This window comes from Billgrantia sp. NRB1, from assembly GCF_056921725.1.
Genome location: NZ_CM167783.1, coordinates 2,257,609 through 2,486,972, shown reverse-complemented (window position 1 = coordinate 2,486,972; position 229,364 = coordinate 2,257,609). Strand labels below are relative to the sequence as shown.

At 63.1% G+C, this 229,364-nt stretch carries 202 protein-coding genes and 4 tRNA genes (2 of these 206 only partly in view); 127 read left to right on the top strand and 79 right to left on the bottom strand.

Going from position 1 to position 229,364, the window contains the following annotated elements; translation table 11 throughout:
- The 3 genes from ACZIYR_RS11315 to ACZIYR_RS11305 all read left to right on the top strand — a co-directional run.
- On the top strand, positions 1-558 hold the 3' portion of the coding sequence (locus ACZIYR_RS11315; RefSeq protein WP_483526768.1) for a hypothetical protein. 240 nt of this gene lie to the left of the window's left edge; only the last 558 of its 798 coding nucleotides appear in the window; its start codon lies off the left edge, out of view; it ends in the stop codon at positions 556-558.
- 488 nt (positions 559-1,046) lie between these two features.
- Complete coding sequence (locus ACZIYR_RS11310; RefSeq protein WP_483526767.1) at positions 1,047-1,730, top strand: class I SAM-dependent methyltransferase; 684 nt, start codon at positions 1,047-1,049, stop codon at positions 1,728-1,730.
- 598 nt (positions 1,731-2,328) lie between these two features.
- The gene (locus ACZIYR_RS11305; protein WP_483526766.1) at positions 2,329-3,042 is read left to right on the top strand and encodes a WbqC family protein; all 714 of its coding nucleotides are present in this window, start codon (positions 2,329-2,331) and stop codon (positions 3,040-3,042) included.
- 91 nt (positions 3,043-3,133) lie between these two features.
- Here ACZIYR_RS11305 and ACZIYR_RS11300 read toward each other — a convergent pair whose 3' ends face one another.
- The 4 genes from ACZIYR_RS11300 to ACZIYR_RS11285 form a co-directional block, all read right to left on the bottom strand.
- On the bottom strand, positions 3,134-3,871 hold the full coding sequence (locus ACZIYR_RS11300; RefSeq protein ID WP_483526765.1) for an IS3 family transposase: 738 nt from the start codon (positions 3,869-3,871) through the stop codon (positions 3,134-3,136).
- A 56-nt stretch (positions 3,872-3,927) separates the two neighbouring features.
- Positions 3,928-4,734, bottom strand: coding sequence for an IS21-like element helper ATPase IstB (istB, locus tag ACZIYR_RS11295; protein ID WP_483526764.1), 807 nt, complete (start codon positions 4,732-4,734; stop codon positions 3,928-3,930).
- Entirely contained in the window at positions 4,731-5,912 is a 1,182-nt protein-coding gene (gene istA, locus ACZIYR_RS11290; RefSeq protein WP_483526763.1) for an IS21 family transposase, read from the bottom strand. The genes istB and istA overlap by 4 nt, the downstream gene beginning before the upstream one ends.
- Positions 5,913-6,338: 426 nt before the next feature.
- The gene (locus tag ACZIYR_RS11285; protein ID WP_483526762.1) at positions 6,339-6,848 is read right to left on the bottom strand and encodes a transposase; all 510 of its coding nucleotides are present in this window, start codon (positions 6,846-6,848) and stop codon (positions 6,339-6,341) included.
- A gap of 252 nt (positions 6,849-7,100) precedes the next feature.
- On the opposite strand from ACZIYR_RS11285, the gene ACZIYR_RS11280 reads away from it, so the two are divergent.
- From ACZIYR_RS11280 to ACZIYR_RS11210, 15 genes are all read left to right on the top strand, one after another.
- Positions 7,101-8,552, top strand: a complete 1,452-nt coding sequence (locus tag ACZIYR_RS11280) for a lipopolysaccharide biosynthesis protein (RefSeq protein WP_483526761.1) — start codon at positions 7,101-7,103, stop codon at positions 8,550-8,552.
- Positions 8,553-8,574: 22 nt separating this feature from the next.
- Positions 8,575-9,546, top strand: a complete 972-nt coding sequence (locus ACZIYR_RS11275) for a glycosyltransferase family 2 protein (protein WP_483526760.1) — start codon at positions 8,575-8,577, stop codon at positions 9,544-9,546.
- Positions 9,547-9,579: 33 nt separating this feature from the next.
- Positions 9,580-10,785 carry a glycosyltransferase gene (locus tag ACZIYR_RS11270; protein ID WP_483526759.1) on the top strand — a complete coding sequence of 402 codons (1,206 nt, stop codon included), beginning with the start codon at positions 9,580-9,582 and terminating at the stop codon, positions 10,783-10,785.
- Positions 10,786-11,324: 539 nt separating this feature from the next.
- Positions 11,325-12,410 carry a glycosyltransferase gene (locus tag ACZIYR_RS11265; RefSeq protein WP_483526758.1) on the top strand — a complete coding sequence of 362 codons (1,086 nt, stop codon included), beginning with the start codon at positions 11,325-11,327 and terminating at the stop codon, positions 12,408-12,410.
- A complete protein-coding gene (locus ACZIYR_RS11260) occupies positions 12,403-13,638 on the top strand; it encodes a hypothetical protein (RefSeq protein ID WP_483526757.1) in 1,236 nt (411 codons plus the stop codon). The genes ACZIYR_RS11265 and ACZIYR_RS11260 overlap by 8 nt, the downstream gene beginning before the upstream one ends.
- 12 nt (positions 13,639-13,650) lie before the next feature.
- Positions 13,651-14,754, top strand: coding sequence for a glycosyltransferase family 4 protein (locus ACZIYR_RS11255; RefSeq protein WP_483529073.1), 1,104 nt, complete (start codon positions 13,651-13,653; stop codon positions 14,752-14,754).
- Positions 14,751-15,458 carry a sugar transferase gene (locus ACZIYR_RS11250; RefSeq protein ID WP_483526756.1) on the top strand — a complete coding sequence of 236 codons (708 nt, stop codon included), beginning with the start codon at positions 14,751-14,753 and terminating at the stop codon, positions 15,456-15,458. Before ACZIYR_RS11255 ends, ACZIYR_RS11250 begins: the two co-directional genes overlap by 4 nt.
- Positions 15,455-16,288 carry an aldolase/citrate lyase family protein gene (locus tag ACZIYR_RS11245; protein WP_483526755.1) on the top strand — a complete coding sequence of 278 codons (834 nt, stop codon included), beginning with the start codon at positions 15,455-15,457 and terminating at the stop codon, positions 16,286-16,288. The genes ACZIYR_RS11250 and ACZIYR_RS11245 overlap by 4 nt, the downstream gene beginning before the upstream one ends.
- On the top strand, positions 16,285-17,307 hold the full coding sequence (locus ACZIYR_RS11240) for a D-2-hydroxyacid dehydrogenase (RefSeq protein ID WP_483526754.1): 1,023 nt from the start codon (positions 16,285-16,287) through the stop codon (positions 17,305-17,307). Before ACZIYR_RS11245 ends, ACZIYR_RS11240 begins: the two co-directional genes overlap by 4 nt.
- 209 nt (positions 17,308-17,516) lie before the next feature.
- Positions 17,517-19,283, top strand: coding sequence for an SLC13 family permease (locus ACZIYR_RS11235; RefSeq protein WP_483526753.1), 1,767 nt, complete (start codon positions 17,517-17,519; stop codon positions 19,281-19,283).
- Between the two features lie 10 nt (positions 19,284-19,293).
- The gene (cysD, locus tag ACZIYR_RS11230) at positions 19,294-20,211 is read left to right on the top strand and encodes a sulfate adenylyltransferase subunit CysD (RefSeq protein ID WP_483526752.1); all 918 of its coding nucleotides are present in this window, start codon (positions 19,294-19,296) and stop codon (positions 20,209-20,211) included.
- 12 nt (positions 20,212-20,223) lie between these two features.
- On the top strand, positions 20,224-22,155 hold the full coding sequence (gene cysN / locus ACZIYR_RS11225) for a sulfate adenylyltransferase subunit CysN (RefSeq protein WP_483526751.1): 1,932 nt from the start codon (positions 20,224-20,226) through the stop codon (positions 22,153-22,155).
- A gap of 315 nt (positions 22,156-22,470) precedes the next feature.
- On the top strand, positions 22,471-23,148 hold the full coding sequence (locus tag ACZIYR_RS11220) for a formyltransferase family protein (RefSeq protein ID WP_483526750.1): 678 nt from the start codon (positions 22,471-22,473) through the stop codon (positions 23,146-23,148).
- 216 nt (positions 23,149-23,364) lie between these two features.
- Positions 23,365-24,567, top strand: coding sequence for a nucleotidyltransferase domain-containing protein (locus ACZIYR_RS11215; protein WP_483526749.1), 1,203 nt, complete (start codon positions 23,365-23,367; stop codon positions 24,565-24,567).
- Between the two features lie 252 nt (positions 24,568-24,819).
- Complete coding sequence (locus ACZIYR_RS11210; protein WP_483526748.1) at positions 24,820-25,839, top strand: ATP-binding protein; 1,020 nt, start codon at positions 24,820-24,822, stop codon at positions 25,837-25,839.
- A gap of 78 nt (positions 25,840-25,917) precedes the next feature.
- On the opposite strand, the gene ACZIYR_RS11205 is transcribed toward ACZIYR_RS11210, so the two are convergent.
- Positions 25,918-26,190 carry a PqqD family peptide modification chaperone gene (locus ACZIYR_RS11205; RefSeq protein ID WP_483526747.1) on the bottom strand — a complete coding sequence of 91 codons (273 nt, stop codon included), beginning with the start codon at positions 26,188-26,190 and terminating at the stop codon, positions 25,918-25,920.
- A 98-nt stretch (positions 26,191-26,288) separates the two neighbouring features.
- Positions 26,289-26,441, bottom strand: coding sequence for a hypothetical protein (locus ACZIYR_RS11200; RefSeq protein WP_483526746.1), 153 nt, complete (start codon positions 26,439-26,441; stop codon positions 26,289-26,291).
- 203 nt (positions 26,442-26,644) lie between these two features.
- On the opposite strand from ACZIYR_RS11200, the gene ACZIYR_RS11195 reads away from it, so the two are divergent.
- Positions 26,645-28,465, top strand: a complete 1,821-nt coding sequence (locus ACZIYR_RS11195; RefSeq protein WP_483526745.1) for an ABC transporter ATP-binding protein — start codon at positions 26,645-26,647, stop codon at positions 28,463-28,465.
- Between the two features lie 309 nt (positions 28,466-28,774).
- Here the strand turns inward: ACZIYR_RS11195 and ACZIYR_RS11190 are convergent, their stop codons facing one another.
- From ACZIYR_RS11190 to ACZIYR_RS11175, 4 genes are all read right to left on the bottom strand, one after another.
- Entirely contained in the window at positions 28,775-30,712 is a 1,938-nt protein-coding gene (locus ACZIYR_RS11190; protein WP_483526744.1) for an asparagine synthase-related protein, read from the bottom strand.
- 6 nt (positions 30,713-30,718) lie between these two features.
- The gene (locus ACZIYR_RS11185; RefSeq protein WP_483526743.1) at positions 30,719-31,198 is read right to left on the bottom strand and encodes a lasso peptide biosynthesis B2 protein; all 480 of its coding nucleotides are present in this window, start codon (positions 31,196-31,198) and stop codon (positions 30,719-30,721) included.
- Positions 31,179-32,465, bottom strand: a complete 1,287-nt coding sequence (gene tviB / locus ACZIYR_RS11180) for a Vi polysaccharide biosynthesis UDP-N-acetylglucosamine C-6 dehydrogenase TviB (protein ID WP_483526742.1) — start codon at positions 32,463-32,465, stop codon at positions 31,179-31,181. The genes ACZIYR_RS11185 and tviB overlap by 20 nt, the downstream gene beginning before the upstream one ends.
- Positions 32,466-32,550: 85 nt before the next feature.
- Positions 32,551-34,563 carry a polysaccharide biosynthesis protein gene (locus ACZIYR_RS11175; RefSeq protein WP_483526741.1) on the bottom strand — a complete coding sequence of 671 codons (2,013 nt, stop codon included), beginning with the start codon at positions 34,561-34,563 and terminating at the stop codon, positions 32,551-32,553.
- Between the two features lie 421 nt (positions 34,564-34,984).
- On the opposite strand from ACZIYR_RS11175, the gene ACZIYR_RS11170 reads away from it, so the two are divergent.
- Together ACZIYR_RS11170 and ACZIYR_RS11165 are read left to right on the top strand one after the other, a co-directional pair.
- Positions 34,985-35,422, top strand: coding sequence for a low molecular weight protein-tyrosine-phosphatase (locus ACZIYR_RS11170; protein ID WP_473033854.1), 438 nt, complete (start codon positions 34,985-34,987; stop codon positions 35,420-35,422).
- 143 nt (positions 35,423-35,565) lie between these two features.
- Positions 35,566-36,903 carry an O-antigen ligase family protein gene (locus ACZIYR_RS11165; protein ID WP_483526740.1) on the top strand — a complete coding sequence of 446 codons (1,338 nt, stop codon included), beginning with the start codon at positions 35,566-35,568 and terminating at the stop codon, positions 36,901-36,903.
- On the opposite strand, the gene ACZIYR_RS11160 is transcribed toward ACZIYR_RS11165, so the two are convergent.
- The 8 genes from ACZIYR_RS11160 to leuS all read right to left on the bottom strand — a co-directional run bounded on the left by ACZIYR_RS11160 (position 36,870) and on the right by leuS (position 45,153).
- Positions 36,870-37,310, bottom strand: coding sequence for a DUF488 domain-containing protein (locus ACZIYR_RS11160; RefSeq protein ID WP_473033852.1), 441 nt, complete (start codon positions 37,308-37,310; stop codon positions 36,870-36,872). The two genes, ACZIYR_RS11165 and ACZIYR_RS11160, sit on opposite strands and share 34 nt — an antisense overlap.
- Before the next feature lie 40 nt (positions 37,311-37,350).
- Positions 37,351-38,253: a PA2778 family cysteine peptidase gene (locus ACZIYR_RS11155; RefSeq protein WP_483526739.1), complete on the bottom strand. Its 903-nt coding sequence runs from the start codon at positions 38,251-38,253 to the stop codon at positions 37,351-37,353.
- 215 nt (positions 38,254-38,468) lie between these two features.
- A complete protein-coding gene (locus ACZIYR_RS11150) occupies positions 38,469-38,864 on the bottom strand; it encodes a PA2779 family protein (protein WP_473033850.1) in 396 nt (131 codons plus the stop codon).
- Positions 38,865-39,038: 174 nt separating this feature from the next.
- The gene (locus ACZIYR_RS11145) at positions 39,039-40,160 is read right to left on the bottom strand and encodes a GGDEF domain-containing protein (RefSeq protein ID WP_483526738.1); all 1,122 of its coding nucleotides are present in this window, start codon (positions 40,158-40,160) and stop codon (positions 39,039-39,041) included.
- The gene (locus ACZIYR_RS11140; protein WP_483526737.1) at positions 40,157-40,687 is read right to left on the bottom strand and encodes a hypothetical protein; all 531 of its coding nucleotides are present in this window, start codon (positions 40,685-40,687) and stop codon (positions 40,157-40,159) included. The genes ACZIYR_RS11145 and ACZIYR_RS11140 overlap by 4 nt, the downstream gene beginning before the upstream one ends.
- Before the next feature lie 92 nt (positions 40,688-40,779).
- The gene (gene holA, locus ACZIYR_RS11135) at positions 40,780-41,838 is read right to left on the bottom strand and encodes a DNA polymerase III subunit delta (protein WP_483526736.1); all 1,059 of its coding nucleotides are present in this window, start codon (positions 41,836-41,838) and stop codon (positions 40,780-40,782) included.
- Positions 41,839-42,052: 214 nt separating this feature from the next.
- Complete coding sequence (locus ACZIYR_RS11130; RefSeq protein WP_483526735.1) at positions 42,053-42,544, bottom strand: LPS-assembly lipoprotein LptE; 492 nt, start codon at positions 42,542-42,544, stop codon at positions 42,053-42,055.
- A 26-nt stretch (positions 42,545-42,570) separates the two neighbouring features.
- Positions 42,571-45,153, bottom strand: a complete 2,583-nt coding sequence (gene leuS / locus ACZIYR_RS11125) for a leucine--tRNA ligase (protein ID WP_473033846.1) — start codon at positions 45,151-45,153, stop codon at positions 42,571-42,573.
- A 210-nt stretch (positions 45,154-45,363) separates the two neighbouring features.
- Here leuS and ACZIYR_RS11120 point away from each other — a divergent pair, with 210 nt between their 5' ends.
- Positions 45,364-45,879: a zinc ribbon-containing protein gene (locus ACZIYR_RS11120; protein ID WP_483526734.1), complete on the top strand. Its 516-nt coding sequence runs from the start codon at positions 45,364-45,366 to the stop codon at positions 45,877-45,879.
- A 268-nt stretch (positions 45,880-46,147) separates the two neighbouring features.
- Here the strand turns inward: ACZIYR_RS11120 and ACZIYR_RS11115 are convergent, their stop codons facing one another.
- Complete coding sequence (locus ACZIYR_RS11115) at positions 46,148-47,503, bottom strand: hypothetical protein (RefSeq protein ID WP_483526733.1); 1,356 nt, start codon at positions 47,501-47,503, stop codon at positions 46,148-46,150.
- 33 nt (positions 47,504-47,536) lie between these two features.
- On the bottom strand, positions 47,537-48,445 hold the full coding sequence (locus ACZIYR_RS11110) for a LysR family transcriptional regulator (RefSeq protein ID WP_483526732.1): 909 nt from the start codon (positions 48,443-48,445) through the stop codon (positions 47,537-47,539).
- Between the two features lie 553 nt (positions 48,446-48,998).
- Between ACZIYR_RS11110 and leuC the strand changes: the two genes are divergently transcribed.
- From leuC to ACZIYR_RS11035, 15 genes are all read left to right on the top strand, one after another.
- Positions 48,999-50,450, top strand: a complete 1,452-nt coding sequence (gene leuC, locus ACZIYR_RS11105; protein WP_483526731.1) for a 3-isopropylmalate dehydratase large subunit — start codon at positions 48,999-49,001, stop codon at positions 50,448-50,450.
- Positions 50,451-50,453: 3 nt separating this feature from the next.
- Complete coding sequence (gene leuD, locus ACZIYR_RS11100) at positions 50,454-51,095, top strand: 3-isopropylmalate dehydratase small subunit (protein ID WP_483526730.1); 642 nt, start codon at positions 50,454-50,456, stop codon at positions 51,093-51,095.
- A gap of 184 nt (positions 51,096-51,279) precedes the next feature.
- Positions 51,280-52,359, top strand: a complete 1,080-nt coding sequence (gene leuB, locus ACZIYR_RS11095; protein WP_483526729.1) for a 3-isopropylmalate dehydrogenase — start codon at positions 51,280-51,282, stop codon at positions 52,357-52,359.
- Positions 52,360-52,498: 139 nt separating this feature from the next.
- Entirely contained in the window at positions 52,499-53,611 is a 1,113-nt protein-coding gene (gene asd / locus ACZIYR_RS11090; protein ID WP_483526728.1) for an aspartate-semialdehyde dehydrogenase, read from the top strand.
- Between the two features lie 260 nt (positions 53,612-53,871).
- Positions 53,872-56,538 (top strand): FimV/HubP family polar landmark protein, encoded by a 2,667-nt coding sequence (locus ACZIYR_RS11085; RefSeq protein ID WP_483526727.1) that lies wholly within the window; start codon positions 53,872-53,874, stop codon positions 56,536-56,538.
- A 52-nt stretch (positions 56,539-56,590) separates the two neighbouring features.
- A complete protein-coding gene (gene truA / locus ACZIYR_RS11080) occupies positions 56,591-57,517 on the top strand; it encodes a tRNA pseudouridine(38-40) synthase TruA (protein ID WP_483526726.1) in 927 nt (308 codons plus the stop codon).
- A 17-nt stretch (positions 57,518-57,534) separates the two neighbouring features.
- Positions 57,535-58,185: a phosphoribosylanthranilate isomerase gene (locus ACZIYR_RS11075; RefSeq protein ID WP_483526725.1), complete on the top strand. Its 651-nt coding sequence runs from the start codon at positions 57,535-57,537 to the stop codon at positions 58,183-58,185.
- Between the two features lie 81 nt (positions 58,186-58,266).
- The gene (gene trpB / locus ACZIYR_RS11070; protein ID WP_483526724.1) at positions 58,267-59,481 is read left to right on the top strand and encodes a tryptophan synthase subunit beta; all 1,215 of its coding nucleotides are present in this window, start codon (positions 58,267-58,269) and stop codon (positions 59,479-59,481) included.
- Positions 59,482-59,489: 8 nt separating this feature from the next.
- Positions 59,490-60,305, top strand: coding sequence for a tryptophan synthase subunit alpha (gene trpA, locus ACZIYR_RS11065; RefSeq protein ID WP_473033836.1), 816 nt, complete (start codon positions 59,490-59,492; stop codon positions 60,303-60,305).
- Between the two features lie 77 nt (positions 60,306-60,382).
- Positions 60,383-61,450: an acetyl-CoA carboxylase, carboxyltransferase subunit beta gene (gene accD / locus ACZIYR_RS11060; protein WP_483526723.1), complete on the top strand. Its 1,068-nt coding sequence runs from the start codon at positions 60,383-60,385 to the stop codon at positions 61,448-61,450.
- An 8-nt stretch (positions 61,451-61,458) separates the two neighbouring features.
- Complete coding sequence (folC, locus tag ACZIYR_RS11055; RefSeq protein ID WP_483526722.1) at positions 61,459-62,745, top strand: bifunctional tetrahydrofolate synthase/dihydrofolate synthase; 1,287 nt, start codon at positions 61,459-61,461, stop codon at positions 62,743-62,745.
- Positions 62,746-62,835: 90 nt separating this feature from the next.
- A complete protein-coding gene (locus ACZIYR_RS11050) occupies positions 62,836-63,540 on the top strand; it encodes an SPOR domain-containing protein (protein WP_473033834.1) in 705 nt (234 codons plus the stop codon).
- A gap of 4 nt (positions 63,541-63,544) precedes the next feature.
- Positions 63,545-64,111 (top strand): CvpA family protein, encoded by a 567-nt coding sequence (locus tag ACZIYR_RS11045; protein WP_473033833.1) that lies wholly within the window; start codon positions 63,545-63,547, stop codon positions 64,109-64,111.
- 62 nt (positions 64,112-64,173) lie between these two features.
- Complete coding sequence (gene purF, locus ACZIYR_RS11040; RefSeq protein ID WP_483526721.1) at positions 64,174-65,694, top strand: amidophosphoribosyltransferase; 1,521 nt, start codon at positions 64,174-64,176, stop codon at positions 65,692-65,694.
- 9 nt (positions 65,695-65,703) lie between these two features.
- Positions 65,704-66,900: an O-succinylhomoserine sulfhydrylase gene (locus tag ACZIYR_RS11035; protein WP_483526720.1), complete on the top strand. Its 1,197-nt coding sequence runs from the start codon at positions 65,704-65,706 to the stop codon at positions 66,898-66,900.
- A gap of 54 nt (positions 66,901-66,954) precedes the next feature.
- On the opposite strand, the gene vapC is transcribed toward ACZIYR_RS11035, so the two are convergent.
- Entirely contained in the window at positions 66,955-67,374 is a 420-nt protein-coding gene (gene vapC / locus ACZIYR_RS11030; RefSeq protein WP_483526719.1) for a type II toxin-antitoxin system tRNA(fMet)-specific endonuclease VapC, read from the bottom strand.
- Positions 67,374-67,604, bottom strand: a complete 231-nt coding sequence (vapB, locus tag ACZIYR_RS11025) for a type II toxin-antitoxin system VapB family antitoxin (protein ID WP_483526718.1) — start codon at positions 67,602-67,604, stop codon at positions 67,374-67,376. The genes vapC and vapB overlap by 1 nt, the downstream gene beginning before the upstream one ends.
- 162 nt (positions 67,605-67,766) lie before the next feature.
- On the opposite strand from vapB, the gene ACZIYR_RS11020 reads away from it, so the two are divergent.
- From ACZIYR_RS11020 to ACZIYR_RS11005, 4 genes are all read left to right on the top strand, one after another.
- Positions 67,767-68,450, top strand: a complete 684-nt coding sequence (locus ACZIYR_RS11020) for a type 1 glutamine amidotransferase domain-containing protein (RefSeq protein WP_483526717.1) — start codon at positions 67,767-67,769, stop codon at positions 68,448-68,450.
- Between the two features lie 101 nt (positions 68,451-68,551).
- Positions 68,552-69,157 (top strand): cytochrome b, encoded by a 606-nt coding sequence (locus ACZIYR_RS11015; RefSeq protein ID WP_483526716.1) that lies wholly within the window; start codon positions 68,552-68,554, stop codon positions 69,155-69,157.
- A 25-nt stretch (positions 69,158-69,182) separates the two neighbouring features.
- On the top strand, positions 69,183-69,767 hold the full coding sequence (locus ACZIYR_RS11010; protein WP_483526715.1) for a YceI family protein: 585 nt from the start codon (positions 69,183-69,185) through the stop codon (positions 69,765-69,767).
- Positions 69,768-69,942: 175 nt separating this feature from the next.
- Positions 69,943-71,220 (top strand): MATE family efflux transporter, encoded by a 1,278-nt coding sequence (locus ACZIYR_RS11005; RefSeq protein WP_483529072.1) that lies wholly within the window; start codon positions 69,943-69,945, stop codon positions 71,218-71,220.
- A 105-nt stretch (positions 71,221-71,325) separates the two neighbouring features.
- Here the strand turns inward: ACZIYR_RS11005 and ACZIYR_RS11000 are convergent, their stop codons facing one another.
- Both ACZIYR_RS11000 and ACZIYR_RS10995 read right to left on the bottom strand, forming a co-directional pair.
- Positions 71,326-72,861, bottom strand: coding sequence for an NCS2 family permease (locus ACZIYR_RS11000; protein WP_483526714.1), 1,536 nt, complete (start codon positions 72,859-72,861; stop codon positions 71,326-71,328).
- 379 nt (positions 72,862-73,240) lie between these two features.
- On the bottom strand, positions 73,241-74,428 hold the full coding sequence (locus ACZIYR_RS10995; RefSeq protein WP_473033825.1) for an amino acid aminotransferase: 1,188 nt from the start codon (positions 74,426-74,428) through the stop codon (positions 73,241-73,243).
- A gap of 131 nt (positions 74,429-74,559) precedes the next feature.
- On the opposite strand from ACZIYR_RS10995, the gene ACZIYR_RS10990 reads away from it, so the two are divergent.
- Positions 74,560-75,174 carry a hypothetical protein gene (locus ACZIYR_RS10990; RefSeq protein WP_473033824.1) on the top strand — a complete coding sequence of 205 codons (615 nt, stop codon included), beginning with the start codon at positions 74,560-74,562 and terminating at the stop codon, positions 75,172-75,174.
- Between the two features lie 17 nt (positions 75,175-75,191).
- Here ACZIYR_RS10990 and ACZIYR_RS10985 read toward each other — a convergent pair whose 3' ends face one another.
- On the bottom strand, positions 75,192-76,100 hold the full coding sequence (locus ACZIYR_RS10985) for a GGDEF domain-containing protein (RefSeq protein ID WP_483526713.1): 909 nt from the start codon (positions 76,098-76,100) through the stop codon (positions 75,192-75,194).
- 257 nt (positions 76,101-76,357) lie between these two features.
- Entirely contained in the window at positions 76,358-77,509 is a 1,152-nt protein-coding gene (gene cfa, locus ACZIYR_RS10980) for a cyclopropane fatty acyl phospholipid synthase (RefSeq protein ID WP_483526712.1), read from the bottom strand.
- A gap of 162 nt (positions 77,510-77,671) precedes the next feature.
- On the opposite strand from cfa, the gene pyrF reads away from it, so the two are divergent.
- A complete protein-coding gene (gene pyrF / locus ACZIYR_RS10975) occupies positions 77,672-78,367 on the top strand; it encodes an orotidine-5'-phosphate decarboxylase (protein ID WP_473033823.1) in 696 nt (231 codons plus the stop codon).
- Here the strand turns inward: pyrF and lapB are convergent, their stop codons facing one another.
- The 3 genes from lapB to ACZIYR_RS10960 are packed head-to-tail and all read right to left on the bottom strand — an operon-like array spanning position 78,368 to position 80,187.
- Positions 78,368-79,555 carry a lipopolysaccharide assembly protein LapB gene (gene lapB, locus ACZIYR_RS10970; RefSeq protein ID WP_483526711.1) on the bottom strand — a complete coding sequence of 396 codons (1,188 nt, stop codon included), beginning with the start codon at positions 79,553-79,555 and terminating at the stop codon, positions 78,368-78,370.
- Positions 79,556-79,861 (bottom strand): LapA family protein, encoded by a 306-nt coding sequence (locus ACZIYR_RS10965; protein ID WP_473033822.1) that lies wholly within the window; start codon positions 79,859-79,861, stop codon positions 79,556-79,558.
- A 29-nt stretch (positions 79,862-79,890) separates the two neighbouring features.
- Positions 79,891-80,187: an integration host factor subunit beta gene (locus tag ACZIYR_RS10960; protein ID WP_238974905.1), complete on the bottom strand. Its 297-nt coding sequence runs from the start codon at positions 80,185-80,187 to the stop codon at positions 79,891-79,893.
- Positions 80,188-80,389: 202 nt separating this feature from the next.
- Here ACZIYR_RS10960 and ACZIYR_RS10955 point away from each other — a divergent pair, with 202 nt between their 5' ends.
- Both ACZIYR_RS10955 and ACZIYR_RS10950 read left to right on the top strand, forming a co-directional pair.
- Positions 80,390-80,686: an FAD assembly factor SdhE gene (locus ACZIYR_RS10955; protein WP_483526710.1), complete on the top strand. Its 297-nt coding sequence runs from the start codon at positions 80,390-80,392 to the stop codon at positions 80,684-80,686.
- The gene (locus ACZIYR_RS10950) at positions 80,646-81,050 is read left to right on the top strand and encodes a hypothetical protein (protein ID WP_483526709.1); all 405 of its coding nucleotides are present in this window, start codon (positions 80,646-80,648) and stop codon (positions 81,048-81,050) included. The genes ACZIYR_RS10955 and ACZIYR_RS10950 overlap by 41 nt, the downstream gene beginning before the upstream one ends.
- Positions 81,051-81,097: 47 nt before the next feature.
- Here the strand turns inward: ACZIYR_RS10950 and nadB are convergent, their stop codons facing one another.
- From nadB to uvrY, 7 genes are all read right to left on the bottom strand, one after another.
- Positions 81,098-82,696: an L-aspartate oxidase gene (nadB, locus tag ACZIYR_RS10945; RefSeq protein ID WP_483526708.1), complete on the bottom strand. Its 1,599-nt coding sequence runs from the start codon at positions 82,694-82,696 to the stop codon at positions 81,098-81,100.
- An 84-nt stretch (positions 82,697-82,780) separates the two neighbouring features.
- Positions 82,781-82,867 (bottom strand) — tRNA-Leu (locus tag ACZIYR_RS10940).
- 35 nt (positions 82,868-82,902) lie between these two features.
- A tRNA-Cys gene (locus tag ACZIYR_RS10935) sits at positions 82,903-82,976 on the bottom strand.
- Positions 82,977-83,089: 113 nt separating this feature from the next.
- Positions 83,090-83,164 (bottom strand) — tRNA-Gly (locus ACZIYR_RS10930).
- A gap of 62 nt (positions 83,165-83,226) precedes the next feature.
- Positions 83,227-83,775, bottom strand: a complete 549-nt coding sequence (pgsA, locus tag ACZIYR_RS10925; RefSeq protein ID WP_473033818.1) for a CDP-diacylglycerol--glycerol-3-phosphate 3-phosphatidyltransferase — start codon at positions 83,773-83,775, stop codon at positions 83,227-83,229.
- A 240-nt stretch (positions 83,776-84,015) separates the two neighbouring features.
- Positions 84,016-85,830, bottom strand: a complete 1,815-nt coding sequence (gene uvrC / locus ACZIYR_RS10920) for an excinuclease ABC subunit UvrC (RefSeq protein ID WP_473033817.1) — start codon at positions 85,828-85,830, stop codon at positions 84,016-84,018.
- Positions 85,831-85,880: 50 nt separating this feature from the next.
- Positions 85,881-86,528, bottom strand: coding sequence for a UvrY/SirA/GacA family response regulator transcription factor (uvrY, locus tag ACZIYR_RS10915; RefSeq protein WP_483526707.1), 648 nt, complete (start codon positions 86,526-86,528; stop codon positions 85,881-85,883).
- A 252-nt stretch (positions 86,529-86,780) separates the two neighbouring features.
- On the opposite strand from uvrY, the gene ACZIYR_RS10910 reads away from it, so the two are divergent.
- Positions 86,781-86,856: transfer RNA gene (locus ACZIYR_RS10910), tRNA-Ala, on the top strand.
- Positions 86,857-86,945: 89 nt separating this feature from the next.
- On the opposite strand, the gene ACZIYR_RS10905 is transcribed toward ACZIYR_RS10910, so the two are convergent.
- Positions 86,946-88,706 (bottom strand): diguanylate cyclase domain-containing protein, encoded by a 1,761-nt coding sequence (locus ACZIYR_RS10905; RefSeq protein ID WP_483526706.1) that lies wholly within the window; start codon positions 88,704-88,706, stop codon positions 86,946-86,948.
- Positions 88,707-89,050: 344 nt separating this feature from the next.
- Here ACZIYR_RS10905 and ACZIYR_RS10900 point away from each other — a divergent pair, with 344 nt between their 5' ends.
- Complete coding sequence (locus ACZIYR_RS10900; protein WP_483526705.1) at positions 89,051-91,090, top strand: sensor domain-containing diguanylate cyclase; 2,040 nt, start codon at positions 89,051-89,053, stop codon at positions 91,088-91,090.
- A 26-nt stretch (positions 91,091-91,116) separates the two neighbouring features.
- On the opposite strand, the gene ACZIYR_RS10895 is transcribed toward ACZIYR_RS10900, so the two are convergent.
- The 3 genes from ACZIYR_RS10895 to flgA form a co-directional block, all read right to left on the bottom strand.
- Positions 91,117-91,566, bottom strand: coding sequence for a flagella synthesis protein FlgN (locus ACZIYR_RS10895; protein WP_473033810.1), 450 nt, complete (start codon positions 91,564-91,566; stop codon positions 91,117-91,119).
- Positions 91,563-91,850, bottom strand: a complete 288-nt coding sequence (gene flgM / locus ACZIYR_RS10890) for a flagellar biosynthesis anti-sigma factor FlgM (RefSeq protein WP_483526704.1) — start codon at positions 91,848-91,850, stop codon at positions 91,563-91,565. The genes ACZIYR_RS10895 and flgM overlap by 4 nt, the downstream gene beginning before the upstream one ends.
- A gap of 129 nt (positions 91,851-91,979) precedes the next feature.
- Positions 91,980-92,690, bottom strand: a complete 711-nt coding sequence (gene flgA, locus ACZIYR_RS10885) for a flagellar basal body P-ring formation chaperone FlgA (RefSeq protein ID WP_483526703.1) — start codon at positions 92,688-92,690, stop codon at positions 91,980-91,982.
- 196 nt (positions 92,691-92,886) lie between these two features.
- Here flgA and flgB point away from each other — a divergent pair, with 196 nt between their 5' ends.
- The 11 genes from flgB to flgL all read left to right on the top strand — a co-directional run bounded on the left by flgB (position 92,887) and on the right by flgL (position 103,623).
- A complete protein-coding gene (flgB, locus tag ACZIYR_RS10880; protein WP_483526702.1) occupies positions 92,887-93,300 on the top strand; it encodes a flagellar basal body rod protein FlgB in 414 nt (137 codons plus the stop codon).
- A 31-nt stretch (positions 93,301-93,331) separates the two neighbouring features.
- Positions 93,332-93,739 (top strand): flagellar basal body rod protein FlgC, encoded by a 408-nt coding sequence (gene flgC, locus ACZIYR_RS10875; RefSeq protein WP_483526701.1) that lies wholly within the window; start codon positions 93,332-93,334, stop codon positions 93,737-93,739.
- 2 nt (positions 93,740-93,741) lie between these two features.
- Positions 93,742-94,434, top strand: a complete 693-nt coding sequence (gene flgD, locus ACZIYR_RS10870; protein WP_483526700.1) for a flagellar hook assembly protein FlgD — start codon at positions 93,742-93,744, stop codon at positions 94,432-94,434.
- A gap of 39 nt (positions 94,435-94,473) precedes the next feature.
- A complete protein-coding gene (gene flgE / locus ACZIYR_RS10865; protein ID WP_483526699.1) occupies positions 94,474-95,709 on the top strand; it encodes a flagellar hook protein FlgE in 1,236 nt (411 codons plus the stop codon).
- 71 nt (positions 95,710-95,780) lie between these two features.
- Positions 95,781-96,536, top strand: coding sequence for a flagellar basal body rod protein FlgF (locus ACZIYR_RS10860; protein ID WP_483526698.1), 756 nt, complete (start codon positions 95,781-95,783; stop codon positions 96,534-96,536).
- Positions 96,537-96,577: 41 nt separating this feature from the next.
- Positions 96,578-97,360, top strand: coding sequence for a flagellar basal-body rod protein FlgG (flgG, locus tag ACZIYR_RS10855; protein WP_483526697.1), 783 nt, complete (start codon positions 96,578-96,580; stop codon positions 97,358-97,360).
- Between the two features lie 51 nt (positions 97,361-97,411).
- Positions 97,412-98,095 (top strand): flagellar basal body L-ring protein FlgH, encoded by a 684-nt coding sequence (locus tag ACZIYR_RS10850; RefSeq protein WP_483526696.1) that lies wholly within the window; start codon positions 97,412-97,414, stop codon positions 98,093-98,095.
- Between the two features lie 71 nt (positions 98,096-98,166).
- Positions 98,167-99,249, top strand: coding sequence for a flagellar basal body P-ring protein FlgI (locus ACZIYR_RS10845; RefSeq protein ID WP_483529071.1), 1,083 nt, complete (start codon positions 98,167-98,169; stop codon positions 99,247-99,249).
- Positions 99,249-100,337 carry a flagellar assembly peptidoglycan hydrolase FlgJ gene (flgJ, locus tag ACZIYR_RS10840; RefSeq protein WP_483526695.1) on the top strand — a complete coding sequence of 363 codons (1,089 nt, stop codon included), beginning with the start codon at positions 99,249-99,251 and terminating at the stop codon, positions 100,335-100,337. Before ACZIYR_RS10845 ends, flgJ begins: the two co-directional genes overlap by 1 nt.
- 77 nt (positions 100,338-100,414) lie before the next feature.
- Complete coding sequence (gene flgK, locus ACZIYR_RS10835; protein WP_483526694.1) at positions 100,415-102,310, top strand: flagellar hook-associated protein FlgK; 1,896 nt, start codon at positions 100,415-100,417, stop codon at positions 102,308-102,310.
- Between the two features lie 20 nt (positions 102,311-102,330).
- Entirely contained in the window at positions 102,331-103,623 is a 1,293-nt protein-coding gene (gene flgL, locus ACZIYR_RS10830) for a flagellar hook-associated protein FlgL (RefSeq protein WP_483526693.1), read from the top strand.
- 104 nt (positions 103,624-103,727) lie between these two features.
- On the opposite strand, the gene fliR is transcribed toward flgL, so the two are convergent.
- The 13 genes from fliR to fliF all read right to left on the bottom strand — a co-directional run bounded on the left by fliR (position 103,728) and on the right by fliF (position 115,077).
- Entirely contained in the window at positions 103,728-104,522 is a 795-nt protein-coding gene (fliR, locus tag ACZIYR_RS10825; protein ID WP_473033794.1) for a flagellar biosynthetic protein FliR, read from the bottom strand.
- A gap of 7 nt (positions 104,523-104,529) precedes the next feature.
- The gene (gene fliQ, locus ACZIYR_RS10820) at positions 104,530-104,799 is read right to left on the bottom strand and encodes a flagellar biosynthesis protein FliQ (RefSeq protein WP_238974858.1); all 270 of its coding nucleotides are present in this window, start codon (positions 104,797-104,799) and stop codon (positions 104,530-104,532) included.
- A 42-nt stretch (positions 104,800-104,841) separates the two neighbouring features.
- Entirely contained in the window at positions 104,842-105,597 is a 756-nt protein-coding gene (gene fliP, locus ACZIYR_RS10815) for a flagellar type III secretion system pore protein FliP (RefSeq protein ID WP_483526692.1), read from the bottom strand.
- On the bottom strand, positions 105,594-106,058 hold the full coding sequence (gene fliO, locus ACZIYR_RS10810) for a flagellar biosynthetic protein FliO (protein ID WP_483526691.1): 465 nt from the start codon (positions 106,056-106,058) through the stop codon (positions 105,594-105,596). The genes fliP and fliO overlap by 4 nt, the downstream gene beginning before the upstream one ends.
- On the bottom strand, positions 106,055-106,636 hold the full coding sequence (fliN, locus tag ACZIYR_RS10805) for a flagellar motor switch protein FliN (protein WP_473033791.1): 582 nt from the start codon (positions 106,634-106,636) through the stop codon (positions 106,055-106,057). Before fliN ends, fliO begins: the two co-directional genes overlap by 4 nt.
- The gene (fliM, locus tag ACZIYR_RS10800) at positions 106,629-107,675 is read right to left on the bottom strand and encodes a flagellar motor switch protein FliM (RefSeq protein ID WP_483526690.1); all 1,047 of its coding nucleotides are present in this window, start codon (positions 107,673-107,675) and stop codon (positions 106,629-106,631) included. Before fliM ends, fliN begins: the two co-directional genes overlap by 8 nt.
- 18 nt (positions 107,676-107,693) lie before the next feature.
- Positions 107,694-108,179 carry a flagellar basal body-associated protein FliL gene (gene fliL, locus ACZIYR_RS10795; protein ID WP_473033789.1) on the bottom strand — a complete coding sequence of 162 codons (486 nt, stop codon included), beginning with the start codon at positions 108,177-108,179 and terminating at the stop codon, positions 107,694-107,696.
- Positions 108,180-108,281: 102 nt separating this feature from the next.
- On the bottom strand, positions 108,282-109,694 hold the full coding sequence (locus tag ACZIYR_RS10790) for a flagellar hook-length control protein FliK (protein ID WP_483526689.1): 1,413 nt from the start codon (positions 109,692-109,694) through the stop codon (positions 108,282-108,284).
- 28 nt (positions 109,695-109,722) lie between these two features.
- On the bottom strand, positions 109,723-110,181 hold the full coding sequence (gene fliJ / locus ACZIYR_RS10785) for a flagellar export protein FliJ (RefSeq protein WP_483526688.1): 459 nt from the start codon (positions 110,179-110,181) through the stop codon (positions 109,723-109,725).
- Positions 110,178-111,578 carry a flagellar protein export ATPase FliI gene (fliI, locus tag ACZIYR_RS10780; protein ID WP_473033783.1) on the bottom strand — a complete coding sequence of 467 codons (1,401 nt, stop codon included), beginning with the start codon at positions 111,576-111,578 and terminating at the stop codon, positions 110,178-110,180. Before fliI ends, fliJ begins: the two co-directional genes overlap by 4 nt.
- Before the next feature lie 16 nt (positions 111,579-111,594).
- A complete protein-coding gene (locus ACZIYR_RS10775) occupies positions 111,595-112,332 on the bottom strand; it encodes a flagellar assembly protein FliH (RefSeq protein WP_483526687.1) in 738 nt (245 codons plus the stop codon).
- Entirely contained in the window at positions 112,325-113,329 is a 1,005-nt protein-coding gene (gene fliG, locus ACZIYR_RS10770) for a flagellar motor switch protein FliG (RefSeq protein WP_473033780.1), read from the bottom strand. The genes ACZIYR_RS10775 and fliG overlap by 8 nt, the downstream gene beginning before the upstream one ends.
- Positions 113,326-115,077, bottom strand: a complete 1,752-nt coding sequence (gene fliF / locus ACZIYR_RS10765) for a flagellar basal-body MS-ring/collar protein FliF (RefSeq protein WP_483526686.1) — start codon at positions 115,075-115,077, stop codon at positions 113,326-113,328. The genes fliG and fliF overlap by 4 nt, the downstream gene beginning before the upstream one ends.
- A gap of 283 nt (positions 115,078-115,360) precedes the next feature.
- Between fliF and fliE the strand changes: the two genes are divergently transcribed.
- Complete coding sequence (fliE, locus tag ACZIYR_RS10760; RefSeq protein ID WP_483526685.1) at positions 115,361-115,690, top strand: flagellar hook-basal body complex protein FliE; 330 nt, start codon at positions 115,361-115,363, stop codon at positions 115,688-115,690.
- Between the two features lie 63 nt (positions 115,691-115,753).
- Here the strand turns inward: fliE and ACZIYR_RS10755 are convergent, their stop codons facing one another.
- Positions 115,754-116,122 (bottom strand): flagellar protein FlaG, encoded by a 369-nt coding sequence (locus tag ACZIYR_RS10755; RefSeq protein ID WP_473033777.1) that lies wholly within the window; start codon positions 116,120-116,122, stop codon positions 115,754-115,756.
- Positions 116,123-116,277: 155 nt separating this feature from the next.
- A complete protein-coding gene (locus ACZIYR_RS10750) occupies positions 116,278-118,263 on the bottom strand; it encodes a methyl-accepting chemotaxis protein (protein WP_483526684.1) in 1,986 nt (661 codons plus the stop codon).
- A gap of 360 nt (positions 118,264-118,623) precedes the next feature.
- On the opposite strand from ACZIYR_RS10750, the gene ACZIYR_RS10745 reads away from it, so the two are divergent.
- The 7 genes from ACZIYR_RS10745 (at position 118,624) to fliD (ACZIYR_RS10715) (ending at position 131,705) form a co-directional block, all read left to right on the top strand.
- Positions 118,624-120,273, top strand: coding sequence for a methyl-accepting chemotaxis protein (locus tag ACZIYR_RS10745; RefSeq protein WP_483526683.1), 1,650 nt, complete (start codon positions 118,624-118,626; stop codon positions 120,271-120,273).
- A 168-nt stretch (positions 120,274-120,441) separates the two neighbouring features.
- Positions 120,442-122,970 (top strand): EAL domain-containing protein, encoded by a 2,529-nt coding sequence (locus ACZIYR_RS10740; protein ID WP_483526682.1) that lies wholly within the window; start codon positions 120,442-120,444, stop codon positions 122,968-122,970.
- A 105-nt stretch (positions 122,971-123,075) separates the two neighbouring features.
- Positions 123,076-124,113, top strand: coding sequence for an OmpA family protein (locus tag ACZIYR_RS10735; RefSeq protein WP_483526681.1), 1,038 nt, complete (start codon positions 123,076-123,078; stop codon positions 124,111-124,113).
- A 351-nt stretch (positions 124,114-124,464) separates the two neighbouring features.
- Complete coding sequence (locus ACZIYR_RS10730) at positions 124,465-126,708, top strand: putative bifunctional diguanylate cyclase/phosphodiesterase (protein ID WP_483526680.1); 2,244 nt, start codon at positions 124,465-124,467, stop codon at positions 126,706-126,708.
- A 173-nt stretch (positions 126,709-126,881) separates the two neighbouring features.
- Positions 126,882-128,738, top strand: a complete 1,857-nt coding sequence (locus ACZIYR_RS10725; RefSeq protein ID WP_483526679.1) for a methyl-accepting chemotaxis protein — start codon at positions 126,882-126,884, stop codon at positions 128,736-128,738.
- 183 nt (positions 128,739-128,921) lie between these two features.
- On the top strand, positions 128,922-130,136 hold the full coding sequence (locus tag ACZIYR_RS10720; protein WP_483526678.1) for an EAL and HDOD domain-containing protein: 1,215 nt from the start codon (positions 128,922-128,924) through the stop codon (positions 130,134-130,136).
- A 165-nt stretch (positions 130,137-130,301) separates the two neighbouring features.
- The gene (gene fliD, locus ACZIYR_RS10715) at positions 130,302-131,705 is read left to right on the top strand and encodes a flagellar filament capping protein FliD (protein WP_483526677.1); all 1,404 of its coding nucleotides are present in this window, start codon (positions 130,302-130,304) and stop codon (positions 131,703-131,705) included.
- Between the two features lie 17 nt (positions 131,706-131,722).
- On the opposite strand, the gene ACZIYR_RS10710 is transcribed toward fliD (ACZIYR_RS10715), so the two are convergent.
- Both ACZIYR_RS10710 and abiEi read right to left on the bottom strand, forming a co-directional pair.
- The gene (locus ACZIYR_RS10710) at positions 131,723-132,643 is read right to left on the bottom strand and encodes a nucleotidyl transferase AbiEii/AbiGii toxin family protein (protein WP_473033767.1); all 921 of its coding nucleotides are present in this window, start codon (positions 132,641-132,643) and stop codon (positions 131,723-131,725) included.
- On the bottom strand, positions 132,636-133,175 hold the full coding sequence (gene abiEi, locus ACZIYR_RS10705; protein WP_483526676.1) for a type IV toxin-antitoxin system AbiEi family antitoxin: 540 nt from the start codon (positions 133,173-133,175) through the stop codon (positions 132,636-132,638). Before abiEi ends, ACZIYR_RS10710 begins: the two co-directional genes overlap by 8 nt.
- A gap of 241 nt (positions 133,176-133,416) precedes the next feature.
- Here abiEi and fliD (ACZIYR_RS10700) point away from each other — a divergent pair, with 241 nt between their 5' ends.
- From fliD (ACZIYR_RS10700) to ACZIYR_RS10665, 8 genes are all read left to right on the top strand, one after another.
- The gene (fliD, locus tag ACZIYR_RS10700; RefSeq protein ID WP_483526675.1) at positions 133,417-134,829 is read left to right on the top strand and encodes a flagellar filament capping protein FliD; all 1,413 of its coding nucleotides are present in this window, start codon (positions 133,417-133,419) and stop codon (positions 134,827-134,829) included.
- Between the two features lie 305 nt (positions 134,830-135,134).
- Positions 135,135-136,199, top strand: coding sequence for a FliC/FljB family flagellin (locus ACZIYR_RS10695; RefSeq protein ID WP_483526674.1), 1,065 nt, complete (start codon positions 135,135-135,137; stop codon positions 136,197-136,199).
- 97 nt (positions 136,200-136,296) lie between these two features.
- Positions 136,297-137,361, top strand: coding sequence for a FliC/FljB family flagellin (locus ACZIYR_RS10690; RefSeq protein ID WP_483526673.1), 1,065 nt, complete (start codon positions 136,297-136,299; stop codon positions 137,359-137,361).
- Positions 137,362-137,444: 83 nt separating this feature from the next.
- A complete protein-coding gene (locus ACZIYR_RS10685) occupies positions 137,445-139,304 on the top strand; it encodes an acylphosphatase (protein WP_483526672.1) in 1,860 nt (619 codons plus the stop codon).
- 130 nt (positions 139,305-139,434) lie between these two features.
- Positions 139,435-140,460: a flagellin N-terminal helical domain-containing protein gene (locus tag ACZIYR_RS10680; RefSeq protein ID WP_483526671.1), complete on the top strand. Its 1,026-nt coding sequence runs from the start codon at positions 139,435-139,437 to the stop codon at positions 140,458-140,460.
- A gap of 86 nt (positions 140,461-140,546) precedes the next feature.
- Positions 140,547-141,194: a hypothetical protein gene (locus ACZIYR_RS10675; RefSeq protein WP_483526670.1), complete on the top strand. Its 648-nt coding sequence runs from the start codon at positions 140,547-140,549 to the stop codon at positions 141,192-141,194.
- Positions 141,195-141,335: 141 nt separating this feature from the next.
- The gene (locus tag ACZIYR_RS10670; RefSeq protein ID WP_483526669.1) at positions 141,336-141,467 is read left to right on the top strand and encodes a hypothetical protein; all 132 of its coding nucleotides are present in this window, start codon (positions 141,336-141,338) and stop codon (positions 141,465-141,467) included.
- Positions 141,468-141,530: 63 nt separating this feature from the next.
- A protein-coding gene (locus tag ACZIYR_RS10665) for an IS3 family transposase (RefSeq protein WP_483529070.1) occupies positions 141,531-143,047 on the top strand; the annotation gives its coding sequence in 2 pieces (ribosomal slippage) (positions 141,531-141,965 and positions 141,968-143,047; 1,515 coding nt in all).
- Positions 143,048-143,294: 247 nt separating this feature from the next.
- On the opposite strand, the gene ACZIYR_RS10660 is transcribed toward ACZIYR_RS10665, so the two are convergent.
- Positions 143,295-144,974 carry an IS1634 family transposase gene (locus ACZIYR_RS10660; RefSeq protein ID WP_483526668.1) on the bottom strand — a complete coding sequence of 560 codons (1,680 nt, stop codon included), beginning with the start codon at positions 144,972-144,974 and terminating at the stop codon, positions 143,295-143,297.
- A gap of 199 nt (positions 144,975-145,173) precedes the next feature.
- On the opposite strand from ACZIYR_RS10660, the gene ACZIYR_RS10655 reads away from it, so the two are divergent.
- From ACZIYR_RS10655 to ACZIYR_RS10640, 4 genes are all read left to right on the top strand, one after another.
- Positions 145,174-145,857 carry a transposase gene (locus ACZIYR_RS10655; protein ID WP_483526667.1) on the top strand — a complete coding sequence of 228 codons (684 nt, stop codon included), beginning with the start codon at positions 145,174-145,176 and terminating at the stop codon, positions 145,855-145,857.
- Positions 145,809-145,979 carry a hypothetical protein gene (locus tag ACZIYR_RS10650; RefSeq protein WP_483526666.1) on the top strand — a complete coding sequence of 57 codons (171 nt, stop codon included), beginning with the start codon at positions 145,809-145,811 and terminating at the stop codon, positions 145,977-145,979. Before ACZIYR_RS10655 ends, ACZIYR_RS10650 begins: the two co-directional genes overlap by 49 nt.
- Before the next feature lie 63 nt (positions 145,980-146,042).
- Positions 146,043-146,924 (top strand): Rpn family recombination-promoting nuclease/putative transposase, encoded by an 882-nt coding sequence (locus ACZIYR_RS10645; protein WP_483526665.1) that lies wholly within the window; start codon positions 146,043-146,045, stop codon positions 146,922-146,924.
- A complete protein-coding gene (locus tag ACZIYR_RS10640) occupies positions 146,905-147,273 on the top strand; it encodes a hypothetical protein (RefSeq protein WP_483526664.1) in 369 nt (122 codons plus the stop codon). Before ACZIYR_RS10645 ends, ACZIYR_RS10640 begins: the two co-directional genes overlap by 20 nt.
- 402 nt (positions 147,274-147,675) lie before the next feature.
- Here ACZIYR_RS10640 and ACZIYR_RS10635 read toward each other — a convergent pair whose 3' ends face one another.
- Together ACZIYR_RS10635 and ACZIYR_RS10630 are read right to left on the bottom strand one after the other, a co-directional pair.
- Positions 147,676-148,089: a type II toxin-antitoxin system HicB family antitoxin gene (locus tag ACZIYR_RS10635; RefSeq protein WP_473033749.1), complete on the bottom strand. Its 414-nt coding sequence runs from the start codon at positions 148,087-148,089 to the stop codon at positions 147,676-147,678.
- A gap of 35 nt (positions 148,090-148,124) precedes the next feature.
- A complete protein-coding gene (locus ACZIYR_RS10630) occupies positions 148,125-148,307 on the bottom strand; it encodes a type II toxin-antitoxin system HicA family toxin (RefSeq protein WP_473033748.1) in 183 nt (60 codons plus the stop codon).
- A gap of 216 nt (positions 148,308-148,523) precedes the next feature.
- Between ACZIYR_RS10630 and ACZIYR_RS10625 the strand changes: the two genes are divergently transcribed.
- The 9 genes from ACZIYR_RS10625 to ACZIYR_RS10585 all read left to right on the top strand — a co-directional run bounded on the left by ACZIYR_RS10625 (position 148,524) and on the right by ACZIYR_RS10585 (position 155,324).
- Positions 148,524-149,903 (top strand): IS1380 family transposase, encoded by a 1,380-nt coding sequence (locus ACZIYR_RS10625; protein ID WP_483526663.1) that lies wholly within the window; start codon positions 148,524-148,526, stop codon positions 149,901-149,903.
- Positions 149,904-150,264: 361 nt separating this feature from the next.
- A complete protein-coding gene (locus ACZIYR_RS10620; protein ID WP_483526662.1) occupies positions 150,265-150,621 on the top strand; it encodes a hypothetical protein in 357 nt (118 codons plus the stop codon).
- Between the two features lie 62 nt (positions 150,622-150,683).
- A complete protein-coding gene (locus ACZIYR_RS10615; RefSeq protein ID WP_483526661.1) occupies positions 150,684-151,607 on the top strand; it encodes an Rpn family recombination-promoting nuclease/putative transposase in 924 nt (307 codons plus the stop codon).
- 60 nt (positions 151,608-151,667) lie between these two features.
- Positions 151,668-152,111 (top strand): nuclease/transposase family protein, encoded by a 444-nt coding sequence (locus tag ACZIYR_RS10610; protein ID WP_483526660.1) that lies wholly within the window; start codon positions 151,668-151,670, stop codon positions 152,109-152,111.
- Positions 152,092-152,502 (top strand): hypothetical protein, encoded by a 411-nt coding sequence (locus tag ACZIYR_RS10605; RefSeq protein WP_483526659.1) that lies wholly within the window; start codon positions 152,092-152,094, stop codon positions 152,500-152,502. The genes ACZIYR_RS10610 and ACZIYR_RS10605 overlap by 20 nt, the downstream gene beginning before the upstream one ends.
- Before the next feature lie 47 nt (positions 152,503-152,549).
- Entirely contained in the window at positions 152,550-152,849 is a 300-nt protein-coding gene (locus ACZIYR_RS10600; protein ID WP_473033743.1) for a type II toxin-antitoxin system RelE/ParE family toxin, read from the top strand.
- The gene (locus tag ACZIYR_RS10595) at positions 152,846-153,145 is read left to right on the top strand and encodes an addiction module antidote protein (RefSeq protein WP_473033742.1); all 300 of its coding nucleotides are present in this window, start codon (positions 152,846-152,848) and stop codon (positions 153,143-153,145) included. Before ACZIYR_RS10600 ends, ACZIYR_RS10595 begins: the two co-directional genes overlap by 4 nt.
- A gap of 372 nt (positions 153,146-153,517) precedes the next feature.
- Positions 153,518-155,098: an ATP-binding protein gene (locus tag ACZIYR_RS10590; RefSeq protein ID WP_483526658.1), complete on the top strand. Its 1,581-nt coding sequence runs from the start codon at positions 153,518-153,520 to the stop codon at positions 155,096-155,098.
- A 22-nt stretch (positions 155,099-155,120) separates the two neighbouring features.
- A complete protein-coding gene (locus ACZIYR_RS10585) occupies positions 155,121-155,324 on the top strand; it encodes a hypothetical protein (RefSeq protein ID WP_483526657.1) in 204 nt (67 codons plus the stop codon).
- Positions 155,325-155,506: 182 nt separating this feature from the next.
- Here the strand turns inward: ACZIYR_RS10585 and ACZIYR_RS10580 are convergent, their stop codons facing one another.
- Complete coding sequence (locus tag ACZIYR_RS10580) at positions 155,507-156,184, bottom strand: putative metalloprotease CJM1_0395 family protein (protein WP_483526656.1); 678 nt, start codon at positions 156,182-156,184, stop codon at positions 155,507-155,509.
- A 96-nt stretch (positions 156,185-156,280) separates the two neighbouring features.
- On the opposite strand from ACZIYR_RS10580, the gene ACZIYR_RS10575 reads away from it, so the two are divergent.
- The 28 genes from ACZIYR_RS10575 to ACZIYR_RS10440 all read left to right on the top strand — a co-directional run bounded on the left by ACZIYR_RS10575 (position 156,281) and on the right by ACZIYR_RS10440 (position 190,774).
- Positions 156,281-156,502, top strand: coding sequence for a DUF2835 domain-containing protein (locus tag ACZIYR_RS10575; protein WP_473033738.1), 222 nt, complete (start codon positions 156,281-156,283; stop codon positions 156,500-156,502).
- Between the two features lie 184 nt (positions 156,503-156,686).
- Complete coding sequence (locus ACZIYR_RS10570) at positions 156,687-157,883, top strand: GGDEF domain-containing protein (protein ID WP_473033737.1); 1,197 nt, start codon at positions 156,687-156,689, stop codon at positions 157,881-157,883.
- A gap of 111 nt (positions 157,884-157,994) precedes the next feature.
- Positions 157,995-161,978: an EAL domain-containing protein gene (locus tag ACZIYR_RS10565; RefSeq protein ID WP_483526655.1), complete on the top strand. Its 3,984-nt coding sequence runs from the start codon at positions 157,995-157,997 to the stop codon at positions 161,976-161,978.
- 55 nt (positions 161,979-162,033) lie between these two features.
- Positions 162,034-163,722, top strand: a complete 1,689-nt coding sequence (locus ACZIYR_RS10560) for an HD domain-containing phosphohydrolase (RefSeq protein WP_483526654.1) — start codon at positions 162,034-162,036, stop codon at positions 163,720-163,722.
- A gap of 279 nt (positions 163,723-164,001) precedes the next feature.
- On the top strand, positions 164,002-164,424 hold the full coding sequence (gene fliS / locus ACZIYR_RS10555; protein ID WP_473033733.1) for a flagellar export chaperone FliS: 423 nt from the start codon (positions 164,002-164,004) through the stop codon (positions 164,422-164,424).
- Entirely contained in the window at positions 164,425-164,832 is a 408-nt protein-coding gene (locus tag ACZIYR_RS10550) for a flagellar protein FliT (RefSeq protein WP_483526653.1), read from the top strand. It abuts the gene before it with no gap.
- On the top strand, positions 164,829-166,289 hold the full coding sequence (fliK, locus tag ACZIYR_RS10545; protein WP_483526652.1) for a flagellar hook-length control protein FliK: 1,461 nt from the start codon (positions 164,829-164,831) through the stop codon (positions 166,287-166,289). Before ACZIYR_RS10550 ends, fliK begins: the two co-directional genes overlap by 4 nt.
- Positions 166,276-166,569, top strand: a complete 294-nt coding sequence (locus ACZIYR_RS10540; protein ID WP_483526651.1) for an EscU/YscU/HrcU family type III secretion system export apparatus switch protein — start codon at positions 166,276-166,278, stop codon at positions 166,567-166,569. The genes fliK and ACZIYR_RS10540 overlap by 14 nt, the downstream gene beginning before the upstream one ends.
- Before the next feature lie 312 nt (positions 166,570-166,881).
- Complete coding sequence (gene flhD, locus ACZIYR_RS10535) at positions 166,882-167,208, top strand: flagellar transcriptional regulator FlhD (RefSeq protein WP_473033728.1); 327 nt, start codon at positions 166,882-166,884, stop codon at positions 167,206-167,208.
- 3 nt (positions 167,209-167,211) lie between these two features.
- A complete protein-coding gene (gene flhC, locus ACZIYR_RS10530) occupies positions 167,212-167,811 on the top strand; it encodes a flagellar transcriptional regulator FlhC (protein ID WP_483526650.1) in 600 nt (199 codons plus the stop codon).
- 179 nt (positions 167,812-167,990) lie between these two features.
- Positions 167,991-168,863, top strand: coding sequence for a flagellar motor stator protein MotA (gene motA, locus ACZIYR_RS10525; RefSeq protein ID WP_483526649.1), 873 nt, complete (start codon positions 167,991-167,993; stop codon positions 168,861-168,863).
- A complete protein-coding gene (gene motB, locus ACZIYR_RS10520; protein WP_483526648.1) occupies positions 168,860-169,807 on the top strand; it encodes a flagellar motor protein MotB in 948 nt (315 codons plus the stop codon). Before motA ends, motB begins: the two co-directional genes overlap by 4 nt.
- 41 nt (positions 169,808-169,848) lie before the next feature.
- Positions 169,849-172,014: a chemotaxis protein CheA gene (gene cheA / locus ACZIYR_RS10515; RefSeq protein WP_483526647.1), complete on the top strand. Its 2,166-nt coding sequence runs from the start codon at positions 169,849-169,851 to the stop codon at positions 172,012-172,014.
- A complete protein-coding gene (locus tag ACZIYR_RS10510; protein WP_473033724.1) occupies positions 172,011-172,505 on the top strand; it encodes a chemotaxis protein CheW in 495 nt (164 codons plus the stop codon). The genes cheA and ACZIYR_RS10510 overlap by 4 nt, the downstream gene beginning before the upstream one ends.
- A 90-nt stretch (positions 172,506-172,595) precedes the next feature.
- Positions 172,596-174,245: a methyl-accepting chemotaxis protein gene (locus tag ACZIYR_RS10505; RefSeq protein WP_473033722.1), complete on the top strand. Its 1,650-nt coding sequence runs from the start codon at positions 172,596-172,598 to the stop codon at positions 174,243-174,245.
- Between the two features lie 87 nt (positions 174,246-174,332).
- Positions 174,333-175,712 (top strand): methyl-accepting chemotaxis protein, encoded by a 1,380-nt coding sequence (locus ACZIYR_RS10500; protein WP_483526646.1) that lies wholly within the window; start codon positions 174,333-174,335, stop codon positions 175,710-175,712.
- Between the two features lie 113 nt (positions 175,713-175,825).
- Positions 175,826-178,030, top strand: coding sequence for a methyl-accepting chemotaxis protein (locus ACZIYR_RS10495; protein ID WP_483526645.1), 2,205 nt, complete (start codon positions 175,826-175,828; stop codon positions 178,028-178,030).
- Positions 178,027-178,905 carry a protein-glutamate O-methyltransferase CheR gene (gene cheR / locus ACZIYR_RS10490; RefSeq protein WP_483526644.1) on the top strand — a complete coding sequence of 293 codons (879 nt, stop codon included), beginning with the start codon at positions 178,027-178,029 and terminating at the stop codon, positions 178,903-178,905. The genes ACZIYR_RS10495 and cheR overlap by 4 nt, the downstream gene beginning before the upstream one ends.
- A 158-nt stretch (positions 178,906-179,063) precedes the next feature.
- A complete protein-coding gene (locus tag ACZIYR_RS10485; protein ID WP_483526643.1) occupies positions 179,064-180,125 on the top strand; it encodes a protein-glutamate methylesterase/protein-glutamine glutaminase in 1,062 nt (353 codons plus the stop codon).
- A gap of 58 nt (positions 180,126-180,183) precedes the next feature.
- On the top strand, positions 180,184-181,920 hold the full coding sequence (locus tag ACZIYR_RS10480; protein WP_483526642.1) for a methyl-accepting chemotaxis protein: 1,737 nt from the start codon (positions 180,184-180,186) through the stop codon (positions 181,918-181,920).
- A gap of 59 nt (positions 181,921-181,979) precedes the next feature.
- Entirely contained in the window at positions 181,980-182,369 is a 390-nt protein-coding gene (gene cheY / locus ACZIYR_RS10475) for a chemotaxis response regulator CheY (protein ID WP_238974746.1), read from the top strand.
- Positions 182,370-182,409: 40 nt separating this feature from the next.
- Entirely contained in the window at positions 182,410-183,099 is a 690-nt protein-coding gene (gene cheZ, locus ACZIYR_RS10470; protein WP_473033716.1) for a protein phosphatase CheZ, read from the top strand.
- A gap of 146 nt (positions 183,100-183,245) precedes the next feature.
- On the top strand, positions 183,246-184,427 hold the full coding sequence (gene flhB, locus ACZIYR_RS10465; RefSeq protein WP_483526641.1) for a flagellar biosynthesis protein FlhB: 1,182 nt from the start codon (positions 183,246-183,248) through the stop codon (positions 184,425-184,427).
- Positions 184,424-186,505 (top strand): flagellar biosynthesis protein FlhA, encoded by a 2,082-nt coding sequence (gene flhA, locus ACZIYR_RS10460; RefSeq protein ID WP_473033714.1) that lies wholly within the window; start codon positions 184,424-184,426, stop codon positions 186,503-186,505. The genes flhB and flhA overlap by 4 nt, the downstream gene beginning before the upstream one ends.
- Positions 186,506-186,542: 37 nt before the next feature.
- The gene (gene flhF / locus ACZIYR_RS10455) at positions 186,543-188,801 is read left to right on the top strand and encodes a flagellar biosynthesis GTPase FlhF (protein WP_483526640.1); all 2,259 of its coding nucleotides are present in this window, start codon (positions 186,543-186,545) and stop codon (positions 188,799-188,801) included.
- A 357-nt stretch (positions 188,802-189,158) separates the two neighbouring features.
- Positions 189,159-189,401 carry a hypothetical protein gene (locus ACZIYR_RS10450; RefSeq protein WP_483526639.1) on the top strand — a complete coding sequence of 81 codons (243 nt, stop codon included), beginning with the start codon at positions 189,159-189,161 and terminating at the stop codon, positions 189,399-189,401.
- Positions 189,398-189,862 (top strand): flagellar protein FlhE, encoded by a 465-nt coding sequence (locus tag ACZIYR_RS10445; RefSeq protein ID WP_483526638.1) that lies wholly within the window; start codon positions 189,398-189,400, stop codon positions 189,860-189,862. The genes ACZIYR_RS10450 and ACZIYR_RS10445 overlap by 4 nt, the downstream gene beginning before the upstream one ends.
- A 207-nt stretch (positions 189,863-190,069) precedes the next feature.
- A complete protein-coding gene (locus ACZIYR_RS10440) occupies positions 190,070-190,774 on the top strand; it encodes an RNA polymerase sigma factor FliA (protein ID WP_473033710.1) in 705 nt (234 codons plus the stop codon).
- 14 nt (positions 190,775-190,788) lie between these two features.
- Here ACZIYR_RS10440 and ACZIYR_RS10435 read toward each other — a convergent pair whose 3' ends face one another.
- Entirely contained in the window at positions 190,789-191,991 is a 1,203-nt protein-coding gene (locus tag ACZIYR_RS10435) for an EAL and HDOD domain-containing protein (RefSeq protein ID WP_483526637.1), read from the bottom strand.
- A gap of 141 nt (positions 191,992-192,132) precedes the next feature.
- Positions 192,133-192,927, bottom strand: a complete 795-nt coding sequence (locus tag ACZIYR_RS10430) for an EAL domain-containing protein (RefSeq protein ID WP_483526636.1) — start codon at positions 192,925-192,927, stop codon at positions 192,133-192,135.
- Between the two features lie 156 nt (positions 192,928-193,083).
- Here ACZIYR_RS10430 and ACZIYR_RS10425 point away from each other — a divergent pair, with 156 nt between their 5' ends.
- The 3 genes from ACZIYR_RS10425 to ACZIYR_RS10415 are packed head-to-tail and all read left to right on the top strand — an operon-like array spanning position 193,084 to position 197,358.
- Positions 193,084-193,899 (top strand): motility protein A, encoded by an 816-nt coding sequence (locus tag ACZIYR_RS10425; protein ID WP_473033707.1) that lies wholly within the window; start codon positions 193,084-193,086, stop codon positions 193,897-193,899.
- The gene (locus ACZIYR_RS10420) at positions 193,892-194,584 is read left to right on the top strand and encodes an OmpA/MotB family protein (RefSeq protein ID WP_473033706.1); all 693 of its coding nucleotides are present in this window, start codon (positions 193,892-193,894) and stop codon (positions 194,582-194,584) included. The genes ACZIYR_RS10425 and ACZIYR_RS10420 overlap by 8 nt, the downstream gene beginning before the upstream one ends.
- A 47-nt stretch (positions 194,585-194,631) precedes the next feature.
- Positions 194,632-197,358, top strand: coding sequence for a bifunctional diguanylate cyclase/phosphodiesterase (locus tag ACZIYR_RS10415; protein WP_483526635.1), 2,727 nt, complete (start codon positions 194,632-194,634; stop codon positions 197,356-197,358).
- 21 nt (positions 197,359-197,379) lie between these two features.
- On the opposite strand, the gene argF is transcribed toward ACZIYR_RS10415, so the two are convergent.
- Positions 197,380-198,300 carry an ornithine carbamoyltransferase gene (argF, locus tag ACZIYR_RS10410; protein WP_473033703.1) on the bottom strand — a complete coding sequence of 307 codons (921 nt, stop codon included), beginning with the start codon at positions 198,298-198,300 and terminating at the stop codon, positions 197,380-197,382.
- Between the two features lie 163 nt (positions 198,301-198,463).
- Here argF and ACZIYR_RS10405 point away from each other — a divergent pair, with 163 nt between their 5' ends.
- The gene (locus ACZIYR_RS10405) at positions 198,464-198,799 is read left to right on the top strand and encodes a Grx4 family monothiol glutaredoxin (RefSeq protein ID WP_238974721.1); all 336 of its coding nucleotides are present in this window, start codon (positions 198,464-198,466) and stop codon (positions 198,797-198,799) included.
- Positions 198,800-199,084: 285 nt separating this feature from the next.
- Here the strand turns inward: ACZIYR_RS10405 and rnt are convergent, their stop codons facing one another.
- Positions 199,085-199,750, bottom strand: coding sequence for a ribonuclease T (rnt, locus tag ACZIYR_RS10400; protein WP_473033701.1), 666 nt, complete (start codon positions 199,748-199,750; stop codon positions 199,085-199,087).
- Positions 199,751-199,919: 169 nt separating this feature from the next.
- Between rnt and ACZIYR_RS10395 the strand changes: the two genes are divergently transcribed.
- From ACZIYR_RS10395 to ACZIYR_RS10385, 3 genes are all read left to right on the top strand, one after another.
- Complete coding sequence (locus ACZIYR_RS10395; protein WP_473033700.1) at positions 199,920-201,140, top strand: argininosuccinate synthase; 1,221 nt, start codon at positions 199,920-199,922, stop codon at positions 201,138-201,140.
- A gap of 196 nt (positions 201,141-201,336) precedes the next feature.
- The gene (locus ACZIYR_RS10390) at positions 201,337-201,645 is read left to right on the top strand and encodes an HlyU family transcriptional regulator (protein ID WP_483526634.1); all 309 of its coding nucleotides are present in this window, start codon (positions 201,337-201,339) and stop codon (positions 201,643-201,645) included.
- A 105-nt stretch (positions 201,646-201,750) separates the two neighbouring features.
- Complete coding sequence (locus ACZIYR_RS10385) at positions 201,751-202,890, top strand: DUF294 nucleotidyltransferase-like domain-containing protein (RefSeq protein WP_483526633.1); 1,140 nt, start codon at positions 201,751-201,753, stop codon at positions 202,888-202,890.
- A gap of 29 nt (positions 202,891-202,919) precedes the next feature.
- Here the strand turns inward: ACZIYR_RS10385 and ACZIYR_RS10380 are convergent, their stop codons facing one another.
- From ACZIYR_RS10380 to ACZIYR_RS10355, 6 genes are all read right to left on the bottom strand, one after another.
- Positions 202,920-204,905, bottom strand: coding sequence for a methyl-accepting chemotaxis protein (locus tag ACZIYR_RS10380; protein ID WP_473033695.1), 1,986 nt, complete (start codon positions 204,903-204,905; stop codon positions 202,920-202,922).
- Positions 204,906-205,188: 283 nt separating this feature from the next.
- Positions 205,189-207,942 (bottom strand): ATP-binding protein, encoded by a 2,754-nt coding sequence (locus ACZIYR_RS10375; protein WP_483526632.1) that lies wholly within the window; start codon positions 207,940-207,942, stop codon positions 205,189-205,191.
- A gap of 4 nt (positions 207,943-207,946) precedes the next feature.
- Complete coding sequence (locus ACZIYR_RS10370) at positions 207,947-208,147, bottom strand: hypothetical protein (protein ID WP_473033694.1); 201 nt, start codon at positions 208,145-208,147, stop codon at positions 207,947-207,949.
- Positions 208,144-210,210, bottom strand: a complete 2,067-nt coding sequence (locus tag ACZIYR_RS10365; protein ID WP_483526631.1) for a 3'-5' exonuclease — start codon at positions 210,208-210,210, stop codon at positions 208,144-208,146. The genes ACZIYR_RS10370 and ACZIYR_RS10365 overlap by 4 nt, the downstream gene beginning before the upstream one ends.
- Positions 210,210-210,581 carry a response regulator transcription factor gene (locus tag ACZIYR_RS10360; protein ID WP_483526630.1) on the bottom strand — a complete coding sequence of 124 codons (372 nt, stop codon included), beginning with the start codon at positions 210,579-210,581 and terminating at the stop codon, positions 210,210-210,212. Before ACZIYR_RS10360 ends, ACZIYR_RS10365 begins: the two co-directional genes overlap by 1 nt.
- Positions 210,582-210,829: 248 nt before the next feature.
- Positions 210,830-211,114 (bottom strand): hypothetical protein, encoded by a 285-nt coding sequence (locus tag ACZIYR_RS10355; RefSeq protein WP_238974695.1) that lies wholly within the window; start codon positions 211,112-211,114, stop codon positions 210,830-210,832.
- Between the two features lie 158 nt (positions 211,115-211,272).
- On the opposite strand from ACZIYR_RS10355, the gene ACZIYR_RS10350 reads away from it, so the two are divergent.
- The 3 genes from ACZIYR_RS10350 (at position 211,273) to ACZIYR_RS10340 (ending at position 214,389) form a co-directional block, all read left to right on the top strand.
- Positions 211,273-212,952 (top strand): carbon starvation CstA family protein, encoded by a 1,680-nt coding sequence (locus ACZIYR_RS10350; RefSeq protein ID WP_483526629.1) that lies wholly within the window; start codon positions 211,273-211,275, stop codon positions 212,950-212,952.
- Between the two features lie 27 nt (positions 212,953-212,979).
- Positions 212,980-213,282, top strand: a complete 303-nt coding sequence (locus tag ACZIYR_RS10345) for a cory-CC-star protein (RefSeq protein WP_473033690.1) — start codon at positions 212,980-212,982, stop codon at positions 213,280-213,282.
- Positions 213,283-213,381: 99 nt separating this feature from the next.
- On the top strand, positions 213,382-214,389 hold the full coding sequence (locus ACZIYR_RS10340; RefSeq protein WP_473033689.1) for an ArsA family ATPase: 1,008 nt from the start codon (positions 213,382-213,384) through the stop codon (positions 214,387-214,389).
- Here ACZIYR_RS10340 and ACZIYR_RS10335 read toward each other — a convergent pair.
- The 8 genes from ACZIYR_RS10335 to ACZIYR_RS10300 form a co-directional block, all read right to left on the bottom strand.
- Positions 214,386-215,135 carry a YdcF family protein gene (locus tag ACZIYR_RS10335; protein WP_473033688.1) on the bottom strand — a complete coding sequence of 250 codons (750 nt, stop codon included), beginning with the start codon at positions 215,133-215,135 and terminating at the stop codon, positions 214,386-214,388. The two genes, ACZIYR_RS10340 and ACZIYR_RS10335, sit on opposite strands and share 4 nt — an antisense overlap.
- A gap of 1 nt (position 215,136) precedes the next feature.
- Complete coding sequence (locus ACZIYR_RS10330; RefSeq protein WP_483526628.1) at positions 215,137-216,213, bottom strand: hypothetical protein; 1,077 nt, start codon at positions 216,211-216,213, stop codon at positions 215,137-215,139.
- A gap of 112 nt (positions 216,214-216,325) precedes the next feature.
- A complete protein-coding gene (nth, locus tag ACZIYR_RS10325) occupies positions 216,326-216,964 on the bottom strand; it encodes an endonuclease III (protein ID WP_483526627.1) in 639 nt (212 codons plus the stop codon).
- A 174-nt stretch (positions 216,965-217,138) separates the two neighbouring features.
- Positions 217,139-217,921 carry an electron transport complex subunit RsxB gene (gene rsxB, locus ACZIYR_RS10320; protein ID WP_483526626.1) on the bottom strand — a complete coding sequence of 261 codons (783 nt, stop codon included), beginning with the start codon at positions 217,919-217,921 and terminating at the stop codon, positions 217,139-217,141.
- 9 nt (positions 217,922-217,930) lie between these two features.
- Entirely contained in the window at positions 217,931-219,973 is a 2,043-nt protein-coding gene (metG, locus tag ACZIYR_RS10315) for a methionine--tRNA ligase (RefSeq protein ID WP_483526625.1), read from the bottom strand.
- Positions 219,974-220,127: 154 nt separating this feature from the next.
- Positions 220,128-223,277, bottom strand: a complete 3,150-nt coding sequence (locus ACZIYR_RS10310; protein WP_483526624.1) for a transglycosylase domain-containing protein — start codon at positions 223,275-223,277, stop codon at positions 220,128-220,130.
- A gap of 217 nt (positions 223,278-223,494) precedes the next feature.
- Complete coding sequence (gene thiI / locus ACZIYR_RS10305; RefSeq protein WP_483526623.1) at positions 223,495-224,979, bottom strand: tRNA uracil 4-sulfurtransferase ThiI; 1,485 nt, start codon at positions 224,977-224,979, stop codon at positions 223,495-223,497.
- Positions 224,980-225,123: 144 nt separating this feature from the next.
- Positions 225,124-225,405: a hypothetical protein gene (locus ACZIYR_RS10300; protein ID WP_473033675.1), complete on the bottom strand. Its 282-nt coding sequence runs from the start codon at positions 225,403-225,405 to the stop codon at positions 225,124-225,126.
- A 452-nt stretch (positions 225,406-225,857) separates the two neighbouring features.
- Between ACZIYR_RS10300 and ACZIYR_RS10295 the strand changes: the two genes are divergently transcribed.
- Positions 225,858-228,149: a TolC family outer membrane protein gene (locus ACZIYR_RS10295; RefSeq protein ID WP_483526622.1), complete on the top strand. Its 2,292-nt coding sequence runs from the start codon at positions 225,858-225,860 to the stop codon at positions 228,147-228,149.
- Between the two features lie 166 nt (positions 228,150-228,315).
- On the top strand, positions 228,316-229,364 hold the start of the coding sequence (locus tag ACZIYR_RS10290; protein WP_483529069.1) for a type I secretion system permease/ATPase. Its footprint extends 1,060 nt past the window's final position; the window shows 1,049 of its 2,109 coding nt (coding positions 1-1,049); it begins with the start codon at positions 228,316-228,318; its stop codon lies beyond the right edge, outside the window.

Here is a 229,364-nt window from a genome sequence, read left to right as displayed (position 1 = left end):
TTCGTCGCCGGGCGGATTTCCAGGCCGGAAGATGCGGGACTGAGAACCTTCCTTCTTCTTCTGGGGTTCGGACTGGCACTGATGCTGTTCGAGGATGCTGGTGACGCTAGGCACGTCATCAGCGCTATCGCCCGCGAAGCTTATGGGGACATAATTTTAGGTCTACCAGTGCGGACAGTGATAGATGTCCCGTATTTCATGATCATTGCTGCCCTTCCTGTCGCCGCTATTATAGGATTCGGACGCCATGCATGGCGCGCAGCACACGCTCGGCCCTATGTGCTGACCGCATATGGTTTGTACGGACTCGCAGGAGCAGCTTCCGGGGTACGTCATCTCGGCGATCTCTACATCACTATAGGCAGTACGGTTGATCGCCTGCTGCTCGCAGGACGCTTCCCCGTACCCGAAGGAATGACGCAAGATAGAGCGCATTTCCTCCTTGTAGACAGTCTCATTGAAGAGTCAATAGAGACAATCGCCGCAGTCTGTATGCTAGCAACAATGCTGGCCATCGGTCGCTGCATTCGTGAGCACAGCCTTATCCCCCGTGTCTGAGCATTGCATGCACGCTGCACCGGAGGTCGTGCCGGGTCAGTATCGCCAGGTAGGCGATGTCTTTCGTACAGCCCGCGTAATTTATCACGGCCTTGGTATAGCGGCTGATCGTACGCTTTCGGACGATCGAGCACTAGCACTTGCGGGCTTTCCTGCAGCAACGATGCCGATGCCCGCAAGGTGCTGGAGGTATTGCCCAAGCGCTTTGGCCTGACCCTGCACCCGACCAAGACCCGGCTGGTGCGGTTCCGACCGCGTCCTGGACAACGTGCCGAGACCTTCGACTTCTTGGGCTTCACTCACTACTGGGGGGAAGTCCGCGCAATCCCCCGGCCCCTACTCGATTGAGAATGGAGATGGTTGAGAGAGCCTGATTTTTTCACTTTGATTTTAACCATGGGTTATGATTTTTCAGAAAACAGATTTCCTAAAATTAATGTTCTATCCAGTAGAAAGGCTGCTCGTAAAGTTTCAAGTGAGGTGCTTGTATGGAATATGATCATAAAGAATATCCGAAGCTGGTTGGTGGTAAAGATTACTGGGCGCAAGTAAAGCGTACTGTAAATGGTCAACCTGTGAGTGAATTAGATATTGATATGATCACGACAGCTATTCGCAATGGCTTGCGATTGAAGCTTGGAAGCCAAGATCAGCTGTTGGATTTGGGCTGCGGCAATGGTGCCCTTACCCACCTTCTCTATGACAGTGTTTATGGCGTTCTAGGTGTAGATTTTTCCGAATATTTGATTCAGGTGGCACAGCGTGATTTTCAAATTCCGGGAAAGTTTGAATATCAACTGATGGATGTGTGTCAATATTTGCGTAGTGAGCCGCAGTCTGAACGGTTCAATAAGGTTTTGATGTATGGTTGCTTTTCCTACTTTCACAATGCACAGAATGTTCTTGCTCTTTTGCGGCAGCGTTTTACATCAGTTGAGCGGGTTTTTATTGGTAATATACCTGATTTAAACAAGGCAGAAGAGTTTTATTATAAGGGTCTTCCCAGTCTAGAGGAATTGCGCGATCCTGAAAGTAAACTCGGTGTGTGGTGCACCGAAGACGAATTTATTAGCTTGGCTAAACAGGCTGATTGGCAAGTTGAGTTTAGACGTATGCCAGCCAGTTTTTTTGCAAGTCATTATCGCTATGATGTGGTACTCACTCCAGCATGACGAATACGGTATGTTAATCATAAAAATCAGAGGGGCACTTATCTGGCTATTACCTGATTCCGTGAAGCCAGCGCCGACACTTCCCCTATCACCGCCAGCGGGCATTTTTTGACCTCCGATTCCGTCTCAACCGCCGAATGCATATCGGTGATGGCCGACCATGGCGGTGTCGACCGGGGACAGCAGCCCGTTTTGACATGCATTTCTACCCGCCGGGCATAGTGAGACTGGCTGCCGGTGACCGTCAGCCTTCTTCGTGGTGCCTTTGTCCGACAGACGAACAGCATGGCGTGCCTCGGGGATAGCGCAAGCGGCTTCGCAGGGTGTTCAATACCGTCATGCGTCCGATGTCCTGCCCGAAGTCGAGGATGACCTGCCGTGCCTTGTGGGTTAGGCTCGAGTTGGAGGTGAAAACTTCATTAGCTTTTCTAAAAAGTTGTATAAACACAGGTTGAGGAAGAAGAAGCGCCGGTAGCCCTGCTTAATTGACCAGGAGTTGGCCCAACTTCACTGCATGCCACACTGCTTAGCTGTATGCAAACTTTTCTGGTGTTTAGTATTGGCTATATTGGTATTGGCCCAATAAAGAGAAGGTTTTATGAAAGGAAAAAATAAAGTAGCGATAATGCAGCCTTATTTACTTCCATATATTGGTTATTGGCAACTAATGAACGCTGTTGATGTGTTTGTGATATATGATAATATTGAGTTCACAAAAAAAGGATGGATACATAGGAATCGCTATCTTTCAAATGGAAAACCTAGGTTTTTTTCACTCCCACTTAAAAAAGCGCCAGATCATCTTGATGTTATTGAACGTAAGATATCAGATAATTTTCCAGAAGAACGAGATAAGTTAATAAGAAGAATCGAGGGGGCCTACAAAAAGGCCCCATACTTTGAAGAAATTTATTTCTTATTCCGATCTTGCATGGCTTCAGAAGATGATAATTTATTTTATTTCATAAAGCACTCCATTAGTATGATAAAAGAATATTTGGGTATTGGCGCAAAAATTGTAGTGTCTTCGAAAATCATGCATGAAAACGACCTTAAAGGTCAAGATCGTGTCATACAGTTATGCAAACAATTGAACGCATCCCACTACATAAATTTAATTGGCGGAGCTGCTTTGTATAAAAAAGAAGATTTTAATAAAAATTATATAGATATTTGTTTTCATGAGTCAAATAACATTACGTACAAGCAGTTTAGCAATGAGTTTGTTCCTTTCCTTTCTATAGTTGATGTTTTGATGTTTAATGGATGTTGTAAAACAAAGGAAATGTTAAAGGAAATGACATTGAAGTGATTGTGTGAGCCACAGCCATAGACACTCGGCTGGGAGTCGCTACGCTGCGGAGCCTGTCAACATAGATGACACATGAAATGGTTCTGGCTCTTTAAAATCCTGCTGCCTGCGGCACCGGATCCCTCTCGGGATTCAGATGCACTACCTCTGGCAGGCTGAGGTTTCGAATGTCACCCGACCAACGCTCTGGGTGACGCTGCTTCGCTGCCTCGAAGACCTCCCGGCGCTGCGCCAGGATGGCTTTGGCCTCACCGTTATGACGCTGGCTCGGCGTGACGTAGCGAAGGGCGCTGTGCCGGTGTTCGTGGTTGTACCACTCGGTGAATTGCTGGACCCACTCCTGGGCTTCGGTCAGTGTCGCGAAGCCGTCGACGGGAAAGCCCGGCCGGTACTTCAGCGTCTTGAAGGCCGACTCGGCGAAGGCATTGTCGTTGCTGACCCTTGGCCGGCTATACGACGGGGTGATGCCCAGATCGTAGAGCTTCTCCAGGAAGGTCGCCGCTTTCATCGGGCTGCCGTTATCTGAGTGCAGAATCAAGGGCTTGTGACGATCAGTGAGGTGCTCTCGCCAGCAGGCCTTCTTGATCAGCTCCGCGGCCAGCTCTCCGGTTTCCGTCTCGTAGACCTCGTGCCCAACGATCTTGCGGCTGAAGACATCCATGATCAGGTACAGGTACCACCAGGTACCGCGTGCTGGGCCCGGCAACCAGCTGATATCCCAGCACCAAAGCCGGTTTGGGGCCGTGGCTTGGTGCGTAGTCGGAGAGCGCTTGCGCTGCGGGGCCTGCTGTCGGCCCCGGTGGTGTTGTTGGTCGTATTCATGAAGCACTTGTCAACGTCAGTGAAGGTAGACCGTATTTCGTCACTCAGATTGTCCGGTTTTTGTCAGTGCTCTTTCATCGGAACCGACTCAGGGTCGTGTGAGGGCGCGTCCTCCTTCGTGGTGGGTGTGGTCACCAGGCCAGCGCGTCGCTTGTCTTTCAGCCGGTAGCTTTCACCCTTGATGTTCAGCGTGGTCGAGTGGTGCAGCAACCGATCCAGGATCGCCGTGGCAATGACCTGGTCGCCAAAGATCTCACCCCAGTCCATGAACGACTTGTTCGAGGTGAGGATGGTACTGGCCCGCTCGTAGCGCCGATTGATTAAACGAAAGAACAGGCTGGCCTCTTCGCGGGTCATGGGCAGGTAGCCCATCTCGTCGAGCACTAGCACCTTAGGGTAGGTCAGCTGCTGGAGCTGGCGATCCAGGCGATTCTCCTGCCGTGAGCGCATCAGCGTGCTGACCAGCCGGTCCAGGGTCATGAACAGCACGCGGTGGCCGGCTTCGGCGGCTTTCACCGCCAACGCCACTGCGAGGTGCGTTTTCCCTACCCCGGGCGGGCCAAGCAGCACCACGTTTTCGCCGCGTTCGACGAAGCCCAGGCCGGCCAGATCGCGCACGATCTTGTGGTCGATGCTGGGCTGGAAGCTGAAGTCGAACTGCTCCAGGGTCTTGATCCAGGGGAGCCGAGCCTGCTTCAGGCGCGACTCCAGTCCTTTCTGATGACGGCCGCCCCATTCCTGGGCAAGGGCCTGCTCGAGGAACTCGCGGTAGTTTAGGTCCTGCTTGCTGGCGTGCTCGCAGAGGCTGTCGAGCGAGGCCTGCAGGTGCTCCATCTTCAGGCGGCTGAGCAGCTGTTCCAGGGCCATCACAGCACCTCCTCGTAGACGCTCAGGTCACGCTGCTGAACGGAGAGGGTCTGCTGCCACAGCGCGGCATGGTGCTCCGGTATGGTGCGCCATCCGGCCTGTGGCGTCTGGAGGCGATGCTGAGCGATCCGGTCACCGACTGGGGTGTAAACGCTCAGCTCATCATCCAGGCTCAGCCGGATCACCACGGCCTGCCCGCAGTAGCCGTCGGGCACGCTGTAGCGGTTGCCACGCACCTCGATGTAGCCGTCCCACCCGACCTGGCGCAGATCGTGGTAACGGGTATCGAAGTCCGTTGCCGGCGGCGCCTGGAGGGCCTCCAACTCGGCGGTAAAGCGCTCTGCCGGGGTTTGCCGGAACTGGCGTAGCGGCCGCTGATCGGCCACGCGCTCCAACCATTGCTGGAGCAGCTGGTTGAGATGGGCATAGTTCTCGAACTGCCGGTAGCGCTGGAAGAAGTGCTGCTTCACGTAGCCCACCATGCGCTCGGTCTTGCCCTTAGTCCGCGGACGATGCGGTCGGCACGCCTTGGGGGCGAAGCCGTAATGATTGGCCAGCTGCAGGAAGCCGGCGTTGAAGATCACCCGGTGGTCGCGGTTATGCTTGAGCACCGCAGCCTTCTGGTTATCGACCAGCACTGTGCGCGGCACGCCGCCGAAGTGGCGGAAGGCTTGGACCAACGCCTCGTAGGTATGCTCGGCATCCTGACTGGGTGCCGCCCAGGCATGAAAACGGCGCGAATAGCCCAGCGTGTTGACCGCAAAATTGACCTTGCAGCGCTCACCGGCCACCACCGTCTCGATCTCGCCCCAGTCATGTTGCAGCTGGAAGCCGGGCGGGGTCTCGAAGCGCACGGTCTGCTTGCTGGGCCGTAAGGCTCGCTTGGGCTGGATGTACATCCGCACCATGGTGCTGCCGCCCGGATACCCCTGCTCGCGGATCAACTGAAAGATCACCTCGGCGTTCCAGACGTTATCGGCCAGCAGCTGATCGATGATTGGCTTGTAGGGATCCAGCTTGCTCGCTCGTGGCCTGGCCGGTCGCCCAGTCGGTGCCTCCTCGCGGGCCAGGTGACGCCGCACGGTGCGTTCAGAACAGCCGATTTGGTGAGCAATATCCACGAGGTGAGCGCCTCGCTGGCGAAGTTGCTTTATCATGAGAAAGTCCTCTCGGCTCAGCATGGCCAGGTCTCTTGTAGGCTTCGTCACCAACAAGGGAAGGCCATGCGGGTCGGGGGGACAATCTGTTTTGACAATTTACGGTCTTATAGCTCTGACGCCGACACACTCGATACATCGTCGACTCAGAGGCCAGGTAGCAGCCTTTGTCCGCCTGATCGGCCACGATGAAGGCCGGAGGGCGACTCCGATACTCCGGGGCGTTGCACAGCGCCACGATCGCCTCTCGCTCCTCAGGCGACAGCTTGTTGGCTGGTTCCGGGCGATCGGCATCGGGACGGCGATCCGCCGTCACCTCGCCTTCCGCGACCCAGCGGTAGTAGGTCCGCACATTGATGCCCATCACCTGACAGGCCTTGACCAGCCGAGCACCGTCACGCTGGGCGTCTTGCACCAGGGTCACAATGCGCTGGCGATCCGGGAGGCTGGTCAGTCGTCCTCGTCGTTGGTCGTGCCCCAGATCGCCTCTGCCTTTTTTGACAGGGCCAGCAACGCCGCCGTCTCGGCGAGGGCCTTGTCCTTGCGATGCAGCTCGCGCTCCAACTTGCGGAGCCGCTTCTGCTCCGCCTTACGCGTCTGTCGAAGCTGCTTGGCCTGCGCTGCCGCATCGTCGTTGGCGTTCATGCAGGCATCCCGCCAAGCCTCCACCTGCTCGGGGTAGAGCCCACGCTCGCGGCAATAGGCGCTGAGTTCGGCCTCGTTCATCGGGGCCGTCTCCAGGACGATCTGGAACTTCTCCTGGCTGGTCCACTGATCGGGCTGGGTGGAACGTGATGGCAAAACCTGTCCTCGTGCTCTGGCCTGTTTCCGCCAATTGTAGAGGGTTGTCGCTGTGATGCCTTCCTGCTCGGCCAGTTCCGGGATGGTCATGCTCATGGGCGGCGCCATCTTCTTGAGGATGGCTTCCTTACGCTCTGCGGGGTAACGCACGTTGATCACCTCTCAATCCGTTTAGGTGACAACTACGTTGACGTATAGGGGCTGCAGGTAACCACCGACCAGGAGGGTCCCAGCATACTATCGAATGGAGATTGGGGACGGACGGATCAGACGCTATGCGGCGGAACGGATAGTCAATGTTCGTGGGGGGCTCAGGATTTAATCCAGATTATGATTATAGAGATGCTCCGCTTGTTAAAAATAAGTGGAAGACAAATTTTTGCAATGTTATGGGGAAAAGGTGACCTTTAGATGCTTCAGGATAAAACGCTTTATGGAGTATTCTGGAGTTTTTTTGAGCAGCTCCTTAGCCGTGGTATTAGCATTATTGTAACACTTCTGCTTGCGAGATTTCTGGTGCCAGAAGATTTCGGTCTGCTGGCCATGATGACGGTTTTTATCGCCATTGCCACGGCCTTGATGAATTCCGGTATCAAGCAAGCGATAATTCGTAAGCCCAATCCCGATGATGCTTACTTGAGTACTGCCTTTTACACTAACCTTGTGTTGGGGGTTATAGCCTATAGCCTTCTGTTCGCTGCGTCTCCGTCTATTGCAACCTTCTATGAAGAGCCTCGCCTCACGCTTCTTATCCGAGTGACTGGTGTCGTAGTCCTGATCAACGCCTTTCAGGTGATTCAGATCGCGATACTTAGCCGAGATCTGAATTTCAAGATGCAGATGAAGGCTAGCGTGCCGGCTGCCCTGATCTCAGGTGTTGTGGCCGTCATATTGGCCTATACGGGGTTTGGCGTTTGGGCACTGATAGCTCAGACGCTCCTTAGCGCACTGCTCATCGTGCTGATCTATTGGTGGGTTCAGCCTTGGCGGCCAAAAGCAGTATTTGATATGGCATCTTTAAAGGAGATGTATAACTTCGGGTATAAACTATTTATTGCTAGTTTTTTTAGTGCAATCTCAAACAATATCTATGTACTCGTGATTGCAAAGCTTTTTTCAACCTCCATTGCTGGGCTATATTTTTTCGCAGATAAGCTCAAGGAGCTTGTCGTCAAACAGATGGTTTCTTCGATTCAAAGAGTTACATATCCTGCCCTTTCAACCCTGCAAAACAATAATCAAAAGCTAAAAAGTGGCTATCGACAAGTATTGAAAGTCACAGCGTTTGTTCTTTCTCCTGCTTTATTTCTTCTCGCTGCTTTGGCCACGCCATTGTTCGACCTTCTTTTTCCAGAGAGCTGGCAGCCTGCTGCACTTTATTTTCAAATCATGTGCATAGTAAGTGTGTTATACCCAATGCATGCAGTCAATTTAAACATACTCAAAATTAAAGGCAGGACAGACTTATACCTTTTCTCAAATATCTTTAAAAAAATCACTCTGTTTTTAATTCTCTTTATTTCATATCGATATGGGATTGTTGGGATTTTGATTGGACAAGGAATTCAGTCTCTTGTTGCATACCTTCCAAACTCATGCTTCTCTAGCAAGCTGATTGGCTATAATCATAAAGAGCAAATTTCTGATATATTGCCAAGTCTTAGTGTTGCGGCAATGGTAAGCCTAGTTGTATTTTGGCTACAGCCACTGTTTTCTATGCACCCTTTGATCAGCCTTTTTGTATTCGGCAGCATGGGAGTGGCGCTGTATCTATTGCTGGCCAAACTACTGAAATTGTCTGCCTATCAGTTGGCTGAGAGAATGATCCGTAAACGCCTACCTAGCCGCGTCAAAGCCGCTTGACACCTGGTTTGGATTCTGAACTATGGAACTACCCATAAAATTACCTGAAACGCTTCGCAGTGAAGAAAAAATCATTGCGACCTGGAAAGGTGATATCATCAACCCTTTGGTGAGTGTTCTTTGTATCACCTATAATCACGCACTTTATATTGAAGATGCGATCAAGGGGATTTTGACTCAGGAAACTGACTTTCCGGTCGAGGTGTGGATTCATGATGATGCCTCAACAGATGGGACAAGGGAGATTGTAGAGAGTTATCAAGAGCGTTACCCGAGAGTCATCAAAACAATTTTGCAAGATGAAAATCAGTATTCTAAAGGTGTAAATATAGGCTCAATTTTAAGCAAGCACTGTTCTGGAAAATATATTGCACTCTGTGAAGGTGATGATTATTGGATTTCTAAAGATAAGCTAAGTAAGCAAGTGGCTTTCTTGGAAGAATACCCTCAGGCAGGTATGGCTTTCCATGCGGCATACAAAATAAGCGAAATTGATGGTTCGTGTAAGGTTGTAGGCAGGCACTCTGCAGATCAAGTAAAACTTTTTTCGGAAATCTTAAGCGCTGGTGGTGGTGGTGTGCACACAGCAAGTATTGTTTATAGAGCTGACTTGCAGGAAACAATTAACCACTTAAAAATATATTGCCCAGTTGGTGATTTGGTTATTCAGCATGTTAGCTCTCTGTTTAACTATGCTATTTATTCTAACAAATTCATGAGTGTGTATAGAACAGATGTATTAGGTTCATGGAGCAAAAGGAAAACCACTTCGGCTAGTAGAGTTGCTTTCCATAAAAAGCTTCTTAATTATTATGACAACCTTGAAAAGTTATGCTTGGAGTCAAATAAAGACACCTTTCATGTAAAAAGAAGAAAAGTAGTTGTAAACCTAAGCGCTATAAAGTACTCGATAAAAAAAATGGATATTGTACTTGGTAGCTGTTCATTTTTATTTTTGATAAACTCATGTTATAGGTGCATAATTAAAAAATAATGTCTGATTTTCTGTTAAGCTTTTGGATTGGCAATGATTAAGGATTCATTAATAATAATAACTCCTAAGACATATGATGGTGGTGCTGAAAATGTAGCAGCACGACTTTCTCGTCATTTTTCAAATTCTCATGAAGTAAGTGTGATATCTTTTGATTGCTCACGCAGAGACTATGAATACAGCGGTAAAGTGTTAGATCTTAAGTTAACCAAAGAGGTAGGTCTAGTTAAAAGATTGATTGTCATAATGAAGGCGGTTTTTAAAATTTCGCATCATAAAAAGTTAATAAAACCAACAGCTTCAATTAGTCTCATTGGGTATCCTAATCTGACTAATGTGCTTTCACGTAAAGGTGAGCTATGCATCGTATCGGTTCGCACCTATATACGGCGCTCTCCCTCGATTATCAAACATACTATCCAGAAATTTTTTTTTAATAAGGTGTATAATCGCGCTGACAAGGTGGTGGCGATTTGTGAAGGGGTAAGAAAAGACCTAATCGAGTACTATGGTGTTGATGCTACGAAAGTAAAAGTCATCTACCCTTATTTTGATGTAGCAAAGATACAGAAAAAAAGCCTTGAGCCAGTCGAAGCGGGGTGGCGAGAGATTTTTAAAAAGCCAGTAATTATTACTGCTGGACGCCTTACTTACGATAAGGGTCAGTGGCATCTTATCAAGGCATTTGCTTTGGTGAAAGCTGAAATACACAATGCCGTACTAGTTATTCTTGGGCGGGGTGAAATGGAGGACGACCTTAAAAAACTTGCAGAGCGGACTGGCTACGGTAGCGACATCCATTTCATGGGGTATCGAGATAATCCATTTAAATATATTCGAATGGCCAAAGTATTTGCATTCCCTTCACTAATTGAGGGGTTCGGAAATGCGCTCGGAGAATCTTTGGCATGTGGAACTCCAGCTGTAGCTGCTGACTGTGATGTCGGTCCACGAGAAATTTTGGCTCCAGAAAGTGATCCGCATCTCAAAGCTAATTCTATTGAAGCCTACCCCGCAGGCTTTCTTATACCTGCATTTGATGACCACTGTGATCTTCAGTCCATAAAACCAGTACTTAGCGAACGACACATGGCTAATGCACTACTCTATATCTTACAGGACAATGCTCTGAGAGGAAAGATGTCAAAGGCTGCAAAGATGCGTGCAATGTACTTCGATACTTCTAAAGTAACTGAGGAGTGGGATGCTCTCTTGTCATTTGATAAAATTAAAATTTAAATCACATAAGTCGGTGCCGAAGATTTTTAAGTAGTAGTCCGTATATTAAAAGGGCGCAGATGTTACGCTAATTTGCAAAAGTAACGCTGGGGAAAGTGGAATGGGATAAATTAAATAAGCTTTGGGAGATTTGGTTAGGCACTCAGTAAAGTTCCAAAGCGTTTCATGACACTATATGAGTGGATGAGGTTAAGGAACACTATTTTAGTGACCGATCTGTCGATATGACGTTAGTGTTGACTGAATATTTTAAGCCTATTGTGCCGCTGGTGAAGGGGAGGGTGAGAGTAATATCACACTTCGGATAAAGGAGCGATGATTCATGGGAAAGGTTTTGCGTAAATATTTTTCCATATAAATATTAGTGCTTATATGTGAAGGTTTGTCAGAAAAAGTCATATCATGTAAATGCTTCTCTGCTCCCTTTTTTAGTTATTAATTTTTTACTCCTTCTTCCTTGTTGGGTCTTTTCTTCTCTTGGGGGTGTTATTGTTATTTGTTTTTGTCAGGCCTTTTTGAAAAAAACTATGAGGTAAGCGATGAAAATCATGCATGTCATTTCCTCCCCGGCAGCTGGTGGCGCAGAAGTATATGTCAAGGACCTGTCTAAAGCGATGGCTGATAAGGGGCATGAGGTGTTTGTTGTTTTTCTTGATAGGGCTTCTGAAGCTGGTCGTGCTCCCGAATTTGAAGCGTCGTTTCTTGCTCAGCTTGATGAGTACGGTGTTAGCTACGGTTTTCTGGGTAGTGCCTGCCGCAAGAATCCATTGAAGGGCATTGCTGGCCTTTATCGCTTTTGCCGTCAGTTCGAGACCGATGTTATTCATTCACATCTTTATTATGGAGCCATTTTTGCTAGCTTCCAGTTTGGAGTTCCTCATGTCTATACGCACCACAATATCAAGCTGAATGCAAGCCCTTTTATATATAGGTTTCTCGATATCAGAGCTTCCGCGTATGTTGGCATTTGCCATGCCTGCGTAAAGCTCTTACAGGGCGTCACAAAAAAAGAGGTCGTCAATATCAACAATGGCGTTGATGTTTCAAGAATTTTGCCAAAGCAACAATATTCACCCGGCAAGCCACTCCGAGTCGTTTCCGTTGGCAGGCTTTCGTTTCAGAAAAATCATGAGCTTCTATTTCGCTCGGTTTCCATGCTTGATGACTATAATTTTAATGTCACCGTTGCTGGGGAAGGTTCACAAAAAAATAGGTTGAAGCAGCTGGCTGATGAGCTTGGGATCGGCCAGAAGATTGAATTTATTGGAAACAGCAATAATGTCAAAAAACTCCTTCATGACAGTGATCTCTTTGTCATGTCATCCGCATGGGAGGGCTTGCCAATCGTGCAGATCGAGGCAACGCTGACGGGGTTGCCTGTTCTTGTTACCGATGTTGGCGGGTGTTCAGAAATCGTGGACAAAGTGGGGAATGGCTTGGTCGCCAAGGTGGAGCTCGATGATTACACTGAAAAGCTCAAACGGCTTATCGGCGATAGTTTGCTTCGCCTGAGGTTTCACAAGAACGCCTTGAAGAATTCCTTCCACTACACGGTGGATAATGCTGTAGACTCTCATCTTCAGCTCTATGGCCGAGTAACAAACCAGTCGCTTTCTCATGCTTGAAGTTTCGTTCGTTTTCATTCTTTTTGCCTTGGCAGGCGTTACTTGCCTCTGGCTGGGCCTGCGCCATGACTGGCTGCTCTGGCCACTGGTTGTTGCTTTTTTTTTCCGACTCTTTCTTTTTGTTCTCGACTATACGCGTGTCTTCCAGCCACCCGGCGCCAACCGTGATGCATCACGTTTCACGCGTCACTCCCTTGAATACGCCGTTCTTGAATGGCCTGCACTGCTGGACCGTTTGCCACTTTTTAGTTCCAGCTTTTACCCGTGGCTGGGGGGTGTGATACAGAAAGTTGTGGGTGAATCTCATCTTTTTCTGCTTGCTACAAATTTTTTCTTTGGGCACTTGGTTGTCGCCTGTACCGGGATCATCTGCTACCAGCTGTGGGGAAAGCGCGCCGCTATTCTGGCTGCCATGATTATGGCGCTCTATCCCTTCGGTGCATTCAACTCGGTCCTCGCCCTGCGTGAAGAAGTTTCCATCATGTTCTTTCTTATGGGTCTTTACTTCTATATCCGTTGGGTGGGGGGTAAGTCTGCATTGGGTCTTTTGTGGGGTGGCTTGCTGTTCGGCGTGGCCACGCTCTTTCACCCGGGGTGGGTGGCAGCGTTTGTGGGTGTGGCGTCTTACCTTGCCTACTTTCTATATCGCAACCTTTTCATTGACAGACCGCGCCTTGTCAGCCGGCTCTATGCCTTCAAGATGCTGCTGTCTATTAGCATGCTGGCATTTTCGCTGGGCATGGTAACAGTCGGCGGGGGTATCAGCCTGGGCAAGGGGATCGAGGTTGGTACGGATAGCGAGGGTGGCGTGGCCGGCGCTATCCAGGAACGCTTTACCGGCGAGGCGTCGGGTGGCTCTGCCTACCCTGGCTTTGTTGCCCAAGGCAATCCTTACACCCAACCCTGGTTGATTCCGGCGAGGATGATCTATTTCCATTTTTCCCCCTTTCCCTGGGATATCCGCAGCCCAAGGCAACTGCTGGGCCTTGTCTCTTCGGTGCTGTACATGTTCTTGGCCTGGCGGGTTTATCGTGGCTGGGCGCATCTGAAGTCACGCGATGAATGTTTGGCGCTGCTGTTGATCTTTGGTGCCATAACATTCGTGTTTGCCATTGGCGTCACCAATATTGGCACGGCGATACGCCACAAGACGAAGCTATTGGGGCTGTTCGTGATTTTGGCGGCCTCATCCTTCAGCCGATTTCACATTCAGCTCAAGGGGAAGTGATTCTTGGATATAATGATACTTGCCGGCAACGCTCGCTCATTGATCGCCAATCGGGGTGAGTTGATTCGTGACATACAAGTGGCCGGCCTTGACGTGGCCGCCGTTGTGCCCAGCGCTGACTATCTTCCTGAAGTTAACGAGTTGGGTATCCCTATCTACCGGGTGAAGATGGGGCGTACTGGCATCAATCCGCTGCATGATCTCAAGTATCTTCTGGCTCTGCGTGAGTTGCTGTGCAAGGCTATGCCTCGGGCAGTGTTCGGCTACACTATCAAGCCAGTGGTGTATGGCAGCCTGGCGGCCCGTATGGCGGGGGTGCCGCGCATCTATTCGATGATCACCGGCCTAGGCCATGTGTTTACCACCGAGAGCCCCCGTAACCGAAAGCTTCGTAAGATTATCGGTGTGCTTTATCGCCTTGGCCTTATGGCCAACCGCAAGGTGTTTTTTCAGAACCCGGATGACCTTCAGGAGTTCCTGGATCGCAAGATGTTGAAAGATCGCAGCAAGGCGGTACGCACCTACGGATCCGGGGTTGATATGCAGCATTTCTACCGCCAGCCATTGCCGGATGGCCCTGTCACCTTTCTGTTTATCGGCCGGCTGTTGAGCGAAAAAGGTGTAGCAGAACTTTGCGATGCGGCTCGTGAAGTTAGAGGCTATCACCCCGAGACTAGATTTGTAGCAGTTGGTCCATATGACCCTAACTTGCCACACTCCTGCGCGACTGATGATCTGAACCGTTGGGAAGCCGAAGGCGTGGTGGAGTTCGTAGGTGGCGTCAAGGATGTGCGGCCCTGGATTGCCCAGAGTTCGGTCTTCGTGCTCCCTTCCTATCGGGAAGGTACGCCCCGTTCGGTGCTGGAGGCCATGAGCATGGGGCGGCCCATTATTACCTGTGATGCACCAGGTTGCCGCGAGACAGTGGAGGAGGGTGTCAATGGTTTTCTGGTGGCGCCGCGCACTAGCCGACCTCTGGCCGAGGCCATGCACCGGTTCCTGGAGACCCCTGACCTCATCCCTCAGATGGGGGAAGCCTCCTGGCAGCGGGTGGCGCGCCATTACGACGTGCGCAAGGTCAACAAGGTCATCCTCGAGGCGATGGAGTTGATATGAGAGATCGGGCCAAACGGTTTCTCGATCTGGTGATCAGCGTCTTGGCGTTGTTCATGCTGTCTCCGTTGTTGTGGGGGGTAGCGTTGTGGATCAAGATGGACAGTTCGGGGCCGGTGTTCTTTTTGCAGCAACGCGTCGGTCTTGCCGGTCAGCCATTCCGTATCATCAAGTTTCGCACTATGGTTCATCGTGCGCCTGAGGAAATCGATCAGCACCGTGAGCGAGTGGTCAGCCAGGGGAATGATCCGCGTATCACCCGGGCCGGGCGCGGTATTCGTGCCACCAGCCTGGATGAGCTGCCGCAACTGCTCAATGTCCTCAAGGGTGATATGAGCCTGGTGGGCCCGCGCCCCGTGCTAGCGGAACAAATGGAAGTGGTGCCGCCCGGCTATATGAAGCGCTTCTCGGTACGGCCGGGGCTGACGGGGTTGGCTCAGATTCGTGGCCGACGCTGCCTAGGCTGGCTGCAGCAGCTTGCCCATGACGCCGAGTATGTCGAGAAGCGCAGTTTCGTTCTCGATCTGGGCATCATGCTGCAAACGATCAAGGTGGTGGTGCTCGGCAGTGGTCTCTACGGTGGCAAAGCGCTCAACTGGCGCACCTACCGCAATAGCCTGGCAGGGCGACCGCCAGCCGATGTAGATGTCGAACAGGCTATGGCTGAGGCGGGTAACAGGGCTAATGATAGGGATGCCACATCATGAGCCAGCTGAACCTGATGATGATCACCGGTAGTCCCGAAGTGGCGGCATTCATCGAGCGCCACGGCGTGGCGCGCATCTTCATGGACCAGGAGGTGATCGGCAAAGCGGAGCGACAGGGCCATCTGGATACTCACAAAGCCGCTCACAGCCTGGAGGAGATTGCCGCAGTCGCCAGCGTGCTGAGCCGCGCCGAGCTGATGGTACGCCTCAACCCGTTGCATACCGGCACCAAGAAGGAGTGTGATGCAGCCCTGGAGCATGGCGCTCAACGCCTGATGCTGCCGATGTTCACGACCCGTGAAGAAGTGGCGGCCTTTCTCGACAAGGTCAAGGGCCGAGCCCCCATCACCTTCCTGGCCGAAACGCCCCAGGCGCTGGTGCGCCTTCCCGACTGGCTTCCCCTGCTCACACCGGGCTACGACGAAGTGCATATCGGCCTCAACGATCTTTGCCTAGGGCTGGGACTGAAGTTTCTGTTCGAGCCCATGGCGTCACGGCTGCTTGACCCCAGCGCCGAGTGGCTCAATCAGCAGGGTATGACTTGGGGGGTGGGTGGCATTGCCCGCATCGGCTTTGGTGAGCTGCCGACGGAAACCGTGCTGGGCGAGCATGTACGGCTTGGCTCTCGGTGGGCGATTCTGTGTCGCGCTTTCCATGGTTGCGCACGCACGGTAACAGAGCTGATGACGCGGCTCGATTTTCCAACCGAGATCGCCAAGCTGCGCGATGCCGAGACCCGGTGGCGCCATGCGGACAGCGCGGCGCTTCTGGCTAACCAGCGTGAGCTGGCCGGCTGTGCCTTTCGCCTGGGTCGAGGAGTCCTCGCATGAGACCGCCGAGCCTATCGGCAGACCAGGGTAGTGCAGCATACCGCGCCTTATTCCCTGTACGTCACATTCTTTACTTGCAGAAGCCTGAGGTAATCGAGCAGCAGCGTCAGCAGGTAACGCAGCTGCTGCATGCCGAGCTGCCCGAGGCCGAAATCACCTTTGCCAGTAGCGTGGAGTCGGTACCACCAGCGGCCGGATTCGACGTGGTGATCACACCGACACTGCCATGGCTGCCCGAGGCGCTTGCACGGTTGAGTCACTACCGCTGGATCCACTTTCTCTCCGCGGGGGTGGAAAAGATCTGGGGGATGGAATTCGACAAGACGCGGGTGCTAATGACCAAGAGCAGCGGTGTACACGTTGCGCCAATGAGCGAGTACGTCATCGGTGCCATGCTCTACTTCACGAAGCAGTTCGGGCGCTTTCACCAGCAGGCCCGGCGCAGGGAGTGGCAGCGCGCCTGGCTTGATGAGCTTACCGGCAAGCAGCTGACCGTGCTGGGGCTTGGCCATATTGGCCAGTGCCTTGCACGGCGCGCCAAGGCCTTCGATATGGTGGTGGCTGGTACCCTGAAGCACCTGCGCCCGGTGGAGCAGGTAGACCGCGTGGTGCCGCTGGAAAAGATCGATGGCGAACTGGCCAACACCGATTTTCTGGTCTGCTGTCTGCCACTAACTGACGAGACCCTTGGCCTGGTCAACGCTGAGCTGCTTTCCAAGCTCAAGCCCAGTGCGGTGCTGATCGATATCTCCCGCGGCGGCATCGTAATGGGCGATGCGGTGATCGACGCCCTGAACGCCGGCACCCTCAGGGGCGCCGCACTGGATGTATTCGAACATCAGCCGCTGCCCGCTGATTCGCCGCTGTGGCAGCGCGAGGATCTGTTGATCACCCCGCACGTTTCTGGCACCACTCCGCACTATCTGGAGCGGGCGCTGGGGGTATTCGTCCACTGCTTGAGCGTTCTCCACTCAGGTGAAACGACCAGAAGTATAGTTGATATTAGAGCTGAATATTAAATAAATAAGGTAATCCCCCGGCTTTGCCAGGGAATACTTTCTTTACTCCTGAGTTCATAGAATAACCGCAGCGCTTTTGACCACCTAGTAGAAGCAGGAGGGGCGAGCGCCGGTACACTGATATTAATTATAATCAGTGGTCACCCCTCGGTTGCAATGCGGTGACAACAGCTTGGACTGATACCCCTTTTTAATATCGGGAGTTGTTAATGGAATGGCAGGCCGTGCTGTCCCTAGTCGCCGTACTGGCGGTGCTGGGTACCCTGGTCTTCACTCGAATCGCTCCAGATATGGTGTTGATGGCAGCACTGGCCTTTCTGGTGATCTCGGGCATCCTGGCGCCGGCAGAGGCCTTGGTCGGCTTTTCCAACCCCGGGGTGATGACCATCGCTACTCTCTATGTGGTGGCGGCGGGGCTCAAGGAAACTGGTGCCATCCAGTGGATCGCCCATAGGCTGCTGGGCCAGCCGCATCGATTGCGTCATGCGCAGCTGCGAGTGTTGTTGCCATCCTCGGGGCTGAGCGCCTTCATGAACAACACCACCGTGGTGGCGATGTTTATTCCTACCATTCAGGAATGGGCGACGCGGCTCCGGTTGCCGCCTTCCAAGCTATTGCTGCCGCTCAGCTACACAGCGATTCTCGGCGGTACCTGTACGCTGATCGGCACTAGCACCAACCTGGTGGTAGATGGTCTGCTGCAGACGCAAAAGGGCGTGGCCCTGGGCATGTTCGAGTTAGCCTGGGTGGGCGTGCCGCTGTTACTGATTGGTGGCACCTTTCTCTATGCCTTTGCCGACCGCCTACTACCCAGCCGCCAGGGCGTGCTGGAACAGCTCGAGCAGGCTCGTGAATACGCCGTGGAGGTGGTGGTGGACCCCAAGGGGCCGCTGGTAGGCAAGAGTATCGCCGATGCCGGCCTGCGCCACCTCACCCATGGCTTTCTGACCGATATCGAGCGCCACGGTCGGCTGCTCACCGCTGTCCCGCCGGACACCGAACTTGCAGCCGGTGATGTGCTGGTGTTTATCGGCGCCCCGGCGTGCGCCCGCGAACTGCGCCGTATCCATGGCCTAAAGCCAGCTAACGGCAATGTTCACAAGCTGGATATTGCTCATCACCGGCGCTGCCTGGTGGAGGCGGTGATCGGCCCCGACTTCGCTGGGCTGCACCACACGGTGCGCGAGTCGCGCTTTCGCAGCCGCTACCAGGCCGTAATCCTGTCGATCTCGCGCCACGGTGGGCGCCTGCCCGGCAAGGTGGGAGATATCCGCCTGCAGGTAGGCGACACCCTGTTGCTGGAAACTGCCCAGGACTTCGTCGACCAGTACCGCTACCGGAAGGACTTCCTGCTGGTCAGTGCCCTGAACGACTCGACGCCGCCAGACTTTCACCGCGCCCCCGTGGCACTGGGCATCCTCGGCGCCATGGTGGCGGCCAGCGCCACGGGACTGCTCTCCATCCTGGAGGCGGCCTTGCTGGCCGGTGGGGGCATGCTGGCCACGCGCTGCGTGCCGGCCAGCAAGGCGCGCCGCTATGTGGATCTCTCGGTGCTAATCGTCATTGCCGCCTCCTTCTCGTTGGGCGCGGCCATGACCAAGACCGGCGCCGCGGGACAGATCGCCCAGTGGCTTCTGCTCATCGATGGCCTGGCGCCCTGGGCGGCTCTGGCTCTGGTCTACCTGATGACGGTGGTATTCACCGAACTGATCACCAACAACGCCGCCGCGGTGCTGATGTTTCCCATCGCCATGGCGGTGGCCGAGCAGCTGGGCGTGCACTTCCTGCCCTTTGCCGTGGCGATTATGTTCGCCGCCTCGGCGAGCTTTATGACCCCACTTGGCTACCAGACCAATCTGATGGTGCTTGGCCCCGGCGGCTACCGCTTCACCGACTATCTGCGCCTGGGGGCGCCATTGAGCCTGATCATTGGGATCACTGCCGTGGGGCTGATTCCGCTGGTATGGCAATTTTAAGGACCTTTCGATGTCTGAGATTTCTGCAGAAAGACAAACCCATCTGAAGCAGCTACAGGCCGAGTCGATCCATATCATCCGCGAGGTGGCGGCGGAGTTCCGCAACCCGGTGATGATGTACTCCATCGGCAAGGACTCTTCGGTGATGCTGCACTTGGCGCGAAAGGCCTTCTATCCCGGCCCGCCGCCGTTTCCGCTGCTGCACGTGGACACCACCTGGAAGTTCCACGAGATGATCGAATTCCGCGACCGCATAGCCAGGCAAGCGGGGATGGATTTGATCGTTTACACCAATGAGGAGGGGCGCGCCGCGGGTATCAACCCCTTCGATCACGGCAGTGCCAAATATACCGATATCATGAAGACAGAGGCTCTGAAACAGGCGCTTTCACAGCATCGCTTCGATGCCGCCTTCGGTGGGGCGCGCCGTGATGAAGAGGCCAGCCGCGCCAAGGAGCGGGTATTCTCGTTTCGCGATAAGCACCACCGCTGGGACCCCAAGAGCCAGCGCCCCGAGCTATGGAATACCTACAACGCCAAGGTCAATCAGGGCGAGTCGATCCGTGTCTTCCCGCTCTCCAACTGGACCGAGCTGGATATCTGGCAATACCTCTACCTGGAGCAGATCCCCATTGTGCCGCTCTACTACGCGGCGCCGCGTCCGGTGGTGGTGCGTGACGGCATGCTGATCATGGTCGACGACGAACGTATGCCCCTGGCCGAGGACGAAGTGCCCGAGCAGAAGTGGGTACGCTTCCGCACCCTGGGCTGCTATCCACTGACCGGGGCGGTGGAATCGAAAGCCGTGACACTGCCCGAAATCATCCAGGAAATGCTGCTGACCCGTACCAGCGAACGCAGTGGACGCGCGATTGATCATGATCAGGCCGGATCGATGGAAAAGAAAAAGCGTGAAGGGTATTTCTAAGGGAGCGGGACTATGACACATCAATCTGCATTGATCGCCGATGATATCGAGCAATATCTTAAGGAGCATGAGAATAAGGACCTGCTACGCTTCCTCACTTGCGGTAGTGTCGATGACGGCAAGTCGACGCTGATCGGCCGGCTGTTACACGACTCCAAGATGATCTACGAGGATCAGCTCGCCGCGATTACCCAGGCCTCGAAGACTAGCGGCACCACCGGCGACGAGGTCGATCTAGCGTTGTTGGTGGATGGGCTGCAGTCGGAGCGCGAACAGGGCATCACCATCGACGTGGCCTACCGCTTCTTCTCCACCGACAAGCGCAAGTTCATCATCGCCGATACCCCGGGGCACGAGCAGTACACCCGCAACATGGCCACCGGGGCCTCCACGGCGAGCCTCGCCATCATCCTGATCGATGCGCGCTATGGAGTGCAGACCCAGACCCGCCGGCACAGCTTTATCTGTCATCTGCTGGGTATCCAACACCTGATCGTCGCCATCAACAAGATGGACCTGGTCGACTATTCTCAGGCGCGCTATGAGGCGATCGTCGAGGAGTACCAGGCGCTAGCCGAGAAGTTCGTCGCCCGGGTCATTCGCTTCGTGCCTATGTCGGCGCTGAACGGCGATAACGTGGTCAACAAGAGCAACGCCATGGCCTGGTACTGTGTTGATGGAAAACCCGGCCCGGCGCTGCTCGAGCTGCTCGAGAGCGTGGAGATCACCCATGCCGATAATGTGCGTGATCTGCGCCTGCCGGTGCAGTACGTCAATCGACCCAACCTGAACTTCCGCGGATACTGTGGCACCCTGGCCGCCGGTATTCTCACGCCGGGCCAAGCCGTGCGTGCGCTGCCTTCGGGAAAGACCAGCACGGTCGAGCGCATCGTGACCTTCGATGGCGACCTGGAGGCGGCCTATCCGGGGCAGGCGATCACCGTAACGTTGGCCGACGAGATCGATCTTTCCCGCGGTGACTGGCTGGTGGCTGAAAGCGACGTGGTGCCGCTGGCCGGTGGCTTCCAGGCCGACATCGTGTGGATGCACGAGACACCGCTCGAGCCCGGCAAGCTCTACGGCCTCAAGTTGGCGACCTGCGACCTGGCCGGCAAGGTGACGGCCATCGACTACCAGGTCGACGTCAACACCCTCGAGCACCGCCACGCCGAGAATCTAGACCTCAACGCCATCGCCCGCTGCCACGTCGAGCTCACCGTCCCGGTGCCGGTGGACGACTACCGCTCCAGCCCCAGCACCGGAAGCTTCATCATTATCGACCGCCTGACCAACCTCACTGTGGGCGCGGGGATGATCCACCAGCCGCTGGATAGCGAGCTGCCCTACGAATTCCGTGAGCACGGCAGCAAGGCCAACGTGGTGTGGAACCGCACCAGCGTGACCCAGGCCATGCGCGAGCAGCTCAACGGCCACGCAGGCAAGTGCATCTGGCTCACTGGCCTTTCTGGCTCTGGCAAGTCGACTCTGGCCAACGCCCTGGAGGTGGAGCTCAACCGCCGCGGGTATCGCACCATGCTGCTCGACGGTGACAATGTGCGTCATGGCCTATGCAAAGACCTCGGCATGAGCGAGGCTGACCGTGCCGAGAACATCCGCCGGGTGGGCGAGGTGGCACGGCTGTTCGCCGAAGCCGGGATCATCGTGATCACCGCCTTCATTTCGCCATTCCGCGCCGACCGAGATACTGCCCGCGGGCTTTTCGACGAGGGCAACTTCCTCGAGGTGCATGTGGATGCTCCGCTGGATGTCTGTGAGGAGCGCGATCCCAAGGGGCTTTACCAGAAGGCCCGCGAAGGCAAGATCGGCGACTTCACCGGGATCAGCAGCCCTTATGAGGTGCCGGTGAAGCCGGAAGTGACCCTCAAGAGCGCCGAGTATAGCCAGCAGGAGTTGGTAGCACAGCTGGTCAAGCAGGTGTTTTGAAAGTTCTTTGATCTTACCCAGTAATATCAGTTGCCATGGCTTGAGCATTAAAACTCTAGCTGCTTAATAAGCAGTCAGTATTAAAGGCGATTTTTTAGTAGGGGTATGATTTGAAAGTAGTCGTTATCAAAATGGGATTATCAAAGATTTTATTTCCCCTTTTGAGTTCTCGGCATGAAGTGGTTGGGATTGTTGAGTGCCCGCCGAGAAATTTTAAAAAGAATATGCGTAGTTATTTTTTGCGTTCAATTGAAAATATGTTTTTTAAGGAAAGTTTAAATCTTTTTTCAAAAAAATAACATAGAATATTTTTCCATGGAGGGGTGTGGCTTAGAGATAGAGTCTTGGATGAAGAAGAAGAGACCAGATATTATTGTTGTGCAAGGCATGTCTCAGCTATTAAAAAAGAACATCATAGATATCCCAAGGTTTGGCGTTGTTAATATACATAGGTCTTTTCTTCCTGAATATCGAGGCCCAAATCCGGCTTTCTGGCAATACTATGATTTTGTGGACCATCTAGGCTTGACAATACATTTTATTGATGAGGGCGAGGATGCAGGTGATATAATTAGTCAAGTATCACTGCCTTTCCCAAGAGGTGCAAAGTCACCAGGGATCACTGATCTTTTACTGGGTGATTTGGCTCCAAAGATGCTTCTGGATTCGTTAGAAAAAATAGAAAAAAAGGATGTTGTAGTGACAGTGCAAAAAAATAAGGCTTCCCCTACAAGGCGAGCGAAGAATGTTGCTCATTTAGAGCATGATAAAGTTGTTGAATGGCATAGCTGGCCTATTGAAAGAGTGTGGCACATATTGCGTGGCACAGAGATGTGGTTGAATGCGGTGCAGCAGCCTGGAGGTTGGCTTTCAGGTCAAAGGTGGGTTATTGGTGAATACGAAAAGAAAAGCTTGCCTGAAAATTTGAGTGATGTTGGTAAAGTAAAAAAACAAGGAATGGAACGTGCTTTATGCAGTGTCGGGATGGGGTGATATTTGTTTCCACGAGATTTCAATTAAAAAGCCTCTTGTTTTTTGTATAAAAAGCTCAAAGGGTAGTTTTTGAGGAAAGTTTGATGCATGTCGTCGCGGCGTTCGTAACAGATCCGCAGCCGGTGAGGGCGGTTGAGCCAGGACAGCGTGTGTTCCACCATCCAGCGGAAGCGCCCCAGTCGGTCGCAGTAAATCAAAAACAGGGATTCGCTCTCTATGTCAAATGAGTCAGAAGCAACTGTTGAGCATGGAAGTTGTCTTCGGCTTCTGGTTGTGCTGTCTCGGCTTGAGCTCACGCGCCAGCAGGAGGGGTATGCTCGTGAGCTGTGTCATGAGATATATGACTGGGAAGGGCTGGCTGGGTTAGCCAACCAGCGCTTTTTGCTACCACTGTTATACCGCCACCTTAAGAGGATTTCTCCTGATAACCTGCCAGCTGAAACACTGAGCAGGATGAGAGAACGTTGTGTAAAAGATATAAAGAATCATTTGCTCATTGCCTTTACCTATAAAAAGCTGGTTCAAGATATCTTCCAGCCTTTTGACATTCCCCACTTATTTTTTAAAGGTTATAGCCTGTCGGCGTGTTACTATGACGAGCCAGCCCTACGGTTCTCACGCGATATCGATGTGCTGGTGCCTCGCCACCGAATGGTGGATCTTCTCGAAGCGGCTATTGAAAAGGGCTATCGCCCTGTTAAGAAGTTAGAGCCGTTAGCAACCGACCGAGCCAGTCTTGCGTACCTGGCACGTGTCCAGGGGGTCGTCACCCTGGAGTCGCCGATGGGTGTCATTGTCGAATTCCACCAGCGCCTGGATTATACCGGCACGATATACAATACGGATGAGCTTCTGGCCAAGGCGGATACCCTTACTATTGGTGAACTGGACATTCCGGTGATGCCCACGGCGGAGTTGTTCGTCTATATCTGTCTGCATCATACAAAGCACTGCTGGTCGCATCTCCACTGGCTAGTGGACCTTGATGCGCTTCAGCGCCATCCCTCGTTCGACTTGGATGAGGTGTATGCATGCGCAGCCAAGCGAAATCTAACGGCTACCGTCAACGCTTCACTGGAACTTTATCGCGCCTTGGCTAGCGCGGATCCGTGGGGGCAACCGATGTCAGAACCGGGAAAGCAAATGCTGGCGGCATGTTTCAGTGTGCTGCAGGGGGGCTGTGAAGTAGAAAGGGCGCTAAAAAAGTCAAAAACGTCACCCGATTTTTCTTTTCCTTGGCAAGCCAGTAAAAGCCACTGGGTACGATGGCGTATTTTTGGCTGGATCAGGCTGTTTCGCCCAAGCTATGCCGATTATCACAGTTGGCCTTTGCCACCGCGTTGGCAGTGGTTGTATCGGGTTACACGTCCCTTTAGGGAGCTTTACACCCGTGTGGGGACAGGCTTTTCTGCCAAATAACTCATCAGCCCTTTCAGCCCTTATTGTTTATGAGGAAGGCTTGAATAAGAAGATGTCGAGTAATTTATATTTTAAAATCAATCTCTTCAAGCCAGAACAGGATGCAAGAGGACTACTCGCCATGGATGAAATCGCAGTGCGTCAGACAAAGCTTGGTCGCTCGGGAAGTCATACAGGACGCGTGACTGAAAGGGCGAGATGAAACCGGTGGTTGTATAGTGTTGCACTTGGAACTTGAGGTCGCCAAGCCTAATGAATATACAAAATGGAAATGTTCCACTATCCAGCACTATTAAGTGTGAACAGCATGAACAAAGTGACATCTCTGTAACAAAGGCGCCACGGCGGTATGACTATCACGTCTACGGATTGCATCTTTCCTCTCAGCTGGCATTGCCCGAATTGTTGCCAGCTTCCGGCGATCAGCCTGCTGACGTCGAGATTCTGGCTTGCGGGTTATCGGAAGAGCTGGAAGAGGGGAGTGGCGATCGAAGTGCTGTGCAGTTTGACAATGATCGATGTCAATTCGTAATCAAGGGTGTTGCTCGTTATCGGATTGAACATGGCAGACGCATTCTGGTTGACTGCTGCAGGATGCCGGGCCCCGGAGAGCGAGTAGCAGCCGGGGATGTACGGTTGTTTCTGCTCGGCACAGCGTTGGGCATTCTGTTGCACCAGCGCCGCTGGTTGCCGTTGCACATCAGTGCCTTGAATACCCCTTGCGGAGTCTGGGCTTTCACCGGACCCTCGGGGGCGGGTAAGTCGACCCTGGCAGCATGGCTGCATGCTAGTCAGGGTTGGCCGCTGGTCAGCGATGATGTGGCCGTCATCAAGCCGGAAGATGCCGTGCCTTATCTCTACCCTGGTCCGCCTCGGCTTAAGCTATGGAAGGACGCCTTGGCTGCACTCGGCATCAGTGAGCATGGGCTGATTCGTGACCAGACTCGAGCCGATAAGTATCACCTGGCCCTGCATCGGAGCTTTCAACACCAACCACAACTACAACCCCTGCACGCTCTGGTGATACTGGAATGTGCCCAAGAGGGAGAAACACCATCGCTGTTACCGATCAAGGGGGTGGAGGCGTTCAAGGCCATCATGACGACTCTGTACCGGGCAGAAATCGGCAAGGCATTTAATGCCCCCGAGCAGTTGCTGCACAATGGCGCTCGGCTTGCAGACCAAATTAAAATTTATCGTTATCGTAGGCCTTGGTCGCTGGGCGAGATGGAAACAAGTCTCGCCCCGCTGCTGCAGGTTATTAAGTCTTGACACGGACTAAAACCACGCTCTGCCACATGCCTCAAGCCAGCTTGGGCGCATGACAGAGCGTGGTTTTGGTTGGGTTGATTAACGTAGATTGATGAGATTTTCTCGTTCTAGTTGCGTGAGAAACGTGATCACCTCCTCTTCGCAGGTATTGCGTTCTACCTCATACTCTTGTATCAGTTGATCGCAGATGGCGGAGATGCTGATTTCATCTTCGATAAGTGACCAGATACGGCTTCCAACGGCCTGAGTGCCGTAATACATGCCATGGTGGGGACAGAAAATGACCAGCTCCTCGTCCACTCGAGAGGCCAAGGGAGTTGGTTTTCGCCTCACTTTAGTCGCCAGGTTCATAGAATCACCCTTGCATGGACATGAACTAGAAAAGATCCCTTTGTTGATCTGTTGCCAACAAAGGCATCCATCAAGCGCTAGCGAAGACTCGCTCGCCTTCATGAACCATGGTCAATTGACTTCGAGTCGTTGAAAGCCCAGTTGGTCTCGGTACGGGTGTTGAAGAACCCTCCCAAGGTTTTCTCTACTTCGAGTTGAGTAAGCTCAGGCGTGATCCACTGAGCTTTGTCAGAAGGTGTGACATGATCCATCGTTGCTTCCTCCACTCCAGGCCCCTGCTGGCCGCTTGCATTGTTGTAAAAGGCATCTTACACTTTATAAATACAAGTTACCTATTGTTACAATATGAGCATGGTTCATCAACCGATCCTTGTCAAGGCGCTCCACGAGTGGGATGGCGTGGCACATGGTGCAACAAGGTTTCCGTCGTGAACGCCTCGCGGATCCCTAGCTTATGACGCCCCTCCACAAGCTGCTTGCACCGTTGAGTATGCTACGCCGAATCCTGCCGCTGCTCTGGCAGAGCAGCCGCAAGTGGACGCTGCTGAGCACCTTGCTGATGGCATTGGAGGTGGCGTTCGGGCTGGTCGTCCTTTACCTGATCAAGCAACTGGTTGATGTGGTTACCGAACTGCTAGGCGCCGAGGCAGCTGCCGACGGGATTCACGCGGTCCTGTGGTATGTGGCCCTTACCGGTGGCAGTACCCTGGCGTTCTTGGCGACCCGGGGCCTGGCGAGTCTGGCCCGGGAAGCTCAGGGGCTGCTGGTGGCCGACCATATCGACCGGGAAATCCATCTGCGTGCGGTACGGGCCGATCTGGCCTTCTACGAGAGTCCGCGCTACTTCGACACGCTGCAGCGTGCCCGACAGGCTGGAAACCAGCGACCGGTGCAGGTCGTTGCCAACCTGATGATGCTGATCAAGAACAGCCTTATGCTGGTGGCGGTCGTGGTGTTGATCGTGACCATTAACTGGCTGTTGTTGCCAGTGTTGCTGATCGCCATCGTACCGGCGCTGCTGGTTCGGCTGCACTTCACCCGCTACCTCTACGACTGGCAGCGTCGCCGAACCCAGCTTGAGCGTCGCGCCGGTTATCTCGATTGGTTGTTGACCTCCGATATCAATGCCAAGGAGCTTCGCCTCAATCAGCTCGGTGACCACCTGAGGGAGAAATATGCGGAGCTACGCGGGTTGATCCGTCGCGAACGCTTGTCGATCACCCGGCGCCGGACACAGGTCGAGCTGAGCGTAGCCAGTATGGCCACCCTGGCTTTCTTCGCTGCCCTGGGCTATCTGGCATGGCAGACCGCCGAAGGGCGCAACAGCGTCGGCGATCTGGTGCTCTTCCTGCTGATCTTTCAGCGGGCTCAGTCGATGGGACAGGAATTGGTGCAGCAGATCGGAAAGCTGTACGAAGACCATCTTTACGTCGGCTTGCTTTTCGAGTTTCTTGATATTCGTCCGGTTATCGCCGACCCTGAGCATCCGCTGCCAATACCGAATCCACTACGCGAAGGCATTCGCTTCGACAACGTCTCGTTTCGCTATCCAGGGACCGATAACCCTGTGCTCAGTGGCATCGAGTTGAGCATCCGGCCCGGTCAGATCGTCGCGCTGGTCGGTGCCAATGGCTCTGGCAAGACCTCACTGATTAAGCTTCTCTGCCGACTTTATGACCCTACGACCGGTCGAATCACCCTCGATGGGGTCGATATTCGAGAGTATGGCCTGGAAGCGTGCCGGCGGTTGTTCAGCGTAATCTTCCAGGATTACGGCTGCTATGCGACCACTGCACGTGAAAACATTCGCTTTGGTGATATCTTGCAGCCCCCCAAGTCTGCATCGATTAGGGAGGCTGCGGTTAAGGCCGGTGCCGATCCCTTCATCCAGGCGCTTTCGGCCGGCTACGATACCCCTTTGAGCCGAATGTTTGATGATGGTCAGGAGATCAGCATCGGTCAATGGCAGAAGATTGCTTTGGCTCGAGCCTTCATGCACCGCTCTAGCGTGATCATCCTCGATGAGCCGACCAGCGCCCTCGACCCTGGTGCGGAGTTTGAACTGTTCGAGAGCTTTAGGGAGCGCATCGATCACCGTGCAGCGCTGGTGATCAGTCATCGGCTGTCGACGGTGCGCATGGCCGACTATATCTATGTGCTCGATCGGGGCGTGATCCGAGAGGCGGGCACGCACGATGAACTAATGCAAAAGGAGGGAATATATTGCGACCTGTTTAGTCGTCAGGCGCACCACTATCGGGAAGTGGGGGCATAAGGAAAGACCTTCAGCGATGTCGCTGAAGGTTAAGAGGATTCATTCTTCAATAGGCCGCAGATGAATAAGATCCCTAGGAGCCACCTGGCACTTTTTCATTGGACCATTCAGGTGCTTGGTAATTGGCCTCCCCTTGCGCGTCAGGAGCGCCGGATAGCGTCTCGTCAACCGACATTCGACTGAGTTGCGGTGTAATCCACTGAGCCCTGCTCTGAGAGGATGTTAATGAGCTATTCATCAGCGAAACCTCCGTTCCACCTGCTTGCTGGATGGCGGCATACCAACTCAAGGAGCCTGCATGGTCGCTTTTTAAGAATGAGTGACTGATTGGCAGCTGTCAAGCCGTGAGCTCTGTTCATGAGAAAATTCATACCTTCGCCATAGACTCCAGGCCCTCAAGGCCGATTGTAAAGGAAAAAACTTCATGGAATCTTTGGAATTTAACTGCTGGGGAACGTCAATAATCCGGCTATGAATTGCGTGAGAATCCAGCCAAGGGCATTGTTGATGAAGCTGGCCATGTTGCACTTCTTCCGCCAGCAGTAGCTTCCAGCACTCCACGCGGCACTCAAGGCGTTTCCCTTCGTTGGTGTTATCGTGCTTGCTGAGCGGCTTGGGCAACAGGTCGCTGAGCGCCTCTCGGTAGAGAATGCGCGTCGCGCCCCGGTGCCATAGCAGTTCCGGGGGAAGGGCCAGGGTAAAGCGCAGCAGGCGGATGTCCGTCAGCGGATAGCGATAGATCAGCCCGTGCGGGGCCGACCAGTGTGCCCAAGTCGCCATGCGGCTCCCCAAGTGGCCGTTTTGTAGCAGCATGGCCTGTACTTGCCTGGGATCGGCAACATCGCGCCAGGCTAGCATGCGGTGTTCCTTGACTCCCGGAAAGCGGGTCATCAGGTCCGAATGAATGAAGTGCTCGATCCGAGAGGTGGTTAAATAGGGGGTGAAGCGGTCATAGAAGGCGTCAGGCATCAGCGGGAGCATGGCCTTGTGCCACAGGAAAGTTAGCATGCGCCCTGGATGGCGTAGCCCCCTCGCAGCATGGCGTGCCATGGCCATCAGTCGCAACAGTTGCCCTCGCTTGAGCAGGTAAGCGGCATAGCCGCGGGCATTGAAGGTGACCGATTCATCGCCGCCCCAGCCGGAAAGCATCACGCGAGTGTCGCGCTGCCCGGCATGCGACATCACCGGCAGTTCCTCGTACAGGTCAGTGGTGCCCTCCACGGCGATATCTCGAGTCAGGAAGTCGCGGTAGTCGCGTCCGGTTGCAGTGCCATAGTGGCAGATTAGCTGCTCTTGACGGCAGATATCTGCGATGACTTGTCGCTCGTCACGCGAATGGGCCGGTAGTGGATAGCGCTCTGAAATCGGTGGTGACCAGGTGTAGCATCGGTCTAGCTGATGCCCATCTTGGCGCAGCAAACGGCTGGCGAGAATCGTCAGGCCGGAGGAGTCAAGGCCGCCACTGAGGTGAGAGCCAATAGGGCCTTGAGTTCGAAGCCGACAAGCGACGGCCTCTTCCAGCAGATCACGCAAATGTTCAGCGTAGGCTTCTCGGCGCGGATAACGGATACTTGGCACATCCAGCGGCTGCCAATAGGCCGTCATCTCGAAGCGCCGAGGGGTGGCTATAAGGTAATGACCCGGCATCAACGGCTGGACATAATGAAAGAAACCGTGATCATCTGGATTCAACGGCCACACCAGAAAGCTGGCAACCCGCGATTCATCAATGGAAAAGCTGATATCAGGGAAGGCCAGAAAGCTGCGGATATCAGTGGCGAAAAGCAGGCGTTCGTGCTCTCGATAGACATAGAGAGGTCGGGCACCGATATGGTCTCGGGCACAGAAGAGTTCGCGTTCCCCAGCGTTCCAGATGGCGAAGGCGAAATCACCAGCCAGTCGAGTGACGCAGCGCTCACCCCAGCGGCGGTAAGCGTGCAAGATTAGCTGGCTATCGGGCATATCTCGGCGCTTACTGCGCTCGATGGCGAGTTGATTGCAGAGGTCATCGCGGTTGTCGAGGATGGCATCGGCGACGATTGCCAGTCCATCCTGAACCAAAGGTTGGGCCTCCTGGTACGACTCGGGGGTGATGGCGAGATGTTGATGACCCAGAGCGATGGGGCCTTCAATCCAGGAGCTCGAACCTTCTCGACCATAGGCATCCAGGGCGGATAGCGACGCGTCGAACCCGCGTGGATCGACGGTCTGGCCGGAAAAGTGGATACGTCCCAGGATCGCGCTCACGGTAAGTCAGTCCTCAAATGACCGGGTGTTGTTGACGAAGCTTGTCACCGCAGTGTATTGGCCTCCGTGCTCGCCCAGCACGGTTATTTCACCGACCCTCAGCCAGGCATGTGCCTTCATGATCGGCCATTTGTCTGGGCCTGGTTCCTGCCGAGTCCCGAGTACCAGGCTGCTGGCGATACGTCGACGATTGCACATCCACTGGGCGACCATGGCCTGCATCAGGCAGGTGAAATGACCATTCGCAACCCGGTTGAGCGTCAGGATGGCCCAGCGAATGTCCGTCACACCGTGATCACCGCCCGCTGCCGGCGCCACTTCACCCGGTAGCGGTGTCCCCAGCCAGCGCGACCAGAACCGAAAGGGAAGCGCTGTAACCAGGAACCAGGCCAAGGCCAAGAGGCAAGCGCATTCCAGCAGAACCATCTGCCGACGGCGGTGAAGCCGTCGAAACGCAGTGAGCTGTTTAAAGCCGTAGATCTGCATCGCCATTTTTCAACATGTACTTCAGATCATAGAGCACGTGCTGTGGTTTTCCCCAGCTGCGGATCCGCGCGGTGCCGAGATCGGCAAAATCCCGGTGGGCCACAGCGAGAATCATCGCGTCGTAGGCGCCCGGCTCGGGCTGATCGACTGGGTTGATGCCATAGGCGTGCAGGGCTTCGTCCTTGTCGGCGTGGGGATCGTACACATCGACCCTGACGTTGAAATCGTCCAGCTCGTGGATGATATCGGTGACCCTTGTATTGCGCAGGTCCGGACAGTTCTCTTTGAAGGTGAGACCCATCACCAGCACCCGGGCCGCCTGGACCTGAATGCGCTGCTTGATCATCTGCTTGACTAGTTGACCCGCCACATAGGCACCCATGCCATCGTTGATACGCCGCCCCGAGAGGATCACCTCGGGATGGTAGCCGACCTGCTGGGCCTTGTGGGTCAGATAGTAGGGGTCGACACCAATGCAGTGGCCGCCCACCAGGCCCGGGCGGAAGGGCAGGAAGTTCCACTTGGTGCCGGCCGCCTGTAACACTTCTTCGGTGTCGATCCCCAGGCGGTTGAAGATCATCGCCAGCTCGTTGATCAGGGCGATATTGACATCACGCTGGGTGTTTTCGATGACCTTGGCCGCCTCGGCTACGCGAATCGAACTGGCCTTGAAGGTGCCGGCGGTGATGATCGAGGCATACAAGTCGTCCACGAAATCGGCGACCCGCGGCGTCGAGCCTGATGTCACCTTGCGGATGGTGGTGACACGATGTTCCTTGTCGCCGGGGTTGATGCGCTCGGGGCTGTACCCGGCGAAGAAGTCGCTATTGTAGGTCAGCCCCGAGGCCCGCTCGATCACGGGAATGCACACCTCCTCCGTGGCACCCGGATAGACGGTCGATTCGAAGATGACCACATCGCCCCGGGATAGCACCTGTGCGATGGTCTCGCTGGCCTTGACCAGTGGCGCCAGATCGGGGCATCGCTGGTGGTCGATGGGCGTCGGCACGGTGACGATATACACATTGCAATTGTGCAGGGCGTTCACATCGCTGGTGAAGCTCAGCTGGCTGGCCTGGCGAAGCAGCTGGGGCTCGACTTCCAGGGTGGTATCGATGCCGTCATGCAGTTGGGCAATGCGCCTGGCATTGATATCGAAGCCGAGCGTCGGGTGTCGCCTGCCGAATTCCACCGCCAGCGGCAATCCGACGTAGCCTAGGCCAATGATGGCCACCTTGACACCTTCCAGGCTGAATTTTATCTTCATCACTGGCCATCCTTATCGAATCTTCCCCATCGAGGATGCCGCGCCATCAGCGCCTTATTCGCCACTCCTAGTGAGTTCACCATGCCTAGTGAGGGCCCTTGAACAGGGATACCGTGGCGGCTTTCAAGAGCTCTTCTGTATCGCTCAGGGGCTGGGCCTTCAAGTCGTGCTGCACCGAGACCTGAACGGGCTTGACGGGGCGTTGGTCATGTTCTTTCCAGATCAAGTCGACGATGGGACCCTGGGGCGAATAGGCCGCCGGGGCCTCGAGCATAATGTTCCGAATTCCGTCCAGATCGCCTTTTTCGGTCGCCGCACTGAGTCGCTCCAGTAGCGCCTCGAGGCGTGGCCATTGCCAGCAGCTTTCCCGGGCGCTCAGGATACGGGGATGGGGTGTGGCGGTGACGTTCTCCCCAACCAGCAGTTCCTCAAAGAGCTTCTCGCCGGGCCGCAGTCCGGTGTAGTGAATCTCGATATCCCCGCCCGGATTGTCGTCATCCTTCACTTCAAGCCCTGACAGTCTCACCATTTCCCTGGCGAGCTCAGCGATCTTGACCGGGCTGCCCATATCGAGGACGAAGACATCGCCTCCCTTGCCCATGGCTCCGGCCTGAAGGACAAGCGTGGCGGCTTCGGGAATGGTCATGAAGTAGCGAGTGATCGCCTCATGGGTTACGGTAATGGGCCCGCCCTGGGCGATCTGTTCTCGGAACAGGGGGATCACCGAGCCCGATGATCCCAGCACGTTGCCAAAACGCACCATGCAGAAGCGTGTGTGCTGTTGAGTCCGCGATAACGCCTGGCAGATGAGCTCTGCCAGGCGTTTCGTCGTGCCCATCACATTGGTGGGGCGGACCGCCTTGTCGGTCGAGATCAGTACGAAGGTCTCGACCCCTGACGACAGGGCGGCACGGGCGGTTTCCAGGGTGCCGAAGACATTGTTGCGCACGCCTTCGAGCACGTTGTACTCCACCATGGGGACGTGTTTATAGGCGGCGGCGTGGTAGAGCGTCTGTACGCGAAAGGCGCGCATGGCGCTCTCCAGGCGGCCGCGCAGCTGTACCGAGCCGAGCAGCGGCTCGGTCACGCTGGGCAGGCTCTCCAGGCTGGCGAGCTGCTTTAGTTCCGATTCGATGGCATAGAGGGAGTATTCGCAGCTGTCCACCAGCAGCAGTCGCCGCGGACGTTGCCGCAAGATCTGGCGGCACAGCTCTGAGCCTATTGAGCCGCCGGCACCGGTGACCATGACCACCTTGTCCCGGATATTGGCATCCAGCAGGTCCTGCCTGGGGGGGATCGGATCGCGCCCAAGCAGGTCTTCCACGGCGACATCACGGATATCCTGAATCTGGGCTCGGCCACTGACCACATCCTCGGTGCCAGGGACAGTGAGAATCGGAACATCCAGGGGGGCAAGCGCTTTGAGAATGTCCCGGCGCCGGCTGCGCGGTACGCTGGGCATGGCAAGCAGGACGCGCTCGGCTTCGTGGCTGTCGACCAACTCTGGCAGCTTGCTGGCCGGGTAGACCCACAGTCCTTCCACCTGTGTGCCGTGCATACCACGCCAGTCGTCCACGAAGGCCACGGGAACATACTCGCTTCCCTGGCGCAGTGAATTGGCTAGCTGGGATCCCGCGGCTCCGGCGCCATAGATGATGACGCGGGTCTTGTAACGCATTAGTTGGTGTCGATAGAGGCTGCGTAGAAAAAAGCGAACGCCGCCGACCAGGAGCATGGCGAGAATGCCATAGATGATCAATAGCGACGGCGGCAAGCTAAGACCCGTGAGTTGCCCGGCCAGGAGCAGTATCACAACCGAAAGGCTCACACCCATCACCAGGGTGTGTAGGGCGCGAAGGCTCATGTAGCGGATAACGGCACGATACAATCCTAGGCGAATAAAGATAAGAAGGGTGACAGGAAGGGCCAGCACCAGGGCGAGCCATACCTGTGGCTCCGTAAGGGCCGATAAGCTATCTGACTTGAGGATTACCGCCAAGATAAAACTGGTCGACAACAGAAAGATGTCGGCCAGAATTTGTATCATGCGTTTGACCCTGCGATGCAAGCGGAAGGCTTGCGCAAGCATTCGTCCCATCAATGCTCCCCGGTATGTCCATGCGTAGGAATATTTGGCCGTCCGGCCTGTTTTTTCGTTATTGAGAATCTTTTTGAAAGTGCTGTGTCATTTTTTGTAATCAGTGCTCTTAAGGCTAAGAGACATTGGGATATTGCCCAACATGATTTTCATGAATTTGCCATAACGGTATTGACTGACGTGGGGAGAGGAGGGATCTCATGAGAATGATGAGATGGTCTCATCCATATAGGCGTAATAGAGAACTATGAGGTCGTAAGGGTTTCTTTGGTAGGCAAATAGAAAAATGCGGCATCAACAAGTGCTGGTCACTCCTCAGTTGGTTTGGGGGACAACTACACTGACAGATAGAGGGTCCTTGGTGCTCAGGCTGGAGTAATAATATTATGGCTGTAACGATTTGCACGGAGAACGCGACACCATGTTTCAGCACATCCTGGTCGTCTGTACCGGGAATATTTGCCGCAGTCCGGTAGGTGAGGCGCTACTCAAGCAGCGACTGCCTGGCAAGCACATCGAGTCGGCGGGTCTCGGTGCCTTGGTCGGATGCGGCGTGGAGCCGACAGCCCGACAGTTGGCCGAAGCCGATGGCCTGGATGTCGCTGCTCATCAAGCGCGGCAAGTCACCGTTGACATGCTGCAAGCTGCCGATCTGATCCTGGTCATGAGCGATGGGCAGCGCCGTGCGGTCGGTCATCTCGCAGCGACGGTGCTCGGAAAGACCCTGCTGCTTGGCCACTGGCTCGATGAGGCGCAGTGCCGAGAAATTCCCGACCCCTACGGCAAGAATCGCGAGACTTTCATACAGGTTCATCAACGGCTCAGGGAAGCCGCTGATGCCTGGGGAGAAAAGCTCTGAGGGCCCTGGGTTGAGTTTAATGTGCAAGCCTATCGAAGTGTGCCTGGACCATTGATACTGACGCTGACGCCTCAATCGTGAAGAACATGAGGCATGGTCGTTTCGTGGAGAGCCGGCTTCGCCGGGGAGCAAGGAATGGGTCGTTGAGTCTCTGGAATCGTGCCAATGCGGTGCTGCTTTTTGCCTTTGTGGCGCTATTGATCGTTGCCCAGCTGGCCTATGCCGTGGTGCCGTTGCTGGCGCTTGCGGTCATGGGTGTGGGTAGCGTAGTCACCTGGCTGAGCGGTGACCGCCGCAGGGCGCAGCGAGTGCAGTCAGGCCTGCCGGGATTCATACGGGATGACGGCTGGCTTATGCTGGCCATGCTGATCTATGGAGGGCTTTGGCTGCTGGATGTCTGGCGGACCGGGCACTGGCCCGTGGGAGGGGGCAACCAGGGGCTGCTGCTGCCACTGTGGCCGCTGGTGGCGGCGGCGCTGCTGGTTTGGCTGCTGCGCTATCCGCCGAGCCCGCGGGTGCTGTGGTGGGCGGTGTGCAGTGGAGCCCTTGGCGCCGGTGCCATCGCCCTCTACGAGCGTTTGATCTTGGGCAGGTCGCGTGCAAGCAACAGTATGAATGCCATTCCCTTCGGCAATCTGTCGCTGCTGCTGGGCACGCTGGCGCTCTTGGCGGCGCTCTGGTGCCTGCGTCGCGGCTATCCGCGAAACCGGGCCCTGCTGATGCTGGCGCTGCTGGCCGCCATGGCCGGCATGCTCGGCTCGCTGCTGTCCGGGACCCGCGGCGGCTGGATTGCCTTGCCCTTGCTACTGCTGCTGGCCTACCGAGCGGCGAGGGATCTGGTGCCGCCGGGCTGGCGCTACGGGGTGGCGGGGCTGGTGGTGATAGGGTTGCTGGTGGCAGCGGCGGTACCCCAAAGCGGAGTGGGTCAGCGGGTGGGGTCGGCGGTGGGCAGTGCCCAGCAATACTGGCAGGGGGAGACGCAAGGCAACTCAGTGGGCACACGCCTGGAGATGTGGCGAGGCGGTATCTTGTTGGCCCGGGAAAGCCCCCTGCTGGGCTTTGGTGAGGGACGCCTGGAACTGGCGATTCAGGGCCTGGTAGCGGAAGGCAGGCTGCCCCCGGCGGTCGCGCGACACGATCAGCTCCACAGTGACATGATCGATACCCTGGCGCGGCGGGGCATAGTGGGGCTTGGTGGGCTGCTGCTGCTCTATGCTGTGCCGCTGTGGCTGTGCTGGCGACGGCTGCGCAGGCCTGGAGCAGACCCGGGCCTGCAGGTGTTGGCTGCGGCGGGCATGATGGTGCCGGTGGCGTTCTTCGATTTCGGTCTGACTCAGTCGATGCTGCGCGATGTGCGCGGCCTGAGCGGTTATCTGGGGCTGTGCATCGCCTGCTGGGTGGCCCTGCGCGCCTATGAGGCGTCGCAAGGCCAGCCATTCGGCCGGTGCTATGATCGTGGGCTATCGGGTGAGTCGAGCTGATGGGCGAAACACGGCGGTGAGGCCGGCTCCAGGTCGGCGGCGTCCTCCGCGTGCAGGCGATGAAGCAGCATATCGCGCAGGATCGGCAGGTGGGAGTCGTCCAGGTGGCGCGCCGCCGATAGCAAGGTCAGCCGCCCGCGGCGGGCGTGGCGCATCAGCGGGATAAGGCTCTCGGGATGGTCGCGCAGCTCGCCCCGATAGCGGGTGGCGAAAACCCCGGCGCTGATCTCGCCCTGATGGTACTGACGGCGCAGCAGCGGCGACGGCGAGGCGTCTCGGTACCAGTCGGTGAGTGCCAGGCTCTCGCGTGGCTTGCCGCGTGGCCACAGCCGATCGACCAGTATCCTTGCCCCGTCTTCCGGCTCGTCGGGGCTGTAGATACGCTTGAGAATGATCTCGTAAGACACGCGAAAACCTCCCTTGACCATGTCGCTAGCATGGCGCATGTCAGTGGCGTTTTGCTAGCCCTTCCAGTGCGTCCCTCGCTCGCTCTTGCCAGTCGCCGGGAAGCTCGGCGGCCTGCGATAGGGCGCGCTGGGCGGCGTCGTAGTCCCCTTGGGTGCGATGGATCAGGCCAAGATTGAGCCAGGCGACGGCGAGTTCGGGGCGGGTATCAACCGCGAGCTGGAACGCCTCGATGGCGCCCTCGGTATCCCCCTGCCCATGGCGGGCGTTGCCCAGGGCGAAGTGTCCCATGGCCGAGGTCGGGAAGCGGCTTACCAAGGTCTCCCAGGCGGGGAGAGCGGCCTGTCCCCCCTGCACCTGCTCGAAATCGGCGATCGCCTCGAGCGCGCGATCTTCTGTCACGCTTTCAGGTAGCTCACCCGGCGGTAGCGCGACGAAGGCCCAGCGGTTGCTGCGAGACCAAGTAGCATCGAAGCGGCGGAAGGACTCGATGCGCTCGGGCTCCTCGCCGCTATGCAGGGTCATCGTCTGGGCGTCACGGTCATAGCCGATGGCTACGGCGTAGTGCCACATGGGCCAGGCGGGCAGCGACAGGTTCTGCATGACCACCACCGGCTGCCCGGCGGCAAGCTCGGTCAGCAGGGCATCGAAGCGGTTGTCCAGCACGAAGGGGATGTGGCCGTGGCGGCGCACGGTGGCGAGCATCTCCGGCTGGACGCTTCCCTCCCGGCCCGGCATGAAGACCTGGGGGATCAGGGTGTCGACGGTGACGTCCACGCCCTGGGCGTTGAGCACCATGGCTAGCGAAGCAGGACCACACTGGTAGTCGCGCTGGGCATGGAAGGGGATGTCATTCAGCATCACCTGGTGAGGAAGACGCTCTTGGGTGCTCTCGGCCAGCTGCGGGGGGCTGGCACAGCCGACCAGGGTGAATAGCAGCAGCACTAGGCTCTGTCTGAAAACTGGCTGCGCTCGACCATACGGCGTTAAAAATAGGCTCAAAGTACTCATTTACACCCCGTAAACTCCGTCTTTTCGCCGATTTTTGCCTTGTCTGGCCTTCGCTCGCCGACTTTTCGGACAAAGCCTAACAGGAGAACGCCCGCAGAGCGGGCGTTCCACGAGCGCCAGATTCGGCGTGTTGTCATCACCTTCCCCGCTCAGCGGGTAAAGGGGAAGACATTGGTCAGACCGAGAATATCGGTGACCAGCAGGATGACGAAGACGGCAAACAGGGCGCCGACCACGCTGGCGCCGGCTGGCATCTCTTCGAGCTGGTCTGCCATCTGGCGGGCTTCCTGATCGGACAGGGCGGCCACACGCGCCTCGACTTCGGCCAGATCCACGCCCTGGGCCAGCAGCTGTGCCTGTACGTCGTCGCGAGCGAGAATCTCGTGAATCCGCTCACGGTCCGCATCGGCACGCTCAGTCGAGAGGGCCTCCTGGGTGGAGATCAGGTCGCTGCCCGGCGCGAGCGGGGCGGCGGACACCGATACGCTGCCCAGCACCAGGGCGAGGATCAGCAGCGGGCTGAGAATACGGCAGACTCGTTTCATGGTGGAATCCTTACTGTTGTCGAATGATCTTCCGGCTCCTGAATGATCCTCGCTCGGCATCCTGATCCGAGCTGAAGGAACTTGCGCTCACGATGCCCGTGCAGTATAGGCAGAAATGACGTGAAATTTCATGCCCTTGCATGCGATTTTCCGCGCGCTCTTGGCTTTTGGTTCTTATCCCACCTCCGTGCAGTTCCGGCCGTTGGCCTTGGCCAGGTAGAGGGCGCGGTCGGCGCGCGAGTAGAGGCTATCGAAGTTCGAGCCCTCGCCATCCCCCGTGGCGAGGCCAAGGCTAACTGTGATCGATGCCGAAACGCTGAGCTCCTGGAGGGATAGGGCTGCGACGCGTTGCCGGATCCGATCGGCAAGCTGCAGGGCGCCATCGGCGGGCGTATCGGGCATCAGTACGCAGAATTCTTCGCCGCCCATGCGCGCCACGATATCGGCCTGGCGCGTCTCTTCTTTCAGGGCCTTGGAGAAAGCGACCAGCACTCGGTCGCCGGCCGGGTGACCATAGGTGTCGTTGAGGCGTTTGAAGTGGTCCAGGTCCAGCAGCGCCATACTCAGCGGCTGGCCGTTGCGGCGGCTCTGCTGGTGCAGCACTTCAGCGGCTTCCAGCAGGTGGCGACGGTTGCCAAGTCCGGTGAGCTCGTCCATTTGGCTCAGGCGTGCCACGGTTTCGCGCTGTCGATTGAGACGAAGAAGGGCCAGCATCAAGGCGCCGACCACCAGCAGCGCCAATAGCACCAGCACAGCGATGGCGAGCGTCAGGCGTTCCATGATGAGACGCTGCTCGCCGGCCGCGGTGTGGATGAGCTCATTAAGTTCGCTGTAGGCTCGTGCCAGATCGTTTTCGATGGCGTAACCCAGACTTACCAGTGCTTCCGACCTTCCACCGGACTGCATCTCATCGACTCGCGCTTGCAGTTCTGGCAGCTGCTCTTCGACGACTTGCAGCCTGTCGAGCGATACCCGGTAGTCGTCCGGGTCAAGCTGACTTCTTTTCAACCCGTAGGTCACGCCCTCGATATGCTGGGGTATTCGCCACAGCAGGTTGTCGAGGCGTGCTTCATGCACGTTCTGGTGGGGCTCGTGCAGTTGATCCAATGCATGGCGAAGGAGAACGGGTTGCTGCTGGGCACGGACGACGTCGGCCACCAGCGCCGTGTAGTTGGCTCCCACGTGCTGGCGCGCATTGACCACATAGAGGCCAATCGCCAGGGCGCAGATTCCTGCCAGGAGGGTAAAGGCCAGTGCCAGTTGCCACCTCAAGGCCAGGTGTTGGCGCTGATTCATTGGGTCTGGATGTCTCGGATTGACCAGATCCAGTGGGTCATGCTGGCCGTGCCGGCCTCAACGGCCTCGGCATCGGCAGGGACGATCAGCATGCTGGGGCCGAACTCCGTGAGCGTTAACGGCTCGCCATCCAGCCGTGTGGCGAGCAGGTAGCGCTTATTCTCGCGGTCTTCGGAGCTCAGGAAGACGGTGTAGTCATCGTGCGCGATAAACCGAAGCGTCTCGACCTCGCTGATACCCTGGGCGTCGAGAAAGTCGTCGAGCCAGACGCCGGCGAAGCTCCCCTGGGGGCCTTCGAAATGCTGCAGCGTGATCTCATAGAGGGGCGACGCTTCGATTTCGGCGCGACTGACCGACCAGCGCTCGCCATCGCTGTGCAGCGTGAGAATGGGCGTCTCATCCTGAGACGGCTCGAGGGCACTGGGAGTAGCCGCGCTGGCATGCGTGGCCAGCATGGTGGATATCACTACCACCAGGCCGGCCAGCAGGGCGACCGGTGAGGGCGTTAGGCGAAGAAGGCGGCTCATGCAGATGGCTCCCAGGCAGCTGTCGTCAGTGGGATAATGGCAGGATTGTACGCCAGCGATGTGACGCAGAGTAAACGCTTTTGGTCAGGCAGTTAACCGCCCCGGTATGAGGAAGGTAGTTCGGCGAGCAGGCCGCGCCCACCGGCCAGGGTGAGGGCCAGGTCGTGAAGGCCGTCCCAAGTGGGGAGAGGGCTAGCACCTTTGATGGCCAGATCCAGGCGCTGGGCGAAGAGCAGCAGCTTGTGCAGCCGCTTCAGCGGCAGGCGGTTGATGGCCTGCTGGTAGGCGGGGCGGCGCTTGTCGAAGATGGCCGGTTTCTGAGCCTTGCAGGCGTGATCGAAGCTTTGGCCCTGGTCGAGGTGCTGGTGAAGGGAAAGCAGGATCCGCAGCTCCCGGGCCAGGGCCCAGAGCACGATGGGCGCTTCCACGCCTTCGCCGCGCAGTCCGGCCATGATCCGCGACACTCGGGCCCGCTCGCCCTTGAGGCAGGCGTCCACCAGGGTGAAAACATCATAGCGGGCGCTGCTTTCCACGCCGCCGGCGATCTGCTGGGGGCCGACCCGGGTGCTGGGGGGCAGCAGCAGCGCCAGCTTCTGCAGCTCCTGGTCGGCGGCCAGCAGGTTGCCTTCGGTGCGCTCGCCGAGCAGCCGCGCGGCATCGAGGTCGAGGGTGAGGCCGTGGCGCTCGGCACGATCACGCAGCCAGAATCCTAGTCGGGTGATATCCACGGGCCACACGGGGACGAACAGGCCCACCTGGTCCAGTGCCTTGAACCAGGCGCTCTTCTGCTGGCGGAAGTCGAGCTTGCCCATGCTGATCAGCAGCACGTCCTCGCTGCCCTGCAGCTGCTCGGCGTGTTCCTTGAGCGCCTTGGCGCCTTCCTGACCGAGGCTGCTGCTGCCCAGGCGCAGCTCGATCAGCTTGCTTGATGCGAACAGCGACAGGCTGGCGGCGGTTTCCCGCAGCCGGCTCCAGGCGAAGTTGGCTTCGACATGGAGCACCTCGCGCTCCTCGATGCCCTGGGCACGGGCGGCGCTGCGCACGGTGTCGCAGGCTTCGATATGCTGCAGCGGCTCGTCGCCGGCGACGATCACCACCGGCGGCAGCTTCTTGCTCAATGCCTCGGGGAGCTTGTCGGGGAAGACTTTCACGGCTGACCCTTATTTATGGTTCATCGCACTTTAGCGTGAACATGTTTGCCAGGTTCTATGGTGGGAGGCCGGCTCTGCCGGCGGTTCGACGCTTCGACGAAGGCGCCGCAGGCGCCCCATGGGTAGCGCTGCGCGCTACTTCGCGAGCTGAAGTCGAGGCGTCGAACCGTCCCTCCCACAGGGTAAGTTCACGCCAGTCTGCGAAGAGCCTTATTTATGAATCGGCGAGCGGGCGAAGGCGCTCGAGTAGCTGGCGAGCGGCGTCACGGCGCAGCCGCTCATGCGCCTCCTCGCGGAGCCTTTCCTGCGCCAGGAGGTTGTCGTCGCTGATGGTGAACTGCGTGCTGACCTCGAGTTGCTGCTGGTCGAGCAGGTAGGCACCATCCGAGCGTCGTTGGACCGAGAAGGGGGCCGTGAGAGTGCTTTCGAGTTCCCGAGAGCCACTGTTGAGCACGCTGCGCTGGCGCTCGCGGATCGCCTCGGCGCCGAGATTGAGCACCAGCGGGGCCGGGTCGTGGACCCGGGTGCCCGCGGCCTCGAGCCGTTCGGCGACCCGCTGCGCCAAGGGGCCGTCGGGACCGGCCAGGGCGAGTTCCGCGAGCCCCGTGTCCGGAGTGTCGAAGCCGCGCAGCCGGAAGCCACAGCCGGCGAGGGCGAGAGCGGCGGTGCCGCTCAGGCCCAGAGCAAGTAAGGTGCGTCGCTGCATGAGGCGCTCCCTGGGGCGTCGAGGGCTCAGCCCACCACGATATTGACCAGCTTGCCGGGCACTACGATGACCTTGCGTACCGTCTTGCCCTCGGTGTGGCGCTGGACGTTCTCGGCGGCGAGCGCCTGAGCCTCGATGTCGGCCTTGGGTGCCTCCGCGGGGACCTCGAGTCGGGCACGCAGCTTGCCGTTGACCTGGACCACCAGCTCGATGGTGTCGCGGGTCAGGGCATCCGCGTCGACCTTGGGCCAGGCGGCGTCGATGGCCGGCTCATTGTGGCCAAGCGCTCGCCACAGAGCATGACAGGCATGCGGGGTGATCGGCGCCAGCAGCAGCACGCAGGCCTCGACCCCTTCCCGGGCCACGGCCAGGCCCAGGGGCGAGGTATCGTCGAATTTGCCAAGGGCGTTGGAGAGCTCCATCACCGCGGCGATGGCGGTGTTGAAGGTGGTGCGCCGACCGATGTCGTCGCTGGCCTTCTTGATGGTCTCATGGGTCTTGCGGCGCAGCTCACGCTGGGGCTCGTCCAGGGCTGCGAGGTCGAGTTCGCCCGGCTCGCCGGCGGCCAGGTGTTCGCTGACCAGGCGCCACAGGCGCTTGAGGAAGCGGTGGGCGCCTTCGACGCCGGCGTCGGACCACTCCAGCGACTGCTCCGGCGGGGCGGCGAACATCATGAACAGGCGCACGGTGTCGGCACCGAAGCGGTCGATCATCGACTGGGGATCGACGCCGTTGTTCTTGGACTTGGACATCTTCTCGATGCCGCCCATCTCGACCGGCCGCTCGTCGGTGATCAGCACCGCGCTCAGCGGGCGTCCCTTGTCGTCGCGCTTGACCTCGACGTCGGCGGGGTTGAACCACTCCTTGCCGCCGTTCTCGGTCTCACGGTAGTAGGTCTCGGCGATCACCATGCCCTGGGTGAGCAGGCGCTGGAAGGGCTCATCGGAGTCCACCATGCCGAAGTCGCGCATCAGCTTGTGGAAGAAGCGGGCGTAGAGCAGGTGCAGGATGGCGTGTTCGATGCCGCCGATATAGAGATCCACCGGCAGCCAGTAGTCGGCGCGCTCGTCGAGCATGGCCTCGTGGTTGTCGGCGCAGCAGAAGCGCGCATAGTACCAGGAGGACTCCATGAAGGTGTCGAAGGTATCGGTCTCGCGGGTCCAGCCGTCGCCGAGGTCGGAGAACTCCGGCATCTTCTTGAGCGGCGAGCCGGTGGCGTCCACGGTCACCTCCATGGGCAGGGCCACCGGCAGCTCCTCGTCGGTGAGCGGCACGGTCTGGCCCTCCGGGCCGTACTTGACCGGAATCGGCGCGCCCCAGTAGCGCTGGCGCGCCACGCCCCAGTCGCGCAGGCGGAAGTTGGTCTTGACCTCGCCGTGGCCCTGCTCGCGAAGCCGCTCGGCGATGGCGTCGAAGGCCGCCTGAAAGTCCAGGCCATCGAACTCGCCGGAGTGGATCAGGGGGCCGTACTCGACGTAGGCGCCCTCGGAGAGATCCGGCGCCTGGCCGTTCTCGTCGGCGATCACCGCCTCGATGGGCAGGCCGTACTGGGTGGCGAACTCCCAGTCGCGCTGGTCATGGCCGGGCACCGCCATCACCGCGCCGGTGCCGTACTCCATGAGCACGAAGTTGGCCACATAGACCGGCACCCGGCGCCCGCTGATGGGATGGATGGCCTGATAGCCGGTGTCCATGCCCTTCTTTTCCATGGTCGCCAGCTCCGCCTCGGAGGTGCCGCCGTGGGCGCACTCCTCGCAGAAGGCGGCGAGCTCGGGATTGCCCTCGCTGGCGGCTCTGGCCAGCGGGTGGCCGGCGGCCACCGCCATGTAGGTGACGCCCATCAGGGTGTCGGGGCGGGTGGTGTAGATGCGCAGCGGTTCGAGCGCCTCGCCGTTGTGGTCGGCGATGTCGAAGTCCATCTCCACGCCCCGGGACTTGCCGATCCAGTTGCGCTGCATGGTCTTGACCTGCTCGGGCCACTCCACCTTGTCCAGGTCGGCGAGCAGCTCCTCGGCATAGTCGGTGATCTTGAGGAACCACAGCGGGATCTCCTTGCGCTCCACCAGCGCACCGGAGCGCCAGCCGCGCCCCTCGATCACCTGCTCGTTGGCCAGCACCGTCTGGTCGACCGGGTCCCAGTTGACGGTGGCCATCTTCTTGTAGACCAGGCCCTTCTCCACCAGCTTGGTGAAGAACCACTGCTCCCAGCGGTAGTAGTCGCTGTCGCAGGTGGCGAATTCGCGGCTCCAGTCATACGCGAAGCCCAGCGCCTTGAGCTGGTCGCGCATGTAGTCGATGTTGGCGTAGGTCCACTCGGCCGGCGGCACCCGGTTCTGGATGGCGGCGTTTTCGGCGGGCATGCCGAAGGCGTCCCAGCCCATGGGCTGCATGACGTTCTTGCCCTGCATGCGCTGGTAGCGGGAGACCACGTCACCGATGGTGTAGTTACGCACGTGCCCCATGTGCAGCTTGCCGCTGGGATAGGGGAACATCGACAGGCAGTAGAACTTCTCGCGGTTGGCGTCTTCCACCGCCTTGAAGCACTGATTCTTGTCCCAGTACTGCTGGGCGTCGCGTTCGATCTCAAAGGGCTTGTACTGTGCGTCCATCGGTTTTCGAGAGTACCTTGAGCGTCGGGCGCAGCACCTGAGCACTGCGCGAGTCGAATGAGGGCGCCTGGCATCAGACGTTGATCGCTTTCGAGCGATAAAACGTTGAACTGACGGCGACATGTCGTCTAAATGGTACCCAAGGATACCCCAGACCGGCGGGGCCGGCCATGCCCGACCCGCCCGCAAGCCTGTTGCAAGGAGATCGCCATGAGTGAACGTCCCGACCCGCATCGCGAACATCGTCTACGCGAAGGCTATGAACGCATGCTCGACAGGCTCCGCGATGGGGCCAAGGAACTGACCTGGGAGAACCTCCAGCAGGAGCTTGACGATGCCGTTGAGTTCGAGGCCGAGCTGGAGGAATTCACCAAGGACGAGCTGGCGCTGCTGCGTGCCTGGGTGGAGCGCGACCTGGTCGATATGCGCCGCTACCTGAACGCCGGTGGCCACAGCGTCGCCACCTGGCTGGGCATCGACCTCGATCAGCTCTCACGCAAGGTGGTGGAATCGCTGTTCTCCATTGCCGATCGCAGCAAGGTCGAGCGGCTACGCTTCGAGGAGGACCTGGAGGCCTCCCGCGCCGACTACTGCGAGGGCGAGATGGCGGTGCCGGGGCGCATGGCCTGCGTGCACTGCGACGCCGTGGTGGAACTCGAGCAGGTGGCACGCATCGAGCCCTGTCACAAGTGCGGGCACCGCTACTTCTATCGTGTTTCGGAATAGCGTCAAGGTACGAGGGGCAAGGCTCCCTTTCTTGCCCCTTAGTTCCTTCTTGGATGGTTCTTCGCACTTTAGCGTGAGCATGTTTGGCAGGTTTTATAGTGGGAGGCTGCGGTTCGACGTCTCGACTCTGCCGGCGGTTCGACGCTTCGACGAAGGCGCCGCAGGCGCCCCATGGGTAGCGCTTCGCGCTACTTCGCGAGCTGAAGTCGAAGCGTCGAACCGTCCCTCCCACAGGGCAAGTCCACGCCAGTCTCCGATGAACCTTACTTTATGACCAGGCCGCCAGCAGCACGATGGCTAGCACCACCAGGACGGTCATCACGGCCGCGTAGCCCAGGTTGTGGCGCATCATGCGGTAGCCGCTGATGCCGTAGCGCCCCTGCAGCGAGAGGTTGATCCCCGACAGCGGGCCCACCGAGGTGCCCACCGCCCAGGAGGCCAGCGCCGTGAAGGCGAACAGGGTCTGCTGGCCGGGGGTGAGATCGAGCATCGAGGCGAGCACCGAGACGCCGATGATGGGGTGCAGCCCCGCCACGGCGCTGGCGACGATGGCGAGGAAACTGACGATCGCCTCGCCGGCGCCGAAGCGGGCGAACAGCGTCCACTCGCTGCCGGTGGCCGCGGCGATCAGGTTCGACAGCCCCAGGGTCAAGAGCCCCGCGGAGAGGAACAGCGCCACCTCGCCGCGCATGGCGGGCAGCCGCGTCAGCGTGTGCTGGCGCACCCGGCGCAGGGTCCAGCGCGGCCCGGTCGGCAGGTTGCTGGCTAGCGCCACGGCCGGCAGCAGGAAGGTGATGATGCTGACGATGGAGAGGGTCGGCGTCAGCCAGTAGTGAAACAGCATGACCAGCGCGGCCATGATCACCGGCATCAGCAGGCTGCGCGGCGACAGGGAAAAGCCCGCGGTGTCGCTGAGATCGAAGCGGCGGGAGAGCTCCAGCGTGGTCAGGATCCCGGCGATCAGGGCCAGCGGCAGTCCCACGGCCAGCACCTGGGTGTACTGCATGCTCGGCGCCAGGGTCATCACCACCCCCATGGAGGCGAAGAAGGGCGACCACAGCGCCGCGCTGGACAGGCCGCGGTTCAGTGCCAGCAGCTGGGGCGTGGTCAGCGGGGCGCGCCGCGCCAGGCGATCGCCGATCATGAAGACCGTCGAGAGGTTGAGGATGGTGCCCAGCAGGTGCACCCCCAGCCAGGTACCGGCCGTGCCGCGTACCCCGGTCACCGCACGCCCCAGCGGCCGCGAGGAGCCGCTGCGGTTGCCGATCAGGCCGATGAAGCTCACTCCCAGCAGCATGGCCACCACATAGGTATTGCCGTCGAGGATCGCCGGCCAGGCGATGGCGGCGTCATAGCGCAGCCAGGCGATGACCAGCAGCCCCAGCCCGATACCGGCCAAGACGCCCGACTGCCAGCGGGTGCGGCGCGGGATATCCCGCCACAGCAGCGCCGTGGCCAGCCACAGCGCATAGCCGACCAGGTGGGGGTAGGGAGACAGCCCGGCGAAGCCCGTGATCTGCGTCACCAGCCCCAGCAGCAGCAGCGTGCCCGCCAGGGCGTGGCGCGTCCGTGGCGGCGGCGGTGTCGGAGTATCGGGTGACGTGGCATTGAGCTGGCGGGGCATGGCGTGGCCTGGAGGCGGTAAATGCTAAGCAGTCTAACCAATTTCGCGGCCGGGTGAATCCCTCGCCGCCGGCTCGCGCGCCTCATCCAGCAGGGTCAGCATGGCCCGGGCGGCGTTGGAGAGGGTGCGGCTCTTGTGCACCAGATAGCCCAATGGCCGATGGATGGGGGGATGCTCCACCTGCAGTTCGTGTAGCTCGCCGGCGACCAGGCGCTCGGGGAGCAGGCTCCAGCCCAGACCGATGGCGGTCATCATCTTCAGCGTCTCCAGATAGTTGGTGGAGAGTGCCACCGGCAGCGAGAGGCCGGTAGTGGCGAAGCGCGACTCGATGAGCGTGCGGGTAAAGGTCATGGGGCCGGGCAGCACGGCGTCGAAGGCGCACAGCTCATGCAGGGCGAGGCGACCGCGCCCGGCCAGGGGGTGGTCGCCGGCGCAGACGAAGCAGAGTCGGTCGACCCATACCGGCACCGCCTCGAGCTGCGGGTCCGGGTGGGGGGCGAGCGTCACCACGGCAAGCTCCAGCTCGCCGTCGAGCACGCCCTGATAGGCCTGCTCGGAGTCGAGGAAATGCAGGTCCAGTCGGACCTCCGGATGGTCCCGGGTGTAGGCCTTGAGCAGCGGCGGCAGGCGGTGCAGGCCGATATGGTGGCTGGTGGCGAGGGTCAGGCTGCCGCCGACATTGCCGGTGAGATTGCCCAGCGCCCGGCGGCTGTCGTCCACCATCACCAGGATCTGGCGGGCCCTCGGCAGCAGCACCCGTCCCGCCTCGGTGAGGCCGACGCGCCGGCCGATGCGGTCGAACAGCCGGGCGCCGATCTGCTCCTCGAGTACGGCGATACGCTTGCTCACCGCCGGCTGAGTCAGGTGCAGCTGCTCGGCGGCCCGGGAGAAGCTGCCGCTATCGGCCACGGCGAGGAAGGCCTGCAGGCTCTGGGTATCCACTCTGGGCTCCTTTGTATTCCTTTATGGAATCCAATGAATAAATAACATGAATTGATTTTATGGGCGAGTGGCGGGAGACTGGCCCCATAGCGCCGAGCGCCAGGCGCTGTAGGAGGGATGCTTTGCATCACGACTGGCACCGGCAGGTGCCCGCGGTGTCGGCCCACCTGGGTAGTGGCCGCCGGGAGGCCTGCGGCCTCCAGTCGCGCAATAAATTGGGTTCATCGCACTTTAGCGTGAACATGTTTGGCAGGTTTGATGGTGGGAGGCCGGCTCTGCCGGCGGTTCGACGCTTCGACGAAGGCGCCGCAGGCGCCCCATGGGTAGCGCTGCGCGCTACTTCGCGAGCTGAAGTCGAGGCGTCGAACCGTCCCTCCCACATAGCCTGTTCACGCCAGTCTGCGAAGAGCAATAAATTGTTCTCCTACAGCGCCTGGTGCGACGCCAGGAGTCCGCAAAAGGTCATTCCGGCAGCAGGCTCCTGGAAACGTGTCGCTTCCCGATTGGAGTTAGACCGGACATGCACAGGGCCCAAGAGCCCGGGAGAAACGAAATGGCAGGCCAGACTCTCTACGACAAGCTGTGGTCACAGCACTTGGTCAAGGAGCGCGACGATGGTACCGCGCTGATCTATATCGACCGCCAGCTGCTGCACGAGGTGACCTCGCCCCAGGCCTTCGAAGGGCTGCGCCTGGCCGGGCGTAAGCCGTGGCGCCTGGATGCCAACCTGGCCACCCCGGACCACAACGTGCCCACCACGCTCAAGGAGCGCGCCGAGGGCAATGCCGGCATCAAGGACCCGGTGTCGCTGATCCAGGTCCAGACCCTGGATGACAACTGCGAGTCCTTCGGCATCGAGGAATTCAAGATCAACGACGCCCGCCAGGGCATCGTCCACGTGGTCGGCCCCGAGCAGGGCGCCACCCTGCCGGGCATGACGGTGGTCTGCGGCGATTCCCACACCGCCACCCACGGCGCCTTTGCGGCACTCGCCCACGGCATCGGCACCTCCGAGGTGGAGCACGTGCTGGCCACCCAGTGCCTGCTCGCCCAGAAGATGAAGAACATGCAGGTGCGCGTCGAGGGCACGCTCGGCACCGGCGTCACCGCCAAGGACATCGTGCTGGCGATCATCGGCAGGATCGGCACCGCCGGCGGTACCGGCTACGCCATCGAGTTCGCCGGCAGCGCCATCCGCGACCTCTCCATGGAGGGCCGCATGACGGTCTGCAACATGGCCATCGAGGCAGGCGCTCGGGTCGGCCTGATCGCCGTGGACGACACCACCATCGACTACCTGCGCAAGCGCCCCTATGCCCCCACCGCCGAACAGTGGGACGCCGCCGTGGCCGACTGGCGCGGCCTGGTCTCCGATGCCGATGCCGAGTTCGACAAGGTGGTGACCCTGGACGCCGCCGAGATCGAGCCGCAGGTCTCCTGGGGCACCAGCCCGGAGATGGTCACCGGCATCTCCGGCGAGGTGCCCGACCCGGCCGAGGCGCCCGACGAGACGGTGCAGCGTGGCTACACCCGCGCCCTGGAGTACATGGGCCTCGCGCCGAAGCAGAAGATCACCGATATCCGCTTGGACAAGGTGTTCATCGGCTCCTGCACCAACTCGCGCATCGAGGATCTGCGCGAAGCGGCCAAGGTCGCCAAGGGCAAGAAGGTCGCCGACTCCATCGCATTGGCCATGGTGGTGCCGGGCTCGGGTCTGGTGAAGCGCCAGGCCGAGGCCGAAGGCCTCGACAAGATCTTTATCGAGGCGGGCTTCGAGTGGCGCGAGCCGGGCTGCTCCATGTGCCTGGCCATGAACGCCGACAAGCTCGGCGCCGGCGAGCACTGCGCCTCCACCTCCAACCGCAACTTCGAAGGGCGCCAGGGCTACGGCGGGCGCACCCACCTGGTGAGCCCGGCCATGGCCGCCGCGGCCGCCATCGCCGGTCACTTCGTGGACGTGAGGCAGCTTGCCGCCAATGACGATGCCCAGGTACAGGAGGCCTGAATCATGAAAAAGTTTGAACGCATCGAGGGTCTCGTCGCACCGCTGGACCGGGCCAACGTCGACACCGACCTGATCATTCCCAAGCAGTTTTTGAAGTCGATCAAGCGCACCGGCTTCGGCGTCAACCTGTTCGACGAGCTGCGCTATCTGGATGAGGGGCAGCCCGGCCAGGACTGCTCCCAGCGCCCGAAGAACCCCGACTTCGTGCTCAATCAGGCGCGCTATCAGGGCGCCAGGGTGCTGCTCGCGCGGCGCAACTTCGGCTGCGGCAGCTCCCGGGAGCACGCCCCCTGGGCGCTGGAGGACTTCGGCTTTCGTGTGGTGATCGCGCCGAGCTTCGCCGATATCTTCTACAACAACGCCTTCAAGAACGGCCTGCTGCTGATCACCCTGCCCGAGGAGACGGTCGATCGATTGTTCGCCGAGGTCGAGGCCAATGAAGGCTATTGCCTCGACGTGGACCTGGAGAACCAGCGCCTGATCACGCCCTCCGGCGAGATCCTCGAGTTCGAGGTGGACGCCTTCCGCAAGCACTGCCTGCTGAATGGCCTCGACGACATCGGCATCACCCTGCAGGACGAGGACGCCATTCGCGCCTTCGAGGCCAAGCACCGCGCCGCGCGGCCCTGGCTGTTCCGCGCCTAACCGGGCTTCGCCCGGAGCGGTAAGCTATAAGCTTTAAGCGGTAAGTAACCCCCTTGCTGCAACGTTGGGTGTCGCCATACTGGCTTACGGCTTACGGCTTACGGCTTACGGCTTACGGCTTACGGCTTACGGCTTACGGCTTACGGCTTACGGCTTACGGCTTACAACAAGGATTGATGAAAAGATGACTCAGAAGATTCTGGTACTGCCGGGTGACGGCATCGGCCCCGAGATCACCGCTCAGGCTAGCCGCATCCTGGCCGCCTGCCAGGCCCGCGGCCTCGATGTGGAAGTGGAAGAGGCCCTGGTGGGCGGCAGCGCCTACGACGTGCACGGCGAGCCGCTGCCCGCCGAGACCCTGGAGAAGGCCAAGGCCGCCCGGGCCATCCTGCTCGGCGCCGTGGGTGGGCCCAAGTGGGACGCGATCGAGGACCTCGCCAAGCGCCCCGAGAAGGGCCTGCTCGGCCTGCGCAAGAACCTCGGCCTGTTCGGCAACCTGCGCCCGGCCATCACCTACCCCCAGCTGGCCTCGGCGTCCAGCCTCAAGCCCGAGCTGGTGGCGGGTCTCGACATCATGATCGTGCGCGAGCTCACCGGCGGCATCTACTTCGGTCAGCCCCGCGGCATCGAGGAGCGCGACGGCGAGCGGGTCGGCTTCAACACCTACGTCTACTCTGAGAGCGAGATCGAGCGCATCGGCCGCGTCGCCTTCGAGATGGCGCAGAAGCGCGGTAAGAAGCTCTGCTCCGTGGACAAGGCCAACGTGCTCGAGGTCACCATCCTCTGGCGCGAAGTGATGGAGCGCCTGGCGTCGGAGTACCCGGACGTCGAGCTCTCCCACATGTACGTCGACAATGCCGCCATGCAGCTGGTGCGCGCGCCCAAGCAGTTCGACGTCATGGTCACCGGCAATATGTTCGGCGACATCCTCTCCGACGCCGCCGCCATGCTCACCGGCTCCATCGGCATGCTGCCCTCGGCCTCGCTCAACGAGAGCGGCCAGGGCATGTACGAGCCGTGTCACGGCAGCGCCCCGGACATCGCCGGGAAGGGCATCGCCAACCCGCTGGCCACCATTCTCTCGGTGGCCATGATGCTGCGCTACTCCCTGGACGAGCCGGCGCTCGCCCAGCGCATCGAAGACGCCGTGGGCAAGGTGCTGGACGACGGCCTGCGCACCGCGGATATCGCCTCCGACGGCACCCGCACCGTCTCCACCGCCGAGATGGGCGACGCCGTGCTGGCGGCTTTCGAGGCTCAGTAGGTACGAGGTACGAGGTACGAGGTTCGAGAAGCACCATGCTTCCTCGCCCCTCGCCCCTCGCCCCTCGCCCCTCGGCGCTCGGCGCTCGGCACCGCTTTCTGTATAATGTGTCTCACATTCGATTGCTGGAGGACTTCACATGTTGAAAGTCGGTTTCGTCGGTTGGCGCGGCATGGTCGGTTCCGTGCTCATGCAGCGCATGCTGGAAGATGGTGACTTCAAGGGCATCGAGCCGATCTTCTTCACCACCTCCCAGGCTGGCCAGCCCGGCCCCGATGTGGGCGTCGAAGTGCCTCCGCTCAAGGATGCCACCGACATCAATGAGCTCAAGGTGCTGGACGTGATCATCACCTGCCAGGGTGGCGACTACACCAAGCAGGTCTATGGCGATCTGCGCGCCAGCGGCTGGAAGGGCTACTGGATCGATGCCGCCAGCACCCTGCGCATGGAGGATGAGGCGACCATCGTCCTCGATCCGGTCAATCGCAAGGTGATCGACGATCAGCTGGCGCGCGGTGCCAAGACCTTCGTCGGCGGCAACTGCACCGTCAGCCTGATGCTGATGGGCCTGGGCGGTCTGTTCGAGGCGGACATGATCGAGTGGATGACCTCGATGACCTATCAGGCGGCCTCCGGCTCCGGTGCCAAGCACATGCGCGAGCTGCTCAATCAGATGGGCTCACTGCGTGACAGCACCGCCGCCGAGCTGGCCGACCCGTCCAGCGCCATCCTGGATATCGACCGCAAGGTCACCGCAGCGATGCGCTCGGGCGACTTCCCCACCGAAAACTTCACCGCGCCGCTGGCCGGCAGCCTCCTGCCCTGGATCGACACCAAGCTCGACAACGGTCAGAGCAAGGAAGAGTGGAAGGGCACCGTGGAGACCAACAAGATCCTCGGTCTGCAGGACAGCCCCATCCCCATCGACGGCCTCTGCGTGCGCATCGGTGCCATGCGCTCCCACAGCCAGGCGTTCACCATCAAGCTCAAGCGCGATGTGCCCCTTGATGAGATCGAGGATCGGATCGCCAAGCACAACGATTGGGTCAAGGTGATTCCCAATGACAAGGACGCCACCATTGCCGGGCTGACGCCGGCCGCGGTGACCGGCACCATGGAGGTTCCCGTGGGCCGTTTGCGCAAGCTGGCCATGGGTGGCGAGTACCTCTCCGCCTTCAGCGTCGGCGATCAGCTGCTGTGGGGCGCCGCCGAGCCGCTCAAGCGGATGCTGAAGATCCTGCGCGAGCAGTAACCCCTGCCAAGTGCGCCTTTCGAGGTGCACTGACCTGAAGCGGGGCATCTCCATCCAGGTGGAGGTGCCCCGCTTCGCTTTGGTGGGCTGTTGGGCGCTGAGCTCGGCGCTGCGTTGAACGAAATACCCTCGGTTTGACCCCGGTAGGACGCGTGCAGTAACCAGATGTGGTACATATTTCGTAACGACTTACGCCACCATAATATGAAAAGATCAATCGACGATCGGCGGCCACCGCGCCGGCAACGCAAGGGAACTCCATGAGACGCAAGCTGACACTCACCATGCTGCTTACGCTGTCTGCTGCCAGCTCGCAGGCAGTGGCGCTCGGGCTGGGGGAGGCCGAGGTCCGCTCGTCGCTCAATGCGCCGCTGCGGGCCACCATTCCATTGACCGATACTGCCGGGATGGAGCCGGATCGGCTCAATGTATCGGTGGCCGAGGCAGGCGAGTTCCGAGCGGCCGGTCTCGAGCGTACGCCGCTGGCGGCAAGCGTAGGGCTGGCGGTGCGTGAGCATCAGGGCCAGCTGATGCTCGATCTCACGAGCCAGCGGGCCATTCGTGAGCCCTGGCTGGATCTGATGCTGCGCTTCGACTGGCCGGGCGGTCAGTCCCTGCGGGAGGTGACGCTACTGCTCGATCCCCCCGACTATGATCAGCTGCCGGTGCTGGCCGGCGCGGCGGCGGCCCCCCACACTGTCTCTTCATCATCCTCGCCCACGCCGGAGCCAGCCGCGCGGCCAGTGGCGCGACAGGCGGCGACTGGCCAGCGCGGCGATGCGGCCTGGGTGGGGAGCGGCGACACCCTATGGTCGGTGGCCGGGCGCCTGCGGCCCGATAGCGATATCAGCATGCACCAGATGATGGTGGCGCTGATCGAGGCCAATCCGGATGTCTTTCCCTCCGGCAATATCAACGCCATGCGCGCCGGGCATTCGCTGGCGGTGCCATCCCGGGACGCCATCATGGCGCGCAGCGGCGAGGAGGCGTCTCGACTCGTCCAGGCCATGAACCAGGCCTGGGCCAACCGTGGCAGCGGCGCTCCTGCACGGGTGCCGCTGGGCGGCGAGGCCGAGGCGCCGGCTGCCGTGGCCAGGGCGCCGGAGTCGCCCACTGACGAAACCACGCCGGCCGACGCCTTGGTGGCCGACAGCGAAGCCGTGGAGGCCGCTGAAGCGGTGGGCGCGACAGACACCGTGGCCGATGCCGACGCGGATACCGGGCCGCACCTCACCCTGCTGACCGATGCCGAGGTGGCAGCCGAAGCCGCTGGACTGGATGCAGCCGCTGCCGAGACGGCCGAGGCGGTGGCGGCCGACGAGGCAGGTGCCGAAGGTGAGGCGTCGGCCGGTCAGGGGCTTGATCCGGCGGTGCTGGCCACGCTGGGCGCCGAGGGCCTGATCGAGCCAAATGAGGCGCAGCGGCTGGCGCGTCTCGAGCGGAGCTGGCTGGCGAGTCGCCAGGCGCTGGAGGCCGTCCAGCAGGAGCGCGATGCGCTGCAGGAGCAGGTGAGCGACCTGCGCGAAGAGATGGACGTCTTGCGCCAGCAGCTGGCCGAGCTGCTGGCCGGCGGCGCCGGCGTGGAGGGTGACGGTGCCGGCGGCGTGGTCCCCCCGGGCAGCGCGCCGGTCGACGGTGACTCGCCCTGGTGGGGCGCCGTCTACCAGGCCGAGATGGACCGCACCCTGGTGCTCGGCGCGGCCGGGGTGGCGGGCCTGCTAGGGCTGTGGCTCTTGGTCAGGCGACGTCGCCATCGTGACACTCACCGCGCCGCCGATTTTGCCACGATGCCGCACGGGCCCTATGGCGCCATGCCGTCGCCGGGTGCGGTGTCCGCCCCGGCGTCAGGCGGCATCGGCTCTACGAGTGCGACAGCGGCGAGTCCCGAGCCGCCGACGGTGCCCGGCATGACCACGGCGGCTCCTGGCACGGGCGCCATGCCGCACGCAGAAGTGATCAGCGAAGCGGACATCTTCATGGCCTACGGCCGCTATGATCAGGCCCGTGACGTGCTGCTGACCGGGCTGGAGAGGGAGCCAGGGCGAGAGGATCTGCGGCTCAAGCTGCTGATCGCCTACCTGGAGCAAGGCGACTGGCAGGCGGCACAGGGGCAGGCCGACCGGCTGCGCGAGAGCCAGGACCCGGCGATTCGCGGCGAGGTCGAGCGCCTGATGGCAGGCCCCGGCCGAGACGCTGCAGGCGAGACCGGCATAGGCGATGACAGGCTTTCCTTTGTCGGCGACCCGGCCACCAGCCCCACGGATGCCGCCTCGCAGGCTCCCCCAGCGCCTGAGCGCGATGTGGACAGCCCGTCTCCTGCCGGGGAGAGCGAGCGTCAGACCTTCGCTGCGCCTGACGCGCCGCATCAGGATCCGGACGCCGAGCTGGCGGAATCGTCCTTGACCGCTCAATCGGACGGTACCGAACAACACGACAATGATACCGCCAGCCGCGATGCGCAGTGGGAAGGCGAGGGTGCCGATGTCGAGGCGGAGCCGCCGCCCCTTTCCCGCCAGCAGTCGGCCCCGGAAGTGATCGACTATCAGCCGCCGCCCCTGGATCCCGAGCCGGCCGCGCGCGAGGAGACGCCCATGCAGCCCAGCGTCGAGTTCACCACGCAGAGAGGCGAGAGCGACGTCGCGGCATCGAGTGAACAGAGCGGCAGTGACGGCGCCGAGCTGGCGGCGAGGCGGGACGACGCGGCGCAGTGGGACGTGGAGGAGGTGGCGTTTCCTCCTCTGGATCAGGATAATGGCGGCTCCCAAGACAGTTCCGAGCAGCTTGATGACCTCGACGAGGCGCGTCGCCTGCTGGAGGTTGGTGATACCGAGCGGGCCAGAGGGCTGCTCGAACCGCTGCTGGACAGCGCCGACGACCCCCGGCTGAGAATGCAGGCCCAGGAGCTGATCGACCGCTATCGGCTGTGAGTTGGTCCCGGCCGATACGACCCACCCCGACACGAGCGACGTAGACGGCCGAATGACCCTGTTCCAACCCCTCGATGAACGCCGAGCGCTGAGTGGCCGCCTGGCTCTCGGCGTGGAGTATGACGGCAGCGCCTACTGTGGCTGGCAGCGACTCAAGCACGCGCCCTCGGTTCAGGGGGCCTTGGAGGCGGCGCTGGCCAAGGTGGCCAACCACTCGGTGACGGTGCACGCCAGCGGCCGCACCGACTCCGGCGTGCACGCTACCCGCCAGATCGTCCACTTCGACCCGCCGGCGCCGCGCTCTCAGAAGGCCTGGGTGTTCGGCGTCAATGCCAATCTGCCCCGGGATGTCGCCGTGCGCTGGGTGCGCGAGGTGCCCGACGACTTCCATGCCCGCTTCAAGGCGCTGGCGAGGCGCTATCGCTACGTGATTCTCAACCAGCCAAGCCGTCCGGTGCTGGAGCGCGCCAACGTGACCTGGTGCCGCGATCCGCTGGATGCCGACGCCATGCATCGCGCGGCCCAGGCGCTGGTCGGCGAACACGACTTCTCGAGCTTTCGCGCCGGCGGCTGCCAGTCCAAGACCCCCTGGCGGCATCTGCATTTCATCGAGGTCCACCGCCACGGGCCTCTGGTGGTGATCGACGTCCAGGGCAACGCCTTCCTGCACCATATGATCCGCAACATCGTCGGCGCCCTGGTCACCGTGGGTCGCGGCGAGCGTGGCGACGACTACCTGACCGAGCTGATGGCGCTCAAGGACCGCACCCTGGCCGACGTCACCGCGCCGGCCTGCGGCCTGCACTTCGTCGACTCTCTCTACGACGAGCGCTGGGGTCTGCCCCGGGAGCCGCTGGGCCCCAACCTGCTCGCCTTCCTGGGCGAATGGACCGGCGAGCGGGCGCTGCCTGACTGCCCCATGGTCGAGTTCCGGCGGGGTAGGCCGGTGGCCAGCTCAGCCGCCGTCGGAGATTACTAACCTTGAAGGAGCCATCCTTGCACTGCAGCCAGCGATACCAGTCCCGCACCCGCATCAAGATCTGCGGTCTCACCCGCGAGGTCGATATCGACGCCGCCGTTGCGGCGGGCGCCGATGCGCTGGGCTTCGTGCTCTGGCCGGGCAGCAAGCGTGCGCTGGAGGAGGCGCGCCTGGCCGAGCTCGCTGCTCGGGTGCCGGCCTTCGTGACCCGGGTGGGGCTGTTCGTCGACCAGGAGCCGGCGCTGGTCGAGCGCTGCGCGCCCCACCTTGATCTGCTGCAGTTTCACGGTGATGAATCGCCGGCCTTATGTGACGGCTTTGGCCGCCCCTGGATCAAGGCGCTTCGCATGCGCGAGGGGCTCGACCTGCATGCCGCCGCCGAGGCCTACCGCGGCGCCCGGGCGTTGCTGCTAGACGCCTACCGCCCCGGGGTGCCGGGGGGGACCGGCGAGACCTTCGACTGGTCGCGAGTTCCCGATAACCTGGCGAAAGCTGTTATCCTTGCCGGAGGCTTGAGCTCGGACAACGTGGCCGACGCCATCGCCTCCGTGCGCCCCTTTGCGGTGGACGTCTCGGGCGGCGTCGAGGCGGCCCCCGGGCGCAAGGATGCCGCGCGCCTCGCGGCCTTTTTCGCGGCGGTGAGCGATGCCGATGCCGGGCGCGGCTGAGCCGCCCGCATCGCCCGCTCCCGCCGGTGATCCTGACCCCACCCATCCCTGTCCCTTCTGACGACCCGACGAGGTGTCTTAGTGAGCAAGTTCAGTGACCTGACCCGACTGCCGGATGCCCGTGGCCATTTCGGCCCCTACGGCGGCCGGTTCGTTTCGGAGACCCTGAGCTTCGCCCTGGACGATCTGGAGAAGACCTACCTGAGTCTTCGCGACGATCCCGATTTCCAGGCGGAATTCGACTACGACCTGGCCCATTACGTGGGCCGGCCTTCACCGCTCTATCATGCCGAGCGATGGTCGAAGCAGCTGGGTGGGGCGCAGATCTGGCTCAAGCGCGAGGACCTCAATCACACCGGCGCGCACAAGGTGAACAACACCATCGGCCAGGCGCTGCTGGCCAAGAAGAGCGGCAAGCCGCGGGTGATCGCCGAGACCGGCGCCGGCCAGCACGGCGTGGCCACCGCCACCGTGGCGGCTCGCCTGGGCCTCTCCTGTGACGTCTATATGGGCGCCGCCGACGTCGAGCGCCAGAAGCTCAACGTCTACCGCATGCGCCTGCTCGGGGCCAACGTGATTCCGGTGGAGTCCGGCACCCGCACCCTCAAGGACGCCATGAACGAGGCGCTGCGCGACTGGGTCACCAACGTCGACGACACCTTCTACATCATCGGCACCGTGGCCGGCCCGCACCCCTATCCGATGCTGGTGCGCGACTTCAATGCCGTGGTGGGCCGCGAGGCGCGTCGCCAGTCGCTGGAGGAGTTCGGCAAGCTGCCCGATGCGCTGATCGCCTGCGTCGGCGGCGGCTCCAACGCCCTGGGGCTCTTCTATCCCTTCGTCGAGGATGACGAGGTCGCCATGTACGGCGTCGAAGCCGGCGGCGACGGCGTCGAGACCGGGCGTCACGCCGCGCCCCTGGCCTCCGGTGCGCCGCGCGGGGTGCTGCACGGCAACCGCACCTACCTGATGTCCGACGAGGGGGGCCAGGTTTCCGACACCCATTCGATCTCCGCCGGCCTGGACTATCCGGGGGTCGGGCCGGAGCACGCCCTGTGGAAGGACGTCGGCCGGGTCCAGTACGTGGCCGCCAACGACGACGCGGTGCTCGAGGCGTTTCGCGAGCTGACCCACGTCGAAGGCATCATGCCGGCGCTGGAGTCTGCCCACGCCCTGGCCCATGCCAAGGTGCTGGCGCCGACGATGCGCCCCGACCAGCAGATCGTGGTCAACCTCTCGGGGCGGGGCGACAAGGACATCATGACGGTCGCCAAGCTCGACGGAATAGAGTTCTGAGGATGCCGATGAATCGTATCGACCAACGTTTTGCCGCCCTCAAGGCCGATGGCCGCCGGGCGCTGATTCCCTTTATCACCGCCGGCGACCCGGCGCCCGAGCACACCGTGGGCTTCATGCATGCCCTGGTGGAGGCGGGTGCCGACATCATCGAGCTCGGCGTTCCTTTCTCCGACCCCATGGCTGACGGCCCGGTGATCCAGAAGGCGTGTGAGCGTGCGCTCAAGCACGGCACGCGTCTGGCCCACCTGTTCGAGATGGTGCGCGAGTTCCGCCGCCGCGATAGCGCCACCCCGGTGGTGCTGATGGGCTATCTCAACCCGGTGGAGCGTATCGGTCTCGAGGCCTTTGCCGATCAGGCCGCCGAGGCGGGGATCGACGGCGTGCTTACCGTGGACATGCCCCCGGAGGAGGCCGAAGAGTTCGGGCCGATTCTCAAGGCGCGCGGTTTGGCCTCGATCTTTCTGGTCGCCCCTACCACTTCCCATGAGCGGGCCGCTACAATATGCGCCCACGGCGAGGGCTACCTCTACTATGTGGCACTCAAGGGCGTGACCGGGGCGGCGACGCTCAACGCCGAGGACGTGGCCAGCCATCTGGCCCCGCTGCGCGAGCAGACCACGCTTCCGCTGTGCGTGGGCTTCGGCATCCGCGACGGCGCCTCGGCGGCCGAGGTGGGCAAGGTGGCCGACGGCGTGATCGTCGGCTCGGCCCTGGTCAGCCGCATCGCCGCCAACGTCGAGACGCCGGAGGTCATTCCCGGCGAGCTCAAGGCGGTGCTCGGCGAGATGCGCGCCGCCCTGGATGCCCTGGGTAAGCGCTGAGGCGACCCTCGCGACCCGACTCGATTCATGATGCCCGGCCGCTGCCGGGCACAACAGCATACGGAAGCCTTTCTGACATGAGCTGGCTTGACAAGATCGTACCCTCCATGGGCCGCATCCAGCGCAAGGACCGCCGGGCCAGCGTGCCCGACGGCCTGTGGCGCAAGTGCCCCAAGTGCGAGGCGGTGCTCTATCTCCCGGAACTCGAGAAGCACCATAACGTCTGCCCCAAGTGTGATCACCACCTGCGCCTGACGGCCCGCAAGCGACTCGACTGGTTCCTCGACAAGGAAGGGCGCGAGGAAATCGCCGCTGAGGTGGAGCCCATCGATCGCCTCAAGTTCCGCGACTCCAAGAAGTACAAGGATCGCCTGGCGGCGGCCCAGAAGGAGACCGGCGAGAAGGACGCCCTGGTGGCCATGCGCGGGAGCCTCGACGGCCTGCCGGTGGTGGTGGTGGCCTTCGAGTTCACCTACATGGGCGGCTCCATGGGCGCCGTGGTGGGCGAGAAGTTCGTCCGCGCGGCCACCCTGGCGCGGGAAGAGCGCCTGCCGCTGATCTGCTTCTCCGCTTCGGGGGGGGCGCGCATGCAGGAGGCGCTGTTCTCGCTGATGCAGATGGCCAAGACCTCGGCGGCGCTGGAGCGCCTGCGCGAGGCCGGGGTGCCCTACGTTTCGGTGCTCACCGACCCGGTCTTCGGCGGTGTCTCGGCGTCGCTGGCCATGCTCGGTGATATCAATGTCGCCGAGCCCAATGCCCTGATCGGCTTCGCCGGGCCCCGGGTCATCGAGCAGACGGTACGCGAGAAGCTGCCGGAAGGTTTCCAACGCAGCGAGTTTCTGCTCGAGCATGGCACCGTGGACATGATCGTGCCACGCGGCGAGATGCGCGATCGGCTGGGCCGGGTGCTGCGCAAGCTGACCCATCAGCCGCCCAGTGGCCTGGGCGACGAGATACTCGCCCAGCCGGACCTGGTCGATGCCGCCGAACAGGCCGAACCCGCCGAGGCGGAGCCGGCAACCAACGAGCACCAGGAGCCGGTGTGGGAGGAGAGCGGCGAGCCGCAGGAGACGCGCGGCGTCGAGTCCGAGGAGGCGCCCCGGCCGTTGGATGACGGCACCGAGCGCTCCGAGACGCCGCGCTGATACCGCCTGTGACGTCTCCCTCACTCCCCGCCAGCCTGGACGCCTGGCTGGCCCGACTGGAAGCGGCGCATCCGGTGGACATTGACCTCGGCCTCGAGCGGGTGGCCGAGGTCGCCCGCCGCATGGGCCTGCTCGATGGCCGTCCGGCACGTCGAGTGATCACCGTGGCCGGCACCAACGGTAAGGGGTCCACCGTGGCCATGCTCGAGGCGCTGGCCCTGGCCCACGGGCTCACGACCGCCACTTATACCTCGCCGCATCTGCTGCGCTACAACGAGCGGCTGCGTTTCGATGGCGAAGAGGCCGACGACGCGACCCTGATCGCCGGCTTCGAGGCGGTCGAGGCCGCGCGGCTCGACGGCGAGCCGGTCAGCCTCACCTATTTCGAAGTCGGCACCCTGGGAGCGCTGCAGGCGATCACCCGGCGCTGCCCCGACGTGGCCATCCTCGAGGTGGGGCTCGGCGGGCGCCTGGATGCGGTGAACGTCATCGATCCGGACGTGGCGGTGATCACCCCCGTCGCCCAGGATCATGCCGCCTTTCTGGGCAATGACCTCCTCCAGATCGGGCGCGAGAAGGCCGGCATCCTGCGCGCCGGGCGCCCGGCGGTGCTGGGCGCGCGCGAGCTGCCGACCAGCGTGCGCGAGGTGGCCGCCGAGCTAGGAGCCGAGGCGGTCGCCCTGGGCGACGCCTTCCAGCGCAGCGAGAGCGATAGCGCCGGTTGGGGCTGGCAAGGGCGTGGCCCGAAGGGCAAGCCCCTCACCCTGGATCGCTTGCCCGACCCAGGGCTGCCGCTGGACAATGCGGCAACGGCCCTGCAGGCGCTGGCACTGGCCGGTGTGGAACTCGTCCCCGCGGCCTGCCGCCGCGCCCTGGCCGAGGTCAGGCTGCCGGGTCGCATGCAGTGGCTGGGGCAGTGGTGCCTGGACGTGGGCCACAACCCCCACGCCGCAGGCTACCTGGCAGAGCGGTTGGGCGAGCGTCCCTGTGCCGGACGGACCTGGGTGCTGCTGGGCATGCTGGGCGACAAGGATGCCGAGGGGGTGATCGATGCCCTGGCGCCGATCGCCGATGCCTGGGTGACGGTGAGCCTGGACGGCGAGCGGGCGCGAAGCGCTGCCGAGCTGGCAGCGCCTATCGAGGCGAGGCAGGGCGAGATTCGCCATCGAGCCGCCACGCCCGAAGCGGGCGCCGAGTGGCTGGCCACGCGGCTGGCGCCCGAGGATCGTGTGCTGGTGTGTGGCTCTTTCTTCACCGTGGCGGCCATACTGGCATGGAAGCAGGCAGCGGGCTGACGGGATAGGCTCTCGGTACCGGGCGGTCTGAATGAGAGAGCAGATGACGCAGCCGTCTGGCGGCGCCCGGGGCCTGGGCAGGAGGGCAAGATGAAATACGGAATGCGCGAGCGAATCAGCGGGGCGGTGATTCTCATCGCCCTGGCGGTGATCTTCGTGCCGATGCTGTTCGACGAGCCGGCACCCCGGGACGAGCGCCCTCAGCCGGTGCTGACCATCGAGCAGCCGGTGCCGGTGGAGCGGCGCGAGGTGCCGGAACCGCAGCCGCCGGCCAGTCTGGGTGAGATTCAGGCGCCGGGCGAGGTGGCGCCCATGGCCCCGGCGCCCGATGCCGATGCAGATTCGCCCCAGCCGCTGGCGGATTCGCCTGACCTGGCCATCGAACCGGAGCGCGACGAGGCGCCCGAGGAGATGGCTGAGGCACCGGCATCCCCCGAGCCCGAGGCTCCGGCCGAGGACCCGATCGCCGAGCTGGCGCGGGCAGCCTCCGAACGGCTCGACCGCCAGGCGACCCCCGAACCTGAGCCCACCGAGTCCGCGCCAGCTCCCACCGCGGCCGCGCCCTCGGGCGAGTGGGCCGTGCAGGTCGGTAGTTTCGGCGAAGTCGCAAATGCCGAACGGCTCGAGGGGCAGCTCAACGAGCAGGGGTTCAGCGCCTACAGTCGCCTGCGCGACAACAACCTGACCACGGTCTATGTGGGGCCCTACGAGAGTTCGGATGCCGGCGAGCGGGCCATGGCAGAGCTCAAGGAGCAGGCCAACCTGCAGGGCCTGCTGGTGCGGGTCAGGGAGTGACGCCATGACGCTGACTTGGATCGATTGGATCTTCCTCGCCGTGCTGGCGGTCTCCACCCTGGCCGGGTTCATGCGCGGGCTGATCCGCGAGGGCCTGGGGCTGGCGGCCTGGATCGCTGCCCTGCTGGCGGCCCGGCTGCTGGCCGAGCCGGTGGCCGATATGCTGTCCGGGGTGATCGACAGCCCCGACGCTCGGCTGGTCCTGGCCTTCGTGCTGGTGATCCTCGGCGTGGTGCTGGTCTGCGGCATCGTGATCCGCATGGTGCACGCGGCGGTGGAGTGGGTCGGCATGGGCTTCTTCAACCGCGTTGCCGGGGCCTGCTTCGGCGTGGCGCGCGGCGCGGCCATTCTGGTGGTAGTGACCATCCTGATCAGCCTGACGCCGCTGGCCCAGCTGGAAGCCTGGCAGGAGGCCGAGCTCAGACCGACCTTCGAGCAGCTGCGCGACTGGGCGGTGAGCCAGCTCGAAGCGTGGGATGGCACCGTGCCCGAACTGCCCGAGTCGCTGCGTGGTATCTCGCTGCCCGGCGGCGAGCGCTCTGGCGACGGCGAGACGACGACAACCCCCTGACAAACGAATCCGGGACCCATCCATGCGGTGGTGTCTCTTCAAGGCAAGCGAGGTAAGGTGGAATGTGCGGTATCGTGGGCCTTTTGGCCAAGCAGGCCGTGAACCAGGCGATCTATGACGCCCTGACGGTCCTTCAGCATCGCGGTCAGGATGCCGCCGGCATGATGACCTGGAACGAGGGGCGCTTCTTGCTGCGCAAGAGCAACGGTCTGGTGCGTGATGTCTTCCACACTCGCCATATGGCTCGCCTCAAGGGCAACCTGGGGATCGGCCATGTGCGCTATCCCACGGCGGGCTCCTCCAGCGAGGCGGAGTCCCAACCCTTCTACGTCAATTCGCCCTACGGCATCTCGCTTGCCCATAACGGCAACCTGACCAACTCGGATCAGCTCAAGCAGGAGCTGTTCTCCTCCGACTTGCGCCATATCAACACCAGTTCCGACTCCGAAGTCCTGCTCAACGTCTTCGCCCACGAGCTGGGCAAGCAGGGGCCGTACCTCGAGCCGGGGGATATCTTCGACGCCGTGCGCCGCGTGCATCGGCGCTGCCGTGGCGGCTATGCCGCGGTGGCGATCATCAACGGCGTGGGGCTGGTGGCCTTCCGTGATCCCAGCGGCATTCGTCCGGTGGTGTTCGGCACCCGCGACGAAGGGCAGGGCCAGGACGTGATGATCGCCTCCGAATCGGTGGCGCTGGACGTAGGGGGCTTCGAGCTGCATCGCGACCTCGCTCCCGGCGAGGCGATCTTCGTCGACATGGCGGGCGAGATTCACACCCAGCAGTGCGCTGACCGGCCGATGCTGGCGCCGTGCATCTTCGAGCATGTCTACCTGGCGCGCCCCGACTCGATCCTCGATGGTGCCTATGTCTACGGCACCCGCATGCAGATGGGCCGCAAGCTCGGCGACCGCATCCGCAGCGAGTGGCCGGAGCACGACATCGACGTGGTGATTCCGATCCCCGACACCTCGCGCACCTCGGCCCTGGAGCTTGCCCAGCACCTGGGGGTGACCTACCGCGAGGGTTTCATGAAGAACCGCTACATCGGCCGCACCTTCATCATGCCGGGGCAGACCCAGCGCAAGAAGTCGGTCCGCCAGAAGCTCAATGCCATCGACATCGAGTTCAAGGGCAAGAACGTGCTGCTGGTGGACGACTCCATCGTGCGCGGCACCACCTGCAAGCAGATCATCCAGATGGCCCGCGAGGCCGGCGCCAACAAGGTCTATTTTGCCTCGGCGGCACCGCCGGTTCGCTACCCGAACGTCTACGGCATCGACATGCCGGCCGCCAATGAGCTGATCGCCCATGGCCGCAGCGAGGCGGAGGTGGGCGAGCTGATCGGCGCCGATCGCATCTTCTATCAGGACCTCGAGGACCTCAAGGCCGCCTGCCGTGAAGTCAACCCGGCGCTCGACGCCTTTGACTGCTCGGTGTTTGATGGCCAGTACATTACCGGCGATATCGACGACGGCTATCTGGCCAACCTGGAAGCGTCGCGCAGCGACCAGGCCAAGCAGCAGCAGAGTGCCGGCGACCATGCGCTGGTGGGCATGCACAACCAAGACGACATCGACGACTGAGGGCCGAGCATGCACGACGATCAGACACCGGGGGCGGCCTGGGCGCTGGACACCCTGGCGATTCGCGCCGGTCACCAGCGCACCCATGAGCAGGAGCATGGCGAGCCGATCTTCCCCACCTCGAGCTTCGTCTACGGCAGCGCGGCCGAAGCCGCCCGCAAGTTCGGCGGCGAGGAGCCGGGCAACGTCTACTCGCGCTTCACCAACCCCACGGTGCATACCTTCGAGCGTCGCCTGGCGGCCCTGGAAGGCGGGGAGCGCTGCGTGGCCACCAGTTCGGGGATGTCGGCCATTCTCGCGACCGCTCTGGCGCTGCTCTCTGCCGGCGACGAGATCGTCGCCTCGCGCTCGCTGTTTGGCTCTACCGTGAGCCTGTTCGACAAGTACCTGGGCAAGCTGGGGATTACCACCCGCTATGTCGAGCTCTCCGACCTTGCGGCCTGGGAGGCGGCGATCACCCCGGCCACCAAGCTGCTGTTCGCCGAGACCCCGTCGAACCCGCTCTCCGAAGTCGTGGACATCGCCGCGCTGGCCGAGATCGCCCATCGGCACGAGGCACTGCTGGCCATCGACAACTGCTTTCTGACCCCGGCGCTGCAGACGCCGATCGCGCTGGGGGCCGACCTGGTGATCCACTCGGCCACCAAGTATCTGGATGGCCAGGGCAGGGCGATTGGCGGCGCGGTGGTCGGCCGGGACAAGGAGCTCGAAGAGGTGTTCGGGGTGGTGCGCACCTGCGGGCCCTGCCTGAGCCCCTTCAATGCCTGGATCTTCACCAAGGGACTGGAGACGCTCAGCCTGCGCATGCGCGCCCACTGCGCCAATGCGCTGGCCTTGGCCCAGTGGCTTCAGGCGCACCCGGCGGTGGCGCGTGTGCATTACAGCGGCCTGGAAAGCCACCCCCAGCATGCCCTGGCGGCCCGTCAGCAGCGAGGCTTCGGGGCGGTGCTGGGCGTCGAGGTGACGGGCGGCCGCGAAGCGGCCTGGTCGGTCATTGACGCGACCCGCCTGCTGTCGATCACCGGCAACCTGGGGGACGTCAAGACCACGATCACCCACCCGGCCACCACCACCCACGGGCGTCTCTCCGATGATCAGAAGGCCGCGGCGGGCATCGAGGAGGGTCTGATCCGCGTGGCCGTCGGCCTGGAGGACCTGGAAGACATCCGCGCCGATCTGGCCCGGGGGCTGGATGCTTTGGTCTAACCCGGCGCCTGGATGCACTCGACGCCCGTCCCGCCCAAGGCGGGGCGGGGGTTGTCATCGGGGGGCAGGCTCGGGCGCTACCCAATCTTCCACGCGCAACCCCGGCACCCTACGAAATTCGCGAAGGTTGTTGGTCACCAGCACCAGTCCCCGTGAACGTGCATGGCCGGCAATCAGTTGATCGTAGGGACCGATCGGCTGGCCAATTCTGGCCAGTTCGGCCCTCAGCTGACCGCTATGGGCGGCGGCTTCGTTGTCGTAACCGAGCACCTCGAGCCGCGCGGTAAATCCCTCGACCACTTCCAGGTTTCTCTCCGGTGCAGCCGATTTTTCCGCACCATAGATCAGCTCCATCAAGGTGATGGTGCTGATGCAGAGCTGGGCATGATGGCGCTTGAAGGCGTTTCTCACCTGCTGGGGGCGGTTCTTGATGGTGAAGATGCAGATGTTGGTATCCAGCATGTACTTCAGCATCAGAATGATTCTCGCGTCTGATCAGCCGGCTGCTCTCGCTCGCTCATGAAATCAGCCGTGACCCCATCTCCCTCGAACCAGCTGTCCCAGGACTCTCCTGCGGGCGCAATGATCCGCGTCCTGCCAATAACGATGACATCGACCCGCTTGACGTCATCCGGTAGCGCCACGGACTTGGGGAGCCGTACCGCCTGGCTCTGGTTGCTCTTGAATACGGAGGCTTGTTTCATGGTGTGTCTCCTTGAGGTATATCCAATCTGTATATCCCTAGCATAGCAACTGCGGGATATCTGGAAAAGCAGAACCCTCCCTTATCGATATCCCCTTGAACTCTCGCCAGGAATCGCCATCACATCAGGGCACGTGTTCACTGTTCCCCGAGGAGAGCCACGATGAAGATCCTGATGGTACTGACGTCTCACGACCGCCTGGGAGATACCGGCCACCCCACCGGCTTCTGGCTCGAGGAGTTCGCCGCCCCCTACTACGTCTTCAAGGATGCCGGCGCCGACATCACCCTGGCCTCGCCGCGGGGCGGCCAGCCCCCGGTGGACCCCAACTCCCAGGCCGAGGAGGCGCTCACCGACGAGACGCGCCGCTTCGAAACGGATGATACGGCCAAGCGACAGCTGGCCGACACGCGGCCGCTGGCCGAGGTCGAGGTAAGCGATTTCGATGCGCTCTTCTTCCCGGGCGGCCACGGCCCGCTCTGGGACCTTAGCGAGAATGCCGATGTGAAGCGCCTGATCGAGGGCTTCCTGGCCGCCAACCGCCCGGTGGGCGCGGTCTGCCATGGCCCCACGGTGCTTCTTCAGGCCCGTACCCCGGCGGGCGAGCCGCTGGTCAAGGGGCGGCGCGTCACCGGCTTCGCCAACAGCGAGGAAGAGGCCGTGGGGCTGGTCGAGGCGGTGCCGCACCTGCTCGAGGATGCCCTGAAAGGGCAGGGCGGTGACTACCAGCGCAGTGACCAGGACTTCGCCCCTTTCCAGGTACGCGATGGCCTGCTGGTCACCGGCCAGAATCCCGCCTCCAGTGCCCCCGCCGCCAGGCTGCTGCTGGAGGCGCTAGCCAGCTAACAGTTTTTCCGAATGGTTGATTCGGCTTTTTTCAGCGGATACCGATGATGCACTGCGGTAAGCTATCGCCACTCTTTGATCAAGCGTGAGGATTCCACCCCATGTGGCGCAATACCCGTATCGGCTGGGGCATCGTCAGCATCGCGCTGCACTGGCTCAGCGCCGTGACCATCGTCGGGCTCTTCGTGCTGGGCTGGTGGATGACCGGGCTGGGGTATTTCGATCCCTGGTACAACCTGGCGCCCTGGTGGCATCGCTCCATTGGCATGCTGCTGCTGTTTGCCACCCTGCTGCGCCTGGTGTGGCGCTTCGTCAATCCCACGCCGGCGGCCCACGGCGGCCGGCTGGAGCGCCTCGCTGCCCACCTGGGACACGTGCTGCTCTACGTGCTGTTGCTGGTGGTGCTGGTCAGCGGCTATCTGATCTCCACTGCCCGTGGGCGCGGCATCAGCGTCTTCGACTGGTTCGAGGTGCCGGCGCTGATCAGCCGCCTGCCCAACCAGGAGAGCATCGCCGGGGAGATCCACTGGTATGCCGCCATCGCGCTGATGGTGCTTGCCGGCGGCCACCTGATCGCCGCCCTCAAGCACCATTTCCTGGATCGCCAGGACACCCTGACCCGCATGCTCAATCCTGCACGCTCCCGTCGCCTCTTGAGGGAGCCTGCTCCACCATCTCGCTCAGCGAGCCCCGACCGACACCCCTGAACGTCAAACTGTAAAGGAGAACCCCATGTTCAAGAAGACCGCCCTCGCCGCCGCTCTGGGTACCGCTGCCCTGGTGGGCGTGAGCCAGGCCCAGGCCGCCGACTACGTAGTGGACATTGACGGCCAGCACGCCTTCATCCAGTTCAAGATCAACCACCTGGGCTACTCCTACATCCTGGGTAACTTCGAGTCGTTCGACGGTCGCTTCCACTACGATGCCGACGACCTCGAGGCTTCCAGCGTGGAGATGGAAGTCGACGTGACCAGCCTCAATAGCAACCACGCCGAGCGTGACCGCCACTTCCTCAGCGATGATTTCCTGAGTGCCGGCGACTATCCCACCGCGACGTTCGTCTCCACCGGCTTCACCCCCAATGGCGACAGCGAGGGCGTACTGACTGGCGACCTGACCCTGAAGGGCGAAACCCGCGAGATCGAGATGCCGGTGACGCTGATGGGCGAAGGCGAGGACCCCTGGGGCAACTATCGTGCCGGCTTCGAGGGCGCCACCACCCTGACCCTGGCCGACTATGGCATCGACATGAGCGACTTCCCCGAGGTGATGCATGACCTCGAGCTCTACGTCACCTTCGAAGGCGTTCGCCAGTAAGACCGCCCCCTCGGTATCAGGCCTGAGGTATCCGACACCCCCGCATGCCGGGGGTGTCGGCGTTAGGGTGTCCGGCTAGAATGGCAACCCATTGCCCCGCCACGGAGTGACCGTGACTCGACGACTCGACGACAGCCCACCGCTGGGTGTGACCCTCTGGCGTCAGACCTGGCCCATGGCCATCGGCGTGCTGGCGCTGCTGGGGTTCCAGCTGGTGGACAGCGCCTTTATCGCCCGACTGGGCACCGCCCCCCTGGCGGCCCAGTCCTTCACCTTCCCGCTCTCCTTTCTGATCATCGGCATTCAGGTGGGGCTCGGCATCGCCATCGCTGCGCTAATTTCCCGCGCCCTGGGGGCCGGGGAAGAAGACCGCGCAAGGCGCCTTGGCAGCCTGGTACTGCTGGTCGGGGCCGCTGCCATTGCCCTGCTGGCGCTGCTGCTGTGGATGATCCAGGAGCCGGTGTTTACCGGCTTGGGAGCCGATGCCGCGACTCGCGAGCTGATTCACGCCTATTGGGCGCCGCAGCTGCTGGCGGCATGGCTGGGGGCGGCGCTCTACTTTGGCTATAGCCTGTTTCGCGCCCACGGGGATACCCGGCTGCCTGGCAAGCTGATGGTGGTTACCAGCCTGGTCAACCTGGTCCTCGATCCGCTGCTGATCTTCGGCGTCGGTCCTTGGGAGGGGCTGGGGTTGCCGGGCGCCGCCTGGGCCACGGTAGTGGCTTTTGCCGTGGGCCTGGTGGTGCTGGGCCGGCGACTCCGGCAAAGCGACTGGCTGGATCGGCAGGGACTGGGCGAGGAGCTGCGGCGCTCCGCCGGGCCCTTCGCCGGCATCGCGGCGCCGGCCATGGTCAGCCAGCTGATGCCCCCGCTGGCGGCCATGCTGGCGATCGCCGTGGTGGCCGGCCTGGGTGAGTCTCAGGTAGCGGCCTGGGGGCTGGCCAGTCGACTGGAAACCCTGTCGCTGATGGTAGTGCTGGCCATGACCATGTCGCTGCCCCCCTGGCTGGGGCGCTGCTACGGGGCCGGCGACTGGCAGCAGATTCGCCGGCTGCTGCATCTGGCGCTCAAGGTGGTGGTCGTGTGGCAGCTGGGGCTGGGCCTATTGATGGCGCTTGCGGCCCCCTGGGTGGCCCTGGCGCTGTCCGGCAATCCCGAGGTGCAGGGCGAGCTGGCCATTCTGATCCGCTTTCTGCTGCCCAGCTACGCCGCCCTGGGGATCTGCATGCTGGTGGTCTCGGCCGGCAATGCGCTGGGCTGGCCGCTGCGTGCCATGCTGATGTCCGGGGCGCGGCTGTTTCTCTTCTACCTGCCGTGCCTGTGGCTGGGGGCAACCCTGGGGGGGCTGGTCGGTCTGGCGGCTGGCGCCGCCTTCGGCAACCTCTGTGCGGGTTTGGCCGCCTGCCAGCTGCTTCGGCGAGAGCTGGGAACGGCGGCACAGCCCGCAGCGTGAATGGCAAAGCGCTCGCCCCGTCGATCTTTCTACACAGCCCCCTGGGTGGGATGGAGCCCCCCTGCGGGGCGCTGCGGGGGGCCGTTTAGTTGCTCATCAATCGCCTCAATCGGTGGATGACGGCGGCGTGCCAGCGACCGGTCGCGGCGCGGCCAGCCGCTCCTGCTGCCAGGCGAAGTAGAGAAACAGCGCCCCCATGACCAGATAGCCCAGCATATAGTCCCCGGCGGCGTAGAAGGCCAGCTCGGGGGCGTGCATCAGGCCGATGAAGGAGAAGCCCGCGGCTACGCCGGCGAAGACCGCAGCACGGCGGAACTGGTGGTCGATCACCGAGACCGTCATGGCCCCGATCAGGATGGCAGTGAACATCGCACCCTGACCCAGCGAGACGATGGCCGGGGAGATGTCCGAGACCACCTCGCCGGCGCCGCGATTGAAGCGGGTCATCACATAGTTGGCGAAGTAGGGCAGCATGGCCAACGCCACGGCGGGATAGTAGCGGGTGTCGTTGCTCTGAAAGGCGGTGGCGATCATCGACATGCCGACGAACACCAGGATGGGGGCGACCACCGAGACCGGGATGATGGCGGCGAGGGCCGCGATCAGCCCGAACATGGTGGCCACCGCATAGACGGCGCCGTTGAGAATGCTGTAGCCGCGGCCGGCGCCCATCCATTTGGCCCCCACGGTGGCGATGTATACCGTAGTGGGGAAGACCCCGCCGAACAGCGCGCCGATCATGGTGCCGGCACCGTCCACCGCCTGGCACTCGCGGACATCGTATTTGTCGCCGGCGGCCTCCATGGCTTCCACGTTGTTCATGGTCTCGATGGCGTTGTACAGGGTGATCGGCAGTACCACCGTGAGGACCGCCAGCATACCGGTGAACAGCAGGCCAAGCCCCTCGAACCAGGCCAGGGTCGGCAGCAGCGGGTAGAAGCCCAGATGGGTGAAGGCGTCGCTGAACTGGCCCTCCTCGGTGGCGCCGATCAGGTAGGCGAGGGCCGTGCCGATGACGATGGCAAACAGCGAGGTGGGAATGCGAAACGGCATCGTCACCCTGCCGATCAGGCCGACGATGATGATCGCCAGCACCAGCAGCCCGATAACCGGAATCTCCAGGGTCTTGAACAGCATCTCGCCGGCAATAAAGGTCAAGGCAACGCCAGCGACCGCCCCCAGCATCGCCGCCCGCGGCAGATGATGCTGGACCCAGCGGCCGATCAGGCTGATGGACGCCTCGATGGCCCCACTGATGAAGCAGGCGGCGACCGCCACCTTCCAGGCCAGCTCGGCGTCACCGGTGAGCTGCATGGCCGGCAGCAGCACGCCGAACAGGAAGACGAACATCACCGGCGTCGAGATACCGTAGGAGAGGGCGGTGACGTCGGTGCGCTGTTCCCGACGGGCCAGCCGCGCCGCGCTCCAGGCGTAGTAGAAGTTGCCCACCATGACCGCCACGGCGGCGCCGGGCAGCACCTGGCCAAAGACGATGGAGGCGGGAAAGCCCATCCCCAGCATGGTGATGGCGATGATGACGAAGTTGGCGATATTGTTCTGGAAGAGGGCGAAGAAGGCATCGGTATCCTCCTTCTTGTACCACGGATAGTGGACGGAAGGGGTATCGGGAGTTGCCGCCATGGGGAGCCTCTTGGTTGTGTGGTTGTATACAAGGCAACTTGCAGTCTGGACTCGATCTGACTGATCGGTCAAGTCTGTCGTTGCCGGGAGCGCACAGAGGCGCACCGCACCCCCGGCGGTTGATGCATCGAAAAATCGAGCTCTTCGCACTTTAGCGTGAACAAGTTTGGCAAGTTTTATGGTGGGAGGCCGGCTCTGCCGGGCGAAGGCGCCGGAGGCGCCCCATGGGTAACGCTGCGCGCTACTTCGCGAGCTGAAGCTCCCTCCCACAGAGCCAGTTCACGCCAGTCTGCGATGAACCAAAAATCGAGCGGTATTCTACGCGAAACGAAAACGCCCGGGCAGGGCCCGGGCGTCGAGGCTGGCAGGGAGCGGCCGATCAGTTGACCGCGGCGATCGCCTTGGCCAGGTAGGGCAGGTTCTCGTGGGAGAAGCCCGCCACGTTGGCGCGGCCCGAGCGGACCATGTAGATGCCGAATTCGTCACGCAGGCGGTCGACCTGCTCCGGCGTCAGGCCGGTGTAGGAGAACATGCCGCGCTGCTCGGCGACACAGGCGTACTTCTGATCGAGGCCGTAGGGCTTGAGCGCCTCGACGAAGTCCCGACGCAGGGTGTTGATGCGGTCGCGCATTTCGGTGAGCTCTTCGCGCCACACCGCGGCAAGCTCGGCGGAGTGCAGGATCTCGCTGACGATGGCGCCGCCGTGGGCCGGCGGGTTGGAGTAGTTCTCGCGGGCGACGATGGCGATCTGGGAGCGCACGTTCTCCATCTGCTCGCTGTCCTTGGCCACCATGATCAGGCAGCCGGTACGCTCGCAGTAGATGCCGAAGTTCTTGGAGCAGGAGCTGGTGATGATCACCTCGTCGAGGCTCTCGGCCATCAGCCGAACCCCGTAGGCGTCTTCGTCGAGCCCTTCGCCGAAGCCCTGGTAGGCGAAGTCGATCAGCGGCAGCAGGCGGCGCTCACGTACCACCTCGAGCACCTGTTGCCACTGCTCCCGGGAGAGATCGAAGCCGGTGGGGTTGTGGCAGCAGGCGTGGAGCAGCACCACGTCGCCTTCGGGGATCTGCTTCAGGGCCGCGAGCATGCCGTCGAAGTCCAGCCGGTTATCGGCGTCGACGTAGGGGTACTTGTGCAGCGTCAGGCCGGCGGCCGGGAAGATACCCAGGTGGTTCGGCCAGGTCGGGTCGCTGACCCAGATGTCCTTGCCGGGAAGCTGGTGGGCGATGAAATCCGCTGCCAGGCGCAGCGCGCCTGTGCCGCCGGGTGACTGGGTGGCGCTGGCGCGCTTGGCGGCCAGTACCGGCGAGCCCTCGCCCAGCACCATGGGCAGTACCACTTCGCCATAGGCCGGAGCGCCGTGGGAGCCGATATAGGTCTTGGTGGTCTCGTTCTTGAGCAGCAGGGCCTCGGCTTCCTTGACGGCGCGCATCACCGGTGTGTTGCCCTGGGCGTCCTTGTAGACGCCGACGCCGAGATCGACCTTCTGGGGGTTGGTGTCCTTCTTGAAGGCCTCGATCAGACCGAGGATGGCGTCCCCGGGAACCCGCTCAATGTGTTCGAACATGTATTTCGTAACCTCGTCGGTTCTGGCGGCAAGAATGAAACTCAAGCATCCCCCATGATGCCATTGCGCTCGATGAACTGCCACTCGCCGGTCTTGCTACAGTGACAGGCGAAGCGCAATGGGAGGTCTGCATGAAGGAATCGAATGCATCGCTGCCGCTATGGCTTAAGTGGCTGTTCACGCTCTGGATCGTCCTGTGGGCGCCGGCTTTCGCCGTCATGCTGGGGGCCCAGAACTACTTCTGGCTGTGTAACCTGGCCAGCTTTCTGATTCTTGCGGGCCTGTGGTGGGAACATCGGCTGCTGCTATCGATGCAGCTGCTGGCCGTGCTGCTGGTGGGTACCCTCTGGGGGCTGGACGTGCTGGGGGCCTGGTTGACCGGGGTGCACCCCATCGGCGGCACCGAGTACATGTTCGACCCCGACCACCCGACGCTGGCCAAGGCCCTGTCCTTCTACCACCTGGTGCTGCCGCTGGTGGCCGGCTTTGCGGTACTACGGCTTGGCTATGTGCGCCGGGCGCTGCTGTGGCAGACGGTGCTGACCTGGCTGGTGGTGCCGCTGACGTTTCTGTTCACCGAGGCCGAGCGCAATATCAACTGGGTGCATGGTCCCTTCGGCTCACCCCAGGACATCCTCCACCCGCTTGTCTATCTGGTGGGTCTGATGCTGGCCTGGCCGCTGGTGGTCTATCTGCCGGTGCACGGCCTGATGCGGCTACTGCAGCGCCGCGGCCTGCTGCACTGAGCCCGCATGCCTTCGACTCATGCCATCACCCGGTTGCGACCCTGGTGTTTGGCGGCGTAGAGGCTGCGGTCGGCGCGCTCGATGAGCGCATCGCGTGGCTCACCGAGGCGGTACTCGGCCAGGCCGATGCTGACGGTGATCCGTCCCGGCTCGATGCCAAAATCATGCCCTTCAATCCGCTGGCGAAGCCGTTCGGCCAGTGGGCGGCTGCGTACCATGGGGGTGAGCGGCAGCACCACGGCAAATTCCTCCCCGCCCAGGCGACCCACGGTATCCTCTTCGCGCAGCAGCTCCCGGCACAGGGCGGCGACTTCGATCAGCACCTGGTCACCCTGCAAGTGTCCCCAGGTGTCGTTGATCCGCTTGAAATGGTCGAGATCGAGCAGCATGAGCGAGAGCGGGGTGCCGTGGCGGTTGCACAGCGACATTTCTTCATTGAGCCGGTTGATCAGCTTGCGGCGGTTGGCAAGCCCGGTCAGGTCATCGGTGTCGGAGAGTCGCCGCAGGCGCGCCTCCTCGGCCATCTGTTCGGTGATGTCGATCATCAGCCCATGCCACAGCACGCCGCCTTCGGCATCTTCCGGCTGGGCGCGCACGGCCACCCAGCGGCAGCGCCCGCTGGGCAGCCGGAAGCGAAACTTGGTGGCGATGGGCAGGCGAAAGCGCGCAGAGCGCTCGATGGCCGCCATCAGGCGCGGGTAGTCGTCGTCGTTGAGGCGATCGAGCAGAGGGCGGGCACTGTGGGCCAGCTGCTGGCGGTCAATGCCCGGCAGCGCGGCCCCGCTACCGGCCAGGTAGGGGAAGTGCATGTGGCCCTTTGGGTCACGATGAAATTGGAAGATGATACCGGGCACGCGCTCGGTAAAGCGGTGAGCGCGATCCGATTCATCCAGCCCCCCACCCGGCATGATGATGTTCTCAGGCATGCGGGCGTTCCCGTAATGGCTCTGAACCCAGGCAGTTCGTGCCCGAGGTTCGGAACAGATTATTGTGAAGACTTACGCTGAGTGGCCGGATTCGGCGCCCACATCAGGCAGTGACGGTCGGCATGCCGTGAGGAAGTCGAGCGGCCAATAAGTGGACAATCTACTAATATACAATGTATTGAAGTGTAAGGCAGTCCCCCACGTCTGTAAGACATTGCCGACAGTGGGTGTAAGCCTGGGCGTAGGTGGGCGGGAGCTCATCGCGGGGCGTCATAGCGGCCGGGACGGTCTCGTGAGAACACGACCTGCCAGAGCTGCAGGTCGCGGGCTCGAAAGGCGCCGGCACACACCGACAGATAGTAGCGAAACATGCGCCGAGTCCGCTCGGCGTAGCGGTCGGCGATTTCCTGCCAGCGGCTATCGACGTTGTGCAGCCAGGCCATCAGGGTGGTGTCATAGTCGGCGCCGAAGTTCTGCCAGTCCTCCATCAGCAGCAGGCTTTCGCTGGCCTCGGCGATCTGCTTGGCCGAGGGCAGCATGCCATTGGGGAAGATATAGCGATGGATCCAGGGGTCGATACTGACCTCACTGCGATTGGAACCGATGGTGTGCAGCACGAAGAGACCGTCTTTCTCCAGCAGCTGTCTCACGGTCTCGAAGTAGGTCCGATAGTTGCGATGCCCGACGTGCTCGAACATGCCGATGGAGACGATGCGGTCGAACCGCCCGCCCAGATCCCGGTAGTCCATCAGCTCGATGGTCACCGGCAGCCCGGCACAGCGCTTGCGGGCCAGGTCGGCCTGCTCGCGTGAGATGGTGATGCCGGTCACGTTGACGCCGTGTTGACGGGCGGCGTGTTCGGCGAAGCTTCCCCAGCCGCAGCCGATGTCCAGCACGCGCATCCCCGGGCGAAGTTCGAGTTTTCGACAGGCCAGTTCGAGCTTGGCTCGCTGGGCTTCGTATAGGGTGTTGGCTGTCTTCCAGTACCCGCAGGAATAGCAGAGGCTAGGGTCCAGCATGCGTTCGAAGAGGTCGTTGCCGAGGTCGTAATGGGTCTCGCCGACGATATAGGCGCGAGCCTTGCTCTGCAGGTTGATCAGCCCAGCCTGCAGGCGGTACATCAGCCGCTCGGAGGGGGTGTGCGCGTGTTCGCCCAGCCCATGCAGCAGCAGGCGGCAGGTCATCTCATCGAGACGCTCGCATTCCCACCAGCCATCCATGTAGGCCTCGCCGAGCCCGAGGCTGCCCTGACGCAGGACGCGAGCGCAGAAGTCGGGATGGTAGATCTGCGGGTCCCAGGGGGCGGGGCCGTTGAGGGACACGCCGGAGCCTTCGAGTAGGGCGTCAAGTACCCGTTTGGCACGGGTGTCCGGCAGGGCGAGGGGGCCGATGCGGTGATCACTGGTCATGGAAACCTCCCGATCCATCAGGTGCACGCATGGCGGGGCGAAGCCGCTGCATAGTGTGAGCCTATGTCAACTGAGCATAGACCAGGTGATCGCCGACGGATAATGGAGGTGGCTGATATACTGTGGCGCCAACCTTTCGTAACCACGACCGGAGCCCGCACAGTGTCTAGTGAATCGCCGCTGATCATCGCCCTCGACCATCCCTCCCTGGACGCGGCCCTCTGCCTGGCCGACGGCCTGGACCCCGCTCGCTGTCGGCTCAAGGTGGGCAAGGAGCTGTTCACCCGCAGCGGCCCGGATGTCGTCGAGGCCCTCCATGGGCGCGGCTTCGAAGTGTTTCTCGATCTCAAGTTCCATGATATCCCCAATACCGTGGCGGGGGCGGTCCAGGCGGCCGCCGAGCAGGGGGTGTGGATGGTCAATGTGCATGCCGGCGGCGGGCGGCGGATGATGGAAGCGGCCCGGGAACGGCTGGATCGCCATGGGCTCTCGACGCGGCTGATCGCGGTGACCGTGCTGACCAGCATGGAGGCCGCGGATCTGGTGGAGGTGGGCGTGACGGCCGATCCGGTCACTCAGGTCGAACGGCTGGCGCAGCTGGCCCAGGCGAGCGGCATGGATGGCGTGGTGTGCTCGGCCCAGGAGTCGGCGCGGCTGCGTGAGCTGTGCGGTGCCGACTTTCTCAAGGTGACGCCGGGGATTCGTCCCAGCTTTGCCGCCGCCGGAGATCAGCGGCGTATCATGACGCCGCGAGAGGCGGTCGATGCCGGCAGCACTCACCTGGTGGTGGGTCGACCGGTGACTCAGGCCAAGGACCCCATGGCGGCGCTGGCGGCCATCGAGCAGGAGCTGGCATGATCACTCTCCCTCGATACCGGTGATGGGCCGGGTCGTTCCCCAGCTGCGACAGCGCGGGCACTGCCAGTGCAGGGGCTCGCCGGAAAAGCCGCAGCGGCCACAGCGATGTCGGGGCCTGGCCGCGAGCAGCGTATGGGTGTGCTGCTTGAGCAGCCGGATCCGGGAGTCCGGCTCGCCCTGCTCGAGTTGCTGATGCTGATAGAGGTCCAGAAGATAGTCCAGCGCTCCCAGGTTCGGCTCGCGATCGAGCTGTTCGGTGACCAGGTCGATGGCCGCCGCAAGCCCCTCGCGCTTGCGGCGCACTTCGGCCAGCAGGATGATCAGGCTGGTGAAGGGCTCGCGGTCGAGTAGCTGCTGCAGGCAGTCGGCCAGGCCAGCTTCGTCATCTAGCATCTCGTAGGCGTGCTGCAGGGGGGGGAGCAGAGTCGGCACGAAGGCCCTGTCCTGCTCGGGAATGCGCATCAGCAGACGAATTGCCTCCCGGTAGTGGCCGGTGTCCTGCTCCAGCTCGGCAAGCTGCAGGTTGGCGCGTACGCACTGCTTGTCGATGGATAGCGCCTTGCGCAAGTGCTTGCGGGCAAGCCCTGGGCTTACCGAGTGGCGCTCCTGGTGGGCCAGTTCACACAGCCAGTGGGCCGCGGCGCGTCGAATGTCGTCATGCTCGCGAACCAGCACCGGGTGGGCCACCTCGAACGCTGACTGCCACTCGCCCTCGCGATCGAAGAGGTCGGCCAGCAGGCGCTTGGCGGCCAGGCGGCTCGGTTCGTGATGGGACTCGCGGATGACCTGCTGCAGCAGGCGCTCGGCGCGGTCGAGGAGGCCCAGATGCAGGAAGTCTCGCGACAGTTCCAGCTGGACCTGATCGCTTTGCGCGGAGGTCAGGGTGGGGCGGGCCAGCAGGTTCTGATGAATCTTGACGGCGCGGTCGGCCTCGCCGCGAGTGCGAAACAGATTGCCCAGAGTGATGTGGGTGTCGATGGTCTCGCTGTTGACCTCCAGGGCCGAGACGAAGGCTTCGATGGCGCGATCCGGCTGCTCGTTGAGCAGATAGTTCAGGCCGACGAAATAATCCCGCGACAGCGATGAGGGCCGCGCGGGATCTGGGGCGTCCTGTCGATCTCGGCGGCCAAGCCACCAGCCGATGGCAACGGCTGCCGCCAACAGGGTCAGCAGCAGTGCATCGGGCATTTACGGCAGTTCCTTGAGCTCCTGAACGCGGAGTCGGTCGAGCTCCTTGCGCTGCTGACGATTCAATCGCTGGGCGCGGGACAGCGTGGTGCGCAGCCGCAGCCATACGCCGGTCATGGCCAGCATGCCCAGTATCACCCCGCTGGCCAGCGATGCCAGCAGCCAGACAGAGAGCGAAATCGGCGGCAGCTCGACCCAGATCAGATTGAGGGGGACCGTTTGCTGATTGTTGACGGCGAACAGGATGCCGACCAGCAGCACCCCCAGCAGTATGATGGCCAGGATCAGGCCTTTGAGCCAACGCATGTGTCTATCCCTTGTGAATGATGGAGTCGTTAGTAGCCGAGCGCTCGGCTGGCATTGACCTGCTCGCGCAGCTCCTTGCCGGGTTTGAAGTGTGGCACGAACTTGCCCTCCAGCGCGACAGGCTCGCCGGTCTTGGGGTTGCGACCGACGCGAGGCTCCCGGTAATGGAGCGAGAAGCTACCGAAGCCGCGTATCTCCACTCGGCCGCCTTCGGCAAGGGTATCGGTAATGTCGTCAAGAATGAGGCGAACCGAGGATTCGACCTCCTTGATCGAAAGCTCGGGCTGTCGCATTGCGATCTGCTCGATCAACTCGGATTTGGTCATCGGCTATCTCCAGGCGGTCCCCCGAGTCCGGGTGGATGTGGGCGGCATTCTTGTTGTGTCTTCAGCATACTGCTCAAATCGTGATAAAACAACGCACTACGACCATGGTCAAGCAGTGAGCTCGATGTGGCGGATGAGGCTGCCGCGTCGCAGTGGCTCCGGTATACTGGCGGTCCATTCACCCGGACACTCGAGGCCCACGTTGAGCGAAGCGACTAACCCGGATGCCGCAGCCCTGCGCAAGCGTCTCTATTGGCACTCCCGCCGCGGCATGTGGGAGCTGGACCTGCTGCTGGTTCCCTTTCTAGAGCACTGCTACGACGATTTGGACGATACCGACCAGGCTGCCTATCGCGAGCTGATCAAGGAAGAGGATCAGGATCTGTTTGCGTGGCTGATGCGTCGGGAGCGCCCCACCAACGCGGCATTCTGTCGCATCGTGGCGCTGATCCAGGCCCATGCCGAAAACGCCGATAACGATCCTCGTCGCCCCGTCTAGGCTCGCCGGCTGGAGCCATGGCCTGCTGGGCGTGGCCGTGGTGGCGGTGCTGGCGTATTACAGTGGGGCACCGCTGGCGATGGCGGGGCTGGCCTGGCTGGCGCTTTCCATGGGCTATCTCGCCTTTCGTCCCCAGTGCGGGGATCTGCGCCAGGTACCGGAGCAGGGCGGTCGTGATCGCTGGTACTGGCGAGCCTCGGCCGGGGAGGCCTATCGGGAGGTGACGCTGCGCTGTCGCTACCTGGGGCCTTGGCTGATCGCCCTGCAGCTGGGAGGCGTGGAGCGTACCCTCTGGCTATGGCCGGACAGCAGCGGTCGCGAGTCGCTTCGCCGACTTCGGCACTGGCTGGTGCAGCACGGCTAACGGGGCGCCTGCGCCGCCCCCGTCGACCGGTCAGGCGGCGCTGGGTGTCACTTCGGACGGGTCGGCGCGGGCAGGTCGGTCAGGCGAATCCGCGAAGGGCTGGGGCGGAGGGCGTCGTCCACCTGTCGCGGGCAGTCCGGGTTGTAGTGCAGTCCACGCGATTCGCGACGCGACCGAGCGCTGGCCACCGTGAGCCTGGCCAGGCGAAGCGCATGCCACAGGCTGGCCAGGCCGGCGTCGGGGCGGGACTGATTCACGTCTCTTGCCACTTCTGCCGCCAGCTGCTCGAGTTCGTCTGCCGCCCGCTGGAGACCGCTGTCGCGGCGCACGATGGCCACGCGAGCGCTCATGATATCGCGCATCGCCAGCCGCCATTGACGGAGTCGCTCCCGGTCTGGGGGCGCATCGCCGGCCTGCCAGGGCGGTAGCGGGGCGGGGGGCGCCTCGCGGCGCTGGGAAAGGCGCTTGGCGCAGCTGCGGGCGAAGACCAGGCATTCCAGCAGCGAGTTGCTGGCCATGCGGTTGGCGCCGTGAAGCCCGGTGCAGGCCACCTCGCCGATGGCGTAGAGGCGGGGCACGCTCGAGGCGCCGTCGAGGTCGGTGGCGACGCCGCCGCAGCTGTAATGGGCCGCAGGCACGACGGGAATCGGGCGCTGGGCGATGTCCAGCCCACGGCTGGCGCAGTGGGCGTAGATGGTGGGGAAGTGGTGATGGATGGCCGCTTCCCCTAGGTGACGGATATCCAGGTAGACGTGGTCATGGCCGGTGCGCTGCATCTCGGCATCGATGGCGCGGGCGACGATATCGCGCGGGGCGAGCTCGGCGCGGGGGTCCAGCGCGGGCATGAAGCGCTCGCCTGCAGCGTTGAGCAGCTTGCCGCCTTCGCCTCGCACCGCCTCGCTGATGAGAAAGGGTGGGCCTTGTGGATCATAGAGGCAAGTGGGGTGGAACTGCTGAAACTCCAGGTTCATCAGCTCGGCACCCAGCTCGGCGGCCATCAGCATGCCTTCGCCGCTGGCGGGCTGGGGGCTGGTGGTATGGCGATAGAGCCCGCTGGCGCCACCCGTCGCCAGCACCGTATCCGTCGCCATCAGCTCGATGAGGTTGGCGCTTCGGTCCAGGCAGCGGGCGCCGCGACACTGGCCGAGGGTGTCGCCGATCAGGCCGATGGCGGTGAGATCGTCGCGTACCGTAATGGCGGGATGTGCCTGGGCGTGCTCCATCAGGGTCTCGAGCACGGCGCGTCCGGTGGCGTCCTCGGCGTGAATGATGCGCCTGGCGCCGTGGCCGCCTTCCCGGGTGAGGTGGTAGGGATAGCCGGCGTCGGGGCTGGGGTCGCGCGTAAAGGGAACGCCCAGCGACAGCAGCCATTCGATGGCGGCCGGCCCCTGCTCCACGGTAAACCGAACGGCGCCTTCGTCGCATAGCCCATCGCCGGCCACCAGAGTGTCCGCCACGTGGGCGTCGAAATCATCCTGGGGAGAGAGCACTGCCGCGATACCGCCCTGTGCCCAGCGGCTGGCGCCCTGATCATCGCTGGCGGGGCGCACCAAGGTGACGCGACGCCGATCCGCGGCATGCAGGGCCAGAGTCAGGCCGGCGACGCCGCCGCCGATCACCAGAACATCGTGTTCGCTACGGAGCATGCGTGTTCTCGCTGGAGCGCGTTGCATCAGCCCTGTCGAGCGGGAGGCCTATTGAGCCGTCGGGGGAAAATCGGGTGAGGCGCCTGGTGCCCGGAGCCGGGCTCGAACCGGCACGGTGTTGCCACCGAGAGATTTTAAGTCTCTTGCGTCTACCAATTTCGCCATCCGGGCGGCACGGTGTCGAGCAGGATGCTGAAGGGAAATAGTGGAGGCTGGAGTCGGAATCGAACCGGCGTACACGGAGTTGCAGTCCGCTGCATAACCACTCTGCCATCCAGCCTCTAAGAGTCGTAGGTCAGACTCGATGCAAGTCTGGAGCGGGAAAGGAGATTCGATCGGACCGGCGCACCGGCTCGCGACCCTCGCTACCACGCATCTGACTCGATGCAAGTCTGGAGCGGGAAAGGAGATTCGAACTCCCGACCCTCGCCTTGGCAAGGCGATGCTCTACCACTGAGCTATTCCCGCTCGACTCGAGAGCGAATTATACGGATAAGTGCGTAGCTGTCAAATGGTTGTTGATCACCGGGTTACATCGAGCGGCTCAGGTGCGGCCAGGCGGCGCGCAGGTAGAGCGCCATGGACCACAGGGTGAGGATGGCGGCCACATAGAGGGTCGCAATCCCCACGTAGGCCAGGGCGGAGCCGGGCGTGAAGGCCAGCAGCAGCAGCAGGGCGGTCATCTGAAAGGTGGTCTTGACCTTGCCGAGCCAGGAGACGGCGACGCTGCCGCGTTTGCCCATTTCGGCCATCCACTCGCGCAGGGCGGAGATCACGATCTCGCGGCCGATGATGACCAGGGCCGGGAGCGTCAGCCATACGCTGTCGAAGCGCTCGATCAATAGCGCCAGGGCAACGGCGACCATGAGCTTGTCGGCGACCGGGTCGAGGAAGGCCCCGAAGGGGGTGGCTTGGTCCCAGCGCCTGGCCAGGTAGCCATCCAGCCAGTCGGTCACCGCCGCCAGGGCGAACAGCCCCGCCGCCACCGGCATGCTCCAGGCGTAGGGGAGATAGACGAACACCACCAGCAGCGGGATGAAGGCGATTCTGGCCAGCGTCAGGATGTTGGGGATGTTCATTATGGGCGGGGTCCTTGCCGAAAGTCTGGAATACCGAAATGGGGCACTTTCTTGGTTCATCGCAAACTGGCGTGAACTTGCCCTGTGGGAGGGAGCTTCAGCTCGCGAAGTAGTGCGCAGCGCTACCCATGGGGCGCCTGCGGCACCTTCGCCCGGCAGAGCCGGCCTCCCACCATGAAACCTGCCAGACATGTTCACGCTAAAGTGCGAAGAACCCTATTCTATCTTCAGGCGGCGGCTTCATCCATGCAGGGCGCGATGAATCGTCTCGGCCAGGGTGGCGCTGATCCCCGGTACTCGCGCCAGCTCCTCTCGGCTGGCCTCCTTCACGCCCTGCAGGCCGCCGAAAAAGCGCAGCAGCTCCCGGCGCCGCTTGGGGCCGACGCCGGCAATGCCTTCCAGGGTCGAGCTGCGTCGCGTCTTGTCGCGCCGTGTGCGATGGCCGGTGATGGCAAATCGGTGCGCCTCGTCGCGCAGGTGCTGAATCAGATGCAGTGCCGGTGAGGTGGCGTCCAGGTCGAGCTGGCGGTCGACGGTTTCCAGGAACAGGGTCTCCAGGCCGGCCTTGCGGGTCGTCCCCTTGGCGACACCGAGCAGCAATACATCGGGGAGCTCTAGCTGGGCCAAGATGTCCCGGGCCAGGTTCAGCTGTCCCTTGCCCCCGTCCACGAGCAGAATGTCGGGCACCTGGCCTTCTCCATCCGCCAGGCGTCGAAAGCGTCGTTCCAGGGCCTGGCGCATGGCGGCATAGTCGTCACCGGCGGGCACGCCTTCGATATTGAAGCGGCGGTAGTCGGATTTGCGCGGACCGTCGCGGTCGAAGACCACGCAGGAAGCGACGGTGGCCTCGCCATGACTGTGGCTGATGTCGAAGCACTCGAGCCGCTGGGGCGGTTGGGGTAGGTTCAGGGCCGTGCGCAGGGCTTCGAAGCGTCGTGCCAGCTGGGTCTGGCTGGCCAGCTGGCCGGCGAGCTGCTGTTCGGCATTAGTTCGCGCCAGTTCGAGCCACTGGCTGCGATGCCCGCGGACGCGGTGGGTCAGGCGGATGCGGCTATCGGCGCGGGTACAGAGGGCGCGCTCCAGGATGTCGTGATCGGCCAGCGGCAGGCTGGTGATGACTTCCCGGGGGATCACCCGTCCCTGGCCCAGGTAGTACTGGCTGATGAAGTCGCCGAGCAGGGCCTCCGGGTCAAGGTCGAGGCCATTGTCGGGTGCGTGATGACGCGCGCCCAGCAAGCGCCCCTGGCGCACCGACAGCACGGAAATGCACAGGGCGCCTGGTCGGCTGGCCAGGGCGAAGATGTCGGCATCGCCGCCCTGGGTGTCGACGAACTGTCGCTGCTGCAGCTGGCGGAGGTGCTGAATCTGGTCGCGCAGCCGTGCCGCGTCCTCGAAGGCAAGCTCGCGGCTGGCGGTTTCCATGGCCTCGGTCAGCTCTTGGGTGACCTGCTCGCTGCGTCCTTCTAGGCACATGACGGCATGCTCTAGGTCCCGGCGATAGTCAGCCTCGCTAATATAGCCGACGCAGGGGGCGCTGCAGCGCTGGATCTGGTATTGCAGGCAGGGGCGCGTGCGATGGGCGAAGACGCTGTCCTCGCAGTTGCGAATGCGAAAAATCTTCTGCATTAGCGACAGGCTTTCGCGCACGGCACCGCTGCTGGGGTAGGGTCCCAGGTAGCGGCCGTCATCGTGCCGCTTTCTGGCGCGCTTGTATTCGAGCGCCGGGTAGGGGTGCCGATCGGTAACGAAAACGAAGGGGTACGACTTGTCGTCACGCAGCAGGATGTTATAGGCCGGGCGTAGCTCCTTGATCAGGGTCTGCTCGAGCAGCAGTGCCTCGATCTCGCTACGGGTTACCGTGACTTGGATATCGGCGATTCGCGACACCATCGCCTGGGTCTTGGCATTCAGGGTGCCGCGAAAGTAGCTGGCCAGGCGCGCTTTCAGCCGCTTGGCCTTGCCGACATAGAGCGTATCGCCGCGGGCATCGAGCATGCGGTAGATGCCCGGTGCCTGGGTAAGGTTGGCAAGAAATTGCCGGGAATCGAAGCTCATCGCGTGCCGGGTACTGGTTGATGGACCATTAGGGTACCAGATCGACCGGCTCAGTTGGCGGTGCTGAAGCCCTCTACCAGGCCGTGGCGCAGGCCAAGATGGGTGAGCTCCACGTCGGTCTCAACGCCCAGCTTCTCGAAGATCCGGTACCGATAGGTGTTCACGGTCTTGGGGCTGAGAAACAGCCGATCGGAAATTTCTGCGACGCGCTGACAGTTGACGATCATCATTGCCACCTGCAGTTCGCGCTGCGACAGCTGGTCGAAGGGGTTCTCCTCCGGGTTGAAGCGGGACAGCACCAGGCGCTGGGCGATGTCCGAACTGATGTAGCGCTGGCCGGCAAAGACGCTGCGAATGGCGTCGATCATGTCGGGTGGCTGGGTATCCTTGCTGATGAAGCCGCTGGCGCCGGCCTCGAGCAGACGCTGGGCGAAGTTGTCTTCCATGAAGCCGGTCAAGGCGAGGACGCGAACGTCAGGGCAGGTGAGGGTAATCTTGCGGGTGGCTTCCAGGCCGCCTATGCCGGGCATGCGCAGATCCATCAGCACCACGTCCGGCGTCAGGGCGCGGCTAAGGTTGATGGCTTGTTCACCGCTGGCGGCCTCTCCGGTCACCTCGATATCCTGCTCACTGTCGAGCAGGCGGGCGAGGCTGGTGCGCACCAGATGATGGTCGTCGACAATGAGAACCTTGATCAAGGCTGACGCTCCTCGGCGTTGCTGAACGGATCCCACGGGGGCGCCGTGGTACAGGGTTCTGTAATCGGGGGCAGCCGGGACGAGCCGGTGGCGCCCAGCGCTTAGAGCTTGCCACACTCAGTCAATAAGGCAAATTGACTTGAGTTCAAGTCGCGTCATTTTGGTCTATATGGGACAAACGCCGCATGGGCTCTTGACGTCTTGGTGCCGGCTGAGTAATATGTGCCTCGTTCTCGCAGGGCGAGGACATGTGGGGCCTTAGCTCAGCTGGGAGAGCGCAACACTGGCAGTGTTGAGGTCAGCGGTTCGATCCCGCTAGGCTCCACCAACAAGACATTATGAATCAGCCGCTTAGCGTACACCGCCAGGCGGCTTTTTCTTGTGCCAGATAAATTCCACGCCGTTTCCGCCGCGCTCTTAGGGGTGGCGGCTCGGGTCAGCGGTAATATGGGCGTCCAGCCACTCGTCGATGGCCTTGGGTGGCAGCGCCGGGCCAAAATAGTCTCCCAGCATGCTAGCTGCGGGTAGGGTGGCCGCCAGGGCAGCGCTGTCGGCATCGTTGACGTCGGTAATGACCGTTTCGATATCGAGTGTATCGAGCAGCTGGCATAGCGCCTTGGTCAGCTTCAGCTGGCTGTCATGCGAGGTAAGGGTCGCGCTCAGCCTGGCCTGGCAGAAAGGCAGGCGGGTTAGCCAGGCGAGGTCGAGTGGCTGCGAGCCCAGGCCGCTCACGGCCAGCCGCGCCCCCAGTTTGTCGATGCGCTTGAGCATGTGGGTGGCCTCTTCGAGACGCCCCGTCAGGGCGTGAGCCGGAACTTCCAGCAATAGCCACTCAAGCGGCGCCCGGCCCTGGCTGCGCAGGAAATGATCCAGCGGTCGGCGGTCGAAGGTGTCGTGGGCCAGATGGGATTCGCTCAGCGTGATCGAAACGGGGAGTGCGCCGCTTGGCAGGCCTCGCTCGATTCGGCGCTGTCGGTCGGCGATGGTGCGCTCGATGGCCCAGCGATCAAGGCGCACGCCGAGTCGCAGACGGTTGATGGTATCCATGAAGTCCGCTGGGATGCGTGGCCCTCGGCGCGTCTGGCGCCAGCGCAGCACGGCCTTCAGCCCGGTGCAGTGGCCAGTCGTGGGGGCCAGCTCGGGCTGGTAGTGAATTTCGAAGTACTGTTCGGGCAGGTGGGCGGCCTCGCTGAGCTGGCTTTCCAGCCGATGTTTCTCCTTGAGCTGAGTCGTCAGCCGCTGATTGACGAAGGCCAGGCGCCCGGGTCCCCGGCGGCGCGCCGTGTACATAGCGCTGCGTGCTCCGGTGATCAGTGATTCCTCATCTCGGGCGTCACCGGGGAAAAGCGAAATGCCGATTGAGGCGGTCAGCAGCAGCCGCTTGCCGTTGGCGATAAAGGGAGGCTCCAGTGCTTCCTGTAAGCGTTCTGCCACCGCCTGAGCGGCTTCGGCCGTGCCATCCTTCTCCAGCAAGATCACGAATTGATCGCCGCCCAGCCGGGCCAGCGTGTCCTTGCTGCGCAGCGAGCCGTTCAGGCGACGGGCCAGCTCGCCCATCACTCGGTCGCCTTCCAGGTGGCCGGCGACGTCGTTAACCGCTTTGAAACGGTCGATATCGATGAACAGCAGCGCCATGCTCTGATCGGCGCGTTCGGCCTGTGCCAGTGCGTGGTTGAGCCGGTCACAGAGTAGTAGCCAGTTAGGTAGCCCCGTCATGGAGTCGACGTGTACCCAGTGCCGGCCGCCGAAGCGATTGCTGTCCTGGGACGCGAGGCTGATGAAGGTGCGAAGGAAGTGCCCCGGGCGTCCCTTGTCGTCGAGAAGGGTGTCAACCGTCATCAAGGTTGGCAGTGACTCGCCGTCCTGCCGGCGGCACAAGACCTCCTGCTGCCAGGAATTGGTGGCCCTTGGCGGGTGGGAGTGGTTCGTTGCATCGGGCAGGTTGGTCGGCTCGTGCAGTGAGGCAAAAAAATGTTCGATGGGGCGGCCGATGGCAGAGGACGCTTCGCTCCCGGTCAGGCGATAGAAGGCCGGGTTGGCCAGCACGATCAGTCCGCGGGGGTCGGTGATCGCCATGCCTGTCTGTCCCTGTTCAAAGCCCTTCTGGATGAGCCTGACAGGGTGCGTTGCCAGCGAGCTGACACGCTTGGACGGAGGGGGGCTGGGCTGTTTGCTCATCGCTCTTCGCATCGGGGCTAGTGAATCGTTTCCATCTTCGACATCCTGTCCGGTGGAATCACTCCTGTGTATCGTCCATACCCGTCCAGGACTTTAGGGTACTTTGCTTTTTATTTTTTCTTGTATGGATTTAAGGGGAGTGGCGTGGCTTGTTCTGCCTTTGTGCTGGAGATGGAGTGAGCGCCCCTGCTGTGATCTAAAGGTGGGGGGAGTCCTGCCGATATGTAGGAATAGGTCCAGGCATTAGGTGAGCGATAGTCGGGCCTCAGGTATCTCCTCGGCTTTGCGCTTCTTTCCGTTGCGCCGCTACCATCATTTCTACCCTTGACTGAAGAGAGAGTGCGTTGCGCCTATTGACCTCCAGATTACCTCCTCTCATCGGCTCGACCCTGCGGCGGCTCTACTCGCTGCAGGGGCGGCTGCTGGTGGGGCTGGTCACCACCTGGCTGGCTATCGTCGGACTGCTGCTGGTGCTTGCCTGGTTGTTCGGCAAGGATCTGGTGGAGGATGCCAACGTCGCGCATCTGCGCTACGAGTCGCAGCTGATCGCCGATGGCCTCACCGAAAATGTGAATCGTCGGCTCGCCGCCCTCGAGCGCCTGGCTTCGCGGATGGAGACGCATGAGTCAGGCGAACTGAAGTCGCTGCTGGAAGACAATCAGGCGTTGATGGAGTGGTTTGAAGGCATCATGGTCACCGGCCCGGAAGGCCGAGTGCTCGCAGATTGGCCGGTGGTGGAGGGTCGCGTAGGCCTGGAGACAGCGTCAACCGAGTACTTCCGCATGGTGCGTCATTCTCCTTGGCCCTATGTCAGTCAGCCCTTCGTGGGCCGGGCCAGCGGAGACCCGCTGGTGTTGATGCTAGTGCCACGCTTAGGAGAGCGCGGCGAGTTTCTCGGCGTGGTAGGGGGGATGGTGAACCTCGCCCAGGGCGGCCTTTTTCGGCGCCTGGAGGCTGTCAGGCTGGGGAAGGGGGGCTATGTCTCGGTGTTCACGGCATCCGGCGAAATGCTGTTTCATCCGCGTCGGGACTTAGCGGTGGGTGGTCGGCCCGGCGGCGAGCAGGATCACGGGATGCTCGAGCTAGCGTTGGACGGCTGGCAGGGTGAGGCGGCGTCTCGCGGTGTCTACGGCGAGTCGGCGCTGGTCGCCTATCGGCAGATATGGCCGGCCGGGTGGGTCGTTGGTGTCGTGCTGCCTAAGACCCAGGTGTATGAGCCACTCGGTAGCTTCCTGGCCAGGCTTTGGTGGGCCTGGCTGGGCATGGCATTGATGCTGCTGGTCAGCATGTACTGGCTGGTCAGGAAGCTCCTGACGCCGCTGCATCTGCTCGAGCGTCAAATTGGCGAGGTGGGCGCTGGCGAGCGACGCTACCTAGCGCTCTCCACCCACATGGATGAGCTCAGGCAGGTGGCCAATACGTTCAATCGGCTCGAGGGTGAGCGTCTTGCAGCGCTGGAGCATCTCAAGGATCGTCAGGCCTTCCTCGATGCCGTGCTGGGCTCCACGCCTCTGGGAATGTTCGTAGCGGATCTCGATGGCAGGTTGACCTACATGAATCCGGCGCTGCTCGAACTGCTGGGGCTGGGTGGGGTTAAGGACAATCATGATTGGTGGGAGCGCATCCATCGCGATGATCGTCAGGGCACCGAGGACATGTGGCGTCATACCCTGGCAACCGGCAGCGACTTCGTCCGCCAGCTGCGCTTCTTTGATGGTCATGGCGAGACGCTGTGGCTGGAGGTGCATGCCAGCCAGGTGCGGGGTAGCGACCAGCCGCTGGGCTTTGTCGGTATGGTCAAGGATATCACCGAGCGTCGCCAGCAAGAGGCGCTACAGCGCTGGGAGGCCGAGCATGATCCCTTGACGGGGCTGCTCAATCGGCGCGGCTTCGAGCGCCGCCTCGAAGAGGCGCTCGCGGAATACGCCAAGACCGGTACGCCTTCCGTGCTGATCCTTTTCGATCTCGACCACTTCAAGCCGATCAATGATCAGGGTGGGCACGCGCTGGGCGATGAGATGCTTCGCCGAATCGCCCAGGTGGTGGCCTGGGAAGTACGACGTAGCGACCATGTGGCAAGGCAGGGTGGCGATGAGTTTGCCATTCTGCTGCCTAGCTGCACGCTGCGCCAGGCAACAAAGATTGCCGACTCGTTGCTGCAGGCGGTAGCCGATATTGGGGTGGTGCATGAAGGCAAGGAGTTCAGGGTGACCCTGAGTATCGGGCTCGCTGCATTTCAGGAGGCGGATGCGGCGATTGACGATGTGCTGTCGCGCGCCGATGTCGCCTGCTATCAGGCCAAGGCCAAGGGGCGAAATGCCGTGGTGGTCAGTGAGTCGCTGGATGGCGTGTGCCGGTCGGATGAAATCGATGAGCTGTTTTAGCTCGACATGCTGGCCTAGGGTGGGGCTCAGACCGAAGTGTTGAGGCGCCCGGGCTGGGCGGCAACTCGGCCGCTGGCGCGATAGACGGTCTTTTCTGCCGCGTCATGGATGAAGTCCAGCAAACGCTTGTTCTGGCTCATGCGAAGGCTGACCAGCTGTCCATTGAGCGTGTTGAGGCGATGCGCCTTGCGAGTATGTTCCAGGGTTTGCTCCCAGGCGTCCTGGCAGTTGGCGTCTCGGGCGGCCTGGTTGGCACCTTCCAGACCCTCTGTGTAGCCGAGGCGACGCTGCACGGATTGTCGCAGGGACTCCGTTGCTTCCAGCTGTTCGAGGCACTGCCCCTTTTCTTCGGCGATGGTAGCCAGGCGTCGGCCGTCGATGTCGGCGGCAGCCAGTAGTTCGCGTTCCTGCTCAAGGAGCGCGATCAGTGAATCAAGGCGTTGCCGCTGTTCGGCGAGCAGTTGGCTGAGGCTCATGGGTTGTCGCTGCCAGAAGTTTGCTGCAGGGATTTGATCAGGCCATCGGCGATGCGCTCGGGCCGAATCTCAAGGCGCCCCTCGCGAATGGCCTCGCGAATCTCCTCGACCTTGGCGGTATCGATATCGCGTGACGCGTCGGTGCCGGCCTGGCTAAGGTGGGTCTTGGCCGCCGTGGTGCTTTCAGGCTGATTCGGACGATCGCCTTCGCGCGTCTTGGAAGCCTCCTCGCGCGGCGTTGTCGGCGCGGGGCGAGATAGGGGGTTGTGGCTGTTGATCTTCACGATGGGGCCTCATGACCGGTGCTTTCTCACGCTATCGGCTGGCTGCGGCAGAACTTTAGGGAAAAGAGTCGTTAGGCACGGCTAGCGAGGGCGCGCACGGCGCACCCTTAAAGCGTGCCGCAGTTGGTCCTAAAAGTCCACGATCAGGGTGGCGTCACCGATGACTTCCGCGGTAATGACCTCCCGTGAGCTCAGTCTGACTCGAACTTTGTCACCGATTCCGCCGGGCTCCAGGGCCTGGCCCTCTCGGGCGATGCGAAAGCCTGAGCCGTGCGCCTCGATCGAGACCCGCTGGTTGCGCTCTACCAGTGGCAGGGCGCGGAACTGGTGCTCCTGCAGCGGTTCTCCAGCCCTCACGGAGCGGGTCGCCTGCTGGCCGATGAGCGCTTCGGCATCCATCACCGTGCGACTGGGCAGGTCGGCCAGATTGCCCTCGCGCTCTTCCAGGTCACCCGTTTGGACGTTTTCGCCAGCGGAAAGCGAGCGGTTGAGCACCGGGTAGCGACCGATCACGCCGATATCGGCTTGGAGATAGCGCACCTGTCTACCGTCGCTGCCGCAGCGAACGCCCACCGAGACGCGCCCCAGCGGCAGCGCTCCCTCGCGGGGCAAGAAGGGGTCCGGCGACTCGCAAGCAGGCAGCCTGGCCGAGGGAGGGTGAAGCTCGACGATGATTTCGTCACCCAGAGCCCGGGCCTGCTCGTGAAGGAAGCCGTGTACTGCCTGTAGCAGGGCGGCGTCATCATCTGACATGGCCATCGCGGGCAGTGCCATGGCGATGATCAGTAGCCAGCCGCTGAGATGTTTGGCAAGGCGCTTGGGAGCGTGAGTGTCGGTCATGAGGTTTCGCTGGCTGCCGCATGGGCAAGAAATGGCACTTGCAGCGATTCTATCCCGACGCTGATGCACGAATGGTGCGAAATGGCCGCGTAAAACCAGCCTGTTCGTGCCTTTGGGGTGACGCCTGCTTGGTTACTCTTCAGCCTCAGCAAGTTCCGCATACGCTTTCTAGGCTCTGCACACGGGGAATGCCGGGATGATCGATCAGCTCGAGTCCGCCTTCAACTACCACCAGCAGGCGCTGGGGCTTCGCCAGGAGCGCCACCAGGTGCTGGCGAGCAATATCGCCAATGCCGATACGCCGAATTTCAAAGCGCGCGACATGGACTTTGCCAGCGAGCTGAAGAAAGCGGTGGAGCATGGTCGAGGTGCCGGCAGCGGGCTTTCCCTGGCGCGGACCAGCGAGCGTCACCTGGCCGGTGAGGGGCTCGCCCCCTTGAATCGAGATCTGCTCTACCGCGTCCCGGATCAGCCGAGCCTGGACGGCAATACGGTGGACATGGATCGCGAGCGTACCCAGTTCGCCGATAACGCGGTGCGCTACCAGGCGGCACTGACCATCCTCAACAGCCGTATCCAGGGTCTCAAGAGCGCCATGCAGCCCGAGTGATCGTGGGCGAGTCATCAAAGAGAGAATCTACATGTCGATGTTTTCTGTTTTCGATATCTCCGGCTCGGCCATGAGTGCCCAGTCGCAGCGCATGAACGTCACCGCCAGCAACCTGGCCAACGCCGACAGTGTGGCCGGCCCGGACGGTGAGGCCTACCGCGCCAAGCAGGTCATGTTCGAATCGCGGCTCCACGGGAATAGCGGCGTCGGCGGCGTTGGCGTGCGCGAGGTCGTCGAGGACCCTTCGCCGATGCGCATGGAGTATCGCCCCGGGCACCCGCTCGCCAACGAAGAGGGCTATGTGACCATGCCCAACGTCGAGCCGGTGCATGAAATGGTCAACATGATTTCTGCCTCCCGCTCCTACCAGGCCAACGTGGAGGTCATGAACACCAGCAAGCAGATGATGCTCAAGACGCTGACGTTAGGGGAGGGCTGACCATGATGGGAGGCATTGATACCTCAGCGCTGGCCAATATCAACGGCGGCGGAGCCAAGCTGAGTCAGAGTCAGTCCGACGAGCTGCGCGAGAGCTTCATGACGCTTCTGATCACCCAGCTGGAAAATCAGGACCCCCTGAATCCGCTGGAGAACAACGAACTCACTAGCCAGTTGGCTCAGATCAATACGCTTAGCGGTATCGAGCAGCTCAACGACACCCTGTCAGGCATTACTGAGCAGCTGGACGCCAACCAGGCCATGCAGGCAAGCGCGCTGATCGGCCAAGGCGTGATGGTGCCGGGCGACCGAGTCGTGTTGGAACAGTCCGAAGAGGGGCATGCCCACACCACGCCCTTCGGTATCGAGCTCAATGACCCCGCCGATAACGTGCGGGTGACCATCACCAACGCTAGCGGCCAAGTGGTCAGCCGCTACGACATCGGTTCGGTGCAGGCAGGCGTCGAGTCGTTCCAGTGGGATGGCAAGACGTCCGAGGGTGATGTTGCCGCCCCCGGCGCGTATCGCGTCAGGCTGGAGGCCACCGATGCCGACGGTGATGCCGTCAGCGCCCAGGCGCTGAACTACGCCATGGTCGGCGGCGTGACGCCGAAGGATGGTAACGGCAACGTGCGCCTGGATCTTGGCGCCATCTATGGTCAGGTCGGCCTTAACGACATCAAGCAGATTCTGTAACGCAGCGCACACGCAGCAGGGAACAACGGGGATAACGTTATGAGTTTCTCACAGGCGCTTTCAGGCCTTAATGCACAACAGCAGAAGCTGGGTGCCATTGGTAACAATATTGCCAACTCGCAAACCGTGGGCTTCAAGAGTTCCGGCGTACAGTTTGCCGACGTATTCGCCAACTCAAGTATCGGTTTGGGCACCCGCGTCTCGAGCGTGACCCAGAACTTCAGTTCGGGCAATGTGGAATCTACCAACCGTAACTTGGATCTCGCCATCGGTGGCGATGGCTTCTTTCGCTATCAGCAGCCCACCGGAGAGGTGGCCTATTCGCGCAACGGCCAGTTGACCATGACCGCCGAGGGCGATCTGATCAACGCCCAGGGCGCCAGGATCATGGGCTACCAGGCCGATGCTAACGGCAACGTTCAGGCCGGCGGTGCGCCGGTGCCGCTGAATGTCCCCACCGGCGAACTGCCGGCTCAGCAGACGACCGGCCTCGACCTGGAGATGAACCTGAATGCTGGAGAAGAAGCGATTGATGCAGGCACGGCTTTTGATCCGGATGACTCGGACACCTATCACTACGTGACCAATGCTACGGTATTCGACTCACTGGGCAATCCTCAAAGTATGTCACTCTACTTCACGAAAAGGGTGGATGGTGGCTCTGGTGGCAATGATCAATGGGAAGTGAATGCACGCATCGGTGATGGAGATATTGAGCAAGTAACAGATGATTTAGAGTTCGATAACTCCGGCCGGTTGATTGCTGGTAGTGGTGGCCCATATGGGGTTGATTTTGATGGCCTCCCGGGTGTCGATGAAAATGGAGACAATGCTGAACTCGAGTTCAATATCGACCTGACCGCCGCCACACAGTTTGGTAACGACTCCGCTGTAACGTCCGCAACTCAGGACGGCTACACCTCCGGTGCGCTGGTGGGCATCACCATCGAGGATGACGGCACCATCATGCGCAACTACGCCAACGAGCAGTCGCTGGCGGCCGGTCAGGTGGCCCTGGCCAACTTCCGCAACCCGGAAGGCCTGAATGCCGTTGGCGACAACCTCTGGTCGGCGACCCAGGCCTCCGGTCAGGAAGTGGTCGGCGCCCCGGGCACCGGGCAGCTCGGTCAGATCGTGTCCAGCGCCGTGGAGACGTCCAACGTGGACATGGCCCGTGAGCTGGTGGACATGATCGTGGCTCAGCGAGCCTTCCAGGCCAACTCCCAGACCATCAGCACCCAGGACGAGCTGCTGCAGACGGTCATCCAGCTCTAATCGACTCGCATACCGCCGCTGCTGCCGGGAGACCTCTCGGTGGCAGCGGGAGCTGACAGGAAAGGGACACGATGGATCGCATTCTCTACACCGCCATGAGCGGTGCCAAGCAGAGCATGGATCAGCAGGCGGTGGTCAGCCACAACCTGTCCAACCTCGACACTGCCGGGTTTCGCGCCCAGCTGCAGGCCATGCGTGCCGTGCCGGTGCAGGGCGACGGCGCGCTGCCCACTCGGGTCTCCGTGGCAGCCACTACGCCGGGTAGCGACTTTGCACCGGGCCCCATGAATGCCACCGGCCGAGAGCTGGACGTGGCTATGCAGGGCAACGCCTGGCTGGCGGTGCAGACCGACGATGGCGGCGAGGCCTATACGCGACGCGGTGACCTACAGGTGGCTGGCGACGGCGTACTGACAGTGGCCGGCCGCCCGGTGATGGGTGACGGCGGCCCCATTCAGATCCCCCCCGGCTCACAGCTCTACCTGGGGGCTGATGGCACCCTGAGCGCCATCGGCGAGGGCGAAGGGCCGGAGGCACTGGCCGATATCGGCCAGCTCAAGCTGGTCACCCCGCAGGCGGACCTGCTGCGCGGGGACGACGGCCTCTTCCGTCAGGTGCCGGATGAAGAAGGCAATGTGCTGGCGCTGGCCGCCGATGAAGACGCCCGCTTGGCGACCGGCGTGCTCGAAGGCAGTAACGTCGGCGCCATCGAGGCCATGGTATCGATGATCGACGTGGCTCGCCGCTACGAGATGCAGATGAAGGTGATTAGCACCGCCGATGAGAACGCCCAGCGCGCCAACAACCTGCTGTCGATCCAGGGCTGATGGCCGGAGAGCAGACCAGCTGATAGACAAGGAATCATGACATGATCAAATCCCTTTGGACGGCCAAGACCGGCCTAGAGTCCCAGCAGGTCAAGCTGGACGTGATCTCCAACAACCTGGCCAACGTCAGTACCAACGGCTTCAAGCGCAGCCGCGCCGTGTTCGAAGACCTGCTCTATCAGAACATGCGACAGCCAGGCGCTCAGAACGATGCTCTGAACCGTCTGCCCTCGGGCATGCAGGTGGGCACCGGCGTGCGCCCTGTGGCCACCGAGCGTCTGCACACCCAAGGCAACCTCGAGGGTACCCAGAACTCCCGCGACCTGGCGATCAACGGCAACGGCTTCTTCGAGATCCAGATGCCAGATGGCACCTCCGCCTATACCCGTGACGGTAACTTCCAGATCGACGAAAACGGTCAGATGGTGACCGCCAACGGCTACCCCCTGGAGCCAGCCATCTTCATCCCGGAAACGGCGCTTTCGGTGACCGTTGGGGAAGATGGCACGGTCTCGATTACCCAGCCTGGCGATACGCAAGCGCAGGACATCGGGCAGATCAACCTGACCACCTTCATCAACCCGACGGGCCTGGAGTCCATCGGCGGCAATCTCTTCAAGGAAACCACTTCCTCAGGGGTGGCCAATCAGGTGGTTCCCGGCATGGACGGCGCGGGTCGGCTCATGCAGGGCTATGTTGAGACCTCCAACGTCAACGTGGTGGAGGAGATGGTCAGCATGATTCAGACCCAGCGGGCCTACGAGATCAACAGTCGAGCCGTGCAGACCAGCGACGAGATGCTGGCCAGGCTGAGCCAGCTCTGATCGGCGCGTTGAAACATCGCTCCCGGCGATAGGGTGAGCAAGTGAGAGAGCATGAACGTGGCAGGTAGCGTGATAGTAAGGTGGGGCGCGGTCATTCTGGCGCTGCTGGTCGTGAGTGGCTGTGCGCAGATCCCGCGCGCCTCCGTGGTAGGGGAGCAGGAGCAGATTCGCATTGCCGAGCCGCCCCCTCGCCAGGCCAACGGGTCGATCTATCAGGCCCATCGTGGCTCACAGCCGCTGTTCGAGGATCGCCGTCCGCGGATGGTAGGCGATATCCTCACTATCGTGCTGGATGAAGAAGTCAGCGCCAGCAAGAACTCGCAGAGTAGCGCAAACCGCAGCGGCTCGGGCAGTCTCGATATCGCGCAAATCCCTGAGGCAATTGACTTCCTGGAGGACCTCGGGTTCGACATCTCCGGTGAGAATGTCTTCTCCGGCGGGGGGAGCTCCCAGGCGAACAACACCCTGACGGGTACCATCACCGTGTCGGTGCTCGAGGTGATGCACAACGGCAACCTGCGGGTGCGGGGTGAGAAGCAGATCGCCATCAATCAGGGGGTCGAGTTCATACGCTTCTCCGGTGTGGTCAACCCGCGCACTATTACCGGGCAGAACACCGTTCCCTCTACGGCAGTGGCCGATGCGCGCATCGAGTACGTGGGAGACGGCTATATCAACGAGGCGCAGCACATGGGCTGGCTGCAGCGTTTCTTCCTTAATGTATCGCCCTATTGATGTTCGATGGTTACCGAGGCGTCCGCATGAAGTTCCCCAAGTGTTTCACCGTCAGGCAGTTCAGCATCGCCATGGTGCTGATGGTGGGCTGTTTGCTGACGCTGCCCGCGCAGGCCGAGCGTATCCGCGAGATTGCCAACTTTGCCGGCGTGCGCGACAACGTGCTGGTGGGCTATGGCCTGGTGGTGGGGTTGGACGGCACCGGCGACCAGACCATGCAGGCGCCGTTTACCGGCCAGAGCCTCACCAACATGCTGTCGCAGCTCGGCATCACCGTGCCGCCGGGCACCAACATGCAGCTTCGTAACGTCGCGGCCGTCATGGTCACCGCCGACCTGCCGCCGTTCTCGCGCCCCGGCCAACGTCTCGATATCAATGTCTCCTCCATCGGTAATGCGCGCAGCCTGCGCGGCGGCACCCTGCTGATGACGCCGCTCAAGGGGGCCGACGGTGATACCTATGCCATCGCCCAGGGCAATCTGCTGGTGGCCGGCGCTGGTGCTGAGGCGGGTGGTGCCGCGGTGCAGATCAATCAGCAGGCGGGCGGTCGAATCGCCGGTGGGGCCATGGTGGAGCGCGAGGTCCCGCTGGACCTGGGCGCCAACGGCGGCTTTCTCGAGCTCGAGCTCAAGGAGTCTGACTTCGGCACGGCTCAGCGCGTGGTGACTGCTATCAACCAGGAGTTCGGCAGGCCCGTGGCAGCCGCACGCAATGCCCGGGTGATCACCCTGGAAGGGCCGGCTACCGACAACGCTCGGGTCAACTTCATGGCCCAGGTGGAAAACATTCGGGTGACCCCCACCGAGGCGCCCGCCAAGGTGGTGTTCAATGCCCGTACCGGTTCGGTGGTCATGAACAGCGCCGTGACCCTGCGCCGGGCGGCGGTAGCCCATGGCAACCTCTCCATCGTCATCGATACCCGGTTTCTGGTTAGCCAGCCACCACCCTTCGGCGATGGCGAAACCGTGGTGGTGCCGGATACCGAGATCGAGATTCAGGAGCAGGATGCCTTCCTGCGAATGGTGGAAGGGGCCGACCTAGTTGACGTGGTGAATGCGCTCAACGCCCTGGGCGCCACGCCCAGCGACCTGATGGCGATTCTTGAAGCGCTCAAGGCCGCCGGCTCGCTTCGCGCCGAGTTGGAGATCATCTGATGAGCGTTCAGGACTTCGGCAGTCAGTTCGCCCTCGACATGCAGGGTCTGCAGCGACTCAAGCACACGGCGCGGCAGGACCCTTCGGCTGGCGTGCAGGAAGCTGCGCAGCAGTTCGAGGCGCTGTTCGTGCAGAAGATGCTCAAGAGCATGCGTGACGCCATCCCGACCACCGGCCTGCTCGACAGCCAGCAGACGGAGTTCTATCAGTCGCTGCTCGATCAGCAGTGGGCGCAGACCATGGCCGGTCGCGGCGTTGGTCTTGCCGATCACCTGGTGGCACAGCTTGAACGCCAGGGGGCGGTGCCGTCTCGTCAAACGATGAGTGCCGACAGCGAACTCAACGAGCTGATTGCCGGTATTCCCCGCGGTACTCCCAGGGTGCTGAAGGATGCGCTGCAGCCGGAGGAGGTGACACAACAGGATTCTGACTCGACCGGTGTCGAGATGCCTGCAAGCTTCCTCGATGGGCTGGTATCGGGAAGGGGAGGCAGCGATTTCATGGCCGAACTGCCGGCCGGTTCAGCGCCACCGAATGGCGATGTTAGAGCGGCGGTGAAGGCAAAGGCCTCGAGCCCGTCGGAGGGAGCACGTCATGACCATATTGAGCGCTTCTTGGATCGTTTGGCAGAACCGGCTCAGACCGCCAGTCGGCGCACCGGCGTGCCGGCCGAGCTGATCCTGGCCCAGGCCGCCCTGGAAACTGGCTGGGGCCGCCACGAGATCGCCACCCAGGACGGTGGCAACAGCCATAACCTGTTTGGCATCAAGGCCGGCAGCAGCTGGCAGGGCAAGACCACCGACGTGGTGACCCATGAATACCTCAATGGTCAGCGGACGCGGCTCGTCGACACCTTTCGTGTCTACGACTCCTTTGAGGAGGCCTTCACCGACTATGCGCGGCTGATCGGTGACAACCCCCGCTATGCGGCGGTGACCACCGCCGGCAGCGCCGAGCAGGCCGCCCATGAGCTGCAGGCCGGCGGCTATGCCACCGACCCGGCCTATGCCAACAAGCTCATCGCAGTGATGAATAGTATGGGGCCGGTGGACTCAGGCAGTGATTCATTAGTGTTCCTGCGCTACTGAGGGAAATCTGTTCAGAGTCTCTAAAGTTCTTGGCATCTGGGCCGATGAACTAACCATTGGCGAAAGGGAACGACACCATGAGCATGTTTTCCATCGGCCTGAGCGGCCTCAATGCCGCCCAGAATGCCCTGAACACCACCAGTAACAACATCAGCAACGTCTACACGCCGGGCTACAACCGCGAACTCACGATCCTGGGTGAGGGGCGAGGCGATGGCGGCGTTCGCGTCAACGACATCGAGCGTCAGTTCAATCAGTACGTGGCCACACAGCTGAACGCCGCCACCAGCAGCTCCAAGGCGCTGGCGGCGTATGAGGGCCAGATCAACCAGATTGACAACCTGCTCGCCGACCGCGACGCCGGCCTGGCGCCGCTAATGCAGAACTTCTTCTCGTCGCTCGAAGATCTGGCCGGCGCTCCCTCGGACCCCGCTGCTCGGCAAGGCGTGCTGGGAACCGCCGACACCTTGTCCGCTCAGTTCCGGGCCTTCGATAGCTACCTGCAGGATATGCAGGAAGGGCTCAACGGCCAGATTCGTGATGAAGTGGTGCAGATCAACAACACCACCGAACAGCTGGCCAATTTGAACCGAGAAATTGCCCTGGCCAGGGCGCGTCACGGCGAGGCGCCCAACGGCCTGCTCAACCAGCGCGACCGGCTGGTTCATGAGCTGAGCGAGCGGATGGATGTGCGCGTCAACGTTCAGGACGGCAAGACGTACCAGGTCAGCCTCCCCAACGGCCAGCCGCTGGTATCCGGCACGCAAGCCTACAAGCTCGAAGTCATGGATGCCCCCAGCGACCCTCAGCGCACCGTGCTGGGATATCGGGATTCCGGTGGCAATCTGCAGGCGTTGCCGGAAGACACCGTGACAGGTGGTACCCTGGGCGGGCTGATGTCCTTCCGGGCGGAGTCGCTCGACAAGGCGCAAAACCAGCTGGGACAGTTGGCCGTTTCGCTTGCCGCGGGCTTCAATGAGCAGCATCGCCTGGGGGTGGATCTCAACGGCGAGCAGGGCGGAGACCTGTTCGCCTTTGGTGACCCCGTGGTCTATGCCAACGATCGCAACACGGGGGATGCCAGCGTCTCGGCCAGCTTCGATCCCAACGGCCTCGGTGAGCTGCGTGCTGCGGATTACACGGTGCGTATTTTGCAAGATGACCCCGACGAAGACGCCCACTTCGAGGTGATCCGCAAGGATACCGGTGAAGTCGTCGAGGCGACCTTCGACTCGGACTCAGAGACGCTGACCTTCGGTGGCGTTCAGCTTGAATTCTCGGGAGACGCAGAGGAAGGCGACCGCTTCGAGGTGCAGCCGGTCAGGCGGGTCGGGGCCAATCTGGAAAGCATGATCGGCGATCTGGACAAGATTGCGGCAGGCAGCCTGGTTGACACTACAGGCGATCTACCGGTGGCGGGGTTGCGCGCTGACAGTGGCGCGCTGGCGTCGGAGGACCTGCCGTGGAATGTTGAGGTGACTCAAGACAATGGGGATGGCACCTTTAACATTACAGTCACCGACAGTGATGGGAACGAAACTGACTATGACGGTGTCGAGCCTGGCGATGATATTGCCTTCGACGGCATTACGCTGTTCCTGGGGGAAGAGCTGAGCCCGGGACAGGAAATGACGATAGATCGTGCGGCATCGGGCACGGGTGATAACCGCAATGCCCTGGCCCTGCAGGGGCTGCAGGATAGCGAACTGGTGGGTGGCGGCGCCTCGCTCAACCAGGCCTATGCCAGTATGGTCAGCGACGTAGGCAACCGGACCAATGTGGTGCAGGTGAACCTGGAGGCGCGGCAGGGACTGACCGAGCAGTTGAAGGCGGTGCAGCAGTCGGAATCTGGCGTCAATCTCGATGAGGAAGCCGCCAACCTGATTCGCTACCAGCAGTTCTATATGGCTAATGCCCGGGTGATCGACACCGCATCGAACATCTTCGATACCATCCTTGGGCTGCGTAACTGACCAGAAGGGAGTCTCGAGCGATGCGTATCAGCACCGTGACCATGTTCGAACAGAGCATGACATCCATGAATCGCCAGCAGGGCGACTTCCTCAAGATCAATCAGCAGATTGCCACCGGCAGCCGGGTGGTCAATCCCTCGGATGATCCCCAGGCGGCGTCCCGTGCGGTGGGGGTGTCCCAGGCCAAGGCGGTGACCCAGCAGTACGCCGATGCGCGGGTGAGCGCGCGCAACACGCTGGCGCAGTCGGAGAGCGTGCTCAACAGTACCGCCGACGCTATCACCAGTGCCAAGACGCTGATGATCAAGGTGTCCAGCGATACGCTCAGCGACGTCGATCGGCAGTCGGAGGCCGCCGAGCTGCGCGGTATCTACGAAACGCTGATCGGGCAGGCCAACGCCACCGACGGCAACGGCCGCTACCTGTTCGGCGGTTACCAGGATGACTCTCCTCCCTTTGCCCGTACCACTGGCGATGGCGTCTCCGGCGTGAACTACGTGGGCGATGACAAGGCAAGAGAACAGCGTATCGATGCCTCGCGTCAGATGCCGGTGGCCGACAACGGCCAAACCATCTTCCAGGGCGTGCCGTCTGGGGCTGGCTATGTGGCCCGGGCCGAGCGCGAGGACGATCCCGGCAGTGGTAATACGCTGGGGGTGCAGGCAAACAAGGGCTTTTTTGCCAACGCGGGTTCGGTCACTTTTAGTGGCCCCAGCCGCGTTGATCCGAATGACCCGGCATTCGGTGAGAATCTAACCCTCCGATTCGAAGAAGAGGGTGGAGACATGCGGGTCCGTGTCGCTGATCCGAGTAACCCCACCGATGATTTATTTGACGAGGTCTATACGCCTGGAGAAACCATAAGCTTCGGTGGCGTCAGCATCACCCTCCGGGGCGAGCCTGAAGAGGGAGATCAAATCCAGCTGCGTCCGGCCAACGCCGAGGCTGCCAATCAGGACCTCTTCAAGTCGCTGAAAGATGCCATCGACGTGCTCGAGATGGATCAGGCTGGTACCGAGGAGAACAAAGCGCACTTTCGCAACACCATCAACAGCGTGATGCGTGAGCTCGACAACAGCCTCGATAATGTGCTGACCGTGCGGGCCTCCATGGGGGCGCGGCTCAATGAGCTGGACGTGGTCGACGCGGTCGGCAGCAACCGCATGCTGAGCTATGAGAAGACGCTTTCCGACCTGGTCGACCTCGACTACAACGAAGCCATCTCTGAATATAGTCTTCGTCAGTTGGGACTCCAGGCCGCCCAGAAGGCCTTCGTCGATGTCAAAGGCATGTCGCTGTTCAACTTTATGTGATGGGCTGTCGCTAAACTTCTGATATTTCTGTTCCCTGCCGGCCCTGGTATGACCAGGGCCCTTGTCCCGCCCCGGCTTGCCAGGGCGGTTTTTTTTGACGGCGATCAGCTAGCGAGCGGGGCCAGCATCTCGATCAGCTGGTGCATGAAGTTCAGCCCGTTACTGAATAAGCGCTGCAGGAAGCGGCCCATATCGGTCATCAGGACTCCCAGCAGAAAGATGCCGACGGTCAGCGAGGTAGGAAAGCCGATATTGAAGACAGTGAGCTGCGGCGCCGACCGGTTGAGGATGCCCAAGGCGAGGTTGATGATCAGCAGCGAGCCGACCAGGGGCAGCGCTAGCGACATGCCAGACACGAAGATGGTGCCACCGTAACGAACCAGCATCTCGAAGGCGGCCGGGTTGAAGCTGCCTACGCCAATGGGAAGGCTATAGAAGCTCATCACCAGCGCTTCCAGCACCATCAGGTGGCCGCCCAGCGCAAGAAACATCAGTAGCGTGATCATGAAGAAAATCCGCGACAGAATGGCGGTGTTGGTGCCGCTGCCGGAATCGAAGAAGGTGGCGAATGCGAGGCCCATTTGCAGCCCGATGAACTCGCCGGCAGCCTGCACCACGGCAAAGACGACATGCATCACCAGCCCGATCGCGACACCGATCAACATCTGCTCTACGACCAGCCCGAAGCCGGCCCAGGAGACGATTGGCACGTCGGGCATGGGAGGCAGCACCGGGGCGACAACCATCGTAATCAGCAAGGCCAGACCGATCTTGGCCTGATTGGGCACGCTGGAATGCCCCCATAGCGGCGAGGCAACCAGGAAGGAGGTGATGCGCATGAAGGGCCACAGTAGCGCGACTAGCCAGCCGTGCAGCTGGGCAAAGGTCACCTCGACCATGGTTGGCTCACATCAACATGTTGGGAATGTTGGAGAAGAGATTACGGGTGAAGTCGGTGATGAGCTTCAGCAGCCAGGGGCCGGCAAACACCAGTACGGTAAACACGCCCAGGATCTTGGGAATGAAGGAGAGCGTCATCTCGTTGATCTGCGTGGCGGCCTGAAACAGGCTGACGGTCAGCCCGGTCAGCAGAGCGGTGATCAGCAGGGGGCCAGCCAGGAAGAGGGTGACGCGCATGCCCTGGTAAGCGATGCCCATGACCATTTCCGGTGTCATCTGTCACTCCTTGCCGAGGCGTGTCGCCTCGGCATCCAATCGCTAGATAAAGAAACTTTCCGCCAGCGAGCCGATGATCAGCTGCCAGCCATCCACCAGCACGAACAGCATCAGCTTGAACGGCAGTGAAATCGTCGCCGGCGGCACCATCATCATGCCGAGCGACATCAGCGTGCTCGCGACCACCAGATCGATGATCAGAAAGGGGATGAAGATGGTGAAGCCGATCTGGAAGGCGGTCTTCAGCTCGCTGGTGACGAAGGCCGGCACCAGTACCCTCAGCGGCACGTCTTCCGGCCCTTGCATGGGGCCTACCTCGGCCAGCCGGGCGAAAAGCGCCAGGTCGGGCTCGCGGGTCTGGGCTAGCATGAACTCGCGAAAGGGCTCCTGGGCCACCAGCAGGAATTCCTCGAAGTGAATTTCATCGGCCGTCAGCGGCAGCCAGGCGGTCTCGTAGACGATCGAAAAGACCGGTGACATGATAAAAAAGGTGAGAAACAGTGCCAGGCCCAGCATGACCTGATTGGGCGGCGTGGACTGGGTGCCCATGGCCGTGCGCAGCAGGCTGAGCACAATGATGATCCGGGTGAAAGCGGTCATCATCAGCAGTGCCGCCGGCAGGAAGGCCATGGCGCTGAGCAGCAGAAGCGTCTGAAGCTGAATCGACCACTGCTGGCCACCGTCTTCCAGCGGCTGGCTGACGATACCCGGTAACTGCTGGGCCAGCGAGGTGAGCGGCACGACCGCCAACACCAGCGCCAGAGTGGCAGCGAGTACTTTGGGGCTGATCGACTTCATGGCGTGTCCCGCCCGTGGCCTCCCAGGCCGGCGTTCTGCTTGAGGGCACGGGCGAAACGACGCGCAAAGCGATCGTCCGACGTCGCGGGGTGGGCGTTCGTACTCCCTTGCGGCTCGCGCGGTGCTTCCAGTTCGTGAAGCTTGGTGATCTGATTCCCTCCGACGCCCAGCACTAGCCAAGTGCCCTTGACGTCGACGATCACGACACGCTCGCGGCTACCCACTGCCGTGCTGCCAATCACCTGCAGGTGATGGCCGGCAGCGCGGCCTTGAGGGCTCCAGCGTTTTAGCAGCGCCGTACAGATCAGGATGATGGCGATGACCAGCGCCAGCGCGGCGGCCGTCTTGCCTAGCGTGGCCATGCCCACCAGGGCGTCGCCACCGGCAGAAAGCGCATCGCCGCCGGCCGAAATCGCTTCGGCTGGCGGTTGCTGAACCTCGGAGGAGAGGGGGTCGCTCATCGGTTGAGTTTCTGGACGCGTTCAGAGGGAGTGATGATCTCGGTAATGCGGATACCGTACTTGTCGTCGACGACCACGACTTCGCCCTGAGCGATCAAGTAGCCGTTGATCAGGATGTCCATGGGCTCGCCGGCGAGCCCATCGAGCTCGATGACCGAACCCTGGGTCAGCTCCAGCAGCTGCTTGATGGTCAGCTTGGTGCGTCCCAGCTCCACCGTGAGCTTGACCGGAATGTCCATGATCATGTCGAGATCGCGGGCACCGCCGCCGCCACTGTCCTTGTCCAGCGGGCGAAAGACGCGCTCGCTGGCCGCCTGAGCCGGGGGAGGGGAAGCCGTGTCGGCAGGCAAGTCGTCTCCGGCATCCTCGGTTTCCTGCTGCTCAGCCAGTGCCTCTGCCCAAGGGTCGGAGTCGCCCTGATCGGCATTGGACTGGCTTTCGGCAGCCTCCTGCTCGGCCATGGCCTCCGCCCAGGGGTCGTCCTCGGCGGCGGGCTGTTCCTCGCTCTCCTGCTCGGACATGGCGGCTGCCCAGTCGTCTTCGGAAACGTTCTGATCGGGTTTCTTGGGATCAGTCATGCTTGGATTCCTTGGCTTGAGGCGCAGCGCCCTTCTTGAATGCGTCGGGAGACGCGGGGTTGTCGGCACCATGATCGATGATGCGCCTGACACGCAGTGCGCGCTGTTCGCGCTGACTACCGTAGTCGCACTCCATTACCGGCACGCCGTCTACGCTGGCGGTGACGGTTTCGGGGAGTTCCAGTGGCAGCACATCGCCCACCTTGAGCGCCAGCACGTGGGCAATCCGGCTCGGGATATCGGCAAAATTGGCGACCAGCTCGATCTCGGAGTGACGAATCTCACCGGCCATTCGCTGTGTCCAGGTTCCGTCCTGGTTCTGACTGCCGTCGCTGAGCGGGTTGGCCAGCAGGTCGCGTATCGGCTCGACCATGGAGTAGGGGACGCAGATTTGGAAGCTGCTGGAGAGGTTGCCCACCTCGATATTGAAGCCGGTATTCACCACGATCTCGTTGGGCGAGTTGGTGATATTGGCGAACTTTGACTGCATCTCGGAGCGCAGGTAGCTGATCTCCAGCGGATAGACCGACTTCCACGACTCTTCGTAAGCGTCGATGGCCAGCGACAGCAGTCGCTGGATGATGCGCTGCTCGGTATTGGTGAACTCGCGCCCCTCCGACTTGGTCAAGAAGCGCCCGTCGCCGCCGAACAGGTTGTCCACCACCATGAATACCAGGTTGGGGGGAAACACGATCAACGCCGAGCCACGCAGCGGCTTCATGGCGATGATGTTGATGTTGGTGGGCACCGGGACGTTGCGCGAGAAGTCGCTGTAGCTCTGATAGCGAACCGAATCCACGGTAATGTCGGCACTGCGGCGCAGCAGGTTGAACAGCCCCATGCGGAAATGTCGAGCAAAGCGCTCGTTGATGATATCCAGGGCCTGGAGACGCTCGCGAACGACCCGGTGCTGAGACGCGGGGTCATAGGGGCGTACGCGCGAGTCGCCATCGCTGCGCGCGGCAGGTTCTTCATCGCCGCTGACGCCCGTGAGCAGCGCGTCGATCTCTTCCTGTGATAGCAGGTCGTCTTGGGACATGGTGGCCAGGGCACCCGTTTATTGCACGATGAACTCGGTGAATAGTACGTCCTGGATGTCCAGGGATGGCTGCTGCTGTGACATGGGCTCATTGAGAGTGGCCATGACATCATCGGCCAGGCGGCGTCTGCCATCGGGCGTTACCAGCTCTTGAGCCTCCTTGCCGGAGAAGAGCATCAAGAGGCGACTGCGGACCTGCGGCATATGCTCCTTCAGGATATCCCGCGTTTCCTCGTTGCCGATCTTCAGCGAAATCCCGACATAGAGAAGCCGAGAGCCAAAATCATCGTCGGCCAGGTTGACCGTGAAGGGGTCGATCTTGAGGAAAATCGGTGCCTGCCGCTCGATCTGCTGGCTCTGCATCTGGCCCTGGCCTGGGCTATCGTCGCTCATGACCATATAGATCGCCGCGCTAGCTGCCGCGAGTGAAACGAACACCAGCATTACCATCAGCCACATCAGCTTGGATGAGCCGCCTTTCGATTTCGCCATTGCCTTGCCCATTGTGAAATGTGGATCGAGCCGCGAAGCACCAGTATGCGGAAAACGCGCCTGTCGCGATGAAGGGAACAGGCTGCGTGAACGGCGCTATCTTGGCCGTTTGTTTCAGGCGTAGAGATTCACTCGCCCATCCAGGCTGATGCCAGTGTTGGCCGCTTGACCTTCAAGCCCATCGACATCGGCCAGGGTGCCATCGGGATCTTCGCCGTTTCTGCCCGCCTGGCTACCTTGGCCGTTACCCTCGGCAAAGGCCTGGGTATCCTGCTGACGCTGCTCGCCCACCGAGGTGTCGCTGAGCTCGATGCCCTGTTCGGCAAGGGCATCACGCAGCTGCGGGATCGCCTGCTCGAGGACCTGGCGGACCTGAGCATGCGCCGAAAGGAACTGTGCCTGGGCACCCTGTTCGGTCATCTTGAGGGTGACCGACAGCGGGCCCAGCTCGGCCGGGTGGAGCTGCATTTCGATGCGCTGTTCACCGCCCAGACGAGCGAATTGCACCAGCTGCTGGCCCAGCTGATTGGGCCAGGCCTGGCTCTGTACCGGGGAGCTCAGAGTGGCCTGCGCCACGGCCGGCTGAGGCGCGGCGGTGCTGCCGCTACCCGGTGCGGAGGGACCCAGGCTTGCGCTATCAGGGCTGCCCGTCGCCAGGCGTGTCGCCTCCTGGGAGAGGTGGCTGGGTGTCGGGCTTGAAGAAGCCGTTGCTGCGGCGGCCGTTGCTGCGCCACCCGGTGCTGCGGAAACCGTTGAGCCCGAGGCGAGCTCCGGGCTGCGTGTCATGGCGTCGCTGCGTGCATCAAGCTGAGTGACAAAGCTCTGACGACCGCTGGGATCCGTCGGCATCGCCTGAGGCGCTTGCCTATGGCTGCTGGCATCGAAGGCGGGCACTTTTGCCTGCCGGTCGGGCAGCTCCATGCCGCTCGTCAGCGTGCCCAGCTGCGCCTGAGACAAAGCGGCATCGCCTGGCTGTTGGGCAGGCGCGACCGGGGCCACTCGTCCCCCGTTCTGAAGATTAGCGGCCGATCCGCTGTCCTCCAGGCTGCCCGCGGGCGGGGTGATGGGGGCGGTCACGAAGGCGTCGGCGCGTAGCGCACCATGCCAGGGGTTCTCCTCGGGGTTGCCCTGGTTGTCGCCATGCAGCTCGGTGGCAGGAACTGCAGGGGCATTCCCCTCACCCTGAGTCCCCTGGATCAGCGCGAGGCGTTCGAGTATCTCAGCGAGTGCCACCTCGTTGCCAGCCTCGCCCTGGAGCTCTGGGTCGGCAACGACGTCTTCCATCATGTCCTTGTGTCCTACGCTCCAGGCCAGGCGCTGAAGCAGAGCATCCTGGGTGGAGTGGCCGACGGCAAGGGGAGTCGGAGTCGCCTGGCCCGGCTCGGCAGACACCATCAAATTGGCCGATTTTCCAGCCGTGCTGGCCAGGCTCAGCGTGAACTGGTTGGTGATGTTGCGCCCACCGCTCGTTGCCTGGCTGGTTGTGGTGTGGCCTGTCAGGGTGGCCAGCATCATGTTGACATCCATTGTGATCTCCGGATTCGGCCCGTCGGGCCTATGAATCGCTATCGGTGGCACGGTGGCGAAGCAGTCGGCCGGCGGCTAGTTCGTCACTCTGGCGTTGTTCACGTCGATCCTGTTGTCGCTGCATTTCGGCCTGACGACGTGATCCAAGCGTGTCAAAAGCCGACAGCCGCTTCTGCTCCTGCTGCCACTTGTGCTGGCTCTGCTGAACGCGCTGCTGTTGATCCTGCAGTGCATGACGCGCCCGCTCCAGCGCTGCGTCAAGCGAGGCGAGGAACTGCTGGTAGTTATGCATGCTGGCCGGGTCGATGCCGTCGCGCATGGCGTTCTGCAGCCGCTGAGCATACTCCAGGCGGTAGCGCGACAGCGACTCCAGCTGTGCTGCCACCTGCTGCTCGTTCTGGCGCTCTCCGGCCAGCAGCTGGCCGGCCTGGTCGCGAGCGTCTCTGGCCAGGTCGCTGAGCATTCCGAGTTGCGAAGTTGCACTCATTGCCGGACTCCTAGGGTATCACCGAGGGCCTGCCGTGAGGCCTGGATGGAGGCATTCTCATTGATGCGCTGCTGCAGGAAGGCCTCAAGCTTCGGGTAGCGCTGTACCGCCTCGTCGAGCTTGGGGTCATGGCCCGGGGTATAGGCGCCCACGCTGATCAGGTCGCGGTTGCGCTGATAGCGGGAGAACAGCTGCTTGAAGGCCTGGGTCAGCTGAAGCTGGGACTCGTCGATGATGTGCGTCATGGCGCGGCTGATGGAGGCCTCGATATCGATGGCCGGGTAGTGGCCGGCCTCGGCCAGGGTGCGCGAGAGCACGATATGGCCATCGAGTATCGCCCGGGCCGAATCGGCGATGGGATCCTGTTGATCGTCGCCTTCGGTGAGGACCGTATAGAAGGCGGTGATCGAGCCCTTGCCGCGCTCGGCATTGCCGGCGCGCTCCACCAGGCTGGGAATCTTGGCGAAAACCGACGGTGGATAGCCCTTGGTGGCCGGCGGCTCGCCGATGGCCAGGGCGATTTCGCGCTGGGCCATGGCGTAGCGGGTCAGCGAATCCATGATCAGCAGCACGTTCTGCCCCTGATCGCGAAAGTCTTCCGCCAGCCGCGTGGCATAGGCGGCGCCCTGCAGGCGCTGCAGCGGCGAGGTGTCGGCCGGCGCGGCCACCACCACGGCGCGCTGGCGTCCGTCCGGGCCCAGGATGTTGTCAATGAAGTCCTGGACTTCGCGGCCCCGCTCGCCGATCAGCCCGACCACGATCACGTCGGCGCCGGTATAGCGGGCCATCATGCCCAGCAGCACCGACTTGCCCACGCCGGAGCCGGCGAACAGCCCCATGCGCTGCCCGCGGCCGACGCTGAGCAGGGCGTTGATGGCGCGAATGCCAACGTCGATCTGCTCCTCGATGGGAGCGCGGGCCAGCGGGTTCAGCGGCGGGGTGGCCAGTGGAGCGCGGGGTGCCGATTCCAGCGGTCCTCGGCCGTCCAGCGGCTGACCGTTACCATCCACCACCCGGCCCAGCAGCGAGGTGCCGAGCGGGAAACGCCGGGCGGCGTGGTCGGGGCCGTCGCCCAGCGGGAAGACCCGGGCCCCGGGCATCAGGCCGCTGACTTCCGACAGTGGCATCAAGAATAGCCGCTCTCCAGCAAAGCCGACCACCTCGGCCTCGGCGTAGCGGGGCGCCTCATGCCCGCCTGCGGAGAGCAGCTCGATGCGGCAGGCGTTGCCCAGGGCGACGCGCAGCCCTACCGCTTCGATCACCATCCCGGTGGCCCGCAACACCCGCCCGCTGGTGCGGTAGCCGGGCACGCTCTCCACCCGCTCACGCACATGCTGCAGCGTTTGCTGCCAGCGTGCCTGATGGGGGTTGTTGGCCTGTGCCAGGGTGTCGAGCATGTGCGAAAGCGCCTCGTCAGTCGTTTTCCGGTGGGGGAGTGGCGGGGCGGCGGCGACGCACCTGGGCCTTGACGCTCTTCCAGCGGCTCTCCCAGGTGGCATCGAGTTCACCACTGGCGCTGGTCACGCGGCAGCCGCCGCGGCTGAGCTGGTCATCGGGCTGCAGCGTCCAGCCCGCCGCCGCCAACTCCTCGCCAAGATGTTGCTCCACCAGCTTGTGATCCAGGGGATGCAGCCAGAGCCGCTGCTGGCCGGTCAGCGGCGGCTCGGTGTGCAGCAGTGCACGCACCAATTCCAGGACCTGACGAGGGCGCGATTTTAGCGCCTCCCCGGCCAGCTGGCGGCCGGTGGCGAGTGCCAGCTCCACCAGTTCGTCGGCGATCGACTCGTCCAGCGCCGCCAGGGCCTCGGAAAACTGCTCGGCCAGCGGCGTCAGCGGTGCCAGGGACTCGCGGGTGCGTTTTTCCAGCTCCTCTTCGGCTTGGCTGCGCCCCTCCTGCAAGCCCTGTGCCTGACCCTCGTGACGCCCCTGCTCGAAGCCGGCCTGGTATCCTTCCTCGCGGGCCTCCTGAATGATCTTCTCGCGCAGGGCGTCCAACTCGGCCTGACGGCGGGCTTGCTGACGCTTCGCAGCCTGAGCGGCGCTGGCCTGTCGCTCGCCCTCCGGCCGGGCGCGAGCGGTCTCCAGCTCGCCCATCTGCCAGCGCCGCCAGGGCGCGTAGCGCTCGGCGTGATCCGGCTTGCCGTCAGACATAGGTATCGTCTCCGCCGCTCAGCACGATCTCGCCGGCGTCGGCCAGGCGCCGTACCACCTGCAGGATCGCTTTCTGTTCGGCTTCCACCTGAGAGACGCGGATCGGGCCGCGCGCTTCCATGTCCTCTCGCAGCAGGTCGGCGGCACGCCGCGACATGTTGCGCAGGAACTTTTCCATGAGCGTTTCGGGGGCTCCCTTCAGGGCCACCACCAGCGAGTTGGTATCGATCTCCTTGAGCACCAGTTGGATGCTGCGATCGTCCAGGTCGAGCAGGTTCTCGAACAGGAACATCTCGTCGATGATCTTCTGTGCCAGGTCTTCGCTGTGGGCGCGCACCGTCTCGATGGCGGTCTCTTCCTGGTTGGAGTTCATCAGGTTGAGAATCTCGGCGGCAGTTCTTACGCCGCCCATCTTGCTGCGCTTGAGGTTCTGACCGTCGAGCATGCCCGACAGCACCTCGGTGAGCTCCTGCAGCGCGGCGGGCTGAACGCCGCTGAAGGTGGCGATCCGCAGTACCACGTCGTTGCGCAGCTTGTCGTCGAACAGCTCCAGCACGTCGGCGGCCTGGTGGCGCTCCAGATGAACCAGGATAGTGGCGATGATCTGCGGGTGCTCGTCGCGGATCAGCTCCGCCACCATGGGCGCTTCCATCAGGTTCAGCGAGTCGATGCCGCTGCTGCTGCCCTGGGTTTCCAGGATGTCTTCGATCAGGCTGGTAGCACGCTCGCTGCCTAGCGCCTTGGTCAGCACCGAGCGAATGTGATCGCTGGAGTTGAGGTTCAAGGCGATGAATTCTTCGGTTTCCCGGTGGAATTCCTTGAGCACCTGCTGCATGTCCTCATGAGAGACCTGGCCGAGTTCAGCCATTTCCAGACTCAGCTGCTGAATCTCTCTGGGGTCGAGGTACTTGAACACCTCGGCCGCGCTGTCCTCGTCCAGGGCCAGCATCAGGATGGCGCTGCGGCGCTTGCCGCTCATGGTCTTGTCGGTGCTCATTTGTTCATCCAACTGCGAACGATCATGGCGATCATGCGTGGGTCGTCCTGGGCCAGCTCGCGAAGCTCCTGGAGGTGGTCTTCATAGGCCGACGACTTCCGCTTGCGCTTGGGCTTGGTATAAGGCTGCACGTCGCTTTCGGCCTGCGAAGCGTCCGCCTCGGCGGACTCGGTCTCGTCGTCGCCGACTCGCACCTGCAGAGCAGACCCCGGACCGGTGGCAGCGGGCAGCGCCGGCTGCTGTGTGTAGCGCTTGATCAGCGGGCGCAGGATCAGCAGGTAGCCAAGCAGAATCCCCAGTGCTACCAGCAGGTAGCGGCCGAAGGTGAGGGCCAGCGAGTGAATCTCCGGAGATTGCCACCACTCCAGCAGTTCGCCTTCCTCGGGCTCGCGGGTGAAGGGGCTGTTGACCACTTCGATTTCATCGCCGCGGGCCTGAGAGAAGCCCATGGCCTGGCGGATCAGGCGTTCGAGCTGGGCAATCTCGACATCGCTGAGCGGTACCCGCTGCCAGACGCCGTCCTCGTCTTGCTCCTCACGATAGTCGACCACTACCGCCGCCGACAGGCGTTCGACCCGTCCGCGGCGATGCTGGACATGCTCGATGCTGCGATCCACTTCATAGTTGATCACGTCGTCCTGGCGTAGGTTGTTGATCGCCTGGACGGCGGTCTCCTCGGCCTGGGCCGCATCGTCTTCGGCGTTGCCATCCTCGCCTTCGGCCAGGGTGAGGTTGATCGGGGAGGGCGCGGCGCCGGGGGGTGTGTTGCTCAGGGCGCCGGGGATCCCGGCGGCCAGGTCGTCCCCGGCGTTGAAGTTCAAGCTCGACTGTCGGCTGCGTACCGCCGCCTCGTTGGGCGGCTGGTTGGGGCCGTATCGCTCAGACGTCTCTTCGCGCTGTGAGAAGTCGATCTGGGCGGCGACCTGGGCGCGCACGCTCTGCGCGCCGAGGATGGGGATCAGGATGTTTTCGATGCGCTGCTGGTAGGAGCGCTCCACCTCGGCCACGTAGTCGAGCTGAGTACCGTCCAGGTCGCGTCCGTTGGCGCTGGGCATCGACAGCAGCCGCCCGTTCTGATCGACCACCGTGACGTCCTCGGTGGCCAGGTCCGGTACGCTGCTCGAGACCATGTGCACGATGGCGCTGACCTGGCCGTCGCCGATCACGCGACCGGGCTGCAGCGTCACCACCACCGAGGCCTTGGCGGGCTCGCGGTCGCGCACGAATACCGAAGAACGGGCCATGGCCAGGTGCACCCGGGCGCGGGACACCGGGCCCAGCGACTCGATGGAGCGCGACAGCTCCCCCTCGAGGCCGCGCTGGAAGTTGACTTGCTCGGCGAACTGGCTGATGCCGAAGGCCTGGTTGTCCATCAGCTCGAAACCGACGTTGCCGCCCCGGGGCAGCCCCTGCTCGGCCAGCTGCAGGCGCAGATTGTGGACCTGGTCGCCGGGCACCAGCAGCGCCTGGCCACCGTCGCTGAAGCGGTAGGGGATGCCGCGGCTGTCCAGCTCGTTGATGATGCTGCCGCCGTCAGCTTCGCTGAGATTGCTGTAGAGAACTCGGTACTCCGGCGCGCGCGCCCACATCAGCAGCGCTACGACGATGGCGATGAAGGCGGCGCCGCCGATCATCACGGCCACCAGCGGATTGTTGCGCAGTGGCTCGAGCACGCGCTCCATCACGTTGCCGACTGATGGCTGAGAGGGGGTGTCCTGCTTACCCGGCGTCGCGGCGCCATTGCTCATGCGTGCCCCCAGTAGCGTACATGAGTCTCGTGAACCCTGCTTGTGGTGGAAGAATGCATTGCGTGCTATCCGTTCATCGCGTTCGGTTCGCCCTCACCGGGCGTAACTCTGATGCACGCCATTATGCGAACTGTTGTCTATGCCAAAGGCAGGAAAAGCCCAGTTTTTTCCTGCCTTTTGGTGATATGGCCAGAGGGGAGTGGCTGGTAGCCTGTGACAGACGTCCAGATATGGCTTTTTTCTGCAGCCAAGCGGCTGACATCTACCCAAAGGGGCGAATATCATGAGCTCACCTGCCATCCAGTCGACCTTAGCCCAGATGCAGGCCATGGCCACACAGGCCGGCGGGCAGGCTGCTAAAGGCCAGCAGGTCTCCACCCTGGTGGGGCAGGGGGGGTTCGCCGGGGAGCTGCAAGCGTCGATCCAGCGCATCAATCGCCTGCAGCAAACCGCCAGCAGCAAGGCCATGGCCTTTCAGGCCGGTGACCCCAACGTGGAACTCAACGATGTCATGGTCGACATGCAGAAGGCCAGCGTGGCTTTTCAGATGGGCATGCAGGTACGAAACCGCCTGGTCAGCGCCTATCGTGATGTCATGAACATGCAGGTCTGACGGCTCGGCGGGCTGACGTCCAGGGGCATCGTCCCTTGTCTGGCCAAGGGACGCTCTCGGGGGTCAGGCCTCCAGATCGATCAGCCGTCCCTGCAGCTCGTTGAGCCGCTCGGCAATCTCCAGCACCTCCTCGGCGGGAATCTGGCGCAGCACCTCGCCGGACTCCCGGTCGATGATGCGGGTCACCACCCGCGACGGGATCTCGTTGATCTCGAACTCTACCCCGTATTGACGCAGTACCTCGTTGATGCGTTGTATGGGCTCCACCAGGTCCGCCGGCCCGGGTCCCTGGGCATGGCTCTCCGCCTGGGCGAGCTGGGTGCCGGCGGTAGGTAGCGAGGCGATCACCGACTCCTTGCGCTCCCGCGGCGTCATGTCGTGAAGCGCTGATGTGCTGAGTGTGCTGGTGGCGTCTGTCAATGGCGATGACATGGTGTGCTTCCTTTTTTGTTTGCCCTTGAAGATCGGCGTGTTGCCGATCACTCCCTGCTATCCTTATCGGCCGGTCGCACGCAATACTTTAGCAGGCGCTTGTCACACGCTCTTGCCACCGCGATTCGTTGCGCATGCTGGTGACGTGGCAACGGCTACTGCTCATAGGCCGGCACCCGTTCCGCCAGGTGTTCCAGCGTCTGCATCGGCGCCGGCTCCCCGCCGGGCGACTCGCCCACCTTGAACCGAGCGATCAGCCGGGTCATGTCCTCGGCCTGGCCGTCCAGCGAGCGGCTGGCCGCCGCCACCTGCTCGACCAGGGTGGCGTTGTGCTGGGTGACCTCCTCGAGCTGGCTGATTGCCTGATTGATCTGCTCGATGCCCGACGACTGCTCGCCGGCCGCACTCGACATCTCGGCGATGATGTCGGCCACCTGCTGAACCCGAGTCGAGATCGACTCCAGGGTGTCGCTGGTGGCGTTGACCAGTTTTTCGCCGGCGTCGATGCGCGCCACGTTGTTGTCGATCAGTCGGCGGATCTGCTCCGCTTCCTCAGCGCTGCGACTGGCCAGCTTGCGCACTTCGCTTGCCACCACCGCGAAGCCGCGGCCGTGCTCGCCGGCCCGGGCCGCCTCCACCGAGGCGTTGAGCGCCAGCAGGTTGGTCTGGAAGGCGATATTGTCGATGGCCTCGACGATACGCGTCACCTCGCGGTTGGCAGCATGAATCTCGGCCATGGCGGTGCGCGCCTCTGAGGCCACGCTGCTGCCCTCGGTTGCCTCGTTGGCAGCTTGGTCGGAAAGCCCCTGCGCCTGGCGCGCGTTGTCGGCGGTCTGGCGCACGCTGGCGGTCATCTGCTCCATGCTGGAGGCGGTCTCCACCAGCGACGAGGACTGCTCCTCGGTGCGCTGGGCGAGGTTCTGGTTGCCCTGGTGAATCTGGCTGCTGGCCACGGCCACCGACATGGCGCCCTGCTTGATGTTGGCGACCAGCAGCTCCGAGTTGGCCGTTGACTCGTTGAAGGCGCGGTAGAGCTGGGCGAGCTCGTCGCTGCCCGGCGCCGCCAGGCGCAGGGTGAGATCGCCGCTGCTGCGGCGGATCGCCGTGAGAGTGTCGCGCAGCGGCAGCACGATGCTGCGCACGATGATCGCGGCCAGCAGCACCGCCAGCCCCCCGGCCAGGCCCGCCACCACCAGGTGACGAATCAGGTCGCCGAAGGCACTGCTGCGCAGGCTGATCGCCGTGGCCAGCACATCCTCGGCCACCGCGTCTTCCACCTCCTTGAGCAGATCGATCTTGTCGGTCTGCCAGTTGAACCACTGCTGAGCATCTACCCCATAGCCGCCCTCGGTGCCCCGCGCAATAGCGGTTTCCCGCAAAGGCGTGACGCGTTCAACTTCGGGGCTTGCAGCGATCTCGCGTAGCCGCTCACGCATCGCGGGCGTGGCCAGGGTGTCGAAGCTCTCGAGATAGGCCGCCTCCTGGCCGACCAGCGTCAGCAGGCGCTGGTAGGTGGCCGCTTCCATGGCGTCGGCGCTGAAGGCGCCGGAGAGCACTGCCCGCTCGATGCCGGCTAGTTCCTTGGCCTGCAGCAGACTGTAGTAGGCGGTTAGCCGGTTGGAGACGGCGGCCTCCTCGGTGGCCAGGGTCATGCGGCCGATCACCGTGATCAGGGCGTTGTTGATGTTGGTGTAGTGGGCGATGGCCTCGCCGGTGGGTATCGCCAGGGCGTCGATGCGCTGTCGCAGCGCCTCGGTGGCGGCCAGCTGGTCCAGGCTGCCGTCGATGCGCGCCGCCAGGCGGGCATCCAGGGCCACCAGGTCGAGGTTGTTCAGGTACTGCTGGAACGTCTCGAGCTGGGCATCGGTGGCGCGGCGCTGATCCGGCAGGCCGTCGCGGAAGTTCTCGCCGCCGCTGCTCAGAAACCCCGCCGTCATCCCGCGTTCCCGCTGCAGTTCGTGGATCAGGTTGCCGGCCCGCTGGGAGATGCGGGTCATCTCCTCGAGGTCGGCCATGTTGGTCGCCAGCTGCTGGCGTTCCAGTACGCCGGCAGCGGCGAACCAGGTCATGGCCAGCAACGGCAGTGACAGGGCCAGCAGGAACTTCCAGCCCATGTTGATGCGGTGGAGCAGTCGGGTCATCGGGAGCGTCTCCCCAGAGCGGTGCAAGGGTGCCACGAGGCGCGTGGCAGCTGAACTAGATGTCGACCGCTGAATGAGCGGCTTTAGGAGGTTGGGGAGGTGTTGGCGGGTAAATTGATGCACATCAAATTTCTGAGTCTGATGCTCGGGCTTTGCCTATGAAGACTTCGGTTCTCTTCTCCAGCAAGCGTGAACCTTCTCGGCTGGTGAGCAAATCGCTTGCTGCCTTGGTTGAAGAATCGTGGATGTGGGGAGACATTGACCAGCGTCATGTTTGATGCCGGTTTCCTTCATTAGCGTGTCATGTCGGTCGGTAAAGATCGACCGCTCATCATCACATAAGAAATAAGCAGGGAAACGATGCGACACAACCAGCCGGTCACCGACCAAGAGTATGAGATACGCGACGACCAGAACCTGATCTCACGCACCGACATGCAGGGGCGCATCACCTATGCGTCTCCGACCTTCGTCGAGGTTAGCGGCTTTTCCCGGGAGGAGCTGATCGGCTCCCCTCACAACGTGATACGCCACCCCGACATGCCGGAGGCCGCCTTCGCCAATCTGTGGCAGACCCTGGAGGCCGGGGAGATCTGGTCGGGGCTGGTCAAGAACCGGCGCAAGAATGGCGACTTCTACTGGGTGCACGCCCATGTGGTGCCGATCCTGGAGGAGGGGGAGATCCAGGGCTTCACCTCCGTACGGGTCAAGCCCGCGCCTGGCGCCAAGGAGCGGGCGGAGGCCGTCTATCGCCGCCTACGGGAAGGTCGGGGCCGCGGAATTCGCCTGGTACGTGGGGAGATTCGGCAAGGCGGCGTGCTGGGCAGGCTAGCCGGGCTCCGGCTGGGGGGCGTCCAGGTCATCATCGCGCTCATGGCGTCGACGGCGCTGCTGGCGATCCTTGGCGCCGGAGCCATCGGCTGGCCGGGTCAGCTGCTCGGTGGCCTGGCGGTGGTAGCGATGGCCGCCTACAGCACGACTCGACTGGACGGCGCCCTCAAGCGGGCCCGTCGCTTCGCCATGCAGGTGGCCGCCGGCAACCTGGCCGCGAAGCCACCGAAGGTCAACGGCGACGGCATGGGCGAGGTTGTCACGGCTCTGGCCATCATGCAGCGCAGCCTGGCCAATATTTCCCTGGACATCCACCACACCCTGGGAATCGTCGAGCGCGAGACCGGCGAGCTCGAGCGTGACAACCGCGAGCTTGCCGCCCGGACCCATCGCCAGTCCGCCTCGTTGCAGCAGACCGCCGCCAGCATGGAGGAGCTGACCGCCACCGTGCACCAGAACGCTGGCAACACCGAGCAGGCCGAGCGCGAGGCAGAGCGGGCGCATCGGGCGGTGGGCGAAAGCGACCAGGATGTGGGCCGGCTGGTGGCGAGCATGCAGCAGATCGCCAGCAGTGCCGGCAAGATGACCCAGGCCATCGACGCCATCGAGTCGCTGGCTTTCCAGACCAACCTGCTGGCCCTCAACGCCTCGGTGGAAGCCGCGAGAGCCGGAGTCCACGGTCGCGGTTTCGCCGTGGTGGCCCAGGAGGTGAGGCGGCTGGCGGAGAGTTCGGCGGAGTCGGCCGACCACGTTCGCCGATTGATCGACGGCACCCTGGCCGATGTTCGCGACGGCGAGCAGCGCATCGAGCAGCTCGAGGCCAACAATCGCGGCGTGGTGGAAGCGGTGGCCAGCATCGGCGGCCTGATCCGCGAGATCGCCACCGCCTCGCGGGAGCAGGCGGTGGGACTCGAGCAGATCAACGAGGCGGTGGTGCAGATGGACACCGTGACCCGCGAGACCGCCGAGCAGGTTTCGCATTCGGCGTCGCTGGGCACGTTGCTGGCCGCCCAGGTCGAGACCCTGACCGTGGCGATCTCCGCGCTGCGCCAGGGCGGCAACGGCAAGGAGTGGGTCGACCGCCAGCAGCGCTTTGCGGCGCGCCGGGCACTGGCGGCGGACCAGCCGGCAGCGCAGCCTCCGGCGCTGGCTGACCCGGCGACCGAATCCACCTGCTGAAGCGCCGAACAGTGCCCTCCTCAGCGTAGGCAGCATGGGGGTAGTAGGCATGCGTAGGTGGCATGCGTGGGGCAGTAGCGGAAATCTTGTGCCGTATCGGCTAGGATCATGGCGTCTTGATCTGTATCAGCCTTCCATTCCTGTGAGTTCTGCCGTCAGCGAGGCCCCATGAGTCACGAGCTTCCCATCGAGCGCATCATGCAAACCGGGCTCCTCACCTGCGAGCCGGAGACTCCGCTGTTTGCGGCGGCGGAGCGCATGGCCGAGCGACAGTGCAGTTCGATCCTGGTGGTCAAGGCCGGCCAGCCGCTGGGGATATGGACCGAGCACGATGCCCTGGCGGTGAACTTCGCCGACCCCCATGCCGTGCGCCGCCCGATCCGCGAGGCGATGAGCCGGCCGGTGGCGACCCTGCCGGCCGACACGCCGGTGGGCGAGGCGGCGCTGCGGTTCAGCGCCGAGCAGCGCCGCCACTACCTGGTGGTCGACGCCGAAGAGGTCCCGGTGGGCATCGTCACCCAGACCGACGTGGCCCTGAATCAGGGCCTGGAACCCTACCTGCGCCTGCGCGAGGTGCACGGCGCCATGCGCCGCTGCCCGCTGCTGCTGGAGGGGGCCCTGCTGCTCTCCCAGGCCGCCCGGCGCATGCGCCAGTCCGGCTGCGATGCCGCCGTGGTGCAGTGCGAGCGCGAGGGGCTCGGCATTCTCACCGAGCGCGACCTGGTCAGCTGCGTGGCGCGCTATCCCGGTGATACCCCGGTCACCGAGCTGGCCAGTCGGCCGCTGCTCACCGTGCACCAGCACGACGCTTTAATCTCGGCCCGCGACCGGCTGCTGGGCAAGCGGGTGCGCCACCTGGCGGTGCTCGACGACGACGGGAGCGTGGTAGGGCTGCTGGGCTTTCGCGACATGCTGGCCGGCGCCGAGCACCTCTACATGCAGGACCTGCGCGCCGCCCTGGAGCAGCGCGACCACGCCCTGGCCCAGTCGCGCCAGAACCTGCAGCTGGCCGAGCGGGTCATCGACTCTTCGCTGGAGGGCATCATCATCACCGATGCCAAGAGCCGCATCGAGTTCGTCAACCCGGCCTTCACCCACATGACCGGCTTCACCCTGGAGGAGGCGCTGGGCAAGACCCCGGCGATCCTCTCTTCGGGGCGTCATGATGGCGCCTTCTATCGTCAGATGCAGGAGACCCTCGACCGCTGCGGCTACTGGCGGGGGGAGATCTGGAACCGGCGCAAGAGCGGCGAGCTCTACCTGGAGCTGCTGACCATCACCGCCATCACCGACGATGAAGGGCAGGTGACCCACTATGCGGCGCTGTTCAACGATATCACCCATATCCGCGAGAATGAGGAGCGCATCCGCAAGCTGGCCTACTACGACCCCTTGACGCAGCTGCCCAATCGGCGCCTGCTGGAGGATCGCCTGGAGCTGGCGATCCGCCACGCCCACCGTAATGCCACCCGGCTGGCGGTGCTGTTTCTCGACCTCGACCATTTCAAGCAGGTCAACGACAGCCTGGGCCACGGGGTGGGCGATGAGTTGCTGGTGCTGGTGGCCGAACGGCTGCGCCACCGGCTGCGCGAGGACGACACCCTGGCGCGGCTCGGCGGCGACGAATTCCTGATCCTGCTGCCCGACCTGGAGGAGGTGGAGGAGGTCACCCGCATCGCCCGCCGGCTCATCGAGGCGGTCAGCGAGCCCTGCACCCTGGGTGATCAGGCATTTCGCGTCGGCTGCAGCCTGGGCATCAGCCTCTACCCCGACGATGCCGACGAACCCGAGGCGCTGATCCACTGTGCCGACATGGCCATGTACCGCGCCAAGCAGGAGGGGCGCAACGCCTATCGCCTCTACCGTGCGGAGATGAACGACCAGGACAGCCACCAGCTGATCCTCGAGACAGCGCTGCGCAACACCGTGGAGACCGGCGAAGGTCTGGAGGTGCACTATCAGCCCTTGTTCGCGCCCGGCAGCGATACCCCCTGCGGCGCCGAGGCGCTGCTGCGCTGGCACCACCCGGTGCTCGGCGCGATCCCGCCCGGCGACTGCATCCCCCTGGCCGAGCGCGCCGGGCTGATGGCGCCGCTGGGCGATCGCATCCTGCAGCAGGTGTGTGGCCAGCTTGCCCAGTGGCGTCGGGCCGGGCTGGCGCCGGTGCCGGTGGCCGTCAACCTCTCCGCCCGCCAGTTCTGGCAGGCGGAGCTGCCCGCCCGGGTGGCCGAGCTGCTCGCCGAGCATGCGCTGCCGCCCGGCCTGGTGGGCTTCGAGCTGACCGAAAGCACCCTGCTGGACAAACCACAGCAGGCGGTGGCAATTCTTCAGGGGCTGCGCGATCTGGGCTGTGATATCGCCATCGACGACTTCGGTACCGGCTACTCGTCGCTGAGCTACCTGCAGGAGCTGCCGGTGACCACCCTCAAGATCGACCGTCGCTTCGTCCAGCGCCTGGAGGAGGTCCGCCGCGGCAGCGCGGCCATCGTCGCCGCGGTGACCGGCATGGCCCGCGAGCTGGGGCTTGCCGTGGTGGCCGAGGGCGTCGAGAGCGAGTCCCAGCGCCTGGCCCTGGCCCGCTACCATGTCGATCGGCTGCAGGGCTTCTTGCTGGGCAGGCCGGTCGCCGCCGGCGAGTTCTCGCGACGCTACCTGGCGAGCGGCTGCGACAGCGTGCGGGAGCCGCTCTCAGAGTGACCTGCCAGCGACAAGCAGCGCTCGCAAGGGCGCGCTTTTCGCGGTTTCATGACAGCGCCGCTGCGGGTAGGCTAGGCGGCGGCTTTTCCCACTCGACGGCCCTCCATGCTCCGACCTACCACCAGCGGTACCCGCGACCATCGTGGCCCCATGCGCCACGAATCGCTCACGCCCCCGCATCATGACCATGATCAGGACAGCGCCTGGATGATTGGCTATCTGGACGTGATGACCCTGCTGGTGGCGCTGCTGGTGCTGATCTTCACCCTGTCGTTCGCCGCGGGTGGCGACAGCGACGAGGCCGAGCCGCCCCGCGAGCCGCTCGCCGCCACCCCCGGCGTGGTGCCGCTGCCGCCGGAGCTGCAGCGTGCCCTGGCCACCATGAACCGTGAACCGCTGCGCCCCGTGGCCGGAACGCTGAGCCCGTCCGCGGTATCCGCTGCCCTGGGCGTGGCCGGGCTGCCGCCGCGCCCACCAGCTCCCCGCGTGCCGCCGCTGCTGGCGCGACCGCTGCCCACCGTGGCCCTGGCCCCGGCCCCGCAACGGCCGGCCCTGGAAGAGCGCATACCGCTGCAGATCGCCATGCCCCAGGCGGTGCTGCAGGCCGACCAGGCACTGCCATCCCCGCTGGCCGACTACATGCTGGTGCTCACCGACCGCCCGCCTTCGCATGCCCGCGAACTGGCGCCCGAAGCGGTAGCCGGTGCAGAGGCGCTTGCCGAGCGCGTAGCCCAGTCGCCGTATCTGCCCGACCTGGAGGGCGTCGCCGTCTCCCGGGTGGCGGAGGGCATCAAGCTCCAGGTGGAAGACCAGTGGCTCTTTCCCACCGCCGAGGCCGAGCTCACCGAAGAGGGCGAAGCATTGGTCGGGAGCCTGGTGGAGATCATCCAGCGCCACGACGGCGAGGTGGCCGTGGAAGGCCACACCGACAGCCGCCCCATCCAGACCCCGGAATTTCCCTCCAACTGGGTGCTCTCCAGCGCCCGCGCCATCGCCATCGTCCACGCCCTGGAGCGGGCGGGGGTGGCCACCAGCCGCCTGCGCGCCGTGGGACTGGCCGATACCCGCCCGCTGGCCGACAATGACAGTGTGGAAGGCCGGGCGCAGAACCGTCGGGTCGAGGTAATCATTCACGCCCAGTGAGTGACGTTGCTGGCCACTTTGTATCGCTCTTGCATAGCCCTTTCCCCGTTTCATTTGCGGAGCGGTAAAAGTCCCACTATAGTGAGGAAAATCCTGTACAGCGTATGTACAAGAAAATCGCGCGATTGTTGACATCCATCAAGTTGCGCGATGCTTTATCACGATATAGAAAATGATGCCTGGCCAAGGCCCGGTGATCGCATTATCAATCGGGATCAGGCCTGGGCACCACCGGGGCGGCAACCAGTCGGGACAAGGAATCGGGTGATGGGTAAGGAGCAGGCGGAGTATCACGGCGCATCGATGGCGGTTCGAAGCGATCAAGGAAATGCGGAAAGCGACGTCGAGTCGATGAGTGCGAAGGATCAGCTGCGTTTGATGGCCACGGCCTTCGAGACCGGCCAGGCCACCATCATCACCGATGAACGAATGCGCATTCGGCGCGTCAATCGGGCGTTCACCCAGATTACCGGCTTCAGGGCCGATGAGGTGCTGGGCAACACCCCGCGGATGTTCAAGTCCGGCCGCCATGGGCCAGATTTCTACGCCCGTCTATGGGATGCGCTGCGCCATCAGGGCCACTGGCAGGGCGAGATCTGGAATCGTAACCGACACGGCGAGATCTACCCGGTGTGGCAGTCGATCACCGCCGTGAAGGGGGAGGACGATCGCGTGCATCACTACGTGTCGGTGTTTCACGATATCGCCGAGCGCAAGCGGCTCGAGCTTACCCTCGCCCAGGAGGCGAGCCGCGATCACCTGACCGGTGCCGCCAACCGTCGCACCTTCGATCGCGCCCTGGTCAAGTCGGTGAAGGTCGCGCGGGAGAGCGGGGCCGAGCTGTCGCTGATGTTCTTCGATATCGATCACTTCAAGCGCGTCAACGACAACCATGGCCACGACGTCGGCGATGCCATCCTGCATGCCCTGACCGATCTCGTGCAGCAGCGGCTACGCAAGAGCGACCTGCTGGCGCGCTGGGGGGGCGAGGAGTTCACCCTGCTGCTGCCGGACACGCCCCTGCATGGCGCCCGACAGCTGGCCGAGCGGCTGCGCGCCGACGTGGCTGCCGCCGCCATGCCCGGCCCGGGCGTGACCATCAGCCTGGGCCTGACCGCTTTCACTGCCGGCGACAGCGCCCGCGACCTGATCCAGCGGGCCGATGCGGCCCTGTATCGGGCCAAGGGGCGCGGCCGCAACCGGGTAGAGGTCGACCCGGAAGACGCCGAGGCGGTCGAGCCTTCCGCGCCGGCCGAGGTGCTGTTGCCGGCCGCACCCCGCTTCATCGACGAATATCGCGGGGCGTCCCGTCGCGCCCAGCTGGCCCGCCGGCTCGAGGAGGCGCTGGTGCAGGCCAGCCGCCGCAGCGGCACGCTTACCGTCTGCGCCCTGGATGTCGACCACTTCAAGCGCGTCAACGAGCGCATGGGCAGCGCGCTGGCCGACCGGCTGATGCTGGCGCTGACCCACCGCATCAACCGCCATCTGGGCCGCGAGGATTTGATCGTGCGCACCGGTGGTGACGAGTTCGTGCTGCTGATGCACGACGTCGCCGATGAGGCGGCCTTCGAAGCGCTGCTCGAGGCGATCCGTCAGCCTTTCCGGCTGGGGGGGCGCTCGGTGAGCGTGACGGCGAGCCTGGGGCTGGCGGCCTTCCCGATGGACGAGGTGGAAGCCGATGTGCTGCTGCGCCACGCCCAGCAGGCGATGTATCGCGCCAAACAGAACGGCCGCAACACCTTGACGCGCTTCGACCCGGGCCAGGACCGGCGCCTTCAGCGCTGCCAGATCGAGCGCCGACGCTTCGAACAGGCCATCCAGCGTAACGAGCTCTGCCTGCACTACCAGCCCCAGATCGACATGGCCACGGCCGCCGTGGTGGGCTTCGAGGCGCTGGTGCGCTGGCAGCATCCCGACAAGGGGCTGCTCGCGCCGGGCGAGTTCCTGCCGCTGATCGAAGGCTCATGGCTGGAGGCGGTGCTCGGCGAATGGGTGCTCAAGGCGACCCTGGAGCAGCTGGCGTGCTGGAAGGGGGAGGGCGGCGATCTCCCGGTCAGCGTCAATATCAGTCCCGCCCACTTACTCGCCCCCGACTTCGTCACCCAGCTCTCCGGCCTGCTGGCCACCATGCCCGCGGTGGCACCCTCGCGGCTCAAGCTCGAGGTGGTGGAAACCGCCGCCATGCATGACATCGCCGCGGCCCTGAAGGTGATCTCCCGCTGCCAGGCGATGGGCGTGGAGGTGGCCATCGACGACTTCGGCACCGGGTTCTCCTCGCTCACCTACCTGCGCCAGCTGCCGGTGGACCTGATCAAGGTCGACAAGAGCTTCGTGCGCGACATGCTCAGCGACGAAAGCGACCGCGCCATCGTCGAGAGCGTCATCTACATGGCCAAGCGCTTCGACCGGGCCCTGCTGGCCGAGGGGGTCGAGAGCCTAGACCACGCCACCGAGTTGCTGGGCCTCGGCTGCCGACTGGCCCAGGGCTTCGGCATCGCCCGCCCCATGCCCGCCGGAGCGCTGCCCGACTGGCTGGCCGAATGGCCGCGGCGCCAAGAATGGCAGGGGCTGGCGGCCAGTGTCGCGCCGACTTGATCGGTATCAAGTCGCTCGTGCATCTGGAAGGCTTTTGATCTGGCGATTTGCCAATCGCGTAGGCTGTTTTTCTTCAAGTTTTCGCGTCATCGGACGATAGCCCTGGAAGGCTCCGCGCGCAGCACCCGCGTGCGGCCCCTGGCATCCGACACAATGACCGCGAGCGACTCCCTATGTTGTCTTCCCTGCGACTCCGTATCCTCTTCACCACTCTGGTGGTTATCGTGCTGGCGTTGCTGGCCAATGCCCTGGCCAACTACCTGACGGTGCGCTCCCACAACGATGATCAGATCGGTCGTAACCTGGCCGCCGTGTCCCAGGGTAACGCCAATGCCATCAGCGAGTGGTTCGCCCCGCGAATCGCCATGATGGAGGCGCTGCGCGTGGGCAACGACATTGACGACTCCCTCGACGATCTGCTGCTCGTCGAGCAGGCGGGCGGGTTTCTCGCCGTCTATCTCGGCGACCCGCGCGATGGCGACACCGTCTTCTCCGATGGCTGGCAGCCCGGCGATGACTTCGACCCGCGCCAGCGCCCTTGGTATCGCGCCGCCGTCGAGGCGGAAGGGACCATCATCACCGCCCCCTACGTCGACGCCAATACCGGCAACCTGGTGGTCACTATCGCCACGCCTTTCTATCGTAACGGCCGGCTGAACGCCGTTGCCGGTGGCGATATCGTCATTTCCGACGTCATCGATATCGTCACCGAGATTGCGCCCACGCCGTCGAGTCTGGCGTTTCTTACCACCGCAGACGGCACCCTGGTGGCCCACCCCGACCCCGAGATGAGCCTGGCCGCCACCACCGAGCTTGCCCCCTCGCTCGATGCCGCCCGCCTGGCCGAGCTGGAAGCCACCCGCGAGCCCATGCCCGTCAACCTGTCCGGCGAGGCCAAGCGCCTGCGCAGCGCCGGCATTGCCGGCACCGACTGGCAGCTGGTGGTGGCGCTCAACGACGCGGAGGCCACGGCCGGGCTGCGCGCTGTGCTGGGCACCTCGGCGGTGACGCTGCTGGCGGTAGCCGGCGCCGCGGCGCTGGTGCTGGGTGCCCTGCTGCGGGTGATGTTCCGCCGGCTCAAGACGGCCCGCGATGCCATGGTCGATATCGCCAGCGGCGAGGGGGACCTGACGCGTCGTCTGCCGGAAGGTGGCAGCGACGAGGTGGCGCAGATCGCCACCGCCTTCAACCAGTTCGTCTCGCGCATGGAAGGCGTGATGCGCACCATTCGCGACAGCAGCGAGCAGGTGCGGCTGGCGTCGGGTGAGATTACCCTGGGCAACCAGGATCTCTCGCGGCGCACCGAGAGTGCCGCTTCAAGCCTGCAGGAAACCTCCGCCTCCGTGGAACAGATCAGCAGCACCGTGGGCCACACCGCCGACTCTGCCCGTGAGGCCAACGGCCTCTCCCAGTCCGCCGCCGAGGTGGCCTCCCAGAGCGGTGACGAGATGCAGCAGGTGGTCAGCACCATGGAGGAGATTCGTAACGCCTCCGGGCAGATCGCCGCCATCGTCAAGGTCATGGATGGCATTGCCTTCCAGACCAATCTGCTGGCCCTCAACGCCTCGGTGGAGGCCGCCCGGGCCGGTGAGCAGGGCAGGGGGTTCGCGGTGGTGGCCAACGAGGTGCGCCAGCTGGCGACCCGTTCCGCCGATGCCTCCCGGGAGATCCGCGAGCTGATCGACCGCTCTGAAACCAAAGTGGAAGCGGGTACCACCCTGGTTCATCAGACTGGCGAGACCCTGCAGAGCTTGGTGGAGCGCGTCAAGCGCGTGGCCGACGTCCTCGGCGAGATCAGCGCCGCCACCGGCGAACAGAGCGATGGCATCGGTCAGGTCAACCTGGCGGTGGCCGAGCTGGACCGCGTCACCCAGCAGAACGCCGCCCTGGTAGAAGAGAGCACCGCCGCCGCCGAACAGCTCAAGGAGCAGGCCGAGCGGCTGGCCGAAGCTGTCGGGGGCTTTACGGTAGGAGAGCACCCCGATGCCAGCGACCAGAAGCGTCTGACGCATCAAGGTCAGCCGGCTTGAGTGATACTGCAGTCATCTCGGTGATACTGGCCATGTGAGTCTCAGTGACAGCAGGTTTCTGGCCTCCTTTTGCTTGGTGGCCGGAGCTTCAACAACACAAAAAGCGTCCTGTAGGATGAGTCCTCCTCAATGAGGGCTTGTCATCCATAGGCTCCTGCAGGGCGTATGCCGTATAGGGATATCATGGACGATACGCTTTCCACGCTAATGGCATCGCAGCCGATCTTCGATCGCAGCGGTAACCTGGCCGCTGCCGAGCTGCTCTACCGCAATGATCGCCAGCAGGGGGCCCTGGAAATCGGCGAGGAGCTGGCAACTTCCGAGCTGCTTTACAACCTGTGCACGGGCATCGGCGAGCAGGCCGCGCAGAATGGTGTGCCGGTCTTCATCAATGTCTCTGCCGAGTTTCTGCTGTCCCGGGGCTTTTTGCCGGTTCCCCCCCGGCACGTGGTGATCGAGCTGGTCGAACGCATCGAGCCCACACTGGAGATCATCGAATGTGTGGCTTATTGGCACCGTCAGGGCTTTCGGTTCGCTCTGGATGATTTCGAGTTCTCGGACAGATGGGCGCCACTGCTCGACTATGCCGCTTTCATCAAGGTTGATGTGCTGGGGCGCGATCCTGATGAGTTGCTGCGTCGCAAGGCATCGCTTGACCACCTTGATGTTCGCTGGCTGGCTGAGAGGGTCGAGACCCGGGAGGAATTCGAGCGCTATCGGGAAGCGGGCTTCGATCTGTTTCAAGGCTACTTCTTCGCCCGCCCCCGTGATGTTCGCGGCAGGGCTTTGCCGCCTTCCGCCGTTCAGCTGGCCAAGCTGATGGAAGTGCTTCACCGCCAGGAGACCAGCTTCAGGGAGGTGGCCGATACCGTTGCCAGTGATCCCAGTTTGACGTTCAAGCTCATTCGTATCGCCAACAGCCCCTTCTATCGCGGCGGGCGGCCTATCGAATCCGTGCATGATGTGGTCACGCGACTCGGGCTCGATAGTCTGCGTCGCTGGGTCGTGATCTTCGAGCTGCTGCAGGGGGCATCCCGAGAGCATGCCGTGCTGGTGCTGGCCCGTGCCAGGCTGTGTGAGCTGATTGCCAGGGAGTCTCGGCGCTCGGAGCTGGCGGGAGGAGATGCCTACCTGGTGGGCTTGATGAGTGGGGTCGACCTGCTCATGGGGCTTGAGCCGGCACTCTTCATGAAGCACCTTAATGTGGAAGTCGGTATCCGGGACGCCGTCGTGGATGAGCGGGGGGCGCTGGGCCAGCTTCTAAAGCAGGTCAGGCAGACCGAGCATGCGCTGCTGATGAAGCGTGATCTCGAGAGCATGGAGCCTGGGCTGCTGGCAAGCTACCTCGAGGCGCACCAAGAAGCCTCCGCCATTCTGGGCAGCATCACGAAGCCCTGAGGTCGCATGATGCAAGCCGATCCACCTGATCGGCGTGGAGTTCTCCCGGGAGCGGCGCCAGATCGTCGCCCTCGAGGTGGAAGCCCTCGAGCCCTAAAGTCCCACCGGCGCCTGCCGATGTCATAAATAGCGAGCAGCAAAACTCACCGGCCAAAGGCAGTTCTCATGGCTAGCATTACTTCCCTCGGCGTTGGCTCCGGCCTGGATCTCAACGGTCTTCTGGGCCAGCTCAACGAGGCCGAGCGCGGCAAGCTCGAGCCCATCGAACAGCAGATCGAATCACAGCAGGTCAAGATCTCCGCCTATGGCGAGCTGCAGGGGGCGCTTTCCGGCTTCCAGAGCAGCGCCAATGCGCTCAACGACGCCTCCCTCTACGAAAGCCTCTCCGCCAGCGTTGGCGGCGATGCCGTGCAGGCCGCCGCCAGCCCCGAGGCCTCGCCGGGGCAGTACGCCATCGAGGTCGATCAGCTGGCCAGCGCCGGTACTCTCGCCTCCCAGCGGATTGAAGCCGACCTCGACCAGGCCCTCACCGACAGTGAGCGGACCCTGACGCTGGCCTTCGACAATGCCCCGGACGGCGAGCCGCAGAGCATCGATGTCACCGTGGCCGCCGGCAGCACCCTCGAGGATGTCCGCGACGCCATCAACGCCCATGAAGGCGCTAATATCTCGGCCAGCGTGGTCAACGACGGCGACGGCTACCGCCTGGCCCTGATGTCCAACGAGACCGGCGAGGCCGCCTCCATCACCGGCATGACCTTCGAGGCGGGATTCTTTGCCGACGGCGTTGTCGTCAGCGACCCCGAGGATGACGTCGAAGGCGTAGTGGTTCAGGAAGGGCGCGATGCCGCTCTCAGCGTCAACGGCATCGACATCACCAGCGCTACCAACCAGGTCGAAGGCGCCATCCAGGGTGTGACCCTGAACCTGCAGCAGGAAGGCAGCAGCAGCGTGGCGGTGGAGCAGGACACCCGTGCCGTGCGCGAGGCGGTTCAAGACTTTGTCGAGAGCTACAACGCCCTCAAGAGCACCATTGGTGGCCATACCTCGTTCGATGCCGACTCTGGCCAGGTCGGTGAATTGCTCGGCGACAGCGCCGTTCGCACCGTGGAGTCGCGGCTGCGCAACGACCTCAGCGCCATGGTCGGCACCCCCGGTGAGGACAGCGTGGCGCTGCTCAGCGACGTGGGCATCTCGCTCGAGCTCGACGGCACTTTGAGCCTGGACGAAAGCCAGCTCGACAGCGCCGTTGCCAACAACATGGACGGCGTGGGCGCCTTTTTCGCCGGGGACGGTGACACACCGGGCATGGCAGGGCGCCTCGCCGACACGTCGGACCAGCTGCTCAGCAGCAACGGCGCGCTCGGTAGCTCTATCTCCGGCGCCGAGGACCGTATCGAAAGCCTTGGCGAACGCTACGTGCGCATGGAGCAGAGCATCGAACAGACCATGGAGCGCTATCGCGCCCAGTTCGGCCAGCTCGACGGCATGATCGCCCAGATGAATCAGACCAGCGAATTCCTGACCGGCCAGTTCGCCGCCATGGATGCCCAACTGGGCCGCGACTGATCGGGAATTTCTGCAAGCTAAAGTCTGAACGATGGCGGTGTGGTGGTGCCCTTTTCAAGTGCCACCACTACGCCGAGTAGCGTCTCGCTCAGCTCTCGACAGAGAAACGCCGTAAACTTGACCTTGTGCAGGGTACGCTCAAGGGTGTCTGCCGGAAGGAAGCGGGTCATTTCGTTCATGAAGGCATCGCTGTCGATGATGTCAGGCAACCTATCGACCATTGCTCTTGCCTTTTCCTCGTATCCTTCGACGCGATAGTCCCGCAGCTTCTGTTCAATCAAGTCGGTGTTCGGCTTGGCTCCCTGCTGCTTGAGCCACTGCAGGTCCCAGATATCGCGGTATCTTACGTACTTGTGTGTATTGACCAGAGATACCAGCTTGTCGGCTAGTATCTCGTCGAGACTCTCGCAGATGACAAGCAGGTCACCGTAGCCATCCGGCAGGAAGGGGTAGTGCACCTGCAGGCTTCTGGCCTGCCGGGTATAAGCAGGAATGTTGGCAATTTCCAGCTTGATGCGCTGTTTGGCAAGGTCAGGGCGGCTGGGTGAGGTCACCACGGCCACCTGCCACTTATCGACCTTGATCTCTTCGTAGGCCGGCTCGTGGCGAAGCGCTGCGGGCGGCTTGACGGTCACCTCGAGGCGATATCGCTGGCTGACATAGGTTTCGATGCAAGCCTTGATCGCGGCCACGTCCGCGCTTTGGAAGTCACTGCCACCGGCGAAGTCAAGATCCTCGCTGAAACGGGAGGCCCCGTAGCAAAGCCTCAGCGATGTGCCTCCTTGGAAGGTCAGGTCGTCGAGCAACCCCTCGCGATCCAGGGCAAAGAGAATATCGAAGTGGAGCAGCTCCTTCTCGATCACCGGGCGCATGGCCTGCCTGCCCGGCTCTGCCATGGCGCGGGCCACCAGCGCTTCGAAATCGGCGGGATCAATCATCGGTGAGTGCCTCTGTGTCGACGAGATGGGTATTGCGCCCGACACGCTTCAGGTCTGCCCAGGCGGCCGCAGGGGTTGCCAGGCGCAAAGGGCGGCCTACGTCTTGGCTCCTGGCCAGCACGCTGGAAGCGGGGCGGCTGGTATGGGTGAACTCGATGATGCCATAAGGGGTGCGATAGGTGCCCTTCCGCCCGGTGGTCATGAGAGTAAGGCGGTCCACGGGAATTTGCGAGATAACGCCATACTCCGACAGGGCCGATTCCAGGCTCACATAGCTGTACTCCCCGCGGCGCATCGCGCGGGCGACTCGTTCGAGCCGGTAGGGGTCTTCCGTTCTGGCCAGCGCATAGACGTAGATCCCCCTGGCAACGCCTTCCAGCAGCCCCTGCCGGCGTAGCCGGTTGATGCCTTCCTGCAGCGTCTTGGGGCTATCTTCGAGAAAGAGCTTTGCCAGGTCGCGTCGGGTAAACAGGCTGCGCCCCTCACGGCGATCCCACTCATCGAAGCGTTGTCGAGCCGTTTGATAGTTCATAAGTGGACACAAAAACTATTTTTGAATAGTCTATCTGTCTACTTGTTCCGTGGCAACAAGGCTCAGCTGCTCGCTACCATGGATGCCCAGCTGGGCGGTGGCTGATCGCCACGTCGGCTTCCTTCACACAGACTCCACCCGGCTTCGGCCGGGTTTTTTCTCTCGGTGCTAAAGTTGTCGCTCGCGGTGCCGATACTCCTTGTCAAGCCCGTTATGGGTTTCGACAAAGGACGTGCACCCTATGGCAACCATCACCTCCCTCGGTGTGGGCTCAGGCCTCGACCTCACCGGCCTGCTCGACCAGCTGCGCGATGCCGAGCGCGGCAAGCTCGAGCCCATCCAGCGGCAGAAGGCGCAGCAGCAGGCCAGAATCTCCGCCTACGGCCAGCTGCAGAGCTCGCTCACGTCATTTCAAGACAGCGTGGCCAAGCTCAACGACGCCTCGCTCTACCAGAGCCTCTCCACCAATGTGCGCGGCGACGCCTTTACCGCCAGCGCCGGCAAGGAGGCCCAGCCCGGCACCTACAGCGTGGAGGTGAGCCAGCTGGCGCGGGCCGGCACCCTGGCGACCCAGCGCGTGACGGCACCGGACCAGGCCATCATCGGCCAGCCCGCTCCGGGTGATACACACGTCAAGCTGGTGCTGGACTTCGCTGGGGACGACGTGGCCCCGGTCGAGGTGGAGCTTGCCGAGGGTGACACCCTTGAAGATATCCGTGACGCCATCAACGCCAAGGAGGACGCCGGCGTCAGCGCCTCCATCGTCAACGACGGCAGCGGCTACCGCCTGGCGCTGAACAGCAAGGAGACCGGCGCCGACGCCTCCATCGCCAGCACCAACTTCCACGACATCCTCAGCGCCGATGCCAAGGACGATGTGGCCAGTTTCGCCGACAACCAGGTGATTACCCAGGCCGGCCAGGATGCCGAGCTCAAGGTCAACGGCATCGATATCACCAGCGCCACCAACCGGGTGGAGGGGGCCATTCAGGGGGTGACGCTCAACCTGGAAGAAACCACCGCGGCAGGCGAGACCCAGACCCTGCGGGTGGAGCAGGACACCCTCAAGGCCCGCGAGGCGGTGCAGGGCTTCGTCAAGGCCTTCAATGACCTCAAGGGCACCATCGGCACGCTGAGCTCCTTCAATGCCGAGACCGGCCAGGCCGGCGAGCTCAACGGCGATGCCACCGTGCGTACCATCGAATCGCGCCTGCGCAGCGTGCTCGCCGGCGGCGTGGCCGAAGGCGAACTGCGCATGCTCAGCGATATCGGCATCACCCTGCAGCGCGACGGCACCCTCGAGCTGGATGACGACGTGCTCAACGATGTGGTCAGCGGGGACATGGCGGCGCTGGGCGAGTTCTTTGCCGGCGCCGATGGTAAGGGCGGCATGGCCGGGCAGATGAACACCACCCTGGACGGAATGCTCAATGACAACGGCCTGATCAGCCTCTCCGTGGAGGGCGCCGAGAGCCGCATGGAGCGGCTGGACGAGCGCTACGAGCGCATGGAGAAAAGCATCGATCGCACCATCGAGCGCTACCGGGTGCAGTTCGGCCAGCTCGACGCCATGATCGCCCAGATGAACCAGACCAGCTCCTACCTGACCCAGCAGTTCGACATGCTGGCGCAGCTGGGCAACCAGAAGCGCTAGCGGCGGTGCCGACCACTGCCCAACCACAGCGCCCGGCCCCGCCGGGCGCTGTGGTATGCGGCTTTGCGAATGGGGAGAAGCCCGGCTCCTCCAGGCGAATGGAAGTCATGGCTCACCGGGCGGAGCGCCTCTTGGCGCCAATCAAAGCCAAGATTTTGCATTTCACCCCTAAAGTCCCGGCCCAAACCGCCGTTATAACAAGGTAACGGCCAACGGCGCCGTTGCGGTAGGCCCATCTGCTGGGCCGTTAATTCGCTCGGTGGGCCCACCAAGGGAGCCCCTAACCGCTAGCAAGGAATCGTCTTATGTCCGTGATCAATACCAACATCACCTCCATGATTGGCCAGTCCAACCTGGGCAAGAGCCAGAACGCCCTGCAGACCAGCATGGAGCGTCTCTCCTCCGGCCTGCGCATCAACAGCGCCAAGGACGACGCCGCCGGTCAGGCCATCGCCAACCGCATGACCGCCCAGATCACCGGTCTCTCCCAGGCGCAGCGCAACGCCAACGACGGCATCTCCGTGGCCCAGACCGCCGAAGGCGCCCTGAACCAGATCAACGATAACGTCCAGCGTATCCGCGAGCTGACCGTTCAGGCCCAGAACGGCACCAACTCCGCCGATGACCTGCAGTCCATCCAGGACGAAATCGATCAGCGCACCGCCGAGATCGACCGCATCTCCAAGGAGACCAACTTCAACGGCGTCAATGTGCTGGCCGATAACCAGAGCATCGCCATCCAGGTGGGCGCCAACGACGGCGAGGCCATCAACGTTGGCCTGCGTGAGATCACCACCGAAACCCTCGGCCTGGAAGATCTGGATGTCAACGATCTGCCTCAGGTGCAGTCGGCTACCGATTTTGCGCAAGGTGAGGACGCTGGACTCACCTTTGGCGATGAGGAAGTAGCCGCTGGCACAGTAGTGAGTCTCGACGACACGAACTATCTCCGCACGACAAATGATGACGGTGATACGGTGTTCGTTGAGCTGGGCACTGTAGAGGTCAATGAAGACGGTGTAGTGACATTCGAAGACTTCGATGCTGCCCACATTAATGATGAAAACGAAGTCGTTGAGGACCCTTCTGCTGTAGGCCTGACGCCCCTTGCCGATATCGACGAAGCCCTGAAGGATATCGATAGCCTGCGCTCCGATCTGGGTGCCGTGCAGAACCGCTTCGAGGATGCCATCACCAACCTCGATACCAACGAGACCAACCTGGCCGCGGCCCGCTCGCGCATCGAGGATGCCGACTACGCCATGGAAGTGGCCGACATGACCCGCGCGCAGATCCTCCAGCAGGCCGGTACCTCCGTGCTGGCCCAGGCCAACCAGATCCCGCAGAACGTGCTCTCGCTGCTGGGCTAATTGACACGCTTGGCACCCTAAAGATTTGGCCGTGGCGGCCGATAGCATAGGTAACAGCATCGGTTGCCACCTGACTTTCTGAGACAAGGAGATCACCATGTCCGTGATCAATACCAACATCACCTCCATGATTGGCCAGTCCAACCTGGGCAAGAGCCAGAACGCCCTGCAGACCAGCATGGAGCGCCTCTCCTCAGGCCTGCGCATCAACAGCGCCAAGGACGACGCCGCCGGTCAGGCCATCGCCAACCGCATGACCGCCCAGATCACCGGCCTCTCCCAGGCGCAGCGCAACGCCAACGACGGCATCTCCGTGGCCCAGACCGCCGAAGGCGCCCTGAACCAGATCAACGATAACGTCCAGCGTATCCGCGAGCTGACCGTTCAGGCCCAGAACGGCACCAACTCCGCCGATGACCTGCAGTCCATTCAGGACGAGATCGATCAGCGCACCTCCGAGATCGACCGCATCTCCAAGGAGACCAACTTCAACGGCGTCAATGTGCTGGCCGACAACCAGAGCATCGCCATCCAGGTGGGGGCGAACGACGGCGAGGCCATCAACGTTGGCCTGCGTGAAATCACCAGCGAAACCCTGGAGATCGAAGACCTGGATGTCACCAACCTGCCGCAGATTCAGGTGGCCGGTGACTTCGAGGACGATGCCAATGGTGTCGGGACTTCCTTCGGTGGCTTGGACAACGACGGCCAGGTCGTCGCCATCAATGATGAGAATGGCGACGCCATGTACTATGAGCGCTATATTGATAGTGATGGCGATGTAGCCTTTGACGAGTTGGGTGACGCCGCTTCAGTTGCAGAAGATGGACAAGTCACTTTCACTGGCGATGGCGATATCACTGCAGTTGAAGATCTTGAGAAAACTCAGCTTGAGCCGCTGGCCAATATCGATGAGGCGCTGAAGGATATCGATAGCCTGCGCTCCGACCTGGGTGCCGTGCAGAACCGCTTCGAGGATGCTATCACCAACCTCGACACCAACGAGACCAACCTGGCCGCGGCCCGCTCGCGCATCGAGGATGCCGACTACGCCATGGAAGTGGCCGACATGACCCGTGCGCAGATCCTCCAGCAGGCGGGTACCTCGGTGCTGGCCCAGGCCAACCAGATCCCGCAGAACGTGCTCTCGCTGCTGGGTTAAATCTGGCGCTGATGCCAATGAGCTAACGCCGAACCGGCCCCTGACGGGGCCGGTTTTTTTCCACGCCAAGAAGGGGAAGCGCAATGGGGCGTCGTCAACAGAGAGTCAATGGCAGGTTGCCGGCAGCCAAGCGGCCAAATGCGGATGAGGTTAATCAGCTAGCCGCCAATGCTCGGCAGCTGATCTCGATGGAGCGTCATGAGCTGGCGGTCCAGGTAGTGCTTCAGTTGCAGCAGCTTGATCCCGGGCATGCAGAAGGGCTGCTGCTGCAGGGGGAGCTGGAGCTGGAAGCCGGGGAGATGACCAAGGCGCTACACTCCCTGATGGCGGCCAGCTACCAGTTGCCGGACTACCCCCGGGTCTACTGGCTATTGGCCAAGCTTCATGCCATGGGGCGGCAGGATCTTGGCGCTCTCAGCGCGCTGCTGCGCTATGTGTCGCTCAAGCCTTTCGACTCAAGGGCCATGCTCATTCTGTCGGCCCTCTATACGGAAGCCGGCCATATGGAGCAGGCCGGCTACTGGGTGCGCCGCGCACTTCGGGTCGAGCCGTTTCGATCCACAAGAAAGTTGCCTGATGGCCAACGCAAGATGCGTGTACTAGTGTTGATGACTGCTGAATCATCAGAGTGGCGTCTCAACCGAAAGACGTTTCAGGCGCATATGACCGAGGGTCATAATAATCTCAAGTCGCTCCTCGACAGTGAGAATATCGAGATCTGGACCGTGTTCGTGGACGCCGTGAACAGTACGCCCGAGGTGGCGAGAAAACTGCCAGAAGTTGAATTGATCTATAACGGAATCACGGATGCCGAGCGCTGTGCTGAAGCGCTGGCTCAGGCACATCGTCTCTGTGAGCGCCTTCAAGTTCCAGTCGTGAACGCTCCGCTGGAAGTCTTGGCGGCCTCGCGAGAGGGAAACCATGCCAGGTTTGTGGGAGCCAAGGGCATTGTGGTGCCCAAGAGCGTTAAGCTGGAAAATGTTAAAGACAGCTGCAGAGACGTGGTGGAAGAGGCCGCTCGTCGCGAAGCATTGTCTTTTCCACTGATCGTCCGGTTGGCTGGCTATCAGGGGGGCAAGTATATGCATCTGGTGCAGGAGCCGGCATCCCATGACTATTCAGAGCTGGATGCGCTCTTGGCACAAGGGCCCCAGACGCTATATCTGATTGAGTATCACGACGTCAGCTATCAGGATATGCGTTGCCCGGACGCTAGGCTATATCCCAAATATCGGGCCTTTATGGTCGGGCGAGATCTTTACCCATGCCACCTCTTCACTGGCGACAGCTTCAATGTTCACAAGAAAACCGCCGAGAAGATCATGCAGGATAACCCTTGGCTGGTTGATCTTGAGCGTGAGTATTGCCGTGACCCTATCAGTCACTTGGGGCAGGCGCACTGGCAGGCCTTGGCGGAGGCAATGCAAAGGCTTGGCCTGGATTATTGTGGCGTGGACTTTGCCCCATCGGTCGATGACCCTGATCGGCTTGTTATTTTCGAGATGAACCCCGCTATGCGCAACTGGGTAAATCACCTCCCTGAAGGTGATCATGTTCAGCAGGCATGGAAGAAAATCACCGAGAAGGTGCATGAGCATTTCTGTGAGCTGGGGGGGGTAACCCCTTGGAGCTTCAACCTCCCGAAAGGAACGGCGCCGTCGCTTTCTGATGACGATATACTGACGCTTCGCTTGCTGATCAGCGGCCAGGTGCAGGGGGTTGGCTACCGGCGTTGGTTTGCCGATCAGCTCAGTGACAGAGGCATATCGGGCTGGGTACGTAACCGCGATGATGGCAGCGTCGAGGCCGTGGTGCATGGCAGGCTGGCCGACCTGCAGCCCCTGTGCGATGAGGTGCCCAAGGGCCCTGAAGGAGCAGATGTGACCGGCTTCGATGCCAAGCCCTGGGATGGCGAGGTGCCCCGGGAAGTGGAAATTTGCTAGGCGCCATGCCGATTATGCGGGCCAGGCAAGAAAAGTGGGCCGGCAGGGCTAAAGCTCTGCCGGCCCAGGCCGATAACCTGAATGAGCGCTGTGAGGCTCATGACCCGTTATCACATGAGAGACCATCGACATGTCCGTGATCAACACCAACATCACCTCCATGATTGGCCAGTCCAACCTGGGCAAGAGCCAGAACGCCCTGCAGACCAGCATGGAGCGCCTCTCCTCCGGCCTGCGCATCAACAGCGCCAAGGACGACGCCGCCGGTCAGGCCATCGCCAACCGCATGACCGCCCAGATTACCGGCCTCAATCAGGCTCAGCGCAACGCCAACGACGGCATCTCCGTGGCACAGACCGCTGAAGGCGCCCTCAACCAGATCAACGACAACGTCCAGCGCATCCGCGAGCTGACCGTTCAGGCCCAGAACGGCACCAATTCCGCCGATGACCTGCAGTCCATTCAGGACGAGATCGATCAGCGCACCGCCGAGATCGACCGCATCTCCAAGGAGACCAACTTCAACGGCGTCAATGTGCTGGCTGACAATCAGAGCATCGCCATCCAGGTGGGCGCCAACGACGGCGAGGCCATCAACGTTGGCCTGCGCGAGATCACCTCCGAGACGCTGGGTCTCGCTGATCTGGATGTCAAAGAACTACCGCGCATTGTCACGGCTTCTGATGTTCATGATGATGGCGTTTCATTTGCCGATGGCACCAACACCATCGTGCAGCTGGGGGAGGATCACTACTCCCTCGACGAGGAAACTGGCGTTTACACTGCAGTGACCGCGTTTACTGAAAACGACGGTGAAGTTACCCCTACTCTCGGTGCTGTGCTTGATCCAGATACCCCTGCCGATGCCGATGTCCTGGCCAAGCTGCAGCCGCTGGACACCCTCGATGAAGCCCTGAAGGATATCGATAGCCTGCGCTCTGACCTCGGTGCCGTGCAGAACCGCTTCGAGGATGCCATCACCAACCTCGACACCAACAGCACCAACCTGTCTGCCGCCCGTTCGCGCATCGAAGATGCCGACTACGCCATGGAAGTGGCCAACATGACCCGCGCGCAGATCCTGCAGCAGGCCGGTACTTCTGTCCTCGCTCAGGCCAACCAGATCCCGCAGAACGTTCTGTCTCTGCTGGGCTAAGGTAAGGCTTGGCCGAAAAGCTGAAGTGGTAAGTAATGACGGGGCCGAAAGGCCCCGTTTTTTTATATTTCATGAGGTGTTTCTGTATGTCTCCAGAAAAAGAAAAAAGAATGTTAGAGCTTATGGGTCGATATGAAAGAAATATGCGTGAAATAAAAGAACGTATGAGCATTATTCAAGCCATGGAGGTGAGTCATAGCAAACAAAAGCTTTTTACAGGGCTTATAGAAATAGATATTGATTTGCTTTATCTCCAGCTAAGAAAAATAAACGAAGTTATAATGTTTGGCTGTGTTATTGCTAGCGAAGCCGCAGAAGAAAAGCTGAATTCTGATTTGAGAAGAGGGTGGAAGCTATGCAAAATCAAGAAAAGCCTAGAAAAAATAAATCAAAACTATTTTCCCTACCCTGTCAGGATAATAAGTACAGGTGTGGGAGGGTTTGAGGTTGAGAAATACGATAAAAATAACCGTGTATACTTAACAGAAGATGAGCTTTTTGAGATATATAATGATGCGGGTGATTATGTTCATGCTAAGAGGGGTTATCAGTACGGGTCACAAAAAGAGCGCCTTAGAGTATTGCGTAAAGGGTTTGAGCATGCCTCTAAAATCACTCGGCTTCTTAGTCATCATTGGCTCCCCGTCAATGATTCAATGGAGTTTGCAGTGATAATGGAGTATGGAGATAGAAAAGATATTCAAGTAATATTGATGGAAAGAGAAGATAAATAAAGGACACCGACTTATTTGGGCTCTTCGGCGCTGGGTGTGGAATTCACCTAGAAAACAGAACAGCGAAAACAGGACACCCACTTATTTGACAGGCCGCCTCGGCAGGCTACCTTGAGATCAAGCCCTGCCACGGACACCACCATGACTGAGCCCCGTGCCGCCCTCGTCTCGCTGGATGCCACGCCCTGGTATCACCTCGTCAATCGCTGCGTGCGCCGGGCCTTCTTGTGTGGCAGCGATGCTGCCCTATACGTCAACGTAGTTGTCACCTAAACGGATTGAGAGGTGATCAACGTGCGTTACCCCGCAGAGCGTAAGGAAGCCATCCTCAAGAAGATGGCGCCGCCCATGAGCATGACCATCCCGGAACTGGCCGAGCAGGAAGGCATCACAGCGACAACCCTCTACAATTGGCGGAAACAGGCCAGAGCACGAGGACAGGTTTTGCCATCACGTTCCACCCAGCCCGATCAGTGGACCAGCCAGGAGAAGTTCCAGATCGTCCTGGAGACGGCCCCGATGAACGAGGCCGAACTCAGCGCCTATTGCCGCGAGCGTGGGCTCTACCCCGAGCAGGTGGAGGCTTGGCGGGATGCCTGCATGAACGCCAACGACGATGCGGCAGCGCAGGCCAAGCAGCTTCGACAGACGCGTAAGGCGGAGCAGAAGCGGCTCCGCAAGTTGGAGCGCGAGCTGCATCGCAAGGACAAGGCCCTCGCCGAGACGGCGGCGTTGCTGGCCCTGTCAAAAAAGGCAGAGGCGATCTGGGGCACGACCAACGACGAGGACGACTGACCAGCCTCCCGGATCGCCAGCGCATTGTGACCCTGGTGCAAGACGCCCAGCGTGACGGTGCTCGGCTGGCCAAGGCCTGTCAGGTGATGGGCATCAATGTGCGGACCTACTACCGCTGGGTCGCGGAAGGCGAGGTGACGGCGGATCGCCGTCCCGATGCCGATCGCCCGGAACCAGCCAACAAGCTGTCGCCTGAGGAGCGAGAGGCGATCGTGGCGCTGTGCAACGCCCCGGAGTATCGGAGTCGCCCTCCGGCCTTCATTGTGGCCGATCAGGCGGACAAAGGCTGCTACCTGGCCTCTGAGTCGACGATGTATCGAGTGCTTCATGAATACGACCAACAACACCACCGGGGCCGACAGCAGGCCCCGCAGCGCAAGCGCTCTCCGACTACGCACCAAGCCACGGCCCCAAACCGGCTTTGGTGCTGGGATATCAGCTGGTTGCCGGGCCCAGCACGCGGTACCTGGTGGTACCTGTACCTGATCATGGATGTCTTCAGCCGCAAGATCGTTGTGCACGAGGTCTACGAGACGGAAACCGGAGAGCTGGCCGCGGAGCTGATCAAGAAGGCCTGCTGGCGAGAGCACCTCACTGATCGTCACAAGCCCTTGATTCTGCACTCAGATAACGGCAGCCCGATGAAAGCGGCGACCTTCCTGGAGAAGCTCTACGATCTGGGCATCACCCCGTCGTATAGCCGGCCAAGGGTCAGCAACGACAATGCCTTCGCCGAGTCGGCCTTCAAGACGCTGAAGTACCGGCCGGGCTTTCCCGTCGACGGCTTCGCGACACTGACCGAAGCCCAGGAGTGGGTCCAGCAATTCACCGAGTGGTACAACCACGAACACCGGCACAGCGCCCTTCGCTACGTCACGCCGAGCCAGCGTCATAACGGTGAGGCCAAAGCCATCCTGGCGCAGCGCCGGGAGGTCTTCGAGGCAGCGAAGCAGCGTCACCCAGAGCGTTGGTCGGGTGACATTCGAAACCTCAGCCTGCCAGAGGTAGTGCATCTGAATCCCGAGAGGGATCCGGTGCCGCAGGCAGCAGGATTTTAAAGAGCCAGAACCATTTCATGTGTCATCTATGTTGACAGGCTCCGGCTGCAAGCGGCCAGTGCTTTGAGCATCGCCGCGGCTGGATCGCTGACCAGCTCCACCAGCTGGCTGGGGTGTTCGCCATCGACGTGGCGGCTTACGCGGTGATGAGCAACCACTACCACTTGTTGGTGCGGGTGGATCCCGAGTTCGACAGTTAGAAGCGTAAACTACTGATTAGCCTGGAAACACGCTTTCAAAATTGGCACTACAAGCGGGATGCGGCAGGTGCCGGCAGGCCAATCGCTTCGAAGAGGTCGCGTTGCTCAGGCTTCAGCTTGGTCAGGCCGCTCGCCGTCTCACGACGGTGAAGCAGGACCTGGTGGAACTGGATCTTGCGGGCCATTTCCAGTGCCCGCGTCGGCGACAGCGGATGATTGCTGGCCTTCAGCCGCAGCCTCAGCACCCGGTAAAGCACCAGGGCAAGGAAACAGATCAAGGCATGGACGCGGATGCGATCCGGCAACCGGTGGTAGACCGGCGCGATCTCGATGTCGCTCTTCAGCACCCGGAAACCGCGCTCGATATCGGCCAGTGCCCGGTAGCGCTCCACGATCTGCTCGGGCTCATGGTCGGCCATGTTGGTGACCAGCAGCAGCTTGCCATCCAGCATCCGGGCGCGATCGAGGGCTCGCTGATCGAGCACATAGTTGAACGTCTCGGCGGTCAGATCGACTTTGAGAATATGGCCGAGATGGGCGTCAGTGACGGCCTTGTAGAATCTTGCCGTCACCCCGGCATCGGAGAGCTTTCTACCACGATAGCGGCGACCGGCATCCTGGTTGTCCAGCTTCTCGAACCACTGGCGAGCGTCGGCCTGGAGCGCCTCGATCTTCTGATCGCGCGCAGCCGTCTGCACCTTGGCCACTTCGGGCCGGTGCGCCACGATCAACCGATGATCCTGCCATGCTATCTCGCCGTAGGCTTCGCTATCGGCATCCTGGCAGTGCGTTTGATGGAACGCCTTCAACAGGTCATCGAATTCGCCGTAACGGCGACCCGGCACCGCCAGGATGAATTCGAGGGGGCGCCCCTCAATCCTCACGGCGGACAGGGCTTCCAGGTTGTCGAGGGAGAGCAGCCCCCGGTCCGCCACCAGCACGACGCGCCGCACGTTGAAGCGCTTGGTTACGGTCTCGATGGTTGGCAGCAGCGTCTTGGTTTCCGCCGTATTGCCATCGAAGACTTCATGGTGGATGGGCAGGCCTTCCGCCGTCTGCACGACGCCCAGCATGAACTGTCGGGCGATCCCGCCCTCCTTCGAAGGGCCGTAATGACGGACGTCACTGTCGAGCGAGGTCTTGCCCTCTGCCCGGATCGTGGTGAGGTCATAGAAGACGATCGACAGCTCTTGATCGATTAGCGGCTTGAGCTGTTGTGCCAGCACGTCATTGAGGGCTTCGCTGCAATCCGAGAGGGTGTCCATGGTGCGCAGCAGGTGCTGATGACGGATCGAGGCCGTGTCGACATCAGGCACCAAGACATCCTCCAACCAGCGGAGTACGCCGAGCTTGGATTCCGGGTCACAGAGGCGGTTGAACACCATGATCCGCAGCAGCCGCTCGGCATCGAACTGGCGCTTGCTGCGCAAGACACGCCGGAAGGCGTCATCCAGGCCAAGCTCTTTCCAGAGTGACGTCAGCAGCCAGGTATCGCCAACCGAACGCGCCGGCGCGAAGTCAGTCTCGCCGGTGCCTTCTTCGAGCGTCGGCTGGCCGGAGACGCGCAGCAGGCCATTGATCAGCGCGCTGGATTCCCCGGCGGTGACGGCCTCCAGGCGTCCCAGCGTGGCGATCACGCGTTGGCGCGGCTTGCCGGCCTCGTCACGGTAGGACTCGACAAGCTTCACGTAGCGGCGCGGGCCGGATTTGGTGACTTTGACGAACATGTCATCACGATAGACCGGACAAACCACGGATGGCAAGCCACCATGAGAAAAACGTGTCACTACAAGGAATTCGAATGGATTTTGCTAAGCCACTGATTTTTCAGAGCGCGGACACCGATTTCAGGCCAAAACCGGGCTGAAAGTGTCGAAGTCGGGGTGGATGTACCGCGGGCGGCGGAGTGGCCGGAGCGACGACGAAGTGCTGCGGCGCTGGACGTCGCTGTTCACCGGGCCGCTGCTGGTGCGGCAGTACCTGGAGCGCGGTGGGGAAGGGCTCGCACCCGGCGTGAGTCAGGCCGTGGCGCAGTGGGCGGCGACCTATCGAGAGCGGCTGGCGGATGTCTCCTGGTTCATGCGGGTGCTAAACGAGTCCATCGCCCGCCAGGCCAACGCCGAGGATGGTGTGAAAGGGCGCTTCTGGGAGGGGCGCTTCAAGAGCCAGGCGCTGCTCGACGAGGCGGCGATCCTCAGCGCCATGGCCTATGTCGACTTGAACCCGATTCGCGCCGGTATCGCCGAAACGCCGGAGACCAGCGAACACACCTCGGTAGCCGAGCGTGTCGCCGCGCTGGCGCCAGAGGCAGAGCATGTGGCGCCGGCGGGAGGGGATGAGGCGGCACCGCCCGCGCCAGCCAACGTGCCGGCCTGGTGCGCGTCACTGCCGCTTCAGCCCTTGATGCTCTTCGATGCCACGGCGCGGCTGCCCAATGCGATTCCGTTCAGCTTCGATCGATCTCGAAGGGCAGTCTCGAGCTGGTCGAGACCACCGGCCGCTGCCAGCGCTCGGACAAGCGCGGCGCCATCGCCGAGCGGGCACCCAGGCTGCTGGAGCGCTTGGGCATCGAACCGGAGGCCTTTATCGCTGCCTCCACCACGCTGCTGAAGCGCTTCGGCAGCGCCGTGGGTACGCCGGCCAGCCTCACCGCCCGCTGCGCCGCCCGCCAGGCGCGGCATCTGAGAGGCATGCGCGCGGCGCGTGAGGTGTTCGAGCGTCGGGTGGCGTGATCGGGGCGTGCGAGGGTGCGAAGCCGGCCATGGTACACTGCCGGCAACGGACGGGAGTGGCGCATGAACGAATTACTCGACCCCACCAACGATTATGTCTTCAAACGTCTGTTTGCTAAGGCGCCCGATCTGTTGGTGGATCTGATCAACGACCTGCGACCGGATCTGCCTGACATTGCGTCCGTCGAGGTGCTCAACCCGAATATCGAGCCAAGTGAGCTTACTGGCAAATACATCATCCTGGATGTACTGGCTCGTGATGGGGAAGGGCACTGCTACAATGTCGAGATTCAGGTACGTCGCTACGGGGCCTGGCACAAGCGCGGGCTCTTTTATTTGGCGCGCACGCTGGGTTTGCAGCTTGGCACCGGCGAGGACTACCAGGAACTGCGCGCCTCGGTGGGGCTTCACTTGCTGGACTTCGATTTGTTCACGGCGACCGATGCCGAGCGTCAGCAAGCTATCTGGCGATTCGAGATGCGTGATGAATGCCAGCCTGAGGTGTCGCTGGGGAACATCCTGCAGATGAACCTGATCGAATTGAACAAGGCGGATCGCCTGGGATTGCCAGAAGGCCCGTTACGCGCCTGGATCACTTTCTTCACGCACTGGCAGGAGGAATTCACCATGGCCAAGGTTGCCCACGAACCGGTAAAACGAGCCATGAGCCGCATCCGTGAACTCAGTGCGGATGAGGAAGCTCGCAGACTGGCCTTTGTGCGGGAGCGCGCGCTGCGGGATGAGGTGTCGCTGCTCAACGAAGCCAAGCGGGAAGGCCTGGAAGAGGGTGAGAAGCTTGGCCGCGAGAAAGGCGAGCATAGGCGGGCTGAACAAATCGCTTGCAACTTGATCGCCCGAACTGAAATGGACGACAGCATGATCGCCGAAATTGCCGGGCTTTCGGCTGAGGAAGTGGCCCGGCTGCGTGCCGAGGCTCAGCACTGACGCTCTTGGCTGGATCGCTGACCAGCTCCACCAGCTGGCCGGGGTGTTCGCCATCGACGTGGCGGCCTACGCGGTGATGAGCAACCACTACCACTTGGTGGTGCGGGTGGATGCACCTCGGGCAGCGGAGTGGAGCAACGACGAAGTGCTGCAGCGCTGGACGTCGCTGTTCACCGGGCCGCTGCTGGTGCGGCAGTACCTGGAGCGCGGTGGGGAAGGGCTCGCACCCGGCGCGGGAGGTGTTCGAGCGGCGGGTGGCGTGATCGGGGCGTGGGGATCCCTCAGGGACAGGCCCTCATTTTTTCAAGTGGTAAGCGGAGAGGGCATGACGCCGGATGAACACCAGTAAGTTGCCGATCGGCTTCAAGATGTCATTGACGACACCCAACTGACTATCGAGCGCTTCGAGGCTACCGGCATGGCGACCGAGATGCCGGAAGATTCTGATAAGCTGCTGGCGATTCTGGATGACGCCGTTAAGCAGCAGCGGGAGCATACAATGGGGATGTTGGGCTGAAACCCGATCTGCTGGCGTGCGCAAGGCCCTGCGAGCCAGCTGTCTATGCCGGAAAGTGCCCTAGGCTTTGTCCGAAAAGTCGGCGAGCGAAGGCCAGACAAGGCAAAAATCGGCGAAAAGACGGAGTTTACGGGGTGTAAATGAGTACTTTGAGCCGATTTTTAACGCCGTATGGTCGAGCGCAGCCAGTTTTCAGACAGAGCCTAGGAAAACGAGCGAATTGCCGCGTTAGCGTTATTGTGCGTGGCGTTCAAGTTCGTGCAGGGCGGCGCGGGCGAGAAAGCCGGAGCGGCTCTTGAACTCACTATGGCGCTCGACCGCGCTATCGATACGTTTGATGAGCAGGTCGGGCAGTGTGACGTTGACCTTGTGGCTCTTTCCCAGATAGGGGGTCATGTCGATCTCGACGGCTGCCCATACCCAGCCGGCATAGTCGGGATTCGCCAAGTGCTGCTCGATGGCGCTGGCCGAGGGGATGGGGTCGCCGTGCTCAGCCAGGCTCTCGAGATGCCCCTCGATGGCCTCGCGGGCGTTGGCTATCGCCTCGTCGAAGGTGTCACCGGCCGAGAAGCAACCCGGCAGGTCGGGCACAGCCACGCCATAAGCATGCTGGTCATCACCTACCTCGATGGCAATGGGATAGTACATGGCATTTCTCCTGTGGGGAGCCGGTGTGATCGGTTTCATTTGAGGCCGGCTTGCTTCCTGATGCCCTGTATCAAGCCCTTCTTTAGATCCTTTTTCGGGTGAGGCACTGTGATGGTGCCGGGCTTGGCGGGGTGCCTGAAGTGATGGTGGCTGCCCTTGATACGATCCAGCGCCCAGCCATCCGCTTCGAGCTCCTTGATCAGTTCGCTGCTCTTCACCCCCGACTCCATGTCGTCTCATGTGAGGGTTATAGTAACCCCGTAAAAATAGATCCGTCAAAGCTAACAAAAGAGAAAAGAGAGGAAAGAGAGGACACCCACTTATTTGACCCCGGCTTATTCATGAGGGCAGCCTGAAAACGAAAATAGCGGATGGTATTCTCTTGAGAAATCAGAACGTTCCGGCAAGAACCTGATTCCAGAGGACCATCCGCTATGGGTGAAAGCCTATCCACCTGGACGCCCTCGTGCAACGGCTCTGTCCGAGTCGAGCTGAGCAGCCACCGTACCACCAGCGACAGCGGCGCACTGCTGCTGCGCGAAGCCCTCGACAGCAGCGGCGTGATCGAGGCGCTCGAAGACAACCTGGTCGATCCGCGCCATCCGCTGCGCATTCGCCACTCGCTGGCCAGCCAGATACGCACCTTGGTGCTACAGCGGGCGATGGGCTGGATCGATCTCAGCGATACCGACACGCTGCGCCGTGATCCGCTCTGGCAGTTGGCCTGCAGTGATGCGCGCGGGCTGACGCCGTTGGCACAGGACCAGCCCTCTCAAGCGACGCTGTCCAGGCTGCTCACCTGCCTGGGTCACGATGACAACATCGATGCCGTGCACGAGGGTCTGCTGCGGCTGGTGGTCTGGCGCCTGACAGCGCTAAAGAACGGCGAACGTCCCAAGCAGCTGACGCTGGACATCGACGGCCTGCCGATCGAGGTTCACGGCCATCAGGGCGGTTCGGCCTATCATGGCCTGTATGGCGCACGGATCTATTCGCCGCTGGTCGCCTCGCTGGCCGAAACCGGCGACATGGTGGGTGGCCTGCTGCGCGAGGGCAACGCCGGCCCGGCAGAGAATGCTGACACCTGGATCCCCCATCTGGTGAAGCGGCTCAACGAGAGCACCGGTGCCCAGGTTCGAGTGCGCATCGATGCCGGATTCACCGACAACGACACGCTGGAGGCGCTGGAAGCGCGCGACATCGAGTATCTGGGCCGGTTACGCAGTCACAAGGGCCTTCAAAAACTGGCGGCGCCCTACCTGAAGCGGCCCCGCGGCCGACCGCCTGAACAGCCTCGAGAATGGTGCCATGACCTTGAGTACCAAGCCGGTTCCTGGCCAGCACCACGGCGCGTGGTGCTGGTCGTGCAGGAGCGCCCCGATGACCTGCTGCTGCATGCCTTCTTCCTGATCACCAACCTCGGCAAGTTCGACTGGCCACCGGAGAAGGTCTTGGCGCTCTATCGCAAGCGCGGGAGCGCCGAGGCCCATATGGGCGAGGTGAAGTCAGCGCTGAATGTGCACCTGTCGTCGACGGATCGCGGCGCCTCCACGGTCCAGGACGTCATGGCCCGCAACGAGGTGAGCCTGCTGCTGAGCCTCTACGCGTATCAGGTCCTGCATGGCCTGCGCTGCTTGCTGGTGCGCCAGACCCGGCAGGGCTGGAGTCTGAGCCGGATGCGCGAGCAGGTACTCAAGGTCGCTGGCACGCTGAAGCTGCACGCCCGGCGCATCACTGTTCACCTCGGCGATGCGGCTGACAAATGGTGGCCTGCCTTGCTGAAGGGGCTGCCGAAGCTGACCGCGCTGAGCTGACTTGTCGGCAATACCACCACCGATCCCTGCGCCAGGCAGCCCCACTTCGGCTGACGGTGACGGCTGCACGGATGACGGCAGCCCATTCCTGAAAGCTATAAATATAACAACAGGGTGCGCTGTTTTTGCATATGGAAGCGGGTTCTCACGCTGCCAACGCGGTGTCAGTGGGTCGGTGATGGCAACAAGGGCCGACAACCCACTCAGCCAGCGCCCTCATGAATAAGCCGGGTTGACAGGAGACCGGCGAACACACCTCGGTAGCCGAGCGCATCGCCGCGCTGGGGCCGGAGGCCGAGCACACCGGACCGGCGGAAGAGGGCGAGGCGGCACCGCCCGCGGCTGCTAGCGTGCCGGCCTGGTGCGATGTCCTTCCATTCCAGCCGCTGATGCCCTTCGATGCCACGGCGCGGCTGCCCAATGCGATTCCGTTCAGCTTCGATCGATCTCGAAGGGCAGTCTCGAGCTGGTCGAGACCACCGGCCGCTGCCAGCGCCCGGACAAGCGCGGTGCCATCGCCGAGCGGGCACCCAAGCTGCTGGAGCGCTTGGGCATCGAGCCAGAAGCCTTTATCGCTGCCTCCACCACGCTGCTCAAGCGCTTCGGCAGCGCCGTGGGCACGCCGGCCAGCCTCACCGCCCGCTGCGCCGCCCGTCAGGCGCGGCACCTGAGAGGCATGCGAGCGGCGCGGGAGGTGTTCGAGAGGCGGGTGGCGTGATCGGGGCGTGCGAGGGTGCGAAGCCGGCCATGGTACACTGCCGGCAACGGACAGGAGGTCACATGTGCGAAACGGACGCTGCCCGAGCTACCGACCACGACAGCCCGTGGAAGATGGCGTTGGACGCCTACTTTAAGGAGTTCCTTGATCTGCTGTTCCCGGAGATCCATGAGCAGGTGGATTGGAGCCAAGGTTACAGCTTCCTCGATAAGGAACTGCAGCAGGTCACACCGGATGCCAACAGCGGCCGGCGCTACGCTGACAAGCTGATCAAGGTCTACGCCCGCGACGGTAGCGAGACCTGGGTGCTGATCCACGTCGAAGTGCAGGGCGAGCCAGAAGAGACCTTTGCCGAGCGCATGTACACCTACCAGTACCGGCTGCGGGACCGCTACGGGGTGGACGTGGTGAGCCTGGCGGTGCTGGCCGATACCCGCGACAGCTTCCGGCCCACGAGCTTTCGCTATCAGCGCTGGGGATGCGCGCTGACCTTTGCTTTCCCCGCGGCTAAACTGATTGACTGGGAAGCCCGCTGGGCTGAGCTGGAGGTCAGCAGCAACGTCTTCGCGCTGGTGGTGATGGCTCAGATCCACGCCAAGCGGATCAAGGACGACGCCACGCGCAAGGATGTCAAGATTGCACTGATTCGGCTGCTCTATGAACGAGGCTACAGCCGCGAGCAGGTCGTGCTGCTGTTCAACATCATCGATTGGATGCTCCAACTGCCCCGTGCTCTGGAACCCGAGTTTGCCCAGGCGGTCCATGCCATACAGGAGGAAAAGCACATGCCTTACGTGAATACGATTGAGCGCCTGGCATTAGAGAAAGGGCGTCAGGAAGGGCGTCAGGAGGGCGAGCAACTGCGTGCCGAACAGACTGCCCGTAATCTGATCAAGTTGGGTGTGCTCAGCGATGAGCAGATCGCCGAGGCCACCGGCCTGGCGGTGACTGATGTCCGTGTGCTGCGCGTTGAGGATAAGCACTGATCCTTCCCTTTATTCACGGCGATCGAAGCCGAGCGTCAGCAAGCTATCTGGCGATTCGAGATGCGTGATGAACGCCAGCCTGAGGTGTCGCTGGGGAACATCCTGCAGATGAACCTGATCGAATTGAACAAGGCGGATCGCCTGGGATTGCCAGAAGGCCCGTTACGCGCCTGGATCACTTTCTTCACGCACTGGCAGGAGGAATTTACCATGGCCAAGGTTGCCCACGAACCGGTAAAACGAGCCATGAGCCGTATCCGCGAGCTCAGTGCGGATGAGGAAGCTCGCAGGCTGGCCTTTGTGCGGGAGCGCGCACTGCGGGATGAGGTGTCGTTGCTCAACGAAGCCAAGCGGGAGGGTGAACAGCGCGGCATTGAAAAAAACAAGCGTGAGACCGCCCGTAACCTGATCTCCCGTACCGAAATGGACGACGGCATGATCGCTGAGATTGCCGGGCTTTCGGCTGAGGAAGTGGCCCGGCTGCGTGCCGAGGCTCAGCACTGACGCTCTTGGCTGGATCGCCGACCGGCTCCACCAGTTGGCCGGGGTGTTCGCCATCGACGTGGCGGCTTACGCGGTGATGAGCAACCACTACCACTTGGTGGTGCGGGTAGATGCACTGCGGGCGGCGGAGTGGAGTGACGACGAGGTGCTGTGGCGCTGGACGTCGCTGTTTACCGGGCCGTTGCTGGTGCGGCAGTACCTGGAGCGCGGTGGAGAAGGGCTCGCACCCGGCGCAAGTCAGGCCGTGGCGCAGTGCGCGGCGACCTATCGAGAGCGGCTGGCGGATGTCTCGTGGTTCATGCGCGTGCTCAACGAGTCCATCGCCCGCCAGGCGCGGCATCTGAGAGGCAGGCGAGCGGCGCGTGAGGTGTTCGAGTGGCGGGTGGCGTGATAGTGATTTTCCTTGCGCCTGTGTAGTCCAAAAACTACACTGTGGCCATGCTTGATATCAAACAAACGGATACCTACCGAAAGTGGGAGCGCAAGCTTCGTGATCAGCGTGCCAAGGCCCTGATTGCGGCCCGTGTTTTCCGGTTGGCTAACGGATTGCCAGGTGATGTGAAGCCCGTAGGGCAAGGCATTAGCGAGCTACGCATTCACCATGGTCCAGGTTATCGCATTTACTTCAAGCAGCGCGGTGGCGAGATCCTCATTCTCCTGTGTGGTGGTGATAAAAGCACCCAGCACAGCGATATCGAAACCGCACAGCGCCTGGCAGCAGAGTGGGAGGCATCATGAGTGATAAGATATACGACTACGATCCGGCAGCGGCGTTGGAGAGCGAGCAAGCCATTGCCGTGTTCCTTGCCGATGCGTTGGAAACCGGAGATTCCGCCTACATTGCGAGGGCAATGGGTGTGGTGGCTCGTGCCAAAGGCATGACAGAGTTAGCCCGCGAAACCGGATTATCCCGTGAGCAGCTTTATCGTTCATTCAGCGAGCAAGGCAATCCGACGCTAAAAACCATGCTTGCGGTGATGCGTGCGTTGGGCGTGGACTTGACGGCGCGTCCACATGAGGAGCCGGCTGCATGACGGCAAGAGGAATTCACCATGGCCAGGATTGCCCACCGAACCGGTAAATCGAGCCATGAGCCGTATCCGCGAGCTCAGTGCGGATGAGGAAACTCGCAGACTGGCCTTCGTGGGGAGCGCGCAATGCGGAATGAAGTGTCGCATGTTCTGGTCAACGGCAGCGCCGATTCGTTGAAAGCTCTTGCCTGGCTATCGGCCGGATGTGATCTTCGTTGATGGTGTAGAGGGGGAGGTCTCCTTGACTGATCGCCTTTTGGGTCCGGGGTTTTCCTGGTACTTCTAGCGAGAACATCCCAGAAGGCCCTGCAGACCTCCATGGAGCCTCTGGTGCTACACTGGCGCTTCTGCTGCACCGTCGTACCTGGAGGCGCCATGTCCACCCCCGCTCGCAAGAAGCTGCCCATCGGTATTCAGACCTTCGCCGATATCATCGAGGGGGGCTACTACTACGTCGACAAGACGCCGCTGATTCATCGGCTGGTGGAGGAGGGCAAGTACTATTTCTTCTCGCGCCCGCGGCGCTTCGGCAAGAGCCTGACCCTGGATACCCTGGCCTGCCTCTTCGAGGGACGCGAGGCGCTGTTCCGTGGCCTTTATATCCACGACAAATGGGAGTGGCAGCGCCGCCATCCGGTGATCCGGCTGAGCTTTGGCGATGGCGTGCTGCAGAGTCGCGAGGCGCTGGATGTCCGCATCCGCGACCAGCTGTTTCGCGAGCGAGAGCGCCTGGGGGTATCGCTTACGCGTGAGACCGACATTGCCGGGGAGTTTTCGGCGCTGATTCGCGACGCCCACGCCCGGCATGGCGAGCGCGTGGTGGTACTGATCGACGAGTATGACAAGCCGATTCTCGACAACCTCATGGAGTCGGAGCGCGCCCGGGCCCTGCGCGAGGGGCTGAAGAATCTCTATAGCGTGCTCAAGGATGCGGACCCGCACCTGGCTTTTGTGCTGCTCACCGGGGTCTCCAAGTTCAGTAAGGTGAGCCTCTTCTCGGGACTGAACAACCTCAACGACATCACCCTGGATGCACCCTACGCCACGCTCTGCGGCTATACCGATCCCGATCTCGAGGCGGTATTCGCGGCCGAGCTGCCGGGTCTGGATCGTGAGCAGATCCGCCACTGGTACAACGGCTACCGCTGGGGCGGGGAGGCAGTGACGTCGGTCTACAATCCCTTCGATGTGTTGCTGCTGTTTCAGAAGCGTCAGTTTGGCCCCTACTGGTTCGAGAGCGCCACGCCCAGTTTCCTGGTGGAGCTGCTTCGGCAGCGCGGCGTGTTCACGCCTGCCCTCACTGCCTGGCATAGTCGTCCGGCGCTGCTGGGGCGTTTCGATGTGGACGATATCGCGACTGAGGCACTGCTCTTTCAGACTGGGTACCTGACGCTGCACGAGGTGCGCGAGGAGATTCCCCACCGGCCTTTCTATCGCCTGGGCTTCCCCAACCAGGAGGTGGAGATGAGCCTCAACGAGGCGCTGCTGCCGGTACTGGGGCTAAATGATGATGCCCAGGACGAGCTGATACTGCGGCTGCCGGGCCTGCTCAGGGCGGCAGACTTTGCGGGGCTGGAAACCTACTTCAAGGCGCTTTACGCCAGCCTTCCCCATGACTGGTATCGCAACAACCCCATCGCCAGGTACGAAGGCCACTATGCCAGCGTCTTCTACAGCCACTTCGCCGCCCTGGGGGTGCGGGTGGCGGTGGAGGATGCCAGCCACCACGGCCGAGTGGACATGACCGTGGAGGCCTTCGGGCACCTCTATCTGTTCGAGTTCAAGGTGGTGGAGCAGCTCCCCGAGGGGCGGGCCCTGGAGCAGCTCAAGGCACGCGGTTATGCAGACAAGTACCGGGACCGGGGCATGCCGATCCATCTCGTGGGCGTGGAGTTCTCGAGGGAGCAGCGCCAGATCGTGGCCATCGAGGTGGAGGAGTCATATGAGCCTGCGTAAGGATAGGGTGGGGTAGCGGCGCATGATGCAGCATGACTACCAGCGCGTGATCCATGAACTGCAGCTGGTCATTGAGGAGACCCGGCAAACCATCGACCGCTTCGAGGCCGCCGGCATGGACGAGCGCATGCCGGAGGATTACCGGCAGCTGCTCGCGATTCTGGATCGGGCCGTGAAGGACCAGCGAGCGCATACGCTGGCGATGCTGGGCAAGCCGGAGGCCTAGGAGCCTGTCGGACTTAACGCTAATCTGCTGCGAACCCCGGGCTTTCGGCCAATTTCATCGATCTGATTCGTTAAATAGCGCGCTATTCGCCTCATCAGATCGATAAACTTGTCTTGAAATCCGTGTTCCTCGCGACGATCGGTCAAACCCGACAGGCTCCTAGCGCGAGCTGGCTGAGCTCATCAGCTGCGTAGCGAATCGCTGCCGCTGGCCTGGGCGGCTCGGGTCACGATGTCATAGCGGCTGAGTGACGGTGTGTCATTGACTGTTACGCTGCCGCTGTTCCCCTGGCCGGCCTCACGGGCACGGTGCATGTCGTTGGCCTGCTGCGCCAGTTCCAGCTGGGCGGTCAGCAGGTACTGGCGTGCCTGGGCGGCGACCTGGTGATCCTTGGGCGAGGGGTCGGCGGGGGCCAGGGCGGCGCTGATGACCTGCTGCATCTTGTCGATGGTGGCGCGCGCATCGCCCGGTACCGGGCCGTAGTCGATGGGCACCTCGCCGGCTACGGCGTAGCGTTGGCCGTCCGGGCCGCGTTCGTACTGGTAGCTTGCCGCGCCGGTATATTGGCCGCCGGCAATCTGGTGGGCCAGTTCGTGCTGGCGCACCTCCCGGTCGGTGGTTTTCAGCTCTTCGAGCAGGCGCAGCTCCTCCTCGCTCAAGGTCTCGCCGTTGGGCTTCTGTGCCGTATCACTCTTGGCCACCTTGCCCTGGGCGGCTTCCTCGCTGGCCGTGGCGGAACTGTCCGGCTTGCCAGGCTCGCCGATCTGACGCACGCCGTCGGCCTGATGCCCGGGCTGGCTGCTTGGCTGGGCAGGCGCAGGCGTGAAAGAGACGGGGCCGATAACGGTGGATGCAAACATGGCGGATTGTCCGGTGGTTCGAGCTGATGAGAGCCGGTGGCAAGGGCCTAATGGGGTAAAGTATTAGCCAACCTGCTGCCAACGACAAGTGTGCCCATGCCAACCATCGACGTGGTGATCGAGCTCTCTGCCGAGGCCTGCCTCGCGCACTACGAAGGGCGGGTCGGTCAGGTGCATACCCATAGCCTGGACGGCCGCCGGGTGATCTTTCCTGCCGAGGCGCTGCGCCGGGTGGTCACCCGCGAGGGCGTCCACGGTGTCTTTCGCCTGCGCTTTTCGCCGGAAGGGCGCTTCGAGTCGATTCAGCGGATCGGGTGATCCTTTTCGATGGGGATTTGGTTTAGATCAAGCCGGGAGGAGCAAGTCGCAGGCGGCTTTCTGGTAGGATGGGCGCCATAGGGACAGGGGTTGTGTTCATTCTTGGTGCCGACACTGATGCGGTGCCCGCCACGCGATAGGCCAAATTATGCCTGCAGGGGTGAAGCAAGGAAGCGCTGCGAGGGTGCAGCAGAGTCGTCAGCTGGATTCGCTGGCGGAGCCGCCGGAGGCGAGTCATGAGCTGTTCGTTGGGTTGAGTTCGCTGCGGGATACGCTGACCAGCCGCTACCACTCCCGCGATTTTGCCTTTGCCCATGCCTACTACTTGCGCAGCCGTGTGCTGGCGCTGGGTATCATCTTTGCTCTGCTGTCGCCGCTGTGGATCGTGGTGGACTCGCTGGTGCTGCCCGCCGAGCTGCTACGGTATACCCTGGTGGGGCGGGTGATATTGATGTTGGGGCTGGTGGCGGTGCTGCTGCTGGCCATGTTCAGCCGGGACAGAATTCGTCGTATCCGCCTCTGCGCTGGCATGTTGCTGGCGCTACCCGCCGCGTTTTACGTGTTGGTGCTGTTGATGCTGCCGGCCGGCGAAATTCGCAATCTGGTGGGTTACGGCTTCATTCCTTTTCTGCTGGTCGCTGCGCTGAGCGTCTTTCCCTTTACCCTGCTCGAGTCGCTGCTGGCTGGCCTGGCCATGCTGGGGCTCCTGGCCTTCGCGCAGCTCCTCGAGGGCAGCTGGATGACCGGCAGGGGCGTGGAGGCCTTCTGGCTGCTCTCCAGCCTGCTGCTGGTCTCGCTGGCGGCCAATCATTTCCAGCTCAGCCTGCTGCTGCGCCTCTACCGCCAGGCGACCCATGATCCGCTCACCGGGCTGTTCAACCGCGGGGCCCTGGAGGTCCATCTGGGCAAGATACAAGCCTGGCAGCGGGAGATGGAGGGCGAGCAGCACTTAGGCGGAGCTCCCTGTTCGGTGCTGATGCTCGATCTCGATCACTTCAAGCAGATTAATGATCGCCACGGCCACTCCATCGGTGACTCGGTGCTGCGGCAGTTGGCGGCCATTCTCACCACCCAGACGCGCAAACAGGACTGTGCCGCTCGCTATGGGGGTGAGGAGTTCGTGGTCATCCTGCTGGGCAGCGATGCCGTTCGGGCGCAAGAGGTCGCCGAGCGGATCCGCTGCGCCGTGGCGCGCCATGAGTTCGTCGATCATGAGCAGCGCCGGGTACCGGTGACAACCAGCATCGGGGTCACCCAGCTGCTTCAGCACGAACCGCCCCAGGAGGCCCTCAAGCGAGCGGACCAGGCGCTGTATCAAGCCAAGCACCAGGGTCGCAATCGGGTTGTCAGTGCCGACAGACACCTAGCGACGCCGGCCTGACCGAGGTCATTTTGGGCCGCTTGCCAGAGCGTGGCGATCTCGCCGGAGGCGCTCAAGTATCGCGACGTCACGCCGATACCGATACCACCAACAATTCTTAAAGGTGGCGGCATGCCAAACAGTACGCGTCAGATGGCGTTGCAGACCTGGCTGATCCTGGTGCCGGTGATGCTGATCGTCATGGGCGTGATCAACGGAGCGGCGGTGTGGCTCATGCCGGCGGACCTGCATCCTCCTGTGGTCAGCCTGCCGCTGATGGTGCTGGCGGGCGTCGGGCTGTTGGCCATGCTGATGGGGTGGCAGGGGCTTGCCTGGCTAAGCGCTGCTGCGCTGCTGCTGATGGGGCTGCATGGTCCGCTGCTGGCGCTCTTCCCCGACTCTCCACTGCAGTACTGGCCGCTACCCATGACCTCCGCCACCAGCGTGGTGGTGCTATTGCTCTCGCTTTGCCTGCTGCTTGGCGTAGGCTCGCCGCGGGCCAGGTTGATATGGCTGGTGGCGGGCCTGATCGTGACCCTGGTGGGCGGGCTCAGCGTGCTGGGCGAGCTGTGGCCCGGTGCCATTGGCACCAGCCCTTGGGGCAGTGCCTTCTCCTCCGCCTTTACCGCCTTGCCGGGCCTGCTGTGTGGTACTGCCATGCTGCTGCTGGCGCGCGGTCGCCCCTCGAACGCCGCCGCCGTGCAGCGGGCCATGGTGCTTTCGATGGCCGGCGGGGTGCTGGCCAGCGGCCTGGCCTGGTCGGCGTTGACCTGGCAGCAGCATGATGCCCAGCGCCGCCAGGCGGATCAGCTGCTGAGCAATTTCAAGGTGGCGGCCGAGCAGGCGATGGATGCTCGTCAGCTGCAGCTCGTGCGCATGGCCGAGCGCTGGGAACAGCTGGGCGGCTTGCCCGACCCAGCGTTTCGCGAGCTTGAGCTCGAGGCCATTTTTCGTGATACCCCCAGCCTGGTGGCCCTTCATTGGCAGGATGAGCAGGAGCGTTTTCGCTGGGGGCGCCAGCGTGGCGACTCGCCGAACCTGGCTGAGTGGCTCGACCGTGACGGCGGCTGGCTGCTGGATTGGCTGGCCGTTGGCGGCTCATATCCGCGCTGGGTGCTGCCGGACCCCGCACGCCCCAGTTTGGCGCTGGTAGCGGTGCCTCTGCCCGAACCGGCGGCGAGCCAGCTGGTGGCGGTGATCGATCTGGAAATGCTGCTCAGCGAGGATGTCCGCTCCATCGTGACGCCCCTGATATTGACCGTTCGCCACGGGGCAGGCCGGCTACTTACGAATAGCGAGGATCACGGCGAGCCTGGGGCGGAGCTCGGCCGCGGGCTGCTGGTGCTGCCGGGCGGGATGACCCTGGAGACTCGTGGGCACGCGGTGGCCGCCGCGGCACCCAGCCTGGGCGGCCTGCTGCCGCTGGGCGTCGGGATCGGTGGGTTGACCTTGAGCTATCTGCTGGCGTTCAGTCTGGGGTTGGCGGGGGTCAGTACGCAGCGCTCCTTGACGCTTGCCATGACCCAGCGCCACCTCAGGGCGCAGCAGCGGGTACAGACCATGGTGGCCCAGGACAAGCCGCTGCCGGAGATCCTTCAGGCGATCTGTCGCCTGGTCGAAGCGCAGTCGCCGGGTGCGCTGTCATCGATCATGCTGGCCAGTCGCGATGGACAGCGTCTGGATCGGATCTTCAGCATCAGCCTGCCGAAGGCCTACCTGGAGGCGGTGAGTGGCGTGGATGTGCATCCCGAAGCGGGTGCCTGCGGGCGGGCGGCTCATACCCGTGACTTCGTGATCTGCCGTGACCTGGCGAGCGACCCGCTGTGGCGAGGATTCCATGACCTTACCGCGGCCCATGGGCTGCGGGCCTGCTGGTCCTACCCGGTGATCGCCAGCGACGGCCGACTGCTTGGCACCTTCGCCACTTACTTTCGCGAGCCGGGCGAACCCGACGCCAATGATCGGCGGCGCATTGTCGAGGCGGCCGAGCTGGTGGCGCTGGCGGTGGAACGGGAGCAGAACCGCCGCGCACTGCGCGAGAGCGAGCAGCGCTACCGTTCACTGTTTGCCTACCACCCGGATGCGGTGTTCTCCCTCGACCTGGAGGGGCACTTCCTCACCGCCAACTCGGCCTGCAGCGAGCTCACCGGCTATCCCCTCAAACGCCTGATCGGCATGCACTTCGGTTCCCTGATCGACACGGCAGACCGACAGCGCATCGAGCAGCGCTTCCTGGCCGCTGGCCGGGGCGAGGCGTTTCGCTATTCGCTGGAGGTGAGGCGCCGTGACGGGCACAGCGTCTTCGTTGATCTCACCAACCTGCCCATCATTGTCGACGATCGCGTGATCGGCCTGTACGGCATCGCCAAGGACATGACCGAGCGCCATGAGCGGGAGACCGAGCTGCGCATCCTGCAGCGCAGCGTGGAGGCGAGCATCAACGGGGTGGTGATCGCCGATGCCCGCGAGCCGGGTATGCCGCTGATCTATGTCAACGAGTCCTTCGAGCGCATTACCGGCTATCGCCGCGACGAGGTGCTGGGTCGCAGCTGTCGCCTGCTGCAGGGCAGCGAAACCGATCCCGCCGCCGTGCAGCAGCTTCGCGAGGCGCTCGCCCAGCGTCGCGAGATCAACGTCACCCTGCTGAACTATCGCAAGGATGGCTCGCCGTTCTGGAACAACCTCTTTCTGGCGCCGGTGCGTGATGGCGTGGGCGTGGTGACGCACTTCGTGGGAGTGCAGCACGATATCTCCGAGCGCAAGGCCTACGAGGCCAAGCTGGCGTTTCATGCCAGCCACGACGCCCTGACCGGGCTTGCCAACCGCTCGCTGTTCGAGGATCACCTGATCCACGACGTGCAGCTGGCGCAGCGTCATGACGGCTGCCTGGCGGTACTGTTCGTCGACCTGGATGATTTCAAGCCGATCAACGACAGCCTGGGCCACGAGATCGGCGACCAGGTGCTGATCCAGGTGGCGCGGCGGCTGGGCGATGAGCTGAGCCCCGGCGATACTCTGGCGCGCTTCGGGGGGGATGAGTTCCTGGTTCTGCTGCCGGAGCTTCGCCAGGAGGACGACGCGCTGTCGTTGGCCGAGCGGTTGCTGACCTGTATCTCCCGTCCCTATCGCGTGCAGGAACACGAGCTCTACCTGAGTGCCAGCGTGGGCGTGGCCTTCCTGCGCGAGGAGTTGGCCAACCCGGTAGCGTTGATCCAGCAGGCGGACATGGCCATGTATCGGGCCAAGCAGAAGGGGCGCAACGCCTGGGAGTGCTTCACCGGCGAGATCAACGATGAGGTGAGCTCGCGCATGGCGCTGCGCAACGACCTTCAGGAGGCCATCGAAGCGGGCAGCTTCGAGCTGCACTATCAGCCGCTGCTGAATGCCGATGACGGCAGCGTGGCGGGCTTCGAGGCGCTGGTGCGCTGGAAGCATCCGCAGCACGGCTATCTCTCGCCGGGGCTTTTCATCCCGCTGGCCGAGGATACCGGGCAGATCGTGCCGATCAGTGAGTGGGTGCTGCGCCAGGCCTGTCGTGACATGCGCCGGCTCGAGGCCGAGGGCCTGGGGCGCTATCGGGTTTCGGTGAATCTCTCGCCGCTGCAGTTCCATCGCCCCCATTTTCTTGCCAATCTGCAGCAGGCGCTGCAGGAGACCGGGCTTGATCCCGAGTGCCTGGAGCTGGAGCTCACCGAAGGTATCCTGATGAACGATACCGATGCCGCCATCGAGACGCTCAGGGCGCTGCGTGAGATGGGCGTCGAGGTCTCCATCGACGACTTCGGGACCGGGTATTCCAGTCTCAGCTACCTCAAGCAGCTACCGATCGGCAAGATCAAGATCGATCGCAGCTTCATTCGCGACGTGACTACCAGCCCCCATGACAGCGCCATCGTCCAAGGGATCATCTCCATGGCGCACCACCTTGGGCTCGAGGTCGTGGCGGAGGGGATCGAAGAGGTGCAGCAGCGCGACTATCTGGCGGCCCACGGCTGCGATGTGTTCCAGGGGTTCTATTTTGCCCGACCGATGCCGCTGGAGCAGCTGTCGCGCTTTCTGGTCGAGCGGCGTCCGGCGAGGGGCATTAAAGTGAGTCAGGCGACGGCCGATAGATAGGCTGCGAATTGAATGAGCGGTCAGGCTTGCCTGATCCGACGTGGATGAGACCAGGATGGCGCAGGTGCAAGACGATTTTATCCGGGTGACCAGCCCCGCGGAGATTGAATCCCTGCTGGATCTGATGATTGAGTCGGGCGGGGCTTCGCTGCTGCTCGACAAGCCCGAAGCGACGCCGCTCCCGGTGCTGCTCATGGAGCAGGAGACCGGCGAGTCGCTGGTGGTGGATATCACCGCGGTGCGGGAGGTCGCCGGTGAGATCAAGCGCGGTCTTGGCTTTCGCCTGCTGGGGCAGGTGCAGGGCAAGATGGTGCGTACCCCGCCCATCAAGGCGCTGGAGACACAGGCGGCGGATAGTCGGGTCACCTGTCACTGTGAGTATCCCCGCTATCTCGAGGAGTTGCAGCGCAGGGAGTCCTTCCGGGCCCGGCTGCGCCTGGGCATGGAGGTGGGAGCCATCGTGCGGGCCGACGATGAGGCCACGGTACAGGGCGATCTCCTCGATCTTTCCCAGGAGGGCTGCCAGCTCGAGCTGCCGGCGTCGGTGGCCGGGCTGCTCTCCAGTGCGCCGCACCCGCTGGAGGTCGAGCTTTGCTTTCCCAACGGTACGCGCTTTACCGTCAAGGCGTCGCCGCGGCACCAGAGCGTGAACACCGAGCGCCAGACCATGCGGGTCGGGTTTCGCTTTGAAGGGCGGACCGCCGACCAGGAGCGCAAGCTCTGGTTCTTCGTGCGGGAGATCGAGCGTGAGGCCTCGCGCCATGCCGACGAGGGCAGCACGGGGCGTCTGCCCTCGATGTTGTTTCAGGCTCAGGCCCAGGCCGTCTCGGCGCCATCGGTGGGGCGCCGCAACATGCTGGTTTACCCAACGCCCATGGCGCGCCGCCTGGCAAGGGTGGCCGGCTATCTGGATGCCCAGCTGCTTGAGCTGCAGGAGGAGGGCGACGTCGACCCGGTGCAACTCTCTCGGCATGCCGATTTTCTCCTGATGCTGGCCGACGAGGACATCGAAGCGCTGCTGTTCGCCACCCGCTGTCTGCAGCGCGAGCCGCTGCTGGTGCGCCACGGGCTTGCCGTGGCCGTGCATTTGCTGGCGCTGGCCGGCGGCAGCTCGGTACCTCGCGACGTGCGCAAGGCGTTGGCTGCCTGCGCCATGATCCACGATCTGGGCAAGGGCTGCCTTCCGGCTTCGCTGCTGACGGCCAAGGCGCTGTCGCCGGCCGAGTACAACCAGCTCAAAGGGCATGTGCCCGCGGTGCTGGAGCGTCTGACCCGCTGCCATTGGCTGTCCGCCAGCGTCGCCAAGTCGGTGGTGGGCGGCATCAACGAGCGCCTGGACGGCAGCGGCTATCCCCAGGGGGCGAGCAGTGAGCAGCTGCACGAACTCTCGCGGATGAGCGCGGTGGTCGATGTGGTCGATGCCCTGCGTCGCGATCGACCGGACCGCCCGGCCTGGCGGATCGACGCCGTTTACCGTCACTTGCTCAAGGCGCCCGGCCAGTTCGATCCGCGCTGGGTCAAGCGCTATATCCAGCGCTTCGGGCTGCGCCCGATCGGGTCGCTGGTGCGCTTCTCCGGCGGTGACATGGCATGGATCCAGCGCCTGGATCAGCAGGGGCGGCCCTTCCAGGTGCAGCTCACCGATACCGTCGAGCCGCCGGGCGAGGCCCTTGGCGAGGTGATACGCGGCGACGTGGTGGCCCGCCTCGGCGAGCCGGTGGAGGAACTGGCGGTCTCTACCTGAGCGCCCCGCTTGGTCGGCAGGTTTCAGCGAACGGTTGGGTAGCGCTGGGTGCGACTTCGTCGAACCGGAGGACGCTCCCTCCACAAAGCCGTTTCACGCTCAGCGGCGGAGCGCCTAAAGTTGCTGCCTGTGGTGCCGATATAGGGAAATACCTCCTTGGCGGCGGTCTTTTCAACCAAACCAACGGCTGCAGGCCTGTCAGACTGCGCAAGGCCAAGGCAAGCGGCGGGGCACGTTACCGGCCTCGCCTCGGCAAGACACTAGAGGAGAGCAAGCGCCATGACTGCAATGCGAGGAGCCGCTGCCTATGGCGGCCGTGGTGCCGGGGCCTATGCCCGGGTGGGTGTCGAAAGTGCCACCATGTCGGCCAGCCCCCATCAGCTGATCGTGATGCTGTTCGACGGCGCCCAGGCGTCAATTCGCGCGGCACGCATTCACATGCAGGCGGGCAATACCGCCGAGAAGGGCAAGCAGATCTCCAAGGCATTGGATATCGTCAACAATGGCCTGATGGCCGCGCTGGATAGCGAAAAGGGCGGCGAGATCGCCGAGCGCCTGGCGTCGCTCTATGACTACATTGCCCGGCTGCTGCTGGCTGCTAACCTGCATGATGATCATGAGAGTCTCGATCAGGCCGAACGGCTCCTCGAGGACATTGCCTCGGCGTGGCGTGACATCGGCAGTGCCGGAACACAGGGCTGAATGACCATGGCGACACCGGGCGGTCAGCAGAGCGTCATCGAGGCCTATGAGCGTCTGCGACAGCAGGCCGCTCGTATGCGGGAGCTGGCCCAGGCGGGCGACTGGGATGCACTCCTTGACTCTCAGGCCGACTACCTGCGGCAGGTCGATCGGCTGCGTCGACTCGACGTCGACGTGGCGCTGGATGTCGACGGCATGACCCGCAAGGGGGAGCTGCTCGAGGCGATCCTCGACGATGATCTGCAGGTTCGCCAACAGCTGATGGCGCGCCGCGACGAACTCGGCGAGCTGCTGACAGCGTCGCGACGCCAGCGTCAGATGCATCGCGCCTATGGTCGGCAAGCCGCGTCTGCGCTGGAGCACGGTGGCGTGGACCCTTCCGATCCGGCCGGTAAGCGAGAGCCGTGAGTGGCATCACCCCTCTGATCGATACCCTGCTCCACCAGGTGCTGGGCAAGCGGGCCGATGTGCCGCGGGCGCGGGATCTCAATGAGCCGGTGCGCCCCGTGGATGCCGGTGAAGGCCCGCGGGCGCTGCATAGCGATTCCCGGCTTGACGGCCGACGCGCGTCGGCCGCTCCCTTGGCCGGCAATGCGCCCGCGACGCCTCGTGGCGACGCTGCCGATGCGCGAGCGGCGCCGGCCGAGCCTTCCCGGCCGGTGTCCTTCCAGACGCACTTCAGCCCATCGGCGCGGACCATTGCCGACCTGCTGGTGCGCTTTCCGGCACCGCCTTCCGTACTGAGCGCCAGCGCTCCCCTGATGGGCGCCGAGGAGCCGCCCAGCGTCACGACTCTGGCTAGCCGCTTGCAGGCCGGCGTGCGCGATAGCGGGCTCTTCTATGAGTCGCATCTGTCGCGCTGGTACCGGGGAGAGATGTCGCGCCAGCAGCTCGAGAGCGAACCACAGATGTGGCGAACTCAGCGCTTTACCCCTGCCGCGGCGAGCCTGGCTGAGCGAGCGGCCCTCCGTGCGGCGGCTTCGCCGGCTTCCAGCACGACCGCTGCACCGGGCTCGGGGGCGGCGCCCGGCGCGGCCGCTGCCTCTGGTGCGGCCGCTGCTTCCGCGGCCCACGCCGCGGGGCCAGCGACAGGTTCGGCGCCGCAGGGCAGCCCCACATCTAGTCCCATGCCAGGCGCGGCCGGGGCGCCGCTCCAGGGGGCGCCTCTCCAAGGGGCGGCCGCCCAGGCCGGCGGGTCCGCACCCACTGCAGCCAGTCAGGGTGCCGGCTCTTATGCGGCGACCGGGGCGCTGCTGCCGTCGGGTAGCGGCGGCACAGAGGGCGTGGCGCCGCGTGACAGCGCTTCGGCCGCGCCGCTGCGTGCGACGCCCGGCCAGGCTCCGGGTGCCCCGGGTGGCCAGGGGGGCAGTGAGGCGGCAGGAGCGGCTTCGCGGGATGCCGCCGAGCTCGCCGCGCGGTCGCGTCCCGCTGGCGGGGAGCCGGTACATGAAAGCCTTCATGGGGTGGTTCGGCATCAGCTCGAGATGCTGGTATCCCCGGTGCTGCGCTGGGAGGGGGATGTTTGGTCGGGCATCTTCATGGCGCTGATGGTGCAGCTGCCGTCTTCGGCGCAGCGTGATGGCGGCGAGGCTCAGGGGGAGCAGGAGCAGGCGTCGGCGGATCAGGATGTTTGGCACTCCGAATTGACGCTGCAGGTGCCGCGCCTGGGCGACATTCGGGTGATGATGTGGCTCCGCGATGCCGACGTCAGGCTGGAGCTGTCCGCCGCCGACGAGGCGGCGCTGATCGCACTGCGCGACGGTGTGCCTCGTCTCGAACAGCGGCTGAGGGAGGCCGGCATGGGGAGTGTCGTTGTCGAGGCGCGCCCGCTGAACGAAGAGGGGATGGGCGATGCCGGAGCGTGATACTGAGCGACGCCGTCAGGCAGTCGCCCTGGCCTACCGCGATGGCGACGATGCGCCGCGGGTGCTGGCCAAGGGCTATGGCGATATGGCCGAGCGCATTCTTGCCGAGGCCCGGCGTCAAGGGATCTATGTGCACGATGCCCCGGAGCTGGTTGGTCTGCTGATGGGGCTTGACCTGGATGAGCGGATCCCTCCGGCGCTATACCAGGTCATTGCCGAGCTGCTGGTATGGGTGTACGAGCTTTCGGAGGCGCAGTCGGATGGCGGCTTTGGTGAATGAGTGTAATTTTTTGTGATGAAATGCGCCGCTTCCCTGTGAGTTTTGTAGTTGTCAAGCGCAGTGCCGTGGGCTTTTGTCCCGCGGGCCAAGGGCTTAGAAAACTCATGAAAAAGTATTGACTTGCATCATGCGAAGGTAGGATCGAGCGTGATGCCGTGTCTGTTGGCAAGGAGGCTGCCAAGTCGGAGAATGTAGGCGCTTGTTAGGCGATGTGTGGGGAGTGTGTCGGCGCTGCCGCATGCTGTCTGCCATACGTCTAGCGGAACGCAAAAAAATAAGGACACGCAGCCTTTGCGTGCAGGGAACATCACCATGACCAACATGCATCACCTGGAGGAGATCCAGGAGCTCAATCTCGCCTATTTGTTGCTGGCTCAGCGTTTGCTCAACGAAGACCGATGCGCTGCCCAGTTTCGCCTCAAGATCAATGATGAGATGGCTGACCTGCTGCAGTCGCTGGGTGCCGCCCAGCTGGCTCAACTGGCTCGCAGCAATCAGCTGCTCTGTCACTTCGGCTATGACGAAGCGGAGCAGTTGCGGCAGGTCGTCGAAAACCCCCGCGACAACGGTCTTTCTCGGTTCCATGCTTCGCTGCTGATGGCGGGGCGGAGCGGTGAGCAGTCAGTCGTGGAGGGGTAGGGCATGACACAGAAAAGCCTGATCGCTGAAATGCAGCAGGTGCAGCTTGCCATCGAGCTGATCGAGCTGGGAGCGCGTCTCCAGGTGCTGGAGACCGAGACCGATCTCAGTCGGGCCCGCTTGATAAGGCTGTTCAAGGAGGTGCGGGGAATGTCGCCGCCCAAGGGCATGCTGCCGTTCTCCACCGACTGGTTCATTACCTGGCTGCCCAATGTGCATGCGTCCTTGTTCTACAACATTTACCGGCGCTTGATGAAGGATCAGGGGTGCGAGCGGATGCGCGCCTTCGTGACCGCGTATCGTCTTTACGGTGAGCAGGTGGCCATCGATGGTGTGGAGCCGGTGCTGGGGTTGACCCGGGCCTGGACCTTGATCCGCTTCTTCGAGAGCGACCTGTTGCAGCTTTCCACCTGCCATCAGTGTGGTGGCCATTTCGTTGCCCACGCGCATACCCCGGATCACGACTACGTGTGCGGAATCTGCATGCCGCCCTCGCGTGCGGGCAAGACGCGCAAGCGCCGCGAGCGCGAAGCGAAGCGTCGCGAGTCGGGCGCTGGCGGGGTCGTGATGTCGGAAGTGGCGGCGCGACGTAGCGGCACCTGAGCGAATTCGGGGCGCGGTGTTGTATCGAGCCATGGCGCTGCCCCGTCCCGGCCTTTGGCCGGGGCGGGGCTTCTTTCGTCCATTTTTTCACTCATTTTTTCGTATCCGGGCTCAAGTCGGCGTGTCTCCGGCCGATAGCTCGGGTATCGATAAGTCGCGTCCATGAAAGGATATCGGTTGTGCTGATTCTGGTTGGCTATATCGTCGTCATACTCTGTGTATTTGGCGGCTTCGTTCTGGCGGGGGGCTTTCTTGGGCCGCTCTACCAGCCCACCGAGCTGCTGATGATCGGCGGTGCCGGGGTGGGCGCCTTCATCGCTGCCAACAACGGCAAGGCGATCAAGGCCACCTTCAAGGTGTTTTCCAAGCTCAAGCGCACCAAGAAGTACAACAAGACCATGTACCTGGAGCTGCTGGCGGTGCAGTACAAACTGCTCAGCAAGATCCGCCGCGAGGGCATGCTGGGCATCGAGCGCGACATCGACAGCCCTCAGGAGAGCGCGCTCTTTCAGGAGCACCCCCTGGTGCTGGCCGACCCCATGGTGATGAACTTCCTGACCGACTATCTGCGCCTGATGGTCAGCGGGGGCATGGATCCCATGGAGATCGACGAGCTGATGCTCCATGAGATCGAGACCTTCGAGAAGGAGGCGCATATTCCTGCCGACGCCATCGCCAAGGTGGGCGATGCCATGCCGGCGTTTGGCATCGTGGCCGCGGTGATGGGGGTGGTCAAGGCGCTGACCTATGCTGACGCCGGTCCCGACCAGATGGGCGAGATGATCGCCCATGCCCTGGTGGGCACCTTTTTGGGAATTCTGATGGGCTACGGTTTCATCAATCCGGTGGCCAGCAGCATCGAACGCCAGGCCAAAGAGGCCGAGAAGATGCTGCAGTGCATGCGTATTACCCTGCTGGCCAGCCTTCACGGCTATGCGCCGCAGCTGGCGGTGGAGTTCGGCCGCAAGGCGCTGTTCGCCGAGGAGCGCCCCGGGTTCACCGAGCTCGAGGAGTACGTGCGTAACGCCAAGACGGGTGCTGTCGGCGAATGAGTGAGAGCGGTGGCAAGCGTCCGATCGTGATTCGGCGCAAGAAAGTGGTGCACGCCCATCACGGCGGCAGCTGGAAGATCGCCCTGGCCGACTTCATGACCGCGCTGATGGCGCTGTTTCTGGTCATGTGGATTCTCTCGGTGGCCACCGAGGAGCAGCGCCAGGGCGTGTCGGAGTACTTCAGCACGCCGCTGGTGAGTGCGATCAGCGGCGGCGATCGTGCCGGCAGCACCCAGGTGATTCCCGGCGGTGGGCCGGACCCGGCTCACAGCGACGGCGAGCGGGCAAGGGTGGATACCCGTCAGTTCAGTCGCCCCAGCGAGCAGCAGCGGCGCTTCTTCACTGATCTGCAGCGGCGCATCGAGACAGCCATCGAAGCCGACCCGGAGCTGCGTGAGCTGCGTCAGCAGATGCGCTTCGACCTGACCCAGGAGGGGCTGCGCATCCAGCTGCTCGATACCGAGCAGCGCCCCATGTTCGATGTTGGCAGCGACCGAGTCGAGCCCTACATGCGCAACCTGCTGCGTACCATTGCGCCGCTGCTCAATGAGCTGCCCAACTACCTGAGCATCAGCGGCCATACCGACAGCCGCCCCTTCATCGGCGGCTACCGCGGCTACAGCAACTGGGAGCTTTCCAGCGACCGCGCCAACGCCTCGCGTCGTGAACTGGTGGCCGGCGGGCTCGAGCCCCAAAAGCTGTTGCGGGTCTCGGGGCTGGCCGACCGGGTGGTGCTGCCGGATACCGATCCGCGGGATGCGATCAACCGGCGCATCGAGCTGCTGGTGCTGCTGCCTGATGTGGCCGACTACATTCGTCGCCCCAGCCTGCTCGGCGGGCCCGGTGTGCCAAGCCCCATGAGCCTGCGCCTGGAGAGCGAGGTGGAGCTGGCGCCGGTGCAACAGTTTACGGAAAGCTTACAGCGTTCGCTGCGTGCCCAGTGAGCGTGACTTGGAACCCAATCTGACACCAGGTGGTAATGCGCATGGATATCACGGACTTCTATGAGACGTTCTTCGAGGAAGCCGAGGAGCTGCTGGCCGATATGGAGCGTCACCTCCTGGAACTGGACGTAGACGAGCCGGATATCGAGCAGCTCAACGCGATCTTCCGCGCGGCCCACTCGATCAAGGGCGGAGCGGGAACCTTCGGGTTCGACGTGCTGCAGAAGACCACGCACCTCTTCGAGAACCTGCTGGACCATGCCCGCAAGGGAGAATTGGCCCTGCGCAGCGATATCGTCGACACCTTTCTGGAAACCAAGGATATGCTCAGCGATCAGTTGGACGCCTACCGCAACGGCGAAGCGCCCGATCAGGAGGCCTTCGAGCGCATCTGCCGCACCCTTCAGCAGCTGGCGCTGGAGGAAATCGGCCAGGATCTGGAGGGCGGGCCTGCCCCTGCCGCACCGGCGCCCGAACCTGAACCCACGCCGGCGCCTGAATCCTCCGGTGGGGAAGAGGCAGCGGCCCCGGCATCCGATGACGCCGGGGCACGGCGCGTGGTCGCCCTGCTGGGCGTCGCCGACAAGGACCGCGAGCTGCTGGTGGAGGAGCTGGGTCAGCTTGGCGAGGTGATCGAGCAGCGCGGCGACCAGACCCGCTATGAGGTGGTGCTGGAGTCGACCATCAGCAATGACGACATCGAGGCGGTGATGTGCTTCATCGTCGATGCTGACCAGCTGGAGATCAGCGCCCAGGCCGCGCCTAAAGCGGACGAGCCGACGGCCAAGCCGGATGCCGACAAGTCCGAGCCGTCGCAAAACGCCGACGCCAAGGCGCAGGGCGAGTCGCCGGCCCCGTCTCAGCAGGACACGCCTCAGCAGGCGTCCTCCAAGCAAGACGCCTCCGAACAGAAGGCACCGGCCGGCAAACCCAAGCCGAAGAGCAAGGCCAAGGCCGGGGGCAGCGAGAGCTCCTCGATCCGCGTCTCGGTCGATAAGGTCGACCAGATCATCAACCTGGTGGGCGAGCTGATCATCACCCAGTCGATGCTCGACCAGACCGTCAGTGAGCTGGATGGCCCGGCCAACGGCAGCCTGGTCAACGGCATGAGCCTGTTGCAGCGCAACGCGCGAGACCTGCAGGAAGCCGTGATGTCCATCCGCATGATCCCCATGGATTTCGTCTTCAGCCGCTTTCCCCGCGTGGTGCGGGAGACCGCCGGCAAGCTGGGCAAGGATATCGAGCTGGTCACCGAGGGCGAGTCCACCGAGCTCGACAAGAGCCTGACCGAGCGGATCATCGACCCGCTGACTCACCTGGTGCGCAACAGCCTCGACCACGGCATCGAGATGCCCGACGACCGCGAGGCGGCCGGCAAGTCGCGTACCGGCAAGCTGACGCTTTCGGCCAAGCATCAGGGCGGCAACATCATCATCGAGGTGATCGACGACGGCGCCGGGCTGAATCGCGACAAGCTCCTTTCCAAGGCGCGCGAGAACGGCCTGAGTGTCTCCGACACCATGAGCGATGACGAAGTGTGGCAGTTGATCTTCGCCCCGGGCTTCTCCACCGCCAAGGCGGTGACCGACGTTTCCGGTCGCGGCGTAGGCATGGACGTGGTCAAGCGAAACATCCAGGGCATGGGCGGTCACGTGGTGATCAAGTCCCAGCCCGGTGAAGGCACGACCATTCGCATCGTGCTGCCGCTGACCCTGGCGATTCTCGACGGCATGTCGATCAAGGTCGGCGATGAGATGTTCATCCTGCCGCTGTCGGCGGTGCTCGAGTCGCTGCAGCCCGCCAAGGAGGATCTCTATGCCATGGCCGGCGATGACGTGGTTCTCAAGGTACGCGACGAGTATCTGCCGGTGGTGGCTGTCCACGAGGCGCTGGACGTAGCCAATGCCAAGACCGAGCTGACCGAGACCATCGCGGTCATCGTGCAGGGCGAGGGGCGTCGCTACGCCCTGCTGGTGGACGACCTGGTGGGTCAGCAGCAGGTCGTGGTGAAAAACCTGGAAACCAACTATCGCAAGGTCCCCGGGGTATCGGCGGCGACCATCCTGGGGGATGGCAGCGTGGCGCTGATCCTGGATATCACCGGCCTGCATGCGCTGAGCCGGGCCAAGAAGGAAGCGCGCCGCCCTGCGCGGGACGCCCAGTCACTCGAAGCCTTTTCTGTCAATGAGCTGGAGACATCATCATGAATCAGACTCCCGAAGCGGCCATGGCCGCCGCCGAAGCCCACAACCGTGAGTTCCTGGTGTTTTCCCTGGGCGACGAGGAGTACGCGGTGGATATCCTCAAGGTGCAGGAGATCCGCGGCTACGAGAATGTCACGCGTATCGCCAACGCGCCGGAGTTCATCAAGGGCGTGACCAACCTGCGCGGGGTGATCGTGCCGATCGTCGATCTGCGCATCAAGTTCCACCTCGACAAGGTGGAGTATGGCGGCCAGACGGTGGTGATCGTGGTCAACGTCGAGGATCGCGTGGTGGGCATCGTGGTCGATGGCGTCTCCGATGTCATGACCCTGTCCCCGGATCAGATCAAGCCGGCGCCGGAGTTCGGGGTGACGCTCTCCTCTGACTTCCTCAGCGGGCTCGGCAGCCTGGAGGACCGCATGCTGGTGATCGTCGATATCGACAAGCTGCTGACCAGCGATGAGATGGCGCTCGTCGAGCGCGTGGCCGAATAAGGCCCTTGGCCGAGGTCAAGTCGCTTTAGCCAGAACCGATATACAATAATCTGGCTTCTTGCTTTAAAGCCAATGGGATCAGGGTGTTGCATGCTCAGACTGTCGACGATGCAGAAACTGTGGGGGTCTTTCGGGTTCATCTGGTTGGCGATGATCCTGCTGGTGGCCTGGGGAGCCTGGGAAAACCGGCAGATCATGCTCGATGAGCGCAAGGGCGCGCTGCGCGACTATATGGACATGGCCCTCAACGCCGTTGAGGGTCAGGCCCAGCGCGCCGCCGCAGGCGAGGTCGACGAGCAGGAGGCGCGCACCCTGGCCGCCGCCACCGTGCGTGACATGGTATATGACGAGGGGCGTGGGTATTTCTTCGTCTTCAATGACGATTTCGAGCTTCTCGCTCACCCCCGGCTGCCTGAAGGCACCTATGTCGGCGACTTCGAGAACGACGAGGGGCGTCGGCTCTTTCATGAATTCATCGAGTCGGTGCACCACGACGATGGCTTCGTCGATTACCTCTGGGCCCACGAGTCGGATGGGGAGCTGACGCCCAAGTCCTCCTACAACGCGGAATTCGCGCCCTGGGGGTGGTACCTGGGCACCGGCGTCTATATCGATGACGTCAATCAGGAGTTTCTCTCGACGCTGATCTGGAGCCTGGTGCGCCTGGTCGGCGTGGGTCTGCCGCTGACGCTGCTGATCGCCGGTGTGTTTCGCAACATCTCCCGGCAGCTGGGCGGCGAGCCCCATCGTGCCGCCGCGTTCGTTGGACACATCGCCGATGGCGACCTGACCCCGGAGGTGGCGCTGCGCAAGGGCGATCAAAGCAGCCTGCTCTATCATATCGACCGCATGCGTGGCTCGCTTGCCGCTACCATCGGCGAGATCAATCGTCGCGCCGAGGAGGTGGATCACGAAGTGGACAGCATCGTCGGCGTCAACGACGAGCTGGCGACCCGTACCGAGCAGCAGGCCGCTTCGCTGGAGGAGACCGCCTCGAGCATGGAGGAGCTGACGCAAACGGTGCGGCAGAACGCCGAGCATGCCGATCAGGCCCGCGAGCTGGCTGGCACCACCGAGCGCAGCGCCCAGCAGGGCAGTCAGTCGATGGAGAGCGTCATCGAGGCGATGTCGAGCATCAACGACAGCGCCGTGCAGATGACCAGCATCGTCGACACCATCGAATCCATCGCCTTCCAGACCAACATCCTGGCGCTCAACGCCTCGGTGGAGGCGGCCCGGGCCGGGGAACACGGGCGCGGTTTTGCCGTGGTGGCCGAGGAGGTGCGCAAGCTGGCCAGCCGCAGCTCGGAAGCGGCCCAGGAGATCAAGGCGTTGATCGAAGAGTCCGACAGCCAGGTAAGCCAGGGTAGTCAACTGGTGCGCGAGACCGGCGAGGTGATTCAGGGCATGGTGCGCGACATCACCCAGCTCAGCACCCTGGTGGCCGAGATCTCGTCGGCCTCAGTGGAGCAGAGCAGCGGCATCGAGCAGGTCAACCTCGCCGTCACCCAGATGGACCAGATGACCCAGCAAAACGCTCAGCTGGTTCAGTCCAGCAACACCGCGACCCAACGGCTGCGTGCCCAGAGCCGCGAATTGGTCCACCAGGTGGCGCACTTCCGCACGTCAGGACGGTCGAGCGCGCCAACTGCCGCGGATCCGCGGCCGCTTTCCCTGCCCCGGCAGGCACCGGACAGCGAGTGGTCACAGGATGCGCGGCGTGAGCCCGTGGATGCTTGAGGCCGAACAGGCGGCTGGCGGTCACCGACTGCCGGCGGGTCGACAATAACGATCAGGCGGCTTGCCTGGCGATCATGAGGGAACGACGTGAAGCTTATCAATAACATGACCGTGAGACTCAGCTGGAGCCTGGTGCTGGTCTTCTTTGCCGGCATGCTGGTGGTGCTCGGCGGCCTGGGGCTCTACGCTCTGCATCTGGGCACCACCGCGGTGGCGGAGATCGCCCCTCAGGCCGGCGAGAGCGGAACGGCCCTGTCGCAATCGTTCGTGTCCCAGGCCGGCTGGATGCGCCTGGTCATCGTTGCTGTGCTGATCGGCTCGGCCCTGGTCATGGCGGTGGTGATGTGGGGGATTACCGTCAATGTGCTCAAGCCGCTGGCGCGCCTGGTGGGGTACTTCGAAGGGTTGGCCCAGGGGGATCTCTCGCAGCCCGTCGAAAAACGCGGCAACAATGAGATCGGGCGGCTGTTCAACTCGCTGGCCCACATGCAGGAGGGCCTCTCCGGCACCGTGGGGACGGTGCGTCGCAGCAGCGAGGGTATCTATCACGGCGCCCAGGACATCGCCCAGGGCAACAACGAGCTATCCTCGCGTACCGAGCAGCAGGCGGCCTCGCTGGCCGAGACCGCCTCGAGCATGGAGCAGCTCGCTTCCACCGTCGAGCAGAATGCCGACAACGCGCGCCAGGCGACGCAGCTGGCGGCCGAGGCGTCGCGCACCGCCGAGCAGGGGGGAGAGGTGGTCGGCGAGGTGGTCACCACCATGCACGAGATCAGTGCCAGCTCGCACCAGATGTCGGACATCATCGGTGTGATCGACACCATTGCCTTCCAGACCAATATCCTGGCACTCAATGCCTCGGTGGAGGCCGCTCGCGCCGGCGAGCATGGCCGCGGCTTCGCCGTGGTGGCCCAGGAGGTGCGAAGCCTTGCCGGTCGCAGCGCTTCGGCGGCGGGGGAGATTCGAGAGCTGATCCAGACGTCGCTGAACCGGGTCGACGCCGGCACCGAGAGAGTCGACCAGGCGGGCAAGACCATGGGCGAGATTGTCGCCGCGGTGCAGCGGGTCAGCGACATCATGGACGAGATCGCTTCGGCTTCCCAGGAGCAGAGCAACGGCATCGGCCAGGTCAATCAGGCGGTGACCCAGATGGATCAGGTTACCCAGCAGAACGCTGCGCTGGTGCAGCAGGCGGCGACCGCCGCCACTCAGCTCGAGGCCGAGGCGGGGCATCTTCGCGAAGCCGTGCTGCGCTTCCAGCTCGCCGGCCACGCTCAGGCGTCGGGGGATGCCAAGGTGGCAGGCGAAGCGCCGCGCCCCTCACCGCTTCCGGTGCCCGCTAGCGACCCCAAGCCTGGCTCTCGCCAGGCAACGGCCGCGTCGCCGCCCGCTGGCACGCAAGGGGCGAGATCAGCCGACTCGCGCCGCAGCGAGACCAGCGAAGAGGAGGAGTGGGCGTCCTTCTAGAGGACCCCTCGTCGTCGCATCAAACACAACAACACGGTCGTTTGCCGCCCCCTGACGCGCAGCATGGCTCGTGTTCGCGGGGAACGACTCAGCTGTAAGGGAGCCATAACGCCATGCGCGATAATCAGCCGGTGACGCAGCGTGAATACTCAATGAGTGATGAGCACTTGCTGATCACTCGGACCGACCTCAAGGGGCGCATCACCTACGTCAATAACGATTTCATCGAGGTCAGCGGGTACCGCCGCGATGAGCTGATGGGCGCGCCCCATAATCTCATCCGCCACCCCGATATGCCGGAGGAGGCCTTTGCCGACCTGTGGCGGACTATCCAAGATGGGGAGAGTTGGCGTGGCCTGGTCAAGAATCGCCGCAAGGATGGCGATCATTACTGGGTCGACGCCACGGTCACGCCGATCATGGAGGATGGGCAGTGTCAGGGCTACACCTCGGTGCGCGTCAAGGCAGAGCCCGAGGCGATTCGGCGGGCAGACCAGCGCTATCAAGCGCTGCGCAATGGCAAGGGAAGTCGTTTCACCCTGCGTCGTGGACGCATTGTGCGGCGCGGCGTGGTAGGGCGTTTGGCGCGCTTCAACCTGAGCACCATTCGGGCCAAGTTGGTGATGCTCACCTGCTCGGCCCTGCTGCTGTTGACGGTCAGCGGGGCGGTTGGACTGTACGGGCTTCAAGTATCCGGCGAGCGGGTGGCGGAGCTGAACCGTGACGGCCTGCAGGATGTGATTCGCCTGCAACAGATCGACCAGCTGATCAGCGAGGGGCCCCAACGCCTGGCATCGGACCAGCGTATGGAGCTGCTTAATCAGCGCGAGGCCATTGCCGAACGGCTAGGCGACATCGGCGAAAGCCTTGGGGGGCTTTGGTCGGAGTACCAGGCGCGCGAGGTCAATCGCACCGAGGTCGCCGCGGAGTTCGATGCCCGGCTTGCCGGCTATCTACAGGATCATCTGACGCCCATGGCCGAGGCCCTGGGAGCGCCTGAGGCCTATGATGCCATGATGGCCCTCAATAACGACGCCGCCGCCCTGCGTGAAGAGGCGGGATCGCTCTCGGGTCTGGTCAATCAGCTGGTGGAGCAGCAGCGCTTATCGGCGCTCTCCATGGCCGAGGCGGCCGAACAGGGACAGCGGCAAATGCTGGTCGGTCAGGCCAGCTTCCTCGCGTTCGGCTTTTTGCTGCTGCTGATCATCAGCGTGTGGATCATGAGGGCGATCACTATCCCGCTGCGCCGGGCGATGAATGTCACGCTCCAGATTGCCTCCGGCAACCTGGCCACGCGGGTTCCGGCCATGAAGCAGGACGAAGTGGGGCGGCTGATGAGTGCAATTGGCATCATGCGCCACAGTCTTTATCTCACGACTCAGACAATCAAAGAGGGCGTGGATATCGTCACGCCGGCCAGCGGGTCCATTGCCAAGGGCAACGAAGACCTCTCGGCGCGCACCGAGCAGCAGGCGGCGTCTCTGCAGCAGACCGCCTCGAGCATGGAAGAGATGACCACCACTGTGCAGCAGAACACCGACAATGCCCGACAGGCCAGCGGCCTGGCATTGGACAATGCCAATCGGGTGCGTGAGACCGGCGACCTGATGCAGGAGGTGGTGCAGAGCATGGAGCGGATCACTGCCAGCTCGCGTAAGATGACCGATATCATCAACACCATCGACGCCATCGCTTTCCAGACCAATATCCTGGCCCTCAACGCCTCGGTGGAGGCGGCAAGGGCCGGCGAGCAGGGCCGTGGCTTTGCTGTGGTGGCGGGCGAGGTGCGCAATCTGGCCGGCCGCAGCGCGGATGCCGCCAAGGAGATTCGCGGCCTGATCGCTACCTCCAACGGCGAGATCGAGAGCGGCGCCTCCCAGGTCCAGCAGGCCGAGGGGGCGATGAGTGAGGTGGTGGCCGCCTCGCAGCGGGTCAACGACATCATGGGTGAGATCACCGCGGCTTCCGAAGAGCAGAGCGGTGGTATCGGCCAGATCAACCGGGCGATCACCGAGATGGATCAGGTGACCCAGCAGAACGCTGCCCGGGTGCAGCAGACGGCCTCTGCGGCCGCCGAGCTTCAGACCCAGGCCGAACGGCTGGCCCGCGAGATCGGCGTCTACCGCCTGAGCGGGGCAGGCGCGGAGACGGTGGAGCCCTTGGGTGAGCGTCGCGGCGAAGCCGAACCACCCGCGACGCTGACGAGGCAGCGTGATCCGCTACCCGCTGCGCGCTCGCGCAACGAGCTGGCCAAGCGTGACGAAAAGGCTGAAGCCGATCAGAGAACGGCAGTCGAAGAGGAGTGGGAAACATTTTGAGCGAGCCAGTGGAAGGCCCTGCCAACGATGCAGGCCAGTGGTCCGGGGCGGGCCAGATGGAGCGCGACCTGATCCTGACCGATGAGGACTTTCGCCAGATTCGTGAGCTGATCTATCAGCGGGCGGGGATCGTGCTGGCCGAGCACAAGCGGGAGATGGTCTATAGCCGGCTGGCCAAGCGGCTGCGTCATCACGGCATGACGCGGTTTAGCGACTACCTGGCGCGGCTGGCGCGCCAGCCCGAGGCGCGTGAGTGGGAGGCGTTCACCAACGCCCTGACCACCAACCTCACCGCCTTCTTTCGTGAGGCGCACCATTTTCCGCTGCTCGCCGCGCACGTGCGCGATAAACGGGAGCCGGTGCGCATCTGGAGCGCGGCGGCCTCCACCGGGGAAGAACCCTACTCCATCGCCATGACGCTGCTGGAGGCGCTTGGCTCGCGGGCGACCAACGCCAAGGTGGTCGCCACCGATATCGATACCGAGGCCCTGGAGCGGGCCCGGGCGGGTATCTACCCGGTGGAGCAGGTGCACAAGCTCGACGAGGCGCGAGTCAAGCGCTTCTTCCAGAAAGGCCGGGGGCGCCACGAAGGCCTGGCCCGGGTGCGTCCCGAAGTCACCTCGCTGGTGGAGTTCAAGGCCCTCAATCTGCTGGCCCCCAAGTGGGCGGTGCAAGGACCCTTCGATGCGATCTTTTGTCGTAACATCATGATTTACTTCGACAAGGAGACACAGGCGCGTATTCTCGAGCGCTTTGCGCCGCTGTTAAAACCCGATGGGCTGCTGTTTGCCGGTCATTCCGAGAACTTCTCCTACATCAGCAAGGCGTTTCGGCTGCGCGGCCAGACCGTCTATACCCTCGCCGACCGCCGCTGAGCATTCTCAGCGCGTGCCGCGCCTGGGGTCCGAAGTTGCAGACGTTGTGTCGCGCTGTTGACTCAGAGTTAAAGTTTTCGCCCACGCAGCCGATGCCCATCTAAGTCAGTGATTGCCGTGGGTCGCCTGATGCGACCCGAAACACAAGGAGGCCCGCCTTGGGATCGAACACGATCAAGGTGCTGTGCGTTGATGACTCAGCGCTGATTCGCGATCTGCTTAGCGAGATCATCAACGAGCAGCCCGACATGGAAGTGGTGGCCGTGGCGCCCGACCCGCTGGTCGCTCGCGACCTGATCAAGCGGCACAACCCCGACGTGCTGACCCTGGACGTCGAGATGCCCCGTATGGACGGGCTCGACTTTCTGGAGCGGCTGATGCGGCTGCGGCCGATGCCGGTGCTGATGGTATCGTCGCTGACCCAGGCCGGTTCGGAGGTCACGTTGCGTGCCCTGGAGCTGGGGGCGGTGGACTTCGTTGCCAAGCCGTCGCTGGGTATCCGCAGCGGCATGATGGAGTACGCCAACGACATCGCCGAGAAGATTCGTGCCGCCGCCAAGTCGCGCCCTCGCCAGGCCAGGCGGAAGGATGCCCCGGCGCCGACACGCCTCAAGGCGCCGCTGACCTCCAGTGAAAAACTGATCATCATTGGTGCTTCAACTGGTGGCACCGAGGCGATCCGCGCGGTGCTCGAGCCGCTGCCCGCCAACAGTCCGGCCATCCTGATTACCCAGCACATGCCGGGGGGCTTCACGCGCTCCTTCGCCGAGCGGCTCGACCGGCTGTGCCGAATCACCGTCAAGGAGGCCAGCGACGGCGAGCGCGTGCTGCCGGGGCATGCCTATATCGCTCCGGGTGACAGCCATCTCAAGCTGGCCCGCAGCGGTGCCAACTATGTGGCTCGCCTGGATGACGGCCCGCCGGTCAATCGCCATCGGCCCTCGGTGGACGTGCTCTTCCACTCGGCGGCGACCCAGGCCGGCCGCAACGCTATCGGCGTGCTGCTGACCGGCATGGGCAAGGACGGTGCCGCGGGGCTGCTTGAGATGCGTCAGGCCGGATCGTCCACCCTGGCTCAGGACGAGGCGACCTGCGTGGTGTTCGGCATGCCGCGTGAGGCGATCGCCCTTGGCGGGGCCGCCGAGGTGATCGGCCTGGATGCCATTCCGGAGCGCCTGATGTCGCTGGTGGCGGCGTCGGGGCGGGCTCAGCGGGTTTGATCCGACAACCACAATAACGACGATAACTCCTGTTCCAGTCAAGTGAGGAAGTGCCGCAATGAGCCGACTGATTCGCAATATCAGCATGCATGTGTCCGTGATCGTGGCCTTGGTGAGCTTCGCCCTGTTGATCGGGCTGGTGGCGCTGCTGTCGGCGCTCTCCGACCGGCAGGCCGGGCACACCATGGCGCAGCTCAACCAGATCAACGTGCAGCAGCTCAATGAGATCAACCGGGCCGATGCGCTGCTCAACGGTGCGCGGGTCAACCTGGAGATTGCGTCCAATGAGATCATGCTGGGGCGCATGGCCCAGGCCAATGAGATGCTTGATATTGCCGCGGATCAGCTCGAACGCAGCGAGCAGCGTTTTGCCAATTTTGCCGCCGTGCCCAAGACCGATGAGGGCCAGGCCCTGGCCGAGGCGCTGGAGGGCAACTTTGCCACCATGCTGGAAGGCGTCCGTTCCCAGCATGTCGCCCTCGATGAGCTAGACACGCCGCAATTCAATCGCTTGCGCGAGGAGCTCATGGCGCCCGGCGAGGCGTTGGGGGAGTCCATGACCGCCTTTGTCCGTCATGGCTTCCAGAGTGGCGAAGCGGCCGTGGCCAGCTTCGGCGCTCGGGCCAGCCTGTTCGAGTGGATCAAACTGGGCGCCCTGCTGGTCGCGGCCGTGGTGCTGATGCTGGTCTATCTTGGCCTGCGCACCACCGTGATTCGGCCGCTCAATCGTGCGGTCGTGAATCTGCAGACCATCGCCAAGGCCGATCTGAGAACGACGATTCCCGAAGGGAGCCGCAACGAAGTCGGGCAGCTCTTCAACGCCATGCGCGATATGCAGCAGAGCCTGGTGCGCATCGTCGGCGAGGTGCGCGGCAGCAGCGAATCGATTCACGTGGGTACCCGGGAGATCGCCAGCGGCAATGCCGATCTCTCGTCGCGTACTGAGCAGCAGGCCGCGTCGCTGGAGGAGACGGCGTCGAGCATGGAAGAGCTCACCGCTACCGTGCGCCAGAACGCCGACAATGCCCGCCAGGCCAGCGGGCTGGCCCAGCAGGCGTCGAGCACCGCCGAACGTGGCGGTGAGGTGGTGCAGCGCGTGGTCGCCACCATGGACGGGATCACCGATAGCTCTCAGAAGATCAGCGATATCACCGGCATGATCGATTCCATCGCCTTCCAGACCAATATCCTGGCGCTCAACGCCTCGGTGGAGGCGGCGCGTGCGGGGGAGCAGGGCCGCGGCTTCGCGGTGGTGGCCGGCGAGGTGCGCAACCTGGCCAGCCGTAGCGCCACGGCGGCCAAGGAGATCAAGACGCTGATCGATGGTTCCGTCACTCAGATCAACGACGGCAACCAGCAGGTCCGCGAGGCCGGTGAGACCATGAGCGACGTGGTCAAGGCGGTGCGTCGGGTCACCGATATCATGGATGAAATCTCGGCCGCCTCCCAGGAGCAGAGCGACGGCATCGAGCAGGTCAGCCAGGCGGTTGGTCAGATGGATCAGGTGACCCAGCAGAATGCCTCGCTGGTGCAGCAGGCCACGGCAGCGGCCGCTTCGCTGGAGGAACAGGCCAGCCGCCTTGAGCAGGCGGTGGCCGTGTTCCGGCTGACCGGTGACGGGTCGGGGCCTCAAGCCGGCGGCGACTCCTCGGCGAGGGAGGCTCAGACACGCACTGGATCGGCAGCGTCGTCTTCGGCGTCATCGCGCGCGCTGGCCGAGGTGGATCCCAAGCCGCGTCGGCGCAGCGCCGCCCGTCAAGAATCGGTTGCCGAAGGTGAGTGGGAAGAGTTTTGAATCACGATGGCGGGTCGTCCGCCGTTATCTGACGCCATGCATATGAGAGAGGAATCCTGATGGCCGACAAGAACATGAGCTTTCTGGTGGTAGACGATTTCCCGACCATGCGTCGGATCGTTCGCAGTCTGCTCAAGGAGCTCGGGTACACCAACGTCGAGGAGGCCGAGGACGGCCAGGATGCCTTGAGCAAACTGCGCTCCGGCAGCTTCGAGTTCGTGGTATCCGACTGGAACATGCCCAACCTCGATGGCCTGGAGATGCTCAAGCAGATTCGCGCCGATGATGCCCTCAAGGACCTGCCGGTGCTGATGGTGACTGCCGAGGCCAAGAAGGAGAACATCATCGCAGCCGCTCAGGCCGGCGCCAGCGGCTACGTGGTCAAGCCATTCACCGCTGCCACCCTGGAAGAGAAGCTCAACAAGATATTCGAGAAACTGGGCAAGTGATGCTGGCGGCGCTGCCCGCCGGTTTACAGGAGACGACACGATGAGCGCAAACGAGCAGCCAGACGAGGCCCAGCAGTCAGGCGGCGAGGATCTGGTGCAGCGTATCGGTCAGCTGACACGCATGCTGAGGGAGAACATGCGCGAGCTGGGGCTGGACAAGGAGATCGAGAAGGCGGCCGACGCCATTCCCGACGCCCGGGACCGGCTGAGCTACGTTGCCACGATGACCGAGCAGGCGGCCGACCGGGCACTGAACGCCATCGACCGCGCCCAGCCGCTTCAGGATTCGCTGAGCGAGCGGGCCGAAGCGCTGGACAAGCGCTGGGCGGCTTGGTTCGCCGAGCCCCTGGAGCTCGATCAGGCCCGCGAACTGGTCACCGAGACCCGCGCCTATCTGGGGGAGGTGCCGGACAAGACCCAGGCTACCCAGAAGGAACTGCTCGAGATCATGATGGCCCAGGACTTTCAGGACCTGACCGGCCAGGTGATCAAGAAGATGATGGACGTCATCCGCGAGATCGAGCATCAGCTGGTCCAGGTGCTGATCGACAATGTGCCCGATGAGCAGGGGCGAGAATCCATGCAGCGCAAGGCCAACGACCAGTGGGAGAATGACGCCCGTCGGCGTGAAGAGGGGCTGCTCAACGGCCCTCAGATCAAACCCGAAGGGGCCGATACGGTGGCCAACCAGGATCAGGTCGATGACCTGCTCGATCAGCTAGGCTTCTAACGCGTTCGCGCCCCTTGCCCAGAACGCGCTTCGGCGCCGATGCTCATGGTCGATAAGGCCACGATCATCGGCGCTTTTTGGCGTATTACCCCTACCCGCATACCGCCACAATGGCCACTGTGCACCCGAATGCCCGGTAGCTGGCCATGGCCGACGAGAGCAGTGATCAGGAAAAGACAGAAGAGGCCACGCCACGACGCCTGCAGAAGTCCCGCGAAGAGGGGCAGGTTGCGCGATCCCGCGAGCTGACCACCTTCATGCTGCTGCTGGGCGGCGTCGTGGGCTTCTGGACCATGGGCGCCATGCTCTACGATCAGCTGGGGCTGGTGATGGAGCAGGCCTTTCTGTTCGAGCGGCAGCAGGCCTTCGAAACGGCCCCAATGCTGAGTAACGTCCTGGAGCTTGCCGAGCGCACGCTGCTGACCATGCTGCCGCTGTTTCTGCTGCTGGCGGTCATCGCGCTGGTGGCGCCGGCAATGTTGGGAGGCTGGCTGATTTCGGCCAAGTCGCTCAAGCCGCAGCTGTCCAAGCTCAACCCCATGAAGGGGCTCAAGCGCATCTTCGGCGTCCAGGCGCTTGCCGAGCTGGCCAAGGCGATCGCCAAGTCGTTTCTGGTTGGCGGGGTGGGCATGTCGTTTCTGTATCTCAATCGCGGCGAGTACCTGTCCCTGCTGGACCAGCCGACGACCCAGGCACTGGCGCGTGCGCTGATGCTGGCCGCTCAGGCCTGCGGGCTGATGGTGCTGACGCTGATCGTGGTGATTCTGATCGACGTGCCGTACCAGCTATGGAGCCACGCCAAGAAGCTGCGCATGACCAAGGATGAGGTCAAGCGGGAACACAAGGAGTCCGAAGGTGATCCCCATGTCAAGGCACGCATTCGTCAGCAGCAGCAGGCCATGGCGAGAGGGCGCATGATGAGCCAGGTCCCCGAGGCCGATGTGATCATCACCAACCCGACGCACTACGCCGTGGCGTTGAAGTACGAGGAGGGCGGTATGGCCGCCCCTAGGGTAATCGCCAAGGGGGCCGATGCCGTGGCCGGGCGAATTCGAGAGCTTGGCCGTGAGTCGGGGGTGCCGCTACTGGAAGCCGCCCCCTTGGCTCGGGCGCTTTACCACCATGTGGATCTCGATGCCGAGATTCCACTTGATCTGTATACCGCGGTGGCGGAGGTGCTGGCCTGGGCCTTCCGTCTCAAGCATGTGACGCAAGAGGGAGGAGAGGTGCCACCAACGCCCGAGAATCTGACGGTACCGCCTTCCATGGCGGCGCCGGGCGATGCCAACGTCGCCGACGCGGATGAGACGCGCGGGGCACGCCAATGAAATCGCTCAGCCACTTTTTGGGGCGCACCGACTGGATGGGTGACGCGCGCATGAAGCTGCTGGCAGGGCCGGTCTTGATCCTGATGATCCTGGCCATGATGATCCTGCCGCTGCCACCCTTTGCGCTGGATATGCTCTTCACCTTCAATATCGCCCTGGCGGTGATGGTGCTGCTGGTGAGCATGTTTACCCAGAAGCCGCTCGATTTTGCCGCCTTCCCCGCGGTACTGCTGTTCACCACCCTGCTGCGGCTGTCGCTCAACGTCGCCTCCACCCGGGTCATCCTCATGGAGGGCCACGGTGGGGGCGATTCGGCAGGCAAGGTCATCGAGGCCTTCGGCCAGTTCCTGGTGGGCGGCAACTTCGCCGTGGGCCTGGTGGTCTTCTTGATCCTGGTGATCATCAACTTCATGGTCATCACCAAGGGGGCGGGGCGCATTGCCGAGGTCGGTGCACGCTTCATGCTCGACGCCATGCCGGGTAAGCAGATGGCCATCGACGCCGATCTCAATGCCGGGCTCATAGGCGAAGACGAAGCCCGCAAACGGCGTGGGGAAGTGGCCCAGGAGGCCGATTTCTACGGCTCCATGGATGGCGCCAGCAAGTTCGTGCGCGGCGATGCCATGGCCGGCCTGGTGATCATGGTCGTCAACGTTATTGGCGGGCTTTTGATCGGCATGCTGCAGCACGGCATGGACTTCGGCGATGCCGCCCGCACCTACACGCTGATGACCATCGGCGACGGCCTGGTGGCGCAGATTCCCGCCCTGGTGATCTCGACGGCGGCCGGTGTCACGGTTTCCCGCGTGAATACCGATCAGGATGTCGGCCAGCAGATGATCAGCCAGCTGTTCGTCAACCCCCAGGTGATGATTCTGGCGGCGCTGGTAATGGGCATGCTGGGGATGGTCCCGGGCATGCCGAACCTGGTCTTCCTGCTCTTTACCGGGCTGCTTGCCGGGCTGGCCTGGGCGCTGATGCGGCAGAAGGAGCAGCGGCTGGTGGCCGAGGAGATCGCCGCTGAGCCGCCACCACCACCCGCGGCGCCGGAAGCGAGCTGGGACGATGTCCAACTGGTGGATACTCTGGGCCTGGAAGTGGGGCATCGGCTGATCCCGCTGGTGGATCAGCGCCAGCAAGGGGAACTGCTCGGGCGCATCAAGAGCGTGCGCAAGAAGTTTGCCCAGGAGGTGGGCTTCTTGCCGCCGGTCGTGCATATCCGCGATAACCTGGAGCTGGGCGCCAACACTTATGTGATCACTCTCAAGGGTGCCGAGATCGGCCGCGCCGATGCCTTCCCAGGGCAGTGGCTGGCCATCGACCCCGGCCAGGTGACCGGCCAACTGCAGGGCACGCCCACCGAGGATCCGGCCTTCGGCCTGCCGGCGGTATGGGTGGATAGCGGTCAGCGGGAGCACGCCCAGGTCTACGGCTACACCGTGGTGGATGCCGGCACTGTGGTGGCCACCCATCTCAACCATCTGCTGCACCGTCATGCCGCTGAGATGCTGGGGCGCGCCGAGGTACAGAAGCTGCTCGACAAGCTCGGCGAGGAGCAGAAGTCACTGGTCGAGGACGTGGTGCCCAAGCTGGTCAGCCTGACGGCGCTGCAGCGCATCCTGCAGAACCTGCTCGACGAGGATGTCTCGATTCGCGACATGCGCACCATTCTCGATACTCTGGCCGAGTACGCGCCGCAGCAGCAGGACCCCAACGAGCTGACCGCCCTGGTGCGTGTCAGCCTGGGCCGGGCGATTACCCAGCAGTGGTTCCCGGGACAGGATACGTTGAACGTGATCGGCTTGGAGGCACAGCTCGAGCAGGTGCTGATGCAGGCCATGAACGGCAACGGTGCTCTGGAACCCGGGCTCGCCGAGACGCTGATGACCCAGGCCGAGCAGGCCCTGGCACGGCATGAGGCCAGCGGTGAACCGCCGGTGCTGGTGGTGCAGCACAGCCTGCGCCCGCTGCTGTCGCGCTTCCTGCGCCGGCGACTGCGCCACCTGGTGGTGATGTCCCAGGCGGAAATTCCCGATGACCGAACCCTGCGTGTCACCACACTGGTTGGTGGGCGTTAGACATGGCAGGTCGACATGAGTGGGAGATCGATAAGCGATGAGCGTCATGCGTTTCGTAGGAGCCAACAGCCGGGATGCCATGCGCCAGGTACGCGAGGCGCTGGGCGATGAAGCGCTGATCCTGGCCAACCGCCGGGTCGACGAAGGCGTCGAGATCCTGGCCATGACGGAATCTGCGGCCGATGCCGCTACGCCGCCGCCACAAGCATCGCCGTCGAGGCAGCTTCGCGAGGCGCCCACATCATCGGTGCCTGGATTGCCAGCCTCGGGACAGGAATCGTCGGACGCCGATGCTTCGTCTACGTCAGCTGCGCCCGGTGGGTTCGAGGCGATGAGCGCTCGCCTGCTCGAGGAAATGCGCGATATGCGCACCCTGCTGGCCCGAGAGCAGAATAACCGAACCACCGTCAGCGGTGGCCTGCGTGAGAGGCTTCAGCAGGTACTGCTGGAAGCCGGTTTTCACCTCGAGCTGGCCCAGGAGGTGCTCGCCACGTTGCCTGACGAGCTGGGGACGCTTGAGACAGTGGACGAGCGGGCCATGGCCTGGCTGCATCGCCAGCTGCAGATGCGGCTGAAGGGGCCCGCGGATGAGTCGACGTTCTTGGATCGCACCGGCATCGTCGCCCTGATCGGCCCTACCGGGGTAGGCAAGACCACCACCACCGCGAAGCTTGCCGCCCGCTATGTGCGTCGCCACGGCACCCGGCCGGTGGCGCTGGTGACCACCGACAGTTTTCGTATCGGCGCCCATGAGCAGCTGCGCATCTATGCGCGGCTGCTTGACGTGCCGATGTACGCTCTCAACGCCGACCAGCCGGTTTCTGACCTCCTGGAGCGTATGCGCGGCAAGTCCTGGGTGATCATCGATACCGTAGGGATGAGTCAGCGCGACCAGCGAGTCATCGAACAGGTGGCACACCTGCGCGGTGGTGAGTCCCCGGTACGTCTGGTGCTGGCCCTCAACGCGGCCAGCCAGGTCGAGACCCTGGAAGAGGTGGTGCTTCGCTACCGCCAGGCAGCTCAGGCCGCGGGCGCTGAGCTGACGGACTGCGTGATCACCAAGCAGGACGAGGCAGGGCGGCTGGGTCCGGTGCTGGATATCATTATGCGCCACGGGCTGCGCCTGCTGTTCGTCTCCCATGGTCAGCGAGTGCCGGAAGACATGTCGGTGGCCGAGCCGGACGCGCTGATTGCCCAGGCCCTGGAGAGCCGTGTGCCCATGGCGACAGAGGCGCCGGCTGTGCCGAGCAACGAGCCTTCAGGGCTTTCGCGCAGTCTGCTGGGCCAGGGACGTCGGCTGGCAACGACCCTCAAAGCGTTGCACCAGCGTCTGGATGGCTTTGGTGAGCTTGAAGCGGTGTGGGATCTGCTGGGGCTGCCGACCTCGGTGCAGGAGTCGCGTCTCGAGGCGCTGCTCGCCGCCTATCCGGCCCACGGCCAGGCGCTTGGGATGCTCTGGGGCGATCGCCGGGGAATCAAGGGAGAGCACTGGTCGATGCCCGATGTGGCGCTCAACCCCGATGGCCATTGGCTGGCGCTGCCGCTGCTTCAGCATCGCCAAGTGGCAGGGCAGCAAGCCAGATTCGAGGACATGCTATATCGACTCGGGATCAGCGTGCATCTGCTGGTCGGACTTCCCGACGCAGGGGCCTGCCGCTGGCTGGAGCAGCGGCAGCTCACCTGGTCGAGCCTGGTTCGCGGCAGCCAGCGGGTCGATCATGCCGGGGAACGCCAGTCGCTGTCGGCCCTTAAGGAACTGGCCGAGCCGCTGGACGAGACAGGCTGTCGCTTCCGCGGCGCGCCGGCGCGGTTGGCGCTGGAGACCTTGCCGGTGGCGTTGACTCCTAAGGGCAATCGGCGCGATGCCGAACTGATGCCGGCTCAGGCCTGGTTCGGCAGCTTGCGCGATGCCGAAAGCGGCAGAGCGTTGGCAACTCGGTACTGGTTGACGCCTGGGAGATTAGGGCGGGAGCCCGCTGCGCTTCTGCTTTCACAGCTTCAGGGCGATGCCTTGCCGCAGCTGACCCGGCGGGCCTGGCAGCGACTCGACCCGCGCGAGCTGGGCGAGCTGCGCCCGGATGTGCGGCTGCTGCTTGCCAGTGGCCTGGCGGCCGTGGCGGTGCATCTGGATCTGGCCGATGATGAGCCGGCCATGGATCTGCGAGCCGAGCTGCTGGGGCTTACGGGAGGGCGTCGTCGGCGGCGCGACGTGGCGCTGCTCGAGGCGCTGGTACAACTTTTCCTGGTGCGCGATGCCATTCGTCACTTGGGGCTCGGTGAGCAGGAGACAGGGTAAATGGGTATGGATCAGGCCGCAGGCTTGCGTCAGTGGGCTTCCAGCACGGGACAGGCCGGTTCGGCAGACCAGTGCCCCTTGCATGTTGCAGAGGCATTGTTGGAGCTGGCATCTGGCTTGCCTAATGAACGGCCACCGACGTCGCGCGCGCCGCAGCATGGAAAGGCATCAGGCAGCACAGCGTCTAGCAACACAGTGACTAGTCGAACCGATGGCTCGATTACCCTCATGGTGGTAGGGCTGCCAGGCAGAGCCGAGCGATACACGCAGCGAGTCCATGACCTTTTGGAAGCGTGGGCAGAAGAAGGGCGGCAATGGGTAGGGGATCCTAGAGCCTGGCGCGTTGTGGCGCTGGGCGTGGACAGCCCCCATCTGCCGCTGCTGGCGGAGCAGCAGCCGCGCTGGGCGCTTTGGGTTGACAGTGACCCTGAAGCTTTTCGGCGTGCCTATCGGGTGCTCAAGCAGGTGGCGGAGGTGGGGGGGCCGCAGCGATTGCTGGTCGTGCATCCGCCGGATATCGGACGTCAGGGGCTGCTCGACAACCTGCGCAGCGCGGCGTGGCACTATCTGGGAATCGAGCTGCTGGTGCTGGCGAGATGATACCTCCTGGACGTCTCACGAGGCGGCCTTGGGCTGTGCTGGCGAGTTGGGTGCTGGTAGGTGGTCTGATGATTGGCGACCTGGCAACGACCACTGCCTTGGCGGCGGGTAGCTGGGTGGCTACGGCGCCGGCTGTGCACGTCTCGATGGTAGATCGACCGGCGAGGTCGGCCGACCTCATTGCGCCAGCTCCGGAGCTTGCTCATGGACAGCAAATCGGGCGACTTAGCTGGCAGTACCGGCTGCCTCCTGGTGAGGATGTGCAGGCCTGGTTGTGTCACCCGGGGCGCTGCGTGTCACTGCCGGGCCAGCGCGGCCAGACCGAGGCGCTGGCGGGGCTGCCGGCCGATGTGCCGCTGCATTTTCGCTTTGCGCTGCTCGATCGTCGACAGCGCGCCATAACGCTGCAGGGGCTGCAGGTGATCGTCAATCATCGGCAGCCACCGGCAAGGCAGCCATAGAAACAGTTCTTCGCACTTTAGCGTGAACATGTTGGGCAGGTTTTATGGTGGGAGGCCGGCTCTGCCGGGCGAAGGCGCCGTCGAACCGGAGCTGAAGTCGAGGCGTCGAACCGTCCCTCCCACAGAGCCAGTTCACGCCAGTCTGCGAAGAGTCATAAAAACCGGATGACCGCTTATGAATGGGACTGACGGCTGCGAGACGACTGCATGTACACAGCACGAGGCAAGATAAATCAGCGCGACCTGCTCGATGAGTACCTGCCGCTGGTGAGGCGCCAGGCGCTGTCGCTGCAGGTGAGACTGCCGGCGAGTATCGAGCTCGATGACCTGATTCAGGCCGGGATGGTGGGGCTGCTCGAGGCACTGGGGCGCTACGATGCGGCCCAGGGAGCCAGCTTTGCCACCTTCGCCAGCCAGCGAATACGCGGCGCTATGCTCGATGAGCTGCGTAGCCGCGACTGGCTGCCGCGCAGCGTACGCCGAAATGCCAGGGCCGTGGATGAAACCGTGAGACGGCTGGAGCAGCAGCTGGGGCGACCCGCCGAAGAGACAGAGATCGCCGCCGAACTGGACATGAGTCTTGAGGAGTATCACCAGCTGCTCAACGACACCAACAGCGGCCACCTGCTGCCCTTCGAGGCGCTGCTCGAGGAGGGGGTGGAGCCTGGGATAGTGGACAGCGCTGCCGATACCCCTTTCAATCAGCTGATCGATGAGCAGAAGCGACAGCAGCTGGTAGCCGGCATCGAGGCGCTACCCGAGAGAGAAAAACTCCTGATGGCGCTCTACTACCAGGAAGAGCTCAACCTCAAGGAGATCGGGGCTGTACTGGGGGTCACCGAGTCCCGGGTCTGCCAGCTGCATAGCCAAGCGGTCAGCCGGCTTCGGGCGCGGCTGGCTGGCAGCGATTGACGGAAGATTTTTTCTTAAAGATGGCCCATCAGCGAGCGCGTGCTCTCCAGGGCCTCCAGATAGCACTGGTGCAGCCGATCAGGCGGGGTCTGTGAGTCGGATGCCTCCAGCTGGCGCTCATGGTCTTCGCACAGTTTCAGCACCGCCCCCAGCGCCCCTTCGCGGCGTCTCAGCGCCCGAAGGATCGGCTGGCTCAGCGGTAGTTGCTCGAGCAGGGTGTCGCGGTCCTCTTCCAACAGCGCATCCATCAGCGAGAACAGTCCGGTGGTGAAGGCGTCCTCGGCGTCGAGCTCGGCAAATGGGACCGCGAGGTTACGGCACATGAAGGCGCGCTGCAGCGCCATGCGCAGCACGATCCGCGACGAGGGCTGAAGGCTTGCCAGGGTCAGGGTAAGGATCAGTCGACGCAGCTCGATCTGGCCGAGCAGCTGCATGCCGCGTGCTAGATCGGCCTCCTTGCCGCCGCGATTGAAATAGCTCGAGTTGGCCCGGCGCAGAATCGCCACGTGCAGATGCGGCATTTGCACGACCAGCTCTTGCAGTGTCTTCAGGTCGGTATCGTGGTCGTAGAGGGCCCGGATCAGGCGGATCTGCGCGGCTCGGTTGCCGTGTCGGCCCCTCGGGCGCGCGGCGATGAAGCTGGGGCGCGCCAGGTAGTCGCCGTTGTAGAAGTGGCAACCCATCTGGCGGTAACGTGCCAGCTCCTCGGGGTTGCGGATGTTTTCCACCAGCAGCTTGATCTTGCGCTGGGGAAGCGGTGCCAGGAGGTCGGGGCCGAGCTCGTCGGGAGAGATCAGCGTGATGATATCGGCTCGGGGCAGCAGCGCCTCGGGATCCTGCTTCAGCAGGCGGGCGGGAACCACCACGCGATAGCCGCGCTCGCGGACCTCGTCCAGTCGACCCAGCAGGGTGTCGGTCACCCGCTCGGCGTCGGCAATGCCAATCGCCATGCGCGGTGCCGGGGTGGGCAGCAGCTCCGGGCGATCCAGCCACTGGCTCGGCAGGGTGACGAATAGCGTGCGGTTGCCCAGCAGGCCGGCATCGCCCAGCTCATAGACGGCGCTGGCCAGAGCGCGCGCCGTGGCCGCCATGGTGTCGTCCCCTTCCGAATCCTGCTGCTGCCGATAGTCGACACGATCCGCCACGTGCCGATGATCGGCATCGTGGATGGGGTGAAGGGCGATGGTGCAAGGGTCGATCTCGAGCGGTTCGGTCATGCTTTGCTGCCTCCCTGCCGGTGCATATGTGACCAGATAGATCGCATGATACGGGATGCTGGCCAAGGCGTCCCCACCGAACGGCGTCAATCGCCCCACTCATCGCGGTGGCGGAATCCGCCGGATGATGCGGCCTGCCCGTTAGGGGGCATCGGGGGCGGCGAGCGCTTCGCGCAGCGCTTGCAGTTTGGGCACCAGGCCGGTGGCCAAGGCTTCGAATTGCGGGCGGGCATAGTAGAAGCCCTGCTGATGGGGCAGGCCGTTGCGTCCCAGCCACAGGGCTTCTTCCCGGGTTTCGACGCCTTCGGCGATCATGTCGATGGCAAGCGTCTGGCCGAGGCCGGCCAGGGAGCGAAGAATCGCCTGGCGCCGCGGGTCCTGGTCGCAGCCCATGATCAGGACGCGGTCCAGCTTGAGCCGGTCGGGACGCAGTTCGGTGAGCAGGTCCAGGTTGGCATAGCCGTTGCCGAAGTCGTCCAGGGCGGTGGCAAAGCCCATCTCGCGATAGGCTTCGATGATGCGCTGCAGATGGCGCTGGTCCTGCACCTTCTCGGTTTCGGTAATCTCGAAGACCAGCCGCTGGGTGGGCCAGCCGACCTGCTCGGAGATCGCCAGGGTGGCCTGGATGCAGGCTTCGGGCTCGTAAACCGCATTGGGCAGAAAGTTGATCGACAGGGCTTCCTGCATCTCCAGCCGGCTGGCCAGCTCGATGGCCCTTACCCGGCAGGCCTGGTCGAAGCGGTAGAGCAGCTCGGGAGTGACCTGCGACAGGATGCTGAAGGCCGACTCGCCGGCAGGGCCGCGAACCAGGGCCTCGTGGGTGGTCACCCGGGCCGAGGTCAGATCGACGATCGGCTGAAAGGCCATGGTGAAATCGAACGGCAGCGCACCGTCACAACGGGCACATTTACCCTTCACTTCAGCGCATTGGCGCATGGTGTCTCCTTGTATGCTCGAGACTGGTCTGTTCTCTTGTTATCGGCCGTTGCCGAAGTGACTTGAGGCTGAGTGAGGATTTCGCCTCAAGTTTTGGTCGCTTCGGCCGATGACATGGATCAAGACTCGACCGAGCCCCGCAGTCAGGAGCCCTAGATGAATCCATCCACGATTATCGGCATGCTGGCAAGCATCGTTCTGCTGGTCAGCGTGCTGTTCTTCACCGCCGAGTCGCCGCAGAGTTTCATGAACCTGCCCGGCCTTGCCATCGTCCTGGCCGGCACCATGGCCGCCACCTTCATCAGCTATCCGCTGAGGGAAGTGCTGCGCGTGGTGCGCCTGGTGGGACTGGTCTTTCGCCGTGAAAACACCTACACCCGCGACGACATCAAGGAGCTGGTGGATATGTCGCGACTGTGGTTCAAAGGGGATGTCAGGGCGGTGGAGGAGGCCCTGGAGAAGACCCGCAACCCCTTCCTGCGTACTGGCATCCAGCTGGTGATCGCCAACACCAAGGAGCAGGAAATCTTCGATCTGCTGCGCTGGCGGATCGCCCGGCTCAAGGCGCGTGAGCACGCCGAGGCACAGATCTTTCGCACCATGGCGACCTATGCGCCGGCCTTCGGCATGATCGGCACCCTGGTGGGCCTGGTGAACATGCTGGAGGTGATGGAGGCGGGGGATCTCCACGTCATCGGCCCGCGCATGGCGGTGGCCCTGTTGACCACCTTTTACGGCATCCTGCTGGCCAATCTGGTGTTCAAGCCCATCGCGGTGAAATTGGAGCGGCGTACCGAGGAGCGCCTGATCGCCATGAACATGGTGCTCGAGGGTATCTCCCTGATCACCAAGCGGCGCCTGCCCTCCTTCATCGAGGAGACGCTCAACTCCTTCGTGGCCAACTACCACGATGAGATTCGCGATCCCGCCGCCGGCCGCCGCGATCCTGACGAGGCCGGGCAGAATGCTTGATCGTACGACCCGCGACACCCTTCAACCCATGTCCGGAGACGGTGATGGGGAGGGGTGGCTGATGAGCTACCTGGACGTGCTGACCCTGTTGATCACCCTGTTCGTGCTGCTGGTCTCGATGATGGGAAATGGCATGGCCACCCACGGGGGCCAGCACGGCGGGGTGGCCGATCAGCAGATCACCCCGGAAGCGCAGCTTGCCGCGATGGTGGTGGCCGGGCGTCTATCGCCGGGGATCCAGCCGCGCCACGACGGGCTGCAGCCACGTTTTTCCGGACTCAATATCGAGGGGGTCAGCGTCGATCAGGGGCAGCAGGGGATCACCCTGCGCATCGACGACAACCTGCTGTTCGCCAGCGGCCAGGCAGAGCTCACCGCCCAGGGCAGGGAGGTGGTGGCAAGCCTGCGGGAGGTGCTCGACGCCTTCGAAGGGGAGATTTCCGTGGAAGGCCATACCGACAGCATCCCCATCTCTACCGCGCGCTTTCCCTCCAACTGGGAACTCTCCTCGGCGCGCGCCATCGCTGTGCTGCGCCATCTCGATGAGGTGGGGGTGCAGGCCGAACGACTGCGGGCGGTCGGCTATGCCGATACCCGCCCGCTGGAAAGCAATGAGACGGCACAGGGGCGTGCCGCCAACCGTCGTGTGGAGCTGCTGCTGCGACAGGAAGTCGGCGGACCCTAACGGGTCGATTCGACAGCGCGCACTCTCTGAGCGGGGGCTCATTTTTGTTGCAAAGTGACGTACAGCAGCGCCAGAGGCGCTGGTCGGCATGGCAGGCAGGGGGGCTCTACGGGGTACTGCTGTTGAGCCTGCTGACGGCGATGCTCTGGGCGCTCAATGACCGCTATCATCGCGAGCTAGACGGGGCGGGAGACAAGACCCTGGCCCACGGTGAGCTGGTGGCGGAGTGGGCGTCCGGCGCCTTTACCAGTACCGATAATACCCTGAGCGGCCTGGCGAATCTCTTCGCCCTATCGCTCGAGGCGGAGGGGCACCTGGATGACCCGCTGGCCGAGGCGTTCGAGACCCTACTCTCCCAGCGTCAGCGGAGCCTGCCGTTTCTGGATGCGATCGGCATCATCGATCACGCCGGTGACACCCTCTATTCCACCGGCAGCCCGGGGTTTCCCAGTCACGATGCCCGAGAGCGCGCCGTTATCCGCGACTTTCTGCAGGCATCCGAGACCGCTCTGGAAGCGGTCTACTGGGAGCCGGAAGGCGGCGATCATCGCATGCTCTATCTAAGGCGCATTTTCGATGCCGAGGGCCGTTCTACCGGGGTGGCGGTGGCGCGTCTCGATCTCTTCTTCTTCACCCATGCCCTGCAGCGGCTTCAGTTGGGAGAAGGGGAGAGTGTCGCCTTCATCGACAATGACATGCGCCTGATCGCCCGCCGTCCGGGAGTCAGTGGCGTGTCGGCCACCGAGGCGCTGGGCATGGAGGTCGATGCGCCTGCGGTTGCCGAGGTCATCGCCGAGCCCAATGGTCATACGTTCATTCTCACCTCGCCGCTGGATGGTGACCGGCGGGTCTTCGGCATCAGCCGGTTGGAGGGGTTGCCGTTCGCCGTGATCGTGGGCCACAGCGCCGCCGCCGTGCTGGCCGACTGGCGCCAGAAGGTGATGGTGCTGACCCTTGGCTGGTTGACCGTTGCCGTGCTGGGGCTATTTATCCTGCTTCACTACCTGCGACTGTCGCGTACCGAGGCCGAGCTGTACCTCAGCGAGCAGCGGCTGTGGGAGATCAACCGTTCGCTGCAGGCCGAGCTGCGTATTGCCGACATGGCCTTTGAAACTCACCTGGGCATGTTCATTACCGATGCTCAGGGGACGATTCAGAAGGCCAACGCTACCTTCGAGACGATCACCGGCTATAGCGAACAGGAGGTGCTAGGCCAGAATCCTCGGCTGCTCAACTCGGGACGCCATGACAGCGACTTCTACCGCAAGATGTGGGAGACCATTCATGCACAAGGCAGCTGGCAGGGCGAGGTGTGGAACCGGCGCAAGAACGGTGACACCTATCCGCAGTGGGTCACCATTAGCGCCGTCAAATCGGCATCCGGCGAGATCACCCACTATGTGGCCACGCTCAGCGACATGACGCTGCGCCGCGCCGCCGAGCAGGAAGCCCACCGACTCTCCTTCTATGACCCGCTGACGGGGCTGCCCAACCGGCGCATGATGCTCGACCGGGCCGACCGGGCGATTCAACAGGCGCAGAGAAGCGAACATCAGGGAGCCCTGATGTTCATCGATCTGGACGGTTTCAAGCAGATCAACGATAGCCTGGGGCATCGACAGGGCGATGAACTGCTGCAGCAGGTGGCTGACCGGATTGCCGAGATGAGTCGGGAGTCGGATCTGGTGGCTCGGCTGGGCGGGGACGAGTTCGCGGTGCTGCTCGAAGGGCTAGGCGTCTCCATTGATGAGGCCTCGGCGCTGGTTGAGCGTGTCGCCAGCAAGCTGCTGGGCGCCCTTGCCGAGCCGTTCCGTCTGGGGGAGGATCGCTACCAGCTCTCCGGCAGCATTGGCATTACCTTGCTGGGTGACGGCACACACAGCGCCGAGGAGAGCCTGCAGCAGGCGGAGATGGCCATGTATCAGGCCAAGCAGGCCGGGCGCAACGCCCTGCGTTTCTTCGACCCCGTGATGCAGGCGGTGGCGGTGCGCCGCGCCATGCTCGAGAGCGACCTGCGTCAGGCCGTGGCGCGTCAGCAGCTGCGGCTCTTCTATCAGCCCCAGGTGGACGATCGGCAGCGGGTCACCGGCGTCGAGGCGCTGCTGCGCTGGGAACATCCGGATCACGGCATGGTGCCGCCGGGCGATTTCATCCCCGTGGCGGAGGAGAGCTATCTGATCGTGTCGATTGGCGCCTGGGTGCTGGAGACTGCTTGCCGTCAGCTGGCTCGCTGGTCGCTAGATTCCGACAAGGCCGGGCTGACCATGGCGGTCAATATCAGCCCGCATCAGTTCCAGCAGCCCGACTTCGTGGCCGACCTGGAGGCAATCCTGTCGAGCACCGGCGCCAGGCCCGAGCGCCTCAAGCTGGAGCTCACCGAGTCGGTCTTCATGGAGGAGCCGGATCTCGCCAAGGCAACCATGCACCGGCTCAGGGCGATGGGCATCCGCTTCTCGCTGGACGATTTCGGTACCGGCTACTCGTCGCTTTCCTACCTCAACCGGCTGCCGCTGGATCAGCTCAAGATCGATCAGTCGTTCGTCCGGACCCTCTTCGAGGACCCGGCGAACCAGGTGATCTCTGCCTCCATCGTGAGCCTGGGCAGCAACTTGGGGCTGGAGGTGATCGCCGAGGGGGTGGAGACCCAGGCCCATCAAGACTGGCTGGCCGAGCACGGCTGCCGGGCGTATCAGGGCTACCTGTATGCTCGCCCGCTACCCATCGAGGCGCTCACCGAGCTGCTGGAGAGCTCGACCTGCGCCGCCGGACGCTGATCCGGCGACGCCGTCGGCGGATCAGTCCTCGATGCGGCCGAGCAGCAGGAACTCGATCAGCGCCTTCTGGGCGTGCAGGCGATTGCCGGCCTCCTGCCAGACCACCGCGCGGGGATCATCGAGCAGTGTTTCGCTGATCTCTTCTCCGCGGTGGGCCGGCAGGCAGTGCAGGAAGAGGGCGTCGGCCTTGGCGCGGTCGAGCAGCGCCTCGGTGACCTGAAAGCCGGCGAAGTCGGCCTCGCGCTTGGCCTGCTCCTCCTCCTGGCCCATGGAGGCCCAGACGTCGGTGGTCACCAGGTCGGCGCCGCTCACCGCTTCGGCAGGGTCGCGAACGATGCTGGCCCGGTCATCGGCGGCCTCGAGGATATCCTGGCGCGGCTCGTAGCCTTCCGGGCAGCAGATGCGCAGGTGGAAATCGAACTGGCGTGCGGCGTTGATCCAGGAGTGGCACATGTTGTTGCCGTCCCCAATCCAGACCGCGGTGCGCCCCTTGACGCTGCCGCGCAGCTCGGTCCAGGTCATGACATCGGCCAGCAGCTGGCAGGGATGGTAGTCGTCGGTCAGCGCGTTGATCACCGGCACCGCGCTGGCGGCGGCGTAGCGCTCCAGGCCTTCGTGGGAGAAGGTCCGGATCATCACGATGTCGACCATTTCCGCCAGCACGCGAGCGGTGTCTTCGATCGGCTCACCGCGGCCAAGCTGAGTGTCGCGCGGCGAGAGGAACAGCGCATGGCCGCCGAACTGGGCCATGGCGGTCTCGAAGGAGACCCGGGTGCGGGTCGACGACTTCTCGAAGATCATCGCCAGGGTGCGGTTGGTGAAGGGCGAGTAGCTCGGTCCCTGGGTCCGCAGGCGGTTCTTGATCGTGATGGCCCGCTGGATCAGGTAGTCGAGTTCGTTGGTATTCAGGTCCAGCAGGGTCAGAAAATGGCGTGTCGCCATGAGGGATCTCTCCGCGCGAAAAAACCCCCATCCTAGCCAGGCGCCGGGGGATGCGCAATGCGCCCGGCATCAGTAGAATGATGGCCAACAGCAAAGGCTGAGCGCCGTGCTCGGGTATTGGTCCGGCGGCCTCGGCGTCCACGTGACCCAACAGGGAGCGCACATGAGCACCACCATCGAGAACATCCAGCGTCAGATCGGCGAAAACCCCATCCTTATCTACATGAAGGGCACGCCGCAGCTGCCGCAGTGCGGTTTTTCCGCCCAGACCGTCCAGGCCCTGATGTCCTGCGGCGAGCGCTTCGCCTTCGTCAACGTGCTGGACAATCCCGATATCCGCGCCGAGCTGCCCAAGTACGCCAACTGGCCCACCTTCCCGCAGCTGTGGGTCGAGGGCGAGCTGGTGGGCGGCTGCGATATCGTCGCGGAGATGCACCAGAGCGGCGAGCTCGAGAAGCTGATCAAGGAAACCGCCGCCAAGCACAAGGACGACGCTTGAGCCGGGCTTCGCCCGGCGCATCGAGCGGTAAGCGATAGGCGCTACGAAGCAGGCCCGCCAGAGAGATGGCGGGCCTGCTTCGTTCAGGGGGGCAGCAAAGGCTCTTTTTCTTTGTTCATCGCACTTTAGCGTGAACATGTTTGGCAGGTTTTATAGTGGGAGGCCGGCTCAGCCGGCGGTTCGACGCTTCGACGAAGGCGCCCCATGGGTAGCGCTGCGCGCTACTTCGCGATCCGAAGCTCCCTCCCACATAGCCTGTTTGACTTAACCCCTCGCACCTCGCCCCTAGGCCTCCTCCATCCCCTGCTCGCGCTGGGCCAGCGCCCAGCCGCCAAGATCCTTGTAGCGGTTGACGATGGCGCAGAACAGCTCCGCGGTGCGTTCGGTATCGTAGCGGGCGGAGTGGGCTTCCTGGTTGTCGAAGGCAATGCCGGCGGCGCGGCAGGCCCGGGCCAGCACCGTCTGGCCGTAGACCAGCCCGGACAGGCTGGCGGTGTCGAAGCTGGAGAAGGGGTGAAAGGGGTTGCGCTTGATGCCGCAGCGCGCCACGGCGGCATTCAGAAAACCGTGATCGAAGGCGGCGTTGTGTCCCACCAGCACCGCCCGGGTGCAGCCGTGAGCCTTGATCGACTTGCGTACCGGCCGGAAGATTTCGCCCAGGGCTTCCGCCTCGCTCAGGGCGACCCGCTGACGCAGCGGGTCGTCGAGCTTGATGCCGGTGAAGTCCAGCGCCGACTGTTCCACGTTGGCGCCCTCGAAGGGCTTGATATGAAAGGCATAGGTGGCATCGGGCAGAAGATTGCCCTCGGGGTCCATGGTCAGGGTCACGGCGGCGATCTCGAGGATCGCGTCGCGGTCGGCGTTGAAGCCGCCGGTCTCAAGGTCCACCACCACGGGCAGAAAACTGCGGAAGCGCTGGGCCATCAGCTCGCGGGCGATCGCCTCGCTCATTAACCTCTCCTTGCGTATTTCAGTCTCGGTCGCCCCGCCCGGCGGCAGGCCCCAGGCGAATCCGCGCAGTCTAGCAGCTTGGCTGCGGCACGTCCCCCCGCCGGTATTCGCGACGCCGTTGCCACGCTATAATCACCGACCCTAGACGTTCATCACAAGGAGCCCCAGCATGTCCGATGTCAAGAAGGTCGTGCTCGCCTATTCCGGCGGCCTGGACACATCCGTCATCGTCAAGTGGTTGCAGGAAACCTACGACTGCGAGGTCGTGACCTTCACCGCCGACATCGGTCAGGGCGAGGAGGTCGAGCCGGCCCGTGCCAAGGCCGAGGCCCTGGGCGTCAAGGAGATCTACATCGAGGACCTGCGCGAGGAGTTCGTTCGCGACTACGTCTATCCGATGTTCCGCGCCAACACCATCTACGAAGGCGAGTACCTGCTTGGTACCTCCATCGCTCGGCCGCTGATCGCCCGTCGCCTGATCGAGATCGCCAACGAGACCGGCGCCGACGCCATCTCCCACGGGGCCACCGGCAAGGGCAACGACCAGGTCCGCTTCGAGCTGGGGGCCTATGCGCTCAAGCCCGGCGTCAAGGTCATCGCGCCGTGGCGCGAGTGGGACCTGACCTCTCGCGAGAAGCTGATGGCCTACTGCGAGCAGCATGAGATTCCGGTCGATTTCGCCAGCGGCAAGAAGAAGTCACCGTACTCCATGGATGCCAACCTGCTGCACATCTCCTACGAGGGCGGCATCCTCGAGGATCCCTGGGCCGAGGCCGAGGAAGACATGTGGCGCTGGAGCGTGTCGCCGGAAGCCGCGCCAGATACGCCCACCTACGTGGAGCTGACCTATGAGCAGGGCGACATCGTCGCCATCGACGGCAAACCCATGAAGCCCCATGAGGTGCTCGAGACCCTCAACAAGCTGGGCGGTGACAACGGCATCGGCCGGCTCGATATCGTCGAGAACCGCTACGTGGGCATGAAGTCCCGCGGCTGCTACGAGACCCCCGGCGGCACCATCATGCTGCGCGCCCACCGCGCCATCGAGTCGCTCACCCTGGACCGCGAAGAGGCCCATCTCAAGGATGAGCTGATGCCCAAGTACGCTGAGGTGATCTACAACGGCTACTGGTGGAGTCCGGAACGTCGGATGCTGCAGGCCGCCATCGACGAGACCCAGAAGAACGTTTCCGGCGTGGTGCGCATGAAGCTCTACAAGGGCAACGCCACACCGGTGGGGCGCAAGTCCGAGCAGTCGCTGTTCGACGAGTCCATCGCCACCTTCGAGGACGATGCCGGCGCCTACGACCAGAAAGACGCCGAGGGCTTCATCAAGCTCAACGCCCTGCGTCTGCGCATTGCCGCCGGCAAGGGCCGTCAACAGGACTGAGCTGGCATTCCGTCATGTGGGAGGGAGCTTTAGCTCCGGTTCGACGCTTCGACGAAGTCGCGCGCAGCGCTACCCATGGGGCGCCTGCGGCGCCTTCTCCCGGCAGAGCCGGCCTCCCACCATAAAACCTGCCCAACATGTTCACGCTAGAGTGCGAAGAACCCAGTTTTTTCGTCACCTTTCCGGGAGAGGGCCTGTGCTGAAGAAACTATTGTCCGGCTTGTTCGGCGGCGGCGATGACAAGCCGGCATCGCGCCAAGCCGCCGAGCCGGTGGAATACAAGGGCTACCAGATCGTCTCCGAGCCGGAGGAGCAGGGTGGTCAGTTCAGAGTCAGCGGCTGGATTCGCAAGCCGGCCGAGGGGGCGGAGGGCGAGCTGCGCGAGCACCGCTTCGAGCGCTCCGACCTGGTGCCCGGCCGCGAGGCCTGCGACCAGCTGATGATCAGCAAGGCCCAGCGCTATATCGATCAGGTGGGTGACGAGATGTTCAATACCCCCCGCTGAGGGGCATACCGCCCGCTTCCTGTTGGGGGCTATTCATCCTTAGGCGAAGGGAAAGCATCGCGCTGCCGCATTACACTGGGCCGGTACCCGACATCCGGAGCCAGTATGCGCCTGCTGCACCGTGCCTCACCCTGGCGTGACCTCTTTGCCGGCGATGCTCCGCCGGATCCCGCCACACTTCCGCCGCTACTGGCGCCGCTACGCGATGCGCTTGCCGAGTTGGGGCCCGCTCCCAGCCTGGCCCAGTCCCATGCCTGGCAGGGACGATTGGTAGAGGCCCTGGACCGGCTCGACCTGCCGGGTTGGCGGATCAGTCAGCTGATCAGTGATCACAACGACTGGCTCTATCGGCGCGCCATCGAACTCTCGCTCAACGAGATGACCGGGCAGGGGTGGGGCAACCCGCCGGCGGCGTTCTGCGTGCTGACCCTGGGGTCCGCTGCCCGCCATGAGAGTCTGCTGGGGCCAGACCAGGACAACGCCATGATTATCGAGGACTACCCGGACGCGCGGCATACCGAGATCGACGGTTATTTCCAGTCGCTGGGAGAGCGCTTCACCGCCCGACTGGACGAAGCCGGCATTCCCCTGTGCAGCGGCCATGTGATGGCGCGCTGGCCGATGTGGCGCAAGCGCCTGGCGGAGTGGTGCGAGCAGCTGACGCTGTGGAGCGCCGATCGGCGGGTCAAGCGGGTGCAGCAGGCCAATATCCTCTTGGACTTCTCTCCGGTCTTCGGTGAGGCGCGCCTGGCCGAGTCCCTGGGTGGGCATGTGCAGCAGCTGATGCCCGGGGCGGGGCTTTTCCTCGATGAAATGGCCGCACTGCTCGATGAGCTCCCGGTCGCTCTGGACCGCCTGGGGCGGCTCGTCGGTGATGGAGAAGGGGCCCCCCACGATAACGCGCTCAACCTCAAGCGCCAGGGATTGCTGCCGCTGGTGGCCGCCGTGCGGCTGCTGGCGCTGCGCCATGGCGTGCGTGTACCGGATACCCGCTCGCGTCTGGCCGCCCTGGTGGTCGAGGAGGCGCTGTCCAACCGCCAGGCGCAGGCGTTGGCCTCGACCCTGGCGCGGCTGCAGGCGCAGCTGCTGGACGCCCAGCATGTGACCCTCAAGCAGGGGGGCATCCCCGATGGCTGGATCGATATCGCGCGCCTGGAAGAGGACGAACGGCTGCTGATGCGCCACGACATGCAGCAGATTCGTCGTCTGATCAAGCAGGCCAAATCATCGGTGGGGCGGGGCTGAGGCCGCCCCGCCCCTGTCGGTGACAGGCCTTAAAACGCCTCCCACTCCGGCTCGGTCTGGTGTGAGGGCGAGGGTTTGGCAGCGCCGGATTTGACGGTGACTGCCGAGGGAAGCGCGGCAGCGGCTTGCGGGAGCCGCTGGTGTGGGGTGGGTTGGGCATCGGGCGCATCGCCCAGCACAAACTCACTCATCAGGGAATCCAGCTGACGGGCATTGTCGCGCATGGTGGCGGCGAGGCCAGCGTTCTGGCTCACCATGGCAGCGTTCTGCTGGGTCATGGTATCCATCTCCGCCACGGCGGTATTCACCTGCTCGATACCCGAGGTCTGCTCGCGGGCACCGGCGGTGATCTCGCCGATCACATCGGATACCTGGGTGATGCTCTGATGAATCTCGCGCATCCGCTCGGCCACGCCCTTGACGATCTCGCCCCCTTCGCGGGTGTTGGCCACCGAGGCGTCGATCAGTTCGCGGATGTCGTGGGCGGCATCGGCGGAGCGGCTTGCCAGGTTGCGGACTTCCTGGGCCACCACGGCGAAGCCGCGCCCATGCTCGCCGGCCCGGGCGGCCTCCACCGAGGCGTTCAGCGCGAGGATATTGGTCTGGAATGCGATGGAATCGATCAGGCTGATGATCTCGCTGATCTTGCCCGAAGACTCGTTGATGGCGGCCATCTTGGCCTCCATCTCGGCCATGGCCTCGTTGCCCCGCTCGGCGGTGGCGGCGGCATCGGTGGAGAGGCTGTTGGCCTGCTCGGAGGCCTGCGAGGTGTGGGTCACGGTGGAGTGGATCTCCTCCATGGAGGCCGAGGTTTCCTGCAGGTTGGCGGCGGCCTGTTCGGTGCGTGACGAGAGCTCCTGGCTGCCGTCGGCCATTTCATTGGCGCCGGCCAGTACCGTGTGAGCGTTGTGGCGCACTTCCCGCAGGGTCAGCTGCATGCGCTCGACGAAGGCATTGAACTGCTTCGCTAGCTCGCCTACCTCATCCTGACTGTCGACCGGGAGACGGCGGGTCAGATCGCCCTTGCCCTTGGCAATATCGGCCAGGGCCCTGGCGGTTTGGCCAATGGGTTTCAGTGAACGACGGGCTGTCATGCCAACGATGACCAGCAGCGCTGCCAGGATCACGATGCCGGCCAGCAGCAGTGAGCGAAGCAGGCTGTGCGTCACCTGGGTAAAGGCGTGGTTAGGGACCGAGGCCGCCAGCACCCAGTCGGTGCCCTGGATCGGGTTCCAGATCATGGTGACACGCTCTCCCTCGGGTGAACGTACTTCTCCGACGCCCGTCTCGCCGGACAGAAAGTCTCGTCCTAGCGCATTGGCACCTGCGAAGCCGGCGCTGTCGGCCTCGGTGACGTTGAGGTTCATGCGCAGTTCGGGGTCGGGGTGAGCCACGATCATGCCGGTGCTGTCGACCATGTAGCCGTAGCTGCCCTCGCCAACGTTGATCGCCGAGGTGATCTCGGAGACCGCTTCCATGGAGAGAGTAATGCCGATCAGCCCGACACGATTACCTCGGGCATCGAAGAGGGTCTCGGCGATGATGGCGGTAGGCAGGCCGCTTACCAGCGACAGCACCGGGTCGGCCAGCAGGCGGTCGTGGGTGCCGTTGGTCACCAGCTCCTGGAAATAGCCGCGCCCGCTGATATCGGCGGTGGCGCCCGTATGGGTCACCACGTTGCCGTCGGCATCGGCAACGTAGAAGGATTCGATGGTGGCATCGCCAGGAAAGCGCGACTCCAGCCAGGGCAGGTGCGCCTCCACAGGAACCGACTCGACGAGCCGCTCCTCCTTGGCCATGCCGGCCAGCCAGGCGCGATAGCCTTCGATCCAGCGCCCGATTTCATCAGCCCGGGCTTCAACCTGGCGTGCGCTGGTGTTTTCCACCATCGGTGGGATCGCATTGTTGAGCTGGGTGTTGATGATGATCCCAAGGGCAGCAAAGGCCAGCAGCAGCGGTAGGCCGATAGCCCCCAACAGCTTCTGTGTCAGTGTCAAGCGAGATAGTGCGTTCATTATGGACTCTCTGGTTACCGGTTATGCATGACGGAGACATGAGTGGCGTGCCCCAGCAAGGCGATCAGGCAGGGGCAGTCTCTGGAGGCTCTGGCTCAATAGAGTCTCCCATTCATTTCTTGATGAATGCTGTTGTTGTTGAGGCGTGGGCCGAGCGTTCGCTCGGCCTTTCAGGCAGGTTGTTGTTTTCGCGAGTTATGTTGCCTTCGCTTCCTGCTCTATCGGCCGCGACATGAGCTTCTTGAGTCGGTGGGGAAAAAGGATCATCGCACTTTGGTTGAATTCAGTTTTCTGTGCCGCTCTGTTCCGGTGCCATGGGCAGCTCCATCACCAGACAGGCGCCCTTGAGCACCGGGGCGTCTTCGACCCACAGCCGGCCGCCGAGATGGGCCACGATGCCGCGGCTGATTGGCAGGCCCAGTCCGCTGCCCCGAGGACGCCCCTTGGCCTTTCCGGCAGTGCCCCCATAGCGCTTGATCTGATGGAATTTCTCGAAGACCCGCTCGCGCTCTTCTTCGGCGATGCCGGGGCCGTTATCCTCCACGCTGAGGCGATAGTGCTGCTTGTGGGGGGCGAGATGCAGGCGCACTCGCGGGGCGTCGTCGGCGGCGAATTTGCCGGCGTTGTCCAGCAGGTTGATGATCACCTGCTCGAGCCGGTCCGGGTCGCCGATCACCGGCGCTTCCTCCAGCTCGATATCCACCTCCAGCTCGACCCCCCGGTCTTCCTGCAGGCGGTGCACCGCATCCACGCTGTGGCGCGCCAGGGCGACCAGGTCGAGCCGCTGGGGGCTTAGCGTCAGCCGGCCGCTCTCCAGCCGTGCCAGGTCGAGGATCTCCTCGATCAGCCGCGACAGGCGCTGGCTCTCCAACACCACCACGTCGAGGAAATGGATGCGCTTCTCGTCCGGCAGTTCCTTGCCGTCGCGCAGAATCTCGGCGAAGGCGCGGATCGAGGTCAATGGGGTGCGCAGCTCATGGCTGACCATGGCCACGAACTCGTCCTTGAGGCGGTCGAGCTCGCGCAGCCGCTCGTTGGCGGCGCGCAGCTCTTCGCTGGCCTGGGCCAGTTCGCGGGACTGCTGCTCCAGGCGCCGGTTCATCTCCAGCGTCTCGGAAGTGGTGTCGAGGATGCTCAGCACCGACTCCAGATCCAGCGCCTCGCCGCGCACCAGGGAGTTGATCAGCACCCGCGATGAGGCGCTGCCCAGCGCCCCCGCCAGCGCCTGCTCGGCACGGGTGATCAGGTCGGGGGGCGCCGGTCCCGCGTCGTCGAGGCCGGCATCGGGAACATCGGCAAACACCCGGGCGGTGGCGCCTGAGCCCAGGTAGCGATTGAGCAGGCTGCGCAGCTCGCCGCGGGTGGTCTGGCCGTGCCAGAGCGAGGTCTGGATCAGCCCGGGGTGCATCGCCTCGGTGAACAGCGCCGCCTGGGTCTTCTCCACCGGACTTTGCCGGGAGAACAGCGAGACTCCCACCAGCAGCCCCACGTTGGCCATCAGGCTCCACAGCAGCGAGTGGCTATAGATGTCCCACCCTTCCAGGCCGAACAGCGCATAGGGGCGCAGCCAGGCGATGCCCCAGGGACCGAGCTCCAGGAAGGTATCACTGAGCCAGCCCGACTGGGCGAAGCCGGGGATCAGCAGCGTCCAGGCCCACACCAGGGTGCCAGCGATCAGCCCCAGGGCGGCGCCGCGCCGCGTGGCGCCTCGCCAGTAGAGACCGATCAGCATGGCCGGGGCGAACTGGCAGGCGGCGGCGAAGGAGACCAGGCCGATGGTCACCAGGCTGTAGGAGTCGCCGATCAGCGCATGATAGAGATAACCCAGTAGCAGGATCAGCACGATGGCCACCCGGCGGATGCCCAGCAGCCAGCCGGCCAGCTCTCCCTGGGAGCTCAGGTGCAGGCGTTTGGAACGCAGCAGCAGCGGCATCACCAGCTGGTTGCTGACCATGGTGGACAGGGCGATGGTCTCGACGATTACCATGCCGGTGGCCGCTGAGAGCCCGCCGATGAAGACCAGCAGGGGCAGGCCGTCGAGCCCGGCGGAGAGCGGCAGGGTGAGTACGAAGCTGTCTGGGTCGGGGTTGCCGGCGGGCAGCAGCAGGCCGGCCATGGCGATGGGAATCACGAACAGGTTGATGGCCAGCAGATAGAGGGGAAACAGCCAGCTGGCTCGGGTGATATGGCGCTCGTCGACGTTCTCCACCACCAGCACCTGGAACTGACGGGGCAAGGTGATGAAGGCCAGGAAGGCCAGCACCAGCATGCCCACCCAGCCGCTGGCGCCGCCGGGCACCGCCTCGAGGCTCAGCGCGCCGACCAGCTCCGGGGTGGCGGCCACCTGGGCGAAAATGTCGCCGGGACCGTGGAACATGCTGAAGACCACGAAGCCCCCCACCGCCAGGAACGCCAGGAGCTTGACCAGCGACTCGAAGGCGATGGCCGCCACCATGCCTTCGTGACGTTCGCTGGCATCGAGGTGGCGGGTGCCGAATAGGATGATGAAGACCGCCAGCACCAGCGCTACCCAGAATGACTTGTCGACCCAGAAGGTTTCGTCGGCCAGGCTCAGCTCCGGGGCCAGGGGGTAGTTGACCAGCACCGCATGACTGACGGTAATCGCCTTGAGCTGCAGGGCGATGTAGGGGGTGATGCCAATCAGTGCGATCAGCGCCACCAGGGCACCGAGCCCCTGACTCTTGCCGTAGCGGGCGCTGATGAAGTCGGCAATGGAAGTGATGCGCTGGACCTGGGCAATACGCACCATCTTGCGGATCATGAAGGGGGCCATCAGCATGGCCAGGGTCGGGCCAAGGTAGATCAGCAGAAAGCCGGGACCGTACTGGGCCGCGCGGCCGACGCTGCCGTAGAAGGTCCAGGCAGTGCAGTAGACGGCGATGGAAAGCGCGTAGACGGTGGGTGAGCCGATCAGCGAGCGGCCCTGTTCGGCACGGCGGTCGCCCCAGGCGGCGATCACGAACAGCAGGGCCAGGTAGCCGAAGGCGACGGTGATGACGATGGCATCCGTGCGCATCTCGTCACTCTCCCGAGCGGTGTTCGAGCAGCCAGGCTGCCAGGGCGATGACCAGGGCCCAGGTGAAAAAGATGTACAGCGGCAGCCAGGAGAGCCCCGCCTCGGCCGGACGATCCACCACCATCACCATCGGCGGTAGAAAGAGCACCGCGGCTGCCACGATCAGGGCAATCAGCCGCTCCTTGAGGCGCGAGGGGCTCATCATGAGGCGAAGGCGTCCTCCTTGGTCAGGGCGGTGGCCTGCAGTGCCAGGGCCTGCTCCAGGGTCTCGATGCCGCGGGCTTCCAGGCGCGGCAGCAGGGCCAGCCACAGCTCGGCGGTGACACGGGCATCGCCCAGGGCGGTATGCCGCGTCCCCGGCGGGAAGCTGAGGTCGTAGCGCTCGGCCAGGGTATCCAGGTCGTGGCCGTCCAGGCTGTCGTCCAGGGCGCGGGAAATCAGCAGGGTATCCAGCACCGGCATGTCGAAGGTCACCCCGGCCCCCGCCGGCTGCAGGGCCAGCAGGTCGAAGGCCGCATTGTGGGCGAGGATCACCGCATCGCCGATATAGTCGCGGAAGCGCGGCAGGATCACCGGCAGCGGCGGGGCACCGGCTACGTCGGCATCGGTGAGCCCGTGAATGGCGGTGCTGGCGGGGGGGATCGGCTTGCCGGGATCGACGCGCACGTCGAAGACCTCGCTGGCCAGCAGCCGGGCGTTGACGATGCGGCAGGCGCCGATGCTGATCACGGTATCGCCGCGGCGCAGCTCCAGGCCGGTGGTCTCGGTATCGAAGGCCACCACCGGGAGCGAGCGCAGCGGACGCGCGGCCAGCTCGGCGTCCGGCGGCGGCAGGTCGGCGATGCCGAAATCATGGAATTCGGGACGCGGTGGCGCCTGGGTGCGTGGAGCGCCAACCCGCTCCACGGCCGGTAGCGGGAGGCGCAGGCGGGCGTGAATGCCGTCGTCGTCGGCCAGGCTCCAGGCATCGCTGGCGTGCTGGCGCAACAGGTCGCCGACCCGCGGGTTCAGCGGCAGCGCCTCCAGGCGCGATTCGCTCCAAGCGGCCAGCTCGCGCTGGGAGAGCGGCGCGCCGCGCCAGATCAGATCGAGATAGACCCGGCGGTTGCCAAGCAGCATCTCGCCTTCGAAGGCGGGGTTGCCGCTATGCTGCTGGAGGCGCTCGAGCAGTGATTCCAGCAGCACCAGCAGGGCAGGGGCATCGCCCTTGAACCAGGCGGGCATGCCGATCGGCTGGACCTCCACGGGGTTGTCCTTGAGCCGCTCGTTGAGCGACTGCCAGAGGTCGTTGGACCACAGCGGCACCAGGCGCTCGCCCTGCTGTTGCATGTCCTCGATCAGCTTGCCGAGCTGCTCGATACCCTGGCTCAGGGCGCGACTCTCCTCGTCGATCACGGTTTCCAAGCGCTCGCGCAGGCGGTCATCCAGATGACCGGCATGGCGTGCGCTGCCTAGCGCCTCGGCGGCGCTACTCAGGCTGGCGCCGTGGCCGCGCAGCGGGGGAAGGGTGTCGGCGAGCCCGGCCCGTGCGCCCATCTCGCTGGTCCAGGCGGCGGTGGTGTCGCTCAGCGTGAGCAGGGTCTCGCCGTTACTGTTGGGCACGCGGCGCAGCACCACCCGCAGCCAGCGCTCGTCGCTGGGCACCAGTAGCTCCCGGGGGGAGCCGTCATCGGGAAGCTGGCTCAGGGCGTCCTGCAGGCTGCTGGCCGGCAGCAGGGCGTCCAGACGCTTGCCGAGCCCCAGGCCGGGGTGGCCGTCGAACAGCGTCTCGGCCGCGTGGTTCAGCAGCAGCAGCCGGCGGTGGTGGTCGCACAGCAGCAGCGGGGTATCCAGCACCTGCAGCAGGGTCTCGAGCTCCTGGCGAATGCGCGCCGCGCTTCGTGCGCCCTCGGCGTGGGCGGTGGCGAGGCGCTGGCGGTCGGCGCGCCAAGCCTCGCGCACCCGCATCAGGTCCGGTCCCAGGCCGCGCAACCACCCCTCCGGCGGGTAGTCCTCGCGGGCGTCGGGGTTGGCCACCAGCCGTGCCAGCTGAACCTGCAGATGGCGCAGCGGGGTGAACAGCATGCGCTCGAGCAGCAGGCCCACCAGGAAGATGGTACCGCCCCCGGAAAAGCAGCCCAGCCACAGCACGATGCGCGCTAAGCCCTGGGGCTGGAAGAGATGATCCAGCCAGGCGGCGAAGGTGGCCCCACCGAAGATGCTGATGCCGCTGAGCAGCAGCCAGAGGCCGATCAGCCGCTGGCGCCTGGGTAGCTTGCGCCCCACCATCAGGCATCCTCGACCAGCAGCGTCTTGACCTTCTCGACCAGCGCCTGGGTGGAGAAGGGCTTGGTGACATAGTCGTCAGCCCCCAGGGCCAGCCCCTTCTCGCGCTCCACTTCCCGACCATGGGCGGTGAGCATGATGATCGGCAGGCGGGCGTGGGCCGGGTCGTTGCGAAGTTGCTCCAGCACGTCGAAGCCGCTGATGCCGGGCAGGCTGATGTCCAGCAGGATCAGGTCCGGCGGTGACTCTTCGACACGAGCCAGGGCGCTTTCGCCATCCTCGGCGGTGATCACGTCAAAGCCGGCCTGCTGCATCAGGAATTCCAGCGACAGGACGATGTTGGGCTCATCGTCCACCACCAGTACCTTGGCCATGGCTGTCTCCTCATTGTAAGTTGTTGACGATAAGTCTAGTGACCGCGCCCGTGGCGGCAAAGACGACCTTGGGCCAAGGAGGGTCGCCGCCGGCTATCGCGCTGCCGTGAGGCAAGTGGCCCCATGAGCTGCTGTCGACGGTCGCACAGGGCTCGCCGCGGCAGGCCAGGCGGGTCTGCCGTTCACAGCGTTGGGCGGTTGGTGCGCGATGAGCAAGCGAGGTGGGTTCCCGGACTCCACCGCGTCGGCTACTGGCCGTTGTCGCCGTTCTCCTGGCGCTTGAACTTGGGACCCAGCGGGCCAAGCCACAGCCAGACCTGCAGCACTACCAGGACCGGCAGCAGCCAGGCCGGGGCCCCGGTCACCGAGACCAGGACATGGTAGATGAGGTAGGCGGTAAAGCCGGCGATCAGCCCCACCACGGGAAACATGAAAGGGCGCTGATAGCCGGGGCGGCGTGAGAGCCGGAACAGTGAGCCGGTAAAGGCGCCGAAGGTGGCGGCCATGGCCATGGGAAGCAGAATCTCTTGCATGGGGGTCTCGCCTTGACGGGTCCTGGGAATCGTGTGGCCAGCGTAACGCCTTCGCCGCCGGTGGCGCTGTACGACTTTTGAACAAACGCGGAATCGCTGCCAAGCTCTTACAGTCTGTTCAGCAACCCATAACCATAATCTGATCAGGAGACACGCCCATGAGTGCCATTGTGCTGCTGGTGCTGGGTCTTGGCGGGATGGCGGCGGGGTACTTCCTGTACTCCAAGTTCATCGCCGAGAAGATCTATCGCCTGGACCCTGATTTCGAAACGCCCGCACACGAGTTCGAGGATGGCGTCGACTACGTCCCCACCAACCGCTTCATCCTCTGGGGGCACCACTTCACATCCGTTGCCGGTGCCGCGCCGATCGTGGGCCCGGCCATCGCAGTGATCTGGGGGTGGCTGCCGGCGTTCCTGTGGGTCATCCTCGGCACCATCTTCTTCGCCGGGGTGCATGATTTTGGCGCCATCTGGGCCAGCGTGCGCAACAAGGCCAAGTCCGTTGGCGCGCTCACCGGCGACGTGGTGGGCAAGCGCGCTCGCAGTATCTTCATGATCGTCATCTTCCTGGTACTGCTGATGGTCAACGCGGTCTTCGCGGTGGTCATCGCCGGGCTGATGATGAATTTCTCCAGCGCCGTGGTACCGGTGTGGGGCGCCATTCTGGTGGCGCTGGTGATCGGTCAGCTGATCTATCGGCGCAAGATGAGCCTGCCCATGGTGTCGATCGTCGGGGTCATCGCCCTCTATTCGCTGATCGCCATCGGCCCCTCGGTGCCGATTCAGATGCCCGAGCAGGTCGGGGCGATGTCGGGCAACGCGGTGTGGATTCTGATCCTGTTCGGCTATGCGGCCATCGCCTCGCTGCTGCCGGTGTGGGTGCTGCTGCAGCCTCGCGACTACATCAACGGCCTGCAGCTGTTTATCGGCCTGATCGTGCTCTATGGGGCCATTGTGCTGCTCAACCCAACCCTGGTGGCGCCGATGGTCAATGCCGACGTGCCGGCCGGCACGCCTTCGATGATTCCGCTGCTGTTTGTGACCATCGCCTGTGGCGCCATCTCGGGCTTCCACGGGCTGGTGTCCTCCGGCACCACCTCCAAGCAGCTCAACCGGGAGCCCGACGCGCGCTTCGTCGGCTACTTCGGTGCCGTGGGCGAAGGCATGCTGGCGCTGGCGGCGATTCTGGCCGCCACGGCGGGGTTTGCCACCTTCGCCGACTGGCAGGCCATGTATACCGCCTTCGGCGCTGGCGGCGTGACCGCCTTTGTCGAGGGGGGCGCCTTCATGATCCACCACGGCATCGGCCTGCCGGAAGCCACCGCCGCTACGCTGCTCACGGTCATGGCGGCGCTGTTCGCCGGTACCACCATGGACACCGGTCTGCGCCTGCAGCGCTATATCTTCCAGGAGTGGGGGGAGATCTATAACCAGCCGTGGATGAAGAAGAATGTGCCGGCGACCCTGCTGGCGGTGGGCAGCTGTCTGCTGCTGGCCTTCGGGGCCGGCGGCGCCGATGGCACGGGCGGCATGATCATCTGGCCGCTGTTTGGTACCACCAACCAGCTGCTGGCCGGTCTGACCCTGCTGGTGGTCACGGTGATGCTGGTGCGCCTGCGTCGTCCCATGTGGTACACCCTGGTGCCGCTGTGCTTCCTGCTGGTGATGACCATCGGTGCGCTGCTTATCCAGCTGCGGACCTTCTTCGAGCAGGGCAACTACTTCCTGCTGGTGCTGGATATCGTGGTGCTGGTGGCCGCAATTCTGGTCGCCATGGAGTGCGCCTCGGCGCTCAAGCGCTCCCGCCAGGAGATGGCCGCCGAGCCCAAGGAGTAGCCTGCCAATTCACTGAGGAGCGGTTCGATGCCTGATGATCGTGAAACCGGGCATGATCCCCGCCGCGAACGGATTCGGGCCTGGCTGAGCCAGGCCCGCTTCGTCGCCGAAGAGATCTACTCGGCCCGCTACCGCGGGGCCATCGCCCGGGCCCGCCGGGACGAGGACGACCTGTTTATGCTGCTGGTCTTCTCCGAGATGATGGGGGTGCCCAATCCGGCGGCCTACTACACCCTGGAGCTGCAGCCGCTGCTGCTGGAGCGCTTCCACGACTGGCACAAGCGCATGGGCATGGAGCACTCCCCGCTGGATCATTTCAGATGCTGCTAGCGCCGAGGTTCAAGGAAGGGGACATTGGCTGTCATCGGAAAAGCTCCGAGGGGAGCCGGCTTCCTTCGCCCTTCCTGAGTCTATTTGTTTGGGAGTGAAATGAAAGAGTTACTGGAAAAACGCCTGCTATGGGTGGGCGGCAAGGGTGGGGTGGGTAAGACCACCGTATCGGCGGCGCTGGCGGTGCTGGCGGCGCGGCGCGGACGGCGCGTGCTGGTGGTCTCTACCGACCCCGCCCATAGCCTGGGCGATGTCTTCGATCGTGAGCTCGACGACGCCCCGCGCCGCCTGCTGCCCAACCTGGATGCCATGGAGATCGACCCCGATGCCGAGGTCGAGGCGCATCTGGCGCGGGTCACCGAGCAGATGCGCCGTTTCGCAGCACCGGAGATGATGGCCGAGCTGGAGCGCCAGATGCGCCTGACCCGCCAGTCGCCGGGCACCCAGGAGGCGGCGCTGCTGGAGCGGCTGTCACGGCTGGTCACCGACGACGCAGCCCCCTATGACCTGATCATCTTCGATACCGCGCCCACCGGCCATACCTTGCGCCTGCTGACGTTGCCCGAGGCCATGGCGGCCTGGACCGATGGCCTGCTGGCGCACAACCGCCGCTCGGAGGAGCTGGGCAAGGTGCTCTCTCACCTGACCCCCAAGCGTGGCCAGGATGTGGCCACGCCCTTCGACGACCCTCAGGAGGATCCCCTCCGCGATCTGGACGAGCGCACTCGGGACGTGGCGAAGACCCTGATCGAGCGACGCCGACTGTTTCATCGCGCCCGGCGGCGGATCGAGAATGCCGAGCAGACCAGCTTCCTGTTCGTGATGACCCCCGAGCGGCTCCCGATTCTCGAGACGGTGCGCGCCGTGGAGGCCCTCGAGGCGGTACAGATCCCGGTTGCCGGCACCCTGGTGAACCGGGTGATTCCCGAGGAGGCCGACGGTGATTTTCTGCAGGCGCGGCGCGAACAGGAGGCAACCTACCTGGCACGCATCGATGCCGAGCTGGCACGTCTCCCGCGTCCGCGTCTGCCCTGGCTGCCCACCGATGTGCAGGGCATTCCCATCCTTGAGCAGCTGGCAGATCGACTGGACTTGCTGGGGTTCTAGCGACGCAGCAGGTGCTCTCTAAGCGCCTGCTCGCCCCGCCCCAGCCATTCGTTCAGGGCGCGGCTGCTCTGGTTGAGATGATAGGCACTGGGTAGCCAGGCGCGCAGCCCCTGGGGAGGCGGGCTGGCGAACTCGGTGGGCGCCGCCGTGATCTCCAGGCCGGCGCCTTCGAAGGCCGCCGCAGCCCGTGGCAGGTGCCAGGCCTGAGAGACCAGGAGAATCTCGCTGATACCGTCCTGTCGTAGCAGCTCGGCGCTAAAGCGCGCATTTTCAGCGGTGTTGCGGCTCTCGCCCTCCAGCCACTGGACCGGCACCTCGAACACTTCGCGCAGCGCTGCGGCCATCAGGCTGGCTTCGGTGACCTCCTCACCGTGTACCCGCCCGCCGCTGACCAGAATCGGTAGGCCGCTTCGACGCTGCAGGTGAGCCCCGTAGGCGAGCCGGCGCCAGGTGGGGTTGGCCGGGGCGTCGCCCCAGCCGAATTCCGGGGCGACATAGTCACGCCCACCGCCCAGGATGACGATGGCCTCGGCGCGGCCAAGCTGCTCGGGGCCCGGCACCTCGGTGGGTTCCAGGCTATGACGCAGCGCATGGCTCGCCAGCGGCGTGGCAAGCAGCAGCAGTCCCATCAGGCCCGCGATCACCAGCAGCGCTCCGAGCAGGCGGCGTGCCCCGAGCAGCAGTCCGAGCAGCACCAGCAGCACATTGAGCCCAGGGGGCAGTAGCCACACTTTCAGCAGACTCATCTCACCTCCCCACGGCGGTAGCGTCTTCCACCGATTCAAGCCGGCGGCTGGGCCAGTGGACCACGGCGGTTCGGTGCAGCATGCGCTTGGCCAGTTTGGGATGCTCGCGATGAATGACCCGGGTGGCGAATTCGGCCAGAAAGCGAGACTTCATCTCGGCGCGGGAGCGATCCACACCGACCTCCTGGTAGGGGGTGGAGGCCAGCAGCAGGAAGCCGTCATCGGGAATCCGCCCGGCCTTCATGTTAGCGTCGATGATTGCCGCGGCGGTGCCGATGGGTTCCGAAAGATCCGGGCTATAGGGCCCGACGATCAGCGCGGTGTTGGGTAGATGCAAGAAGTCGAAGCCGCGGCCTACGCAGATCACCCATTCCCGATGCTCGATGTCTAGCTCCCGCTCTACGCCGCGCAGGGCGTCGACATGGTGCAGGTTGCCTTCGAGCAGCGGGAGCAGGTCGCGCCGGATATCGGCCGGCATATCCGGACAGAGAGTGGTCAGGCGACGGTCGAGGCCCTCGGCATCGGGTGGCCGGAGGTCGCCCATATCGAGGGTGGCACCTTGGTCGCCGTGAACGATCAGCGCATCGCTGTCGGTCTCGAAGCCGCATACCAGCGGGTAGACGTGGCGATGGTCAAGACCGAACAGCTGTTCGGCCTGGGCGCGGATGTCTCGTGCATGGGCCAGCGCCTCTTCGGCATTGCAGTCGAAACCGGCACAGCCTCGGGCGCGAGAGCCGCGAGAAAAGTGGTAAGTGATGATCATCAACACACCGTGGCCGGCACCGACAGCGCTCGTGACGGCGTCGGTGAGCATTTCACCCAGATAGGGCCAGCCGAGGTGAAAGATCCCGCCCAAATTGCGAAAGGGCATGATGATGCCCAGCGGCGTGCGGGTGGCATGGGGGAGGTGGATGCGCCCGTCCATGCACTTCATGGCGATGATCCGCGTGGGGTGGGCGGCCAGGTAGCGCTGCCGGGCCAGCCAGGCGGCTGGGCTGCAGAAGGTGTCGGCGTGCTCCCGGGAGAGGGCCAACAGCGCGTCGATACGCTCCTGAATGGGACGATCGTGGATTCGCATTTAGGGCTCGATGATGGCGATGAATTATTGTTGTTCGCCCCTAGGGTCCACTAGCTTCGCCCTCGATGCCAAGTGGCGGTTGGTCGAATCTCTCGCGACGATTGGTCAAGCTCTAGCCGATCTCCACCTTCTCCTTGAATTCGCACAGGTCCTCGATCACACAGCTGCCGCAGCGCGGCTTGCGGGCCAGGCAGGTGTAGCGCCCGTGCAGGATCAGCCAGTGGTGGGCATCCTGGCGAAATTCCCGGGGGACGTGGCGGATCAGCTTTTGCTCCACCTCGACCACGTTCTTGCCCTTGGCGATGCCGGTGCGGTTGGCGACCCGGAAGATATGGGTATCCACGGCGATGGTTGGCTCGCCGAAGGCGGTATTGAGAATCACGTTGGCGGTCTTGCGACCCACGCCAGGCAGCGCCTCCAGGGCGCTGCGGGTGCGGGGCACCTCGCCACCGTGCTGGTCGAGCAGGATGCGGCAGGTCTTCATCAGGTTCTCGGCCTTGGTGTTGTAGAGGCCGATGGTCTTGATATGCGCCTTGAGCCCCTCGAGGCCCAGGTCGAGGATCGCCTGGGGGGTGTTGGCCACCGGGAAGAGCCGGGCGGTGGCCTTGTTGACCCCCACGTCGGTGGCCTGGGCTGAGAGCAGCACCGCGGTGAGCAGCTCGAAGGGGGTCGACCAGTTCAGCTCGGTGGTGGGTTCGGGGTTGTGGTCGCGCAGCCGCGCGAAGATCTCATAGCGTTTCTGGGCGTTCATGGCAGTCCCTGGCAGGAGCGAGGAGCGAGGAGCGAGGGGCGCCGGGGACAGGCCGAAGAGGAGGTCCTACGCCAGGGATGGCGTCGGTAGCGTACAGGGAAGTATTCACAGCGCCTCCTCGCCGGCCTGTCCCCGGATCAGCCCCGAGCGGTGAGTCGGGAAGTTGTCATCAGGTTATTCGGCCGTGTCCGTCTGCTCCAGCGCGCACCTGGCCTCGGCCAGCAGCCGCTTGGCCTCGGGCAGCTGTGCCCGGGCGGTGGCCTCGGCCTCGGCATCCGCGCGGCGCCGGGCGCTCTCCAGCTGTTGCTGCACCCGTTTGAGGGCCTGTTCGGCGGCCTTCACGGCCATCTGCCGCTGGCGCCGTGCGGTGGCGCCGCCTGCGCTGCGCGATGCACGCGAGCGCTGTTGGATCATGCGCTGATGACGCTCGCGGCGCTTCTCGCGCTGCTCTCGGGCCAGGCGATGGTTGCGGGCCGCGAAGCGGTCGCGCCCCTTGGCGGCGCGCCGGGCCAGGTAGGCCTCCTGCGCGGCTGGGCTCTCGGCCGCTTGCCACTGTGGGTGCGGGAGCAGGTCGATGCAGTCCACCGGGCAGGGGGCCACGCAGAGCTCGCAGCCGGTGCACTCGTCGATGATCACCGTGTGCATGCGCTTTGACGCGCCGAGGATGGCATCGACCGGGCAGGCCTGGATGCACTTGGTGCAGCCGATGCACTCGGCCTCACGAATGTAGGCCACCAGCGGCGTCTGGGCAGGCTGCTCCAGGGGCAGGGCGGGCCGGCCCGTCAGCTCGGCCAGGCGCTCCACGGTGGCCTGGCCGCCGGGTGGGCAGCGATTGATCGCTTCACCGGCGGCGATTGCCTCCGCGTAGGGGCGACAGCCCGGCTGTCCGCACTTCCCGCACTGGGTCTGGGGCAGCAGGGCGTCGACGGCCTCGATCAGCGCGTGCGTGTCGGTCACCTCTGTCCCTTACTTGACCCGCTGACCGGGCTCGGCGCCCGTATCGGGCGACAGCAGGTAGATGCCCTCGCCGCTGCCGGCGGCCAGCACCATGCCTTCGGAGACGCCGAAGCGCATCTTGCGCGGTGCCAGGTTGGCCACCATCACCGTCATGCGGCCTTCCAGGGCCTCCGGGGCGTAGGCGGCACGAATGCCGGCGAACACCGTGCGGGTCTCGCCGCCCAGGTCGAGGGTGAGCTTGAGCAGCTTGTCGGCCCCTTCCACGTACTCGGCGCTGCCGATCCTGGCGATACGCAGGTCGACCTTGGCGAAGTCGTCGAAGGCGATCTCAGGGGCGATAGGGTTGTCGGCCAGAGGCCCCTTGGGGGTCTCCTTGAGCTTCTGTTCTTCCACCAGATCCTCCTTCGAGGTCTCGATCATGGCGTCGATCTTGTCCCGCTCCACGCGGGTCATCAGCGGCTTGAACTTGGCGATTTCGTGTCCGAGCAGCACCTTGCGGCGGCTCTCCCAGTCCAGCGACTCCAGTTGGAGAAACGCCCGGGCATCTTCGGCCATGGTGGGGACCACCGGCGCCAGGTAGACCATCAGCTGGCGGAACAGGTTGATGCCCACCGAGCAGATGTCCAGCACCTCCTGCTCGCGGCCCTCCTGCTTGGCCAGCACCCAGGGCTCGGCGTCGGCGATATAGGTGTTGGCCTCGTCGGCCAGCTCCATCACCTTGCGCATGGCACGGCCGAACTCTCTGACCTCGAAGTCTTCCGCGATTCCGTCCCCGGCGGCGATGAACCGCGCGACCATCTCGGGTTCCGCGCAGTGGCTTGAGAGCTTCCCGCCGCCCAGTTTCTTGACGAAGCCGGCGCAGCGGCTGGCGATATTGACCACCTTGCCCACCAGGTCGCTGTTGACCCGCTGGGCGAAATCCTCGAGGTTGAGGTCCAGGTCGTCGACCCGCGAGGTCAGCTTGGCGGCGAAGTAGTAGCGCAGGTACTCGGGGTTGAGATACTCGGCATAGGTGGCCGCCTTGATGAAGGTCCCGCGGGACTTGGACATCTTGGCGCCGTTGACCGTCACGAAGCCGTGGCAGTTCACCGCCGTCGGCGTACGAAAATCGGCGCCGTGCAGCATGGCCGGCCAGAACAGGGCATGGAAGTAGACGATATCCTTGCCGATGAAGTGGTAGACCTCGGCGTCGGCGTCTTTGCTCCAGTAGGCATCGAAGTCCAGCCCTTCACGATCGCAGAGATTCTTGAAGCTGGCGAGGTAGCCGATTGGGGCGTCGAGCCAGACGTAGAAGTACTTCCCGGGGGCGTCGGGGATCTCGAAGCCGAAGTAGGGGGCATCCCGGGAGATATCCCACTCGTTGAGACCCGCCTCGAACCACTCCATCAGCTTGTTGCGGATCTGCGGCTGGACATGATCGTCACGAATCCACGCCTTGAGGAAGTCGGCGAAGTCGGGCAGCTTGAAGAAATAGTGGGTGGAGGTGCGCACTTCCGGGGTGGCGCCTGAGATCGCCGAGACCGGATCGATCAGTTCCGCCGGCGTGTAGGTGGCGCTGCAGACCTCGCAGTTGTCGCCGTACTGGTCGGCGGCGCCGCACTTCGGACAGCTGCCCTTGATGAAGCGGTCGGCCAGGAAGAGTCCCTTGACCGGATCGTACATCTGCTCGATGTCGCGGGTGGCGATATGGCCGGCATCGCGTAGCCGGGTGTAGATCAGCTCGCTGAAGTGGCGGTTCTCGTCGGAGTGGGTCGAGTGGTAGTTGTCGAAGGCCACGCCGAAATGCGCGAAATCCTGCTGGTGCTCCCGGGAGACTCGCTCGATCAGCGCCTCGGAGGTGATGCCCTCCTGCTCGGCTCGCAGCATGATCGCGGTGCCGTGGGCGTCGTCGGCGCAGACGTAGTGGCACTGGTGGCCACGGCTCTTCTGGAAGCGCACCCAGATATCGGTCTGGATGTACTCCAGCAGATGACCCAGGTGGATGGCGCCGTTGGCGTAGGGCAGGGCGCTGGTGACCAGAATCTTGCGCGGGGCGCTGGCGGTATTCGACATGGCGGCAGTGGAATTCCCAAGAAAATCAGACCCACGATTGTAGCCATCTTCGCTTCGCGCTGCATCCGCCACGGCCCTTGTATCGCTCGGGGCTTGCTCAGCGCCCTCGCATTTCGTGACGACGGTCGCCCTCACGGTCGAGGGGAAGATCCGACTAGCCGCGCAGGGTGGGGGTTGGCCTGGCGTTCAGCCTGGCGGTATCGACGCCGCCGGTGCTTTCCGGGGCCTCGGGGGCTTGCTCTTCTGGCGAGGTCCGCAGCTGGTCCGCTCGCAGGCTGGTGGGAGCGGCCGGTAGGCAGTGCGTGCGGCTGTCGGGGGTCAGGTGGCTGCGCAGCAGCGGCTCCATGCCCTTTAGCACCTGCACCGGCAGGGCGGAGGTAAAGCGGAAGCGATCCGACTCGCTGCCCGTTACGAAGGCGGTCAAGGTGCCGAAATGGTCCTCGCCCAAATAGAAGACGAAGGTGGCGGTCCGGTTGCGGGCTCGAGAGTCGATGACCTGGCCGCTGCGCGTCACGGTCTCGAAGCGGTTATTGCCCGTGCCGGTCTTGCCCCCCACCGCCAGCGGTCGTTCCTCATCGAAGGCATAGCTGCCCTGCAGGCGTCTGGCGGTGCCGCCCTCGACCACCTGGGCAAGGGAGTGACGCAGCACGGCGGCGACCTCCTGCGCCATCACGCGTTCCGCCCGGTCTGCTGCCGGCAGGAAGCGGGTTTCGTAGGGCGTCGCTTCGGCAACGTGTAGGGCATCGATACGCAGTATCGGCATCCGGACCCCGTCATTGAGGATGATGCCCATCAGCTCGGCCAGGGCGGCCGGACGATCGCCGGAGCTGCCCACGGCGGTGGCCAGCGACGGCACCAGGTGGTCGAAGGGGTAGCCCAGGCGCTGCCAGCGTTGATGGATGTCCAAAAACGCTTCCACTTCGAGCATGGTGCGGATGCGCAGATCCCGGGCACTGCGGTGACGGGTCTTGAACAGCCAGCCGTAGACGTCCTGGCGTTGGTCGCGGCTGGCGAGCAGCGCGTCGGCGTAGTCGGCTTCCGGATCGTCGAGCAGAAAGCCCACCAGCCACAGCTCCAGGGGATGGACCCGGGCGAGATAGCCTTGATCGGAAAGGGTGTGGCGCTGCGGGGAATACCGTTCGTAAAGCTCTGCGAAACGTCGTTCGCTGACGCTCTCTCCGGGCAGGCGCTCTTGAAGGAAGGTGGCGAAAGTCTCGAGGTCCGCTTCCGGATAGAGATAGCGATGGACGCTGGCCAGCCGGGCGGCGCTAGGACGCAGACCATCCAGGAAGACCGAGAGTCGCTGCTCGCTCGTCTTGCCCTGATACTTGCGCCAGAACCGCTGCAGGAAGACCCGGCCCTCGCGCTCGGCAAAGCCTTGGAGGTAGTTCAGTCGGCGAGGATCCCCATCGTCTTCGAGCAGCTGCCGGCGCTGGGCGTCTTGATGCATGCTATGGAGCACCAGGTCACGGAGTAGGCGTACGAAGGGCAGATTGAGCGACTCACGCATCGCCTCTTCGAGGGTCGGATGGCGGCCGTTGTCCTCGCGGCGAAAGTTGCTGAAGGTGTGCCTGCCCCCTCCGGTAAAGAAGGTTTCGTGGGGGCTGGCCGAGTAGCGACGCTGCATGGCGGCCTCGAGCAGGGGCTCGAGCGATATCGAGGGGTCTACCAGCAGCCTGTCGATCACCCAGCGTCGTAGACTGTCCTGGCGGTCCACGTCAACCTGGCGTAGCGCGTCTGCCGGCAGGCCGGCATACCGACCGTGCAGTTCGGCGATCACCTCGAGATAGGTGGCCAGCACCCTTAGCTTGGCTGTCGAGCCCAACTCCAGCTTGCTGCCGGCGTTGATATCGAAAGGCTGGTCGGTGCTGTCTGTCTGCACGCGCACCCGAAAACCGTCCTCTCCTCGCTCGAGCAGGGTAAAACTGTAGTTCACCTCTGCCGTCGTCTCCGGAGACAGCAGCCGCTCCCCGAATAGCCCGACTTCCGCGGCCACGTCCGGATCGGCCAGGTCGCGCAGGTAGCGTGTCACCTCGCGCTGCAGGTCGCTGTGCAGGGTGGTACGTGCGGTCAGGTCGAGCCGGTCCAGATCGTAGTGGCTGACGCCGAGTAGCCTGGCGAGCTGCCCCCGGGCGACCTGGAGGCCCTTGTCGTTCTCGACCCTGAGCCGCACGGGGGCGGCGGCGAAGTCGCGAAACGTCAGACGCTGTGCCAGGGCGGCATCACGAAGTCCGTGGTCGATGATGCCGGCGTCGCCCAGCAGGCGTAAGTAGCTGTCGGTCAACCTTTCAAGCGGCTCACGGCCCCCGTTGAGATACCAGGAGGGGCGGCGCTGGGCGATCATCAATGCCAACACCTGGCGCAGGGCGAGGCCCTGCTGGTCGCGACTGGCTGCGTCATTGAAGTCGGGCACCAGCAGGCGGTTGATCGCATCGAAGTCGGCGCCGAACCAGATCCAGAGTGCGTCGCCGAGGCCGTGTACCTCCCCATAGCCCGGAGCGGCGGCCAGCGGCACCGTGTTGAGGTACTCCAGGGCCACGTCCTGTCGGGCGGTGAGAGTCTGAGGGCCATGGCGATAGCCGCGCACGCTGGCCGAGACCATCTGGCGAAACTTCTCCTGGGGGGAGTCGGTCAGGCCGCGTGGCGAGTGGCGATACTTCTCGATCTGCGTGGCCAGGGTGCTGCCGCCGGCGGGCTGGCCGGGCAGGTCCAGCGCGCGCCCCACCTGGGAGAGTGCCGCGCGGGCAAAGCGTGGCCAGTCCACGGCGGGGTTGGCGTTGGGCGTGGAGGCGTCGAGCAGTTCGCGGTTTTCGATGAACAGGAGTGTCTGCAGCACCAGCGGGGGAACGGCATCGAAGTGCGGGTAGTGGCGCTGGGGGTGGCGGAACCTGTAGAGCGTTTCGCCCCGACACTCCTCCAGGGTCAGGCCGGCACGGGACTTCTCCGTAAAGGGGGGATAGAACCCCCAGCGGCGGTAATCCATCAGGCTTGGGGAGAACCTGGCCTGCTGTTCGATCACGAAGTGACGGGTGGTGAGGCGCTGGCTGAAGTCGGGCAGGCGGGTGTAGCCCAGTCGCGTGTTAAAGGGCCCGTGCTCGGGAAAGACGATACGTTCGCTGGGCCCGGGCAGCAGGGTGTAGGTCAGGCTCTGCGCGTAGCGCGACAGCTCCTGTGATTGGAAGTGCGCCGTTCTTGCCTCGGCGACCAGCAGCGTGGTCAGAGGAATGGCCAGCAGTAGGGTGAGCCCCAGCAGCCAGAGGCCGAGCCGCCGGCGGCGGGGCGGTCTGGCGTCCTGAAGCGGCAATAGCTCGGCGTCTTCGGGCCAGCCCCTGTCGGGGGAAAGGAGGCGGCGACTCGGACCCGGATGTGATGACGGCGGCGCTCCGTGCATCGGCCACTCCACGCCACTGGGGGCCTGTCGGACGTGACCGGTGAAATCCGCGTTACGTCCGACAGGTGCCCCGGTTACAGAAGGTTTCTGTTTGTAGCGTAGCTCGAACTCGGCCCGTTGGGGAGGGTCGTCAAGATTCCGTTGAAGCGCCCTCCCGGTAGACCCCGAAGTGGTTGAGCCCTCTGTCGGCCAGGTGCAGGGCCTGCAGACGACTCATCACGCCCTGATCGCAGTAGAGCAGGTAGTGTCGATCATCGGGCAGGCTGTCAGCGCGTGACTGCAGCTCATAGAAGGGGATGGCCAGCGGTTCGACCGGCAGGCGCAGCGGTGCCGCATCGCGCTCATCCGGCGTGCGAATGTCGATCACGCGAAGTTCGGGCTCCTGGGCCAGCGCTCGAGCGCTTTGCACGATGCGCACCTCCGCTTGGGGCTGGCGGTTTTCCAGCAGGCGGTCGGAGCGGGTAATGCTGGCCTGATCGACGGCGCGGTCCAGCACCGAGAAGTCGAACTCCTGCTCGGCCGCGAGGACCTTGGCGCGAGGCGCCTTGATATTGGGGCGGCGCGAGATGGCACCGCACACCTCGGGCATCGACTCGGCGAAGCGGGCCGTGCCGATATCGCGAGCCGTGTCGATGATGTCTTGCTTGTCCTCGGCGATTAGCGGGCGAAGAATGGGTAGGTCGCTGGCAGCGTCGATCAGGGCGAGGTTGGTCAGGCTCTGGCTGGATACCTGCGCCACCGCATCGCCCGTGACCAGCATCGGGATGCGCGCCCGGCATGCCACCCGACTGGCCGCGCGCATCATCATCCGCTTGAGCACCACCCCGATCAGCCCATCGGGGATGCTGCGCTGCATTTCTGCCACCACCGCTTCGAAGGGGATGGAGATGAATTTCACCCGGTGGGAGCGGCTATAGTCCTGCCAAAGCTGGTAGGCGACTTCGCGCACGGCCGGCTCATGGCCCGGGCCGCCCAGGCTGAAGAACAGGAAATGAGTCTTGATGCCGCGACGGATCATTTTCCAGGCGGCTACCGGTGAGTCGTAGCCGCCGGAGAGCAGCGCCAGTGCCTGGCCCTGAACCCCTAGCGGATAGCCGCCCAGGCCGCTGCGGCGCTCGCGCACCAGGCGCAGACGGTTGGCATCCACGTCGAGGCGTAGATCGAGGTCTGGGCGCTTGAGGTTGACCCGGGCACTTGGCTCGGCATCCAGCAGCGCTCGTCCCAGGTAGCGCTCCAGGTCCTCGGAGCTGAAGTCGTGCTCACCGCGCCGCTTGACGCTGACCCGAAAAGCGCGGCCGGGTAGGGCGGCCTGCCAGACCTCAATTAGTCGTCGAGCCGTATCATCGAAAGAGGTAAAAGGGACCTCTTCCACGCTCTGAATCTCATGAATGCCGGGGATGCGTGTCAACGCTGTTTCCAGCTCACCCTTCAGGTGGTCGCTGGCGTCCTCGGCGACCATGACCCGCAGGGCGTCCCAGCCGCCCCGCACCCTGATTCCATCGCCAAGCGGCCGCAGGGCGTTGCGCACGTTGCTGACCAGGCAGCGCGTCATTTGCCGCCGTACAGAGGGTGACTTGATGGTGATCTCGGGGAACAGCTTCAACAGATAGTACATTGCCAACCGCTTGTGAAAGATTTGTAAAAACAATTGGTTGGCATTATACCAGAGCTGGCCGCCGTGGGAGAGTCGTTGCCCACAGCACATGAGCCCGGCCAGTGCCGGGCTCATGTGGGGGAGACTCCTAGAAAGGGGGTGACGTCAGTAGAGCGCTTGCTCCTCGCTCACGACTTCCTTCAGCAGCTCGAGGAACAGCTTGTCGGCCTCGGAGTGCTCCGACGGGTCCTCGGGGATATGCACGCTGGTGGTCTCGGAGATTTCGTTGGCAATACGGGCCATCAGGTCCTCTTGGCTGCCCTCGCCCAGGTGGCGCCGGGCGACCTCCAGCGACTGTTCGAGAATCCTGGGGTCCTGCAGCAGTTTCTTGATGAAGCCACGCAGCTCGTTGATTACGCGAGTTTTCTGAATTTCCGAAGCGGACATGGCGGTCTCCTTGTGATGATGCGCCCAGTTTGGCTATGCGCCGAAGATATCACGTTTGCTGTCGGCCGGAAGAGGGGCGATCCGCGATATGCCATGAGGTGAAGCAAGGACAGCTAAGGCGGCTTTGTAAGAAATATCCTACAGAGAGTGTCAGAGATGACGTCGCTAGCGTGGACAAGCAGTTATTGGACAAACGGACAAGATGGTTTACGCTTGATTACAAATCAGATGCTTTCAGCTTAAAGTATGCTTGCGTTCATGCCTCTAAGACTGGCTTGGCTTGCCAAAAAGGTCGACATGAACGGGTTTCGAAAGGGAATCGGGAAAGGATGCACCGCCCTGTCACGCCGGGGTGCGGCCCGCAACAACGATAAGAGCCAATATCCACAACCCCGCCGAGCAGCCCATGCGGGCATGCCCGGACGAAGACGATACGCATATAAGGGAACCCTATGAATCACCTGTCTGAACTGACTCGGTCTGAACTGACTCGCGCCCGCCGTCTTGCCAAGGTCCTCGTGGTGGGCTCCTCGCTCACGCTGCTGCCAATCTCCGCTGCCGTGGCGCAGACGCTGCCCCCCGGCATGGCGACACCCGGCTCGACAGACATTCAGGAGGTAGTTCGCCAGGCCTTGGCGACCAACCCTGAAGTGCAGGCAGCCTGGAGTGGCCTGCGTGCCGCAGACAACGACGTGGGCGTTGCCCGAGGCAACTACTTGCCCAGTATCGATGTCTCCGCAGGGGTGGGGCGCGAAGACCGCCAGGATGATGGTCGCGGCAGCTACAGTACCAGTTTCGCCGAGCTGACCCTCAGCCAGATGATCTACGACGGCTTTGCCACGCGTAGCGAGGTCGAACGGCTCAATCGAGCCAAGCTGGTGCAGTACTACGAGCTGCTGGGCGCCAGCGAGAACGTGGCTCTGGAGGCGGCACGAGCCTATCTGGATGTCAGCCGCTACCGGGACCTGGTCAGGCTGGCCCAGGAGAACTACGGCGAGCACCAGCGGGTATTCGACCAGATCGAGGAGCGGGTGCGCAGCGGTGCCGGCCGTGGGGTGGACCTGCAGCAGATCAGTGGGCGTCTGGCGCTGGCCGAGTCCAACCTGATGACCGAGGCATCCAACCTGCACGATGTCACGGCGCGTTATCAGCGTATCGTTGGCCACCTGCCCGCCGAGAACCTGGCCCCCACGCCCGAGCTCGACGACCGGCTGCCGCCGTCGGTGGCCCAGGCCGTGGATATGGCCTTTCAGGGCAATCCCGAATTTCATGCCGCCATCGAGAACATCAATGCGACTCGTGCAGAAGAAGACGGAGCGCGTTCTGCTTTTCAGCCACGACTCGACCTGCGGGGACGCACCGGCACCTATGACAGCAATGACGGCAATTTCGACCCGCTGGGTCGCCGTGACCGTCATAGCATCGAATTGGTGGCCAGCATGAACCTGTACCGCGGGGGCAGTGATCGCGCCTCTTTCCGAGCGGCCAGCGACCGAGTAGAGCAGGCGGTAAATCAGCGTGAACTAGCCTGCCATAATGTTCGCCAGACCACCCAGATCGCCTACAACGATACCCGGCGTCTTCGCGAGCAGCTGCAGTATCTCAATGAGCACCGCCAATCCATTGACCGTGTCCGAGGAGCCTATCAGCAGCAGTTCGATATCGGCGAGCGCACGCTGCTGGATGTGCTGGATAGCGAGAACGAGTATTTCGAAGCAAGCCGCGCCTTCGTCAATGCACAGTATGATATTGCATTGGCCGATGCACGGACGCTCGCGGCCATGGGGCAGCTGATGCAAACCTTGGGCGTGATGCGCGATGACATGCCCACTCTCGCCGAGCTGGGCAGCGAGGGTGTGGAGATCAACCCTGATGTCATCTGCCCGGTCGAAGGGCCTGCGGGCTTTACCCTGCAGGATCTGACCGGTGGCGTCAGTGCCCCGGCACCGACGCGTGCGCCTGACGTGACACTGTCCGCCGATGCACTCTTTGCCATCAACAGCGCCGAGCTAAGCGCCAACGCAAGAGAGGAGCTGGATGCTCTTGTCGCTCAGATCGACGGCATTGGCAACCTGCAGCGTATCTTCATCGCCGGCCACGCGGATATTACCGGCACTGACGCCATCAATGACCCGCTCTCCCAGCGCCGTGCCGACAGCGTGGCGAGCTACCTGGCGTCTCAGGGGGTGGACCCTGGGCTTATCGAAACTCGTGGCTATGGCTCCCATCGTCCGGTAGCCAGCAACGAGACGGTGGAGGGTCGGCGTCAGAATCGCCGCGTCGAGGTCACGCTGGAGCGCAATGGCGAAATGCCAGACCTGTCGTTTCAACCGCCTGCGTTCGAATCGACTCGTGATGGCATGGTAGAAGACGTCGCTGATCAGGTCGAAGCCTCTACGCCTCAAGGGATGAGTGGCGTGAGCATTTTCCATGAACTGGCTGTCTCAGACGTGGACCAACCGCGGATTGGCAATGCCGGAGGCCACGCTTCTGTGCAGGAGCTGCCGAAAGCGCCATCGGCTGATAAGAGCTACCTGCAGGTGGTAGCACTCAGTGACGCAGAGCGTGCCGGGATGCTGGCGAACAGAATCTCGGACACCCTTGCACAGCCGGCGCGGCTAGTGAACGGAGGAGGCCTCTACCGCGTCCAGCTGGGACCTGTGGGGAGTTCAGCGGAGCTGGAAGCGCTGCAAAATGAACTGTCTCGGCTGGGCTACTCGGACAGCTATGCCGTAAAGGGATGACAGGCGTCGCATTTATCACCTGCCGGCTTGACATCCGCTTCAGCCGGTTACCCTTGATGTCCCATCCGGCACAATGCCGGGTGGGTTGAACTCTGAGGTGTATGTGACGCAACAAGAGAACCTCGATACGTCGCCTGGCTCATCCCGCCCGGTGGTGCGGGATGAGCTGCTTGAATGTCTCCAGACAGTAGCGAAGGTCCATGATCGCACGGCTACCGCTGAGTCACTGGTAGCAGGCCTCCCACTTGAAGACGGTCGGGTGACGCCAGGTGTCTTCCCACGTGCTGCCGCCAGAGTTGGCATGACGGCGCGCTTGATTAAGAGTCGCCTGGTGCAGCTCAACCCGTCCCTGTTTCCGGCCGTGCTGCTTCTCGAACCAGGGAGAGCCTGCGTGCTCGTGGCGCTCGATCTCAAGGCACGACGAGCTCAAGTCATCTTTCCTGAGCTTGGCGACGCGGTCAGTGAAGTCAGCCTAGATGGCTTGCAGTCCAGTTATAGCGGGCATGCTATCTATGTGCGTCCACGCTTTCATTTCGATGCGCGTGGGCCGGAAATCAAGAAGCAGAGGTCTCGCCACTGGTTCTGGGGCGTCATTCGGGAAAATCGCAAGCTGTATCGTGACGTCATCGCCGGCTCGGTGATGATCAACCTGTTCGCGGTTGCGATGCCGCTGTTCGTCCTCAACGTATACGACAGGGTCGTGCCTAACCATGCCACGGAAACCCTCTGGGTCCTGGCAGCGGGAATCTTCGTTGTCCTGTGTTTCGATCTGGCGTTAAGGTTAATGCGTAACGCCTTTGTTGATCTTGCTGCCAGCCGGGCCGACGTCAAACTGTCGTCGTCGATCATGTCGCGCGTGCTGGGGTTGCGTATGGAGGCCAAGCCCGCCTCCACAGGCTCATTCGCTGCGACACTGCAGTCTTTTGAATCCGTTCGCTCCTTCATCGGGTCAGCCACGGTGGTGGCCTTGGTCGACTTGCCTTTCGTTCTGCTGTTTGCAGCGATCATCGCCTTGATTGGTCCGCCACTCGTGATCCCCGTGCTGGTGGGGATCGTCTTCGTGCTGCTCTATGCGCTGGCCGCGCAGGGTAAACTGCATGAACTCTCTGAAACCACCTGGCGGGTTGGTGCACAGCGTAATGCCACCTTGGTGGAAACGGTCTCGCAGCTCGAGACGGTGAAAGCGCTACGTGCAGAAAGTCGTATCCAAGCCTT

Excerpts from the sequence above, each read along its gene's own strand:
- ACZIYR_RS11310 (WP_483526767.1), top strand. The coding sequence starts at position 1,047 with ATGGAATATGATCATAAAGAATATCCGAAGCTGGTTGGTGGTAAAGAT.
- ACZIYR_RS11305 (WP_483526766.1), top strand. The coding sequence starts at position 2,329 with ATGAAAGGAAAAAATAAAGTAGCGATAATGCAGCCTTATTTACTTCCA.
- istA (WP_483526763.1), bottom strand. The coding sequence starts at position 5,912 with ATGCTGAGCCGAGAGGACTTTCTCATGATAAAGCAACTTCGCCAGCGA.
- ACZIYR_RS11280 (WP_483526761.1), top strand. The coding sequence starts at position 7,101 with ATGCTTCAGGATAAAACGCTTTATGGAGTATTCTGGAGTTTTTTTGAG.
- ACZIYR_RS11275 (WP_483526760.1), top strand. The coding sequence starts at position 8,575 with ATGGAACTACCCATAAAATTACCTGAAACGCTTCGCAGTGAAGAAAAA.
- ACZIYR_RS11270 (WP_483526759.1), top strand. The coding sequence starts at position 9,580 with ATGATTAAGGATTCATTAATAATAATAACTCCTAAGACATATGATGGT.
- ACZIYR_RS11265 (WP_483526758.1), top strand. The coding sequence starts at position 11,325 with ATGAAAATCATGCATGTCATTTCCTCCCCGGCAGCTGGTGGCGCAGAA.
- ACZIYR_RS11260 (WP_483526757.1), top strand. The coding sequence starts at position 12,403 with ATGCTTGAAGTTTCGTTCGTTTTCATTCTTTTTGCCTTGGCAGGCGTT.
- ACZIYR_RS11255 (WP_483529073.1), top strand. The coding sequence starts at position 13,651 with ATGATACTTGCCGGCAACGCTCGCTCATTGATCGCCAATCGGGGTGAG.
- ACZIYR_RS11250 (WP_483526756.1), top strand. The coding sequence starts at position 14,751 with ATGAGAGATCGGGCCAAACGGTTTCTCGATCTGGTGATCAGCGTCTTG.
- ACZIYR_RS11245 (WP_483526755.1), top strand. The coding sequence starts at position 15,455 with ATGAGCCAGCTGAACCTGATGATGATCACCGGTAGTCCCGAAGTGGCG.
- ACZIYR_RS11240 (WP_483526754.1), top strand. The coding sequence starts at position 16,285 with ATGAGACCGCCGAGCCTATCGGCAGACCAGGGTAGTGCAGCATACCGC.
- ACZIYR_RS11235 (WP_483526753.1), top strand. The coding sequence starts at position 17,517 with ATGGAATGGCAGGCCGTGCTGTCCCTAGTCGCCGTACTGGCGGTGCTG.
- cysD (WP_483526752.1), top strand. The coding sequence starts at position 19,294 with ATGTCTGAGATTTCTGCAGAAAGACAAACCCATCTGAAGCAGCTACAG.
- cysN (WP_483526751.1), top strand. The coding sequence starts at position 20,224 with ATGACACATCAATCTGCATTGATCGCCGATGATATCGAGCAATATCTT.
- ACZIYR_RS11220 (WP_483526750.1), top strand. The coding sequence starts at position 22,471 with ATGGAGGGGTGTGGCTTAGAGATAGAGTCTTGGATGAAGAAGAAGAGA.
- ACZIYR_RS11215 (WP_483526749.1), top strand. The coding sequence starts at position 23,365 with ATGTCAAATGAGTCAGAAGCAACTGTTGAGCATGGAAGTTGTCTTCGG.
- ACZIYR_RS11210 (WP_483526748.1), top strand. The coding sequence starts at position 24,820 with ATGAATATACAAAATGGAAATGTTCCACTATCCAGCACTATTAAGTGT.
- ACZIYR_RS11205 (WP_483526747.1), bottom strand. The coding sequence starts at position 26,190 with ATGAACCTGGCGACTAAAGTGAGGCGAAAACCAACTCCCTTGGCCTCT.
- ACZIYR_RS11200 (WP_483526746.1), bottom strand. The coding sequence starts at position 26,441 with ATGGATCATGTCACACCTTCTGACAAAGCTCAGTGGATCACGCCTGAG.
- ACZIYR_RS11195 (WP_483526745.1), top strand. The coding sequence starts at position 26,645 with ATGACGCCCCTCCACAAGCTGCTTGCACCGTTGAGTATGCTACGCCGA.
- ACZIYR_RS11185 (WP_483526743.1), bottom strand. The coding sequence starts at position 31,198 with ATGCAGATCTACGGCTTTAAACAGCTCACTGCGTTTCGACGGCTTCAC.
- tviB (WP_483526742.1), bottom strand. The coding sequence starts at position 32,465 with ATGAAGATAAAATTCAGCCTGGAAGGTGTCAAGGTGGCCATCATTGGC.
- ACZIYR_RS11175 (WP_483526741.1), bottom strand. The coding sequence starts at position 34,563 with ATGGGACGAATGCTTGCGCAAGCCTTCCGCTTGCATCGCAGGGTCAAA.
- ACZIYR_RS11170 (WP_473033854.1), top strand. The coding sequence starts at position 34,985 with ATGTTTCAGCACATCCTGGTCGTCTGTACCGGGAATATTTGCCGCAGT.
- ACZIYR_RS11150 (WP_473033850.1), bottom strand. The coding sequence starts at position 38,864 with ATGAAACGAGTCTGCCGTATTCTCAGCCCGCTGCTGATCCTCGCCCTG.
- ACZIYR_RS11145 (WP_483526738.1), bottom strand. The coding sequence starts at position 40,160 with ATGAATCAGCGCCAACACCTGGCCTTGAGGTGGCAACTGGCACTGGCC.
- ACZIYR_RS11140 (WP_483526737.1), bottom strand. The coding sequence starts at position 40,687 with ATGAGCCGCCTTCTTCGCCTAACGCCCTCACCGGTCGCCCTGCTGGCC.
- ACZIYR_RS11130 (WP_483526735.1), bottom strand. The coding sequence starts at position 42,544 with ATGCAGCGACGCACCTTACTTGCTCTGGGCCTGAGCGGCACCGCCGCT.
- leuS (WP_473033846.1), bottom strand. The coding sequence starts at position 45,153 with ATGGACGCACAGTACAAGCCCTTTGAGATCGAACGCGACGCCCAGCAG.
- ACZIYR_RS11120 (WP_483526734.1), top strand. The coding sequence starts at position 45,364 with ATGAGTGAACGTCCCGACCCGCATCGCGAACATCGTCTACGCGAAGGC.
- ACZIYR_RS11115 (WP_483526733.1), bottom strand. The coding sequence starts at position 47,503 with ATGCCCCGCCAGCTCAATGCCACGTCACCCGATACTCCGACACCGCCG.
- leuC (WP_483526731.1), top strand. The coding sequence starts at position 48,999 with ATGGCAGGCCAGACTCTCTACGACAAGCTGTGGTCACAGCACTTGGTC.
- leuD (WP_483526730.1), top strand. The coding sequence starts at position 50,454 with ATGAAAAAGTTTGAACGCATCGAGGGTCTCGTCGCACCGCTGGACCGG.
- leuB (WP_483526729.1), top strand. The coding sequence starts at position 51,280 with ATGACTCAGAAGATTCTGGTACTGCCGGGTGACGGCATCGGCCCCGAG.
- asd (WP_483526728.1), top strand. The coding sequence starts at position 52,499 with ATGTTGAAAGTCGGTTTCGTCGGTTGGCGCGGCATGGTCGGTTCCGTG.
- ACZIYR_RS11085 (WP_483526727.1), top strand. The coding sequence starts at position 53,872 with ATGAGACGCAAGCTGACACTCACCATGCTGCTTACGCTGTCTGCTGCC.
- truA (WP_483526726.1), top strand. The coding sequence starts at position 56,591 with ATGACCCTGTTCCAACCCCTCGATGAACGCCGAGCGCTGAGTGGCCGC.
- trpA (WP_473033836.1), top strand. The coding sequence starts at position 59,490 with ATGAATCGTATCGACCAACGTTTTGCCGCCCTCAAGGCCGATGGCCGC.
- accD (WP_483526723.1), top strand. The coding sequence starts at position 60,383 with ATGAGCTGGCTTGACAAGATCGTACCCTCCATGGGCCGCATCCAGCGC.
- ACZIYR_RS11050 (WP_473033834.1), top strand. The coding sequence starts at position 62,836 with ATGAAATACGGAATGCGCGAGCGAATCAGCGGGGCGGTGATTCTCATC.
- ACZIYR_RS11045 (WP_473033833.1), top strand. The coding sequence starts at position 63,545 with ATGACGCTGACTTGGATCGATTGGATCTTCCTCGCCGTGCTGGCGGTC.
- purF (WP_483526721.1), top strand. The coding sequence starts at position 64,174 with ATGTGCGGTATCGTGGGCCTTTTGGCCAAGCAGGCCGTGAACCAGGCG.
- ACZIYR_RS11035 (WP_483526720.1), top strand. The coding sequence starts at position 65,704 with ATGCACGACGATCAGACACCGGGGGCGGCCTGGGCGCTGGACACCCTG.
- vapC (WP_483526719.1), bottom strand. The coding sequence starts at position 67,374 with ATGCTGAAGTACATGCTGGATACCAACATCTGCATCTTCACCATCAAG.
- vapB (WP_483526718.1), bottom strand. The coding sequence starts at position 67,604 with ATGAAACAAGCCTCCGTATTCAAGAGCAACCAGAGCCAGGCGGTACGG.
- ACZIYR_RS11020 (WP_483526717.1), top strand. The coding sequence starts at position 67,767 with ATGAAGATCCTGATGGTACTGACGTCTCACGACCGCCTGGGAGATACC.
- ACZIYR_RS11015 (WP_483526716.1), top strand. The coding sequence starts at position 68,552 with ATGTGGCGCAATACCCGTATCGGCTGGGGCATCGTCAGCATCGCGCTG.
- ACZIYR_RS11010 (WP_483526715.1), top strand. The coding sequence starts at position 69,183 with ATGTTCAAGAAGACCGCCCTCGCCGCCGCTCTGGGTACCGCTGCCCTG.
- ACZIYR_RS11005 (WP_483529072.1), top strand. The coding sequence starts at position 69,943 with ATGGCCATCGGCGTGCTGGCGCTGCTGGGGTTCCAGCTGGTGGACAGC.
- ACZIYR_RS11000 (WP_483526714.1), bottom strand. The coding sequence starts at position 72,861 with ATGGCGGCAACTCCCGATACCCCTTCCGTCCACTATCCGTGGTACAAG.
- ACZIYR_RS10995 (WP_473033825.1), bottom strand. The coding sequence starts at position 74,428 with ATGTTCGAACACATTGAGCGGGTTCCCGGGGACGCCATCCTCGGTCTG.
- ACZIYR_RS10990 (WP_473033824.1), top strand. The coding sequence starts at position 74,560 with ATGAAGGAATCGAATGCATCGCTGCCGCTATGGCTTAAGTGGCTGTTC.
- ACZIYR_RS10985 (WP_483526713.1), bottom strand. The coding sequence starts at position 76,100 with ATGCCTGAGAACATCATCATGCCGGGTGGGGGGCTGGATGAATCGGAT.
- cfa (WP_483526712.1), bottom strand. The coding sequence starts at position 77,509 with ATGACCAGTGATCACCGCATCGGCCCCCTCGCCCTGCCGGACACCCGT.
- lapB (WP_483526711.1), bottom strand. The coding sequence starts at position 79,555 with ATGCCCGATGCACTGCTGCTGACCCTGTTGGCGGCAGCCGTTGCCATC.
- ACZIYR_RS10965 (WP_473033822.1), bottom strand. The coding sequence starts at position 79,861 with ATGCGTTGGCTCAAAGGCCTGATCCTGGCCATCATACTGCTGGGGGTG.
- ACZIYR_RS10960 (WP_238974905.1), bottom strand. The coding sequence starts at position 80,187 with ATGACCAAATCCGAGTTGATCGAGCAGATCGCAATGCGACAGCCCGAG.
- ACZIYR_RS10950 (WP_483526709.1), top strand. The coding sequence starts at position 80,646 with ATGCCGAAAACGCCGATAACGATCCTCGTCGCCCCGTCTAGGCTCGCC.
- nadB (WP_483526708.1), bottom strand. The coding sequence starts at position 82,696 with ATGCTCCGTAGCGAACACGATGTTCTGGTGATCGGCGGCGGCGTCGCC.
- pgsA (WP_473033818.1), bottom strand. The coding sequence starts at position 83,775 with ATGAACATCCCCAACATCCTGACGCTGGCCAGAATCGCCTTCATCCCG.
- uvrC (WP_473033817.1), bottom strand. The coding sequence starts at position 85,830 with ATGAGCTTCGATTCCCGGCAATTTCTTGCCAACCTTACCCAGGCACCG.
- ACZIYR_RS10905 (WP_483526706.1), bottom strand. The coding sequence starts at position 88,706 with ATGAGCAAACAGCCCAGCCCCCCTCCGTCCAAGCGTGTCAGCTCGCTG.
- ACZIYR_RS10895 (WP_473033810.1), bottom strand. The coding sequence starts at position 91,566 with ATGAGCCTCAGCCAACTGCTCGCCGAACAGCGGCAACGCCTTGATTCA.
- flgA (WP_483526703.1), bottom strand. The coding sequence starts at position 92,690 with ATGACCGACACTCACGCTCCCAAGCGCCTTGCCAAACATCTCAGCGGC.
- flgB (WP_483526702.1), top strand. The coding sequence starts at position 92,887 with ATGATCGATCAGCTCGAGTCCGCCTTCAACTACCACCAGCAGGCGCTG.
- flgC (WP_483526701.1), top strand. The coding sequence starts at position 93,332 with ATGTCGATGTTTTCTGTTTTCGATATCTCCGGCTCGGCCATGAGTGCC.
- flgD (WP_483526700.1), top strand. The coding sequence starts at position 93,742 with ATGATGGGAGGCATTGATACCTCAGCGCTGGCCAATATCAACGGCGGC.
- flgE (WP_483526699.1), top strand. The coding sequence starts at position 94,474 with ATGAGTTTCTCACAGGCGCTTTCAGGCCTTAATGCACAACAGCAGAAG.
- ACZIYR_RS10860 (WP_483526698.1), top strand. The coding sequence starts at position 95,781 with ATGGATCGCATTCTCTACACCGCCATGAGCGGTGCCAAGCAGAGCATG.
- flgG (WP_483526697.1), top strand. The coding sequence starts at position 96,578 with ATGATCAAATCCCTTTGGACGGCCAAGACCGGCCTAGAGTCCCAGCAG.
- ACZIYR_RS10850 (WP_483526696.1), top strand. The coding sequence starts at position 97,412 with ATGAACGTGGCAGGTAGCGTGATAGTAAGGTGGGGCGCGGTCATTCTG.
- ACZIYR_RS10845 (WP_483529071.1), top strand. The coding sequence starts at position 98,167 with ATGGTGCTGATGGTGGGCTGTTTGCTGACGCTGCCCGCGCAGGCCGAG.
- flgJ (WP_483526695.1), top strand. The coding sequence starts at position 99,249 with ATGAGCGTTCAGGACTTCGGCAGTCAGTTCGCCCTCGACATGCAGGGT.
- flgK (WP_483526694.1), top strand. The coding sequence starts at position 100,415 with ATGAGCATGTTTTCCATCGGCCTGAGCGGCCTCAATGCCGCCCAGAAT.
- flgL (WP_483526693.1), top strand. The coding sequence starts at position 102,331 with ATGCGTATCAGCACCGTGACCATGTTCGAACAGAGCATGACATCCATG.
- fliR (WP_473033794.1), bottom strand. The coding sequence starts at position 104,522 with ATGGTCGAGGTGACCTTTGCCCAGCTGCACGGCTGGCTAGTCGCGCTA.
- fliQ (WP_238974858.1), bottom strand. The coding sequence starts at position 104,799 with ATGACACCGGAAATGGTCATGGGCATCGCTTACCAGGGCATGCGCGTC.
- fliP (WP_483526692.1), bottom strand. The coding sequence starts at position 105,597 with ATGAAGTCGATCAGCCCCAAAGTACTCGCTGCCACTCTGGCGCTGGTG.
- fliO (WP_483526691.1), bottom strand. The coding sequence starts at position 106,058 with ATGAGCGACCCCCTCTCCTCCGAGGTTCAGCAACCGCCAGCCGAAGCG.
- fliN (WP_473033791.1), bottom strand. The coding sequence starts at position 106,636 with ATGACTGATCCCAAGAAACCCGATCAGAACGTTTCCGAAGACGACTGG.
- fliM (WP_483526690.1), bottom strand. The coding sequence starts at position 107,675 with ATGTCCCAAGACGACCTGCTATCACAGGAAGAGATCGACGCGCTGCTC.
- fliL (WP_473033789.1), bottom strand. The coding sequence starts at position 108,179 with ATGGGCAAGGCAATGGCGAAATCGAAAGGCGGCTCATCCAAGCTGATG.
- ACZIYR_RS10790 (WP_483526689.1), bottom strand. The coding sequence starts at position 109,694 with ATGGATGTCAACATGATGCTGGCCACCCTGACAGGCCACACCACAACC.
- fliJ (WP_483526688.1), bottom strand. The coding sequence starts at position 110,181 with ATGAGTGCAACTTCGCAACTCGGAATGCTCAGCGACCTGGCCAGAGAC.
- fliI (WP_473033783.1), bottom strand. The coding sequence starts at position 111,578 with ATGCTCGACACCCTGGCACAGGCCAACAACCCCCATCAGGCACGCTGG.
- ACZIYR_RS10775 (WP_483526687.1), bottom strand. The coding sequence starts at position 112,332 with ATGTCTGACGGCAAGCCGGATCACGCCGAGCGCTACGCGCCCTGGCGG.
- fliG (WP_473033780.1), bottom strand. The coding sequence starts at position 113,329 with ATGAGCACCGACAAGACCATGAGCGGCAAGCGCCGCAGCGCCATCCTG.
- fliF (WP_483526686.1), bottom strand. The coding sequence starts at position 115,077 with ATGAGCAATGGCGCCGCGACGCCGGGTAAGCAGGACACCCCCTCTCAG.
- fliE (WP_483526685.1), top strand. The coding sequence starts at position 115,361 with ATGAGCTCACCTGCCATCCAGTCGACCTTAGCCCAGATGCAGGCCATG.
- ACZIYR_RS10755 (WP_473033777.1), bottom strand. The coding sequence starts at position 116,122 with ATGTCATCGCCATTGACAGACGCCACCAGCACACTCAGCACATCAGCG.
- ACZIYR_RS10750 (WP_483526684.1), bottom strand. The coding sequence starts at position 118,263 with ATGACCCGACTGCTCCACCGCATCAACATGGGCTGGAAGTTCCTGCTG.
- ACZIYR_RS10745 (WP_483526683.1), top strand. The coding sequence starts at position 118,624 with ATGCGACACAACCAGCCGGTCACCGACCAAGAGTATGAGATACGCGAC.
- ACZIYR_RS10740 (WP_483526682.1), top strand. The coding sequence starts at position 120,442 with ATGAGTCACGAGCTTCCCATCGAGCGCATCATGCAAACCGGGCTCCTC.
- ACZIYR_RS10735 (WP_483526681.1), top strand. The coding sequence starts at position 123,076 with ATGCTCCGACCTACCACCAGCGGTACCCGCGACCATCGTGGCCCCATG.
- ACZIYR_RS10730 (WP_483526680.1), top strand. The coding sequence starts at position 124,465 with ATGAGTGCGAAGGATCAGCTGCGTTTGATGGCCACGGCCTTCGAGACC.
- ACZIYR_RS10725 (WP_483526679.1), top strand. The coding sequence starts at position 126,882 with ATGTTGTCTTCCCTGCGACTCCGTATCCTCTTCACCACTCTGGTGGTT.
- ACZIYR_RS10720 (WP_483526678.1), top strand. The coding sequence starts at position 128,922 with ATGGACGATACGCTTTCCACGCTAATGGCATCGCAGCCGATCTTCGAT.
- fliD (WP_483526677.1), top strand. The coding sequence starts at position 130,302 with ATGGCTAGCATTACTTCCCTCGGCGTTGGCTCCGGCCTGGATCTCAAC.
- ACZIYR_RS10710 (WP_473033767.1), bottom strand. The coding sequence starts at position 132,643 with ATGATTGATCCCGCCGATTTCGAAGCGCTGGTGGCCCGCGCCATGGCA.
- abiEi (WP_483526676.1), bottom strand. The coding sequence starts at position 133,175 with ATGAACTATCAAACGGCTCGACAACGCTTCGATGAGTGGGATCGCCGT.
- fliD (WP_483526675.1), top strand. The coding sequence starts at position 133,417 with ATGGCAACCATCACCTCCCTCGGTGTGGGCTCAGGCCTCGACCTCACC.
- ACZIYR_RS10695 (WP_483526674.1), top strand. The coding sequence starts at position 135,135 with ATGTCCGTGATCAATACCAACATCACCTCCATGATTGGCCAGTCCAAC.
- ACZIYR_RS10690 (WP_483526673.1), top strand. The coding sequence starts at position 136,297 with ATGTCCGTGATCAATACCAACATCACCTCCATGATTGGCCAGTCCAAC.
- ACZIYR_RS10685 (WP_483526672.1), top strand. The coding sequence starts at position 137,445 with ATGGGGCGTCGTCAACAGAGAGTCAATGGCAGGTTGCCGGCAGCCAAG.
- ACZIYR_RS10680 (WP_483526671.1), top strand. The coding sequence starts at position 139,435 with ATGTCCGTGATCAACACCAACATCACCTCCATGATTGGCCAGTCCAAC.
- ACZIYR_RS10675 (WP_483526670.1), top strand. The coding sequence starts at position 140,547 with ATGTCTCCAGAAAAAGAAAAAAGAATGTTAGAGCTTATGGGTCGATAT.
- ACZIYR_RS10670 (WP_483526669.1), top strand. The coding sequence starts at position 141,336 with ATGACTGAGCCCCGTGCCGCCCTCGTCTCGCTGGATGCCACGCCCTGG.
- ACZIYR_RS10660 (WP_483526668.1), bottom strand. The coding sequence starts at position 144,974 with ATGTTCGTCAAAGTCACCAAATCCGGCCCGCGCCGCTACGTGAAGCTT.
- ACZIYR_RS10645 (WP_483526665.1), top strand. The coding sequence starts at position 146,043 with ATGAACGAATTACTCGACCCCACCAACGATTATGTCTTCAAACGTCTG.
- ACZIYR_RS10635 (WP_473033749.1), bottom strand. The coding sequence starts at position 148,089 with ATGTACTATCCCATTGCCATCGAGGTAGGTGATGACCAGCATGCTTAT.
- ACZIYR_RS10625 (WP_483526663.1), top strand. The coding sequence starts at position 148,524 with ATGGGTGAAAGCCTATCCACCTGGACGCCCTCGTGCAACGGCTCTGTC.
- ACZIYR_RS10615 (WP_483526661.1), top strand. The coding sequence starts at position 150,684 with ATGTGCGAAACGGACGCTGCCCGAGCTACCGACCACGACAGCCCGTGG.
- ACZIYR_RS10610 (WP_483526660.1), top strand. The coding sequence starts at position 151,668 with ATGCGTGATGAACGCCAGCCTGAGGTGTCGCTGGGGAACATCCTGCAG.
- ACZIYR_RS10600 (WP_473033743.1), top strand. The coding sequence starts at position 152,550 with ATGCTTGATATCAAACAAACGGATACCTACCGAAAGTGGGAGCGCAAG.
- ACZIYR_RS10595 (WP_473033742.1), top strand. The coding sequence starts at position 152,846 with ATGAGTGATAAGATATACGACTACGATCCGGCAGCGGCGTTGGAGAGC.
- ACZIYR_RS10590 (WP_483526658.1), top strand. The coding sequence starts at position 153,518 with ATGTCCACCCCCGCTCGCAAGAAGCTGCCCATCGGTATTCAGACCTTC.
- ACZIYR_RS10585 (WP_483526657.1), top strand. The coding sequence starts at position 155,121 with ATGATGCAGCATGACTACCAGCGCGTGATCCATGAACTGCAGCTGGTC.
- ACZIYR_RS10580 (WP_483526656.1), bottom strand. The coding sequence starts at position 156,184 with ATGTTTGCATCCACCGTTATCGGCCCCGTCTCTTTCACGCCTGCGCCT.
- ACZIYR_RS10575 (WP_473033738.1), top strand. The coding sequence starts at position 156,281 with ATGCCAACCATCGACGTGGTGATCGAGCTCTCTGCCGAGGCCTGCCTC.
- ACZIYR_RS10565 (WP_483526655.1), top strand. The coding sequence starts at position 157,995 with ATGCCAAACAGTACGCGTCAGATGGCGTTGCAGACCTGGCTGATCCTG.
- ACZIYR_RS10560 (WP_483526654.1), top strand. The coding sequence starts at position 162,034 with ATGGCGCAGGTGCAAGACGATTTTATCCGGGTGACCAGCCCCGCGGAG.
- fliS (WP_473033733.1), top strand. The coding sequence starts at position 164,002 with ATGACTGCAATGCGAGGAGCCGCTGCCTATGGCGGCCGTGGTGCCGGG.
- ACZIYR_RS10550 (WP_483526653.1), top strand. The coding sequence starts at position 164,425 with ATGACCATGGCGACACCGGGCGGTCAGCAGAGCGTCATCGAGGCCTAT.
- ACZIYR_RS10540 (WP_483526651.1), top strand. The coding sequence starts at position 166,276 with ATGCCGGAGCGTGATACTGAGCGACGCCGTCAGGCAGTCGCCCTGGCC.
- flhD (WP_473033728.1), top strand. The coding sequence starts at position 166,882 with ATGACCAACATGCATCACCTGGAGGAGATCCAGGAGCTCAATCTCGCC.
- flhC (WP_483526650.1), top strand. The coding sequence starts at position 167,212 with ATGACACAGAAAAGCCTGATCGCTGAAATGCAGCAGGTGCAGCTTGCC.
- motB (WP_483526648.1), top strand. The coding sequence starts at position 168,860 with ATGAGTGAGAGCGGTGGCAAGCGTCCGATCGTGATTCGGCGCAAGAAA.
- cheA (WP_483526647.1), top strand. The coding sequence starts at position 169,849 with ATGGATATCACGGACTTCTATGAGACGTTCTTCGAGGAAGCCGAGGAG.
- ACZIYR_RS10510 (WP_473033724.1), top strand. The coding sequence starts at position 172,011 with ATGAATCAGACTCCCGAAGCGGCCATGGCCGCCGCCGAAGCCCACAAC.
- ACZIYR_RS10505 (WP_473033722.1), top strand. The coding sequence starts at position 172,596 with ATGCTCAGACTGTCGACGATGCAGAAACTGTGGGGGTCTTTCGGGTTC.
- ACZIYR_RS10495 (WP_483526645.1), top strand. The coding sequence starts at position 175,826 with ATGCGCGATAATCAGCCGGTGACGCAGCGTGAATACTCAATGAGTGAT.
- ACZIYR_RS10480 (WP_483526642.1), top strand. The coding sequence starts at position 180,184 with ATGAGCCGACTGATTCGCAATATCAGCATGCATGTGTCCGTGATCGTG.
- cheY (WP_238974746.1), top strand. The coding sequence starts at position 181,980 with ATGGCCGACAAGAACATGAGCTTTCTGGTGGTAGACGATTTCCCGACC.
- cheZ (WP_473033716.1), top strand. The coding sequence starts at position 182,410 with ATGAGCGCAAACGAGCAGCCAGACGAGGCCCAGCAGTCAGGCGGCGAG.
- flhB (WP_483526641.1), top strand. The coding sequence starts at position 183,246 with ATGGCCGACGAGAGCAGTGATCAGGAAAAGACAGAAGAGGCCACGCCA.
- flhA (WP_473033714.1), top strand. The coding sequence starts at position 184,424 with ATGAAATCGCTCAGCCACTTTTTGGGGCGCACCGACTGGATGGGTGAC.
- flhF (WP_483526640.1), top strand. The coding sequence starts at position 186,543 with ATGAGCGTCATGCGTTTCGTAGGAGCCAACAGCCGGGATGCCATGCGC.
- ACZIYR_RS10445 (WP_483526638.1), top strand. The coding sequence starts at position 189,398 with ATGATACCTCCTGGACGTCTCACGAGGCGGCCTTGGGCTGTGCTGGCG.
- ACZIYR_RS10440 (WP_473033710.1), top strand. The coding sequence starts at position 190,070 with ATGTACACAGCACGAGGCAAGATAAATCAGCGCGACCTGCTCGATGAG.
- ACZIYR_RS10435 (WP_483526637.1), bottom strand. The coding sequence starts at position 191,991 with ATGACCGAACCGCTCGAGATCGACCCTTGCACCATCGCCCTTCACCCC.
- ACZIYR_RS10430 (WP_483526636.1), bottom strand. The coding sequence starts at position 192,927 with ATGCGCCAATGCGCTGAAGTGAAGGGTAAATGTGCCCGTTGTGACGGT.
- ACZIYR_RS10425 (WP_473033707.1), top strand. The coding sequence starts at position 193,084 with ATGAATCCATCCACGATTATCGGCATGCTGGCAAGCATCGTTCTGCTG.
- ACZIYR_RS10420 (WP_473033706.1), top strand. The coding sequence starts at position 193,892 with ATGCTTGATCGTACGACCCGCGACACCCTTCAACCCATGTCCGGAGAC.
- argF (WP_473033703.1), bottom strand. The coding sequence starts at position 198,300 with ATGGCGACACGCCATTTTCTGACCCTGCTGGACCTGAATACCAACGAA.
- ACZIYR_RS10405 (WP_238974721.1), top strand. The coding sequence starts at position 198,464 with ATGAGCACCACCATCGAGAACATCCAGCGTCAGATCGGCGAAAACCCC.
- rnt (WP_473033701.1), bottom strand. The coding sequence starts at position 199,750 with ATGAGCGAGGCGATCGCCCGCGAGCTGATGGCCCAGCGCTTCCGCAGT.
- ACZIYR_RS10395 (WP_473033700.1), top strand. The coding sequence starts at position 199,920 with ATGTCCGATGTCAAGAAGGTCGTGCTCGCCTATTCCGGCGGCCTGGAC.
- ACZIYR_RS10385 (WP_483526633.1), top strand. The coding sequence starts at position 201,751 with ATGCGCCTGCTGCACCGTGCCTCACCCTGGCGTGACCTCTTTGCCGGC.
- ACZIYR_RS10380 (WP_473033695.1), bottom strand. The coding sequence starts at position 204,905 with ATGAACGCACTATCTCGCTTGACACTGACACAGAAGCTGTTGGGGGCT.
- ACZIYR_RS10375 (WP_483526632.1), bottom strand. The coding sequence starts at position 207,942 with ATGCGCACGGATGCCATCGTCATCACCGTCGCCTTCGGCTACCTGGCC.
- ACZIYR_RS10370 (WP_473033694.1), bottom strand. The coding sequence starts at position 208,147 with ATGATGAGCCCCTCGCGCCTCAAGGAGCGGCTGATTGCCCTGATCGTG.
- ACZIYR_RS10365 (WP_483526631.1), bottom strand. The coding sequence starts at position 210,210 with ATGGTGGGGCGCAAGCTACCCAGGCGCCAGCGGCTGATCGGCCTCTGG.
- ACZIYR_RS10360 (WP_483526630.1), bottom strand. The coding sequence starts at position 210,581 with ATGGCCAAGGTACTGGTGGTGGACGATGAGCCCAACATCGTCCTGTCG.
- ACZIYR_RS10355 (WP_238974695.1), bottom strand. The coding sequence starts at position 211,114 with ATGCAAGAGATTCTGCTTCCCATGGCCATGGCCGCCACCTTCGGCGCC.
- ACZIYR_RS10350 (WP_483526629.1), top strand. The coding sequence starts at position 211,273 with ATGAGTGCCATTGTGCTGCTGGTGCTGGGTCTTGGCGGGATGGCGGCG.
- ACZIYR_RS10345 (WP_473033690.1), top strand. The coding sequence starts at position 212,980 with ATGCCTGATGATCGTGAAACCGGGCATGATCCCCGCCGCGAACGGATT.
- ACZIYR_RS10340 (WP_473033689.1), top strand. The coding sequence starts at position 213,382 with ATGAAAGAGTTACTGGAAAAACGCCTGCTATGGGTGGGCGGCAAGGGT.
- ACZIYR_RS10335 (WP_473033688.1), bottom strand. The coding sequence starts at position 215,135 with ATGAGTCTGCTGAAAGTGTGGCTACTGCCCCCTGGGCTCAATGTGCTG.
- ACZIYR_RS10330 (WP_483526628.1), bottom strand. The coding sequence starts at position 216,213 with ATGCGAATCCACGATCGTCCCATTCAGGAGCGTATCGACGCGCTGTTG.
- nth (WP_483526627.1), bottom strand. The coding sequence starts at position 216,964 with ATGAACGCCCAGAAACGCTATGAGATCTTCGCGCGGCTGCGCGACCAC.
- metG (WP_483526625.1), bottom strand. The coding sequence starts at position 219,973 with ATGTCGAATACCGCCAGCGCCCCGCGCAAGATTCTGGTCACCAGCGCC.
- thiI (WP_483526623.1), bottom strand. The coding sequence starts at position 224,979 with ATGTACTATCTGTTGAAGCTGTTCCCCGAGATCACCATCAAGTCACCC.
- ACZIYR_RS10300 (WP_473033675.1), bottom strand. The coding sequence starts at position 225,405 with ATGTCCGCTTCGGAAATTCAGAAAACTCGCGTAATCAACGAGCTGCGT.
- ACZIYR_RS10295 (WP_483526622.1), top strand. The coding sequence starts at position 225,858 with ATGAATCACCTGTCTGAACTGACTCGGTCTGAACTGACTCGCGCCCGC.